This window comes from Algisphaera agarilytica (genome assembly GCF_014207595.1).
GTDB classification, from domain to species: domain Bacteria; phylum Planctomycetota; class Phycisphaerae; order Phycisphaerales; family Phycisphaeraceae; genus Algisphaera; species Algisphaera agarilytica.
Map to the genome: position 1 here is coordinate 461,371 of NZ_JACHGY010000001.1, position 230,686 is coordinate 692,056.

Annotated in this window: 207 protein-coding genes (2 of these 207 running past the window's edge); 111 read left to right on the forward strand and 96 right to left on the reverse strand. The window is 64.0% G+C overall.

Going from position 1 to position 230,686, the window contains the following annotated elements:
• The 5 genes from HNQ40_RS01980 to HNQ40_RS02000 form a co-directional block, all read right to left on the reverse strand.
• Positions 1-366, reverse strand: the 5' portion of a protein-coding gene (locus HNQ40_RS01980; RefSeq protein WP_184675865.1) for a DUF2203 domain-containing protein. It extends 72 nt beyond the left edge of the window; 366 of the gene's 438 nt are visible here — the first part of the coding sequence; the start codon lies at positions 364-366; its stop codon lies beyond the left edge, outside the window.
• A gap of 188 nt (positions 367-554) precedes the next feature.
• Positions 555-3,887 (reverse strand): efflux RND transporter permease subunit, encoded by a 3,333-nt coding sequence (locus HNQ40_RS01985; protein WP_184675867.1) that lies wholly within the window; start codon positions 3,885-3,887, stop codon positions 555-557.
• Complete coding sequence (locus HNQ40_RS01990; protein ID WP_184675869.1) at positions 3,884-5,146, reverse strand: efflux RND transporter periplasmic adaptor subunit; 1,263 nt, start codon at positions 5,144-5,146, stop codon at positions 3,884-3,886. Before HNQ40_RS01990 ends, HNQ40_RS01985 begins: the two co-directional genes overlap by 4 nt.
• A gap of 176 nt (positions 5,147-5,322) precedes the next feature.
• Complete coding sequence (locus HNQ40_RS01995; protein ID WP_184675871.1) at positions 5,323-6,048, reverse strand: 3D domain-containing protein; 726 nt, start codon at positions 6,046-6,048, stop codon at positions 5,323-5,325.
• 151 nt (positions 6,049-6,199) lie between these two features.
• Positions 6,200-6,547, reverse strand: a complete 348-nt coding sequence (locus HNQ40_RS02000; protein WP_184675873.1) for a hypothetical protein — start codon at positions 6,545-6,547, stop codon at positions 6,200-6,202.
• A gap of 148 nt (positions 6,548-6,695) precedes the next feature.
• Between HNQ40_RS02000 and ndk the strand changes: the two genes are divergently transcribed.
• Positions 6,696-7,160 carry a nucleoside-diphosphate kinase gene (ndk, locus tag HNQ40_RS02005; protein ID WP_184675875.1) on the forward strand — a complete coding sequence of 155 codons (465 nt, stop codon included), beginning with the start codon at positions 6,696-6,698 and terminating at the stop codon, positions 7,158-7,160.
• Between the two features lie 118 nt (positions 7,161-7,278).
• Here ndk and HNQ40_RS02010 read toward each other — a convergent pair whose 3' ends face one another.
• From HNQ40_RS02010 to HNQ40_RS02020, 3 genes are read right to left on the reverse strand one after another with little or no spacing between them, the layout of a single operon-like run.
• Positions 7,279-11,394, reverse strand: a complete 4,116-nt coding sequence (locus tag HNQ40_RS02010; RefSeq protein ID WP_184675877.1) for a LamG domain-containing protein — start codon at positions 11,392-11,394, stop codon at positions 7,279-7,281.
• A 31-nt stretch (positions 11,395-11,425) separates the two neighbouring features.
• Positions 11,426-12,013, reverse strand: a complete 588-nt coding sequence (locus tag HNQ40_RS02015) for a type II secretion system protein (protein WP_184675879.1) — start codon at positions 12,011-12,013, stop codon at positions 11,426-11,428.
• An 11-nt stretch (positions 12,014-12,024) separates the two neighbouring features.
• Positions 12,025-12,552 (reverse strand): type IV pilus modification PilV family protein, encoded by a 528-nt coding sequence (locus HNQ40_RS02020; RefSeq protein ID WP_390674664.1) that lies wholly within the window; start codon positions 12,550-12,552, stop codon positions 12,025-12,027.
• 203 nt (positions 12,553-12,755) lie between these two features.
• On the opposite strand from HNQ40_RS02020, the gene HNQ40_RS02025 reads away from it, so the two are divergent.
• A complete protein-coding gene (locus tag HNQ40_RS02025) occupies positions 12,756-13,274 on the forward strand; it encodes a pilus assembly FimT family protein (protein WP_184675881.1) in 519 nt (172 codons plus the stop codon).
• Between the two features lie 6 nt (positions 13,275-13,280).
• Here HNQ40_RS02025 and HNQ40_RS02030 read toward each other — a convergent pair whose 3' ends face one another.
• On the reverse strand, positions 13,281-14,111 hold the full coding sequence (locus tag HNQ40_RS02030; protein WP_184675883.1) for a fumarylacetoacetate hydrolase family protein: 831 nt from the start codon (positions 14,109-14,111) through the stop codon (positions 13,281-13,283).
• 167 nt (positions 14,112-14,278) lie between these two features.
• Here HNQ40_RS02030 and accD point away from each other — a divergent pair, with 167 nt between their 5' ends.
• From accD to HNQ40_RS02055, 5 genes are all read left to right on the forward strand, one after another.
• On the forward strand, positions 14,279-15,223 hold the full coding sequence (gene accD / locus HNQ40_RS02035; protein WP_315852759.1) for an acetyl-CoA carboxylase, carboxyltransferase subunit beta: 945 nt from the start codon (positions 14,279-14,281) through the stop codon (positions 15,221-15,223).
• Positions 15,224-15,523: 300 nt separating this feature from the next.
• Positions 15,524-15,724 carry a hypothetical protein gene (locus tag HNQ40_RS18025; RefSeq protein ID WP_221435337.1) on the forward strand — a complete coding sequence of 67 codons (201 nt, stop codon included), beginning with the start codon at positions 15,524-15,526 and terminating at the stop codon, positions 15,722-15,724.
• Positions 15,724-16,122 carry a VOC family protein gene (locus tag HNQ40_RS02045; RefSeq protein ID WP_184675885.1) on the forward strand — a complete coding sequence of 133 codons (399 nt, stop codon included), beginning with the start codon at positions 15,724-15,726 and terminating at the stop codon, positions 16,120-16,122. The genes HNQ40_RS18025 and HNQ40_RS02045 overlap by 1 nt, the downstream gene beginning before the upstream one ends.
• Before the next feature lie 140 nt (positions 16,123-16,262).
• On the forward strand, positions 16,263-17,528 hold the full coding sequence (locus HNQ40_RS02050) for a peptidase MA family metallohydrolase (protein ID WP_184675886.1): 1,266 nt from the start codon (positions 16,263-16,265) through the stop codon (positions 17,526-17,528).
• A 39-nt stretch (positions 17,529-17,567) separates the two neighbouring features.
• On the forward strand, positions 17,568-18,164 hold the full coding sequence (locus HNQ40_RS02055) for a hypothetical protein (protein WP_184675888.1): 597 nt from the start codon (positions 17,568-17,570) through the stop codon (positions 18,162-18,164).
• Positions 18,165-18,226: 62 nt separating this feature from the next.
• Here HNQ40_RS02055 and HNQ40_RS02060 read toward each other — a convergent pair whose 3' ends face one another.
• The 6 genes from HNQ40_RS02060 to HNQ40_RS02085 all read right to left on the reverse strand — a co-directional run bounded on the left by HNQ40_RS02060 (position 18,227) and on the right by HNQ40_RS02085 (position 23,714).
• Entirely contained in the window at positions 18,227-18,931 is a 705-nt protein-coding gene (locus HNQ40_RS02060) for a PIG-L family deacetylase (RefSeq protein ID WP_184675890.1), read from the reverse strand.
• Between the two features lie 86 nt (positions 18,932-19,017).
• Positions 19,018-19,464, reverse strand: coding sequence for a hypothetical protein (locus HNQ40_RS02065; protein WP_184675891.1), 447 nt, complete (start codon positions 19,462-19,464; stop codon positions 19,018-19,020).
• The gene (locus HNQ40_RS02070) at positions 19,461-20,750 is read right to left on the reverse strand and encodes a glycosyltransferase family 4 protein (RefSeq protein WP_184675893.1); all 1,290 of its coding nucleotides are present in this window, start codon (positions 20,748-20,750) and stop codon (positions 19,461-19,463) included. Before HNQ40_RS02070 ends, HNQ40_RS02065 begins: the two co-directional genes overlap by 4 nt.
• 185 nt (positions 20,751-20,935) lie before the next feature.
• Complete coding sequence (gene truA, locus HNQ40_RS02075; protein ID WP_184675894.1) at positions 20,936-21,781, reverse strand: tRNA pseudouridine(38-40) synthase TruA; 846 nt, start codon at positions 21,779-21,781, stop codon at positions 20,936-20,938.
• A 218-nt stretch (positions 21,782-21,999) separates the two neighbouring features.
• Complete coding sequence (locus HNQ40_RS02080; protein WP_184675896.1) at positions 22,000-23,130, reverse strand: Lrp/AsnC family transcriptional regulator; 1,131 nt, start codon at positions 23,128-23,130, stop codon at positions 22,000-22,002.
• Positions 23,131-23,165: 35 nt separating this feature from the next.
• Positions 23,166-23,714: a flavin reductase family protein gene (locus HNQ40_RS02085; protein ID WP_184675898.1), complete on the reverse strand. Its 549-nt coding sequence runs from the start codon at positions 23,712-23,714 to the stop codon at positions 23,166-23,168.
• Positions 23,715-23,793: 79 nt separating this feature from the next.
• Between HNQ40_RS02085 and HNQ40_RS02090 the strand changes: the two genes are divergently transcribed.
• A complete protein-coding gene (locus HNQ40_RS02090; protein ID WP_184675900.1) occupies positions 23,794-24,441 on the forward strand; it encodes an HAD family hydrolase in 648 nt (215 codons plus the stop codon).
• Here the strand turns inward: HNQ40_RS02090 and HNQ40_RS02095 are convergent.
• Genes HNQ40_RS02095 through HNQ40_RS02115 form a run of 5 tightly spaced genes read right to left on the reverse strand, consistent with a single transcriptional unit; the run spans position 24,430 to position 28,398 of the window.
• Positions 24,430-25,350 (reverse strand): 3-keto-disaccharide hydrolase, encoded by a 921-nt coding sequence (locus HNQ40_RS02095; protein ID WP_184675902.1) that lies wholly within the window; start codon positions 25,348-25,350, stop codon positions 24,430-24,432. The genes HNQ40_RS02090 and HNQ40_RS02095 overlap by 12 nt on opposite strands.
• Positions 25,351-25,389: 39 nt before the next feature.
• Positions 25,390-25,896, reverse strand: a complete 507-nt coding sequence (locus HNQ40_RS02100; protein WP_184675904.1) for a hypothetical protein — start codon at positions 25,894-25,896, stop codon at positions 25,390-25,392.
• 35 nt (positions 25,897-25,931) lie between these two features.
• Positions 25,932-26,432 (reverse strand): YkgJ family cysteine cluster protein, encoded by a 501-nt coding sequence (locus HNQ40_RS02105; protein ID WP_184675906.1) that lies wholly within the window; start codon positions 26,430-26,432, stop codon positions 25,932-25,934.
• The gene (locus HNQ40_RS02110; protein ID WP_184675908.1) at positions 26,429-27,406 is read right to left on the reverse strand and encodes a histone deacetylase family protein; all 978 of its coding nucleotides are present in this window, start codon (positions 27,404-27,406) and stop codon (positions 26,429-26,431) included. The genes HNQ40_RS02105 and HNQ40_RS02110 overlap by 4 nt, the downstream gene beginning before the upstream one ends.
• Positions 27,407-27,432: 26 nt before the next feature.
• Positions 27,433-28,398, reverse strand: coding sequence for a metallophosphoesterase family protein (locus tag HNQ40_RS02115; RefSeq protein WP_184675910.1), 966 nt, complete (start codon positions 28,396-28,398; stop codon positions 27,433-27,435).
• A 121-nt stretch (positions 28,399-28,519) separates the two neighbouring features.
• Here HNQ40_RS02115 and HNQ40_RS02120 point away from each other — a divergent pair, with 121 nt between their 5' ends.
• From HNQ40_RS02120 to HNQ40_RS02150, 7 genes are all read left to right on the forward strand, one after another.
• Positions 28,520-29,224 (forward strand): hypothetical protein, encoded by a 705-nt coding sequence (locus HNQ40_RS02120; RefSeq protein WP_184675913.1) that lies wholly within the window; start codon positions 28,520-28,522, stop codon positions 29,222-29,224.
• A 274-nt stretch (positions 29,225-29,498) separates the two neighbouring features.
• Positions 29,499-30,392: a hypothetical protein gene (locus tag HNQ40_RS02125; protein ID WP_221435338.1), complete on the forward strand. Its 894-nt coding sequence runs from the start codon at positions 29,499-29,501 to the stop codon at positions 30,390-30,392.
• A gap of 14 nt (positions 30,393-30,406) precedes the next feature.
• Positions 30,407-31,240, forward strand: coding sequence for a hypothetical protein (locus HNQ40_RS02130; protein WP_184675918.1), 834 nt, complete (start codon positions 30,407-30,409; stop codon positions 31,238-31,240).
• 142 nt (positions 31,241-31,382) lie between these two features.
• Positions 31,383-32,309, forward strand: a complete 927-nt coding sequence (locus tag HNQ40_RS02135; protein ID WP_184675920.1) for a hypothetical protein — start codon at positions 31,383-31,385, stop codon at positions 32,307-32,309.
• Between the two features lie 332 nt (positions 32,310-32,641).
• Positions 32,642-33,343, forward strand: a complete 702-nt coding sequence (locus tag HNQ40_RS02140) for a PEP-CTERM sorting domain-containing protein (protein ID WP_184675922.1) — start codon at positions 32,642-32,644, stop codon at positions 33,341-33,343.
• Positions 33,344-33,420: 77 nt separating this feature from the next.
• Positions 33,421-34,311 (forward strand): type II secretion system protein, encoded by an 891-nt coding sequence (locus HNQ40_RS02145; RefSeq protein WP_184675924.1) that lies wholly within the window; start codon positions 33,421-33,423, stop codon positions 34,309-34,311.
• 23 nt (positions 34,312-34,334) lie between these two features.
• Positions 34,335-35,444, forward strand: coding sequence for a DUF6607 family protein (locus tag HNQ40_RS02150; RefSeq protein WP_184675926.1), 1,110 nt, complete (start codon positions 34,335-34,337; stop codon positions 35,442-35,444).
• 124 nt (positions 35,445-35,568) lie between these two features.
• Here HNQ40_RS02150 and HNQ40_RS02155 read toward each other — a convergent pair whose 3' ends face one another.
• The 3 genes from HNQ40_RS02155 to HNQ40_RS02165 are packed head-to-tail and all read right to left on the reverse strand — an operon-like array spanning position 35,569 to position 37,432.
• Positions 35,569-35,862: a P-II family nitrogen regulator gene (locus tag HNQ40_RS02155; RefSeq protein ID WP_184675928.1), complete on the reverse strand. Its 294-nt coding sequence runs from the start codon at positions 35,860-35,862 to the stop codon at positions 35,569-35,571.
• A 4-nt stretch (positions 35,863-35,866) separates the two neighbouring features.
• Positions 35,867-36,892: a sodium-dependent bicarbonate transport family permease gene (locus HNQ40_RS02160; protein WP_184675930.1), complete on the reverse strand. Its 1,026-nt coding sequence runs from the start codon at positions 36,890-36,892 to the stop codon at positions 35,867-35,869.
• 57 nt (positions 36,893-36,949) lie between these two features.
• On the reverse strand, positions 36,950-37,432 hold the full coding sequence (locus HNQ40_RS02165) for a carbonic anhydrase (RefSeq protein WP_184675932.1): 483 nt from the start codon (positions 37,430-37,432) through the stop codon (positions 36,950-36,952).
• Positions 37,433-37,589: 157 nt separating this feature from the next.
• On the opposite strand from HNQ40_RS02165, the gene HNQ40_RS02170 reads away from it, so the two are divergent.
• From HNQ40_RS02170 to HNQ40_RS02225, 13 genes are all read left to right on the forward strand, one after another.
• Positions 37,590-38,477 (forward strand): hypothetical protein, encoded by an 888-nt coding sequence (locus HNQ40_RS02170; RefSeq protein WP_184675934.1) that lies wholly within the window; start codon positions 37,590-37,592, stop codon positions 38,475-38,477.
• Between the two features lie 477 nt (positions 38,478-38,954).
• On the forward strand, positions 38,955-39,671 hold the full coding sequence (locus tag HNQ40_RS02175) for a DUF3553 domain-containing protein (RefSeq protein ID WP_184675937.1): 717 nt from the start codon (positions 38,955-38,957) through the stop codon (positions 39,669-39,671).
• A 111-nt stretch (positions 39,672-39,782) separates the two neighbouring features.
• The gene (ligA, locus tag HNQ40_RS02180) at positions 39,783-42,014 is read left to right on the forward strand and encodes an NAD-dependent DNA ligase LigA (protein ID WP_184675940.1); all 2,232 of its coding nucleotides are present in this window, start codon (positions 39,783-39,785) and stop codon (positions 42,012-42,014) included.
• 822 nt (positions 42,015-42,836) lie between these two features.
• A complete protein-coding gene (locus tag HNQ40_RS02185) occupies positions 42,837-43,457 on the forward strand; it encodes a hypothetical protein (protein ID WP_221435339.1) in 621 nt (206 codons plus the stop codon).
• A gap of 110 nt (positions 43,458-43,567) precedes the next feature.
• The gene (locus tag HNQ40_RS18030; protein WP_221435340.1) at positions 43,568-43,681 is read left to right on the forward strand and encodes a DIP1984 family protein; all 114 of its coding nucleotides are present in this window, start codon (positions 43,568-43,570) and stop codon (positions 43,679-43,681) included.
• Positions 43,682-43,693: 12 nt separating this feature from the next.
• Positions 43,694-44,020 (forward strand): DIP1984 family protein, encoded by a 327-nt coding sequence (locus HNQ40_RS02190; protein ID WP_261356900.1) that lies wholly within the window; start codon positions 43,694-43,696, stop codon positions 44,018-44,020.
• A 298-nt stretch (positions 44,021-44,318) separates the two neighbouring features.
• Positions 44,319-45,038, forward strand: coding sequence for a pirin family protein (locus tag HNQ40_RS02195; RefSeq protein ID WP_184675942.1), 720 nt, complete (start codon positions 44,319-44,321; stop codon positions 45,036-45,038).
• 68 nt (positions 45,039-45,106) lie between these two features.
• Entirely contained in the window at positions 45,107-45,703 is a 597-nt protein-coding gene (locus HNQ40_RS02200) for an N-acetyltransferase (protein ID WP_184675944.1), read from the forward strand.
• Positions 45,704-45,836: 133 nt separating this feature from the next.
• A complete protein-coding gene (gene mfd, locus HNQ40_RS02205) occupies positions 45,837-49,310 on the forward strand; it encodes a transcription-repair coupling factor (protein ID WP_184675946.1) in 3,474 nt (1,157 codons plus the stop codon).
• Positions 49,311-49,342: 32 nt separating this feature from the next.
• Positions 49,343-49,840 carry a hypothetical protein gene (locus HNQ40_RS02210; protein WP_184675948.1) on the forward strand — a complete coding sequence of 166 codons (498 nt, stop codon included), beginning with the start codon at positions 49,343-49,345 and terminating at the stop codon, positions 49,838-49,840.
• Positions 49,841-49,920: 80 nt separating this feature from the next.
• Entirely contained in the window at positions 49,921-51,396 is a 1,476-nt protein-coding gene (locus HNQ40_RS02215) for an alpha-L-fucosidase (RefSeq protein WP_184675950.1), read from the forward strand.
• A gap of 36 nt (positions 51,397-51,432) precedes the next feature.
• Positions 51,433-51,909: a hypothetical protein gene (locus HNQ40_RS02220; protein ID WP_184675953.1), complete on the forward strand. Its 477-nt coding sequence runs from the start codon at positions 51,433-51,435 to the stop codon at positions 51,907-51,909.
• A gap of 62 nt (positions 51,910-51,971) precedes the next feature.
• Complete coding sequence (locus tag HNQ40_RS02225; protein ID WP_184675955.1) at positions 51,972-53,390, forward strand: sulfatase family protein; 1,419 nt, start codon at positions 51,972-51,974, stop codon at positions 53,388-53,390.
• Positions 53,391-53,498: 108 nt separating this feature from the next.
• On the opposite strand, the gene HNQ40_RS02230 is transcribed toward HNQ40_RS02225, so the two are convergent.
• Positions 53,499-54,518 (reverse strand): zinc-binding alcohol dehydrogenase family protein, encoded by a 1,020-nt coding sequence (locus tag HNQ40_RS02230; RefSeq protein ID WP_184675957.1) that lies wholly within the window; start codon positions 54,516-54,518, stop codon positions 53,499-53,501.
• Positions 54,519-54,653: 135 nt separating this feature from the next.
• Here HNQ40_RS02230 and HNQ40_RS02235 point away from each other — a divergent pair, with 135 nt between their 5' ends.
• Positions 54,654-55,118 carry a tRNA (cytidine(34)-2'-O)-methyltransferase gene (locus HNQ40_RS02235; RefSeq protein WP_184675959.1) on the forward strand — a complete coding sequence of 155 codons (465 nt, stop codon included), beginning with the start codon at positions 54,654-54,656 and terminating at the stop codon, positions 55,116-55,118.
• Between the two features lie 112 nt (positions 55,119-55,230).
• Here HNQ40_RS02235 and HNQ40_RS02240 read toward each other — a convergent pair whose 3' ends face one another.
• From HNQ40_RS02240 to HNQ40_RS02250, 3 genes are read right to left on the reverse strand one after another with little or no spacing between them, the layout of a single operon-like run.
• The gene (locus HNQ40_RS02240; protein WP_184675962.1) at positions 55,231-55,947 is read right to left on the reverse strand and encodes a macro domain-containing protein; all 717 of its coding nucleotides are present in this window, start codon (positions 55,945-55,947) and stop codon (positions 55,231-55,233) included.
• Positions 55,948-55,992: 45 nt separating this feature from the next.
• Complete coding sequence (locus tag HNQ40_RS02245; RefSeq protein ID WP_184675964.1) at positions 55,993-56,868, reverse strand: hypothetical protein; 876 nt, start codon at positions 56,866-56,868, stop codon at positions 55,993-55,995.
• A gap of 35 nt (positions 56,869-56,903) precedes the next feature.
• Positions 56,904-57,782 carry an ABC transporter ATP-binding protein gene (locus HNQ40_RS02250; RefSeq protein ID WP_184675966.1) on the reverse strand — a complete coding sequence of 293 codons (879 nt, stop codon included), beginning with the start codon at positions 57,780-57,782 and terminating at the stop codon, positions 56,904-56,906.
• Between the two features lie 140 nt (positions 57,783-57,922).
• Between HNQ40_RS02250 and HNQ40_RS02255 the strand changes: the two genes are divergently transcribed.
• The 10 genes from HNQ40_RS02255 (at position 57,923) to HNQ40_RS02300 (ending at position 75,941) form a co-directional block, all read left to right on the forward strand.
• Entirely contained in the window at positions 57,923-60,985 is a 3,063-nt protein-coding gene (locus HNQ40_RS02255) for a hypothetical protein (protein ID WP_184675968.1), read from the forward strand.
• Positions 60,986-61,140: 155 nt separating this feature from the next.
• The gene (locus tag HNQ40_RS02260) at positions 61,141-61,674 is read left to right on the forward strand and encodes a hypothetical protein (RefSeq protein ID WP_184675971.1); all 534 of its coding nucleotides are present in this window, start codon (positions 61,141-61,143) and stop codon (positions 61,672-61,674) included.
• A 414-nt stretch (positions 61,675-62,088) separates the two neighbouring features.
• Entirely contained in the window at positions 62,089-63,516 is a 1,428-nt protein-coding gene (nusA, locus tag HNQ40_RS02265) for a transcription termination factor NusA (RefSeq protein WP_184675973.1), read from the forward strand.
• Positions 63,517-63,618: 102 nt separating this feature from the next.
• Positions 63,619-66,396, forward strand: a complete 2,778-nt coding sequence (infB, locus tag HNQ40_RS02270; protein ID WP_184675975.1) for a translation initiation factor IF-2 — start codon at positions 63,619-63,621, stop codon at positions 66,394-66,396.
• 86 nt (positions 66,397-66,482) lie between these two features.
• On the forward strand, positions 66,483-66,926 hold the full coding sequence (gene rbfA / locus HNQ40_RS02275) for a 30S ribosome-binding factor RbfA (RefSeq protein WP_184675977.1): 444 nt from the start codon (positions 66,483-66,485) through the stop codon (positions 66,924-66,926).
• A 3-nt stretch (positions 66,927-66,929) separates the two neighbouring features.
• Positions 66,930-67,715, forward strand: a complete 786-nt coding sequence (locus HNQ40_RS02280; protein WP_184675979.1) for a hypothetical protein — start codon at positions 66,930-66,932, stop codon at positions 67,713-67,715.
• 121 nt (positions 67,716-67,836) lie between these two features.
• Positions 67,837-68,721 carry an ATP phosphoribosyltransferase gene (hisG, locus tag HNQ40_RS02285; protein ID WP_184675981.1) on the forward strand — a complete coding sequence of 295 codons (885 nt, stop codon included), beginning with the start codon at positions 67,837-67,839 and terminating at the stop codon, positions 68,719-68,721.
• Positions 68,722-68,799: 78 nt separating this feature from the next.
• A complete protein-coding gene (locus tag HNQ40_RS02290; protein ID WP_184675983.1) occupies positions 68,800-71,907 on the forward strand; it encodes a tetratricopeptide repeat protein in 3,108 nt (1,035 codons plus the stop codon).
• 161 nt (positions 71,908-72,068) lie between these two features.
• Positions 72,069-74,678: a DNA topoisomerase (ATP-hydrolyzing) subunit B gene (gene gyrB, locus HNQ40_RS02295; RefSeq protein ID WP_184675984.1), complete on the forward strand. Its 2,610-nt coding sequence runs from the start codon at positions 72,069-72,071 to the stop codon at positions 74,676-74,678.
• 36 nt (positions 74,679-74,714) lie between these two features.
• The gene (locus HNQ40_RS02300) at positions 74,715-75,941 is read left to right on the forward strand and encodes a tetratricopeptide repeat protein (RefSeq protein ID WP_184675986.1); all 1,227 of its coding nucleotides are present in this window, start codon (positions 74,715-74,717) and stop codon (positions 75,939-75,941) included.
• A gap of 35 nt (positions 75,942-75,976) precedes the next feature.
• On the opposite strand, the gene HNQ40_RS02305 is transcribed toward HNQ40_RS02300, so the two are convergent.
• From HNQ40_RS02305 to HNQ40_RS02315, 3 genes are all read right to left on the reverse strand, one after another.
• Positions 75,977-76,690, reverse strand: a complete 714-nt coding sequence (locus HNQ40_RS02305; RefSeq protein ID WP_184675988.1) for a lysophospholipid acyltransferase family protein — start codon at positions 76,688-76,690, stop codon at positions 75,977-75,979.
• A 102-nt stretch (positions 76,691-76,792) separates the two neighbouring features.
• Positions 76,793-77,797, reverse strand: coding sequence for a phosphatidate cytidylyltransferase (locus tag HNQ40_RS02310; protein WP_184675990.1), 1,005 nt, complete (start codon positions 77,795-77,797; stop codon positions 76,793-76,795).
• Positions 77,797-78,519 (reverse strand): CDP-alcohol phosphatidyltransferase family protein, encoded by a 723-nt coding sequence (locus HNQ40_RS02315; RefSeq protein ID WP_184675992.1) that lies wholly within the window; start codon positions 78,517-78,519, stop codon positions 77,797-77,799. Before HNQ40_RS02315 ends, HNQ40_RS02310 begins: the two co-directional genes overlap by 1 nt.
• A 110-nt stretch (positions 78,520-78,629) precedes the next feature.
• Between HNQ40_RS02315 and HNQ40_RS02320 the strand changes: the two genes are divergently transcribed.
• Entirely contained in the window at positions 78,630-79,301 is a 672-nt protein-coding gene (locus tag HNQ40_RS02320) for a hypothetical protein (protein ID WP_184675994.1), read from the forward strand.
• Here the strand turns inward: HNQ40_RS02320 and HNQ40_RS02325 are convergent.
• Positions 79,298-79,777: a DUF1569 domain-containing protein gene (locus tag HNQ40_RS02325; protein WP_184675995.1), complete on the reverse strand. Its 480-nt coding sequence runs from the start codon at positions 79,775-79,777 to the stop codon at positions 79,298-79,300. The genes HNQ40_RS02320 and HNQ40_RS02325 overlap by 4 nt on opposite strands.
• A gap of 112 nt (positions 79,778-79,889) precedes the next feature.
• Here HNQ40_RS02325 and dgoD point away from each other — a divergent pair, with 112 nt between their 5' ends.
• Positions 79,890-81,083 (forward strand): galactonate dehydratase, encoded by a 1,194-nt coding sequence (dgoD, locus tag HNQ40_RS02330; protein ID WP_184675997.1) that lies wholly within the window; start codon positions 79,890-79,892, stop codon positions 81,081-81,083.
• A 13-nt stretch (positions 81,084-81,096) separates the two neighbouring features.
• Here dgoD and HNQ40_RS02335 read toward each other — a convergent pair whose 3' ends face one another.
• The 3 genes from HNQ40_RS02335 to rplM all read right to left on the reverse strand — a co-directional run bounded on the left by HNQ40_RS02335 (position 81,097) and on the right by rplM (position 82,699).
• Positions 81,097-81,534, reverse strand: coding sequence for a GNAT family acetyltransferase (locus HNQ40_RS02335; RefSeq protein WP_221435342.1), 438 nt, complete (start codon positions 81,532-81,534; stop codon positions 81,097-81,099).
• A 91-nt stretch (positions 81,535-81,625) separates the two neighbouring features.
• On the reverse strand, positions 81,626-82,168 hold the full coding sequence (gene rpsI / locus HNQ40_RS02340) for a 30S ribosomal protein S9 (protein ID WP_184675999.1): 543 nt from the start codon (positions 82,166-82,168) through the stop codon (positions 81,626-81,628).
• An 87-nt stretch (positions 82,169-82,255) separates the two neighbouring features.
• Positions 82,256-82,699 (reverse strand): 50S ribosomal protein L13, encoded by a 444-nt coding sequence (gene rplM, locus HNQ40_RS02345; protein WP_184676000.1) that lies wholly within the window; start codon positions 82,697-82,699, stop codon positions 82,256-82,258.
• Between the two features lie 450 nt (positions 82,700-83,149).
• Here rplM and rpsT point away from each other — a divergent pair, with 450 nt between their 5' ends.
• Entirely contained in the window at positions 83,150-83,422 is a 273-nt protein-coding gene (rpsT, locus tag HNQ40_RS02350) for a 30S ribosomal protein S20 (protein WP_184676002.1), read from the forward strand.
• Between the two features lie 77 nt (positions 83,423-83,499).
• Positions 83,500-83,703, forward strand: a complete 204-nt coding sequence (locus HNQ40_RS02355; protein WP_184676004.1) for a tautomerase family protein — start codon at positions 83,500-83,502, stop codon at positions 83,701-83,703.
• A 100-nt stretch (positions 83,704-83,803) separates the two neighbouring features.
• Here the strand turns inward: HNQ40_RS02355 and HNQ40_RS02360 are convergent, their stop codons facing one another.
• Complete coding sequence (locus HNQ40_RS02360; RefSeq protein WP_184676006.1) at positions 83,804-84,172, reverse strand: hypothetical protein; 369 nt, start codon at positions 84,170-84,172, stop codon at positions 83,804-83,806.
• Positions 84,173-84,379: 207 nt separating this feature from the next.
• Here HNQ40_RS02360 and HNQ40_RS02365 point away from each other — a divergent pair, with 207 nt between their 5' ends.
• The 3 genes from HNQ40_RS02365 to HNQ40_RS02375 all read left to right on the forward strand — a co-directional run bounded on the left by HNQ40_RS02365 (position 84,380) and on the right by HNQ40_RS02375 (position 88,003).
• Positions 84,380-85,687, forward strand: a complete 1,308-nt coding sequence (locus HNQ40_RS02365) for an O-acetylhomoserine aminocarboxypropyltransferase/cysteine synthase family protein (protein WP_184676008.1) — start codon at positions 84,380-84,382, stop codon at positions 85,685-85,687.
• 65 nt (positions 85,688-85,752) lie between these two features.
• Complete coding sequence (gene metX / locus HNQ40_RS02370) at positions 85,753-87,519, forward strand: homoserine O-acetyltransferase MetX (RefSeq protein ID WP_221435343.1); 1,767 nt, start codon at positions 85,753-85,755, stop codon at positions 87,517-87,519.
• A gap of 16 nt (positions 87,520-87,535) precedes the next feature.
• Positions 87,536-88,003 carry a hypothetical protein gene (locus tag HNQ40_RS02375; protein ID WP_184676012.1) on the forward strand — a complete coding sequence of 156 codons (468 nt, stop codon included), beginning with the start codon at positions 87,536-87,538 and terminating at the stop codon, positions 88,001-88,003.
• 3 nt (positions 88,004-88,006) lie between these two features.
• Here HNQ40_RS02375 and HNQ40_RS02380 read toward each other — a convergent pair whose 3' ends face one another.
• The 4 genes from HNQ40_RS02380 to HNQ40_RS02395 all read right to left on the reverse strand — a co-directional run bounded on the left by HNQ40_RS02380 (position 88,007) and on the right by HNQ40_RS02395 (position 92,161).
• The gene (locus tag HNQ40_RS02380) at positions 88,007-88,588 is read right to left on the reverse strand and encodes a hypothetical protein (RefSeq protein WP_184676014.1); all 582 of its coding nucleotides are present in this window, start codon (positions 88,586-88,588) and stop codon (positions 88,007-88,009) included.
• A gap of 22 nt (positions 88,589-88,610) precedes the next feature.
• Positions 88,611-89,672 (reverse strand): hypothetical protein, encoded by a 1,062-nt coding sequence (locus HNQ40_RS02385; RefSeq protein WP_184676016.1) that lies wholly within the window; start codon positions 89,670-89,672, stop codon positions 88,611-88,613.
• Between the two features lie 58 nt (positions 89,673-89,730).
• Entirely contained in the window at positions 89,731-91,146 is a 1,416-nt protein-coding gene (gene thrC, locus HNQ40_RS02390; RefSeq protein WP_184676018.1) for a threonine synthase, read from the reverse strand.
• A gap of 79 nt (positions 91,147-91,225) precedes the next feature.
• Positions 91,226-92,161, reverse strand: a complete 936-nt coding sequence (locus HNQ40_RS02395; protein WP_184676019.1) for a hypothetical protein — start codon at positions 92,159-92,161, stop codon at positions 91,226-91,228.
• Between the two features lie 34 nt (positions 92,162-92,195).
• Between HNQ40_RS02395 and HNQ40_RS02400 the strand changes: the two genes are divergently transcribed.
• On the forward strand, positions 92,196-92,912 hold the full coding sequence (locus HNQ40_RS02400; protein WP_184676021.1) for a gamma-glutamyl-gamma-aminobutyrate hydrolase family protein: 717 nt from the start codon (positions 92,196-92,198) through the stop codon (positions 92,910-92,912).
• Between the two features lie 42 nt (positions 92,913-92,954).
• Here the strand turns inward: HNQ40_RS02400 and HNQ40_RS02405 are convergent, their stop codons facing one another.
• The 6 genes from HNQ40_RS02405 to HNQ40_RS02430 form a co-directional block, all read right to left on the reverse strand.
• Positions 92,955-93,647, reverse strand: coding sequence for a signal peptidase II (locus HNQ40_RS02405; RefSeq protein ID WP_184676023.1), 693 nt, complete (start codon positions 93,645-93,647; stop codon positions 92,955-92,957).
• Between the two features lie 71 nt (positions 93,648-93,718).
• Positions 93,719-94,630, reverse strand: coding sequence for a TraR/DksA family transcriptional regulator (locus HNQ40_RS18575; protein ID WP_184676025.1), 912 nt, complete (start codon positions 94,628-94,630; stop codon positions 93,719-93,721).
• A gap of 249 nt (positions 94,631-94,879) precedes the next feature.
• Positions 94,880-95,536: a thioredoxin family protein gene (locus tag HNQ40_RS02415; protein ID WP_221435344.1), complete on the reverse strand. Its 657-nt coding sequence runs from the start codon at positions 95,534-95,536 to the stop codon at positions 94,880-94,882.
• A gap of 274 nt (positions 95,537-95,810) precedes the next feature.
• Positions 95,811-96,377 carry a 3-isopropylmalate dehydratase gene (locus HNQ40_RS02420; protein WP_184676029.1) on the reverse strand — a complete coding sequence of 189 codons (567 nt, stop codon included), beginning with the start codon at positions 96,375-96,377 and terminating at the stop codon, positions 95,811-95,813.
• A gap of 148 nt (positions 96,378-96,525) precedes the next feature.
• On the reverse strand, positions 96,526-97,560 hold the full coding sequence (locus HNQ40_RS02425) for a glycoside hydrolase family protein (RefSeq protein WP_184676031.1): 1,035 nt from the start codon (positions 97,558-97,560) through the stop codon (positions 96,526-96,528).
• Between the two features lie 70 nt (positions 97,561-97,630).
• Complete coding sequence (locus HNQ40_RS02430) at positions 97,631-99,841, reverse strand: hypothetical protein (RefSeq protein ID WP_184676033.1); 2,211 nt, start codon at positions 99,839-99,841, stop codon at positions 97,631-97,633.
• Positions 99,842-99,946: 105 nt separating this feature from the next.
• Between HNQ40_RS02430 and HNQ40_RS02435 the strand changes: the two genes are divergently transcribed.
• The 14 genes from HNQ40_RS02435 to HNQ40_RS02500 all read left to right on the forward strand — a co-directional run bounded on the left by HNQ40_RS02435 (position 99,947) and on the right by HNQ40_RS02500 (position 117,668).
• Positions 99,947-101,383 (forward strand): tetratricopeptide repeat protein, encoded by a 1,437-nt coding sequence (locus HNQ40_RS02435; protein ID WP_184676034.1) that lies wholly within the window; start codon positions 99,947-99,949, stop codon positions 101,381-101,383.
• A gap of 48 nt (positions 101,384-101,431) precedes the next feature.
• A complete protein-coding gene (gene serS / locus HNQ40_RS02440; protein ID WP_184676035.1) occupies positions 101,432-102,838 on the forward strand; it encodes a serine--tRNA ligase in 1,407 nt (468 codons plus the stop codon).
• Positions 102,839-102,988: 150 nt separating this feature from the next.
• Positions 102,989-104,467 (forward strand): bifunctional folylpolyglutamate synthase/dihydrofolate synthase, encoded by a 1,479-nt coding sequence (locus HNQ40_RS02445; RefSeq protein ID WP_184676037.1) that lies wholly within the window; start codon positions 102,989-102,991, stop codon positions 104,465-104,467.
• 369 nt (positions 104,468-104,836) lie between these two features.
• Complete coding sequence (locus HNQ40_RS02450) at positions 104,837-106,360, forward strand: flagellin (RefSeq protein ID WP_184676038.1); 1,524 nt, start codon at positions 104,837-104,839, stop codon at positions 106,358-106,360.
• A 148-nt stretch (positions 106,361-106,508) separates the two neighbouring features.
• Positions 106,509-109,235: a hypothetical protein gene (locus tag HNQ40_RS02455; protein ID WP_184676040.1), complete on the forward strand. Its 2,727-nt coding sequence runs from the start codon at positions 106,509-106,511 to the stop codon at positions 109,233-109,235.
• A gap of 72 nt (positions 109,236-109,307) precedes the next feature.
• Positions 109,308-110,819 (forward strand): hypothetical protein, encoded by a 1,512-nt coding sequence (locus tag HNQ40_RS02460; RefSeq protein ID WP_184676041.1) that lies wholly within the window; start codon positions 109,308-109,310, stop codon positions 110,817-110,819.
• Positions 110,820-110,839: 20 nt separating this feature from the next.
• Positions 110,840-111,910, forward strand: coding sequence for a tRNA dihydrouridine synthase (locus HNQ40_RS02465; RefSeq protein WP_184676042.1), 1,071 nt, complete (start codon positions 110,840-110,842; stop codon positions 111,908-111,910).
• Positions 111,911-112,113: 203 nt separating this feature from the next.
• Positions 112,114-113,577: a glucuronate isomerase gene (gene uxaC / locus HNQ40_RS02470; protein WP_184676044.1), complete on the forward strand. Its 1,464-nt coding sequence runs from the start codon at positions 112,114-112,116 to the stop codon at positions 113,575-113,577.
• A 33-nt stretch (positions 113,578-113,610) separates the two neighbouring features.
• Positions 113,611-114,018 (forward strand): thiol-disulfide oxidoreductase DCC family protein, encoded by a 408-nt coding sequence (locus tag HNQ40_RS02475; RefSeq protein WP_184676045.1) that lies wholly within the window; start codon positions 113,611-113,613, stop codon positions 114,016-114,018.
• A gap of 49 nt (positions 114,019-114,067) precedes the next feature.
• Positions 114,068-115,363, forward strand: coding sequence for a tyrosine--tRNA ligase (gene tyrS, locus HNQ40_RS02480; RefSeq protein WP_184676047.1), 1,296 nt, complete (start codon positions 114,068-114,070; stop codon positions 115,361-115,363).
• Positions 115,364-115,378: 15 nt separating this feature from the next.
• Positions 115,379-116,365: a DUF502 domain-containing protein gene (locus HNQ40_RS02485; protein WP_184676048.1), complete on the forward strand. Its 987-nt coding sequence runs from the start codon at positions 115,379-115,381 to the stop codon at positions 116,363-116,365.
• 77 nt (positions 116,366-116,442) lie between these two features.
• On the forward strand, positions 116,443-116,745 hold the full coding sequence (hpf, locus tag HNQ40_RS02490; RefSeq protein ID WP_184676050.1) for a ribosome hibernation-promoting factor, HPF/YfiA family: 303 nt from the start codon (positions 116,443-116,445) through the stop codon (positions 116,743-116,745).
• A gap of 79 nt (positions 116,746-116,824) precedes the next feature.
• Positions 116,825-117,295 (forward strand): PTS sugar transporter subunit IIA, encoded by a 471-nt coding sequence (locus HNQ40_RS02495; RefSeq protein ID WP_184676052.1) that lies wholly within the window; start codon positions 116,825-116,827, stop codon positions 117,293-117,295.
• A 100-nt stretch (positions 117,296-117,395) separates the two neighbouring features.
• Positions 117,396-117,668 (forward strand): HPr family phosphocarrier protein, encoded by a 273-nt coding sequence (locus tag HNQ40_RS02500; protein WP_184676054.1) that lies wholly within the window; start codon positions 117,396-117,398, stop codon positions 117,666-117,668.
• A 75-nt stretch (positions 117,669-117,743) separates the two neighbouring features.
• Here HNQ40_RS02500 and HNQ40_RS02505 read toward each other — a convergent pair whose 3' ends face one another.
• Entirely contained in the window at positions 117,744-118,631 is an 888-nt protein-coding gene (locus HNQ40_RS02505; protein ID WP_184676056.1) for a CDP-alcohol phosphatidyltransferase family protein, read from the reverse strand.
• 72 nt (positions 118,632-118,703) lie between these two features.
• Here HNQ40_RS02505 and HNQ40_RS02510 point away from each other — a divergent pair, with 72 nt between their 5' ends.
• From HNQ40_RS02510 to HNQ40_RS02545, 8 genes are all read left to right on the forward strand, one after another.
• A complete protein-coding gene (locus tag HNQ40_RS02510; RefSeq protein ID WP_221435345.1) occupies positions 118,704-119,201 on the forward strand; it encodes a DUF2752 domain-containing protein in 498 nt (165 codons plus the stop codon).
• Positions 119,202-119,245: 44 nt separating this feature from the next.
• Positions 119,246-119,932, forward strand: a complete 687-nt coding sequence (locus HNQ40_RS02515; protein ID WP_184676060.1) for a hypothetical protein — start codon at positions 119,246-119,248, stop codon at positions 119,930-119,932.
• On the forward strand, positions 119,929-120,627 hold the full coding sequence (locus HNQ40_RS02520) for a hypothetical protein (protein WP_184676062.1): 699 nt from the start codon (positions 119,929-119,931) through the stop codon (positions 120,625-120,627). The genes HNQ40_RS02515 and HNQ40_RS02520 overlap by 4 nt, the downstream gene beginning before the upstream one ends.
• Positions 120,624-121,637: a hypothetical protein gene (locus HNQ40_RS02525; RefSeq protein ID WP_184676064.1), complete on the forward strand. Its 1,014-nt coding sequence runs from the start codon at positions 120,624-120,626 to the stop codon at positions 121,635-121,637. Before HNQ40_RS02520 ends, HNQ40_RS02525 begins: the two co-directional genes overlap by 4 nt.
• A 101-nt stretch (positions 121,638-121,738) precedes the next feature.
• The gene (locus tag HNQ40_RS02530) at positions 121,739-122,395 is read left to right on the forward strand and encodes a hypothetical protein (protein WP_184676066.1); all 657 of its coding nucleotides are present in this window, start codon (positions 121,739-121,741) and stop codon (positions 122,393-122,395) included.
• A 188-nt stretch (positions 122,396-122,583) separates the two neighbouring features.
• Positions 122,584-122,787, forward strand: a complete 204-nt coding sequence (locus HNQ40_RS02535; protein WP_184676069.1) for a hypothetical protein — start codon at positions 122,584-122,586, stop codon at positions 122,785-122,787.
• Between the two features lie 120 nt (positions 122,788-122,907).
• Positions 122,908-124,563: a ribonuclease Y gene (gene rny / locus HNQ40_RS02540; RefSeq protein ID WP_184676071.1), complete on the forward strand. Its 1,656-nt coding sequence runs from the start codon at positions 122,908-122,910 to the stop codon at positions 124,561-124,563.
• Positions 124,564-124,777: 214 nt separating this feature from the next.
• Positions 124,778-126,205 (forward strand): S1C family serine protease, encoded by a 1,428-nt coding sequence (locus HNQ40_RS02545; protein ID WP_184676072.1) that lies wholly within the window; start codon positions 124,778-124,780, stop codon positions 126,203-126,205.
• Positions 126,206-126,324: 119 nt separating this feature from the next.
• Here HNQ40_RS02545 and HNQ40_RS02550 read toward each other — a convergent pair whose 3' ends face one another.
• The 4 genes from HNQ40_RS02550 to HNQ40_RS02565 all read right to left on the reverse strand — a co-directional run bounded on the left by HNQ40_RS02550 (position 126,325) and on the right by HNQ40_RS02565 (position 130,997).
• Positions 126,325-127,764, reverse strand: a complete 1,440-nt coding sequence (locus tag HNQ40_RS02550) for a hypothetical protein (protein ID WP_184676074.1) — start codon at positions 127,762-127,764, stop codon at positions 126,325-126,327.
• 172 nt (positions 127,765-127,936) lie between these two features.
• On the reverse strand, positions 127,937-129,340 hold the full coding sequence (locus tag HNQ40_RS02555; RefSeq protein ID WP_184676076.1) for a glycoside hydrolase family 32 protein: 1,404 nt from the start codon (positions 129,338-129,340) through the stop codon (positions 127,937-127,939).
• A 125-nt stretch (positions 129,341-129,465) separates the two neighbouring features.
• Positions 129,466-130,008 carry a peptide-methionine (R)-S-oxide reductase MsrB gene (gene msrB / locus HNQ40_RS02560; RefSeq protein WP_184676078.1) on the reverse strand — a complete coding sequence of 181 codons (543 nt, stop codon included), beginning with the start codon at positions 130,006-130,008 and terminating at the stop codon, positions 129,466-129,468.
• A 152-nt stretch (positions 130,009-130,160) separates the two neighbouring features.
• Positions 130,161-130,997 (reverse strand): TrmH family RNA methyltransferase, encoded by an 837-nt coding sequence (locus HNQ40_RS02565; RefSeq protein ID WP_221435346.1) that lies wholly within the window; start codon positions 130,995-130,997, stop codon positions 130,161-130,163.
• 77 nt (positions 130,998-131,074) lie between these two features.
• Between HNQ40_RS02565 and HNQ40_RS02570 the strand changes: the two genes are divergently transcribed.
• A complete protein-coding gene (locus HNQ40_RS02570) occupies positions 131,075-132,616 on the forward strand; it encodes a hypothetical protein (protein WP_184676082.1) in 1,542 nt (513 codons plus the stop codon).
• A gap of 25 nt (positions 132,617-132,641) precedes the next feature.
• Here HNQ40_RS02570 and HNQ40_RS02575 read toward each other — a convergent pair whose 3' ends face one another.
• The 4 genes from HNQ40_RS02575 to HNQ40_RS02590 form a co-directional block, all read right to left on the reverse strand.
• Positions 132,642-135,206 carry a glycoside hydrolase family 2 TIM barrel-domain containing protein gene (locus tag HNQ40_RS02575; protein ID WP_184676083.1) on the reverse strand — a complete coding sequence of 855 codons (2,565 nt, stop codon included), beginning with the start codon at positions 135,204-135,206 and terminating at the stop codon, positions 132,642-132,644.
• 48 nt (positions 135,207-135,254) lie between these two features.
• Positions 135,255-136,817: an Asp-tRNA(Asn)/Glu-tRNA(Gln) amidotransferase subunit GatB gene (gatB, locus tag HNQ40_RS02580; RefSeq protein ID WP_184676085.1), complete on the reverse strand. Its 1,563-nt coding sequence runs from the start codon at positions 136,815-136,817 to the stop codon at positions 135,255-135,257.
• A 196-nt stretch (positions 136,818-137,013) separates the two neighbouring features.
• Positions 137,014-137,760 (reverse strand): 7-cyano-7-deazaguanine synthase QueC, encoded by a 747-nt coding sequence (queC, locus tag HNQ40_RS02585; RefSeq protein WP_184676087.1) that lies wholly within the window; start codon positions 137,758-137,760, stop codon positions 137,014-137,016.
• Positions 137,757-139,865, reverse strand: coding sequence for an RDD family protein (locus HNQ40_RS02590; RefSeq protein WP_184676089.1), 2,109 nt, complete (start codon positions 139,863-139,865; stop codon positions 137,757-137,759). The genes queC and HNQ40_RS02590 overlap by 4 nt, the downstream gene beginning before the upstream one ends.
• Positions 139,866-139,982: 117 nt before the next feature.
• On the opposite strand from HNQ40_RS02590, the gene HNQ40_RS02595 reads away from it, so the two are divergent.
• Entirely contained in the window at positions 139,983-140,852 is an 870-nt protein-coding gene (locus HNQ40_RS02595) for a phosphatidate cytidylyltransferase (protein WP_184676091.1), read from the forward strand.
• Positions 140,853-141,166: 314 nt separating this feature from the next.
• On the opposite strand, the gene HNQ40_RS02600 is transcribed toward HNQ40_RS02595, so the two are convergent.
• Both HNQ40_RS02600 and HNQ40_RS02605 read right to left on the reverse strand, forming a co-directional pair.
• Positions 141,167-141,952, reverse strand: a complete 786-nt coding sequence (locus tag HNQ40_RS02600; RefSeq protein ID WP_184676093.1) for a PEP-CTERM sorting domain-containing protein — start codon at positions 141,950-141,952, stop codon at positions 141,167-141,169.
• A 334-nt stretch (positions 141,953-142,286) separates the two neighbouring features.
• Complete coding sequence (locus tag HNQ40_RS02605; protein WP_184676095.1) at positions 142,287-143,105, reverse strand: PEP-CTERM sorting domain-containing protein; 819 nt, start codon at positions 143,103-143,105, stop codon at positions 142,287-142,289.
• A gap of 881 nt (positions 143,106-143,986) precedes the next feature.
• On the opposite strand from HNQ40_RS02605, the gene HNQ40_RS02610 reads away from it, so the two are divergent.
• From HNQ40_RS02610 to HNQ40_RS02620, 3 genes are all read left to right on the forward strand, one after another.
• On the forward strand, positions 143,987-144,670 hold the full coding sequence (locus HNQ40_RS02610) for a PEP-CTERM sorting domain-containing protein (RefSeq protein WP_184676097.1): 684 nt from the start codon (positions 143,987-143,989) through the stop codon (positions 144,668-144,670).
• A 329-nt stretch (positions 144,671-144,999) separates the two neighbouring features.
• The gene (gene infC / locus HNQ40_RS02615) at positions 145,000-145,554 is read left to right on the forward strand and encodes a translation initiation factor IF-3 (RefSeq protein ID WP_390675672.1); all 555 of its coding nucleotides are present in this window, start codon (positions 145,000-145,002) and stop codon (positions 145,552-145,554) included.
• Positions 145,555-145,750: 196 nt separating this feature from the next.
• Complete coding sequence (locus HNQ40_RS02620; RefSeq protein ID WP_184676099.1) at positions 145,751-147,670, forward strand: FAD-dependent oxidoreductase; 1,920 nt, start codon at positions 145,751-145,753, stop codon at positions 147,668-147,670.
• Between the two features lie 121 nt (positions 147,671-147,791).
• Here HNQ40_RS02620 and HNQ40_RS02625 read toward each other — a convergent pair whose 3' ends face one another.
• Entirely contained in the window at positions 147,792-148,844 is a 1,053-nt protein-coding gene (locus HNQ40_RS02625; RefSeq protein WP_184676101.1) for a hypothetical protein, read from the reverse strand.
• A 273-nt stretch (positions 148,845-149,117) separates the two neighbouring features.
• On the opposite strand from HNQ40_RS02625, the gene dinB reads away from it, so the two are divergent.
• The gene (gene dinB / locus HNQ40_RS02630) at positions 149,118-150,320 is read left to right on the forward strand and encodes a DNA polymerase IV (RefSeq protein ID WP_184676103.1); all 1,203 of its coding nucleotides are present in this window, start codon (positions 149,118-149,120) and stop codon (positions 150,318-150,320) included.
• 6 nt (positions 150,321-150,326) lie between these two features.
• Here dinB and HNQ40_RS02635 read toward each other — a convergent pair whose 3' ends face one another.
• The 6 genes from HNQ40_RS02635 to HNQ40_RS02660 all read right to left on the reverse strand — a co-directional run bounded on the left by HNQ40_RS02635 (position 150,327) and on the right by HNQ40_RS02660 (position 158,944).
• Positions 150,327-150,803, reverse strand: coding sequence for a hypothetical protein (locus HNQ40_RS02635; RefSeq protein ID WP_221435348.1), 477 nt, complete (start codon positions 150,801-150,803; stop codon positions 150,327-150,329).
• Positions 150,804-151,018: 215 nt separating this feature from the next.
• A complete protein-coding gene (locus HNQ40_RS02640) occupies positions 151,019-151,759 on the reverse strand; it encodes a hypothetical protein (protein ID WP_184676106.1) in 741 nt (246 codons plus the stop codon).
• A 211-nt stretch (positions 151,760-151,970) separates the two neighbouring features.
• Positions 151,971-153,080 carry a DUF6607 family protein gene (locus HNQ40_RS02645; RefSeq protein WP_184676108.1) on the reverse strand — a complete coding sequence of 370 codons (1,110 nt, stop codon included), beginning with the start codon at positions 153,078-153,080 and terminating at the stop codon, positions 151,971-151,973.
• Between the two features lie 113 nt (positions 153,081-153,193).
• Positions 153,194-155,548, reverse strand: a complete 2,355-nt coding sequence (locus HNQ40_RS02650) for an EAL domain-containing protein (protein WP_184676110.1) — start codon at positions 155,546-155,548, stop codon at positions 153,194-153,196.
• Positions 155,549-156,400: 852 nt separating this feature from the next.
• On the reverse strand, positions 156,401-157,915 hold the full coding sequence (gene ahcY / locus HNQ40_RS02655; RefSeq protein WP_184676112.1) for an adenosylhomocysteinase: 1,515 nt from the start codon (positions 157,913-157,915) through the stop codon (positions 156,401-156,403).
• 78 nt (positions 157,916-157,993) lie between these two features.
• On the reverse strand, positions 157,994-158,944 hold the full coding sequence (locus HNQ40_RS02660; protein WP_184676114.1) for an ArsR/SmtB family transcription factor: 951 nt from the start codon (positions 158,942-158,944) through the stop codon (positions 157,994-157,996).
• Positions 158,945-159,118: 174 nt separating this feature from the next.
• Here HNQ40_RS02660 and HNQ40_RS02665 point away from each other — a divergent pair, with 174 nt between their 5' ends.
• Positions 159,119-160,357: a Gfo/Idh/MocA family protein gene (locus HNQ40_RS02665; protein WP_184676116.1), complete on the forward strand. Its 1,239-nt coding sequence runs from the start codon at positions 159,119-159,121 to the stop codon at positions 160,355-160,357.
• 173 nt (positions 160,358-160,530) lie between these two features.
• Positions 160,531-161,247: a hypothetical protein gene (locus tag HNQ40_RS02670; protein ID WP_184676118.1), complete on the forward strand. Its 717-nt coding sequence runs from the start codon at positions 160,531-160,533 to the stop codon at positions 161,245-161,247.
• Positions 161,248-161,365: 118 nt separating this feature from the next.
• Here the strand turns inward: HNQ40_RS02670 and HNQ40_RS02675 are convergent, their stop codons facing one another.
• The 3 genes from HNQ40_RS02675 to HNQ40_RS02685 all read right to left on the reverse strand — a co-directional run bounded on the left by HNQ40_RS02675 (position 161,366) and on the right by HNQ40_RS02685 (position 164,484).
• Positions 161,366-162,763 (reverse strand): hypothetical protein, encoded by a 1,398-nt coding sequence (locus tag HNQ40_RS02675; protein ID WP_184676120.1) that lies wholly within the window; start codon positions 162,761-162,763, stop codon positions 161,366-161,368.
• On the reverse strand, positions 162,760-163,512 hold the full coding sequence (locus HNQ40_RS02680; protein WP_184676122.1) for a lipoyl(octanoyl) transferase LipB: 753 nt from the start codon (positions 163,510-163,512) through the stop codon (positions 162,760-162,762). The genes HNQ40_RS02675 and HNQ40_RS02680 overlap by 4 nt, the downstream gene beginning before the upstream one ends.
• A 78-nt stretch (positions 163,513-163,590) precedes the next feature.
• Entirely contained in the window at positions 163,591-164,484 is an 894-nt protein-coding gene (locus tag HNQ40_RS02685; protein WP_184676123.1) for a GGDEF domain-containing protein, read from the reverse strand.
• Positions 164,485-164,834: 350 nt separating this feature from the next.
• On the opposite strand from HNQ40_RS02685, the gene HNQ40_RS02690 reads away from it, so the two are divergent.
• Complete coding sequence (locus HNQ40_RS02690) at positions 164,835-165,047, forward strand: hypothetical protein (RefSeq protein WP_184676125.1); 213 nt, start codon at positions 164,835-164,837, stop codon at positions 165,045-165,047.
• 94 nt (positions 165,048-165,141) lie between these two features.
• Here the strand turns inward: HNQ40_RS02690 and purB are convergent, their stop codons facing one another.
• On the reverse strand, positions 165,142-166,578 hold the full coding sequence (purB, locus tag HNQ40_RS02695) for an adenylosuccinate lyase (RefSeq protein WP_184676127.1): 1,437 nt from the start codon (positions 166,576-166,578) through the stop codon (positions 165,142-165,144).
• Positions 166,579-166,728: 150 nt separating this feature from the next.
• Here purB and HNQ40_RS02700 point away from each other — a divergent pair, with 150 nt between their 5' ends.
• Together HNQ40_RS02700 and HNQ40_RS02705 are read left to right on the forward strand one after the other, a co-directional pair.
• A complete protein-coding gene (locus tag HNQ40_RS02700) occupies positions 166,729-167,319 on the forward strand; it encodes a sigma-70 family RNA polymerase sigma factor (RefSeq protein ID WP_184676129.1) in 591 nt (196 codons plus the stop codon).
• A gap of 35 nt (positions 167,320-167,354) precedes the next feature.
• The gene (locus HNQ40_RS02705) at positions 167,355-168,875 is read left to right on the forward strand and encodes an anti-sigma factor (RefSeq protein WP_184676131.1); all 1,521 of its coding nucleotides are present in this window, start codon (positions 167,355-167,357) and stop codon (positions 168,873-168,875) included.
• A 47-nt stretch (positions 168,876-168,922) separates the two neighbouring features.
• Here the strand turns inward: HNQ40_RS02705 and HNQ40_RS02710 are convergent, their stop codons facing one another.
• The 6 genes from HNQ40_RS02710 to HNQ40_RS02735 all read right to left on the reverse strand — a co-directional run bounded on the left by HNQ40_RS02710 (position 168,923) and on the right by HNQ40_RS02735 (position 175,878).
• Positions 168,923-169,117 carry a hypothetical protein gene (locus HNQ40_RS02710; protein WP_184676133.1) on the reverse strand — a complete coding sequence of 65 codons (195 nt, stop codon included), beginning with the start codon at positions 169,115-169,117 and terminating at the stop codon, positions 168,923-168,925.
• 77 nt (positions 169,118-169,194) lie between these two features.
• Positions 169,195-169,833 carry a hypothetical protein gene (locus HNQ40_RS02715; protein WP_184676135.1) on the reverse strand — a complete coding sequence of 213 codons (639 nt, stop codon included), beginning with the start codon at positions 169,831-169,833 and terminating at the stop codon, positions 169,195-169,197.
• Entirely contained in the window at positions 169,830-171,338 is a 1,509-nt protein-coding gene (locus HNQ40_RS02720; RefSeq protein ID WP_184676137.1) for a hypothetical protein, read from the reverse strand. The genes HNQ40_RS02715 and HNQ40_RS02720 overlap by 4 nt, the downstream gene beginning before the upstream one ends.
• 345 nt (positions 171,339-171,683) lie before the next feature.
• Entirely contained in the window at positions 171,684-173,945 is a 2,262-nt protein-coding gene (locus tag HNQ40_RS02725) for a DUF4159 domain-containing protein (protein WP_184676139.1), read from the reverse strand.
• 79 nt (positions 173,946-174,024) lie between these two features.
• Entirely contained in the window at positions 174,025-174,894 is an 870-nt protein-coding gene (locus HNQ40_RS02730; protein ID WP_184676141.1) for a serine/threonine protein kinase, read from the reverse strand.
• 348 nt (positions 174,895-175,242) lie between these two features.
• Positions 175,243-175,878: a peptidoglycan recognition protein family protein gene (locus HNQ40_RS02735; RefSeq protein ID WP_184676143.1), complete on the reverse strand. Its 636-nt coding sequence runs from the start codon at positions 175,876-175,878 to the stop codon at positions 175,243-175,245.
• Positions 175,879-176,452: 574 nt separating this feature from the next.
• On the opposite strand from HNQ40_RS02735, the gene proS reads away from it, so the two are divergent.
• The gene (gene proS, locus HNQ40_RS02740) at positions 176,453-177,979 is read left to right on the forward strand and encodes a proline--tRNA ligase (RefSeq protein ID WP_184676145.1); all 1,527 of its coding nucleotides are present in this window, start codon (positions 176,453-176,455) and stop codon (positions 177,977-177,979) included.
• Between the two features lie 128 nt (positions 177,980-178,107).
• Entirely contained in the window at positions 178,108-179,895 is a 1,788-nt protein-coding gene (locus HNQ40_RS02745; RefSeq protein ID WP_184676147.1) for an ArnT family glycosyltransferase, read from the forward strand.
• A 43-nt stretch (positions 179,896-179,938) separates the two neighbouring features.
• Here the strand turns inward: HNQ40_RS02745 and HNQ40_RS02750 are convergent, their stop codons facing one another.
• Complete coding sequence (locus HNQ40_RS02750) at positions 179,939-180,829, reverse strand: zinc ribbon domain-containing protein (RefSeq protein ID WP_184676149.1); 891 nt, start codon at positions 180,827-180,829, stop codon at positions 179,939-179,941.
• A 168-nt stretch (positions 180,830-180,997) separates the two neighbouring features.
• On the opposite strand from HNQ40_RS02750, the gene HNQ40_RS02755 reads away from it, so the two are divergent.
• From HNQ40_RS02755 to nth, 3 genes are all read left to right on the forward strand, one after another.
• Positions 180,998-182,296 carry a CCA tRNA nucleotidyltransferase gene (locus tag HNQ40_RS02755; protein WP_184676151.1) on the forward strand — a complete coding sequence of 433 codons (1,299 nt, stop codon included), beginning with the start codon at positions 180,998-181,000 and terminating at the stop codon, positions 182,294-182,296.
• Between the two features lie 78 nt (positions 182,297-182,374).
• A complete protein-coding gene (locus HNQ40_RS02760) occupies positions 182,375-183,151 on the forward strand; it encodes a YggS family pyridoxal phosphate-dependent enzyme (RefSeq protein WP_184676153.1) in 777 nt (258 codons plus the stop codon).
• Between the two features lie 147 nt (positions 183,152-183,298).
• Complete coding sequence (gene nth / locus HNQ40_RS02765) at positions 183,299-183,961, forward strand: endonuclease III (protein WP_184676155.1); 663 nt, start codon at positions 183,299-183,301, stop codon at positions 183,959-183,961.
• A gap of 65 nt (positions 183,962-184,026) precedes the next feature.
• On the opposite strand, the gene HNQ40_RS02770 is transcribed toward nth, so the two are convergent.
• The 3 genes from HNQ40_RS02770 to argC are packed head-to-tail and all read right to left on the reverse strand — an operon-like array spanning position 184,027 to position 185,576.
• Positions 184,027-184,344, reverse strand: coding sequence for a tetratricopeptide repeat protein (locus tag HNQ40_RS02770; RefSeq protein ID WP_184676157.1), 318 nt, complete (start codon positions 184,342-184,344; stop codon positions 184,027-184,029).
• Between the two features lie 27 nt (positions 184,345-184,371).
• Positions 184,372-184,539, reverse strand: a complete 168-nt coding sequence (locus HNQ40_RS02775) for a hypothetical protein (RefSeq protein ID WP_184676159.1) — start codon at positions 184,537-184,539, stop codon at positions 184,372-184,374.
• Positions 184,536-185,576, reverse strand: a complete 1,041-nt coding sequence (gene argC / locus HNQ40_RS02780; protein WP_184676161.1) for an N-acetyl-gamma-glutamyl-phosphate reductase — start codon at positions 185,574-185,576, stop codon at positions 184,536-184,538. The genes HNQ40_RS02775 and argC overlap by 4 nt, the downstream gene beginning before the upstream one ends.
• 286 nt (positions 185,577-185,862) lie before the next feature.
• Between argC and HNQ40_RS02785 the strand changes: the two genes are divergently transcribed.
• Positions 185,863-186,291 (forward strand): Hsp20/alpha crystallin family protein, encoded by a 429-nt coding sequence (locus HNQ40_RS02785; RefSeq protein WP_184676163.1) that lies wholly within the window; start codon positions 185,863-185,865, stop codon positions 186,289-186,291.
• 359 nt (positions 186,292-186,650) lie between these two features.
• Here HNQ40_RS02785 and HNQ40_RS02790 read toward each other — a convergent pair whose 3' ends face one another.
• Positions 186,651-187,643: an HAD family hydrolase gene (locus HNQ40_RS02790; RefSeq protein ID WP_184676165.1), complete on the reverse strand. Its 993-nt coding sequence runs from the start codon at positions 187,641-187,643 to the stop codon at positions 186,651-186,653.
• 38 nt (positions 187,644-187,681) lie between these two features.
• Here HNQ40_RS02790 and HNQ40_RS02795 point away from each other — a divergent pair, with 38 nt between their 5' ends.
• A complete protein-coding gene (locus tag HNQ40_RS02795) occupies positions 187,682-188,818 on the forward strand; it encodes an amidohydrolase family protein (RefSeq protein WP_184676167.1) in 1,137 nt (378 codons plus the stop codon).
• A 203-nt stretch (positions 188,819-189,021) separates the two neighbouring features.
• Here the strand turns inward: HNQ40_RS02795 and HNQ40_RS02800 are convergent, their stop codons facing one another.
• From HNQ40_RS02800 to HNQ40_RS02810, 3 genes are all read right to left on the reverse strand, one after another.
• Positions 189,022-189,357 (reverse strand): hypothetical protein, encoded by a 336-nt coding sequence (locus HNQ40_RS02800; protein ID WP_184676169.1) that lies wholly within the window; start codon positions 189,355-189,357, stop codon positions 189,022-189,024.
• 387 nt (positions 189,358-189,744) lie between these two features.
• Entirely contained in the window at positions 189,745-190,260 is a 516-nt protein-coding gene (gene tpx / locus HNQ40_RS02805; protein ID WP_184676171.1) for a thiol peroxidase, read from the reverse strand.
• Between the two features lie 89 nt (positions 190,261-190,349).
• Entirely contained in the window at positions 190,350-191,177 is an 828-nt protein-coding gene (locus HNQ40_RS02810) for an alpha/beta hydrolase (RefSeq protein ID WP_184676173.1), read from the reverse strand.
• 175 nt (positions 191,178-191,352) lie between these two features.
• On the opposite strand from HNQ40_RS02810, the gene cysK reads away from it, so the two are divergent.
• From cysK to HNQ40_RS02845, 7 genes are all read left to right on the forward strand, one after another.
• Positions 191,353-192,300, forward strand: coding sequence for a cysteine synthase A (cysK, locus tag HNQ40_RS02815; RefSeq protein WP_184676175.1), 948 nt, complete (start codon positions 191,353-191,355; stop codon positions 192,298-192,300).
• 158 nt (positions 192,301-192,458) lie between these two features.
• Positions 192,459-192,806 (forward strand): hypothetical protein, encoded by a 348-nt coding sequence (locus HNQ40_RS02820; RefSeq protein ID WP_184676177.1) that lies wholly within the window; start codon positions 192,459-192,461, stop codon positions 192,804-192,806.
• Between the two features lie 58 nt (positions 192,807-192,864).
• Positions 192,865-193,413, forward strand: a complete 549-nt coding sequence (locus HNQ40_RS02825; protein WP_184676179.1) for a hypothetical protein — start codon at positions 192,865-192,867, stop codon at positions 193,411-193,413.
• Between the two features lie 76 nt (positions 193,414-193,489).
• Complete coding sequence (locus tag HNQ40_RS02830) at positions 193,490-196,354, forward strand: hypothetical protein (RefSeq protein ID WP_184676181.1); 2,865 nt, start codon at positions 193,490-193,492, stop codon at positions 196,352-196,354.
• 80 nt (positions 196,355-196,434) lie between these two features.
• Positions 196,435-196,749 carry a PF20097 family protein gene (locus HNQ40_RS02835; protein WP_184676183.1) on the forward strand — a complete coding sequence of 105 codons (315 nt, stop codon included), beginning with the start codon at positions 196,435-196,437 and terminating at the stop codon, positions 196,747-196,749.
• A gap of 145 nt (positions 196,750-196,894) precedes the next feature.
• The gene (locus HNQ40_RS02840) at positions 196,895-198,025 is read left to right on the forward strand and encodes a LamG domain-containing protein (RefSeq protein WP_184676185.1); all 1,131 of its coding nucleotides are present in this window, start codon (positions 196,895-196,897) and stop codon (positions 198,023-198,025) included.
• Positions 198,026-198,034: 9 nt separating this feature from the next.
• Positions 198,035-199,075, forward strand: coding sequence for an aldo/keto reductase (locus HNQ40_RS02845; protein WP_184676187.1), 1,041 nt, complete (start codon positions 198,035-198,037; stop codon positions 199,073-199,075).
• Positions 199,076-199,213: 138 nt separating this feature from the next.
• Here the strand turns inward: HNQ40_RS02845 and HNQ40_RS02850 are convergent, their stop codons facing one another.
• The 6 genes from HNQ40_RS02850 to HNQ40_RS02875 form a co-directional block, all read right to left on the reverse strand.
• Positions 199,214-199,813 (reverse strand): methyltransferase domain-containing protein, encoded by a 600-nt coding sequence (locus tag HNQ40_RS02850; protein ID WP_184676189.1) that lies wholly within the window; start codon positions 199,811-199,813, stop codon positions 199,214-199,216.
• 65 nt (positions 199,814-199,878) lie between these two features.
• Positions 199,879-200,079 (reverse strand): membrane protein insertion efficiency factor YidD, encoded by a 201-nt coding sequence (gene yidD, locus HNQ40_RS02855; RefSeq protein ID WP_184679164.1) that lies wholly within the window; start codon positions 200,077-200,079, stop codon positions 199,879-199,881.
• A 70-nt stretch (positions 200,080-200,149) separates the two neighbouring features.
• On the reverse strand, positions 200,150-201,163 hold the full coding sequence (gene hemB / locus HNQ40_RS02860) for a porphobilinogen synthase (protein WP_184676191.1): 1,014 nt from the start codon (positions 201,161-201,163) through the stop codon (positions 200,150-200,152).
• Between the two features lie 9 nt (positions 201,164-201,172).
• Complete coding sequence (locus HNQ40_RS02865; protein ID WP_184676194.1) at positions 201,173-202,204, reverse strand: hypothetical protein; 1,032 nt, start codon at positions 202,202-202,204, stop codon at positions 201,173-201,175.
• Positions 202,205-202,313: 109 nt separating this feature from the next.
• A complete protein-coding gene (locus tag HNQ40_RS02870) occupies positions 202,314-203,030 on the reverse strand; it encodes an isoprenyl transferase (RefSeq protein WP_246402738.1) in 717 nt (238 codons plus the stop codon).
• Between the two features lie 15 nt (positions 203,031-203,045).
• Positions 203,046-204,434: an adenylosuccinate synthase gene (locus HNQ40_RS02875; RefSeq protein WP_221435349.1), complete on the reverse strand. Its 1,389-nt coding sequence runs from the start codon at positions 204,432-204,434 to the stop codon at positions 203,046-203,048.
• Between the two features lie 270 nt (positions 204,435-204,704).
• Between HNQ40_RS02875 and HNQ40_RS02880 the strand changes: the two genes are divergently transcribed.
• Positions 204,705-205,514, forward strand: coding sequence for a uracil-DNA glycosylase (locus HNQ40_RS02880; protein WP_184676198.1), 810 nt, complete (start codon positions 204,705-204,707; stop codon positions 205,512-205,514).
• 88 nt (positions 205,515-205,602) lie between these two features.
• Complete coding sequence (locus tag HNQ40_RS02885) at positions 205,603-206,172, forward strand: REP-associated tyrosine transposase (protein ID WP_184676200.1); 570 nt, start codon at positions 205,603-205,605, stop codon at positions 206,170-206,172.
• Between the two features lie 74 nt (positions 206,173-206,246).
• Here the strand turns inward: HNQ40_RS02885 and serA are convergent, their stop codons facing one another.
• The 4 genes from serA to hemL form a co-directional block, all read right to left on the reverse strand.
• The gene (serA, locus tag HNQ40_RS02890) at positions 206,247-207,935 is read right to left on the reverse strand and encodes a phosphoglycerate dehydrogenase (RefSeq protein ID WP_184676202.1); all 1,689 of its coding nucleotides are present in this window, start codon (positions 207,933-207,935) and stop codon (positions 206,247-206,249) included.
• A gap of 143 nt (positions 207,936-208,078) precedes the next feature.
• Complete coding sequence (locus HNQ40_RS02895) at positions 208,079-209,626, reverse strand: sulfatase family protein (protein ID WP_184676204.1); 1,548 nt, start codon at positions 209,624-209,626, stop codon at positions 208,079-208,081.
• Between the two features lie 120 nt (positions 209,627-209,746).
• Complete coding sequence (locus HNQ40_RS02900) at positions 209,747-210,310, reverse strand: rhodanese-like domain-containing protein (RefSeq protein WP_184676206.1); 564 nt, start codon at positions 210,308-210,310, stop codon at positions 209,747-209,749.
• Positions 210,311-210,340: 30 nt separating this feature from the next.
• Positions 210,341-211,684 carry a glutamate-1-semialdehyde 2,1-aminomutase gene (hemL, locus tag HNQ40_RS02905; protein ID WP_184676208.1) on the reverse strand — a complete coding sequence of 448 codons (1,344 nt, stop codon included), beginning with the start codon at positions 211,682-211,684 and terminating at the stop codon, positions 210,341-210,343.
• A 174-nt stretch (positions 211,685-211,858) separates the two neighbouring features.
• Between hemL and HNQ40_RS02910 the strand changes: the two genes are divergently transcribed.
• The 8 genes from HNQ40_RS02910 (at position 211,859) to HNQ40_RS02945 (ending at position 221,404) form a co-directional block, all read left to right on the forward strand.
• Positions 211,859-212,935 carry a hypothetical protein gene (locus HNQ40_RS02910; RefSeq protein ID WP_184676210.1) on the forward strand — a complete coding sequence of 359 codons (1,077 nt, stop codon included), beginning with the start codon at positions 211,859-211,861 and terminating at the stop codon, positions 212,933-212,935.
• Between the two features lie 97 nt (positions 212,936-213,032).
• On the forward strand, positions 213,033-214,751 hold the full coding sequence (locus HNQ40_RS02915; RefSeq protein ID WP_184676212.1) for a sulfatase family protein: 1,719 nt from the start codon (positions 213,033-213,035) through the stop codon (positions 214,749-214,751).
• Between the two features lie 3 nt (positions 214,752-214,754).
• Positions 214,755-216,182, forward strand: coding sequence for an alkaline phosphatase D family protein (locus tag HNQ40_RS02920; protein WP_184676214.1), 1,428 nt, complete (start codon positions 214,755-214,757; stop codon positions 216,180-216,182).
• A 230-nt stretch (positions 216,183-216,412) separates the two neighbouring features.
• Entirely contained in the window at positions 216,413-216,682 is a 270-nt protein-coding gene (rpsO, locus tag HNQ40_RS02925; protein ID WP_184676216.1) for a 30S ribosomal protein S15, read from the forward strand.
• A gap of 248 nt (positions 216,683-216,930) precedes the next feature.
• Positions 216,931-219,099, forward strand: coding sequence for a polyribonucleotide nucleotidyltransferase (gene pnp / locus HNQ40_RS02930; RefSeq protein ID WP_184676218.1), 2,169 nt, complete (start codon positions 216,931-216,933; stop codon positions 219,097-219,099).
• A 565-nt stretch (positions 219,100-219,664) separates the two neighbouring features.
• Positions 219,665-219,892: a cold-shock protein gene (locus HNQ40_RS02935; RefSeq protein ID WP_184676220.1), complete on the forward strand. Its 228-nt coding sequence runs from the start codon at positions 219,665-219,667 to the stop codon at positions 219,890-219,892.
• Positions 219,893-219,960: 68 nt separating this feature from the next.
• Positions 219,961-220,869 carry a sensor histidine kinase gene (locus HNQ40_RS02940; protein ID WP_184676222.1) on the forward strand — a complete coding sequence of 303 codons (909 nt, stop codon included), beginning with the start codon at positions 219,961-219,963 and terminating at the stop codon, positions 220,867-220,869.
• Between the two features lie 181 nt (positions 220,870-221,050).
• Positions 221,051-221,404: an L-rhamnose mutarotase gene (locus tag HNQ40_RS02945; protein WP_184676224.1), complete on the forward strand. Its 354-nt coding sequence runs from the start codon at positions 221,051-221,053 to the stop codon at positions 221,402-221,404.
• Positions 221,405-221,542: 138 nt separating this feature from the next.
• Here HNQ40_RS02945 and HNQ40_RS02950 read toward each other — a convergent pair whose 3' ends face one another.
• The 3 genes from HNQ40_RS02950 to HNQ40_RS02960 form a co-directional block, all read right to left on the reverse strand.
• Positions 221,543-221,851 (reverse strand): hypothetical protein, encoded by a 309-nt coding sequence (locus HNQ40_RS02950; protein WP_184676226.1) that lies wholly within the window; start codon positions 221,849-221,851, stop codon positions 221,543-221,545.
• A 388-nt stretch (positions 221,852-222,239) separates the two neighbouring features.
• The gene (locus HNQ40_RS02955) at positions 222,240-222,896 is read right to left on the reverse strand and encodes a bifunctional 4-hydroxy-2-oxoglutarate aldolase/2-dehydro-3-deoxy-phosphogluconate aldolase (protein WP_184676228.1); all 657 of its coding nucleotides are present in this window, start codon (positions 222,894-222,896) and stop codon (positions 222,240-222,242) included.
• Between the two features lie 132 nt (positions 222,897-223,028).
• Entirely contained in the window at positions 223,029-223,529 is a 501-nt protein-coding gene (locus HNQ40_RS02960; RefSeq protein WP_184676230.1) for a DUF2617 family protein, read from the reverse strand.
• Positions 223,530-223,797: 268 nt separating this feature from the next.
• Here HNQ40_RS02960 and HNQ40_RS02965 point away from each other — a divergent pair, with 268 nt between their 5' ends.
• The 3 genes from HNQ40_RS02965 to cyaB all read left to right on the forward strand — a co-directional run bounded on the left by HNQ40_RS02965 (position 223,798) and on the right by cyaB (position 226,554).
• Positions 223,798-225,318 carry a hypothetical protein gene (locus HNQ40_RS02965; RefSeq protein WP_184676232.1) on the forward strand — a complete coding sequence of 507 codons (1,521 nt, stop codon included), beginning with the start codon at positions 223,798-223,800 and terminating at the stop codon, positions 225,316-225,318.
• Positions 225,318-225,812 (forward strand): hypothetical protein, encoded by a 495-nt coding sequence (locus HNQ40_RS02970; protein ID WP_184676234.1) that lies wholly within the window; start codon positions 225,318-225,320, stop codon positions 225,810-225,812. The genes HNQ40_RS02965 and HNQ40_RS02970 overlap by 1 nt, the downstream gene beginning before the upstream one ends.
• A gap of 139 nt (positions 225,813-225,951) precedes the next feature.
• Positions 225,952-226,554 (forward strand): class IV adenylate cyclase, encoded by a 603-nt coding sequence (gene cyaB, locus HNQ40_RS02975; RefSeq protein WP_184676236.1) that lies wholly within the window; start codon positions 225,952-225,954, stop codon positions 226,552-226,554.
• Between the two features lie 178 nt (positions 226,555-226,732).
• Here cyaB and HNQ40_RS02980 read toward each other — a convergent pair whose 3' ends face one another.
• Positions 226,733-227,605, reverse strand: a complete 873-nt coding sequence (locus HNQ40_RS02980) for an aminotransferase class IV (protein ID WP_184676238.1) — start codon at positions 227,603-227,605, stop codon at positions 226,733-226,735.
• Positions 227,606-227,636: 31 nt separating this feature from the next.
• On the reverse strand, positions 227,637-228,785 hold the full coding sequence (galK, locus tag HNQ40_RS02985; RefSeq protein WP_184676240.1) for a galactokinase: 1,149 nt from the start codon (positions 228,783-228,785) through the stop codon (positions 227,637-227,639).
• Positions 228,786-228,863: 78 nt separating this feature from the next.
• On the opposite strand from galK, the gene HNQ40_RS02990 reads away from it, so the two are divergent.
• From HNQ40_RS02990 to HNQ40_RS03005, 4 genes are all read left to right on the forward strand, one after another.
• On the forward strand, positions 228,864-229,262 hold the full coding sequence (locus HNQ40_RS02990; RefSeq protein WP_184676242.1) for a 3-hydroxyacyl-ACP dehydratase FabZ family protein: 399 nt from the start codon (positions 228,864-228,866) through the stop codon (positions 229,260-229,262).
• A 138-nt stretch (positions 229,263-229,400) separates the two neighbouring features.
• Positions 229,401-229,784, forward strand: coding sequence for an acyl carrier protein (locus HNQ40_RS02995; RefSeq protein WP_184676244.1), 384 nt, complete (start codon positions 229,401-229,403; stop codon positions 229,782-229,784).
• A 147-nt stretch (positions 229,785-229,931) separates the two neighbouring features.
• Positions 229,932-230,480, forward strand: coding sequence for a 3-hydroxyacyl-ACP dehydratase FabZ family protein (locus tag HNQ40_RS03000; RefSeq protein ID WP_184676246.1), 549 nt, complete (start codon positions 229,932-229,934; stop codon positions 230,478-230,480).
• Between the two features lie 85 nt (positions 230,481-230,565).
• On the forward strand, positions 230,566-230,686 hold the beginning of the coding sequence (locus HNQ40_RS03005; RefSeq protein ID WP_184676248.1) for a helix-turn-helix transcriptional regulator. 845 nt of this gene lie beyond the right edge of the window; 121 of the gene's 966 nt are visible here — the first part of the coding sequence; the start codon lies at positions 230,566-230,568; the stop codon falls past the right edge of the window.

Sequence of the window (230,686 nt, forward strand, 5' to 3'; positions counted from 1 at the left end):
ACGCCCCACCGACGTCTCGCCGGTCTGCCAGGCGAGCATGATCTCCTGGTTGTCGTACACCGCGGGGAAGTCGATCCGGCCCAACTCGAAGTCGCGCAGCTCCACCCCCGCCAGGTGCAGCTCATCGACCAGGCCGCCCAGGCGGTCCATGGTGGTTTCGTATTCGCGTTCGGTGAGGTTGCGCAGGTCGCCCTCGTCGAGGTTTTCCAGCTCGCTGCGTAGCTCGATCACCTGGCTGTAGACCTCGGTAATGTCCACCGCGACACGGGAGATGTACGGCAACGCGCGGTTGGCCTCGTCCACCGAAAAGTACTTTCGGCCGGGACGCGGGGGGTTCACTGCGGGGACAACGGTGGGATCGAACATGACACTTTTTCTCGTGGCTGGCCAAGCCAGCAGGCGGAAATCCCGTCGGGACAACCGCACCATCGGGCGATGCGAGAACCGAGGTGTAAAAACCGCCTCGGACGTTATCGGGGTTACAACGTTCACCCCCGGAAACCGGAATGTGCAGACCCGCCGGGCCCGCCAATGAAAACGATATCGAACCTGAATCAGTAGCCACCGACCAGCCGCTGGCGGGCGCCGACCACCAGACTGAACAGCAGCGGCACGACCACGAGCGTGAACACTGTGGCGACCAGCAGGCCGCCCACGACGACGCTGCCGAGTCCTTTATACAGTTCGCTGCCCGATCCGCCCATCAAAACCAGGGGCAGCATGCCGCAGACACTGGTGGTGGTGGTCATGAGGATCGGGCGGATGCGGGTACGGACCGACTCGCGGATCGCCTCCCGCGGCTCCAGAGGGTCGACGTCTTCGAACTTGCCGGGCGCGACTTCTTCCTTGCGGGGGCGCATGAAGTTCAGCGCCTGGTGCACGATCAGGATCGCGTTGTTCACGACGACGCCGATGAGGATCACAAAGCCGAGCATGGTCAGGGTGTCGAGCTGCTGGGCGGGGTTGAACGCGTGCATGATCGCCAGCCCAATAAAGCCCCCCACCGTCGCCAAAGGCACCGCGAACAAAATCACCAGCGGGTAAAGGAAGCTCTCGAACAACGCCGCCATCACCAGGAACACGATCAGGATCGCCAGGAACATCCGGCTGCTGAGCAGGCTGCCCAGCGACTGCATGTTGAAACCCGTCCACTCGCCGAGCAACGCCCCGCGCACCTCCGAGAGCTTGTCCGCGCTGCCCGCGGTCCGGGCGACGACGGTCGGATCGATCTGCCCGGTGCCCTCCAACCCGGCGATCGTGTCTTCGATCTCCTGCACCGCCACGGCCAACGGCACCTCAGGCGGCGGGGTCACGCTGAACGTGATCGAACGCTGGGTGTCGATCCGGTTGATCTGCTGCGGCGCGGTGGTGGGCACAAAATCCCCCAGCGACGAGATCGGAAGCACCCGCGTCTGCCCGTCGCTGTCGAGCACCGCCAACGGCGTGGTGGGCAGCTTGTCGGTCGTCATATCGAAGTCGGGGTGCTTGGTCAGCAGCAGATCGATCGACTCGCCCGCCAAGCGGTAGTCGCCGATCTCGAGGCCATCGACCAGCGCCCGCACCGCGAGCCCTAGGTCTTGCGTGCTGATGCCCAGGTCGCCGGTGCGGATCGGGTCGGGGCGGAACTGCACCTCGGGGCCCGACAGGTTGAAGTTCAGCGGGTCGGGCTGGACCTTGTCGAAGCCGTACCGCGGCGCCAACGTCATGTACACCGCGTCGGCGCTCTGACGCAGCCGATCGAGATCGGACCCGAGCAGTTCGACGTCGATGCCGCTGGTGCCGCTGATGCCCCGGCCGAAGATGGAGCGTTGGAACGCGAAGCCGAACGAACCCGGGATGCCCATCATGGACTGGGTGAGGATCGTGCTCAGCGGCTGGACGAGTTCTTTGTCTTTGCTGGAAGCACCCATAAAGATGATGCTGCCGAAGCGGACGAAGAAGTAGTTGTCCACCGCGGGCACCTGCTCGTAGGGTTGCTGGGTCTGGAAGTTGATGACGGGAGCGATCGCGGAAGCCTCTTCGGTGGTGTCGACTTCCCAGTAGGGTGCAATGCCGGGCTCGATGCGTTCGCCGATGAACTGGGCCTGGTCGATGTTGTAGGCCGGAGGCGTGAGCATGATGCCGAAGATCAGGTTCTGGTTGCCGTTGGGCAGGTAGCTGGTGGGCGGCATGAGCAGCCAGGCCCCGCCGAGAGACGCGAGGGTGAACGCAACGATCACCAGGATGCGCAGCAGCACCGTGACGCCGCTGCGCTCGGTCACCGCATACACGAGGTTCGAGTAGCCGCTCGGCAACCACGAGAACGCCCCGGCAATCCGGTCGGCGAGCTGCGGCTTGAGGCTGCCGTCGGCGTGGGTCTTGATCGCCCGCAGCCACCGGGCCGACGCCGCGGGGATCACCGTGATCGAAACGATCAGCGACAACGCCACCGCCCCGCAGATCGCCAGCGAGATATCGAAGAACAGCTGCCCCGCTTCTTCCTTGACCGTCAGCACGGGGATGAACACCGCGAGGGTCGTCAGCGTCGAGGCGAGGATCGCGCCCCAGACTTCCCGGGTCGCTTCGTACGCGGCGCGGCGTGGGGCCTTGCCCATGTGGATGTGGCGGTCGATGTTTTCCAGCACCACGATCGCGTTGTCCACGACCATGCCCACCGCGAACGCCATGCCCGCCAGGCTGATCACGTTGAGGTTGCGGTCGGCCCCGGTCATCACCACAAACGTGCCGAGCACCGACACCGGGATCGCCAGCGCGATGATCAACGTCGGCCGAACCTTGCCCAGGAACACCAGCAAGACCAGCGCCGCGAGGGTGCCGCCGATGATGAGGTTGGACTGCACGAGGTTGATCGCGTCGGTGATGTAGATTGTCTCGTCGTAGACTTGGCGCATCTGCAGGCCGTAGCGGTCTTGTTCGTAGGTAGGCAGGATGTTTTCGTTGCAGAAGTCGATCGCCTCGCGGAAGCCCGCCATGACGTCCATGACGTTGCTGCCGGTCTCACGGATGGCGTTGATCGCGAGGGCCGACTGGCCATTGGCCCGCACGAAGCTGCGACGTTTTTCGAGGGTCTGCACCGCGTCGCCCAGGTCCTTGATGCGGATGGGGCCGGCCTCGTCGTAGCGGACCACGGTGTTCTCGATCTGATCCAGCGCATCGAACTGCCCGATGGTGCGGACACGCACATCGCGGATACCGTCTTCGAGGTCACCCGCCGAGACGTTGACGTTTTCGAACTGCAGGGCGCTGCGGAGTTCGTTGAACGTCACGCCGCGCTCGGCGAGCGCCGCGGGGTCCACACGGACGTGAACCTCGCGCTCGCGTCCGCCGTAGACGTTCACCCGGCTGATCCCGGGCACGCGTTCGAGCTGGGGCTTGACCCGGTCGTCCGCAAAGTCGTAGAGCGACTGCATGTCGAAGTCGGGGTCGGTCGAGTCGAAGATCACCCAGGCGATCGCCTTGGACGCGTCCGCGTCGGCGTCGGTGATGACCGGCTCGTCCACATCATCGGGGTACGCGGGCACCTCGCGGAGCTTGTCGGACACGCGGATGCGGGCGTCTTTGATGTCGGTGCCGATGAAGAACTCGAGGGTGATTGAGGCGCTGCCGGTGGAGGCCTCGGCGGTCATCTTCTTGAGGCCGCCCAGGCTCTTGAGGTACTCCTCCTGCTCCTCGATGATCTCGCGTTCGATCTCTTCGGGGCTCCGGCCGGTCCAGTTGGTCTCGATGGTGATGACCGGCTCGTCGACGTTGGGCGTGAGCTGGATCGGGATCGTTGTCAGCGCGAGCACGCCGAATAACACCGTGAGGATGACGCCGACGGTGACTTTCACCGGGTTCGAGATGGAGAATCGGATGATGTCCATGCGGAAGTTGGGTCCGGAATTCACGCTCCGGGCGTGGCGTCGGGGGCGACGGCGTTTTCGGTGTCCTGGGGTTGAGCGGGATCGGCCGGAGAAGCTTGTCCATCCGCAGCGGCGTTCAGGATGTTGAGCGGTTGGGTGGGGTAAAGCCGCTCGGCCCCCTCGATAACGACCTGGGTGCCTTCGCTAAGCACCGGGCGTTCTCCACCAGGAAGCGGCGCGACGGCATATCGATCGCCGACCCCGAACAACACCTCGACGGGCTCGGACAACGCCGCGGGCTCAGGCTTACCCATCTGTGCGGCGTACCACACCGCGGCACCTCCGCCGCCGAATAGCACCGCGTCACGCGGCACGGTAATGAACTCGCCCTCACGGCTGATGGGCACCTGCGCCATGACGCTCATCCCCGCGCGGAGTTGGCCGTCGTGGTCGGGCAGGCGGATCTTCACGGGGAAGGTGCGTGAGGCATTGGTGCCGTCCGGCCGGACCGAGACGATCTGTCCGACCACCTCGTGCCCGGTGCTTTCGATCTTGACCTCGACCTCGTCGCCGACGTTGAGTGCATTGACGAAGCGCTCGGGCACGTCGACGAGCGCGTCGATCTCGCCGATGGAAATCATCTCGACCACACCGTCGCCGGGGTCGACCCACTGGCCGACTTCGATCAGCGTCTGCGACACCGCGCCGTCGAACGGGGCGACGATCGCAGCGCGTTGCGATTCGGTTTGGGCGCGGTCGCGGTCGGCGATGGCGGCGTCGAGGCGAGCGAGGTTGGCGGCGACGAGCGTGCGCTGGTCGTCGACTTCCTTAGCCTTGGCCGAGCCTGCGTTGCTAAGTCGTTCGAGTTGTTCGAGATCGCTTTGGGCCTGGTCGAGTTCTGCCTGGGCCGCGGCGAGATCCGCGGTTGCGGCTTTGAGCCGGAGCTCGGCCCAGACCTCGTCGATCTGTGCCAGCTTGGTTTCCTGACCGACCACGCGGTCACCCTCGTCCACGGCGAGTTCGGTGATCTTGCCCTCGACCTCGGCGGTCACGGTCACCCGGCGGACTTCCTGCAGCCGCCCCACCACCGCCACGCGGTTCTGCAGCGTCTGCATCTCGACCTGCCCCACACGCACCGACGCGGGGGGCGAGCCTTCCATCTCCAGCGGACCGCCCGCTTCCTCGGCGGCGACCTGTCCACGCACCGCCCCGGCGACGAACACACCCAACGCGCCGACCACAATCCCCGCCGCCAGACCAATGGCCACAGCAGGAACCAGCAAACGATTTGATTCGGCACTCATGGGGCTCTCACGCAACAGGCAACTCTAAATCGAGCAAAGCGTAGGACGATCTCAAAACGACTTCAACCGATGGCTCCAGAAATCACCCTAAAGGCTGGCCCGCATCAGGTCTCACACAAAAAAATCAGCCCACCGGACTGACTCGCTCCACCGACCGCAGATTGCCAGCTCGTGATCTAGTCGGCGTATTCCCAGATGGTCACGTCCAGCCGCTGCGCTCCCCACTCCAGCGCGACCTCGTGCGTGGGATACAGAAGGTCCAGACGATGCCCCTTGATCACGCCGCCGCGGTCTAGCACGGGGACGGGGCGTCCTTTGTTGTAGCCGGGCACGGTGATGATGGTGCCGAAGGGAAACAGCGAGGTGTCGGCGGCGGCGAGTTTCATGCCGTTGGTCCACACGCTGTAACCCGAGGCGGTGATGCCATCGGCCCACTTGCCGCAGGAACGGGCGTCGGGGCTGTACGCGGTGGTGAGCATGCGAACCGTCTGCACTGGACGGAGCGGCCGGCCGTCAAAGGTCGGGGCCGCGCCGGGGGCGATCACCGGCGTGGGCAGCGAATCGCCGAGCGCCGGGCCCTGGTCTTCGGTCGCTTCGATGAGCTGCTGCTCGCGGACGAGCAGTGCGGCGTCGGGCAAGACGACTTCGGGGATCACCAATTCAGGTGCGGGGCGAGACGGAGCCAGCGTCTCGACCGAGAGGATTTGCTCGGCCGTCGGCGTTGCCGTGGGGTCTTCGATGCTCATCAGCTCGATGCTGTCGCCGCCACGCAGGCCTGCGACCACGCCCCAGATGAGCGTCACGGCCACGACCGTGGTGCCCGTCACCACCACCGCCGCCAACGCCAGGGCGAAGGGCTGCGTCTCGCGGCTACCGGGTTGGGGGCTGGGAATACGGGGCATAAGCAGGGATACTGACCGAGCGACAGCGTTCATTCGGACCGCGCCGCGGCGGCCGATAAGTCCAATATGATAACCAGAGCCGGTTGAGATTGGCAAAAATTCCCCGCAAAAATTAAAGGTCCGCCAAATCAAACGCCGAAATTAACGGGTTTTATTTCTTTCGGGCACGTTCGGTGCGAGCAGCCCCCGGGGTGGCCGGAGAGACCTTGCTGCCGTTCTGAGCACCGTTTGTATTGGATTTGGATGCCTTGGCCGAGGCATCGGGGGCCGATTTGGCGTCATTGGAGCGGGCGACCCAGAACACCTGGTCTGCAGCGTACCACACGCCCTTGGCGTAGGAATGGTGGACCGGGCGGATGGCGACAAAGCCGAGGTCGTCCTCTTCGTAGGCGATCTCGCAGACCCGTCCGGTGGTTTGGCCGTTCACGGTCACCACGGTGTCCCCCACTTCCAGGGCTCGGCCGGCCACGTCACACACGACTTCTTCACTGCTAAGCATAATAATCACAAGGGTTAAGCGGTTATACCCCCTAACACCAAACGGTAGGCGCACTGGCCGGCGATTTCTGCCGACCGGTTGCACGAAGTCGGTATTTCATGGATAAAACCGCCCTCACCCACCCGAAACCCCACTCCCGGAGATCCCCATGGAAACCACCCTGATCTTTCTCAAACCCGATGCGGTCCAGCGCGGCCTGATCGGCTCGATCGTCGGCCGCTTCGAGGCCAAGGGCCTGACCTTCGTCGGCATGAAGCTGATGAACGTCCCCAAAGACCTCGCCGAGAAGCACTACGCCGAGCACCAGGGCAAGCCGTTCTACGACGGCCTGATCGCGTTTGTCACCAGCTCACCCGTGTTCGTGATGGCGATCCGCGGCGTGAACGCGGTCGCGGTCTGCCGCACCCTGATCGGCGCGACCAACGGCCAGAAGGCCGACCCCGGCACCATCCGCGGCGACTTCGGCATGTCCGGCGGCTACAACATGATCCACGGCAGCGACAGCCTCGAATCCGCCGAGCGCGAACTCGCCCTGTGGTTCGACGACGGCGAACTCGCCACCATCGACAAGACCCTCGACCAGTGGGTCTACGACCCCAGCGACCTGAAGTAATTCAGAAGCGCACAACCATCGATGCCATCACACCAAGCGCCGCGACTTGTCGCGGCGCTTTTTCGTTTGTGATCACATCTGACTTGCGGCGCTTCGCGCGCGATTTGATCGACGGGTGTTACGGCGACTCGATCCACTCGGCCAGATACGACAAGCCTTCCTCGCCGCCGTCGGGCGGGCCGGGCTCGTCGCCGTTGAACAGGTTGTCGGCCTGGATGCTGTTGACCGGGCCGTCCCAGATGGCCACGCGGTGCAGCGTGCCGAGCCACGGCCGACTGCCGCCGTTCTCGTTGCCCAGCAGCAGCTGGAATCCGCTATCCCAGTTGTCCAGGTCGCCGGTCCACTCCTCGGCGACCTCGAGGGTGCCGTTGCGGTATAGCCGGAGCTGCTCGCCGTCGTAGCTGAGCACCACGTGCTGCTTCACGCCTGCTTCGAGGACATCGCCCGAAGCCGCGGTGGGCGTGCCCGTGCTGTTGAACTCGGTGCGGACGCTCGCCTCGTAGGCCTGCTCCGATTGGCCGAGGTAAAAGTTGCGGCTCGAGGTGCTGCTGGCGTAGCTGACGATCCGCGCGGGGCCGTTCTGGGTGATGTTCGCGGGGGTGAACTCGGCTTCGAGGGTGAACGCGTCGCTCTCGGTCAGCGTTCCGTGCAACGGCTCAGCGCCGCTTGGGGTCACGATGGTGGTCGCTCGATCGATCTGCAGCCCGCCGCCATCGATCCAGGTGATGTCGTTGAGGTCGGAGATCATGAGGTCCAGCGGGATGGCGTTGCCCGAGGTGTCCTGCACCGTGGCGCTCTGCGCATCACCGGGCGAGTTGCCCACCAACAGGTCGGCGACCTGCTCGGTTTCCAGGTTCATGTCGTAGATGCGGATGTCGTCGAGCCGGCCCTCGAAGGGGTTGTCCCAGCCGTCGGTGGTGAGTGTGGTGCTGCGCCACTGGTCGACGCCGAACGCCCAGGGCTCGGCGTTGCCGCTACCACCCGAAGACGTGCCCAACCCGCCGTAGTAGTGGTGGGTGTCCGCGAGGACGCCGTCGATGTAGAGACGAAGCCCCTGGCCGCCGAAACCGACCGCGACGTGGTGCCAATTGTTTTGGCTGATCGCCCCGCCGGACGACTGAACGTAGTAGCTGCTGCGGTCGCTTTGGAGCCGGACCTGAACGGTCGAGCCGTTGAGCACCACGCGGAAGTGTCCGCCGTCTTCGTAGTTGTACGCGTCCTTGCCGACCAGCCCCTGCGTGCCGCCAATACTCGTGGGGTAAACCCAGAAGGACACGGTGCCCTCGTCGAGCAGGTAGGCCGAGTTGTGGGGCACCGCGACGAAGCTGTCGGAGCCGTCGAAGTCCACGGAAGTGCCCGCGTCGGCACCGTAGCCGGACTGCCCGCCGCTGACCGAGCCGTGGTAGACGCCGTCGCTGAGGCCGGTCTCGTCCCGGGCCACAAGCCCCGAGCCGCCCGCCCCGGCGTTGAGGTGCAGCGTGGACTGGCTGTACATCTGGAATGAGTCCCCCACGGTCGCCGAGCCATACAACGCCGCCGAGTTGTTGAGCCGCAGGTCGTCTTTGGCGTAGACGTTGGCGCTGACGACCGAGGTGCTGTTGAGGGTGATGTCGCCCTTGGTGTTGTGGTAGCTGCTGAGCGTGACGCGGTCCGGGCCGGACGTGTCGGGGTTGATCGAAGAGCTGTTGTTGAGGCGAACCCCTTCTTTGACGTAAAGCGTCAGCGACGAGCCGGACGGCACGATGATGCTGCCCTCGTTCATCGTCAGCGCCTTGCTGACGGTGATCGTGACGTGGCCGCTGATCGTGATCTGGGCGTTGTTGTTGACCGTCCAGTCCTTGTATTCGCGGTTGGACGAGATCGTGTGGGTCCCGCCGTCGTGGGTCATGTTCGAGCCCGAACCGATCCCGCCCGAGGGCTCGGGGATCGAGACGTCCATGGACGACGGCAGGGTGGTCACGCTGCCGGTCACCAACGCGCCGTTGGAGGTCTGAATGTCGACATCACTGGCGGTGTTGCCGCCGACGCCGATGAACAGGCTGCCGCCGATCCGCGATTGGCCGTGGACGCGTGCGGTGTCGCTTCCGGTGCGGTTGGTCGAAACGACCGCGGCGTCTTCGGGGGTTTGCGAGTCGTAGGTGCCCAGCTCGGCGTCGTAGCTGTCGATCTTGGCGTCGTTGCTCAGACGGATCATGCCGCCGACGGTGAGCCCGGACGACGCCGAGCCCGATTCGTCCAGCTTCCAGTGGCCGACCAGCTGCGGGGTCACGGGCTGGGGCTCGACAAACTCGTACAACGCCGCGAGCGAGGGCGCGTCGCCCCCCCCCCCGCCGCCGGAGACCGCGACGACCGCGACCTGCTCGGTGGTGTGGCTGCGGTCGCTGTCGCGGATCTGGTCTTCATCCATCGCCAGGTTGACTTGAGTCGTGCTGAGCGGGTCTGCGCCGTAGAGATACGCCCAGCCTCCGTCCGATCCGTCGAGGCCCGCGGTGGTCACAACCGCAATGGTCGGCGCCTCGTCGAACGTTTCTTCAAAGTCGCCGGTAAACGGCGGGCTGTTCTGCACGCCCCGCACCCGGTCGGCCGACACCGACGCATCGATCGTCGCGCCGCTGTATTCCCAGTGGCCCTCTTCAAAAACGATGAAGCCCACGGTCTCGTCGGCCCGGGTTTTGTCCGAGTCTTCGCAGACCGTCTTGCCGGTCTTAAGCGCGCTGCCGCTGGGCGGGTTGGTCCGCGAGTTGCCGTAGCTCCAGAACACCGACCAGTCGTCGTCGTTGGCGCTCATCACCTGGCCGATCACCACCGGCTTGGTGTACGTTTGCAAGTACGACTGCGCTTCGCCGACCCAGGACTTGTTGTTGTCGGTGCGGGTCGAGGTGTATTTCTGCGCCTCGTACTTCATGCCGTTGACCACGTGGGCCCCGGACTCGACCGCGATGAAGTACACGTCCTCGTTAGTCACCGCGGCGCCCGAGGGGTTCTCCAGCCAGACGGTGAAACCGCTGGACGAGGCTTCGTCCATCCGCACAACCACGGGCTGGGTGTTGTTGGCGTAGTTGATGGTGCAGACGACCACGGGGTCGGAAAAGCCGCGGAGCGAAACGGTCTGGGGCACCGCACCGACGTTGACCACCCCGGTCTGGATCTTGCCCTTGCCCGAGCCCGATAAGCCCGCGGCCCAGGCGATGGCCTGGCGCATGATCTTCTTGCCGTCGCCGCTAACCTTGCTGAAATCAAAGCTGCTGCCGCCCCAGGGCATCGCCACCCGGCGGCCGGTGGCGACCCCGCCGCCCAGCAAGGCCTCGCCACGTTCGATGACGCCGAGCTTGGTGTAGTAGCTGCCGTAGTCCGACTGGGCCAGCGCGTTCAGCCCCGAGGCCTTGCTCCCGACAATGGCCAGCAGGTGCGAGCTCGATTCGGTCACGAAGACGTGCCCCAGGGGCAGGCCCTCGGTGACCGGGTGCGAGTTGTCGACCACCGTGATGTACGAGGCCGAGTAGTGGTAGTAGCTGCTGGACAGGCCCAGGTCATCCGAGAGCGTGCCCGCTTCGAACACCACACCCTTGGTGGCGCCCGTCAGGTCGTCCGCGACGCTGCCCGCCGAGGTGCGGTTGCTCACGTAGATCACGTCGGCGTCGCCGATCGCCGCCGAGAAGGTCGAGGCATTGGCGTTCTGTGAGATCAGCGTCACCGTGTGCCCCCACGACTCGATCAACGCCTGCCGGGCCTGGTCGTCGCTGCTGAGCGAGGTGGCATTGGGCACGACCATGAGCACGCCCAGGCTCACCGCCGCGGCGCTGCCCTGAGGCGTGACCCGGGTAGACACGCGGTGCGTGACGCCGTCCACCCGGCCCTCGACCGTGACGGTAAAACCTTCGGACACGTCGTTGCCCAGGTCGGCGTCGTCTTCGTCTTCGAGCACCACGCGGAACGTCCCGCCGTTGAGCGGGTATTCCGCGCTCCACACGCCGTGCGTAAAGTTGTCGCGCCACTCGGGGTCGGCGTTGGACCGGATGTGTTCCAACGCCATCTCCAAGCCGTCTTCCGCCACCGCACGGGCCTGGACCTGGCGGTTGGCGTTGTGGGCGATGGCGGTCGAGGTGGTCTGCCCCGAGAGGAATGTCAGCGCGATGACCGTGCCCACCGTCAGCGCGATCATCACCAACACCATCGCCAAGCCGTGGCGGCGGGGTTGGGGCGTGCGATCAATCGGGCGGGGCGTTGAGGTCATCGTGGGTGCGTAGGTTCGGGGTGCGGTTGAGTTACGGGTTGGTGCGCAGCAGAGTGGTGCCGATCACCACCTCGGTGAGGTTGCCGGCGTTCAACGACAAGCGGTAACTCGCCAGGCGAGCAGCCTGCGGGTCGGTCTGGTCGAGGGTGAATTCGAAGGCGGTCGCGTCGTTGCCCCAGCGGGTTTCGGGGAAGTCGGCCGTGCCGCGCAGCGTGTGGGTGATCGCGTCGAAATCGCTGGACGTGGAGTACAACACATCCGTCGTGCCGTCCGGCGCGGTGTACGACGACAGCGATTCTGTAGCCGCGTCGAATTCGATCAGGCGGACCTCCAGCAGGCTGGGCTCGCCGTTCTCATCGAGGTCGCGTTCCCAGAGCGCCACCCAATCGCTTCCCGCGTCGAGCACCATCCGGCTGCCACGCAGCGCAGCATCCAGACGCATCGACACCATCTTGCCGCGTGCGACGAGCTTGCGGACGTCGCTGTCGGCACTGGTGCCGTACGCCACCGCCGAGAGCATGCCCGCGATCGCGGCGCTGATCAGCCCCATGACGCCCAGCGCCATCATCAGCTCGACCAGCGTCAGGCCGCGGCAGCCGCGGTGTCGGGTTGTCTTCACCGTGCGCGGGTTCATTCGGCGGGCTCCGGGACAAAACGCGTAATGGTCCATTCACGCCCGCCGGCCTCCGCGACCGTCACGGTCAGCGTCATGCCGTCGATCGTTCCGCCCAGGCCCGCGATCGTGGCGGTATCCGTTGCCACCGTGACCGCTCGGCTGAAGACCTGATACGTCTCGGGGTAGAGCACGCCCGCCGGGTCGGCGAGGGTGCCTGCGTCTTCGGTGTAGCCGTGCATGTCGTCCAGGCCGTCGTAGACGGCGCGGGTGTTTTCGTCGGTATCGGGGCCGAAGGTGGTGTCGCCGCCCTGGTCGGCGTAGGACAACGCCAACGCCTCTTCCATTAAAGCCTCGGCCAACGCCAACGCCCGCTCCTCGTGCAGCGCGTTGTACGTGTGGGCCTGGCCCGACACCACGGTCTGACTCAGCCCGGCCACCACCACCGCCAACAGCGCAGACGCCAGCAACACCTCAACAAGGTTGAAGCCGCGGGCTCGCCGATGGGCACGATGGATGAATTTGGGCCTTCTCCTGGCCTGCATGCGCAGGATCTCCTGGGTCTAAATCTCTCCCCTCCCATCGGCAGGATCCACGTGGTTTTTCAGCACAAACCCCTGCCCGCCCCGCGGATTGACGCCTCAAAACCCCGATCTGAGGGGGTTATCGGCCCGTTTCGCCCGATTTCCCGCGCGTTCCGGCCGCTCCACGCCAAACCCCCTGCGGGCATGTGTCGATGATTCAGTTGATGCATTGCGCTCGTCCAACCCGCCGATACGCCGGCTACACCATCGCGGAGATGCTCGTGATGGTGGCGGTGCTGTCGATCATCTCCGCCCTCGCGGTGCCGATGTTCCGCGGCCAGGACACCACGCAACTCCGCGAAGCCGCCAAGCTGCTCGCCGCCGACCTCGACGCGGCCAAGTTCGAGTCGATGACCCACGCCGACGACCTGCGCCTGGTTGTCTTCGACACGACCAACCACACCTACCACATCGCCGCGGCGTCCGACCCCACCACGCCGATCACCAACCCGGTGGACGGCCAGCCGTACCTCGTCGACTTCGGCGAAGGCCGAGCCTCGGCCCTGGGCATCGTCCAGATCCAGAGCGTCGACCTCGACGGCGACGACGAACTCGGCTTCGGGCTCTACGGCCAACTCGATCAGGCCACCACCGCCACCATCACCCTCGCCGCCAACGACGCCGAGCTCACCCTCACCCTCGACCCCGCCACGGGCGAGTCCGTCATCGGGCAAATTCAGTAGCCCCGCTCAGGCTTGCACGACCGGGTTGCGCAGCGTCCCGATCTTCTCGATCTCAACGGTCAACTCATCCCCCGGCATCACCCACACCGCGGGTTCACGCACAAAGCCCACGCCCGGCGGCGTGCCGGTCAGGATCAACGTGCCCGGCAAGAGCGTCGTGTCCCGACTCAGAAACGCAACGATCTCGGCGACCGAAAAGATCATGTCGCTGGTGTGGCTCGACTGCATCACCGTGTCGTTGAGCTTGCCGGTGATGGACAGCTGCTGCGGGTCGGCGATATCGCCGTCGCCCTCACCCTGCGTCACGATCACCGGGCCCAGCGGGCAGAACGAATCGAACCCCTTGCCGCGGACCCACTGACCGCCGCCGCCCTGCTTCTGCCACCGCCGGGCGGAGATGTCGCTGCCGCAGGTGTAGCCCAGGACGTAATCGAGCGCGTCGGCTTCGCTGACGTCCTTCGCGGGTTGGCCGTCTTTGGTACCCATGACGATCCCAAGCTCGGCCTCGCTGTCGACCTCGGGGCCCTTCATCTGCGAGGCGGGGATGACCACCGGGCTGCCGGGGTCGCAGAGCGTGGTCGTGGGCTTCATGAAGATCACCGGCCGCTCGGGGATCGGGGCCCCGGTCTCGGTGGCGTGCTCCCGGTAGTTCAGCCCGATGCAGAAGATGTTGGGTGGAGCGATCGGGGCGCGGCGTTGGGCGATCTCGACCACCTCGCCGGTGAGAGATTGTGGGTCGGGGAAGGCGGAATCGGCCAACAATTCGGCGGTTCCGTCGCCCCGGTCCTTCCCGTAGCGCAATCGGCCGTGGGGGTCAACAAATCGGGTCAGGTGCATCTTCGGTTTCTCCGGGGGCAAGGGTCCGGTATAATCGCCCAACTGGTATTGGGCCGCCAATCGTGCCCCGCCGGGACGGCCGACCGCCGTCGACTCTGCCCCGCCCTCGCCGAAGCCGCTGTGCTGATTGAGCTTGAGGGTCACCCGAGATTTCAAGGAGCCACCCTGTGGCCGACGACTCCGCCAAAACCCCTCGAGCCGCCGCCGCCTCGGCGGTCGAAGCCGCCAAAGCCGAAACCTCCGACAAAGACCTCCCGGTCAACGGCGACCGCCGCCGGACCTGGCAAGACATGACAAACGCCAACGGCGACCAACCCAAAGCCAACGTCCCGGCCGGCCTCTGGCTGCGCTGCCCCGCCTGCGCCGCTATGAGCTACCGCAAGCAGGTCGAAGCCAACCAGCACGTCTGCCCCGAATGCGACCACCACTACCGCATCGGTGCCGACCAGCGCATCAAGCTCCTGGTCGACCCCGGCAGCTTCGAGCCGCTCTGGGACAACCTCGGTCCCAAGGACACCCTCCAGTTCACCGACCGCAAGTCCTACAAAGACCGCATCGCCGCCGAGCAGAAGAAGACCGGCCACAAAGACGCGCTCGTCGCGGGCAAGGCCTTCATCAAGGGCCGCGGCGTCGTGCTCGCCGTGATGAACCCCGAGTTCATGATGGCGTCGATGGGCAGCGTCGTCGGCGAAAAGATCACCCGCGCCATCGAACTCGCCACCGAACTCGACCGCCCGGTCATCGTTGTTTGTGCGGGCGGCGGTGCCCGGATGCAGGAAGCCACCCTCGCGGTGTCGCAGATGATCAAGACCAGCGCCGCCCTGGCCCGTCACGACGACGCGGGCGGCCTCTACATCGCCCTGCTCACCGACCCGACCACCGGCGGCACCGCCGCGTCCTTCGCCATGCTCGGCGACCTCATCCTCGCCGAACCCAAAGCCCTCATCGGCTTCACCGGCGCCCGCGTCATCGCCAACACCGTCCGCCAGGAACTGCCCGAGGGCTTCCAACGCTCCGAGTTCCTCAAGGAAAAAGGCTTCGTCGACCGCGTCATCCACCGCCAAGACCTCCGCAGCGAGATCAGCCGGATCATCGACTACGCCGGGAAATGATGCTTTGGGTAGGGTGGGCACCGCCCACCGCCATCACCCAAAATCAATCTTGGTGGGCAGTGCTAACCCTACCTGACTTCAATCGAATATCGATATTCGTGGGGCCTTGGGATGCGTAAGCAGTACTACTTGCAGGAAAGCAACCAAGGCTTATTGGCGTGGGATGTTGATCGGCTGATCGATCTCACCTCGGGAATCTCGCCCGAGCTTATTTAGCTAAATGAGATACGCGAGTTTGATGAGTCCCACTGGTTCAACGACGAGGGCACCCGTCCCACCTGCCGCGAGATCGCCAAGCATATGCAGCTCACCCTCGATGCAGATATGAACTACCCCATCATCTTGTCGAACGACGGCCGTGTCATGTACGGAATGCATCGGGTGGTGAAAGCGCATCTTGAAGGTCGAAGTGCAATCCAAGCCGTCCGTCTGCCCGAAACGGTCACCCCCGATTTTGTGGGCGTTGCCGAAGCCGACCTGCCCTACGAGGAAGCCACCTGATGCCCAAACTCCTGACCAGCGCCACCGTACTCCTTGTCCGCGACGTCCACGCCTCGGCGGACTACTTCCGCGACTGCTGCGGGTTCAAGTACGACCGGTTCTGGGGTGAGCCGCCGAGCTTCTGCATGGTGTGGCGGGACCACCTCTGCCTGATGCTCAAGCAGACCGACCAGCACGACATGATCGTGCCGAACTGGAAGGTCGAGGAGAAGCTCTGGGACGCGTACTTCTGGGTCGACGATGCGGATGCGCTCTACGAAGAGTTCAAGGCCGCCGGGGCGAAGATGGACTACGGGCCGTGCGACCAGCCCTACGGCTGCCGGGAGTTCGGCATCCAGGACCTCGACGGCCACGACATCGCCTTCGGCCAGGACATGGACACCTCCGCCGCGGAGTGATCCGGATTACGACATACGGGATGCCCCGGAGATAAACCGGGGCGGGTGTTCCGGCTGTAACGGCTGACACCCGGCCGGTTTCAATTCACCGCCGTTTCACGCTGACCTGCCCCCGCACCCCCGACGATAGTGCTGGCAAGATGCGCCTCGGTTCTGTCTCCTCCATCCTGGTTATCGGAAGCCTCACCCTGGCGGGGGCGGCGGCCGGCCAACACAGCCCAACCACCCCGGCTTCCGAACGCAAGCGGATCGTGGCCGTGGGCAACCCGGCCGACGACCTGCAGGTCTTCGCGTCGCACCACTACCACATCCACACGAACCTCAGCCGTGAAGAGACGGTGCCGTTCGGCCGACACATGGACGCGGTGTTCAAGCAATACGAACGCCGCTTCGCCGACTACACCCAGCGCGACGCCGGGCTGATGCCGCTGTATTTGTTCCGCCACCAGGACGAATACCTCGACTTCATGAAGCACCACGGTATCGATGCCACCGGCAGCGGCGGGATGTTCTTCGTCACTCATTCCATCCGTGGCCTGGCCACCTGGGCCCACGGCCACAGCCGATCGCAGACCCTGCGCACCCTCCAACACGAAGGCTTCCACCAGTTCGCCTGGGACTACCTCGGCCCGAACCTGCCCACGTGGATGAACGAAGGCCTCGCCCAGTACTTCGAAGACGCGGTCATTCTCGAGCACGGCATGGAGCTGGGCCTGGGCGACCCCGACCGCATCGAACTCGTCCGCGATGCGTTGGAGTACAAGTGGGCGGTGGACATGGACGAGCTGCTGTCGCTGGACAACCGCCAATGGTCCGCGGCACTCCGTTCCAACGGCAGCCGATCCGAACTGCTCTACGCCCAGTCGTGGTCGATGGTCTACTACATGATCCACGGCGACGACGGACGCTACCTCGGCTCGTTCGAGGTCTACCTCCGTCTGCTCTCCGAAGGACACGCCCACGACAAAGCCTTCCGCTCGGCGTTCGGGTACGGGGCTTTGGATGGCATCGAGAAACGCTGGCGTGACTTCGCCCTGCAGCAACAGCCCGACCCGGTCAACGTCGCGGCCGAGCGTTTGGAGTTTCTGGGTTCGGCGCTCGCGTTCAAGGCCGAGCGCGACGAACGCATGCCCCGCAGCTTCAAGTCACTCCGCCACGACCTGCAGTCCCGCGGCTTCAAACTCACCCGCACCCACCACGGCCACCGCGAAGAGCTCAACGCCTCCGACGACCACCACTTCACCTACACCCGCCCCGGCGGCCAGGAATCCGAATTTCTCCTGCTCGAACCCGCGGGCTACGGCCTGCCCCCCCGCCTCGCCGCCCCCGGCCTCTCCCCCGAACCCATCCTCATGTGGGAACGCACCGACGACGGCGAACTGGTCTTCGATATCGAATACCGCTAACGCGCCGGCCCCCGGTACAATGAAGTAGAGGTATCCACGATGGCTGCTCCACTACTCGAAGCACTGGATCAATCGCGTCGCGGCCGGGCCTCGACCCGAGCGTTGACCATGGGCCAGTCGAAACAAAACCAACACGAGTCCGACCTGGCCGACGCGTTGCAGGACGCCGTCGCCATGTTCCGCGAGCTCAAGATCGGCTACGCCTTGATCGGCGGTCTCGCCGCGATGGTCCACGGACGATCCCGGTACACCGAAGACGTCGACTTCGTTGCCGAGCCCGGCCACGAAGACATCCTCGCCAAACACCCCGAGGTCATGAAACGCCATCGCTTCGACCCCGCCTGCACCTGGAAGCTGTACCACACCAGCGGCATCGACATCGACCTCTGGAAAGACGACCACGCTGCCTCCATCGTCAAACGGGCGGTACGCCGAAAGTTGGGCGATCGCTTTGCCAAGGTCGCCGAGGCCCACGATCTGATCGCGATGAAACTCCGGGCCGACCGCCCACAAGACGATTACGACATCGCGCAGATCGTCGAAGCGCAGAAGATCGATGCCGAGCGAATCAAGTCACTGGTCAATGCCTCACAGTTCAAACGATTCAAAACGATTGTCCAGCGCATTCAGCCGTAGGGTGGGCACCGCCCACCGCCTGGGTTTCAAACGTCTACACGGTGGGCGGTACCCACCCCACGTCACATCACCAACCCCTCCAACGAATTCAGCCCCAACGGCTCCTTCGTGAAGAACGGCTCGGCGTAGCGCGTGCCGATGCGGCTGCCAATGTAGCCGTTCATTTCACGCACGAATTCCACCACCCGGCGGTTCTTCTCGGGGATGACGAACTGCGTCTCGTAGGCCTTGATCGAATCAACCTTCAGGTCCATCTGCTCGGTGATGTCCAGGCAGAACGACGGGTTGGCGACCCAGCGCAGGTGCGTGCAGTAGTAATAGATCATCCACTTGGGGTAGATCGGCTCGCCGGGCAGGTCGGTCTTGGTCAGCTTCGCATCGAAGCGTGCGTCTTCGACGATGCGTGTCACCGCGCGGTGGTCGGGGTGGGCGTCTTCCTCGAACGGCAGGAAGATCATCTCGGCCTGGTGTTCACGGATGACGCCGGCCATGGCGTGGCGGGCTTCGAGGGTGTGTTGGACTTCGCGGTTCTTCAGGCCGAGCAGTCGGCGGGTCACCTTGCCGCCGTTCGCGGCCTGGCGGTTGAGCACCTCGAGCGCTGCATTCCATTCGATCTCGCGCTGCTCGACCGAGCCGTAGGGTGTGGGCTCGCCGTTGGTCATATCGAGGACGAGCACGTTGTGCCCTTGCGAAGCGAGACGGGCGATGGTGCCGCCCATGCCGAGTTCCTGGTCGTCGGGGTGCGGGCCGGTGACGATGATGTTCATGGCAGGTTCCGTGGAGGAAATGTTCCGCGCACACTTTAGCCCCGGGTCAATGACCCGGGGTGCCGCGGCCAACAATTAATTTGAAATCACTTGGGCCGTTCGAACTTCCACGGCTTGCTCCCGCACTCCGTGCAGGACGTGGGTGGGTTCGTGCGGACGTGTTCGTCGTTGGGATCGCCCATGAGTGCCTGACACTCCGGGCAGTAGAGGAACGTGCCGTCGTCGGCCATGTGCGCGACCACGAAGCGATTGAAGTCGGTCTTGTAGTTGCGTGATGCGGTCCACAGCGCCCCGCCGAACACCAGCACCCCGGCGACGAGCGACGCGGCCTGCACCAGCGGCAGCCCCTGCATATCGCCCACCCCCAGCCCGATCAGCATCGCCACCACGCCCGCCACGGCGATGATACGCAGCTTCATATCCCGCCGGTGGTACATGGCGTCGGCGTTCTGCTTCCACAGACCGTGGATTAGCTTGTGGGCCTGCTTCTTGTTCAGGCGGGGCGACGAGGTCAGGGCAGATGATTGGTTCATGGCGATCCGCTTCCGGGGCTCGGGGGTCCCGCGGAAGGTGGGGTCAACAATGTGTCGTAGAGCTCGAGCAGCTCGCGGTTCATCTTCGTGGCGCTGAAGTGATCCATCACGTGCTGCCGCCCCCGCTCAGCCAGCCGCGCAAGATACCCCGGATCGCCCAACAGGTCGAGTAGGGCTTGTCCGAGCATGGGCGAATTCCCTAAGGGAATCAACCGGCCCGTCTCGCCATCCTTGATCACCGACGGGATCCCCCCCACGTCGTACCCCACCACCGGCACCCCGCACAGCAACGCCTCGCACAGCGTCCGGCTCTGCCCCTCCTGATACGACGGCAACGCCATCACGTCCATCGCCGCCAAACACTCCGGCACCGACGACAACGGCACCAGCCCCGTCATCACCGTCTTGCCGAGCGCCATGCTCGGATGCTTTTCCAGCTCAGCCCGATGGAAGCCGTCGCCGACAAAGAACAACCAGACATCCCGCCCCCCGCCCCCGGAAGCGTTTTCCCGGAGCCTCGGCAACTGATCCAACAGATCGGCGTGCCCCTTGAGCGGGTCGAGCCGACCGACGTGACCCACAACCAACGCGTCCTGCGGGATGCCGTACTTCATCCGCACCGCGTCGCGTCGTTCGGGTCGCGGCGTAAACGCCTCGACATCAATCCCGCTGGGGATCACCGTGAACTTCTCGGCCGAAGCGATGTCCTTCTCGACGAACGCCTCGACCATCTCCGGCGTGATCGCGATCAAGTGATCGCATCGCTTCGCGGCGTACATCTCCAAACGGACGTAGAGGTTGTGGATGAACTTGGATTGCTCGTCGTGAAACGGGAGGCCGTGGACGGTGTGGATGACTTGCGGGCGAAATTCTCTCGGGTCGGGAGGCCTCAACCTCAACTTAATACCCTTCTTCCGGGCTTCTTCAAACCTGGCTTCACGAATAGGATTTCGACGCTCTTTCCAGGCAGCCGCCCTAACTAAAATCCCCGCCTTGCTGGAATGCGAATGCACAATATCCGGCCGAAGCTCGCGAACTAACTTCCGTACCGCTTGATAACACCGCCAATCGTTCAGCGGGCTCAACTCCCGCACCATCGGCTTGATCTCGTGCAGCGTCGCGCCGCTCGCCTTGGCTTCTTCGAGCAGCGAACCCTCGGGGCCGTGGATCGGGCCGTAGGCGAGGTGGACCTCGTGGCCCGCGTCGACCTGGGCCTTGCAGGACATCACCGTGTTCTGCTGCGCTCCGCCGAGGATGAGGCGGGTGATGACGTGGAGGATTCGCATGGGAGTGAGTTTACTGGGAGAGCGTTGAATCACGGAGGCTCAGAGACGCAAAGACGCGGAGGAATGCGATTATCAGAAAAGATAAAACCAACTCAACACACGCATTCATTCGCCAACAATCGATCACTTGTTTTCTTAGAGCCTTCGCGTCTCCGAGTCTCCGTGATGAAGGCCACGCCCAGAGACTAACCGTACTTCACCCACTCCAGACACAACCCGTTCGGCGGCAGCGTCGGCCCCGCGATCTGGCGGTTCTGGGTCACCAAAATCTCATCGATCCGCTCCGGGGGCATCCGGCCCATGCCGACATCCAGCAGCGTGCCCGCGACGATTCGGACCATGTTGTAGAGGAAGCCGCTGCCGGAAATAACCACGTGGATCTCACGTCCCGCCGAGGTGACGTGCGCCCCGTTGGGGAGGTCCGCATTGCTTAACGCCGTGGACTCGCCACTGCCCACCGAAAGTGGGTGTTCCTCGACATGGCAGTTGTGGATCGTGCGCACCGTCGTCGTTCGGCCGTGCGCCGCGGCGGCGAAGCCCTCGACGTCGTGTGTGCCGATGAGCCGCCTGGCCGCGTCCTGCATCGACGCGACGTCGATGTCGGCCCACTCGTGGTGGACCAGGTGCCGAATCCCCAGCGGGCGGTGGCGGGTGTTGTAGATGCGGTAGCGGTACTGCTTGTCGGTCGCGTCGCGGATCGCATCGAACTCATCGTGCACCACCTCGGCGTGACGCACATCGATGTCCTTGGGTAGCCTGCTGTTGATCGCCCGGCTCAGCCGTTCGACCGGGATCGTCGTGTCCGAACTGAAATGACAGACCTGCCCCACCGCGTGCACGCCCGTGTCCGTCCGGCTCGCCCCGAGCAGATCAAATACCTCCGACGGCTGCCGCAACACCTGCATCATCGCGGCTTCCAGCTCACCCTGCACCGTGCGCGGCCACTCCTGATCCGGCGGCTGCTGCTTCTGCCAGCCGTGGAAGGCGCTGCCGTCGTAGGCGACGGTGAGTTTGTAGCGACGGGTTTGCATTAGCTTGAAATGATACCGTTGGAATCGCTTGGCTCATCTTTATATGGCGATCGCCTACGCGGCGGGCGGCAGGGGATACCCCTGCACCCCAAAGGCAAAAACCCCATCTCTCGAACGCGTAAACGATATCGGGGTGTCGGGGCGGAGCCCTGACCGCCCGCCGCGCAGGCGATCGGCTTCAATAACCGAAATACACGAACTTACTCCGCGCAGCTGCGTCAGTTTTTCATCGCCTCAACATCCAACCCCCGCTCCTCGCACCACGCGCGGTACGCGATCGGGCTAATCTCGCTGGGTTTGATTTCGCTTTGGCCGCCCCAGAAGACGTTGGTGTAGCTGACGGGGATGCCGGCCTCTTCGAGGTGCTGGTCGATGGCGGCTTTGTGGGCCAGGACCTTGTCCTTCTCGGTGCCGTGGGAGACGCCCATGATGTTGACGTTGGAGAACTCCGGCCCGCCCTCGCGCCAGTAGGCGTGGGTCATGCAGAGGTGTCGGCCGACCTCTTGGCCGGCTTCGAGTTCCTTGCCTTCGGGCACACGCCAGTGGAACAGCGCGTTGAACTTGGTGACCCGGGCGCCGTCTTTGTGTTTCTTGACGTGTTCGAGGAACGTGCTGAATCGGCCGATGACGCGGCGCTGGTTGAGGCTCTCGGCGATCTCGCAGAAGTCGGCCAAACTCTCGCCCGCTTCCTCGGCCCGCGGGGCCCAGAGGTCTTCCTGCAATTCACTCGGCTCGAACTCACGCTTGAGCGCCATGAGCACCCGCCACTCGCGATCCGTCAGCTCGACGATTTTGGTGTCCAACACCCGGCCGGGCTCTTCGGTGCGGTCGCCGGGTTGCAGTTCCTTGCGACGTACGTGGCCGACGCCGAGCGCAAACAGCTTGTTCGCGGGCAGCAGCTTGAACGCCTCGGCCCCGGTTTGCTGGCAGAGGTATTCGCAGTGCTTCTCCATGCTGTAGGGCTTGGGCACCTTGAGCGTGGTCCAGAGCTTGTACTGGCTGCCGGGGGTTTCTTTGTCGGTGGTGCGGAGGACGACGTGGCCGGAGAACGGGTCTTCTTTGAACATGAAGTCGAAGGCCGAGAGCAGCTGCTTGGGCGGGACCTTCCAGGCGACAAGCGCGCCCGGCGCAAGGCTGGTCGCCAGCAGCGTCTGACGCACCCGGCGGATCGTGCCCGCTTCGAGCATCGCGCCGATGCGCTCGATGATCGTCTCCAGCGGGAGCTCGGCCGCCTCGGCGATCTGAGTCAGCGGGAAGCGGGTAAAGCCCTGCACGCGGTCTTCGGAGACCGCGAGGATCTGGGCGTTGATCGGATCATCGATGTTGGACGGGATCGTGGTGGCAGACATGCCCCAAGTTTAGCGGGTCGCCCCCCGGTGAGTATTCACTCGCCCGCGGCGGCGGTGCTGTCCGAGGGCTCGGGTTGGGCGGCGCCCGAGGTGTAGCACACGCGGGGGGTGCCGTCGCCCGAGCGGGCGGCGTGGACCTGGCCGACGAACAGGTCGTGGTCGCCCTCGACGTCCATGTGGCAGGACAACTCACACTCGAAGTACGCCAGCGACCCGGCCATGATCGGCACGTTGCCGAGCTTGCTGGGGTGCAGGTCAAAACCCAGGAACGGGTCGTCGCTGAGGTCGGAGTCCTGGGCGAACTTGCGGTGCATCAGGCGGTCGTCTTCGCCGAGCTGGCACAACGCGAACTTGCGCGACTCGCTGATGAGCGGCATGATGGGTTTGCCCTTGGCCACGGCGACACTGATCATCGGCGGCTGGGCACACACCTGCTGCACCCAGTGCACGAGCATGCCCGCTCGGCGGTCTTCGTGTTGCGCGGTGAGAACAAACTTGCCCGAAGGCACAAGACCCAACGCCGAGACAACCTCGGGGGTGGGCGCATCGGACGACGCGGACGAAGCAGCTTTACTCTGAGCCATGCGGACTCCAAAGGCCTAAAGAACCACAACAAAAGATAAGTGCTGGGGGGAGGTGACGCAATCACGTTACACTCCCGCCATGAAATTCGACGCGGTGATGTTTGATCTGGACGGCACGCTGGCCGATACGCTGCGTGACCTGGCCGAGGCGGGGAACCACGCGATGGCCGCCGTCGGCCGACCGGGCTACGAACTCGACCAGTACCGCACCCTCGTCGGGCAGGGCGTCGAACGCCTGATCCGCGATGCGCTGGGGCCCGACCACCAGGAACACTTTGAACCGGCTAGCGCGGCGTTCAAGGCCTACTACGCCGAGCACCGCTACGACTTCTGCGCCCCCTACCCCGGCATCGCGGAGCTACTCCACGCGTTGACCGCGCAAGGCCTGAAGCTCGCGGTCATGAGCAACAAGCCCGACGAAGCGACCGTAGACATGGTGCGGCGTGTGTTCGGCCGATGGGACTTCGACGCGGTACGCGGTCATCGCGAAGGCTACCCCGTGAAGCCCGACCCGAAGGCGGCACTCGAGATCGCGGCGGAACTCGGGATCGCGCCCGGACGCTGGGCCTACGTCGGCGACACCAACGTGGACATGTTCACCGGCAAGGCCGCGGGCTTCTTCACCGTCGGCGTGTCGTGGGGGTTACGCTCGGTCGAGGAGATGCGCGACGCAGGCGCCGATGCGATCATCCATCAACCCAGCGAACTCCTGCCGCTACTCGGCTGACGCGGGCTGGGCTTCTTTTATTGCTTCTTCGACCACCGGCGGGCCGTCGGCGAACGCCGCCGCGACGTTGGCGGGCAGGTCGTCTATGGTGATCGGCGTGACCGTCATGTTGCGGTAGTAGCACTCGGCCGCCTCGGACTGGATCTGGATCTGCCCGCGCACCAGCGGGTCGCCGTTGCCATCGACCGCGTCGTGCAGGACCAGCACGATCTCGCCGTTGGCCAGGTGCACCGCGTCGTTGCCAATCACGTAGAACTCCAGCGTGTTCCATTCGCCGTGCGGCGCATCGGGTTCGATGAAGGCGGAGGTGTATCCGGACGCGGTGTGGAACTCGGTGCTGTTGGGGTCGTAGCTCAGGCGTTTTTTGTTCAGCCAGGTCCCGCGCATCTGGGCCTTGGGCCCGGCGAGCGGGATGAAGTCGCCCAGGTCGGTTTCCTGGACCTGGTATTCGAGGCAGGACTTCCAGACGTTCCAGAACGAGCCGTGCTCACCGTAGCAGTGGTAGAGGATGCCGCTGTCGCGTTTCACGTGGAGGCGTGGCTCCCACTTCTGGTCGCCCCAGCGGAACTCGGTTTTGAAGTGGTAGTTCTCGAAGGAGTCGAGCGTGGTGAGCCCGCCGTAGATCTCGCCGGTGATCGCGAGGGTGGGCTGGCCGTCTTCCTCGATCATGGTGAAGACGTTTTTGACGTCGTTGTTCAGCCCCATGGGCTCGCCCTTGTGGACGTTGTCGCTCTGGAAGGTCCCTTCGGGCAGGCCTTCAACGGTGACATGGGGGATGCCCATCCAGACCTCCCACTGCGAGAGCTCCATGTCGAGCAACGAGACCGAGCGGTCTTCTTCATCAACGTAGGCGGCGGTTGAGCAGCCGGTGGCCATCACAACAAAGACAAGGCAGATCAAGCGAAGCATGGACGCCCCTTTCGAAAAACATGAAATGAAGCCAACGAATCACGCCCCGGCTTGTTCGAGCCCGGCGATCCAGTCCATGTAGCGGTACTCGATGCCGTGGGCCTGGTGCAGCGATTGTAGGCGGCCCAGGAAATCTTCGTACACATCCTGCTGCCACGCCTCGGTGCCCTGCTGACAGAAAAAGATGCGGCAGCCCAGCGGGCGGATCGCGTGGGTGCTGCACAACCCGTCGATCTGATACGGACACGCCCCGGGGTGCTCGGCGAATTGCGGCAGGCGGATCCCACCACACGGCTCATTCGTTTCGGCATCGCCCTCCGCCGCTGTGACCCCGCCCAGAAACCACGCGATCTCCAGCCCGGTGACATACAGCCGGTGCTCAAACTCGACAAATTTGCAGCACTTCCCGCTGCTCCAACACGTCGGCCCCTTCGCCGCGATCGTCGCGTCCAGCTCGGCGTACAACCCGCGCAACGCCACATCGACCTCGGCCCTCGCCGACGCCTCACGCCACCCCGCCCACAATCCTGATTCGGCATCGCGCATGACAGCACTCTACCTCATCCCGCAACACTCAAGCCTCAGAGCCCGTCGGGATTCTTCGCCAGCTCAATCCGGATGTCTTCGATCGGAACGAACTTGCCCCCCGTCTCATCGGGCAGTTTCATCCCCGGGCAGTCTTGCGCCGCCTCGGCCCACTGTCGCGGGCTCGCCAGGTTGCTGGCCCAGAACGGCCAAGTCCGGCACTGCGTCGGGCGGGTTTCGTAGATGCTGCACCGCCCCTTGCCCTGTGCGTCGCGCTCGAGGAACACACAGTCGTACTGCCCCTGGTACTTCACTTCGTCCAGCGTCCACTTGCCGAACTTGCGCTTGGCGTACCGCTGGTAGAACTCACGCTTGTCGACGCCGACCGCGTCGGCCATCGCCTGGGCCTCGTCGTCATCGAACCACACGTAGCCCGGAGCGCCGGTGCAGCAGTTGCCGCACTGGGTGCACGCAAAACTCAGGCCCGGGGCGTACCACTCCTGGGGCTCCGCCTCCGCGGTCGGTGAAGGATCCAAATTATCCGCTTCCGTGCTCATCCACCGAGTATATCGGTCCCACCGAGGCCCGACTCCATCAGCACGCTAACGTGTCCGCACACCCCCGTCGCCAGGGCGTCCAGGTCGTACCCCCCTTCCAGCACCGACACGATCCGCCCCTGGGCGTGCCGGTCGGCGAGGCCGCGCACCTTGCGGGTGATCTCGATGAAGCCGTCGGTGCTGAGCCGCATCCCGCCGAGCGGGTCGGCCGTGCCCGCGTCGAACCCCGCCGAGAACAAGACGAACTGCGGGGCGAACGCGTCGATCTTCGGCAGAATGGTCTGATCAAACGCCGCCCGGTAGGCCGTGTCGTCACTGCCCGGCGGGAGCGGGACGTTGAGGGTCGCGCCTTCGCCGTCGCCGATGCCGGTCTCGTGTTCGTAGCCGGTGCCGGGGTATTGGTGGTCGGGGTGTTCGTGGACGCTGACGAAGAGGATGTCGCCGCGGTGTTCGAGCAGGTGCTGGGTGCCGTTGCCGTGGTGGACGTCGAAGTCGACGATGGCGACACGCTCCAACCCGTGGTCCGTGATGAGCGACTCGGCGGCGAGTGCGACGTTGCCGAACAGGCAGAATCCCATCGAGCGGTCGCGCTCGGCGTGGTGGCCCGGCGGACGGATCGCACAGAACGCGTTGTCCACCTCGCCCCACATCACCGCCTCGGTCGCCCGCAGCACGCCGCCCGCCGCCAGCACCGCGATCTCGGCGCTGCCTTCGCTGATCGCCGAGTCGGGAACGTCGATGTACGGCAGCCCGGCGACACACGCGTCGTGCACCCGATCGATGTAGTCCTGCGGATGCAAGCGCTGGAGCTGCGTTGCCGTCGCGGGTTCAAACGCCAGGTGGTTTAGCTGAGCCCACAGGCCCGACGCCTGCAACGCCGACACGATCGCCCGCAACCGATCGGGCCGTTCGGGGTGGCCCGGCCCGGTGTCGTGTTCGAGGAAACGATCGTCGTAGATCAGGCCCGTGGTCATACCCGGTCAGGCTAACGCAAAATAACTCACGCCGCGACGATGGTAACGTCGTCGTCCAGCCCATCGTGACGGGCGGGGACCGCGGGGTTATTCAGCGTGTATTGCGCCAACGGCTTCTCACCGAAGCGGTGGCCTTTAAGGTTGTATTTCACCGGCCAGACGCTGAGCTCACCGCCATCGATGACCACGGCCCGCGGGTTGCGTGGCGTCTGGTAGGCACCGGTGTTGATGATGTAGCGCCCGCCATCGGGGACCACCACGTCGTTGCCGATGGTCAGGGGTTTGTCGTCGTGCCAGATACCCGCGCGGTGGATGTGGCCGAAGATGAAGAACCGCGACTCGGGGGCGAAGCGTCGGGCAAAGCCCATCGCCCGGCGGGGGATCGTGTACCAGTAGTACAACGCCTTGGCGACCTTGACGCCCTGCGACGACCGCCGATTGACCTTCCGGCCGAGCCCGAAGCGTTCGAGCCCGCGACGCAACGCGTTAGCGTCTTCATGTGAATGCGGCTGGGTCACGAAGTGGTCCCACTGCACCACCGAGGCGTGCTGACACGCGGCGAGCTGGTGGTCGATGTCCCGGGCCTTCTCGGGGTCGAGCGAGAGCACCGCGTCGGCGTGCAGGGCCTGGAGGTGCTTGGCGTGGTCGGTCCAGGGCGAGATGGCCGGGTGCAGGATGTCGCCGTGGGTGACGAAGATTTCGCGGTTGGCCAGGCGGAGGTATCGCCGGTCGGTCAGCAGCGGGTCGTGGTTGCCGGAGATGAACGTGAGCTTGACGCCGTCCGCCTCGGCGAGGTCGATCAGCTCCAGGACCTGCCGTGCCGCGGGGCCGCGCAGTTTTTCGTCGGCGATCTCCGCGACGTCGCCGTTGAAGATCACCTCGCTGGTGCCCTCCCAGAGCGTGCGCAGCGCCGCCGCCGACCCCGCACCTCGGCCGGGGTTGGCCAAGTGGGTGTCCGACAGGATCACGATCCGTCCAGCGGGCGCACTCATCTCCCCTCCTATCGGGCAGGCCCGCAAGGCAAATAACCGGAACCTGCCGCTCCCCGATCCCGCGAACCGTTCGCGGGGTTCTCGCAGAATCGGCACGTCCGGAGGGGTTATCCTGTGTGCGGTGAAAAAGGCATCTCCCACCATCGAGCTCCGCTCCGAACGCATCGTGATGACCATCGAGCTGCTCATCGAGCGGATCGACTACCGCCTACCCGGCCGGGGCCTGGGCAACACCGCCCGCCTGCTACGGAGCCTCGCGGGGGAAGCGGTCAGCAAATCCGTCGACGTGCAGAAGCCCAACATGACGCTGCGGGTCATCAACGCCGTGATCGTCAGCGCGATGCTGGGCGTGCTGATGAAGATCGGGCTGTCCTACCTCCACGCCCTGCGGTTCAGCGACACCTACGAGCCCTTCTCGGTGCTCGAAGGCATCGACGCGGCGATCAGCACCGTCGTCTACCTGGGCCTGCTCATCCTCTTTGTCTTCTCGGTCGAGACCCGGCTCAAGCGGCGCAAGGTCCTCGCGGCCGTGCAGGAGATGCGGGCCCTGGCCCACGTCATCGACATGCACCAGTTCTCCAAAGACCCCGAACGACTGGTCCACGAAGAGCTCATCGTGATCGACCCGACCAACCCCGACGCCAAGCCCCAGGTTGACCAACTTACCCCGTTCCTCATGGGCCGATACCTCGACTACTGCAGCGAGATGCTCTCGCTCATCGGCAAGGTCGCGGCGCTCTACGCCCAGAACACCCAGGACGCGGTGGTCCTCGCCGCGGTCGACGAGATCGAGACCCTCACCACCGGGCTGTCGGGCAAGATATAGCAGAAGATCATGATCCTCGACCAGATCGTCGCGGGGCAGGCCAAGAGTTCTTAATGCGAAATTGACCTTGTGCAGACGCAGGCGGGCTATAGGATGATCTCGGTTCAATTCCGTTGATTGTTTTATTTTCCGTGGTTCTGAGGCAGGTGATTTCGTGGGTGGCAAGAGGTTTCGTGGTGATTCCCCAGCGGGGAGATTGAGCGTAATTGCTAAATCCAACGCATCGAGGCGCGGCGGCGTCCTTCGATCGGCGATCCGTTGGGCGGCGGTTTCGTTGGTTCTCGGCGGACTCCTGATCGCGAACCCATCCTCCGCCGCGCCGTCCTTCCACACCGTCAAAGACAACCAATGGGTGCACGGCAGCCATGTGTTGCGCACGCTGGTCGACCAGTGGCTGGTGGTCGATCTCCAGAACGAAGACAAGGCCTACCTCTGGGACGTCAGCATCACGGCCGAGCAAGACCAGACCCGGATCGTGCTGGGCATGAGCAGCGAATTCATCTTCGCCGCCGTCCTCAAGGGCCAAGCTAACTGCGAAGCGGGCGTCCTCGAATCCGGCGACGTGCTGCTTCTTCGCCACCTCGGCACCACCCCGCCGGGCAAGAATGTTTTCGCGGCGCGTGAGTTTGCTCAGACCCTGCGCGACGCCGGACGCAGCGACCTCGCCACTGATCTCGACCGCACCATCAAGGTCCAGAAGCAAAAGCGTTTCTGGGGCGTGCTTCGGCCGACCAACCTCAACGTCGGCTCGCCGATGAACGACGACGTCGAAGCCCTCCGCCAGAGCTACACCACCCCGACACTCGTCCGCCTCAAGCGCTCGGTCGACGACATCCACGAACTGCCCGAGCTCGTCGCGTTCACCTTCCTCCAGGCCGCCAACGCGAACAACGCCGAGACGATCGCCGCCCTGCTCGACCCCACGCCGTTCCGCAGCTCGGCCAAAGAGGGCCGACTCGAAGAAGACCGCCGCGCCATCGCGACCCGGGTCCTCGAGCAGAACTGGGCCAGCGGCATCGCGCTCGGCTCGATCAAAGCCACGCCCGACCCCATGCGTTTCGTCTTCCTGGCCGGCAACAAGCCCTACCAGATCCACCTCACCGTGTTCGATGGCGGCGTCTTCGTCCAACGCATCGAACCCATCACCGCCGCCACCCCAACCCCCTGATTCCGAGGCCCTCCATGACCCGATCCATCCCCCGCCACCTCGCCACAACCGCATTCGCCGCCGGCCTGCTCGCCACCCCCGCCGCCATGGCCCAGGAAGCCGACGCCTTCACGCCCCAGCAGATCGAGCAGTGGCTGACCGAGATGCACCCGGCCATCGACGCACCCACCTCGGATTCCTCCGAGACGGTCCTGCTTTCGTTCAGCGACGGGCAAGGCAGCATCGAGGTGCCCATGGACCCCTTCGGCACCGGCAGTTCCACCGTGGACCTGTGGTGGAATCAGCAAGCCGCCGCCGCGTCCTCCGATGCCGCGGGGGGCGAAGCACCCAACGCCGCCAACCGCATCCTGGCCCGGGGCGAAGGCCAGTCCGCAGCGCTGCAGAACCTCGCGCAACGCGAAAGCAACCTGTCGACTAATCTGGGCAACCTGCAGGCGTTCGTGTTGCAGGTCGCGTCCAACACGCAGACGCAGTCCTCCTCGTCCGGTTCTTCGTCGGGCTCCGCTTCTGATGCCTCATTGGCGGGTGTCACCCTTTACGCGGGTGATTCCAATCTTGAAGGCTCCATTTCGGGGAGCTACACGGTCTATCAGGATAGTTTTGTCTTGGATCTCGGCGAGGACATGTCAGAGGGTCTCGTACTCGATCAAACCCAGGCCGCGTTCTTGAGTGAAAACGTTCTAAACAACTCGTCCAACGGCAGTAGCGAATGCATGTTTAACGGTACCGGATTCGTGTGCCCCAACAGCACGACAAGCCACAGTTCCTCAAGTTCGAGCTCGAGTTCAAGCTCCTCCTCCAGCGCTGGCTTTACCATCAGCAGCTCATCGGTTTCCTTTTCGCAGTAACGATGAATGCACCACTGAGCCCTTGCAACTGAAACCCATTTGAGCGAGCCACAACCGATTGGCGTTTCCAAGCCGAGATCTCCCCGGCCGCTATCGGTCTGACGCCTGCAAACGATCTCCAACCTTTGCCCCTCCGCAACCTATGTGCCCATTCCGTACGTTCATCCTGATCCTCGCCCTGGTTTCGACAGGTTTACTCCCCTGCACCACACTCGCCCAGCCTGGCTCGCCCAACGAAGCCGCCCGCCAACGCGACACGGTGCCCAACCCGTTTAACCCCACCCGCACCACCGAGGGTGACCCGGCCGTCAGCACCGACATAGACGACGATCTGCTGCTCCTGGCCGAGCACGACATCTTCTTCGCAGGCGCCACCGCCGGGGTCGAGATCACCAACAACGCTTTCGTGGACGACACCAAAGAGAACGACCTGGTCGGCCTCGGCGAATTTTTCTTCGGGGCCGAAACACTCGTCGGCGAGCGGGTCGATGTCACCGCCCTGATCGCGGTCGGCGGATTCCGCTACCAGGACTTCGACGAACTCGACTCGGACTACTTCACCGCCGGCCTCGTCGCATCGACCCCGGTCAAAGGCGTCACCGTGGGCGGCTTGCTCATCTACGACGACATCATGGCCCAGGGTGATAGCGCCGCCGAACTCACGCAGACCCGCATCGGCACCTACGTGCAAGACACCTGGGTGCTGGACAACGGCCTCCAACTCACCGGCCGGGTCCAAATCGCCCGCGTCCTCGCCAGCCCGAGCGACTACGAGTCGAACCAGATCTGGGCAAGGCTAACGGGCTCCTACGTCCTCTCCCCCCAGGTCGGCCTGGTCGGCGGGGTCGTCTGCGAGTACGAGGCCTACGACGACTACTTCGAAGACATCACCGGCGAATCACGCGACGAGTTCACCGTCTCGGGCTTCCTCAACCTGCGCTACATCTTCAACCCCAACGTCGAAGCCTTCGTCGGCCTGGTCTACTCCCAAAACGAGAGCTCCCTCGACCAATTCGACTACAGCATCACCAGCCTCACCCCCAGCATCTCTATCTCGGCCCGGTTCTGAAGCTCCGGCTTCGCATCCACAACGGCCCCCTCGATATCAACCCTTCGAGTCCCCTCCCCTGTCAATTTAATGAGAATTATTCTCAACAACATTGACAGCCCCAATTAGCACCGCTACTCTCCTGTTAATGAGAATGCGTCTCAATGATTATTGAGACGAAAAAGTGGGCGGCTGGCGTACCTAGCAAGCAACATCCAACCGCCCGAGTTGACGGCCGTGAGGTCGCCGAACCCCATCCTCCGGTATCCGGTGGGGATTGGCAATCACGGCCTATCCCCCACCCCACTCAGCCCAAACGCTGAGCGACTTTTGGATACCCAGGAGAACCCAAGATGGGCCCCAAGTTCAGTACCCGCCTCGCTCTCGGCATGATCGCCTGCTTCGCCCCCCTGTCGGCTAGCGCCGCGTTTGTCTCCCCCACCAGCTGGAGCCGTGGGATCGGCGGAACGACGTATCAGGAGTGGGATGTCTTCTCGACCAACAGCGGCGCCACCCCCGACGTGGGCAATGTCAACGGCAACGGCACCGCCTCGCTCACCGAAACCGTCAGCGGGTCGTTCATCACCAGCGGCGGCAACATCTACCACGCCGGCGCGGCCTCGTCGTTCACGGTGACCACCCCCGAAGCCGACGTCACCGCCCCGGCCCCCGACCACAACGTCACCGCCATCGTGCAGATCCGCAGCCAGGGCACCGAGTTGGACTACAGCTCGGTGCTGCTCAACGGCATCGCCGCCGTGGATACCGCTGAACTCGGTCGCATCGCCCTCGGCGGCTTCGGCGGCGAGCTGGTCGACAGCTGGTTCCTCTTCAACATCCCCTACGCCGCGTTTGGTGACGGCATCCCGGGCGTGGAAGACCTGACGCTGACCTTCAACGCGACCGGCGCCCACATGAGCCTCGACCGCCTCTCGATCGACACCGCCATCCAGCCCTTCGGCTTCTACGCCGAACCCAACCCCGTGCCCGAGCCCGCCTCGCTGGCACTGCTCGGGCTGGGCGCCATCACGATGCTCACCCGTCGTCGCGCCTAATCGCTTAGCACCCGCCTTCCCGCAACCGCCAAAGCGGTTGCGGGGATTTTTCATCCTCGATCAGACGAATCACGAATATGCGTCGACCCGTTCAATCCAAACCCAAACTCGGCTTCACGCTGATCGAGCTGCTCGTGGTGATTTCGATCATCGCGTTGCTGATGGGCATCCTGCTGCCCGCTCTGGGCAAAGCCCGCAAGGCCGCCCAACAAGCCAAAGGCCTGAGCAACCTCCGGCAGATGATGATCGGCTACAACCTGTACCAGCAGGACCACGACGGCCAGGTGCTCTGGGGATACACCCCGCCGACCATCGCGGGTAACCCCGTGCAAACGCAAACCACCACGGGCCACACATTCGGCATCCCGGTCGCCGAACGCTACGCGTGGCGTTTCGAGCGCTACGTCAACGGCGTCTGGGACATCCTGCACAGCCACCAGGCCGTGCCCGACATCCCCACCACCAGCGACTCCCCCAGCGACGCCTTCCTCAAGGCGTACAACCTCAGCCTCTACCCCAGCATCGGGATCAACTCGGTCTACGTCGGCGGGCACTACGGGCCGTTCGACGGCTTCAGGCTCTCGCCCTCCCTGGGCGATTACGTGCCCAACCGCGGACAACACGTGGTCTTCCGGGCCATCGAGGCGCAACGCCCCAGCGAACTCATCGTCTTCGCCGAGGCCCAGGCCCGGCTGGGCGACGACCCCGCGTTTTCCGACGACCCGCAGGCCGGGCTGCACTTCCTCACCCCACCCCACGCCAACGGCGAACGGTGGCGTGCCGATGGCGACCGCTTCGACAACCTGATGCCCGTGAGCATCGCCGGCATCCCCGAGGGCCGATACAGCACCGCCACGAACACCGCGTTCTTCGACGGACACGCCGCCGGCCTGTCCGCCTCCCAACTCGACGACATGCGTCTCTGGGCCAACAAGGCCAAGACCGCCGACTACGACTTCTCCCCCTAACCCGACCGAAAGGTATTCCGATTATGTTCCGCCTGACTCTGACCGTTCTCACCGTGGTCCTCACGCTTACTTTCGCCATCGGCACCGCCAGCGCCTGCGAGCCCTGCGGCTGCGAAGGCAAAGCCGCCGACAAACTCAAAGACACGCTGACCGAAAGCGCCGCCGCACACGACCACGACCATCCGCACACCCACGGCGTCTCCCACAGCCATCACGGCGAATCGCTCGCCCCCGAAGCCGACCGCCAAGCCATCCTCGCCATGGCCGGTGAGTACAAGGTCAAGTTCCAGTTCCAGGAAACTGTCGCCATCGAGGCCGACTACGAACTGAAAGACCCCTACAACTCCAAGGCCACCGAGTTCGTTGAGGTCATCGCCGACACCGGCGATTTCATCTCGCTCCAGCACATCCTCGTGATGCAGCCCCGCGACGAAGAAGGCAACCTCAAGGAAGACGCCGAGGCCGTGGTCGTCAAGCACTGGCGGCAGGACTGGACCTACCAGGACACCGAGCTGCTCGAGTTCCGCGGCAACCAGACCTGGGAAACCGTGACCGTCGATCCGGCCAAGGTCCAAGGCACCTGGAGCCAGGCCGTCTACCAAGTCGACGATTCGCCGCGTTACGAGGCCTACGGCACGTGGGAACACGTCGGCGAACGCTCGGCCTGGAACTCCGAAACCACTTGGCGTCCCCTGCCCCGCCGTGAATTCTCCAAGCGGTCCGACTACCAGGTCCTGGTCGCGCACAACCGCCACACCATCACGCCCGAAGGCTGGGTCCACGAGCAAGACAACCACAAGCTTGTCCTCGACGACCAAGGCCAACCGCTCAAAGTCATCGCCCACGAATCGGGCCTGAACGTCTACGACCGCACCGACGACGTCGACTTCACCGCCGGCCGGGTGTACTGGGAAAAGACCGCGGCCTACTGGGAAGACGTCCGCGAAATCTGGGCCGACACCTTCGAGCAAAACGCTTCGTTCACGTTGGCGAAAGAAATCGACGGCGAAAAGCTGCACAGCGCCTTGTTCAAGATCGCTTCGGACGCCAAGGACAACGGCCACTCCGAAGAAACCAAGGCCGCGGCCAACGACACCGTCCTGGCCTACCTGACCCAACCCGCCGCAGACTAACACGGGGCGGAGGAAGAACCATCAGCCCGACGCGACACCCCGTCGCGTCGGGCTGCTTTTTTGTGTTTCTGTAGCCGTTGCTCAACGAGCGGATCAACTGATCTCACCGAACAGGTTGATTGAATCAGTGCATGATCCACTGCGCATCGCTGACGAGACACAAGCCGCCGAAGCGTTTGAGGATGGGTTTGATCTTCTTGACCGCCGGGTCGACGAGGGATTCGTCGCAGGCCGAGATCACCATGCAGTTCTCGAACGCGCCCGACACGCCGTCGATCCGCCGGGTGCCGCGGTCGCCCGAGCCGGACACGCCGTTGATGACGGTGTAGCCGGTGACGCCGACACTTCGCAGTGCCTCGATGACCCGATCGGCGTGGACGGTGCCGATGACGATTTCCATGCGTTTGATTGGTTTCATGGGGTTACGCCCAGAGCGCCTCGATGATCGCCAGGTACAACGGGATCCCGACGGTGATGTTGAAGGGGAACGTCACCGCCAACGACATGGTGACATAAAGACCGGGGTTGGCTTCGGGCACCGCCAGACGCATGGCAGCCGGCACCGCGATGTAGCTCGCGCTGCCCGCCAGGACCGCCAGCAGCAACGCATCGCCCTGCCCCACGCCCAGCAGCCACGCCACCGCGATGCCCAGCGATGCGTGCAGCGGCGCACTCAGAATCGCAAAGGCGATCAGCGACGGACCACAGCGACGCAGGTCCGACAACCGCCGCGCGGCAACCAGACCCATGTCCAACAGAAACAGGCAGAGCACGCCCTTGAACGGCGTGTAGACGAACGGCTGGATACTGTCCCACCCCTTCTCGTCGATCGCGATGCCGATGAGCAGCGACCCCACCAGCACGATCACCGCGCCGTTGAAAAACGCTTCCCGCAGCAGCTCGCCCCAGTCGATCTTGCCCCGGTCCTCTTGGGGCAGCGGATCGGAGGAGGAATCGCTGTCCTTGGCGGGGGACGCGAAGTAGCGGGCGAGCAGTACGCCGACGACGATCGCCGGGCTTTCCATGAGCGCCATCGCGGCGACCATGTAGCCGCCGGGGGTGTAGGCCGGGTCGGTGCTGTTGAGCGAGTCGAGGAAGTTGGTGGCGGTGATGAAGGTGACCGCGCTGATCGAGCCGTAGGTCGCCGCCATCGCCGCGGCGTTGGGCACGTCCAGCTTCAGCCGCAGGACGAAGAACGACCAGAGCGGCGTCGCTGCCGACAGCCCCACCGCCGCGAGAAGAATCAGGACGACCGAGGTGTCGATCTCGCTACGCATCAGCTCGACGCCGCCGTGCAGCCCAATGGCCATCAAGAGGTAGACCGACAGGAACTTCGGGATGGGTTGCGGCAGCGCCAGGTCCGACCGAACGACCGCGGCGAACACGCCCAGCCCGAAGAACAGGATCGCGGGGGTTCGCAGGTTGTCGAGGAGTAGAGAAACATCCATGTTGATTCACACCATAGCGGTTTCCAAACCGCACGCCCCCCAACCCGTCCGACGAACTCAGTTCGTGGAAACCGCCTCCGGATGGACTTCCTCAAACTGCACCCGGTCGCCCACCAGCCGTGCGAATATCGTCAACACCCGCAGGCTCGGGCGCATCTTGCGCAGCTCCGCCGCAGCCGCGCCCAGATCGAGGTCCTGGGCGGGCTTGATCTGCTCGAACTGCTTGCCCGGCATCGCGTGGGCGTAGAACGCGCAGTTGTGGTGCTGGATCAGGACGATGGTGTTGAGGTTGTGGGCTTCGATCAGAAAACGGATCTGGGACTTGATCCCGATGAGTTCGTTTTCGCTGGTGTAGTGCCCCGCCAGACACGCCGGGCCGCCGGGCACCGCGAGGCGGTCGTATCGCGGCAGGCATAAATGGTGGTGGAGGAAGTCGTCGAACTGTTCGCCGAATCGGCCGTCTGAGCAGTAGATGGCCAAGGCGTTGATGCGTTCGGCTTCGAACGGCTCGGGGCTGGTGAAAACCGGGGAATCGGGCATGGGCGTCGATCTCCGCAGAGACATGTAGAAACCACTCGCCCCATGATGGAAGGAAAACGCCACCAAGTCCAATGCGGAATTCTTGGCCTGAGTGTTTTCCCCTGATTCGTTGTCCGAGGGGCCTGCCTCTCTCGGCAATGGGAAGTAAAGTGTGCATATGCCCGAAGATGCCACCCCGCCCGCGGATACAAAGGTAGCGACGCCCGAGAGCACCCCGTCTGCTGCAGGAGGCGATTCCGCGATGGCCAAGAAACCCCCCAAACCCAAAAAGGTCAAGCCCCCGATCCGGCAGGTGGTGTTCCACACCTACCCGAAGCTGCTGTTCATCTGGCCGTTGATCGTGGCGGGTTTCATCCTCTGGCCGACCGTGGCGATGTGGGACTGGAACGCGGAAGTGATCGGCTGGATCTACCTCATCACGATCGTGGTGGTGGTCCTGACCGTGGGGGTGGACCTCGAACGCGACCACGCGGTGTTCTGGCTGGTCGTGTTCCTGGCGCTGTTTTTCCTGGGCAAATGGCTCGATGCGCGGTTCGATAGCCTGACCGTGGTGGGCGACGCTTACCGCTGGCTGGCGAACCGGGATGTGCAATACGACCCGTCGTTTGGGCTGTGCCTGAGTCTGCTGTTGCTGCCGCCGTACGCGACGATGCTGGTGTACGCCCGGCTGCAGCACCGCTGGCGGATCACGCACAACGAGTTCGAGCACTACTCGTGGGGCCGAGCCGACGACTCGCTGGCCCGCGGAGCCAAGCGGGTGCGGAGCACGTTCCCCGACCTGCTGGAGCTGCTGCTGTGCGGCGCGGGGACGCTGGTCGTGTACTCCGCGACCGGGCGGACCGAGCTGCGGCGGATCCCGCACGTGCCGATGATTTTCCTGGTGCGTCGACGGATCAACAAGCTGCTGGAGACGACCTCGGTGGTGACCCGCAGCGAGAAATATCAGAACGAACTCTACGAAGAAGAGGCTGATACCGAGCAGGACGAGGAAGACGCCCTGCCGGGCGAGGAGAGCCGGGGGATCGGCGGGCGTGATCCGCTCTGATTTTTCGACACAACCTTCTTTGGAATAAAAGATTACGACCCGTCTGATTGACGAGGTTTCGTTAAAGCCAAGAAAAAACCCACGCGAGTTCAGGAAGAACTACGCGCGGGCTTCCGGGGGTCGAATTTGGGGGTAATCCCTTAGTGAGGGAAGTATAGGCACGAATTCAGGCGGGTCAAATCCGACGCTTTAAAAAGTTCCCATCTGCCCCACCGAAGGCGTTTTCTAGCTATAATATTGCAGTCTGCTCGACAGGCAGCCGATAGCGCTTCGGATGGGATGCCCGGGTTGAGAGCCGGGCGAACGCTCCCAGGGGATTGATTTACTGTCCTTCTGTGATACTTCTTGGGTCCGACCGGCGATTCTGCTGGCGTACGCCCCATCCGTTTGTACTAGACCGTTTTTGTGTTTATCCATGCTGTGGATGCTCGGCCCCGCCGGCACCAGCCTGACGTACCCTTTTTGTAGAGCTACCCCATGACAACCCCGATTCGTTTCGCCCAAGGCGATACGGTCCGCCACCCCAAACGCCCCGAGTGGGGCGTGGGTACCGTACGCAGCATCCAGGCCATCGCTCAGCCCGACGGCACCCGTGCCCAGCGGCTCACCGTCGATTTCGCCAACCAGGGCCGAAAGAACATCAACACCGCCATCGCCCCGCTCATCCGCGAAGGCGAGGCCAAGCCCGTCGCCCCCGCCAAGCCCAAGACCCGTCGCAACACCCCCCAGCCCCCCCTGCCCCAGCCAAAAACCGCCAAGGCCGCCGCGTCGGTCACCCCCAACGGCGACGGATCCGCGGGCAACGGCTCCAGCGGCAGCGGTTGGCTCGACGCCATGGACCCCGACGGCGCCAAGTCCAACGAACTCTGGGACCTGCCCGACGAGCTCTCCGACCCCTTCGCCAGCCTCCCCGAACGCCTCGCCGCCACGCTCAAGACCTACCGCTTCTCCACCGAGCCGCGGGCCCTCATGGACTGGGCCGTCGTGCAGACCGGCCTCAACGACCCGCTGTCCAAATACACCCGCTCCGAACTCGAGCAGGCCTTCCCCCGCTACGTCCGCGACCGCGACGCCCACCTCAAAGACCTGGTGCGTCAGCTCAAGCGCGAAAACAACTTCGCCGCACTGAAAGACGCCGGCCGAGGCCTCTTCCCCGCCGCCCAATCGGCGTTGGACAAAGCGATCCGGAATTAACCAGTAGGGAGCAGGCAAACGTATTGGCACAAATGAAAGCCCGCGGATGGCGCAGCCTTCCGCGGGTTCCTTTTCGCGCCTCATCACACCCACAAACTTACAATCCCACTCATGCCCGCCACCGCCGCACAACAACAACGCGCCGCCACCCTCCGGGACGAGTTGCACCGCCACAACCGGCTGTACTACACCGACGCCGCGCCAGAGATTTCCGACCGCGAGTTCGACGAACTGCTCCGCGAACTGCAAGACCTCGAAGCCGAGCACCCCGAACTGCTCACGCCCGACTCGCCCACGCAGCGTGTCGGCGGTGCGCCGATCGAGGGTTTCGTCACCGTGGCCCACACCGTGCCCATGCTGTCGATCGACAACACCTACAGCAAGGAAGAACTCGACACCTGGATCACCCGCGTCGGCAAAGAGATCGGCAAAGACTTCCCCGACGACGGCGGCCTCTTCGGCGGCGACAGCGACCAACCCCCCGCCACCCAACTCATCCTCGAACCCAAGATCGACGGCGTCGCCCTCTCCCTCCGCTACGAAAACGGCGTCCTCACTCAAGCCCTCACCCGCGGCGACGGCACCAAGGGCGACGACATCACCCACAACATCAATACCGTCAACGCCATCCCGCTCCGGCTCGAACCCTCGCCGGGCGTGCGGGCTTCAGCCCGCATGCCCATCCCCGACGTCCTCGAAGTCCGCGGCGAGATCTACATGCCCAACGCCGTGTTCGAACGCGTCAACGCCCAACGTGAGCAAGACGGCCTCGAACTCTTCGCCAACCCCCGCAACTCCACCGCCGGCACCCTCAAACAAAAAGACCCCGCCAAGGTCATCCGCGGCCTGGCCTTCATCGCCCACGGCCGAGGCGTACTCGAAAGCGAAACCACCGACGGCTTCGATCAGACCCACGACCGATTTCTCGCTTCGCTCAAGCAGCTCGGCCTGCCGACGCATGAAGACTTCCGCGTCTGCGAAACCGCCGATGAGGCGTGGGACTTCGTCGCCGAGTTCGACGAGAAACGCCACACCCTGCCCTACGCCACCGACGGCATGGTCATCAAATTCAACCGCTACGATGTGCAGGACAAGCTCGGCACCCGGTCTAAATCCCCGCGTTGGTGCATCGCCTACAAGTACGCCGCCGAGCAAGCCCAGACCGTGCTCGAGACCGTCGAATGGCAGGTCGGAAAAACCGGCAAGCTCACACCGAGGGCGACCATGTCCCCCGTCTTCCTCGCCGGCACCACCGTCACGCATGCGTCGCTGCACAACTTCGGCGAGATGCTGCGCAAAGACATCCGCGTTGGCGACACCGTCGTCATCGAGAAAGCCGGCGAGATCATCCCGCAGGTCGTCCGCGTCGTCCTGGAGAAACGGCCGAAGAACACCCAGCCGCCCACCGCACCCGACCGTTGCCCCGAATGTGGCACGCCGGTCCAGATCGAGATGGACAGCCGACGCGTGCAGGAACACGAGGTGTACGCACGCAAGGTCGAACGCGAAAAAGCCAAGGCCGAGAAACTCGCCGCCAAGCCCAAACACATCGAGCCGCCCGAACCGTTGGGCCCGCTCGACGAGACCGCCCGCTACTGCCCGAACCCCGAGTGCCCCGCCCAGTTCCGTGAACGGCTTATCCACTTCGTCGGCCGCAACCAGATGGACATTGATGCGCTGGGCGAAAAGACCATTCATCAACTCGCCGACGCCGGGCTGCTCACCAACCTCGGCGACATCTTCCAGCTGCACGAAAAACGCGAGGACATCCTCGCCCTCGAACGTATGGCCGAGAAGAAGGTCGACAACCTCGTCCAGGGCATCGAAGACGCCAAGGGCCGCGGTCTGGCCCGCGTGTTGGCCGGACTGACGATCCGTCACGTGGGCAACAGCGGGTCGCGCGTTTTCGCCCGGGCGTTCGGTAATGTCGACGCGCTTGTCGCCGCCGACCTCGAACAACTTGAGGCCCTCGAAGACGTCGGCCCGATCACCGCCCAATCCCTGTACGACTTCCTGCACAACGAAACGGGACAGCACGTCATTGATGAACTCAAACAAGCCGGCGTCGACCTGACCGAAGAGCAACCGGCCGTGGTCGAAAGCAGCGGCGACTCGCCCTTCGCCGGCAAGAAGATCGTCCTCACCGGCACCCTCGAACACTTCAAGCGCAACGACCTCAAGGCCAAGCTCGAAACACTCGGCGCCAAGGTCAGTGGCAGCGTCAGCAAGAACACCGACATCCTGATCGCCGGCGAATCAGCGGGGTCCAAACTGACCAAGGCCGAGTCGCTGGGTGTTGAGGTATGGAACGAAGCCCAACTGCTCAAATCGCTCCCCGAGTGATTCGGCGGGTTCAAATGTCAAAGAGCGAATCCGTGTCCCCCGCCTCACCCGCTGCCGTGGCCGGCGTGGGGTGGGCGGGTTGGGTTGTCGTTTCGATCCGATCGCGGAGCTTCAGAGACGCGGAGACGCGGAGCAAGGCAGGAAGACTTTGGTTTAAAAACCTATTGCCTTGGTTTTCCTCCGCGCCTTTGCGTCTCCAAAGCTCCGCGATCGGATCGAAACGAATCCCAGAACACGGACCCTCGACCAACGACGACGGGTTCCGACCTTGAGCGATCCCGGCAAGGTGGTGAGCTCAAGTGTCGCCACGCACCCGACGTGTGCGTCAGCCCGGCTCCACGGATATGGGCGTGCTTGGTGCCTTGCCTGTGCGACCTTCACGCCTGAAGTGCCACCGTGGTCCGACATTAGGGGACAGAGCGGGCCAGGTGTGCGCACAGAAAAGTCGCTGATTTCACGGAGATGAGCAATGACAAGGAGTAAGAATTTTTCTGCGTTGATGTTTTTCTGCGTTCGGGCGTGCCCCGTTGTGCGCACGGATCCGACTTTAGCCCGGGGTCAATGACCCCGGGCCGCCGCGGGGGGCAATGACATGATCGTGGCATCCACTCAAACCATACGAAACGGATTCATTGGCTCGGACCACGCAAACCCAACACGTCTGCCGCAGCAGCCCCGGGTCATTGACCCGGGGCTAAGGGGGCGGGGCTAGCCCCCAATTCTGCGAGTCGGCCTCGCTATCGGCCGATGTCTGAGTATGCTGGGGGGGCAACTCCCGTGGGGCGTTCTGCCCCGTTTTTCTGTCTCGATGGGGCTGGGTCCATGTCCGTACCCGAAATCTATATCGCCACGGCCATCGAAACCGACGGGCCGATCCCAGGGCCGCACTCGATGCTGAGCCTGGCGTCGGCGGCGTACCAGAAGAACAAGACGCTCGTCTCGACGTTCACCGCCAACCTCGAGTTGCTGCCCGAGGCCGAGGGCGACCCCGACACGCTGGCGTGGTGGAAGAGCAAGCCCGATGCGTGGGCGGTCTGCCGTCACGAGGCCGAGCCGGTGGGGCCGGCCATGCGCGAATACGCCGAGTGGGTCGAGCACCTGCCCGGCCAGCCGATCTACGTCGGCCACCCCGCGGCGTCGGGCTACATGTTTGTGACCTGGTACCTCCACCGCTTCGTCGGCCACAGTCCGTTCGGCCGGGGCGCGCTGGACCTGCGCACCCTCGCGATGGCGTTGCTGCACAAGCCCTACCGCGGCTCGAAGATGCGCCACATGCCCGACGCCTGGCTGCACGACTCGCCGCCGCGCACCTACGTTGCGCTGGATGATGCGCTGTCGGTCGGGCGATTGATGTGCCATATGTTCGACACGTGGAACACGCTGCCTCCTTTGTCGTTCGAGAAACTCGAAGCGGAAGACCTGCCGCTGCGCTGGTCGGAGTGAGGGGGTGACAAAACCATTGAGATTCTGGGGGATTTCGCTGGGATCAACGTCTTTCGATTTCAGCGATCGGTGTTAGCATGCGGTCTTTGTCTATAAACCGGGAGACCACGATGAAACTTGCAGAAGCTCTGATGTTGCGTTCGGACCAGGAAAAGAAGATCGCCTCGCTGCGCGAACGGATCGCCGCCAACGCGGTGGTGCAGGAAGGCGAGACCCCGCACTAAGACCCCGCCAAACTGATCAAGGAAGCGGTCGGCGTGCTCAAGGAAAACGAAAAACTGATTGCGCAGATCAACACCGCCAACCTCGCCAACACCCTGCCCGACGGCCGGACCATTACCGAAGCGATCGCGGCGCGCGATCGGCTGACGCAGCACCACGCGTTGCTGCATACCGCCATCTCGGGAAGCCAGCGTGAGCCCGACCGCTACAGCATGAGCGAGATCAAGTGGATCGCGACGCTCGAGGTCGGCAAGCTGCAGAAGCAGGCCGACGACCTGTCGAAGAAGATCCGTGAACTGAACGCGATGATCCAGCAGACCAACTGGAACGTCGAACTGTAATTGAGAGTCCCGGGCGTGCGCCAGACCCCGGCTCGAGGCCGAGGGGTTGAAAATATATCGGGCTCGATTAGCGGCGCTGCGGGCGGCGCCACCCTCCTTACCCCTCCGCCCCGCACCCCTTCATGTGCAAACCGGCCCAAAAGGCCGCTTCTCCTGCACCGCTCACCACCGGGCGCAGACGGGGCTCTCTTGCGCCCAGCGCGAGTAAAAATTTTTCGGAAGACACTGGAAATATTGCGGCTGGTGTATATAGTTGTTTAAACAACTAAATGGCCGATCGGCCGAAAGGACCCCCAAAATGAACACCACCCCCACCACCGAACTCCGCCCCGCCGACGAGCGCGGCACCTCGAACCTGGGCTGGCTCGACTCGAAGCACAGCTTTTCCTTCGGCGGGTACCACGACCCACGCCGGATGGGCTACCACGGCCTGCGCGTGCTCAACGACGACCGCGTCGCCCCGGGCATGGGCTTCGATACCCACCCCCACCGCGACATGGAGATCCTCACCTGGGTGCTGGATGGCGAACTGGCCCACAAGGACTCGATGGGCCACGCCAGCAGCCTCGGGGCCGGCGGCGTGCAACTTATGTCCGCAGGCACCGGCGTGACCCACAGCGAATTCAACGGCCGCAGCGATGCGCCCGTGCACTTCCTGCAGGTCTGGATCATACCGCGCGAGCGCGGCACCAAGCCGCGCTACCAGGAAGCCATCCCCGACGCCGCGACCCGCGACGGACAGTTCGCCGCGCTCGCCACCCCCGATGGCCGTGACGGCTCGCTGGTGATCGGCGCGGAGGCCGAGGTGTACGTCGGCGATTTCGCAGATGGCCAATCCACAACGCTGTCGATCCCCGATGGCCGAGTGGAATACGTTCACGTCGCCACGGGCAGCGTGACGGTCAACGGCGAACCCGCCCAAGCAGGCGATGCGATCACCTCGGACGGCGACGCCACGATCGAGATCGCGGGCGTGAACCCCAAGAGTCAGGTGCTGGCCTTCGTATTGCCGGCGTGACACCTGCTCCCTACCCCCGCACCGACATACACCCGGTGCGGGGGGTTTCGCATGGTTACAATGGCCGCATGATCCGACGCGCGACGATCACCGATGTCCCGGCGATGGGGCGAATCATCAATGACGCGGCTGAGTTTGGGCTGATGCTGCCCAAATCGACCGCGGCGTTGTATGAGAACGTGCGCCAGTTCCATGTGGTCGAGGATGACGACGCGGGCTCGCCGACGCACGGCGAGGTGGTTGGGGTGTGTGGGCTCTCCATCATCTGGGCGAACCTCGCAGAGGTGGTGTCGCTGGCGGTGTCGCCCTCGCAGCGGGGCAAGGGGCTGGGCAAGCGGCTGGTCGAGGCGTGTCTGGATGAAGCGAAGCAGCTCGGGATCAAGCGGGTGATGTCGCTGACCTACGAGCAGAAGTTTTTCGAGCGGCTGGGTTTTTCGGTGGTGGACCGGCAGAACCTGCCACTGAAAGTCTGGGCGGACTGCGTGCGGTGCCCGAAGCACGACGCGTGCGACGAGATCGCGATGATCCGGGTGTTTGATGATGTGCCCGAGCCCGAGGGTGCCCCCGCGACGCCGAGCACGGCCCAGGGGGCGCGGTTCGAGGTGCCGGTGGTGATCACGACCACGGCGGTGGGGAAAGACGGCAAGCCACTCATCGGGGACTGAAGCCAGCCGAAATCATGGCCCGGGATCACACGGCCTAATAAATAAGATTTAACTTATTTATTTATCATTTTAACGCCCACGTCTTCTCAGAACCGAATAGCCCGCGGCGGCCGGGCTACACTAACGCGAACCGATGTCCGTTGAAGCGACCGCCTGGCACGATGTGGTGTGTGGGTCCGCGCCCGTTGGCGCGCTGGCCGAGGCGGTAGCGCGCGGGGACTCGGCGGCGGCGAACGGAGCGCGGGGGTCGGTCGCGGCGCTGGTCGCGGGCGGGGTGGCGCGGGAGCTGGGGCGGACGGTGCTACTGGTGGTGGCCCACCTCGACGAGGCGGACGATGCGCTGGACGACCTGGAGGGGTATGCCGAGGCGGCGGGCAGCCCGACGGGGTTGGTGGTCGAGCGGTTCGGGGCGCTCGAGGTGTTGCCGGGCGAGTCGAGCGTGAACCTGGAATTGCTGGCGGAGCGGCTGCAGGTGGTGCAGCGTGTGGTCGAGGGGCGTTACGCCAGTGCGACGAACGATGCCGCGGGCGGTGCCGCCCCACTGGCGAACGTGATCGTCGCGCCGATCCAGGCGTTGATGCAGGCGGTGCCTGAGCCGGACGCGCTGGGCGGTTTGACGCTGACGCTGCGGGCGGGGGAAGACATGCCGCCGGGCCGACTGCTGGACTGGCTGGACCGCGCGGGTTACTCCCGGCAGGACGCGATCGATCAGCCCGGCGACTTCGCCACCCGCGGCGGGATCATCGACATCTACCCCGTCGCGGGTAAGGTGCTGACCGAGACCGATCAGCCCGGACCCGTCTCGCCGATCCGCCTGGACTACTTCGGCGACGAGATCGAAACGATCCACCGCATCGACCCCGACACGATGGGCTCAGGCGAGATGCTCCGCAGCGTCGGCCTCGTCGGCGGCACCGAGCACCAGGTCCAGTCCGACCACGGCACCGCCAACGTCCTCGACCTGCTGCCCGACGACATCGTCCCGGTCCTCCACGAAACCCTCGAGCTCAACGAGCAGGCCCGCGGCTACTTCGAACGTCTCACCAAGTCGGACGGCATCACGCCGCCCAAAGACGTGTTCAAGAAACTCACGTCGATCCCGCACCTCGAGCTCAACGCGTACTCCCAATCGTCCAACCCGCTGGCCAAGCGGATCGACCTGCCCGTCGCCGCCCTGCCGAGCTTCCACCAGGACGCCAAGACCGCGATCCGTGACCTGGGTGACCTCGCGGGAACGCCGGGCGTGGGCGTGACGGTGTTGTGCGGCAAGCCGGCCGAGCGCGATCGGCTGGTGGAGCTGCTCATCGAGCACGTGCCCGACCACTTCCGCAAGGTGGATGTGCGCGTCGGTTCGTTGCACCGCGGGTTTGTGTGGGAAGGTCTGTCGTTAGCCCCTGGCTCTGCCGGGGGGCGTGAGTTTAAGATTAATCGCCCCCCGGCAGAGCCGGGGGCTAAGGGGGATGGCGGCCATTACTTCGTCCCGCACCACGAGCTGTTCCACCGCTACGAGACCCGGCGGCGCGTCCGCCGCGTCATGTCCGCCGCGTCGGGCAGTGCCTCGGGCGGCGATGCGTTCCTCGACCTCGACGTCGGCGACTACGTCGTCCACATCGATCACGGCATCGCCAAGTTCACCGGCCTCAAAACCATGCGCCCCCGCAAGAACGCTAAGGGCGAGATGACCGGCGGCGGGGAATACCTCACCCTGCAGTTCGCCGACCAGGCGTTGCTGCACGTCCCGGCCGGGCAGATCGACCTGGTACAGAAATACGTCGGCGGGTTCCAGGGCCGACCGCCGCTGTCGGTGCTGGGCGGTAAGCGGTGGAAGAAGCAGAAGGAATCCGTCGCGGATGCGGTGAAAGACCTCGCCGCAGAATTGCTTCGTGTTCAGGCGGCACGCGAGACGCAGCCGGGCGTGCGGTACCCCGGCGACACGGCGTGGCAAAAAGAATTCGAGGCCGAGTTCCCTTACGACGAAACGGAAGACCAGCTCGCCGCGATCGCCGCGATCAAGTCGGACATGTCCGACGAGACGCCGATGGACCGGCTGATCTGCGGTGACGTGGGCTTCGGCAAGACCGAGGTCGCGATCCGGGGGGCGTTCAAGTGCGCCGAGTTCGGGAAGCAGGTCGCGGTGCTCGTGCCCACCACGGTGCTCGCCGAGCAACACGAACGCACGTTCCGCAGCCGGCTGGCCGACTACCCGTTCCGTGTGGAGTCGCTGTCACGGTTCAAGACCGCCAAGGAGCAGCGCAAGACCCTCGACGCCGTCGAGCGTGGCGAGGTCGATGTGCTCATCGGCACCCACCGCATCCTGTCGGAAGATGTCAAGTTCGCAGACCTCGGCATGGTCATCATCGACGAGGAGCAGCGCTTCGGCGTCGAGCACAAGAACAAGCTGCTCGGGCTGCGCATGACCGCCGAGATCCTCACGCTCACCGCGACGCCGATCCCGCGGACGCTGCACATGTCGATGGTGGGCTTGCGGGACATCAGCTCGCTGACGACTCCGCCGGTGGACCGCCGATCGATCGTCACGGAAGTCATCCCGTACAACGAGCACCGCATCAAGCAGGCGCTCACCCGAGAGCTGGCCCGCGAGGGGCAGGTCTATTTCGTGCACAACCGCGTGCACAACCTGCAGACCGTCGCCGACGACCTGCAACGCCTCGCGCCGGGCGCCCGCATCGTCATCGGCCACGGCCAGATGCCGCCCAAAGAACTTGAAAAGGCCATGCTGACCTTCATGCGGCGCGAGGCCGACATCCTCGTGAGCACGACGATCATCGAGTCGGGCATCGACAACCCGCACGCCAACACGATGTTCATCAACCAGGCGGACCACTTTGGGCTCGCCGAGTTGCACCAGCTGCGAGGACGAGTGGGTCGCTACAAGCACCGGGCGTACTGCTACATGCTGCTCCCCCCGGACCGCACGGTAAACGAGGTCGCCGCGAAACGGCTCAAAGCCATCGAGAACTACTCGATGCTCGGCGCGGGCTTCAAGATCGCGATGCGAGACCTGGAGATCCGCGGCGCGGGCAACCTCCTCGGCGCAGAACAGTCCGGCCACATCGCCGCGGTGGGCTACGAGATGTACTGCCTACTGCTGGAACAGGAAACCAAGAAACTCCGACACGAGCCGATTATCGAAGCCAGCAAATGCCACCTCGAGCTCCCGCCGCCCAAGCCCGGCAGCTCGATCCCCAAGCGCTACGTCCCCAGCGACAAGCACCGCATGGAGGCCTACCGCAGGCTCACCCGCGTCGACACCCTCGACCAGCTCGACAAGGTCGTCGAAGACCTCACCGACGCCTACGGCAAGCCCCCCGCCGCCGCGCAGAACTTCATCGACCTCATGGAGATCCGCGTCGCCGCCAGCACCCAGCGCATCGACAAGATCCAGCTCGAAAAACCCGACCTGATCTTCACCACGGCCAAAACCAAACAAGTCCTCGGCCTGTTCAAAGGCGCCCCCGGCCGAGCGACCGAGCTCGACAACAACCAGGTCTACTACCGCCCACCCGCGAATTACCTCGAAGACCCCGCCACGCTCATCGCGGTCTTACGTAAGCTGTTGGTGCGTCCGCTTCGCGATTCCGCATAACACCCTCGGCCGTTTCCGCAACCCACAACCCCATGGAAGCGACACACCACGACATCCTTTTCCGGCACGTAAGAACGTCGCGACGTGAGGCATTTCATTTAGTCACGGGCACCTTTTTGATTGGCAGCTTGTTACTAAGCCTCGGCTATTACCTGACCTCACCCGACGCCAAGCTATTTCGCCTGATCGCGCTGTGCGTCGTGTCACTGATTTGCCTGTATGTCTTTGCCTACGCCGTCTACCTCCTAAAGACCGGGGGCACTTTCACCGTCGAGCTAAGCAGCGATCGTCTAAGGGTCGACTCACCGGTCAATGACGGAATGCCGAGTATTGAGATTCCACTCGATACGATCAAGGGGGTGGAGTGTCATAACTTCCGATCCTCAGATTCAGATCCCAGGTACGTGCTTCGATATGGAGACGCAGGCGAGTACACCTTGTGGGCTAATTTTGGTATTAATCCTCGGAAACTAGCGAGGCTGATTGCCAATCAAACCGGCCACGACATCATCGACCTCAACAAGCCTTAAATTTCGCATCGGTGTTAGCGCACTTCCTTTAAACTCCACCGCCTCCGCCTTCCTGCCACTTCAGTTCCCCCGGATTCCCCATGAGTGACCAACCCGTTTCCGACCCGTCCTTCCGCTACGAGCCCGACTGGGACTCGATCCGCAGCCGCTACGAATGCCCCGACTGGTTCCGTGATGCGAAGTTCGGCATCTTTGTGTTCTGGGGCCCCGCCTGTGTGCAGGCTGTGGGCGACGACAAGTACGGCGCGTGGATGTACACCAAGGACTACGCCCCCGCCGGGCTGAAGGTCCGCGAGTACCACGAGAAGCACTTCGGCCACCCGTCGAAGTTCGGCTACAAGGACTTCTTCCCGCAGTTCACCATGCACGACTACGACCCCCAGTCCTGGGTGTCGCTGTTCAAAGAGTCGGGCGCGAAGTACATCGTCCCCGTCGCCGAGATGCACGACGGCTACGCGATGTACGCCTCGAAACACACCCGCTGGAACGTCTGCGACGTCGGCCCGAAGCGCGACGTGATGCGCATGCTCGTCGACGAATGCCGTAAGCACGACTTCAAGGTCGGCCTGTCGTCGCACTTCGCGCTCAACCGCGAGTTCTTCCCCAAGTGGGACCCGACGTTCGACACCAATGACCCCGAGTTCTACGACCTCTACGGCAAGCCCTGCGAGAAAGACGATCCGCCGACGCAGGAGTTCCTCGACCACTGGTGGGACCGCACGACCGACATCGTCGAGCAGTACGAGCCGGACATCCTGTGGTTTGACTTCGGGCTGGACAAGCCGGGCTTCGAGCCGGTGCACAAGAAGATCCTGGCCTACTACTACAACAAGGGCCTGGAGTGGAACAAGCCGGTCGTGTTCCAGGACAAGAACATGAACTTCGACTCGTTCCCCGAGGACCTGATCGTCCTCGACATCGAGCGCGGCCGACTCACCGAGAGCAGTCCTAACCCCTGGCAGACTGATACGGCCGTCGGCAAGGTCTCGTGGACCTACATCGTCAATGAGAACTACAAGACCTCGGCCTTCCTCATCAGCGAGTTCGTCGACATCGTCAGCAAGAACGGCAACCTGCTCTTGTCCATCGGCCCCAAGGCGGACGGCACCATCGGCGAAGACGAGGCCCGCATCCTCCGCGACTTCGGCCAGTGGCTGGAGCTCAACGGCGAAGGCGTCTACGGCACCCGCCCCTGGAAAACCTTCGGCGAAGGCCCCACCGTCTACGGCACCCAGAAAGTGCCCGAGCACACCTTCAAACACAACCACCACACCGAGTACTTCGACGAAGACCCCGACGCCCGCGACATCCGCTTCACCACCAAGGACGGCGTGCTCTACGCCTTCGCCCTGGGTTGGCCCGAGGACAACACGTTCCGCATCGAGTCGCTGAAGATCGGCAACGCATACGAATCGCGGGCGGTGGCGTCGGTCGATGCGTTCTGCACGGCGGGTGAGGTCAAGTGGCAACAAACCGACACCGCCCTCGTTATCGAGACCGACGGCCAACCGCTGGGGCAAGGCGCCTTCGGCTTCGCCATCCGTTTTGCCGAATGATTTGATGTCGCCAACACTTTTTCCGGAGACCGTTCGATGCCGTCACACTCGCCCGAAGACATCCAATCATGGGACCGCTGGTTTGCGGTCGAGTGCAACAACCATGCGTGGGACGCCGCCGATGCGGTGGACCCGAGCGATGAAGACGCGGTGGAAGCGATGGTGCGTTGCGCGTTCGCTTCGGCGTATCACTGGGCACGAGCGGGCGACACGGTGAACTTGTTGCGGGCCGACCAGCTGTTGGCCTGGGTCCACGCGGTCGCCAGGCGGCTCCCCGCGGCCGAGCGCTACGCCGCAAGCAGCCAGGCGTATCTCAACCAGGGAGTGGGCGGCATTGGCGACTGGGACCGGATTTTCCAAGCGTTGGTTCAGGCGATGATTTCCGCCATCGCGGGGGAGAAAGCATCAGCAGACTCCGCTATTGCACAAGCCGATGCCCTCGCGTCCGATTTGGATCACAACAGCCGCGAGATTTTCGATAAGTACCGCGCGGCCGTTCGTGCTGCGGGGTGACCGATTTATCCGATCGAGACACCCACTCCAAGACTTTGTCTCTCACCCGTTAAACTTTATCTATGGCCAACACCCCCCCGAATTTTTTGTTTCTTGTCGGCGAAGACGTCGGCCGACACCACGGCTGCTACGGCGACGACTTCGCGCACACCCCCCACCTCGACCGCCTCGCGACTGAGGGGTGTTTGTTCCGTAATGCCTACACCACCGCCCCGGTCTGTTCGCCCGCCCGGAGCACGATGGTGTCGGGTCAGGACCCGCGGAAGATCGGGTCTCACCTGCACCGCTCAAAGCTGGCCAAGCCGCCGCGTGTGTTCACCGAGGAACTGCGTGACGCGGGGTACTTCGTGAACTGGGCTAACAAGACCGACTTCAACTACGACGAAGAGGCAGACAACTTCAAAGAACGTTTGGCCGATACGCGGACCGATTGGCGGAAGGATTTGGCGGCGGGCAAGCTGCCGGATCAGCCGTGGCTGTTTTTCTACAACTTCAACATGACCCACGAGAGCCAGCTCTGGCCGTCGGACGCCGAGGCGAACGTGCCCAAACCCGACCCGCAGCGGGATGACGCGGAGCTGGACGAGCTTCCCGGGCTGGAGGTGCCGCCCTACATGCCCGACACGCGGTCGACGCGGGCGTCGCTGGTGCGGTATTACAAGAACCTCGAAGAGCAGGACCGGCAGATCGGGCACGTGCTCGAAGACCTTGAGAATCAGGGGCTGGCCGACAACACCGTGGTGATCTACATCTCCGACCACGGCCGGGGGTTGATCCGCGAGAAGCGCTGGTGTTACCCGGCCGGTGTACGGATGCCCATGATCGTGCGGGCCCCGGGGCTGACCGAGCCCGCTTCGGTGCGTGACGATTTGGTGTCGTGGGTGGACATCGCGCCGACGATCCTGGCGCTGGCGGGCGTAGAACGTCCTGACAATTACGACGGCCGACCGCTGTTGGGCCCCGACGCCGAGGCGGAGCCGGACTGCGTGTTTTTCGGGCGCGACCGGATGGACTCGTCGCACGACCGCGTCCGCGGCGCCGCCGACCGGCGGTACCTGTACCTGCACAACGATCGGCCCGACATCCCCTACGCCCAGTGCAACCGGTACATGGAGACCAGTCCGGTGACGACCGAGACACGCCGCCTGTCGCTCGAAGGCAAGCTGCGTTTCCCCGACAACGTGTGGATGCAGCTCACCAAGCCGCAGGAAGAGTTGTACGACCTGGTGTCGGACCCGCACGGCGTGCACAACCTTGCCGACCGCGAAGAGTACGCCCAGACGCTAAGCACGCTGCGCGACGCGGTGGCGGATTGGTGTGAGCGGATCGACGACAAGGGCCGCAAGACCGAACGCGAATTGATTGATCAGGGGCTGATCCTGGATGACCTTGCGGGGCTCCAAGAACGCAAGGGCATGATTCTGCCGGAGCTCGATCCAGAGGGGGTGTTCTCGACGCGGTTTGATGCGGACAAGGTGTAGGCGCGGCGATATTTGATCGCCGGCTAAACCGTAGGTCAGGCATGCTTGCCTGACACGAGCCTTCTAAAAACCACGTCAGGGCAAGCATGCCTGACCTACAGAACAGCTTTAGAAACTCACCACACCCTTAAGCATCGCGGCCTCGGGCTTGAGCCAGTCTTCGAAGATGCCCGGGAGTTCCTGCGCGGTCGTGCGGTGGGTGATCCACGGGGCGACGTCGATTCGGCCCGCTTCCATGTGCTCGATGATCTCGCGGAAGTCCTGGGCGGTGGAGTTGCGGCTGCCCATCAGCGTGAGCTCTTTGCGGTGGAAGGATGGGTCGTCGAACGAGATGTCGCCCATGAGCAGGCCGATGAAGACCAGCGTGCCGCCCTGGCCGGGGAGCTTGAACGCGGCCTGCATCGAGTGGCGGTTGCCGGTGGCGTCGAAGACGGCGCGGGGCAGTTCGCCGAGGGTGGCTTCCCACTGTTCTTCGAGGGGCACTTCCGTGTTGAGGCTGAGCGTTTCGATTTCGGGGTAGAGCTGTTTGGCGGTAGCGAGGCGTTTCTCGCTGAGGTCGATGCCGACAACTTTCGCGCCGTCGAGCAGGGCGAACTGGATCGCGGTCAGGCCGATGGGACCCAGGCCGATGACGGCCACGGTGTCGCCTGCTTCGAGACGGGCGCGGCTGACGGCGTGCTTGCCGATGCCCAGCGTTTCAACCAAGGCGAGGCTTTCCAGCGGCAGCTTGGCCGAGGGGTGTAGGGTCGAGGCGGGGAGCACAAAGTGTTCCCGCATGCCGCCGTCGCCGTGGACGCCCAGCACGGTGATGTTGCCGCAGCAGTTGGTCTTGCCGCGGACACACGCCGCGCACTCGCCGCAGTAGAGGTAGGGCTCGACGGCACACTTGTCGCCGGCCTTCACGTTGGTCACGCCTTCGCCGACCGCGGTGACCTCGACGCCGAGCTCGTGGCCGAGGATGCGGGGGTATTCGAAGAACGGCTGGTTGCCGCCGTAGGCGTGGATGTCGGTGCCGCAGATGCCCACGTGGTGGACGCGGACGGCGGCCTCGCCGGGGCCGGGCTCGCCGGGCTGGTCGGTCTGGGTGAATTCGAGGCGGCCGGGTTCTTGGAGGATGAGGGTGTTCATGTGCAGGCTCGGGGGCGTGGGTGGGGTATAGCTGACGGCGGCTCGGGCTAGCGGACTCGGCCGAGACGTTCCATGATAATGGCCTTAACCGCGTTTCACACGGCGGGGCCGATCGCGACCCGCTACATTGCCGCCATGCTCCACCTGGTCCTCTACCACCCCGCCATCCCGCAGAACACCGGCAACATCGCCCGCACCACCGTGGGCATGGGCGCCCACCTGCACCTCATTCACCCGATGAAGTTCGAGATCACCGAACACGCGGTCAAACGCGCGGGCCTCGACTACTGGCCCTCGGTCACGCTGACCGAGCACGCAAGCGACGAAGCGTTTCTCGAGTGGCTCGGCGACCGCCAGCCGTGGCTGGTCACGAAGTTCGGCAAGCACCGCTTCGACCAAGCCGAGTACAAAGACGGCAACGTGGTCATCCTCGGCAACGAAAACACCGGCCTGCCCCAAGCCTGGCACAACCGCTGGCCCGACCGCACGATCCACATCCCCATGCCCGGCCCGATCAACGGCGGCGAAAACATCCGCAGCTACAACCTCGCCAACGCCGCGGCGATCGTGATGGCACATGCGACGATGAGAAACTATTAGCTCGGATGAATCGGATTTATTCGGATAAAGACAACGAAAACGTGTTAACGGAGACTAAGTTTTTCCCAATCCGATTCAATCCGATCCATCCGAGCCAAACCAAATCAACAACTCACACCCGCCGGCGGTTGGTCATCCAGTCGGCGCGGTTCTGGATGATCTCGCGATAGACGTTGGCGTCTTCTTCACTGAAGCAGACGAACAAAACCTTGTGGGGGAACTCGGGCGCGGGGCGGGTGGCGAAGTGGCCGAAGACGTGGGCGAAGGCGATCTTGGCGGCGCGTTCTTTGGGGAAGCGGTAGACGCCGGTGCTGATCGCGGGGAAGGCGACGACCTTGGCTTCGTGTTGCACCGCCAGGCGGAGGCAGTTGAGGTAGCAACTGGCCAGCAACGTGTCTTCATGGAGGTAGCCGAGCTGCGCGGCTTCGCCGAGGGGAGCGCCGGGCATGGCGTAGGCGGCGGCTTCGCTGGAACCCGGATCGTTCCAGACCGGGCCGACGGTGTGGAAGATGTGCTCGATGCCTTGGGATTCGAGGTCGAAGGCGGGGGATGCCTTGGCCAGACCGGTCGGGCAGCCGTCGAGGGTGCGGTTGAATTCGAGCAGGCGCGGGCCCGCCTCGCGGTGGATCGCGCCATCGACGCCCCCGCCGCCGAGCAGCGATTCGTTGGCGGCATTCACAATTGCTGTTACACCCCAACCCGAATCGGGCTGCGTGAGATCGCCGACGACCAGATCGATGCGTGACACCGGATCGTTGAGCGCCCGCTCCACGCCGTCGGCCTGGGGAAGCGAAAGATTGAAATCGTTGGGATCGGAAGCGTCAGCCATGGCGTGAGCTTAGGCGTCGAGGGTGTTACTGCAAACCCGCAAGACTCAAAACGCCAGCGGGTCGCGCTCGGCCACGGGGCGATCCAGCACTTCCTTGAGGATGAACGCCCGGCGGAGGTCCTTCTTGCTCAGCTTGGCGAAGTCGATGAGCTGGAGCGGGCTGCCCTGCTGGGCGAGTTCGGTGTCTCGACGAGCCGAGCCGACCTTCTGCACCGCGACATCGTCAACCATGCGGTGCACGCCTTCGTGCGGCTTGACCGACGTGGGGTGCGGCGTCTGCACCGGGGGGAGCGGTCGGCGTTGGGTGGGCGCGGGTTGAGGTCGGGCGGGTTGCGGGTGGTTGCCTTGAGCGCGTTGAGCTCGTGCCTGTTCGACCTGGCGTTGCCGAGCGGCGAGGGCTTCACGCCGCTGCTGCTGGCGTTGCAACTCGCGTCGGCGGAGCGCCTCGGCCCGCTGCTGCTGGGCCTGAGCGCCGCGGGCCGCCGGCGCGGGTCGCGGCTCGGCCCGGCGTTGCGGCTGCACTTCGCTGGGCAACGGGTTGCTTGAACGGGCCTGGGGCTGCTGACCCCGCTGAGCGGCGCGGGCCCGGGCGATGCGCTCGGCCATGCTCAGGTTCGCATCGCCTGCGTTCGCTTGGCTCGACGCCGCAGGTCGGCCGCCACGCTTTTGGGACATCTGTTGGAGCTGGGCGCGTCGCCGAGCCTTGATCTCTTCGAGCGACGCACCGCCGCCCTCCTCTGCCATGCCTGGGGGTCGCGCTTGCTGCCCTTTCTTCTTCTGCGTTTCCTTGATGGCGTTCTTGATCATCGTGCTGAAGAAGATGACGCCGAACACCGCCGCCGCCAGGATCTGGATCGCGGAGAAACCAGAGCCGGATCCAGAGCCGGAGCCTTGAGCAAGTACGGAATCAACCGGGATCATCAATACGCCTTTCTTCGGAACAGGCGAGCGAACGCCTACCCCTCAAGTGTATCGCAGCCGAAGCCGTTTGGCGGATTTTTTGTGACCAATACCGCCTGCCCGTCGTGTTCGATCCGGTCCAGCTCCAGGCCGTACACCGGCGACAGCACCTCGGGCTTCAGCACCGACTCGGCCGAGCCCGACGCGACGATCCTTCCGCGGTCCATCAGCCAGACCTCGTCGGCCCATCGCGTCGCCAGCTCCAAGCCGTGCAACACCACCAGGACCGCCCGGCCCTGCTCCGCCAACCCGCGGAACATCGCCATCGCCTCGTGGGCGTGCCGCAGGTCAAGACTCGACGCGGGCTCGTCGGCGAGCACGACGTTGACCGCCCCATCCCCCGCCTCGGACGGGGTCGACTGGCTCTGCGCCCAGGCCCGCGCGATCAGCACCCGCTGCTGCTGTCCGCCCGATAGCTCGTTAAACGCACGGCCCGCCACGTCCGTTAACCCGCACTTTTCAATCGCTTGGTCCACAAACGCTTCATCCCGAAACGCAAACCGCCCCATCGCGATGATCTGCCGCACCGTGAACGCAAAACCCACCTCCCCACGCTGCGGCACATAGCTCACCCGCCTCGCCAACGGCTCGCCGAGCAGCGGCGACACCGCCTCCCCGCCCAGCTCCACTTCCCCCGCCCAGGGCTTGAGCTGCCCAAGCATCACCCGCAGCAGTGTGGACTTACCGCACGCGTTGGGCCCCAGCACCACCGTCACCCGGCCGGGTTTGAGCTCGGCCGAAACCCCCGACAACACGGGATCGCCTTGCCGTTTGGGGTCGTATCCAAACGTCACATCCCGCACGACCAGCGCGGCGCTCAGCCCCTCGGCCGTTCCGGGGGTCGGGGTTATCGGGGATGGATCAACGTCATTCATAGGGGTTATCGCTTAGCCGTGTGAAACTATCCGGACCTTGGCGTTGAGATTTTACGGTTATGCCGCTCAGGTGACCCGCGCCGCTCGCCGATGATCCAATGTCGACTGATATCCGCATCCGATCTGGTGAGAGGCTTGTCATGGCTGACCAACCCCAAACAAACGGTTCAGAACCCACCGCGTCCATCCCCCCCGCTCCGCCGGCTTCGATCAACCCCAACGAAGCGTTGGACCTGTTGGGCGATCTCGAGGCCCGCTTGGGTGCGCTCAAGGATTGGCAGGCTCAGAACGACAAGCACGCCGAGGAAGTCACCGCCCAGGCCGAGCAGATCGCCGAGCAGGAAAACCAGCTCGCCGAGCGCCAGGCCCAGCTCGACGCCCAACGCAGCGAACTCTCCAACGAACGCGAACAACTCGACACCGAGCGCAACCAGCTCGCCTCGCAGCGTGACGGCCTCCAGGCCGACCGCGATCAACTCCAAACCCAACGCGAAGAACTCGAGCAGCAACGCCAGTCGATCCTCGACGAGCAGCAGCAGCTCGAGTCCGACCGCACCGCCCACGCCGACCAGGTCTCGCAGCAGCAAGCCGAGCTGGACGGCAAGTGGTCGGAGTACAACGACAAAGAACAAGCCCTACAGCAGAACCTGAGCGAAGCCGACCAACGCCTCGCCGAAATCGAGCAGCGCAACGCCGCCTGCGACGAACGCCAGGCCCAACTCGATCAGCAGCAGGCCGATCTCGCATCCAAGCAGGAAGAGCTGCAGAACGAACTCGACCAGATCCAAACCAAATGGGATCAGGTCAACGCCGAGCGTGAAGAGCTCGACCAGGCTCAACAACAACTCGAAGAAAGCAAGCAGAGCCTCGACGAACAGCGTCAAGCCCTCGAAGGCGACCGCGCTGCGTTCGACGACGAGCGTGCCGAGTTTGCCGAGCAGCGTCAGCAGCTCAAGGAACGCAAGAAAGAGCTGTCCAAGGCCCACATGGACCTGAAGCTGCGTCAGGACGCACTCGACGCGCAACAGGCCAGCCTCGACCGCGCCCGCGAGGAGTTGACCGAACAGGCCGGCGACCTCAACAACGACACGCTGATGCCCGGGTTCATCCCCAGCCTCGACGATCTGGACCGCAAGGCCGACGTTTCGCAAGGCGACGACCAACTGGCCCAACGCCGAGCCGAGCTCGACGCCCGCGCCAAGGAACTCGACGCCCAGCAGGCCGAGATCGACCGCCAGCGTGAAGAGCTGACTCAGGGCAATATCCCCGACAGCCTGCAGGAACTCGAGCGCAGCCTCAACGACCGCGAAGCCGAGCTGACGCAGAAGGAAAACATGTTCCGGGAGACCCTGGAGCAGGGCAAAGCCAAGGTGCTGACCGCCCGTGAGAAAGTTCAGGAAGACGAGCAGGCCGTCGCCGAGATGAAGGCCGAGCTCGACGCCGAACGCGCCGAACTCGACGAAAAGCAGGCCGCCTGCGAAGCGCGTCAGTCCGAACTCGATGCCCGCGCCGCCGAGCTGGATCAGCTCAAGAGCGATTTCGATTTCAAGACCGACTCCGCCGATACGGTGATGGGCGTCTCCACCTTCACGGAAGACGCCGACACCGAGCAGCAGGCCGACGACCTGGCCAGCCGCGAGGAAGAATTCCGTGCGAAGAAGCACGAGTTCCGCGAGAAACTCGAGCAGGACAAGCGCGAACTCGAGGCCGAGCGTTCGGAACTCACGACCCGGCAACAAGAAATCGAGGCGCTGGTTCAGGAACTGGAATCGCGTCAGTCGGCGATCAACGAGCGTGAAACCGAGCTCAACGCCTGGGCCGTTCGTCTTGAAGACCAGTCCAAGGAACTCGACCTGCGTGCCGAGTTGGCCGAGCCCAGCGAACCCGCGGCTGAAGCCGAAGGCGAAGCCCCGGCCGACCTGACCGAACGCATCGCCGAGCTCGACCGCCGCGAAGCCGAGCTGGATCAGCGTGAAGCCGACCTCGCCGAGCAGGAAGCCGACCTGCTGTCCCGCATCGATCAGATGGACAACGCTCCGCAGAGCGACGACGAAAAAGACCAGGCCATCGCGCAACTCCGCGAAGAACTCTCGGCCTTCAAAGCCAAGTACGAAAAACGCAAGGCCCAGATGATCAAGGCCGACGAGGTCATCAAGAAGCGCCGCGACAAGGTCCGCAAGTACCTACACCAGCTGCGTGAGCAGGCGGACAAGATCCAGGCCGCCGAGTCGCAGGTCGAGTCGAGCAGCGCCCAGTACGCGGGACTCGACAAAGAGCGTCGCAACCTGGTCGAGGTGAAGAAGTTCCTCGAATCCAGCGAAAAAGCGATGGTCCAGAAGTGGGCCACCCGCTCGACCGCCAGCATGGTCGCGCTGATGATCCTCGCCTTGCTGGGCGCAGCGGTATTCAGCTACTTCGTCGGCAAGCAGTTGGCGGTGCCCGTGTGGCAGTCGTCGATGGCGATGTCGTTTGAAGCCGAGGCCCTGGGCACGGCGTCGGTCGGCGAGGCCGCGACGACCAACGTCGACGCGCTGCGTCGTCCGGGCGTGGCCGCGGAAGCCGCCGTCGAGGCGCTCAACCAATCGATCAACGACGGCACCCTCGTGACCGAGCCGGGCGCTGAGCCGGGCGACGAACCCGCCACCGAAGCCGTGGCCGCGGCGCCCGCGACCAACTGGATGGCCGAGTTCCGCCAGTTCATCACCAGCGACGCCGTGATGGTTGCCACGCTTAATCAGCTCGACCAGCGTGGCATCCGCATGTTCACCAGCCCCGGCCAACTCGCCAGCCACTTCAACGAGTCGCTGGAACTGGCCGGCAACCCGTCACGCATCGAGTTCACCTACACCAGCGAACAGCCCGAGTACGTCGTGGGCGTCCTGGACGCGTTGGGCAAAGCCATCGTCTCCCGCCAGATGTCGATCGACCGCTCCGAGGGCCGTGACGAAAACACCGCCCGCATGCTGCAGTCGGCCGAGCGCAACAACACCGCCGCCCGCGACGACACCATGCTCTACGCCGGCATCAGCCTCGCGGCCATCGCCGGCGTGGCGTTGATCCTGGGCCTGATCATCCGCGTGGCGTTGGGCCGCTCCAAGAAGATCATGGACGAGGCCGACGGCATCCCCGCCTTGGCCACGCTCGACAAGCCGGGCACCTGGTCGCCGGTCGGCAGCGAACCCGAAACCAAAGAAGCGGCGTAACCCACGCCACCCACAAACACAGAAACCCAATCGGGCCCGTCGATCCCTCGGCGGGCCCGACGTCGTCTTGGGGTTGCTCGCAGGTTTATCGCGGGCAGGCCGGGCTTTACACTGGGTGGGACTCTTCTTCCCCGCCGTTCGGCCGAGACCGCGACATGTCCACCCGTTCCCTGCGCCCGTCCTTCCGCCTCCCGCTCTCCCACCCGCCCGACGAGGCGATCGGCTCGCTGGAGTCATTCCTCGACCGCACCGACCAGCCGATCCAATCCCAGCGGGCAGGGCGACACATGACCTTGACGGTCACCCCGGCGGTCCGGCACTTCTGGTCGCCGTGGCTGAACCTGGAGTTTGAAAACGCGGAAAGGGCTGAAGACGCAGCAGACACGGCCATCCACACCTCGGTCCACGCCCGCTTTTCGCCCGCCCCCAGCCTCTGGACCGGGTTTATGGCGGTCTACTTCAGCCTGGCCACCGCGGGGTTTTTCGCGGCGATGTGGGCCCTGGCCCAGTGGACCATGGGCAACCGGCCGCTGGCGTTGTGGGTGGTGCTGGCCTGCGTCCTGGGATGCGGGGGGCTGTGGTGGGTCTCGATGATCGGCCAACGCCTGGCCCGGGAGCAGATGCACCTGCTCCAGGACGCCCTCGAAAACGCCTTGGTTTCGCCCGCCGACCCACCCGCCCAATCTTGACAACCCCCAGCTAAACCCTAACCTTATGGGTTCGCCAATGGGCATAGGGCTCGTTGGCGGCTTGAGGTTGACCGGATGCAATACGCACACGCGATCCACGGCATGGAACGGCTCAGCAAGTAATGGGTGGCGCAACCACCCAACTTGGTCAGCTCCCCCCTGCCCACGGCCCCCAACGGCTCGGCGAACCCCGCGACACGCAGGGCACGCCCCAACCCACGGAGGCCGCGACCATGGCTTAACCGCCCGCGCTGCATCCCTCCGCCCCTCGTGTGTTTCAGGACCACCTGAATCACGAGACAAGGCACGACCTCAAGCCACGAGCGAATTTCGCCTCGTGGTTTTTTCATTCCGCCGAGAACGCCTCGGCAGCCTCGACATCCCGACACAACTCGATACGTACAGGACAACCATATGAACGGCCCCGAAATGCTCCGCCTCGTCGACTCGATCTCCCGCGACCGCAACGTCGACAAAGAAACCCTGCTGACCGACCTCGAACAGGCCATGGTTTCGGCTGCCCGTAAACACTTCAACGCCGTTGACACCGAAGACTTCTCCTGCGAGATCGACCGCCTCAACGGCGAGATCAACGTCTTCCGCGGCGAAGAGTACATCCCGCTCGAAGAGCTCGGCCGGATCCCCGCGCAAACCGCCAAGCAGGTCATGATCCAGCGCTTCCGTGAAGACGAACGCGCCAGCATCTTCAACGAATACATCGACCGCGTCGGCGAACTGGTCACCGGCATGGCCCAGCGCTACGAGGGCGGTGCCCTGGTCGTGCAGATCGGCCGCGCCGAAGGCTTCATGCCCCGCAGCGAGCAGATTCCGGGCGAACAACACCAGCCCGGTGAACGCGTCCGCTGCCTGATCCTCGACGTCCGCGACGCTGGCAACCAGGTGAAGATCGTCCTCAGCCGGGCCGACCCGAAGATGATCCAACGCCTCTTCGAAGTCGAAGTCCCCGAAGTCGCCGAGCGCATCATCGAGATCCGCGCCATGGCCCGTGAACCCGGCCACCGCACCAAGCTGGCCGTTGCCTCGGTCGACTCCAAGGTCGACGCGGTCGGCGCCTGCGTCGGTGTCCGCGGCTCGCGCATCAAGAACATCGTCGACGAGCTCGGCGGCGAGAAGATCGACATCGTCCGCTGGAACGACTCGTCGCAGCTGCTGATCCAGAACGCCCTCAAGCCCGCCGAAGTTGTAGAGATTTCGCTGTGCTTCGAACTCGGCCGGGCGACCGTCGTGGTCAATGATGACCAGCTGTCGCTGGCGATCGGCAAGCGTGGCCAGAACGTCCGCCTCGCCGCCCGCCTGACCAACTGGGACGTGGACATCCTGACTCCGCCGGAGTTCACCAAGTCGCTGGACATCATGGAAGAAACGCTCAAGGCCATCGACGGCATCAGCGAAGAGCAGGTCGACCGCCTCGCGGCCCTGGGCCTGATCAGCGTGTTCGATGTCGAAGAAGTCGGCCCCGAGTACCTGGCCGAGACGCTGGGCGTCGACGAGGCCAAGGCTCTGGAAGTCATCGGCGTGGCCAGCGAGAAGGGCAAGGAAGTTGCCGAACAGCAGGCCCAGGAGAAGGAAGAAGCCGAGGCCCGCAAGAAGGAAGAGCTCAAGACCCAGCAGGCCGCGTACGCCGGCGGCGGCGCCATCGACGACCTGCTCGGCGGTGCGGCGGCCGACGCCCCCGCCCCAGCCCCGACCGACGCGCCGGCCGACGGCGAAGGCTCGATCATCGACATGCTCGAGTCACGCGACGATGCGGCGGAACCCGTCGCCTCGGACGCCTCGGCCGAAGCAGAATCCGCTGACGGAGACAAACCCCAGGACGCCTGAGCCGCGTCTTAGCCACGGCCCGGGCACGTTGCCCGGTGCCGAACCCACGAACCACCTGATCTGATTTCACGATCGTCTGACTGCCTTATCCCGGAGCGCCTCTTGCCACCGAAAAACCTACGAGTCCACCAACTAGCCAAAGAACTCGGCGTCAACAGCAAGGTGATCGTCGCCAAGTGCGAAGCCGAGGGTGTGCCCGGCATCACGAACCACATGTCCGTGGTGAAGCTGGGCCTCGCCGCGACCGTCCGCGAGTGGTTCTCCGGCGACGGCGCCGACGCCGAGCACAACGCGGTCGAGACCGCCGCCCCGGTGGACCTGGAGAAGGTGCGTAAGCCCGCCAAGCGTAAGGCCGCCAAGAAGAAGACCGAAGAGCCTGTCGAAGAGGCGCCGGTCGCGGTCGAAGAGAAGCCGGTTCCCAAGAAGAAGCGGCCCACCCGTAAACCGGTGGAACCCATCGTTGAACTCGAGGCCCCCGAAGCGCCCGCCGAGGAAGCACCCGCTGAAGTCGAAGCCGCGGCCCCCGCTCCCGAAGCGCCCGCCGAACCCGAAGCCCCCGTCGAACCGCCCAAGCCCGCGGGCCCCGCGGGTGTGCAGAACGTTCCGGACCGCCCCGATGTCGTCAAGCCCGCCGGCGAACAACTCGAAACGCCCAAGAAAGCCAAGCTCTCCGGGCCCAAGGTCATCCGTGTCGAGAAGCCCGAACCCGATGCCGCGCCGCGCCCGCGTCGCACCGGTGGCGGCCCCGGCGGCGGCCCACGCGGCGGCCGTGACTCGGGTGGCGGCATGGGCGGCCAGGTCGAAGGCATCAGCCGATCCCGCGGCCCGGTCCGCGGCGGCGGCGTGCGTGGCGGCGGCGGTGGTGGCGGCGATGAACAGCGCGGCAACAAGCGTCGCGGCATGAACACCCGCCGTGGCCGTTCGGCCGACGCCCTGCTCACCGGCCCGACCCAGCTCTCCAAGGCCGACGCCGACGAACTCGATGCCCGCCTCAAGGGCTCGACCGGCTACATGAAGCAGCGCCGGCGCGACCTGCGCAACAAAGGCACCGCCGCCACCGGCTTCCAGGCCCAGACCGCCGTCCAAACCGGCGGCAAGGTCGAGATCGAAGAACCCATCACCATCAAGGGCCTCTCCTCCGCTACCGGCATCAAGACCGCCCAGATCATCAAGTTCCTCTTCAAGCAGGGCGTGATGGCCACGGTGAACTCGGCCATCGGCACCGAGGCCGCGATGGAAGTCGCGATGGAATACGACATCGAGCTCGAAGTGAAAGAGCTCGAAACCGCCGAGGAAAAAGTCGAGAAGCAGTTCGCCGAACGCGAAAAAGTTGACGAGCAACCCCGCCCGCCGGTCGTCACCGTGCTGGGCCACGTCGACCACGGCAAGACGTCGCTGCTCGACCGCATCCGCCAGGCCGACGTCGCCGCCCACGAAGACGGCGGCATCACCCAGCACGTCGGTGCGTACCGCGTCAGCGTGGAAGGCAACGACGGCGCGAAGAAGACCGTCGTCTTCCTCGACACGCCTGGCCACGAAGCGTTCAGCACCATGCGGGCCCGCGGTGCGAGGATGACCGACCTGGTCGTCCTCGTGGTCGCCGCCGACGACGGCGTGATGCCCACCACTATCGAGGCCATCGCCCACGCCAAGGCCGCCGAGGTGCCGATCATCGTGGCCCTCAACAAGATCGATACGCCCCAGGCGACCGACGAGAACATCCGCAAGATCTACGGACAACTCGCCGAGCACGGGCTCAACCCCACCGATTGGGGTGGCGAAACCGAAATCATCAAGACCTCGGCCACCGAAGGCACCGGCATCACCGAGCTGCTGGAAATCCTCGACTACCAGGCCGAGCTCCTCGAGCTCACCGCCGACTACGGCGGCCCGGCCCGCGGCACCGTCATCGAAGCCGAGATGCAGACCGGCCGCGGCTCGGTCGCTCGTGTCTTGGTCCAAGACGGCCAAGTCAAAGTCGGCGACTTCATCGTCTCCGGCCGTGCCTTCGGTCGGGTCCGTGACATGATCAACGACCGCGATCAATCGGTTGCGGACGCCGGCCCCGCCACCCCGCTCGAACTCTCGGGTATCGACCTGGTCCCCGATGCCGGCGACAAGTTCTTCGTCACCGACTCGCTCAAGCGGGCCGAGGAAGTTGCCCTGCAGTACCGCGAAACCGAACGTCAGCAAACCCTGGCCAGCAAGACCAAGGTCACGCTGGACAACTTCGCCGACGCCGTGGCCGCGGGCAACATCAAGGACCTACGTGTGGTCATCAAGGCCGACGTCCAAGGCTCGATCGAGACGCTCACCAGTAGCCTCGAAAAGATGGGCAACGACGAAGTCACCGTCAAGGTCCTGCACTCGGCGGTCGGCGGCATCACCGAGGGCGATGTGCTCCTGGCCGACGCATCGGACGCGATCATCCTGGGCTTCCACGTCACCGCGACGCCAGCCGTCCGCGAGATCGCCGATGAACGCAAGGTCGACATCCGCACTTACCGCGTGATCTACGACCTGACCGACGACGTGAAGAAGGGCCTGGAAGGCATGCTCACGCCCGACCGCTCCGAAGAGGAAGTCGGCCAGGCCGAGGTCAAGGAAGTGTTCCGCATCGGTGGTGTGGGTGCCGTGGCCGGCTGCCTGATCACCGAAGGCACCGCGTTGAAGGACGACGTGAAGGTCCGCGTGTCCCGCGACGGTGTGGTGGTCACCGACGACCGCGACGTCGAGAGCCTCCGCCGCGTGAAGGACGAAGTGAAGCGGGTCCAGGCCGGTACCGAGTGCGGTGTCCGCGTGGCCAACTTCGACGACCTCAAGTCGGGCGACGTCCTGATCTTCTACAAAGTCATCGAAGTGCAACGCACGCTGGACTAACCCCCCCATTAGCCCCGGGCTCTGCCCGGGGGCTCCATCACACTCACCTCCCCGGGCAGAGCCCGGGGCTAACGGTGAACCGCCGCATGACCCAACGCCAGAAACAAGTCGAGTCCCTGCTGCAACGCGCCGTCGCGTCGGCGCTGCAGCGTGGCCTGGCCGATCCCCGGCTGCAGGGCGTGCTCGTCAGCGTGACCCGAGTCGACGTCAGCCCGGACCTGCGCAACGCCAAGACCTTCGTCTCGATCACCCCCGAGAAGTACGAGTCCCGTGCGATCCACGGCCTCAAAGACGCGACCATGCACATCCAGCAGCAGGTCAAGAAGAACGTCGCTTTGCGTTCCGTCCCCCACCTCCGCTTCGAGATCGACCACGACCTCAAGAAACAGGCCGCGATCTTAGAAGCCATCGATCAGGGAATGAAACGTACCGAAGCCTCATCCGCTTCAACCGAACAACCCAACCCGGAGGCTGCGGAGCACAGCGACAACGCCCCGGATACGGATCCAACCACCCCTCAAGAGAATTAACCGTTGGCCAAACAAGACCCTGCCACCGCCAAGAAATTCGCCGCCCTGCTGAAGAAGAGCATCACCGCGTACAAGGGTGAAGACCCGCCGCCGCGTGACCCCGTGGCACAGCTCATCGTCAGCTTCATGCAATGGGACTCGACCCGCACCAAGGCCGAGGACGCCTTCGTTGCGCTGATGGAAGAGATGATCGACGTCAACGACCTGCGCGTGAGCCACCCCCACGAGCTGGTCGAGGTCATCGGCAAGGACTACCCCAACGCCGTCAACCGCGTGATCCGTCTGCGTGAATCGCTGCACGAGGTCTATGCCCGCGAGCACGACATCCAGATGCACTCGATCGCCGGCAAGGGCAAGAAAGAGCAACGGGCCTACCTCGACTCGCTGCCCGGCATCGCCCCGTACATCGCGGCCCAGGTCACGCTCCTGTCCTTCGGCGGCCACGCCATGCCGATCGACGACAAGCTCCTGGCCCTGCTGATCAACGAGGGCTGCCTCCACGAGGGCACCTCGATCGCCGACGCCGAGTCGTACCTGGTCCGCCAGATCAAAGCCGGCGACGCACTCGAAGCCCACCTCGCGTTGCAAGCCTGGGCCGACAAACGCAAGGCCCCCGCCGCTAAGGCTCCCGCCAAGACGACGAAAACCACCAAGGCCAGCAAAACCACCAAGTCGACTAAGACTACGAAGAAGAAAACGACCAAGACCACCAAGGCGACCAAGTCGGCCCCGAAGAAGAAGGTCGCCAAGAAGAAGACCACGAAAAAGAAGGTCACCAAGAAGAAGTAATTTTGGAACTTGGGGACTTGGGGATTGGGGAATTAGACGAGAACTAAACCTCGCCAAGACTCCATCACGCCAAGTTTTCTTCCCAAGCCCCCAACACCTAAGTCCCTAACACCCACACCCCATGACCACCGATCCCTCCAAACTCCGACTCGGCATCCCCAAAGGCTCGCTCCAGGACCCCACCGTCGACCTGTTCTATCGGTCCGGCTACCGCATCAACGTGTCCAGCCGGTCGTACTACCCCGAGATCGACGACCCGGGCATGTCCGCGATGATGTTCCGCTCTCAGGAGATGTCACGCTACGTCGAAGACGGCGTGATCGACTTCGGCATCTGCGGCCACGACTGGGTCGTGGAAAACAACAGCGACGTCCACGAGGTCTGCGAACTCGAATACTCCCGCGCCACGTCCAACCCCATCCGCTGGGTCCTGGCGGTGCCCGAGGAGTCGGACATCCACAAGCCCGAGGACCTCGCCGGCGGCATCATCGCCACCGAACTCAAGCAAACCGTCAAGCGGTACTTCGAGGGCAAGAACATCCCGATCAAGAAGATCGAGTTCTCCTGGGGCGCGACCGAAGTCAAGGCCCGACTGATCGACGGCATCGTCGACTGCACCGAGACCGGCTCGTCGCTGCGGGCCAACAAGCTGCGCGTCCTCGACACGCTGCTCACCTCGACCACGCGGATGATCGCCAACCACGACGCCTGGGCCGACCCCGCCAAGCGGGAAAAGATCGAAGACATCGCGCTGCTGCTGCAGGGCGCGATTTCCGCCAAGAGCCAAGTCGGCCTCAAGCTCAACGTGCCCCGTGCCAAGCTCGACGCCGTCCTCGCCCAGATGCCCTCGGCCCAGTCGCCGACGGTCAACGAACTGGCGGACAAGGACTGGGTGGCGGTGGAAGTGATCGTGGACCGCACGGTCGAACGCGAACTGGTGCCCAAGCTCTCCCGGGCCGGTGGCCAGGCGATCTTCAGCTACCCGCTGAACAAGATCATCCCCTGAAATCCGCCTCGGCTTTGACATCTCAGGTTTTCCGCGCTCACCTTTTCCCCGCGACCGGCCTCGGCGTAGAATCAGAGGATGTTCTATCGAAGTTGTTGCATTGCTGTGTTGCTTTCCGGGGCCCTGCTGCTGGCGTCCTGCGCCTCCGACCCCTCCAGAGACCCGGGCTCGGCGTCCGGCGATGCATCGCTCTCGTCCGAGCCGATCCGCCTGACCGACGTGCCCCCGCCGCCCGGCGTCCCCGCCGCGACGCTGACTCCGTTCAACGACACCCAGATGGGCCTCGCCCAGCTCTCTCGGGCGGAAGTCCTCGATTCACTGGCCACGCCCGCTTACCTCGAAAACCTTGGCCAAACGCCGGAAGAGCGAAATATCGAACCCCCGCTGGCCGCGCAGAAGTTCTACGCGGCGGGCCGGCAAGCCCTGTTGGAAAACGACAACTTCCGGGCGGTGCAGCAGCTCGAAAAGGCGCTCCGCCTTTCGCCGGGTGAGCCGAAGATCCTCAAGTCGTTGGCCGAGGCGTGGACCCGCTCGGGCAACCGGGTTTCCGCCTCCAACTTCTACCGCCAGGCGGTCGCCGCCGACCCGACAGACCTCAACAGCCTGTTCATGCTCGGCCGGTTTGCGCTCGACGAACGCCGCTGGGACCAGGCGGTGATCAATCTCGACGCGGCGCTGCAACTCGCCGAACCCGACTACGAAAACGCCGACGCCAAAGCCGACCCGGAAGCGGCCCACCTCATCCGCTACTACCTCGCCAACGCGCTCAACCAGGCGGGGCACAGCCGAGCCGCGGCGGAGATGTTCGACGCCTACCTCACCGACCGCCCGAGGCTCTCGGCCCTGACGCCCTACACCCGCGAGATCGCGGTGCTCGGCAACCAGCGCGGCGAGACGCTCATGCTCGTCGGCGACCTGTACCACCGCCTCAACGAGCCGCGCACCGCCTGGCAGGCCTACTCCGCCGCCGCGGAGGTGGGGGTGCTCAACCCCGACACGTTGCTCCGTCGGTTGCTCTACACCCGTTTGCGTCTGGGACAGACGCGGGCGGCCCAGGAACTGGTCACCCAGGCGGTCGCCGATTCGCAGGGCAACGCCAAGTCGCTCGCCTTGATTCCCTATGCCGTGCAACAAGGCGTGTCGGCCGAGGCGCTGTCGGCTCAACTCACTGCGCTCTACGAAGACCGCGGCCGCCCCGCGTCTTTGGCCCTGGCGATGGCCGATGTCCTGCCCCCCGATGTCGCCGCCCCGCTGCTGCAGCAACACCTGGCAGAACACCCCGACGATGACATGGTGTTTGGACGCTTGTTAGCGCTGTTGCTGGGCGACGCCCCTTCGGATGAAAACCGTCAGCAAGCCGTGGCCGCGACGATCAATGCGATGTCGGCCTCGCCCGATCTCGCGGAAGCCTACGCCGACCAACTGCTGGCCAACACCGATCAGCCCGCGGCACTGTCGGCGTTCTTGCCCGAGCCGCCGACCTCGGCCTCGCTCACGCTGCGGGGGAAACTCTTCCTGGCCGATGCGCAGACCGACGAGGCTTTCGCGTCGTTCAGCCAAGCCCTCGAACTCGACCCCGAAGCCGACCTCGCGCGTTTTGAGTTGGCGGCGTTGCAGCTCCAGCGTGGACAGATCGAAGAGGCCGAGGCCTTGCTCGAACCACTCGCCGATTCCAACCATCCGCGGGTGACGATGCTTCGCGTCCAGGCCCTGACCCAGACGGGCAAGACCGAAGAGGCCCTGACGCTGATCAACGAGGTGCTACGCCGCACCCCGCCCGGCAGCCCGCTGATGCTCGACAAGGCCGACCTGCAACTCCGGCTTGGCCGTGTCCAGGAAGCCGAGCGCACCCTGCTGGACGCGCTCAACGCCCGGCCGACCGACGAAGCGATCTACGAAGCGTTGCTGGATATCTACAGCCAAAACGGCAACATGATCCGCAACTACCAGCGTCTGGTCCGGCGCATGGTGGACACCATCCCCAACGCGCGGATCACCCGCCTGATCCAGTTGGAAACCCTGATCGCCAACCGGCAATACCCCCAGGCCCTGGCCCTCATGGACACGCTCGAACCCACTGGAAAAGACCGCTTGCTGCTGCAGCGCCTTCGTCTCGAAGCCTTGATCGGCACGAATCAAGGCGACGCCGTGTCGTCGCTGATCGATCAGCACCTCGCCGAGGCCAGCGCCGCGCAGGTCGCCCCGAGCGAGGAGATGCTCACGCTCGCGGTTCGCTATTTCACCCGCAGAGGCGAGCAGGACAAAGCCCTGCAACTCGAACTCACCCGTTGGGAAAACGCCCCGCCCAGCACGCAGCGCAGCGGCACCCTGGCCAGTATCTACTTCCTGCAGGAGCGTTACGCCGACGCGGTCAAGGTGACCCAGGAAGCGTTTGACCAGGGCCTCGCCGACAACGATCCGTTGCAGATGATGGTGTTGCTGGTCAACTCGCTGTTCGAGTTGGAGCGTTTCGAAGACGCCGAGCAACACGTCAAAGACATCACCAAGAAGTTCCCCGACCTCGGTGGCGAACCCGCGATGTTCCTGGCGGTGATCTACGAGCAACGCGGCGACACCGAGGCGTCGCGCCGCGTGATGGAAGAAGCCCTCGAAGACTTTCCCGACCACGCCGGGCTCAACAACTCGCTGGGTTACGGCCTGGCGAACGAAGGGATCCGGTTGGACGACGCCGAGCGGATGGTCGCCCGCGCGGTCGCCGCCGAACCCGACGTCTCGGCGTACCTCGACTCGATGGGCTGGGTGTTTTACAAGAAAGCCGAGTTCGAACGTGCTCTGGAGTGGCTGGAGCGGAGCCTGAAGGCCGACAGCGGCAACCACCCGGTCATCATCGATCACCTGGGTGACACGTACTACCGCCTGGACCGCCCCGCCGAGGCCGTGCGCATGTGGAACCGTGCCCAACAGGTCATGATGGCGGACGGCTACGAGTCGATGGACCCCGAAGAAGCCGACCTGCCCGAGCGTCTGAACAACAAGATCAACGCGGTCGCCCAGGACCAACCCGCCCCCGTTGCGGACCTCGGCGAGGGCGTCGAAATCCCGGTCCAACCCGAATTGCCCGACACGCCCGAAGCGCTGCCGACCACCCCCGAAAACCCTGCCGCCGAGCCGGTGCTACCTGCCGTAGACCTGCCCTCCGAAGAAGCGGCTCCAACAGCCCCGTAAACCCTTGTTTTTCAGCATATTGAAGGCCTTCCGGCAGCCCGCCCCCACGTTGTGAGAGGAGCGGTTTTCTGCTAAAATGTTTGGCTTGAGGATTGGGGATTTCACGGCCGTCCCGGCTGCCCCCAGTCGCCCGATTCCACCTCTGCCAAGGCCGCCTGACGATGCAAGATGGCACCCCGCCCGACGCCGACACGAGCGTCAACCCCACCAGCGATTCGCCCGCCGACACCGGCTACTCCGAAGACAGTATTTCCGTTCTCGAAGGCCTCGCCGCCGTCCGCAAACGCCCGGCCATGTACGTCGGCGGCACCGACTCCCGCGGCCTGCACCACCTGGTCTGGGAAACCGTCGATAACTCCATCGACGAAGCCCTCGCCGGCCACTGCGACGACATCCAGGTCACCCTCAAGGCCGACAACTCCATCGTCGTGGTCGACAACGGCCGCGGCATCCCCGTCGGTGCCTACAAACACGAAAACCCCAACCTCAACGGCAAGCCCACCGTTGAGATCGTCATGACCGTGCTCCACGCCGGCGGCAAGTTCGACTCGAACTCCTACAAAGTCTCCGGCGGCCTCCACGGCGTGGGCGTGTCCTGCGTCAACGCGCTGGCCGAATGGCTCGAGGTCGAAGTCGCACGGGACGGCAAGCTGCACCACATGTCGTTTATCCGCGGCGAGACCAACGAACAGCTCAAGCAGATCGGTACCCGCGACGCCACCGGCACCAAGATTCACTGGCGCCCCGACCGCGAGATCTTCGGCGACCTCACCCACGACTACCCCACCATCGCCAACCGTCTGCGCGAGCGCGCCTACCTGAACCCCGGCATCAAGCTCACCATCGAGGACGAGCGCAGCATCGATCAGGGCGGCGTGGCCGACGGCGGCAAGAAAGAAACCTTCAAGTTCGACGACGGCATCATCGAGATGGTCCGCCACCTCAACTCCGCCAAGACCAGCCTGCACGAGCCCATCGCAGTCAACAGCGAATCGGAAGACGGCCAGCTCATCTGCGACGTCGCGCTGCAGTACGTCGACAGCTACAGCGAAAACCTCATCTGCTTTGCCAACAACATCAACACCCCCGACGGCGGCACCCACCTCTCGGGCTTCAAGACCGCACTAACTCGCACGCTCAACAACTACGCCAAGTCCAACGGCGTGCTCAAGGGCAACGGCCCCTCCCCCTCCGGCGACGACTGGCGCGAAGGCCTGGTCGCGGTGATCTCGGTGAAGATCCCCGACCCGCAGTTCGAGGGCCAGACCAAAGGCAAGCTGCTCAACCCCGAGGTCGAGGGCCTGGTGAGCTCGGCCATGGGCGAAGCGCTCAACAACTGGACCGAAGAAAACCCCGCCGACGCCAAGAAGATCTGCATGAAGGCAGTCATGGCCGCTGAGGCCCGCGAAGCCGCCCGCAAGGCCCGTGACCTCACCCGCCGTAAGGGCGCGCTCGACTCCGGAGGCCTGCCCGGCAAGCTCTACGACTGCACCAGCAAGAACGTCGAGGAATCCGAGATCTACCTAGTCGAAGGCGACTCCGCCGGCGGCTCGGCCAAGGGCGGACGCGACCATAACACCCAGGCCATCCTCCCGCTCAAGGGTAAGATCCTCAACGTCGAAAAAGCCCGCCTCGACAAGATCCTGGGCTTCGAGGAAATCCGCACGATCATCCAGGCGCTCAACTGCGGCATCGGCGCGGACGACTTCGACGTGTCGAAGCTGCGTTACGGCAAGATCATCATCATGACCGACGCCGACGTCGACGGCAGCCACATCCGCACGCTGCTGCTGACGTTCTTCTTCCGGCAGATGCCCGAGCTCATCAAGCAGGGCCGGGTGTTCATCGCTCAGCCGCCGCTGTATCAGGTGTTGCGGGGTAAGAAGTCCGAGTACGTCCTCAACGAACGCCGGATGCAGACCGTGCTCGGCGGGCTCGGCCTCGACGACTCCGAACTCGTCGTCTTCGCCAACCACGACACCGCCGACCGCGCCGAAGTCGCCCGCATCACCGGCGACGACCTGGGTAAGGTGCTCGAAGCGCTCACCCAGCTCGACGACCTCGTCGAGATCGTCAAACGCCGCGGCCTGACGCTGGCCGAGCTATTGGCGATGCGTGAGCAGGACCCCGACAGCGAGGGCCGGCTGCCGACGCTGCAGATCAACATCCCCGCCGACGAAACCAGCAACGGGCTGACGGGCAGCCACTTCTTCTGGTCCGAAGATCAGGAAGAAGCTTTCCGCGAGCAGAACAACCTGATCGTCGAAGACCCCGACCTGCCTGCCGACGACCACGCCCTCAAGCCCGGCCAACGCGTGGTGGTGCGTCGCGAGCTCCATGAAGTCGCCGACCTCGAGAAGGTCTTCGCCAAGCTTGAGGCGCTGGGCCTGGACATCAGCGACTACTTCATCAAGCCCGTCGCCACGGTCACGGGTGCAATGGCCCCGACCAAGTTCGACTTGGTCGCCAAGGCCAGCAGCGACTCGCCGAAGATCACGCCGCTGGTCAACCTCGCCGAGATCGCCCCCGCCATCCTCGACGCCGGCCGCACGGGTCTGGAAGTCAAACGCTTCAAAGGCCTGGGCGAGATGGACGCCGAGCAGCTCTGGGACACGACGATGAACCCCGAGAACCGCACGCTCCTGCGGGTCACCTGGGACGCCGCCAGCGAAGCGGAGAACCTCTTCAGTGTGTTGATGGGCGAGCACGTCGAGCCCCGCCGCAAGTACATCGAAGACCACGCGCTGGAAGTGAAGAACCTGGACGTTTAAGTCAAAGCGGCCAAGGGGCCGAGAAGGATCGTGTTCATGCCATGGATGTTTCGGGGCTTGCTGGCCGTGCTGCTCGTTCTGGGCCATGGCCATATCGTCGCCCAAGAGGAAGCGGCCAAGTTTGATTTCGCGGCGGTCTTCGAGGGCAAGACACTAGACCCGGCTGCGATTCCTCCCGATGTTCCGGTCTTTCTCGACAAGTTGAACGATGCGCTACGCCGCCACGATGCCAACGCGGTCGCCGCGCTCTTCGACTCCGACGCCTGGCTTCAGCAGGTGCGCCACGCCTACCCCAATATCGATATCGATCAACCGGTTTGGCAAGCGGTCAAAGAACAAACACCCCACATCTTTGGTCAAAACCTCACCATCCCTCAGGCCAATATGGCTTGGGTCCGTGGCGAGATCAAAGCCATCAACCAGACGCACGTCGCCAACGGTTTCTCGGTCACGATGCGTCACTGGGACTCAGATGGCATCTCGTCAAAGAACATCCTCGATCTGGTCCGCACCCCCGAGGGCCTGCGTTTCTACGATCTGACTCAACTCGACCTGGGCTGGCGTTGGTCCGACCTCTTCGCGGCCTCGATCGCGGTGGCCGAACTCGATCGCCCCGGCACACAGCAGTCCCTCGTGATGATGTACGGCGGCGTGCAGGCCCTGGCGGAAGGCAACGCTGAGCTCGCCCTGCAGCAATTAGAGCGGGTCAATCTTGAGCTCCTGCCCGCCTCGCTTCGACCGATGGCCCTGACCAGCCTGTGCGAAACGCACTACAACCTCGGCAATCTGGATGCGGCTCTGGGCCACGTCACCGAGTCGCTGACGCTTTACCCCGAGCACCCGCAGCCTTTGGCCCACCTGTATCGCGCCATATGCCTGATCGAACTGGATCGACCGGACGAAGCTTTAGTCGAGGCCAAGCACTACGCCGAACAAGTGGGTATGGACGCCGACGTCTGGGTGGTGGTGGCTGACGCCTACTTCCTGCAGGGCCGTCACGAGACCGGCCTGGCCAGCTACGCCAAGGCGTTAGACGACGATCCACAACATTACGAAGCGCTGCTGTATTACATCTATTACCTCGACGACGACCGAAAGGCCGAGTTTCGACCGCGTTACGAGGCGGTCGATAACCGTTCCGAGATCGGGGCCCTGCTCGCCGAAGACCTCGAATGGTTGGAAGCCCCCGAAGCCTTGGCGGCCCTGTGTGCGATGCATCGCGAACTCCACCCCGACGACACGTGGCCCGCGGATTACGAATGAATCTTTGGGCCGCTAAATTCCAGTTACTCAACCCGCTACGGCCTCAAATCTTCCACGGCTCCATGGAGTTGTTCAGAGACTGCGCTCCAGCCGGCTTTGTCGTTGGCTTGGTCAGCAAATCGTAACGGTGGGCCGATCGTTACTTTCAGTGTCCTCGGACGCGGAACCGCCGACCCCTTAGGCAGGGCGTGGTACGCGCCATCTATATAGCAAGGAACGATCGGCACGTCGGTGCCGGCGACGAGCATGCCCACCCCGGCACGGAATTTTTTCATGACGCCGTCGGGGCTGCGGGTGCCTTCGGGGAAGAGGATGAAGCCCGCATCGCCCGCGGCGAGTCGTTCGCGGAGTTGGCCCATGGCGTGTCGGCCGGCGTTCTTCCGCCACATGGGTAACGCGTTGAGGCAGAGGGCCGAGAACGCGGTGGCGAACTTGGTTTCAAAAAACACGTCGCCTGCTGAGATCGGAAAGACGTACCGCCGGTGCCTGGCCGGCAACGCGGCGGCGAGGGCCAGCGCGTCGAGGTGGCTGCTGTGGTTGGCCACCAACACGAACGGCGGCTCGGCGGGCAGGTGCTGCCGCCCCTCGATCGCCAGCCGATGGAACAACTTCAAGTAGACCCGGACCACGCCCCACCACGCGTGGCTCGCCAGCAACGAGACCAACCCCGGCTCGCGCTGCAGACTCTTCGCACGTTCGGCTTCGGGCAGGCCCAGGTCCTTGGCGGGTTGGAGGTCGAAGTCTCGCATCGTGAGGGATGAGGGGTGAGGTTGGAGGAATGAGGGTTCAGCGAGAAAGTCTACGAAAGTCCGCAGATGGCGCAGCCTGCTGCACGGCTCCACCATCTGTACCTACCCACCCGTCAGCACCCGCGCCGGCTGATCCAAGCCGATTCCCCGGAAGTACGCCACAAAATAGAAAATCACCGGTGAGGCGAGTAGCAGGCTGTCGAATCGGTCAAGCAACCCGCCGTGACCCGGCAGGATCGTCCCGGTGTCCTTGATCCCGATATCGCGCTTCACCGACGACAACACCAAGTCGCCCATCTGCCCAGCGATGCTCAGCAGCACGCCCGCCGCCAGCAGGTGCAGCCGCCACACCTGCATGCCGTCGGCGACCACAAAATGCCCCAGGCATACGACCAGCGTCGTCGTGCACACCACCGCCCCGACCGCGCCCGCCACCGTCTTGTTTGGGCTCGTGTTCGGGCAGAGCCTGCGTTTGCCCATCGTCTTGCCGCACAGGTAGGCGAAGACGTCGTTGCCCTGTACCGCGGCGATGATGATGAACAGCATCGGGCGGTACTGGGCGTCGTTGGCAAAGAACGCGAGGTGGCCGAGCCCCGTCCCGAACAACGCGAAGCCGAGGATACCCAGCGCCACGCGCTGGACGTACCCCGACGGCCGATCGCTGAGGATCGCCGCCGCGAGGATCAGCACCGCAGTGATCGGCGTCACCGCGGCGAACATCGTGTACCAGTTGTCCAGGATCGCGAAATACAAGGCGAGCAGTCCGAGGTAGGCCGCGCCCATGACCATCGGTTCGCGGAACACGCCGGTGATCCGCCCGAATTCACGCAAGCAGAGGGCCGACAACACAAACATCATCCCGATCCACCACGCCGCGCCGAGCAGCACCGGCACCAAGAGCGCTGGGGCGATCACCGCCCACGACCCGCAACGCAGCATCAGCTCCTTGCGCAAGTCCGCGTCGATCTTCCCCGCCCTGGACAACAGCAACACCAACAACGGCGAGAAAACCAGCAACGCCGCGACCACCACCGTGCCCCACAACGTGATCGGCCAATCAAACACATCACTCACCCCAAACAAGCGGGCTCGGCTGACCGGGTCCATCACGCCACTCCTTTATGTAGACGGCGCGAAGCGCGATGCAGCCGACCGATCGACGTCACGACACATCCGATCAACACGATCCACAGCACGCCTTGCAACACCCCCCAAGTCGGCCATGTCAGCTTGGGGCCAACTTCCTTCGGCCCCCAGAACGGGAGTTGCCACGCCTCGGGTGAAAACGCCATGAACAAGCACACCACCGCGACCAATTGCATACGCACGGGTTTACTCATCAAGCCTCCGTAATCCTGACCAGCCCCCGACACCGCCGCTTGTGCCCGAACGTAGGCGACGAACACCGCCGCTGCTGCCGCCGCCCATCCCAGCTCCGGCGTTGATCCCGCCGCGTAACCCAGCCCCACCAGCATCAACACATCTGAGATACGGTCGGGCACCTCGTTGTACAACTCCCCCACCGGCGACGCGGTCTGCGTCTCCACCGCCACCATCCCGTCCAGCAGATTGCAGAACGCCCGGAGCTCCACACCCGCAGCCCCTATGAACCAAAGTGCCCGCTGCGCAAACCCTTCGGCGCTGTAGGTAAAAACCGTGGCGGCGGCTCCGAGGCTGGCAAACACCACGCTCAATACCGAAACTGCGTTCGCCGACAGCCCCAGCCTGATCGCTAGGTTGGTGAGCCAGCGCATCACCGCCCACTCCCGCGGCGGCATCGGCCGGCGGTCACGCACTTCATATTCCGGGTGGGGTGGGGTGTCCTGCATCCTGGATCTCAATGCCATCTACCGGCACGGAGATCGAAATCAAACCGCCCGGCCCTTTCATCGCTATAGTCTCTCTCCGACCTCACTCCATTGTCAATGACGAAACCGCCATGACCGACAAAGCCCCAGACGACAACGCGACCGAACACAATAAGCCCTCCCGCTTGTGGTACGCCATGGCACTCGCCCTCATGATCCTCGGCGTCGTGGGCTTTGTGGTGTCGCTGAACATCGCCAAAGAACAAGTGGATTCCAAGCTCGAGGCGATGCAGCGGATCGTCGCCCCCGGCAGCGGCGAGCTGTCCTTCGATGAGCCCGGCGACTACCTGATCTATTACGAGAAAGTCGGCAGCTTCAACGGCGAAAACTTCGACACTACCCAAGTCTTCCGCGAGGCCCCGGCCTTCGAGATCACCATCCAGCACGAAGCCAGCGGCGAGTTCCTCACGATCCGCCAAGCCAAGTACGACAAGGGCGAGTCGCAGATGTTCAACCGCGGCCAGGCCAACAGCGAGTTCGTGTTTTCCGTCCCGCTGACGCACTTCGACGAAAACGCCAACACCACCGGGAAGTACACGATGACGGTCGCCCACGAAAACGAGGGCATCAAGGACCGTGTGCTATTGGCGGTGGGCCCGCCGGTGGTCGGCACGCTGATGTCCGACTGGCGTGGACCTTTCGGCGGCGCCGCCCTGCTGGCGTTTTCGTTTGTGGTGAGCGCGACCACCGTGCTCGTCACCTGGATGCTGCGCAACGGGAAAGTCACCCGGCGTGACGACTAGGACGCGGCCGGGTGGATGAAGCCGAAATGAAGCTCGGCGTGGCGGCAGTTGAGTTTGATCGCTTCGTCGGGGGTGAGCTTGCCAAAGAGCGGGCTGGGGTGATTCATGCCGTGCTCGTTGGCGTAGGCGACCTCATCGCGCAGCTTCTGTACCGCGTCTGCCAACGTCACGTCGGCGGGCGGGGCGAAGGCGTCGGCGACTTTCTGGGGCGGCTTGATCCCGGGGTTGAAGGGTTTGACGTGGGCCCCGAAGAGCTTGAGGGTGCGGCCGAAGAGTTTCATGGGCAGCGGGATCTTCAGGTCGACGCCGTGGTTGAGCATGCCGATGGCGAAGGCAACGTGGTAGATGTTCTGGGCGGGTGACCAGTTGCCGGTCGAGGTCGATTGCTCGGTGAACGTCTGGGCCTCGGCCAGGACTTCGTCGAGGGAATCGAAATGCAGTTCGCGACGATCGGCTTGCTTGACATCTACGGCCATGGGGTGCGTTCCCTTACAAGAATCAAGAAGTACAGGACATCGGTCTACAGTTTAGCCACGACAAATTGGCCGAGGCTGTCGGTTCTTGTGATACGCAAGGTATATTGTCGCCATGAGTATCACCCCATCGTCCGACAAGATCGCCCGTTACGAACTGTTCCGTGTCACGCCTCGCTGGTTGTTCCTGCGTATAAAAACCGCCAACGGTGTCGTGGGCTGGGGCGAGCCGGTGGTTGAGGGGTATGCCGAGTCGGTGGAGTCTGCGGTTCACGTGATGATGGAGTCGCTGATGGGCAAAGACCCCGCACGGATCCACTACCACTGGCAGACGATCGCCAAGGGCGATTTCTACGGCGGGCTCGGCCCGGTGATGATGTCGGCCCTGGCGGGGATCGACCAGGCGCTCTGGGACATCAAGGGCAAGACGCTGGGCGCGAGTGTGGTGGACCTGCTGGGCGGCGCGGTGCGTGACCGGCAGATGGTCTACGGCCACGTTGCTGCCGACTTCGAGCCCGACGACGTCGCCGCCGCCATCGCCAAGCAGCGCTGCGACGACTACGGCTTCAAGCTCATCAAGCTCTGCGGTTCGCCGCCGATGGGTTACACCGATATGCAGGGCTCGATCGAAGCGGGCGCGGCCCGAGTCGCGGAGGTGCGCAAGGCCGTGGGCCCCGATATCCAGATCGCGGTGGACTTCCACGGCCGGTGCAAGCTGCCGATGGTGCGCAAGCTGATCCGCGCCCTTGAGCCCTACGACATCGCGTTCTTCGAAGAGGTGGTGCACCCCGATTTCAACGACGCGATGCCGGACCTGGCCAACTGGACCGAGGTGCCGTTGGCGACCGGCGAGCGGATGTTTCACTACGCCGAGTTCTACGACCTGTTGCGGAAGCCGGGCGTGTCGATCATCCAGCCCGACCTGTCTCACGCCGGCGGGATTACGCACTGCCTGGACATCGCCCGGCTCGCGGAACACCGCGACGTGGCGCTCGCCCCCCACTGCCCGCTGGGCCCGATCGCGTTGGCGGCGTGCCTGGCGGTGGACTTTGTCTGCCTCAACGCCGAGTACCAGGAGTCGGGCATCGGCCTGACTTACACTGCCGAGGACGGCGGGCGGGGCGTGCTGGATTACGTGCTCAACGCTGACGACTTCAAACTCGACGACGATGGCATGATGCCCCCGCTGCCGGGGCCGGGCTTAGGCGTCCAGATGAACGAAGAAGTGATCCGCGAAGTTGCGGCGGACGCGCACAAGTGGCGTGGACCGATCGAGCCGTTGCCCGATGGTTCGCCGACGCGTTGGTGATCCGCAGGCTCATTCAGAATCGCTTGCCCAGGCTCACTACGGCATCTTGGGTGTAGCCGAGCTTCTCGTAAAACCCGATGACTCGCGTGTTGGAGGAACGCACCTGGAGATTCAGCTTCGGGCAGCCGCGTTCACGCAGCCACTGCTCCGCGTGCTCGACTAGTACACGGCCAAAGCCTTGTCGCTGGTACTCGGGATCTACCGCCAGGTAGTTGACCCAACCACGGTGTCCCTCGTAGCCCACCATGACACTCGCGACGAGTTGCCGGCATTCACCCGTGTCGACTTCGCCCACAACTAATCCGTCCGGATCACGATCTAACTTCAACTGGATGTCGCGGCTGGGATTGTTCACGGGGACCACAAGGCCACATCGACGCCATAGCTCAACCAACGCATCGTGGTCGCTAGCAACATAGGTCCGAAGTATCAATTCACAGTCCCGAGACATCTCAAACTCCCAATCACTAACGCAAAGTGAAGGCAAAAAAAAACCCACGGCAGGTGCCGTGGGTCGGGTGAATCCATGGGGGACGAAACGATTAACGCTTCGAGAACTGGAACCGACGACGGGCACCGCGTTGGCCGTACTTCTTACGTTCGACCTTACGGGGGTCACGGGTCATGTAGCCCTTGTCGCGGAGGGTCTGCTCGAGGGCGGGGTCGTAGCCGACCAGAGCCCGGGCGACGCCCAGCAGGATGGCTTCGGCTTGGCCGGTGATGCCGCCACCGGTGGTGGAGACGAACACGTCGAGGTTGCCGAGGGTGCCGGTCGCTTCGAGGGGAGCGAGGCAGGCGTTTTGGTGTTGCGGTTCGCTGAAGAACTCTTCAACGGTCTTGTTCTTGGCCTTGGGGCCGGAGATCAGGAACTTGCCTTCGCCCTTGGCGGCGGGCTTGACGCGGACCCGGGCGATCGCGGACTTACGACGGCCGGTACCCCAAACGAAGCCGCCCTTGTCGGGCTTGGCGGGCTCGCGGAGCGGGCGGGGCTCGGCAGCGGTTTCTTCAACGCCTTCGGCGATGGGGGATTCAACGGGGGCTTCCGAGGAGAGGCCGTCGAGGGTGGCGGTGGTGGTGTCTTCCATGGTTCTTTAATCGGTTGAGCGTTTGGTCCGGGGCTTTGTCGCGGTGCTCCGCAGCCCTCGGCTTGAGCGGCATGGTGAGTGGGGAAATCAGGCGGACTGGAGTTCGTAGGGCTTAGGCTGTTGTGCGGCGTGGGGGTGTTCGGTGCCGACGTACACGTTGAGCTTCTTGGACATGGCCACGCCCAGGCGGTTCTTGGGCAGCATCCGGCGGACCGACTCTTCGATCAGACGCTCGGGGTGGCTGGCCATGACTTCGCGGAAGCTCTTGACCTTGCGGCCCGAGGGGTGGCCGGAGAAGGTCTCGTGGAACTTCTGGTCGAGCTTGTTGCCGGTGACGCGGATCTTCTCGGCGTTGAGCACGATGACGAAGTCGCCCACGTCGTGGTGCGGGGTGTAGGTGGGCTTGTCTTTGCCCATGAGGATGGTGGCGATCTGGGTCGACAGGCGGCCGAGCACTTGGTCGGCGGCGTCGATGATCACCCACTCGCGGGGCACTTCGTTGTTCTTGGCAAGGGTGGTCTGACGGTTCATGGGGCGTTCCGGGGTTGGTGTCCAGAGCTTTGGGGGGAGGCGTCGGGCGAGTGGTCTTGCCCTTGACGCTCCGATTCCGAAGCGGGGTGGTCCATCAAGCAAGCGCTCCAGCGAGGGCTTGCAGGCCAATTCAAGGCGGATGCGGGCGTGTCGAGCGAAGAAATCCTGCTCAGACCCGGCTTTGCCGAGCCGGAAAGTGTACCGCAACCCGCCCCGCTGTCAACCGTTGGCCCCGATCCCGACTTCGGGCAGGCCGAAAACGAAATTCAGCGGGACTTGCATTCGGTGGCGGACCTCGGCATAATGTGCGGCTCGCCGGTGCGCGGGACTCGCTGATCCGACTCGTTTCAGCCTCCGTGCCCGCTAGACCGCGAATTTTACCGATTTTTGACCCTCGGGGCTTTTGCTCCGCACAGCCCCGGAACCCGGAACCCCGGAAAACAGACCACCATGGCCAACTCCCCTTCCGCCAAGAAACGTATCCGCCAGAACGCCAAGTCCCGCGCCCGCAACCGCTGGACCAAGGCCGGCTACCGCACCGAGATCAAAGAGTTCCGCGAAACCATCCTCCACGGCACCGTGGAAGAGGCCGAGAAGCAGCTCCAGGGCATCTACAAGACCCTCGACCAAGCCGCCTCCACCCCGGCCCTGCACAAGAACACCGCCAGCCGGTACAAGAGCCGCCTCGCCGCGAAGCTCAACGAAAAGAAAGCCTCGGCCTAATCCGCAGAGCGATCATCCCGAAATAAGAACCTCGCTGTTTGGCGAGGTTTTTTTATGCCCACTTGGAGTTCACTGCGATGCCCTACATCAACGTCAAAGTCACCCGCGACGGCGTCACCGCCGAGCACAAGGCCGAGATCGTCCGCCGCTTCACCGACACGCTCGTCGACGTGCTGGGCAAGAAGCCCGAGCACATCCACATCGTCTTGGACCTGGTCGATGAAGAAGACTGGGGCTTCGCGGGCATGCTCACCACCGAGTACCGGAAGACCCGCGAGTAGGTTTCGCTCGCCCCTGGTTCCAACCCGCCCGCCGACTAGCGACCCCTGCGTCGTTGGTCTCGCTTGCCGGTCAGGACCATCCAGCCGATCGCCGCGACCGTCAGGCCCACGAAGACCAACGGCATGATCCACATCGGCTTGCCCGCGGGGCGCGAGTCGGCCCCGCCCGGGATGTACTGGACTCGCAACTGCGCGGGGGCATGACGCTGCGGCTGAACTCGATGACCTTGTTGCGGTATTCACCGCTTTCAGCATCTCGCCAGCGGTACGTCCCGTACGGGCGTTGGCCGGCTCGCCCATCCGAGGCGTTTACCCGCTCGGCCACCGCGGTCTCGCCGCTCCGCAGGTATTTGATCTCGCCGCAGGACATCAGCCCCGTCGCGCACCAGACCACAAAGACGCCCAGCCACACCCGGAACCGCGCGACCTCGGGGTCTTCACCCATCATCTTCCGAAACATCGCACTCATTGGGTTTCCTCGGAATTCCCGGTATCAAGGTGTTCGTTCGCTGCACCGGGTGCTACCATAACCCCCCCGCCGACCGGTGTCAGGTCGGTTTCTTTTTCGCCAAAAGGTGCGAGTCTTCCCGCTCAAACCTCCGGCCCAACCATTCGACCCCCGCCCCCGGAAGTATCCACTTCTCGCACGGCCGGGTGAGAAGATACGGAGACCCTCATGTCCGAACCCACCTACCGTCCCGGAACCCTCGCCCTCCACGCCGGCCAAGAGCCAGACTCGGCCACCAACAGCCGGGCCGTGCCGATCTACGCCACGACCAGCTACACCTTCAACGACACCGACCACGCCGCCAACCTCTTCGGCCTGACCGAGTTCGGCAACATCTACACCCGCCTGATGAACCCGACCACCGACGTGCTCGAGAAACGCCTCGCGGCGCTCGACGGCGGCGTCACCGGTCTCGCTTTTGCGTCGGGCCAAGCGGCGATCAACGCCGCCATCCTCACCATCGCCCACGCCGGGCAGAACATCGTCTCGGCCACCTCGCTCTACGGCGGCACCTGGACGCTCTTCACCCAGACCTTCAAGAACCTGGGCATCGAGGTCCGCTTCTTCGACGCCGACAAGCCCGAAGACATCCACGGCCTGGTCGATGAAAACACCCGCTGCGTCTACATGGAATCCATCGGCAACCCCGCCCTGGGCGTGCCCGACTTCAAGGCCATCGCTGACGCCGCCCACAGCGCTCCGCACGGCGCGATCCCGGTCATCTGCGACAACACCACGATGACCCCGCTGCTGCTGAGGCCCATCGACCACGGCATCGACATCGTCGTCTACTCCACCACCAAGTTCATCGGCGGCCACGGCACGCATATCGGCGGCGCGATCGTCGACAGCGGCAACTTCAAGTGGGCCGACCAACCCGAGAAGTGGCCCGAGTTCTGCGGCCCCTCGCCGTCGTACCACGGCGCGGTGTTCGAAGAGCACCTGCGTCCGATGGGCAATATCGCCTACAACCTGCACATCCGCACGCACTGGCTGCGTGACACCGGTGCCGCGATGTCGCCGTTCGCCGCGTTCCTGTTCCTGCAGGGCCTGGAAACGCTGCATCTGCGTATGCCTCGCCACTGCGAGAACGCGTTGGCCGTCGCCAAGTTCCTCGAGGGCCACGACGCGGTCGAATGGGTCAACTACCCCGGCCTCGAAAGCCACAAGGACCACGCGAACGCCCAGACCTACCTGCCCGACGGCCAAGGCGCTATTCTGGGCTTCGGCATCAAGGGCGGCGCCGAGGCTGGCAAGAAGTTCATCAACGCCACCAAGCTCTGCTCACACCTGGCGAACATCGGCGACGCCAAGACCCTGGTCATCCACCCCGCGTCGACCACCCACAGCCAGCTCTCCGAAGAAGAGCAGGCCCGCACCGGCGTCAGCCCCGAGTACGTCCGCGTCTCGGTCGGCATCGAAGATGTCCAAGACATCATCGACGACCTGACCCAGGCCCTCGCCGCGGCGGTGTGATTCCACTTCGTTGACACGCACCAGCCCACGCATGATCTAAAATCATGCGTGGGCTTCTTTCACTTATGAATGACTCTTTCGCCAGCTCCGACGACCGCCGCAGTGGCGATCGGTTGAAACACCTGCAAAAAGCGGTGTTTCCCGAGGCACTGATCCTTGCGCTGGGCGGTGAGCTGCCGGGGGTGGAGTGTGCGTATGAGACGTGGGGCACGCTGAATGCTGAGGCGAGTAATGCGGTGCTGGTCTGCCATGCGATCTCCGGCGACTCGCACGCGGCACAACACGATGCCGACGACGACCCCGGCTGGTGGGACGAACTCATCGGGCCCGGGCCCGATTTCGCGATCGATACCGAGAAGTTCTTTGTGGTCTGCAGCAACGTGTTGGGCGGGTGTCGCGGCACAACCGGGCCGGGCACGATCGATCCCGCGACCGGCGATCCCTATGGGGCCGACTTCCCGGCGATCACAGTCGCGGACATGGTCGCCGTGCAGACCCGGCTCGCGGATCACCTGGGCATCACGCAATGGCGAGCCGTCGTCGGCGGCTCGCTCGGCGGACACCAAGCGCTCACCTGGGCGACACGGCACCCCGAACGGGTGAAGACCTGCATGGCGATCGCCACCTCGCCGCGGCTCACCTCGCAGGCGCTCGCCTTCGACATCATCGCCCGCAACGCCATCCAGACCGACCCGCACTTCCACGGCGGGCAGTACTACGACCAACCCACCCAGCCGAACACCGGCCTGGCCATCGCACGCATGCTCGGCCACATCACCTACCTCTCCTCCGAGGCGATGGACGCCAAGTTCGACCCCGACCGCCACGACCCCCGCAAGCTCGCCACCTCGTTCGAAGAACGTTTCTCGGTCGGCTCGTACCTCGCGCACCAGGGCACGAAGTTCACGCAACGGTTTGACGCCAACAGCTACGTCGCCATCTCCATGGCCTTGGATTTGTTCGACCTGGGCCGGACCCGCGAGACGCTGATCGAAACGTTCCGCGGTTCGTTGTGTGATTACCTGATCACCAGCTTCAGCAGCGACTGGCTCTTCACGCCCCAGCAGTCCCGCGATATCGTCAATGCGCTGACCGCGCTCGACCTGCCGGTGACCTATGCCGAGATCACCTCGGCCGCCGGCCACGACGCGTTCCTTCTTCCCGATGAGATTTCACAGTACGGCCCGCTGGTCGCCGCCAAACTCGGCCACACCAACGATCAACCCCCCGCTCTCCGCCACGACGACGACATGGTCCTCGATCTCATCCCCGAAGGCTCGAGCGTGCTCGACCTCGGCTGCGGCAGCGGTCGCCTGCTCGCGACCCTCAAGCAGCGCGGCCACGAACACCTCGTCGGCGTCGAAGTCGCCCAGCCCAAGATCATCGAAGCCGCCGCCCGCGGACTCGACATCATCGACTACGACCTCAACCGCGGCCTCCCCGCCTTCACCGACAACCAGTTCGATTTCGTGATCCTCAGCGCCACCCTGCAAGCCGTGGCCAACGTCGAACAGCTTTTCGACGAGATGCTCCGCGTCGGCCGACGCGTGATCGTCAGCTTCCCGAACTTCGCCTACAAAGCCCTGCGCGAAGACTACGTCGAGCGTGGCCGAAGCCCCAAGGCGACCGGCGAATACGACCACGAGTGGTACAACACCCCCAATCGCCGCTTCCCCAGCATCGCGGACGTCGAAGACCTCTGCCGCGACAAGGGTGCCACCATCCACGACGCGGTCTACCTCGACAGCCAAACCAATCAGCGCATCCCCGCCACCCCCGACGGCGATCCGAACCTCGATGCGGATACCGCGGTGTTGGTGATTAGTCGATAACTATCGGGGATTAGCTATGAACAAGAACACAGTTAATCGTTGGCTACGGATAACTGCCGTAATCTCCATTCTTCTTTTTGTCGGCTTCCTCATTCGAGGGCTGTTGTTCGACTTAAAGGCTCGAAATAGTCTTGATGAAAAAGTGGCTTCGCAAAGCCAAATGAAGCAAATCTATCTCGGCTTATACGTCTATTTCACGGATTATCAATCCTTACCGCCGAGTCTGTCTTATCCTGCATTCAAGATGTACATGGGGGTTCCCAATAATGCCGAATTTCAGAACACCCCCCTAGCCAATCCTCGAAAAGGGTTTCAAACCTATTATCTGCGTCAACCAAAAGAATCTTTTGGTCAGCTAATGGATTCTTCTGATGTGGGAATCCTGTTCGAAGTTCGGGATGATGAAACGGTAGCCTATGAATCAGGTGTAATTGGCTACGCCGACGGACATGTGAAGTATCACGAAGAATCCGAAACCGACTGACACTTAGTGATGAAGTTCGATTTCAATATCCACAAAACACAGGGCTACGGTTACTGCGAGCAGAATCCACGCGAGCCAATGACTGCGTAGACGCGAGAGGCCGAACCGTGCCCCGAGGCCATGCCACATGAAAAAGCCAAACGGGGCTGTGATCGCGCCAAACAGCCACAACACCCACTCGGGTGTGCCGGTGCTGAGCATGACGTCGACATCGCCGACGCGCTCGAACGTGCCCAGCGCGATGTACGCGCCATTGGCCACGAGACAGAAACCGGCGAAGAATCGCATCGCGGGTTCGAAGTAAGACAACTTCGGAAGACGCGACAAGCCCCACATCGCCAGCGGCAGCAAGACCCCTATCACGGGCCCGGCCCACACCACGATGCCCGGCGAGGGGTTGGGTTTCACGTCGGTCCGTGAAAAGCCCAGTACGGGCAAGACCACGCGTTGCACGGTGCCGCCGGTGAGCATGCCGCCGATCACATGGCCGAGTTCGTGGACCACCATCATGCCCACCCACGACAGGCCGAGCATGGCGATCGCCAACGCGATCTGATGAACCGTCATCTTGTTGGAATCGGACATGATGTTGTGAGTGACTTGACCGTCACTCCCCGGTCGGGAATTCGAGGTGGTAGTCTTCGAGACGCTCTTTGAGAATATCGGTAGCGTCGCGAGCAGTCACGTCTTCTTCGAGCTCCGCCTTCTCCAGCAGGTTCCACTGCCGAGCGTAGTCGAGGTAGATCGACGCGACTACTTCGCCCGCTTCGAACGCACGGCTGAGCTGCAAAGCCAGGAAAAACGAGAACGGGTGCGGGCGACGGCGGTAGTTCACGCGGAACGGCGGGATCACCGGCTCACGGCCCTCAGCTTTCATCGCCGCGGCAAAACGCAGGATTTTGAACGCCACGATCGGATGCACCCGGCCGAAGTTCTGGTTGAGGTGGCCCTGAGTCACGCGGACGATCCCGCCGATCATGTCGAGCAGGCCCAGGTGGGTGATCTGGATCTCGCTGCCGAGGAACCACGCCTGGTTGACCGTGACTTCGCGGGTGGTGAAATAGTCTTTGGGGGTGACGATGGCTTCGACCTTAGCGTCGCCGTGGATCAGGTCGTCGGTCATGTACTTTTCAGCGAGTTCGCGGTCGTGGTCGGCCGAGGTGTCGGCGGCACGCAACAGGTCGATGTCACGCACCGCTGCGGTCGAGATCGGCAGACGTAGCGTCCGGGCGACGGCCTTGCGGGCCACCCCGCCCTTGTAGCCGTAGCCTTCGGGAAGCGGCGGGTAGCCCGCGACATCATCGTCGTTGACATGCAGGATCACCGTGTGCGACGCGACCTCGTAGACTTCGTGCGGTACATCCAGCGCCTCCATGAGTTCATCGATCGTGTCTTCGATCCACTCAAACGATGGCCGGTTGGATGAGGGCTTTTTCGACGATTTGCTGCGGTTGCGCCCACCCCGGCGACGGCGTCGCCGACGCCCCGCCAAGGTGTCGGCGGACTGGCGTGCAAACTCGACAATGTCCTCGGGCAGCTGCGCGGGCTCGCCGTCTTGTATCACGGAGTGCGAACGCAGAGACGCGTAGTCTTCGGGTTTGGCGGCGTTGGCCCAGAGGCGGTCGATGTCCTCGACGGTGAGCACAGGCGTCGGTTTGGGTTGGGCCATGTCACTACAACCTGTGGCAGCCGCGTATGGGTTCGCGGCGATTCAATCCCCGGAAGGTTCAGACCCGCTCGGCCACGTAGGCCTGCACCGCGGCGAGGTCGTTGGGCAGAACGTCGTAGCGTTCTTCGCGCTCGTACAGATCGCCGAGGAACTCGGGCAACGGCGGGGTCTGGCCGGTCGCGCGTTCGACGGCGGCGGGGAACTTCGCGGGGTGGGCGGTACCCAGCACGACCATGGGCGTGCTCGATTCGCTGGGGTGGGACTGCATGTCGGCCAACGCGGCGACGACACCGATCGCGGTGTGCGGGTCCAGCAGCTCGCCGGTGACGTCGTGGGCCCGCTTCATGGCGTCGAGCGTTTCCTGCTCGTCCGCCCGGTGGGCGCCGAAGAGGCCACGGACCGTATCGAGCGAAGCCTCGGGCAGCGTGAAGGTGCCGTCGTCTTTGAGTTGGCTCATCTTCTGCGCCACCGCCCCGCCGTCTCGGCCGAGCATGTCGAACATCAGGCGCTCGAAGTTACTGCTGATCTGGATGTCCATCGACGGGGCGATCGTCTTGGCGACGGGGCCGAGCGTGTGCTCGCCGGTGTTCATCACACGGGTAAGGATGTCGTTCTGGTTGCTGGCGATGACCAGGCGTTCGACGGGCAGGCCCATCTTCGCCGCGGCGTAGCCCGCGTAGATGTCGCCGAAGTTGCCGGTGGGCACGCTGAAGCTGGTGGGCTTGGTCGCGGCGTCGGGGCCGTGGAGTTTCAGCGCGGCGATGAAGTAGTAGACGATCTGCGGCATCAGGCGTGCCCAGTTGATGCTGTTCACGCCGGACATGCTGACGCGGTCGCGGAAGGTCTCGTCGTTGAACATCGCCTTGAGCAGGTTTTGGCAATCGTCGAACGTGCCTTCGAGCGCGATGTTGAACACGTTGGGCGCATCGACCGTGGTCATCTGCTTGCGCTGCACGTCCGACGTTCGGCCGTGGGGGTGCAGGATGAATATTCTCGCCCGCTCCCGGCCGCGGACCGCTTCGATCGCGGCGCTGCCGGTGTCGCCCGAGGTGGCGCCGATGATGGTGACGCGTTCGTCCCGCTTGGCGAGCACGTGTTCGAACAGCCCGCCGAGGACCTGCATGGCGACGTCTTTGAACGCCAGCGTCGGGCCGTGGAAGAGCTCCATGAGGTGCAGGCCGTCCTGGATCCCGCCCAGCGAGATCATGGGGGTGACCGCGTCGCTGCGGAAGGTGCCGTAAGCCTTCTCGATAATCCCCGGCAGTGCCTCGGCCAGCTCGGCGGGCACAAAGGGCTGCATGATTCGCTGGGCGACCTTCTCGTAGGGCCAATCCGCCATCGCCGCGATCTCATCGGGGCTGATCGTCGGCCACGACTCGGGCACGTACAGCCCCCCGTCGCGGGCCAGGCCCTCGAGCAACACGTCTTCGAATTCGAGCGGGGCCGCAGCGCCGCGGGTGCTGATGTAACGCACGGGTTGGCTTCCTCTTCCGGTGAGCCGCACAGTGTAGCAACCCGGAGGCCCCTTTGACCGCCCCCTCGGCCTCCCTCGGCTACGCCTCGATCCGCCCGAAGTTTCGAAGCACACGCAACATCTGCTCGGTCAGGAGACCCTTCGCCGCCCGAGCGGCGTGGGGCCACTCGTCGGTATGCAAGCCGTGCCAGTCCCAGGACGGCGCCCAGGCCCCGTCGGTTCCCTGCCCATCGATGTCGTGGTCCAGCATCGCGTCCAACAGCCCCGAGGGAAGCTCTGCCAAGGCCGGATCGCCCGGGGCTTCAGCCACACCCCAGGGGCGCAGGCCGTAGGCGGTCCACTGGGCCGGGTCGGTTGGCACTTGAGTGGCCGTTTCCCGGGCCACACGTTCCATCAACTCCGCCGCCCACTCGGGCTCGAGGCCGGGCGTCCGCGCCAAGCGGGCCACGCACATGAGATCGTGCATCTCCAGGGCGTTGCGGTGTTGGCCAAGGTATGCCCGGACGGTGCTTTCGGCTTGTTCGATAAACGGCGGCTGCGCGTCTCCGCCAAATTCAATCCAATACCCCAAGGCCTCGGCCGTCGGGTTCAAGGCCCCCTCGGCCACTTTCTCCGCCCAGTGCTCGGAATCGCGATACGTCCACCACGGCGCGGCGGGCGTGCCCGCGGGCATCATCGGCCGGATGGGCCAAAGCCCGAGCTCAGAGTCGAATGCCGATTCGAGATACTCCAGAGCCTGCTGCACCTGCGGGTGGTCCGGCGCGGTCTTGAGCCGGCGAAGAACCTGCAGGGCACAGGTGGTGTCGAGCACTGAAGACAACGCGCTGCGGGCATCGGGTTCCAGCCCGTGGCCGTAGCCACCGTCGTCGTTCTGATACGCGGCGAGCTCACGCAGCACGTCTTCGGCCGAACCTTTGCTTTGCTCCAAACGAAACAGCTCTCGCTCCAACGGCCGCGCGTTTTCCTGCATAAAGATCACGGCGGCGTCTAAACGTTCCGGGCAAAGCATCTTCATCGCCACAGCCTAACCCACCCGGTACAGTAAGCCCATGCTCCGTCCGCTCATCGGCATCACACTGGATAACGTCGAGAACACCCTCGCCTCGGGCAAGTACGAGGTCGGCGTGGGCTACAGCCGTGCGGTGGCCGAGGCGGGTGGCGTGCCGGTGCTGCTGCCGCACGAGATTTCGCGGGTGCCCGATTACGTTCAGCGCTGCGACGGGTTGATCCTCACCGGCGGAGTCGATCCCGACACGTCCACGCTTCCCGCTGATTGGCCGGGCCACGCTCCGGTCCACCCCAAGGCCCGAGTGATGGACCCGGCCCGCCAAGCGTTTGAGCTGGCGTTGCTAGCCGAATGGGACCACGTGAAGCCCCAAGGCCCGCTGCTGGGCGTCTGCCTGGGTATGCAGCTGCTCACCCTCCACCACGGCGGCACCCTCAACCAATACCTGCCCGACACCCACGCCTCCGACGTCGTCGAACGCCACCGCAAGAACGACCACGCCATCCGCGTCACGGTCGACGACAGCGTGCTCCAGCCCCCCACCACCGAGGCCGAGGCGATCACCCACTCCAACCACCAACAGGCCATCGCCGACGCGGGCACGCTGCGCGTGGTGGCGGTCGCGGAAGACGGCATCATCGAAGCGGTGGACAACCCCGGTCGCCCGTTCTATCTGGGTGTTCAATGGCACCCGGAGCGAGGCGACAACGGCCCCCTGAGCCGAGGCCTCATGGGTTCCTTGATGAATGCTTTGCGTTAATGCTGCCGGGATTCAACCGGAGTGTGCCGATCGGCCTCGGCGTCAATCCGCAGAATCCGTGGCGAGCTTTTCTTTCGCGGCGGACTTGGCCGACGACTTCGAATCCACTTCGGTCTTCCACGTCAGGATCAACACCAGCCCCACCCCCGCCAAGAGCGCGACATCCGCGATGTTGAAGATCCACGGCCAGACCTCGGTGATGCCGCCCGGCCACGCCAAGCCAAACGGCAGATGCACACCCGGGAACATGTGCAGCATGTCACGAACCGCCCGGTAGAGCACCCGGTCGTAGAGGTTCCCCAGCGCCCCGGCGAGGATCATGCCCAGTGCCAAGTGCAAGAGCCACGCCCTTGCGGGGCTGCGCCAGAACATCAGGCCGATGACCGCGGTGGCCACGATACTCACGGCGATGAACGCCACGCGGTTGCCTTTGCCCAGACCGAAGACAGCCCCGGTGTTGGTCGTGAGGCGCAGCTCAAGGACTTTGGGCACCACGACGGTCGCGTCGTGGGGGTACTTGCTCCAGAAGGCGCGGTGGTCTTGCGTGACTTCCTCGGTGAGCACCACCTTGCGGCCCGCGACATGGTCAAACGACCAATACTTCAGGCCGAGGTCGACGCCGAGGGCCACGATGATCACCCCAACAAAAAACACAATCGCCCGGCCGCTGCGCCCGGCCAGACGGATCGGCTGAGCTTGCTCGGGTGTCGATTGATCGGGTGACGTGTCGGTCATCGTCAAGTGTAGGGGTGTCGCGGGCCTCGGCTGGTTTAGGAGACCGAAATCTCCGCGTTCCAGCGGTCGGGTCACATGCGGCGACGCTCACGCTCCCGGGCGACTTCGATCGAATACTTGGCCCAGGGCTTGGCTTCGAGGCGCGGCCGGGAGATCGGCTTGCCCGATTCGATGCAGACGCCGTAGGTCTTGTCGACGATGCGTTGGAGGGCGTCGTCGATCTCGAGGATGGTCTTGCGCTCCGACTCCATGAGGCCGAGGGTGAACTCCTGCTCATAGTTGTCCGAGCCGACGTCGGCCATGTGCAGGGGCATGTGGCTGATCTCGCCGGAGTTGCCGCTGCGGGCGGCCTCGAGCCCCTGAACGTCGCCGATGATCTCGGCCCGGCGTTCGAGCAGTTCCTGGCGGAAGAAGCGCAGGTCCTTGGCGGTCAGGCCGGTCTTGATCTTGCGGAGCTGGGCGTTGGTCAGCGGCTCGTGGTCTTGGGGGTTGTAGGCCGGGGCGGGCGCGGCGGCGAGCGACGCGTAGGGCACGCGCGGGGCCTTGAAGGTGGATTTCTTCTTGGTCGTCTTTTTCTTGGTGACCTTCTTCGCCAGCTTCTTGGTCACCGCCTTCTTCGCCGGGGCTTTCTTGGCAACTTTTTTCTTGGCGGGAGCCTTCTTGGTGACGGCCTTCTTTTTCGTCACCTTCTTCTTGGTGACTTTCTTGGATGCCGCCTTCTTGGCGACTTTCTTCTTCGCCACCTTCTTGACCGCCTTTTTCTTGGTGACCTTCTTGGTTGCCGCTTTCTTCGCGGGAGCCTTCTTGGTCACCTTCTTTTTGGTGGTCGTCTTTTTAGCGGGGGCCTTCTTGGCGGCTTTCTTCTTGGGCGCAGCCTTCTTGGTCGACTTCGTGACCTTCTTGGTCACCGCCTTCTTCTTGGTCGTCTTTTTGCGGGTCGCCGACGTTGTGCGAGAGGACTTCTTCTTCGTGGATTTGGCCACCCAATCACTCCATAATACTAGACTTATAAAAATCGGGAGGGCGACAGGAGAAACCCGGAATCGCCCGAGAAGACGCGGGAGTGTATCTCCCTGCCCTCGCTGCTGCAAGCGATGCAACATGATCGCAACACGGCTATTACGTCAGATTTGACGCAAGGTTCGGATTGAAATCCGACGTTTCGCGCAAAAAACAGCCCACGCTTGGAAGTGGGCCGGTGGGGTTCTCACGGAATGAGTGAGACGGCGGATTCAATCGCCGTGTTTCTGGCGGAGCCGGCCGCTCAGACGCAGCAGCAGGTGGACGCGCTCGAACTGATCGACCCAGTCCTGCACCTCGGCGTCCAGCTCCTCCTGCGGCACCGGGGCGCCAGGCAGCGGGCAGTTGGCCCCCAGGGCCTGAGCCGCCGCGATGCGGTATCGGCTGAGCAGCTTGTCGCCCGCCCAGCCCACCAGTTCGAAGTCTTCCGCGGCGAAGATCACCACGGGCACGCGGTTGCCGGCGTTGACCTTGACCTTTTCCTGGAGGTCGATGTGTTCGTCGCGGTCGACCCACTTGAGGTTGACCTTGCCGTTGGACGCCTCGGCGATCTTCTGGATCATCGGCCCCTGGCGGACACAGTCGCCGCACCAGATGCCCGAGACGACGATCACGTTGATCTCGCGGACAAACGAGCCCAGGAGCTCTTTCTGCGAATCGGTGAGCTGCACCTTGTCGTAGATAGCCTGCCATCCCTCGGTCTGCGCGGGCTTGTCGGTGTGCAGGACGTAGTCGGCGTAGACCATGCCGGCCTCGTGCTTGGCCTTGAGGTAGCTGGCGTCGGTGAGTGCCGCATCGGAAGTGGTGGCGTCTGACATTGGTGATTCCTTGGGGAGGCTGAGATTGGTCTTGGCTATGATGAAAAGCATAGCCCGATTCCCAACAGACTTATTCCTGCGATGAGATTTCTTGGGTTTCTAGCAGCTGAGCGCAACGCCAACAGCGAAGCGGGTCGGGCCCACGGTCCGCATTGATCTCTGCACCACAATGCGGGCAACTCGGTAATGTCGGATGTTCCGTTTCAGGTTCTGATTTGGGAGGAATAACCCGATCTAGTACAGGCTGTACGAATCGATCCCAAACCGACTCCATTAAAAATTCGAACAAAATAGAAAACCAGCCCCCTTGCATGCTATCTCCTGCTTAGGCCGAAGGCAGCATCCCGTTCTCGCGGGCATAGGCGAACACGCCGCCGGCCTCGATGATGGGTTTCACGTCGCCCAGCGGGTTGAGCGGATAGGTCTTGCCGCTGGTGTTGTTGGTCAGCGTGCCGGCCTCGATGTCCACAGTGCACTCGTCGCCGGTGCTGATTTCTTCGACCAGACGCTGCTGCGATTCGCAGGGCAGCAGGTACCCGCCGTTGACGCAGTTGCGGAAGAAGATGCGGGCGTAGAACTCGGCCACCACGACCTGGGCCCCGGCCTCGGCGATGGCGAGCGGCGCGTGCTCACGCGACGAGCCGCATCCGAAGTTCTTGCCGCCGATGACGATGGTGTACTCGGTCTTGAACTGGCCCTCTTCGACGAAGGGGGTGTTGCCGTCGGGCAGGCCGCGCTGGCCCTGGGGCACGCCGATGTTGGCGTACATGCCGAAGAACTTGCGTTCCTCGGGGATCGATGGGTTGTAGGCCAGGTACTCGGCCGGGATGATCTGGTCGGTGTCGATATCGTCGCCCAGGACGTAGGCTTTGCCGGTGATTTGGGTTTGCATAGTGCCAGAAGTATAGCGTCACCGGGCGGGCATCGAAATGCCGTGGTTTCACGGGGGGAGTCGCTGCCGAACAGCGTGCCGGCAGCCCCCTCACCCCCTCCCCGAGTGCCCTTCGCCAACTTAACCCTGCATCTCTCCAGCCTGTGAATCAGGCGTTCGCCTGGAGCGGGAGGATGACCGCGAAAGAGATCTCGCTGTCTTTGGGCAGCACCGCGATGATCAGTGCTTTGGGTACGCCGTCTTCGGTGTAGACCTTGGGCATGTCGGCGGTGCGTTCGCAGAGGGTGGTGCTGCCGTCGGTCCAGTAGAGCTCGCCAGCTTCCAAGACCATGAAATGTTTGGCTGGTTTCCAATCCATGCCGGTTGCGTCCGACTCGAATAGGACCGTCGTGCCGGCCGGATAGTCGCCCCAGGATTGGTAGCAGTCCTTGGCGATGCAGTAGTACTTGCCATCGACCACCACCTCGACGTGGTCGTCGATGGCAAACAACGCGGTCGGGTGGGTGATGAACGGGACGCCGGTGTCGGTAAACGGCCCGGTCGGCGAATCGCCGAGGGCAGTAACGTGGATCACCCGGCCGCCGCGGGGTTCGCCGTTGTCTTCAACGTACTTGTAGACGAGCAGGAACTTGCCGTCGGGTCGGCGGGTGGCGGTGGGCGTCGAGGTGATCAGGCGTCCGGGCTGGATGTCGATCAGCGGTGCGTCGGAACGCTCCCAGGGGCCGTTCAAGTCTTCGGCCACCGCGAGGCCGACGCGCTGGTTGTTGCGGTTGACCCACCACTGGTCTTCTTCGAACCCGGGCATGCGCGTCTCGGGGGTGTCGTCCCAGAAGCCGCTGCCGTGGTTGCCCATGTGGTAGAGGTAGTACTTGCCTTCGTGCTCGACAACGTGCGGGTTGTGCGTGCAGTCGCCGTCCCAATAGGGCTTGCCGCGCGGAGGCAGGACCAGGTTTTGGAAACGGTAAGGGCCGGCGAGATGGTCCGACACCGAGTGGGCGATCTCGGAGTGGGTGACCCACGCCATATGCCCCCGGCTCTTGGGCCAACGCGAATAGATGGCGTGGTACTTGCCGTCCCGCCCTTTCAGGATGTTCGTCCCCCAAACGTTGTAGTGCTCTTCTTCGAGGATGCCCCGCTTGTCGAACTTGTCGGGGAGAAGTGCCTGGAGATTCAAATCTTGCATAAAAGAGATCACACTTCGGGGAAAAAATCAGAAGGATGATATCTTCGAGTTTCGCTTGGCGTTCGTCTGATCACGAGGAACCCGCCGATTGAATCTTCTCGTCCAGCAGCCTGAGTTGCTGGGCCAGTTCGGGTTTGATGCCGCCGTCGTTGTTCGGGCCCAGGAGAAGACGGAGGCCGTCGCCGATCTGCTTGGCGGTTTCGATACGGCCCAGGTCGGCGGCGCGGTGGCCCGCACGGATGAAGTGGCCCATGAGCGGATCGTCGGTGGCGGCGGGGTCGATGCCCGCGGGGTTGGTCGGGTCGGCGAAGAAGGCGCGGGCGGCGGTGAACGCGCTATCGATGCGGTCGGCCTGGAGGTAGGCGGGGATCAAACCGCGGTAGAGCTGATCCCGTTGGGGGTCGGTCATCTCCGGCAGGCCGTCCTGCAGCAGGTACTCGAAGTCGATGATGGCGAGATCCGGCTCGCCCATGGCCAAGCGGTTCTCGGCCCGGGCCATGCGCAGCTCGAGGTAGGAAGCCAACGCCGGGCCCTCGGGGATGCCTTGGTCGATCGCGGCGATGAGGAAACGCTCGACCAGGGCCAGGTCTTTGTGATCGGTGGACAGACGCTGGGCGGTGAGCAGTGCATCGCGACGCGGGACCTGGGCCGCCATGGCGACCAGCGCCCGCTCCCACACCGGCAAGACCTGGGGTTGGCTGGGCGGATTGGCGGCGAGCTTGCGGAGTGTCTCGGGGTCCTGGCCACGCTCGGCGGCGGCGCGGAGCACGATCGGCTGGATGATCGGGTCCTCGACCCGCTCGGCCAGGATGGCCAACGAACGCGTTTCGGAGTTGGCCCACGCCTGCGCGGCGGCTTGGCGGATCACATCGTCGTTGTCGTCGATCCAGCCCTCGATCATCTTCCAATCTTCGTTTTCACCGACCCGGCCGAGCAGGCGGACGAGCGACGGCGTCGGGCGCTGGCCCTCTTGGAGATAGCCACGGACCCGTTGTAGTACCGCCTCGGCACGCTTGGGGGTCAGCATCTGCGCCATGCTGATCGAGGCGAGGGTCGCGCTGGCGTCCGAACGCAGGCCCGGCTCTTCGAGCAGGTCGTAGGCGGTGTTGGTGACGTTCTTGCGGGGCATACGTGCCAACAGTTGGAGGTAGGCCGAGCGGACCCGGTTGACGTGTTCTTCGTTATCGATCAGACGCTGCGCCACGATGTCGGCCGCGGGTTCGTCGGCCAGGTCACGCAGCACCTCGGCACTGCCCCACCGCACCTCGGCCGAGCTCTCGTCGTCCAGCAAATCCCGCAACGCTTCCCGTAACGGCTCCTCGAACGCCACCCCCCGCACCATCCGGGTCTGGGCCAGATCCAGTGCGAGCAGCTTGGTCGCGGTGAGCGGGCTGCCGAGCATGTAGGTCAACACGCGGGCCTGATCCTCGGCCGAGGACGCCTGATAGAGCGCCCGCTCGGCCTCGCGCAGCTTCTCGGCGAGTTGTTGGTCGGTCGCCCGGCCGGCGGCGAGCTTGCGGGCGAAATTGTCGACGAGCTGCTGCTGCCAGGACAACGCGTCGAGCTTGCGGGCCTGGTCCCACCATAGACGCCACGCCTGGCGGTCTTCGCCGAACCCGTCGATCGCGGTCAGTGAGGCCAGCGCGGTGTAAGCCGAGGCCTGGACGCCGGCGGGCTCGGTGAGTCGGGTCAGGTCGATGAGGACGCTCGCGGTGGCCTGGTCGCGTTGTTCGCCCATCGCGGCGATCGCTCGGGAACGTTCACGGGTCGGCAGCGAGGACGAGGTCGCGGCGGCATGCAGCCTTTGGAGCAGGATCGGGTCGTCGTATCGCCCCATGGCCTGGACCACGTCGGGCACGAGGGCGTCGTCCACCGAATAGAGCATCGCCAGCATCGGGCGCCACAGGCCACGCGGCGGCTCGCCGGTGTCGGTCGAGACGGCCTGGAGCACCGCTCGCCAAACCCCTTCGGGCTGCTCCCGTCCGAGGGCCGAGGCCAGGGCGCGGTCAGCGGAGAACTCGTCGATCTCGATCAGGGTTCGCGCGGCCTCGGTGCGTTCGGCCAGGCTGAGGCTGGTGCTGGTCAGGCTGCGGTAGGCGTCGCCGACCCCGGCGGGCAGTTCGCGGAGTTCGACCGCGACCGGTTCGTCGCCGATCTCCGGGGATTGGCAGCCCCACATCACTGCACCCAACGACATCACCCCCACCACGCCGACACGGGCCGAGACCCGACGCCACGCCTTGGTGGATTTTTTAGTTTTTGAGGTCGCGGGAATCATCATCGGGCGTGGCGGGTTCGTATAATCCGGGTGTGAGCCAGACGGCTCGATTGTCGATGGAATGAGTATCAGTGGTTTTAGTCTTATCGTAAGCCGCGAGCCTCTGCCATGAGCGATTGGAACGACGCCGAAGAACATGCCGAACGGGCCCAACGCTTTTATCGGGCGGGCCAGTGGGAGCAGGCGCTGCGTGAATTGCGTGAGGCCTTGGACCAGCGCCCGGACGAGGGCGAGTGGCTCTTTGGGCTGGGGCTGACCCTCGACGCGTTGCAGCGGTACGACGAGGCGGCCGAGGCCTTCGAGAAAGCCCTCCAACACCGCGGCGAGGACGTCCCGGGCCTGCTGCACCTGGGCGTGGACCTCATCCGGGCAGGCCAACCCAAACGGGCGATCAAAACCCTGGAACGCGTGAACCAGCTCGACGCCAACGCCGAGCTTGGCTATGTGCACCGGATCCTGGCATACACGCTTTTGGATCGGCACGACGACGCCGAGCTGATGTTCTACCTCGCCCGTCAGCACGCCCCGGAACCCACAAGCAGCAACCCGAGCGAGTCCGAGCCGCAAAGCGCGTCGCAGGACGACGGCCTGCCGTTCTACGACAGCGACCTCGAAACGCAGTCGATCGCCTACGACTACCTCGCACAATCGCTGCTGTCCCGCGGCGAATACGACCGCGCCGCCTGGTGCTGGCACGAGGCCCTGCAACTCGACCCGGCCCACCCGGACGCCAACCGCAGCCTCGCCATACTGCATCAGCAGCGCGGGCAGACCGAGCGGGCCCGGCTGCACTACCAACGCCAGCTTCGGCTTGACCCCGACGATGCCGACACCCTGCTCGACTTCGCCGACATGCTTTTCGAGACCGATCGCCTGGCCGAGGCCGGCGAGAAGTACCGCCGGGCATTGGAATGCGACGGCACCCTCGCCATCGCCCAGCAACGCCTGGGCGACCTGGCGCTGATCAACAGCCACTACGCCGCGGCGATCGACCGTTACGAACGCGCCCGACAACTCGACCCCGATCTGCCCGGCGTCCACCTGGGCTTGGCGACCGCGGCCCATCAGCGCGGCGACGACGAGCGTGCCCGGCTGTGGGTCGCCGAGGAACTCGAACGCGAGGGGCAGAACGCCCAGCAGGTCATCGACCTGGCGGGGCTGCTCATCGACCTGGAGATGCACCACGACGCGGTGCGGCTGCTCAACCCGTTGATCTCGGGGGCCGACCATGTGCTGCTGAGCAACAACGAGCTTTACGCCGCCGCCCTGCTATGCCGGGGTGTGGCCCGCGTGGCGATGGGCGAGTTGGCCGACGGGGCCACGGACTGCGAGCGCAGCCTGAAACTGACCCCCGACAACGTGACCGCCCGGCTCAAGCTCGCCGAGGCTCGGCTCCAAACGGGGGACCTCGAGGACGCCCGTCGCTGGCTGCGCGAAGGCCTGGCCGAATCGCCCTACCACGGCCCGATGCGGCGGCTCAACCGCAAGGTCCGTCTCGCTCAGTTCAGGCAATTTGTCCAACGCGTCTTCCGCCGCAAGGCCTAAACCGCCCCCTAATTCGACACCCACGCCCGGTCGATTACCATCCGCAACATGATCGACCTCAAAGACCTGCGTGCGAACCCCGACAAATACCGCCAAGGCGCGGCGAACAAGAACAGCCACGTCGATATCGACGGCCTGCTCTCGCTCGACGAGGAGGTCCGTGCGCTGCAGACCCAGCTCCAGCAACTGACGGCCGAGAAGAACGCGATCGGCAAGGAGATCGGGCAGATCGCCGGGCGGATGAAGAAAGCCGAGGGCGACGACAAAGCCGCGTTGCAACAACGCATGGCCGAGCTCCAGGCCCGCCCGAACGAGATCAAAGCCACCGAGGCCGAGCTCGGCGAGAAGCTCACCACCCTCGAAGGCCAACGCGAAGAGCAGTGGCTGCACATCCCCCAGCCCGCCGACGACGATGTGCCGGTTGGCAAGTCCGCCGACGACAACATCGAACTCCGCCGATGGAACCCCGAAGGCGAACTGGCCTTCGACCCCGCCAAGCCGTTTGCCGAGCAGCGCGGGTTTGAACCGAAGTCGCACATCCAACTGATCGAAGACCTCGGCCTGGTCGACTTCGAGCGCGGCGTGAAGATCGCTGGCTCACGCAGCTACGTCCTGGTCGGCGACGGCATGCGGCTACACCAAGCGGTCCTGCGTTATGCATTCGACCTCATGACCCAGATCAACGGCTTCACGCCGTTGTCCGCGTCCTGCCTCGTTCGTCATCAGACGCTGGTCGGCACGGGCTTCTTCCCCCACGGCCGCGAGCAGGTATACGATGTGGCCAACCCCACGGCCGAGGGCGGCCTGGCCCTCACCGGCACCGGCGAAGTCGGGCTCATGGCGTACCACATGGACGAGATTCTCACGCCCGAAGACCTGCCCAAAACCTATACGACCGTCAGCACCTGCTTCCGCCGCGAAGCGGGTAGTGCTGGCAAAGACACCGCCGGGCTCTACCGCATCCACCAGTTCGACAAGGTCGAACAGGTCGTGATCTGCGAAGCCGACGAACAAGTCAGCCGCGACTGGCACCAGAAGATGATTGGGTACGTCGAAGGATTCCTGCAGAGCCTGGGCCTGCCCTACCGTTTGCTGCAGTGTTGCACGGGCGACCTGGGGCCGAAGAACGCCGACATGATCGACCTGGAGTGCTGGATGCCCAGCCGGGCCGACGGCAAGACCTGCGAAGACGAAGGCGGAGCCGCAGGTTGGGGCGAGACCCACTCGGCCTCGCGTCTCTACGACTACCAGACCCGCCGGCTGAACCTGCGCTACCGCGACCCGGCCGACCCCAAGGGCAAGAAGACCCTGTTCTGCCACAGCCTCAACAACACCGTCGCCGCCAGCCCCCGCATCCTCATCCCGATCCTCGAGATGTACCAGAACGCCGACGGCAGCGTCACGATCCCCGAGGCGCTGCGTCCGTATATGAACGGCCAGGAAAAGATCGGCTGATCGATCGGCTCCCGCGAGGCTTTGTCAACAATCCATACGCCCCACCACCTGAACGTCGATCAAGCGTCGATTTTCTGTAAGTCGTTGTTTTTTATGTTTTTAGAGTTTGACATTTGACTCTTTTGACGTTTTCAATTACACTGATGGACTATGCCATCCTCCACTCAAAACACCAAACGTAAACCTAAATCGACCGCCTCGGCGGGCCGATCTCGGCGTCCCTCCGCCCGCCCCAGCAAGCCCGCGGGCACCCCCACCACCGACCCCGGCTCGATCACCAACTACACCACCGCCCTCCGCTGGCTGTACGAGCACGTCGACCACGAACGCCAACGGATGATCAAGTACGACCAGCCGACCTTCAACCTCGATCGGATGCGCAAGCTCCTACACCTGCTGGGCGATCCCCAGGACCAGTTGAAGATCGTCCACGTCGCCGGCACCAAGGGCAAGGGCTCGACCTGTGCGATGATCGCCTCGATGCTCCAGGCCTGCGGCTACACCGTCGGCAGCTACAGCAGCCCGCACCTCGTGGACCTGCGTGAACGCATCACCATCAACAACCACATGGTGTCCTACGGCGACTGTGCCGAGCTCTTCAAAACCATCGCCTCGGTCGAACACAAATTTGGCAAAACCAACCAACTGACCTTCTTCGAGATAATGACCGCCGCCGCTCTGCTGCACTTCCAGCAAGAAGCGGTTGATATCGTCGTGCTCGAAACCGGACTCGGCGGTCGGCTCGACTCGACCAACGTGGTCACCCCCCTGGTCACCGCGATCACCGGCCTCTCGCTGGACCACACCCAGCTGCTGGGCAAGTCCCTGCCCGAGATCGCCCGTGAAAAAGCCGGCATCTTCAAACCCGAGGTCCCGGCCCTGACCATCGCCCAGGAAAAAGAGGCTGACGAAACCCTCAAACAGGTCGCCGAGGAAGTCGGCACCACGCTCGAGGTCACCGGCAAGGAGCTCGACTTCTCCTACCGCTTCGAGGCCAACCGTGAACTCGGCCCGCACACCCGCGTCTGCCTGACCACCGATACCTCCAAGTTCGAACACCTGCCCGTGCCGCTCAAGGGCGAGCACCAGGCCCAGAACTGCGGCCTGGCCCTCGCGGTGCTCGACAAGCTCAAAGCCCACGGCTTCACGCTCCCGCTCAACCAGGTCATCGACGGCCTGGCCGCGACCGAACTTCCCGGCCGGATGGAAACCGTCCTCGATCAGCCCCGCGTCATCATCGACGGGGCCCACAACGGCGCGTCCATCACCGCACTGACCAAGTCGCTCGGGGCCCACGTCCAATACGATAGCCTCGTCATGATCTTCGGCTGCGGCCAGGACAAAGATATCAACGGCATGCTCAAGCAGATCGCTCTGGGTGCCGACAAGATCATCTTCACCCGCGCCAAGGCCAACCCGCGTGCCGAGGAGCCGGACGACCTGATGCGTCGGTTCAACGACCTGTCGCCGAAGATGGCCCAGACCGCGCCGAACCTCGAAGCCGCGCTCAAGCTCGCCGCCCGGGCCGTGAGCCGCGAAGACCTGATCGTGGTCACCGGCAGCTTCTACCTCGCCGGCGAAGCCCGCAAGTACTTCATCGACGCCAAAGCGAAACAAGCCAAAGGCTGACCCGCTTATCCACAACCTGCACACCTGAAAAGGCGCGATCATCGAAATGATCGTGCCTTTTTTTCTTCATCGAAATCAGACGTTCCCCCACGTTCAACGCGCGGCGTAGGTGACAGCCTGATCCGATCGCGTAACCGAGTATTCCCTTATTTCTACGATGAATTCGCGTATCTCGTTTTCTTGTTCGCCTCCCGCGTCAAACGATCTCTTGCGCCCCTAACCCACAAGGGGGGAGTTCCCTATCGCCCCGCCGTTCCGACGCGCGCGTCGTGAACGAAGCCGCCCTCGCGCGGCGGAATCTTCGCTCTTTCCCTCGCCGCGCCTTGTGCTGAATCGCATGCCTTGGACCTCAAACGAAAGGTCCAGGTTATGTCACTCACTCTTAGCAACGTTACGTCCACGCCCTACCACCAACAGCGCCTTAACCGCGAGGTGAACTCCACGATCCAGCGCCTCAACGCCGGCGTCACCGTCCGGCCCAAGGACGACCCCGCCGCGTTCATCGCCTACGAACTCAACCGCAGCCGCGAGAACCAGCTCAAGACCGCCGGCATCAACGCCGAGCGTGCACAGGCCTTCGGCCAGACGGCGATCAACGGGCTCGACCAAGTCAGCGCCGCCATCGACGAGTTGCGCAGCATTTACGCCGGCTCCCACAACTCCGCAACGCCCCAAACCCGGATCGATGAACTCCTCGCAACCATCGACGCCGTGAACGACAACACCCAGTTCAAGGGGCAACGCCTCTTCCCCGGCGGAACGATCACCGAAACCCAGGGCGCCGCCCCCGAACCCGTTCAGCAAACCGACATCCCCACCCTCGGAGGCGTTCAACTGGGCTACGCCCAGGGCGACCTCAGCTTCCGCAGCAACATCTACGACGGCGAGTTCAACCTCGGCGAGTTCGAGGTGAAAGGCACCTCCTTCACCGCCTCGGCCGACCCGGGTGCCCCCTCGATTGAATTGGGCAACCTCGGCCGAGCCGTCACCGCCACGGACGACCGCACCGGCACCGGCTACATCCTGTACTCCGAGGAATCGGTCCACACCCGCTTCGGATCGCTCCCCCACGAATACAACGCCGATCACCTGATCTCGGTCGTCTACGAGGGCGGGCAGTTCTACTTCGACGACAACCACAACCTGCGCGCCTTCACGCCGCGCGACAGCGACGTCATTATCGCCGAGGTCGATTACACCAACGACACCATCCGCGGCCTGGCCGGCGCCATCACCCCCAGCACGCCGTCGGAAACCGATGTGACCAGCAAGCGCGAGGTCTCCACCCCGAACACATTCGATTTCAACTATTCCACCGAGTCGGGGGCAACCGGCTCGCTATCGCTCTCGTCGGTTTCCGCGGCCGCGTTGGGCGATGCCGACAACTCGCTGGCGGACCTGGGTCAAGGCGGTGCGCTGGGCTTCTCGGCCAGCAACCGAACCCGCGCGTTGGAGGTGCTCCAGGCCGCGCAGCAACAGGTCGACTCGGCCAAGCAGCAGGCCCAAACATTCGTCCGCAACACCGTGGGCAGCCTCGATCTGGTCAACCAACACAACCAATCGACGCTTGCTGCCGAGCGCCAGCGCCTGGAGAACCGCGCCGGCCAGGAAGTCGCCGAGCAGGCCCGGCGTCTGCTGCTGCGATCGGCCGGGCAGAGCCTCGTCCAGGATGCTCAGCAGGCCCAAACCGACACGCTCCTTTCACTCATTGAGCAGACCGGCGGGAGTCGGGCCGGCCGCTACTCCATGGACTCGGCCCTGCGGTCGGTCCAAGGGGCCCAGCAGTCGCAACTCGCCGAAGCCCTGGGGCGTTATACCCAGGAGATGAGCCAGAACGACCCCGTCAGCCTCCAAACCGAAACTTTGGGAAACCAGCTGGATGTTCTGGGTTAAAACGGAAAGAAGCTCGCCCCCGGTCTGGTATACTCGCGGCGGTGGGTAGCGGTAATCGCTGCGGTAAACATATCGATCAGGGTGCAGGACAACTTTGAGCCTCGAGCCAAGGGTTTCCCGGCTTGCGGTGGTTGAGGAGTGCACGTAGTTGGCCACAAATCGCGGAGGAAAAAGCGGACGACCTGCGCCCACGAGCAAGACCTCGCGGAGCGATGCAACGTCCGCCGCGGATGCCGGCCAGGTGACCCGCTGGTGGATGCGTTTGTCGGGGCGCGGCCGTTGGTTGCTACTCGCGGGGGTGATTGGCACCGGCGCGGGTGCGGCGGCGGGTTGGTGGGGATGGGGCCAAGTGACCCATGAAGCCCAGGGACACGTTCGGCTGGGCTCCGCGCACAAGCTGATGGGGCTTATCTCCGAAGACGCCGATTCGGTTAGCACCGCCGGCAACCTCCGGATGGATGAAGTCGTGGAACGCGAACTCGCCGAGCTGCGGCGGCTGTCGGGCGATGGCGACCAGCCCCAGGGCTTGGCCATCACCGTCCAGCGTTCCCCCGAAGCACCGACACGGCTGGACCTTTCCGCGATCGCAGACGACCCCGACGTGGCCACGGATGCCGTGCGCGCGATCCTCGCGGCTTACCAATCGAGTACCGCGCTCGACGAAGACGCCAGCCGGGCCCAGGCTCTGGAAACTGCACTGGCCAAACTCACCGAGCGAAAGTCCCAAGCGGCGGCGGCACGAACACGTTTGGCCGAGGCCCAAGCCGCGATGCGCAGCGGCGCAGCGGATCAAACCCCATCCAACACAAGCCCGCTGAATACAGAAGACCCGGAGTGGTCCAACGCCGTGTGGGCGCAGGCTCAGGCCCAGCGAAACAGCGAACGACTTGCTCAGCGGATGGAAGAGCTGGAGCTGCTCTCAGTTCCGAGTGTCGAACAGGTCGCGGCGCTCGATCCGGAAGCCGCGGTCTGGTGGGGGCGGGTACGGGGACTCAACCAACAACTCGCCGAGGCGATCTGGCCGCCGAACCCCGCGATGGCCAAACGTTTGCAGGAACGAGTCACCCTCGAGACCAAGCTCCAATCCCGCGCGGCCGACACGCGGATCGTCCCGCTCAGCGAGACCGGGGGTGCGTTTGGCGCGGTCCGGGTCTCCCAAACCCAGGAGCTTCTCGAACAATCCGTGCAAGCCCAGCAAGCCGCGGATGAACGAGTCGCACAGCTCGAACCGCGTCTCGCGGCGTGGCAAAACCTCCAGGCCGATGTGACCCGTGCGGAGAAACTTCTGGCCGAGCAAGAGGCCGTGGTCTCACAACTCGACCCCGGCACAGGGGTCCGGCTGATCGAAGCCGGCATGACATCGCCCGATGCATCGATCTGGCGGGACACCCGGCCTTGGGCGGCAACGGCAGGCGGGCTGGCGGGAGCGCTGGTGGGTGTGTTCGGTTGCGGGCTGATGTTCCTTTTGGATAAACGCGTCCGCCGATCACGCGACGGCGGCTTGGTGGGCTCGGCGGTCCCGGTGCTCGGCGCGGTGCCGACCACCGATGACTCGAGCACCGAAGCCACCGAGCCCGGCGAGCAGCCGATGGAAGTCGCCTCGATCCAGTCGGTGCGAGCCGTGCTGGAGAGCAAGATGCGCAACGGCGGCGAGGGCCAACTTCCCGGCGGCGCGTTCGCGGTCACCGGCATCGCTGCGGGCAGCGGCGCAACGAGCGTCGCCGTCGGCTTGGCGGTGTCGATGGCGTTGTCCGGCAGCCGGGTATTGCTGATCGATCTGGCGTGGCTGCAGAAACCCGCCGGCACGGGCACCGACGAAGACGCCGCGCGTCAGGGACTCGGCGTAGACGGCGTGATCGAGGCGTTGGGCTATCTCGACGACGAAGACCGCGAAGCGATCGCGCTGGGCGACGCCAACGACCTGGGCTTCGGCGCGATCCTCACCGGCATGTCGCTGCGACGCAGCGTGGTGCAGACGCGGGTGCCGGGGCTGTCGGTGCTCAGCGCGATGGGCCAGGCCAAGACGTTGCGGGAGGAGTGGACCGGCCGGGTGTCTTCACGCTGGCTGAGCAAGCTCATGGAAGTAGCGCGACGAGGCGGGTACACCGCCACGATCCTCGACGCGGGCTCGGCAACCGGCAGCGTCGAGGGCATGCTCGGTTGCGCCGCAGCAGACGGCACTGTGGTGGTGGTCAGCGGCGGGCAGTCCCAAGCCGACTACGACAAAGCCGTGACCCGGCTGAAGCTCGTGGGCGCGACGATCCTCGGCACCGTGCTGAACCGCAGCGATGCGAAACGGATGGACCCCAACGCCAACGGTCGAATCCCGGGCCGTGCTTCGGCCGTGGGGGGAACAACGGGTTCGGGGATCTTCGCTGCGGCGATCGAAGCGCGGGCCGGCGGGCATTCCGCCGACGGCGGCTCGGGCATGGTGGCGGCTCCGCTGCCCCGGGTCGAAGACGCCCCGCCCACAGATGATTCAGCTCCCGAACAACCCGCCACCGCTCCCGCCCAAGACATCACACCTCGGCAAGAAGCTTCGGACGTTCCGCCGACCACCGCCGGGGTGGACCCCTTTGCCGAGCCGCCCGCCGAGGTTCGGCCCACTCCGGTACGCCAACCTCCCGCCAAGACGAGCCGTGATGCAGCGGTACCCGCGAAGCGTGCCCCCGAAGAACTGATCGCCGAAGCGTTTTCCACCGATCAGGACGACACCCCGCCACCAGCCGACGGCGAGACCGACAGCCCCGAAACGCCCCAACCCGAGGTCCACGTGTCGGACGACGTGATGGATCAACTCGTGGATCACGCGATCCGTTCCGCCCAGCGCCCCCGCAGCCCCCAACCCGCCCCGCCCGGAGAGTCCGGCTCCTGAAGAACCCCGCCAGCCCCTTAGAATATTGGCACCCCTGAAGTAAACCCTTCCGGCCGTCCCTACCAAGACTCCATGCTCCGTCGTATCGCTCAACTGCTCCAGCCCCCGTCGATCAGCTCACCCACGCCCGGCGATCAGCCCGCCGAGGCCGAGGCGTTCCAAGGGGTGATTGCGCCGGTCGCCGAGCGGGTGCTGGCCGCCCCCGCCGAGCGGACCCGATACGCCCAATCGCAAGCCCAGTTCCACATCTCCGGCGTCCACGACTACGAGTTCAGCACCAGCTTCCACGACGCCCGCCCCGACCGTGTTTTCGATCGCCTGCGTTGGGGTGGACAGCTGATCTTCGTCTCCACCCAGCCGCGTGAACTCGAAGAACTTTTGGGGTTCTACCGCAACAAGCCCGAGTGGCTGATCGAGCAGGAACCCGAATCGCTGGTGTGCCCGCGTCTTGATCAACTCCAGAAACTGAGCCGTCTGCCGCTTCCCGCGTCGTTGCGCCGTTTGCTACTCGAACAACACGCTCACTTTTTTGTGGTCCGCAAGGTCCTGATCGATCCGATCTCGCGTCTGACCGCGAAGCACTCGTACGACGTCCGGCTGGTGCGTGCTCAAGGGAAGGCCGACGAGCGTTACGCCACCGACGGGTTTGTCGTGCTCAAGCGGGTGCCGACCATGGAGCAGGCGATCGATCGCCTCAAACAGACTGCGCCCGGGGTGCCGCCCGAGCGCCTGGGCATCATCGCCGAGAAACTGGTTCGTAAGGTCTTCCCGATCTTCCTCACGCGTGAAGCGGCGTTCCTCAAGCTGCTGCAGCGCGACCTGCCGCCCGAGCTGAAACGCAAGACCCCGCGGGTCATGAGCATGGAGTCGGACAACCAGGGGCTGGTGCGGGCCATGTCGATGAAGTGGCTGCGTCAGGGCGGCGAGCCGATCAGCCAGACCGAGTTCGCCAAGCAGACCGCCGAGCTCTTACGGGCCCTGCACGAGCACGTGGGCATCATGCACCTGGACCTGCGCCTGGACAACCTGCTGGTCACCGGCGACGGCGTCTGCATGATCGACTTCGGCTCCTCGGTGCGCATCGGTGAAGACCTCTCCACCACCCAGATCATCGAGACCCTGGTCCACGAGATGCTCCAGTCGTCGCAGATCACCCGCGACCTCCAGCGTCAGCGTCGCAAGAAGCTCATACGCTCGGACGTGTTCGACCACCTGCCCACCCCGCCGTCGCCGGCCTTCGACCTTTTTGCCTTGGCCACCAACATGACCCGGCCGCACGACAACGCCGACTTCAAGGGCCTGGTCAACCACGACCGCGACAGCGAAGAGGGCCAGCGCTTTTCACGGTTGCGTCGACGCATCCTCAAGCCCAACCCCGACGACGTGCCGGTCCGAAGCGTCCACGACCTCTGCGTCGAACTGGGCGTGACCAGTCCCCGGCCCCGCAACAAAGACCGCCGCCCCGACGACCCGAGCCAGGTCACCCTCAAGCCGGTCATCCTCTCCGGCCCGATGATGCCCAAAGCGGGCCAGCCCCAACCGAAGGCGGACCCGGAACTCAACCCGGAAACCGATGTGGCGTGAGGCTGGGGTAAACTATCGCCATGCTCCGCGTCGGTAACGTCCAACTAAAGACCAACCTCTTGCTCGCCCCCGTGGCGGGCTACTTCGACTTGGCCTATCGGCTGGTGGCGCGGTCGGTGCCGGGGGTGGCGTGCGAGCCCGAGCACCTGGGCGGATCGCTGGACGTGGGCGACGGGACCTATGGAGCCTTGGGCCTGGCGTGCACCGAACTGCTCTGCCCGCACAGCGTGCTGCGCGAGACCGACAAAGCGATGTGGCGGGCCGCGACCTCGCCGGACGACGACCCGGTATGCATGCAGCTCTACGGCTGCGACCTCGACATCCTCGCCGAGGCGGCGCGGTGGGCCGAGGGCCGCGGGGCCACGGTCATCGACATCAACATGGGCTGCCCCGTCGACAAGGTCACGAAGAAGCACGGCGGCTCCAAACTGCTCTGCGATCCCGGCCACGCGGTGGCGGTGGCCAAGACGGTGGTCGAGGCGGTCAGCGTGCCGGTGACCGCGAAGATCCGGCTGGGCTGGGACGACACCTGCATCGTCGCCGACTCGCTGCCCGCCAAGATGTGCGACGTGGGTATCCAAATGATCACGGTGCACGGCCGAACCACCGCGATGAAGTTCAAACCCAGCGTCCGGCTCGACGGCATCACCATGACCGTCGAGGGCGTCAAGAAACACCACCCCGACATCCCCGTGATCGGCAACGGCGACATCACCACCGCCGCGGACGCCGAGCACATGATCAACGTCACCGGCTGCGACGGCGTGATGGTCGCCCGCGGCGCGATGGGCCAGCCCTGGCTGTTCCGCGACATCGCCTACCGCCTGGCGACCGGGCGCGACCCTGCCCCGCTGCCACGCGTGGACCGTGCCCAACTCGTGCTCGATCACTTCGAGAACCTCGTGAAGTACCGCGATGAAGCGGTCGCGCTGCGAACGATCAAGACCCGCATCAGCAAGTACTCGGCCCACCTCCAACCCTGGCCGGGTCTGCGTCGCGATGTCCAACCGATCCACGACGCCGAGCAGTTCCGCGAGTTCTGGGCGGCCGGGATGGAGAAGCTGGCGGAGCCTGATCTGGCGGTTTCGTAAAGGGTATTGGGCGATTTCGTGATTTGGTGATTTAGCGATTAGGTGACGCAAGCGGCGGCGGATTAAACGCTGCGGTTCGACAATCGCCAAATCACGAAATCGCCAGATCGCCAAATACTTTGTCCCGTTGCCATCCCCATCGATATCGACGACACTACCGCCGCTCGATTTGACCATATCGCCCGAAACCTCCGAGGCCCGCCATGACATTTCTGCACGACGACTTCCTGCTGACCAACGAGCCTGCGCGCCGGTTGTTCCACGACTTCGCCGCGTCGATGCCGATCTACGACTACCACTGCCACCTCCCCCCCGCCGACCTGTCGGGCAACCGCCGGTTCGCGAACCTCACGGATGTGTGGCTCGATGGCGACCACTACAAGTGGCGGGCGATGCGGGCCCAAGGGGTCGACGAGTACCTCATCAGCGGCAACTCCGAGCCGTACGACAAGTTCCTCGCGTTCGCCAAGACGATCCCCCACACGCTGCGCAACCCGCTCTACCACTGGACCCACCTCGAGCTCCGCCGCTACTTCGGCATCGACCTTCTGCTGAACGAAGCCACCGCCCGCGAGGTCTGGGAAGAAGCTAACCGCCAACTGGGGGACCTGCCGGTTTCGGCGATCTTCCAGAAGTTCAACGTTGCCCTGGTCGGCACGATCGACGACCCCGCCGACGACCTGGCCCACCACCAACAGCTCAACGCGCAGTCGCCCTACCCGCAGACCACGGTGGTCCCGGCCTTCCGCCCCGACCGCTACCACACGATGGATGACGTCGAAGCGTGGAACACCGCGGTCGACCAGGTCGGCGAGGCCGCGGGCGTGAAGGTGCGCAAGCTCGACGACTTCCTCGACGCCTTGGCCAAACGCCACGCCTTCTTCAACGACAACGGCTGCCGGCTGTCGGACCACGGCATGTCCCACCTGCCCGAGATGGCGTGCTCGGAAAAGAAAGCCCGCGAGATCTTCGACCGCGCCCGCGGTGCAAGCGACGATTGGCTCGACCCTGACGATCTCATCGACGACGCGGGCCACGTCAGCCCCTTGGATGAGCTGCGGTTCCGCTCGTTCCTGATGACCTTCTTCGGCCGCCTCGACCACGCCGCGGGTTGGACGCAGCAGCTGCACCTGGGCGTGATCCGCAACAACAACCCCTACGCCATGGAACAGCTCGGCCGGGACACCGGGTTCGATTCGATCTGCGACACCCCGCAGTTTGCCGGGCTCCGCCGACACCTCGGCACACTGGCACGCGAGCAGAAACTTCCGCAGACGATCCTGTACAACCTCAACCCCAAGGACAACTACCTCTTCGCCACCATGGCGGGCAACTTCCAAGGCGTGCTGCCCGGCGTGAGGCCCGGGCACGTTCAGCTCGGCAGCGGCTGGTGGTTCCTCGACCAGAAAGAGGGCATGCAGTGGCAGCTCAACGCGCTGTCGAACCTCGGCCTGCTGCCGCACTTCATCGGCATGCTCACCGACTCGCGAAGCTTCCTGAGCTACCCCCGCCACGAATACTTCCGCCGCATCATCTGCAACCTGATCGGCCAAGACGCCGAGGCGGGCGAGCTGCCCAACGACCTCGACCTGCTCGGCGGCGTGGTGCAGAACATCTGCTTCAACAACGCGCGGGATTACTTCGGTATGCCGCTGCGTGGCCGATGACGAGAAGCCTCACCGCGGCGCTACACTGTGGTGATGCCCGAGCCCGAGACCATCTTCTACGACGGCGACTGCGGCCTGTGCCACCGGGGCGTGGGCTTTGTCGTGCGTCGGGACCGTAAGGCCCAGTTCACCTTTGCGCCGTTGGGGGGTGAGACGTTCGGAGCGTCGGTGCCCGAGGCGGATCGATTGGCACTGCCGGATTCGATCCTCGTGCTCACCGCCGAGGGCGGGCTGCTCATCAAAGCCCGGGCGGCCTGTCATATCCTGCGACAGCTCGGCGGCATCTGGGCCGTTGCGGGCTGGTGCATCGGCGTCTTCCCGAATGGCCTGAGCGACTGGATTTACGACCGCGTCGCGGCGGTCCGGCACCGGCTGTTTGCCAAGCCCAAGGGGGTCTGCCCGGTGCTGCCTGAGGAGCTGCGGGGGCGATTTCTGCCATGACATCCCACCCACAACGCCAAGCCACCGACCGGGTAGAATCGCGGGTCTGATGACTTCGACGACCGCCCCTGCTACCAATTTCTACGACGTGATGGCCGAACGCGGCCTGGTCGCCCAGTGCACCGAGACCGACGACGGCATCCGCAAACGCCTGTCGCAGCCCGTGACCGCGTACTGCGGCTTCGATCCCACGGCCGACTCGCTGCATGTGGGCAGCCTCGTGCCGATCATGGGCCTGGCCCACCTGCAGCGCTGCGGGCACCGGCCGCTGGTCCTGGTCGGCGGGGCCACGGGCATGGTCGGCGACCCCTCGGGCAAGTCCGAGGCCCGCAACATGCTCGACGAGCAGACCCTGCAGCACAACGTCGAAGCCATCGCGAAACAGATCGGCCGGTTCCTACGCTTCGCCCCAGACAACACGCCGAGCGACGACGACGCGTCGGCGGCGCTCATGCTGAATAACTACGACTGGATCGGCCCGCTGTCGTGGCTGGAGGTCCTGCGCGATGTCGGCAGCAAGATGAGCGTCAACCGCATGATCGGCATGGAGTCGGTCAAGCAGCGCATGACCGGCGAGGGCGAGGGCATCAGCTACCTCGAGTTCAGCTACATGCTGCTGCAGGCCTACGACTTCGCCCACCTGTTCAACGAACACCGCTGCACGCTGCAGATCGGCGGACAGGACCAGTGGGGCAACATCGTCATGGGCATCGAGCTCGGGCGTAAGCTCCACGACGCGGAGCTTGCCGGGCTGACCTTCCCGCTGGTGACCAAGAGCGACGGCGGCAAGTTCGGCAAGAGCGAGGCGGGCAACGTCTGGCTCGACGCGAACCGCACCAGCCCGTTCGACTTCTACCAGTTCTGGCGCAACGTGGCCGACGCGGATGTGGGCCGATACCTGGGCTACTTCACGTTCCTGCCGATGGACGAGGTGAACCAGCTCGCCTCGGCCGAGGGGCAGGCGATCAACGAATCGAAGATCCGCTTGGCGTACGAAGTGACCAAGCTTGTCCACGGTGAAGACGAAGCCGTGAAAGCACGCGACGCGGCGAGCGGCGCGTTTGCCGGCGGCGGTGGCGTGGACGTCACGGGCGACTCGATCCCCAGCGCGACGATCACGCAGGACGAACTCGCGGCCGAGCCGAGCGTACTGGACCTGCTGGTGACCGCCGGGCTGGCCAAGTCCAAGGGCGAGGCCCGTCGGCTGGTTCAGGGCGGCGGGGTGAAGGTGCACGACACCAAGATCGCCGACATCGGCCATACTGTGGGGGTCGCCGACGCCCCCGATGGATACGTCCTGCTGCGGGCCGGTAAAAAACGCCTGTTCCGTTTCGACCTCGCTTAAAGTTCCGCCCGCCCCATGCCTTCCAACCAACCCCACATCCCCGAACGCAGCTTCGGCAAAGACTTCAAGACCTTCTTTCTCCGCGGCCTGGCGATCGTGCTGCCCACCGCGCTGACGATCTGGCTGCTGGTGATCGCTTACCAGTTCGTGAACCAGAACATCGCGGGGCCGATTAACTCCGGCGTGCGGGCGGCGGTGATTCAGTTCTCGAACTGGCCCGAGCCACAAGATAAAGACTTCGTGGAGATCTTCGACGACCTACCGAAGATCCGGCAAGACGATTGGGAAATCACTGAGTTGGACCGCATCGAAAAAGAGCTGGGCCTCAATAACCTGCCCGGCTCGGTGCAAAGGACCAAACGACTGGAGTGGATGAAGTCTCAGGACGACATCGTCTTCGAGGCACGCCTCCATGCATTCGAAGAGCAGTGGGACAGCATCCGCGTCGGCGACTTCCGCGTGCTCAACCTCATCGGGATCGTCCTGGCAATCATCCTGATCTACATCGCCGGGGTCCTGGTCACCAGCTTTATCGGCCGGCGCTTCTACCGCATGGGCGAGAACCTGATCAGTCGGGTGCCGCTGGTTCGCAGCGTCTATCCCGCAGTGAAACAGGTCACCGACTTCTTCTTCAGCGACGACCCGGACGAGAAGATCGACTTCAACCGCGTGGTCGCGGTGCAGTACCCCCGCAAGGGGCTGTGGTCGGTCGGGCTGGTCACCGGCGACACGATGCAGCTCATCGAGACCACGGCCGGGCAGCCCTGCCTGACCGTGTTCGTGCCCAGCAGCCCCACGCCGTTTACCGGCTACGTCATCACCGTGCCCAAGGTCGACACGATCGACCTGCCCATCACCGTCGAAGAGGCCCTGAAATTCGCGGTGTCCGGCGGCGTGGTCATCCCGCAGAATCAGGTCATCAAGCGGGCGGGTGCCGAGCAGATGGTCCTGCCCGGCACCGAGGCGGAAGCCGAAGAATCTCCCACATCCGCGGCGGACTGATCTTCGGCGGTCGGGTACGATGGTCTTAGATCGATCTGCTCGATTTGCTTCTTCGTTTCACTCTCTCGGAGCCCGCAATGGACATCCTCGTCAACGGCCGTCACCTGGAAATCACCGACCCCATCCGCGATTACACGCACGAGAAGGCCGGCAAGCTGTCGCGGTATTTCGACCGCATCTCGAAGGTTGAGGTCGTGTTGACCCACAAGGACGCCCACTCCTACGACGTCGAGATGATCGCCCACGTGGACGGCCACGAACACTTTGTCTCCCACGGCACGCACGACGACGTCTACACCGCGATCGATACCGCCGAGTCCAAGCTCGCCCGCCAACTGACCGACCACAAGGACAAGCTGGTGCACCGCAACCGGGGATGATGCCTGAAACACTTGCGGCCCCGACGCCGGCCGATTCGGTTTGGTATAACGGGGCGTCCTTTTCCTCCCGAGACAGGTTATGAAACTTAGTGACTTTGTAATCTCCGACGCGATTCTCCCCGAGCTCAAGGCCGCCTCCCGCGACGAGGTCGTGGAAGAGCTGGTCGATGCCCTGATCGCCGCCGGTGCCGCCCCGGCCGACCTGAAAGACACGCTGATCGCCGAGATCCTCAAGCGTGAGAAGAACGGCTCGACCGGCTTCGGCAAGGGCGTGGCCATCCCCCACGTCAAGCACGACCAGATCAAGAAGGTGGCCGCCGCCATCGGCATCAGCCAGACCGGCGTCGACTACAACGCGCTGGACAAGCAGCCCGTGTATTCGATCTTCATGCTGCTGTCCCCCGCCGACCAGCCCGACCAGCACCTGCACGCGATGGAGAACATCTTCGCGAACCTGCAGAACGACACCTTCCGCAGCTTCCTCCGCCAGGCCCAGGACCACGACGCGGTCACCACCCTGCTCGCCGAGGCCGACGCGAAGGAACTCTGAATAACAATTGGTGATTGTGTGATTTGGCGATTGGCCAAGCGACGCAATCCTTTTCGCCATCGCTTGCGTCTTCACAATCACTAAATCGCTAAATCGCCCAATGTCCTCTGCTTCCGCCAACCTGACGATCAGTAACCGCCTGGGCCTGCACGCCCGGCCGGCGATGTCGTTGGTGGATACCGCCAGCACATTCAGCAGCGACATCAAGATCGCCAAGGGGGCTCAGGTGGTGGACGCCAAGAGCATCATGCAGCTCATGATGCTCGCCGCGACCAAGGGGACTGAACTGGTCGTCACCGCCGACGGCCCGGACGCCGACGACGCCATCGCCGCGATCACCGCGCTGGTCAACTCCAAGTTCGACGAAGATTAACCGCCCCATTTAGCCCCGGGCTTCGCCCGGGGTCGGCGGCATGATCCAAACCCCCGAGCACAACCCGGTAAAAAATCAACCCCGCCCCTTACGCCAAGCCGCCGAAACCGGCCCGCTCACCGCGTACGCCACAAAACCACCCGCGATCGCGGGCTGGGGCCAGACCAACAGCAGCAGCAACACCACCACCGCCATCGCCACCGACAAAAACGGAGCCCGGCCGCGGACGTAGCGGTTCATCACGTGGACGTAGCGGAACCGGCTGACCATGGCCAGGGCACACAGCAGCGTCGCGCCCAGCAAGCCATAAGCCGCGAGCCCCGCGCCGAACGATTCGTTGTTGTTCGCCCAGATGTGTTGATGCAGGAGCGCCAGCCCCGCCACGGCCCCCGCCGCCCCCGGGGAGGGAAGCCCATCAAACGACAGGTGCGAGCCGACCGTGGCGTCTTCCACCTCGATGTTGAAACGCGCCAGCCTCAGCCCCGCACAGGCGACGTAGATCGCGGCGACCGCCAAGCCCAGGCGATCGTAGAACGTGTCGCCGGTGTCGGAGAAGTAAGGCGCCTGGACACCGATGATCTGGACAAGGATGAACGCCGGGGCGACGCCGAAGGTGACCATGTCGGCCATCGAGTCGAGCTGCTCGCCCAACTCGCTGGTGCTGCGGGTCATCCGGGCGACCCGGCCGTCGAGCGCATCGGCGATCTGCCCGATGAAAATGAACATCGCGGCACAGGTCAACGGCGTCCAGTTGAACGCCATGGGGGTGTCCATCGGCCGGGACGCCACAAACACCGCCATGAACCCGCACAAGAGGTTGCCCAACGTAAATAGGGTCGGGACCACCGCGATCGTCTTGCCGCGGAGGTTTCGCCGACGGGGCGAATCGTCGGAAGGCGAGGACTCCGCCATTTCCTCGGGGTCACCCGGGGCTGAGCCGTCTTCCGGAGTTGTTTCAGTCATGCGAAAACCCATGGGACGGCATTTTAACCGCTGGCTCGACCATGGACCGCCGAGCCCCCGCGAGGTATCTTGATGGACTGCATGAATCAGGCGGTTACCCCCCCATCTCCCGTCCGGCCCGAACTGCCGACCCACCGGGTCCGTGAGGCCTCGTGGTCCGCTCGGTTGATCGCGTTGGTGATCTTTGCCCCGGCACTGGCGGTGCTGCTCACCGCCTCCTCGTTGACCGCCAACGACGAAGGCATCGGCACCCACACCCAGCTCGGACTGGCCCCCTGCGGGTTCAAATCCTCAACGGGCCTGCCGTGCGCTACCTGCGGGATGACCACCTCCTTCACCCACGCGGCCGACGGCCATCTGCTCACAGCCTTCGTCACCCAACCCGCCGGTGCGGTCCTAGCGGTGCTGACCGCCATGGTCGTTCTGGTCAGCGGCTGGTCGCTGGCGTCGGGCATGTCGCTTGTGCCGATCGGTATCGCGCTCTGGCGGCCCCGGGTCATCATCACGATGATCGCGCTGATCCTGGGCGGTTGGCTGTACACCCTGATCAAGACCGCAGTGCTTCAATGAATGTTCCGCAACGAGCCGTTGCTTTCCTTCCGAGCCTTTTCCTTATGCCGTACCTGCTTCCCCGCACCCACCGCACCACCCCACGGCCAAGTCGGGCCGGGCTGGTTACCTTGCTCATGCTCCCGCTTCTGCTAAGCGGGTGTAACTTCATCGCCTGGGGAGCCGCTGCGTCGCGTCCCGACGACGAGGCCACCGTCGAAGTCGCCGCGGAATACCTGGACCTCGTTGATAAACGCGTGGCGGTGATGGTCTCGGCCGACGAGTACACATTGTTCCGTTTCCCCCGTGCCACCGATAATGTCGGGCAATCCGTGGGCAACGCGATCCACGCCAACGTCGAAAACGCGGTCGTCTCGATCCCCCGCGAAGTCGCCCGCTACCAACGCAAGAACCCGTACTGGATCACCAGCCGCCCCAGCCGATTGATCGCCGACCTCGGCGTGGACCGACTGGTGGTGATCGACCTCAACGAATACCGCACCAACGAAGAAGGCAACTCCAGCGTCTGGCGTGGCGTCATCGACGGCACCGTCACGGTGTACGAAGCCGACGGCGAAGACCCCGACAACGCCACCTTCCAGCGGCCGGTCCGGGCCGAGTACCCCGAGGGCGGCACTTTTGGTTTGGTCAGCGCCGACGCCGATCAGCACAAGATCGAGGCGGCCGCGCTCCAGCGTTTCACCCTCCGGGCGGCCGGCTTGTTTTACGACCACGAGGATGTGCCGCGATGAAGACGCCCCCCCGCCGCCGATGGACTTGCCTGGCAGCGTTGCTGTCGCTCCCGATGATCATGGCTGTGCCGGCTTGTGAACAAGCGGCGGTTCTCGCCGAGGCCGTCAGTGGCCCGGAGAAGGTTGAGCCGTTGTACGTTCTGCCCGACGTTCCGACGCTTGTGATGGTGGACGACCCCAAGCACCTGCTGAGCAACCCCGGCCTGGCCCGGCAGATCGCGACCACCGCGATCCACTATCTCGAATTCCACGAAGCACTGCCCACGGCCCAATTCATCAAGCCCCGCGAACTAGCCAAGCTCGAAGCCGAGTTGGGCGACCGCTGGGCCTCGACACCGATCGATGAAGTCGGCCGACGCCTCGGGGCCGAGCAAGTCATCTACGCCAAGATCAACTCCGCGCAGTTTCACGTGGTGGACACGCTGTACCGCCCCGAAGCGTCGATCGAAGTGAAGATCATCGACGTGGCCGAGGGCAAACGATCCTGGCCCGAAGCCCCCGCGCTCATCGATCCGGAGAATGTGCCACCGGGCCACATGATCCAGATCAAAGACAACTACGAATCGCGGGACAGCCGATACGTGGGCGACTCCACGCCGGACGACTTGGCTCGACGCCTCGCCGACGACGCGGGGCTGCGATTGGCCCGGCTGTTTTACCAGTGGCAGAAAGACGCCCCGGGTGCCTCGCTTTGACCACCTCGTCCCACCCCCTCCACCTGATCGACCAGGCTTCGCCGCAAGCCCACCCCACCGCCTTGGCGTTAATCGCCAGCCGCGGTGAACCCGCGGTGCTGCTGGGCAACCAGCAACTCCAACATGCGGCCGAGGTCTCGGGTTTGGTTGACGCTACCTGCCTGCGCGTGCCCGCCGGTTCGGCAACCTGGGGACTGCCGGTGCTGCGGCAATTTCTTCGCGGAGTGGAGCCCGGGCGTGAGCTGCACGTCTGGTCACTGAGTTGCCTGACCGCGCTCAAACGCCTGGGACGTACCAGCTGCACCGTGATGCATATGCTCACCCCGCTGACGCCACGCCAGCTCCAGCGGATGAAACGCCTCGATCGATCCACGCTCCGCTGGCTTGTGCCGGGGGAGTTGTTGCGCGAGCAGTTGATCGCCCAGGGTTTCACACCCGAACGCATCGGCCTTCAAACACTACCCACGCTTGAACAGGCTGGGGCCATGTTGCAACACGACCGCGCTTCGCTGCGTGAACGCTGGGGCGTGGATGATGAGATGCCCGTTGTGGCGTTGCTGAGTGATCCCCCCACCGCCGCTCAAGCCCCGTCGATGATGACCGGCCTGAACCTGGTCAGCCTCGCGGCCGACCGCCCCTTGCGTTTGCTGGTCCACCCCGAGCAGCACGGCCGTTCTCGTACGCAGACCCTGCTTGATCGCTACGGCGAACCCGATCGTTTTATCCAAGACACGCAGATCGCCACCCCCTGGGCGGTGCTTCGCGGCTGCGATGCGGTGATGCTGAGCGAACAGCCCGCCCCGCTGAGCGTGCGCTACGCCTTGGCGGCGGGCCTGCCGGTGGTTGCACCCGATCTTCCCCTGCACCGCGAGGCCTTGGCCAAGGCGGCGGAGGGACAAGCCCACTACGCCCTGACCGCCGAGCCCAAACGCATGGCCGACCGGTTGCAACACCGGGCGCTGGGCCTGCCCACCCACCGGTTTGCATACGGCTCGGCCCACGTGGGCTAGACTTCCCCATCGACGAGCCCGCCCCACGACCCGCCGCCCCCACACCTCCATCACCAACCGAGCTCCCGCGCGACCTGCTCTGTGAGCGGTGCGGCTACGGCTTGTTCGGATTGCCTTTCGATTCGGTCTGCCCCGAGTGCGGTCAGGCCATCGCCGACTCGCTCCCCGAACACCGCAACGGGCCGGCGTGGCAGAATTCGCTGACCGCGAGGTCCTGGCTCGACACCGCCTGGTCGATCTTCGCCCGCCCCGGAATGACCTATCGACTTATGCGACTCGACGGCTCGGCGATGCCCGCCCGGCTGTTCCTGCTCAGCATGGCCGTGCTCGTGGGCGTGGGTTGGGGCGTCTTCTGCCTGCTGCTTGTCGGCTACAGCGGGCTGATGTCGTGGGGGGCGGGCATGGTCGCGGCCAAGACGGTCCTGATCATGACGTACATCGAGACGATCGGGGTCACGTTCTTCAGCCATCGCCGGGGCTGGCGGGTGCCGTTCGACTTGGCGGAGCGGGTGACCTGCTACGCGTCGGTGGGCTGGCTGGTCGCGGCCGTCGTGCTGGCCCCGCTGCTGAGCTGGTACGAGGCGGGCGGATTTCAGTATTGGGTGATCAAGATCGTCGGGCACTGGGAACCGGAGTACCGGTGGTTCCTCGCGGCCCTGGGATTCGGGGCGGCGGTGCTGTTTTTCGAGACCCGGGTCTGGTCCGGGGTCCGGCAGGTCCGGTTCGGCAACCGCCCTTCCGGGCATCCTCATGCTTGACGTTTTCGCCCGAACACGGCTACCATATCCCACGTATATCCCCATGCCTTTTGGCATGTTCAACCCGGCACGTTTCCGGGCCGGACCGTCTCGCAGAATCGCCCGATCTTCCGTTTCGACTTGCACTTACACGTCCAAACGGCACCCCGCGTCAAAGCCGACGCGGCACGGGAAACACACTCGCTTCCATGTCGTACCTTGAACTCCTACTCCGTTGGCTGATCAACCGGCTGCTCCCGCAGGCCGAAGACGGTTTCCCCGTCATCGCGTCTGTCGAAGCGCCCGGTCTGCGCTGGCGCCCCGCTCCCGCGGCGTGCCTCGCGGTCGTCAGCCAAGACGCCCGCTGGGCCAAGTTCAACCGACCCCCCAAGCGTTGCCGCGCGCACCGCTGAGTCTGTTTTGCCTCGCTGATCGTTCGCAGATCGAAGACCGCCCCGCCCCCGGAACACGTGCCTTAACCCCGGCCGACCCGACGTCCCCCGTCGCCCTCGGCCGCCCGGAAAGGGGCACTCGTGATCCACTCCCAACTCCTGACGCCTTCGCTCGCTGCGGTTTCTTTTCCCGTCACCCTCGGCAACACCGGGCTGGCTATCGGCATGCTCTTGCTCGGCCTGGTCCTGGGCGGCGTGGCGGCCTTTGTCATCCTCAAGCTCGTCGCGGGCAACGCCCTGGGCGCCGCCAAGCGCGAAGCCGACGACCTGCTGTCCAAAGCCAAGGCCGAGGGCGAAACCCTCGCCAAGCAGATCGAGCTCGACGCCCGCAACGAGCAGGCCAAGCGTCGTGAAACCTTCGAGAAAGAAACCGACTCGGCCCGTAACGAACTCAACGAAAAAGAACGCCGCCTCACCAAACGGGAAGACAACCTCGACAAGAAGCTCGACACGCTGACCACCAAAGAGAAGTACCTCACCGAGATGGACAGCGATGTGAAGAAGGCCCAGGCCGCGATCGACGGCAAGCTCGCCGAGGCCGAGTCCCTGGTCGCCGAACGCCAGAAAGCCAACGCCCAGCACCAGGAAAACCTCAAGAACGACCTGCTCCGCATCGCCCACCTCTCCGAGGAAGACGCCAAGCGTGAAGCCATGACCGTCCTCGAGCAGCAGCTCACCCACGAGTCGGGCGAACTCATCAAACAGGTCACCGAACGCACCGAACACGAAGCCAAAGAGATCGCCCAGAAGATCACCCTCACCGCGATCCAGCGCTACGCCAGCGAGCACAGCGCCGAGTCGACCAGCAACTCCGTCGCCGTGGAAGACGACGCGATGAAGGGGCGGGTCATCGGCCGTGAGGGCCGCAACATCCGCGCCTTCGAGGCCGCCACCGGCGTCGACGTCGTGGTGGACGACACACCCGGCGTGGTCATCGTGTCCTGCTTCGACCCCGTCCGCCGGGCCGCCGCCGCGGAGACGCTGCGTCGCCTGCTCGAAGACGGCCGGATCCACCCCGCCCGCATCGAAGAACTCTCCAAGCAAGTCCTCGAAGAGTTCGAGAAGAAGATCGTGAAGTTCGGCCGGGACGCCTGCGAAGAGGCCCACATCCACGGCCTGCACCCCAAGATCTCCGAGATGATGGGCAAGCTGCACTACCGCACGTCCTACGGCCAGAATATCCTCCGCCACTCCCACGAGGTCGCCTACCTCTGCCAGGTCATCGCTGATGAACTCGGCCTCGACGGCGAACTCGCCCGCCGCTGCGGCTTCCTGCACGACATCGGCAAAGCAATGGACCACGAGATCGAAGGCGGCCACCCCAAGATCGGCGCCGACTTCTGCCGCAAGTACGGCGAGAACGAAGCGGTCCTCAACGCCATCGCAGGCCACCACAACGACATCCCCTCGACCACGCCCTACACCCCGATCGTCATGGCCGCCGACGCCATCAGCGGCGCCCGCACCGGGGCCCGCCGCGAGTCGCTCGAGAAATACGTCAAACGGTTGCAAGACCTCGAGCAGATCGCCCGAGACCAGAGCGGCGTCCGCGAAGCATTCGCCATCCAGGCCGGCCGCGAGGTCCGCGTGGTGGTCGACCCCGAAGGCGTCCACGACGAGGCCTGCCACGCCATCGCCCGCAACATCGCCAAACGCGTCAGCGAAGAGATGACCTTCCCCGGTGAGATCAAGGTCACGGTCCTGCGCGAGATGCGCACGATCGAATATGCTCGATAAGCCCGGCGGGTCGCCGTGAAAGCGGCGACCCGCCTTTTCATATTTCTCACCCCACTCCGGGAGTTCTTTTATGGCTTTGTTCCGTTCGTCCGCCTTTCTCGCCGCCCTTCTTCTCACCGTTAACGTTGCCTCCGCACAAGATCAGGACTTAGAAACCGCTCCCCCGGCCGAAGCGTCTCAAGCCGCTGAAGCCGTCGATCCCCGAGAGGGAACCGTGCGGATTTTCTCCACGATCCGCTACCCGCAGGTGTTCCGCCCATGGGCCAAGGGATCGGCCAGTGAATCCACCGGCACCGGCTTCTTCATCGAAACCCCCGACGGCCAACGGCTGATCCTGACCAACAACCACGTCGTGCGATGGGCCAGCCAGATCTATGTCCAGGGCTACCAGTCCAGCGACCGGCATCGGGTCTCGGTGGTCGCCTCGGCGGTGGACTTTGACCTGGCGCTTCTCAAACTCAGGTCCGACGACGCCCTGGCCGATGCCCCCACGCTCAGCTTTGCCCAAGAGCTGCCCGAAACCCGCGACACCGTGTCGGTTTACGGCTACCCCACCGGCGGAAACGAAATGTCCACCACCAAAGGGATCGTCTCGCGGATCGAGGTGGCTGGCTATGACGAGAACGCGGTTGGCCTGCGGGTCCAGGTCGATGCCGCGGTCAACCCCGGCAACTCGGGCGGCCCCGCGATGGTCGGCGACGAAGTGGTCGGCGTGGCCTTCCAAGCGGATACCGACGCCGAGAACATCGGCTACCTGATCCCCGCCACCGAAGTGCGGCGTTTCCTCGACGACGCGTTGGACGGCGAATACATCGGCAAGCCATTGCTGGAGATGCAATACCAAACGCTGGAAAACCCGGCGTTGCGTCGTCGACTCGGGCTCGAATCCAACCAGACCGGGGTGCTCATCACACGTGAGAACCCCGGCCACCCGGGCATGCCTTCGAATTCTCAGCTCAAAGCCGACGACGTCATCACCCACATCGGCCCGCACGACATCGACAACCACGGCCAAACCGAGATCGCCCCCAACCTTCGCGGCCACTTCAGCTACTTCATCGAATCTACCAACCGCGAGGACCAGACGGTGCCCCTCACCGTGATCCGCGACGGGGAATCCATCGAGGTCTTCGAGCCCAGCTATTTAGACAACCCCAATCTGGTCCCGTTCATCGGCAACGCATATCCGCGCTACTACATCTTCGGCCCCATGTCGTTCACTCAGGTCACGACGATGTATTACAACACGATCAACGAGAGCTACCGGCCGGTCCTCGGGGTCTACAACAGCCCGCTGATTACGCGCGTAATCGACCGGAAAGCCTTCCCCGAGGAGGAGCTGGTGTGCGTGTCTTCTCCCTTCTTCCCGCACCCCAGCATCCGCAACTACGACGACCCCCACCTGTATGTCGTCGAGGCGGTCAACGGCATCAAAATTCGAAACCTCGAACACCTGGTGACCGTCCTCAACGAATCCGAAGACGAGTTCCTGGAGTTCACCTACGGCGGCAATTTAGGCGAGCGCATGACGTTCGATCGCCTCGAGATGAAAGAGTCCACCGAAGAAATCCTGAACGACAACGGCATCCGCTATCAGTACTCCTCGGACCTCCGCGATCTCGCCGAGCAATACGAGCAATAAGTCGACGATCGGTTCTGGCAACCGGGCTCACCCGGTACCTGCATAAAACAAGCCCACGGCAACTTGCCGTGGGCTTTTGTGTTGGGATTGACAAGTGTGCCTGACCGCGAGCCCAAGAATCACTTGTTTTTCTTGTTGCGGTTGGCCGAGAGGAATTTAAACTTCACGGTGAGGTCCTGGATTATCACGTCCAGCTCGCCGGGGCCGTAGGTCGGCTCGAGCCCGAGCTTGATCGCTTCTTCGTCGAGTTTCTTGAGCGAACGCGCCGCCTTGGCGGCCTGCGACAGATAACCCATCGCCGCTTCACTGCGCTGAGCCCATTCGGTCCGAGACTGTTTGGTCAGGCGGTTGGTGTCGCGCGAATCGGTGTAGTCGCCTCCCCATTTTTTGCGGCCGCCACTGGACTGATAGGTCGCGTAGCTGTGTTCGGCGGGGTCCCACTCGGCGGCTTGCTTGATGCCCTGTTGGAGCGTGGCGTCTGCTGATTTACGGCGTTCGATGTTGCGAGCGATCGCCCGGTTTTGCTGGGCGTGGCTTTCTTCTTCAACCTTCTGCTGGTGCTCGGCGGTCTTGGTCATGGACTCGATGCCGTAATCGCTTTCGGCCGTCCACTTATCGATATCCAGGAATTCGCCAAGGCCCGCCACATCGACCTGAGCGACCGGCGCCCCCAGCCGCTTGATCTGCGTCCCGTCGAGCACCAGCAACTCACTCGACGGGACGCGGACAATGACTTGGCTCGCCTCCACGCCCTCGGGAACCACACGGCCGATCATGACCGCCCCGGACTCATCCTCCCACGCGGCGACCTGCTCCGACGGATCGATCATCGCCCGCACCAAGCCGGCGGGCCGACCTTTACGCTGGGACACCACGCTGGCTTTTCTTGCCAGGTCGGTCCGCAGGGTTTGTTCCAGTTCCGTATCCATGCCCTCGGCGCCCTCGGCCATCACGGCGTCGGAGCCGCCTACAATCGCGTCGGGCAGGAACGTGACCGTATCGCACATCATCGGCACCGCCAACGCATCGCCCAGGCAACGAGAGACCAGCGCGTGCATCTCGATCTCGCCCGCGTGCTCCTCCATCTCGCCGACGATCGCCTGCATCTCATCGAGGCTGCCACCGTCGCTGTCGATCCGAAACACCACGTGCTCGATCGCGTTGCGTTTGGCGTAAGACAACGCACGCCCCACGCCGTCGGCCAACACGTCCGTGCCGATCGTGCCCATCACCGGGATCTCGATGTACAGGTCCGCCCCGGTTTCAAATCCGCTGCGGTCTGCCTTGCTCACCTCGCCGGGCTTAGGCGAGAAAAAGCCCGCCGGCAGCTCGGACTTCTCGGCGGAAGCCACCTCGTCCATCTGAAAAGTCAGGCGTGCGCGGATGTCCGACACCATCGTGTCGATCTCGATTTCCTGGTCGTTCTGCACCAAAATCGAGCCCTCGAACACACGCCCGTCGTTGATCCTGACCACGTCGGCCGTTGCCGAGACAACGCCCCCCAAACCAATCAACGCCACCGCGGCGACCCGGGAACAAGAACCTACCGATAGAAGCATGGCCAACTCCTGAAAAGAAAAGATGTGCGATCGCGAAACCTACGCCCAGAAACATCCCCATTGGGAACTACGAGTATACCCCTTCACCGCGCCGAACCCGACAAGAACATGAGAGATGTTTTCACCGAAACAAATCGATCGCTTGGGCAATCCCCCTTCAGTCCCACAGGGCTCATTCCCAAGCCGACCCGACTTCACGCCAAGCCACACGCTTTAACTCGATTGTGCCACCACCGTCGACCCGAAACGCAACCTCCGCGGTTTCATCAGGCGGCAACACGGTGAAGGTCATCGTCGTTTCACCCTCATTGATATAGATCTCGATCGAGGTGCGATCCGCCAAAACCCTCATCTGCCGTACCGGCTCGATCGGCCGACCGGTTTGATCGCCAACCGCGACGGCGTCGGAGCTTACTGCAATGCTTTGCCCCAGCACCACGAAATTCACGACTGCGCCCGGCTCAAGTTCCAATTCGAACTCGAGATCGTAACTCTGCGTGTGCCCCCCAATCCGTACGGCTTGGTTCGGTTCGACGCGCATCACATTGTGTTCATGAACGACGCCGTATAACGACGCGATCTCGGCCACCGGTTGCTTGCAGAGCCGAAGATCGTCGTTAATCCTTCTGAGGGTCAGTTCGGTGGGAAAACTCAACTGCTGATCAAACGGCATGCCCGGGTATTTTCCCCCGCGTATCCAGCAGATCTGAACAACTCGGCCGTCGGGCAGGTGCTTCCAGGTCTGATTCGCCGACAGGGCCTGGGGCCGGCCGAAATCCAGCGGACGCATGGCCGTGGTAGGGGTAAACGTCGTGCTGTCGAAGCGACCCACGGCATACTTCTCCCAGTCCATCGCCACCCAGACCCGGGCGTCTTCCCCCTCGACGGGAAGCTCGAACACATCGGGACAGACGTAAAACCCCGGCACGTGACTCAGCCGGGTCCATGCCTTGAGGTCGGCCGACTCGAACAGCGAGAACCCGCCCTGCTCGTCCCGGGCCACGCCTTCCCTGACTTCAGAGCCAAGGTTCTCATACAACACCATGGCCCATCGACGGCGTCCGGCGTCCCACATCACGTGCGGGTCACGCGCACTCAGCGGATAGGACTTGAGCGCATCGTTGGGCAGACGCAAAACGGGGTTGCCTTCGTAACGCGTCCAGGTCTCGCCGCGGTCGTTGCTGTAGGCCAGGCTCTGACCCTGGCCCCAGCTCGTGAACACAGCCACCACCACCGGGTGTTCTCCGGTTTGAAAGCCGCTGGTGTTCTGCCAATCGACCACGGCACATCCCGAGTACGCCTGAAAGCCGTCTTGCGGCCAGATCGCGTTGTCGTGTTGCGTCCAACGGACCAGGTCTGTGCTGGTCGCGTGCCCCCATGCCTTGCCGCTATCGGTCCTGCGTTGAAAGAACAGGTGGTAGACCCCGTCGAGATAGAACAGCCCATTGGGGTCGTTGATGTAGCCCGTTTGGGACGTAAAGTGGAATTGCGGCCGGAGGGGTTCGTCGAAGCGTGGCATGTCGGTGGTGCGATCGAACTCGCCCGCAAAACTCCAGGCCGGCAGCGTTCCGGACAAACCCAATACCATAGCCTTCGCCAGCCAAAGGACTCTGCGAATCATGGGCTTGGGCGACAAACTCAAATTGGAGACCTATCGAAGAATGGCGGGATGATCCGTGGGATAGTTTAATCCCGCCAGACCTATTCGCCAGCCGTCGCCCCCTCGGCTTTGGCGGTCAGTTTCTCGAACTCCTCGCGTTCGATGAACCGCAGTGAAGTGCCGTTGACGCAGTGGCGCATCCCGGTGGGCTTGGGGCCATCGGGGAAGACGTGGCCGAGGTGGCCGTCGCAGCGGGCGCAGACGATTTCGACGCGTCGCATGCCGTGGGACAGGTCTTCGTTTTCGCCGACGTGGTCCGGAACGATCGCTTCGTAGTAACTGGGCCAACCCGTGCCCGAATCGAACTTGGTCTTCGAGTCGTAGAGCGGGACGTGGCAGCCCGCACAGACGTACACGCCGTCTTGCTTGCTGTCGTGGTACCGGCCGGTGAAGGCCCGCTCGGTGCCCTTCTCACGAAGCACGTAGTACTCAAAGTCCGACAGCTCTTCTTTCCACTGCTCCGCGGTCTTTTCCACCGGGACCAGCTTGCCATCCTCATCACGCTCGGGGTTGATCACCACGTTGATTTCCTTTCCATCATCGTCCGCTGCTCCGGCCCCCGCATAGTCCGCGCAAGCCGTCATTCCCAAAGCCAAGATACAAAGGACGCTCGCACCGAACCGTCGCATCGGACAACCTTTCTTCAGACGTACTAAAAGCATAGCCACCCCCACGTTTAACGCCCAGTCATCCGGGTTTATTCCTGCTTGCTGGCCGCCCCCTCACCCCTCACCCCTCACCCCTCACAGAAATGGTGCACCACGATCCCTGCCGCGACCGCGACGTTCAGCGAATCGATGTCGTGATGCATGGGGATGCGGACCTTGCGGTCGCACCGGCCGACCACCTCGGGGGACAGGCCGTAGCCCTCGCTGCCCAGCAGAATCGCCCCGGGGCCCGCAAACGGCGGGCTCTCGCGCAACGGCGTGGCGTCCGCATCGATCACCGTCGCTACCAGCTCCACGCCGAACTCACGCTGCATCCGGGTCAGGTCGGCATCCAAATCGACGCTCCGCACCATCGGCATCGCGAACACCGCACCCATCGAGACCCGCACCGCCCGCCGATACCACGGGTCGCAGCACTTGGGCCCCAATACCATCGCCTTCACCCCCAGCCCCGCCGCAACCCGCACCAACACCCCCAGGTTGTCCACGTTCGTAATCTCCGGGCACACCAAAATCACAGGGCGTGCGGACTTCAGTCCACATGACTCATCCCCCAACACCGCCTCAAGCCCAACCGCTGCGGGAGGCTCCACCGCCGCGATGATCCCCTGGTGCATCACAAACCCCACCGATTCCTCGATCACGTCTTTGGGGCACGCCAAAACCTCAATCGTCTCTTCCGACGAAAACGCAGGCGAAGCCTCCGCCATCGCCAACACGCGCTCGACCTTCGATTCCACCACCAACACCGACCGCACCGCCAATCCCGCTTCAAACGCCCGCCGCACGACATGCTCGCCCTCCGCGAGAAACAGCCCGGTTTCGCGACGCACATCGCGGTCCTTGAGATCGAGGTAAGCCGCCAAGCGAGGGTCTTCGGGCGTCTGAATCAGGGTGCGGTTCACAGCCATAGCCTTTGTCCGGTCGGATCGATGTGCTAGGGTAACCAGACGTTCAACGCATCGCTTTCGGGAGCCGTCGCATGCCGGATCATCCGCTTAAACCCGTTCTGCTGGCCTTGTTCGTTTGCACGCTCATCACCCCCCTCGCTCGGGCAGACGCGTGGTTCGAGCAGCGGGAAAAGCTGCGCACCCAGCGGGCGGAGTTTATCGAACAGCTCCAGGCGAGCCGGGTCGAGCGGGCCGAGGCCGCGAATGCCCGCATCATGGAGTTCCTGGACCTGATCGATGAGAAGAACTGGAAGATCGACGAACGGGCGCTGTGGGGCATGTGTGCCGGCGTGTTCAGGCTCGACCGCAACCACGTCCGCGACATCCCCCGCAGGATCGACGAAATCACCGAGGACCAGGCGGTTTCGGGGCGAGAAAAGCCCGACCGCGCGTTCGAGGCGGCACTCAAGCAAGCCCGCAAGGACCTGACCGAGCCCAGCTACGACTTGCTCCGCAGGGCCGAGAGTGTCGGCGAGGTGCAGGCCGCGGTGGAACTCATGCGGGAGGTCCTGTGTTTCGATCCGGACCACAAAGCAATCCGCCGCGCCCTGGGACAGGTAAAGCTGTCCGACAAGGTGATGGAGAAGATCAACCGGATCGATGAAACGACGACCACTGACAACACGCTCGAGAAACTCTTGCGCTTCGACGCCGATCTGTACTGGGTCTCGAAGTTTGAAGCCGAGCGGATGAAGGCCGGGCTGATCTGGAACCCCGACCGCGGCTGGATGCCCGCCAAGCACGCCGACCGCTACGACAAGGGTTTCGTTTTCAGTCTGCGCCGCAAAGAATGGATGAGCCTGGCCGATGCCAACAGCTACCACAGCCGCGCCGGCCGGGACTGGGAAATCCGCACCGAACACCTCGACGTCCGCGGCTCGACCGACCTCGAGTCCATCTCACAGGTCGCCACTCAGCTCGAGATGATGTACGACGAGATTTTCTACGTCTACGCTTTGTTCTTCGCCGAGGGCGGCAAGTACGACCCGCTGCAGTTGGCCCTGGGGCTGGTGGAGCATCCGCCGATGAAGGTATGGGTCTACCGCGACCACGCCGAATACGTCAATCGTGCCGATGCGGTCAGCTGGAGCGGCGGCATCTTCCGTCCATCCAACGGCACCTGTTACTTCTACGGCGGCCCGTCCGAGACCATGTTCCACGAGTTCACCCACCAGGTGCTCCACGTGATGACCGAAAAAAACGACGCGCCGGTCTGGCTGACCGAAGCGATCGCCCAGTACACCGAGACCGCGGTCTTCCATGAGGACCGGATGCTGTTCCGCGGCGCCGCGTACTACGGCCACCTGCCCCTCGATGAATTGTTTGGGCTCAAAGACGGCAACCAGTGGTACCGCCACGTCGAGAGCGACCGCCCCTCCGCCTACGCCGAGGCCGGGTCGGTCGCCACGTTCTGCATGCAGGCGCAGGACGGACGGTTCCGGGCCGATTTTATCGACTACGTCCGCGACGCCTACCGCGGCAAAGACCGCAACCGCACCGTGTGGGACTACCTGGGGCTCTCGTACGAAGAGTTCCGCGTCGCCTACCACCGGTGGGGCAAGGACCGGTCGTAAGCGACCTGGGCCATCGACTCCTTGATCAGGCCGGCTTCAGCGTGACCGTCACCGCGTTGCTCGTGAGGCCGTCAGCCGTGGTGGCGGTGATCGTCGCCTCACCCGCTTCGTCGAGCGCTTGCACCAGCAGGACACACCGGCCCTTGTACGTCTCGACCGTCGGCACGTTGTAGCGGTCTTGGCAGGCGATGCTGCCGTTGTCGATGCCCAGCAGACGCAGCGGGCCGTCGATCTGGAACGTGACTTCGTGGTCTTTATGCAACGCGGGTCGGCCCTCGGCGTCACGCAGCTGCAGCGTGACGTGCGCCGCGGCGTAGCGGTCGGCGGGGAGCTCGGCGTAGTCCACCTCAAGGTGCAGTGCCGCGGCGTCGCCCGCGGTTTCCAGGGCGCGGGTGATCGTTTGGCCGTCGGCCGTGGTGCCGCGGGCTTCGAGTTTGCCCGCCTTCCACGCGGGGACGTGCCACAGCAGCAGGTACTTGTCGTTGCCCGGCGCGACGTCTTCCAACTCGCGGACGCCCAGCGATTCGCCGTTCAGGAACAGCTCAACGGAGACGCAGTTGGTGAAAGCCTCGACCACCACCGGCTGGCCCACTTCCTGGTTCCAGTGCGGGGTGCTGCCGTGCCAACTCCACTTCATCTTCTGCTTGTCGTCCCGGTCGAGACGGCGCACGACGCCATCGACCAACTCGTAAGGGTTGGCGTGGTCGGACTGGTGGCCCAGGCCGTCGAGTTCGAAGTCTGCGGTGTCCTGAGGCACGACTTCGAGATGCAGGTGCGCCTCTTCGAGGTTCCAGAAGCACTTGAAGTGGTGCCACGCCGGCATGTCGAGGCCGGCAAAATCGATCAGGCCGCTGTTTCCGCCGCGGTTGGGCCAGCCGCCGGACTCGCCCATGTAGCGGATGCCGGTCCAGAGGAAGATGCCCGGGGCGTAGTCGCGGTCGATGCACCACTCCCACTCGTGCCACTGCGTCCAGTTTTCGCTGCCGAAGAACGGCACATCCGGGTAGTTCTCGTGCAGATAGTCGGTGAGGATCTGGCGGTAGCTGGTGCCGACGATGTCGAGCGCATCGCCGTAGCCCGCGACCATGCCGAGGCTGGGGATGACGGTGTTGGCCGTGACCGGGCGGGTGCGGTCCACCGCGCGGATGCCGTCGGCCAATCGCTTGGCGACCGTGGCGATGTTGTGCGGGCCCAGGTCCTGAGTCTGATACCGCCGGAGGATTTCTTCCGGCGGGTGCGGCGGGACGTCCCAGTAGTAGTTCACCTCTTTGCCGTTGGGGTCGAGCGCTCGGCCCTCTTCCCAGTAACCCGCCGCGTACTGCTGAGCGGGGTAGGTCCACTCGATCTCGTTGCCGATGCTCCACATCACGATCGACGGGTGGTTGCGGTCGCGAAGCACCATCGCCGCCACGTCGCGGTCGGACCACTCGGCAAAGCTCTCGCTGTAGCCGCGGGTCTCGTCTTCCTCCGCCTCCTGCTTGTAGTTCTTGCGTTTGTCCTTGGCGTGGTGCCATTCATCAAACGCCTCGTCCTGCACGAGGAATCCCATCTTGTCGCAGAGGTCCAGGAACTCGGCGCTCGGCGGGTTGTGCGCGGTGCGGATCGCGTTGACGCCGGCGTCCTGCAACTTCTCCAGCCGACGACGCCAAACGTTGAGCGGCACCGCCGCCCCCACCGCCCCGCCGTCGTGGTGCAGGCAAACGCCCTTGAACTTCACGCTCCGGCCGTTTAGGAAGAAACCCTTCTTCGCGTCGTAATGGAACGTGCGGATGCCCAAGCGGTTCACGACTTCGTCGATCTTTTCGCCGTCACGGCTGAGCGTGGTCTTCACCGAGTACAGCTGCGGATCATCGATGTCCCACCGCTTGGGGTTGGCGACCAAGATGAACTGCTGCTCGGGGCGGGTGGTGTTGGCGGGGACAGTCAGCGTTTGCTCGGTCGCGCCCACCGCTTCGCCATCCGGGCCGAGGACCGTCTGCGTCAGTGTGATCTTGGCCTCGTTGTCAGTCGTGTTCTGCACCTGCGTCTCGACGCACACGCGGGCCTGGGCATCGGTCACGCTTGGCGTCGTCACGAACACGCCGTGTTGCGGCACGCTCACCGGGTCGGTCGCGATCAATCGCACGTGGCGGTAGATGCCCGAGCCCGAATACCACCGGCAGTCGATGTAGGCCGTGCGATCCACACGGACGACGATCTGGTTCGGCGCGTCTGCGCCGAACGTGAGGTGCTCGGTCAGGTCGTACGCAAACGGGATGTAGCCGTACGGCCGATGCCCGAGGTGCTGGCCGTTCACCCACACATCGCTCTTGGAATACACCCCATCAAACTCGATTCGGAACCGCTTGCCCTGGGCCGACGCGGGCAGCACGAACGACTTGCGGTAGTGGCCCACGCCCCCGGGCAGGTACGCGGTGGCGTTGCCGCCGTGCTCCTGCGTGGTCTGGCCTTCGACGCTCCAGTCGTGGGGCAGACGCACCTCGCGCCAGTCGCTGTCGGGGGCGGATTCGCCTTCCAGCGTGAACTGCCAGTCGAAGTTGAAATCCACGTCAGAACGCAGGTTAGAAGTATTTAAGCAGGGGGTATTCATGGCCCAGATGGTAACGACATCTTGGTCCGATGAAACCCCAATTCGGGGTCAACCCAGCAATTTTGCTTTGATTTTGTCGCCCACCGCTTTAGGGTTGGCCTGGCCCTTGGAGAGCTTCATGATCTGGCCCAGCAGAGCGCCGATGGCTTTCTCTTTGCCGCCCTTGATCTGCTCGATGGCCTTCTCGTTTTTGGGGTCGGCGAGGATCTGATCGATCCATTCGTCGAGCTGGCCCTCATCACTGACCTGGAGCAGGCCGTGCTGCTCGGCGAGCTTTTCGGCTGGGTCGTCGCTGGTGCAGGCGTGGCCGAAGAGGGTGTCGGCGGCGCTGGCGCTGATCTTGTCGGCGTCTTGCAGGGCGACGGTGTCGGCGACCTGCTGGGGGGTGATGCCCAGGCCGTCGAGGAAGACGCCGGCCTCGTTGGCGCGCTTGGCCCCGGCGTTTAGCAGCATCGCGGCGACGCGGCGGGGCTCGGACACCGGGCCGCCGTCGGCGCGGGCGGCGAGCACGCAGTCTTCGAAGAAGCGGGTGTTGGCGGGCTCGGCGAGGAGGTTGTCGGCGTCGATCGGCTTGAGGCCGTACTCGCCGATGTAACGGGCCTTCTTCGCCAAGGGTAATTCGGGCTGCTCGGCGCGCAGGCGGTCGAGCCAGTCGTCGCCGATCTTCAGCGTGACCAGGTCGGGGTCGGGGAAGTAGCGGTATTCGTCGGCGTCTTCCTTCTCCCGCTGGGGCGTGGTGACGAGCTTGACGTCGTCCCAGCCGCGGGTGGACTTGGCGCGGGCGCCCATCACTCGGCCATCTTCGAGCCACTGCTCGACCTGGCGGTGGTGTTCGTGGATGATCGCGCCGTGCACAGCCTTGAAGCTGTTGAGGTTCTTGATCTCGACCACCGGCGTCTTGAACACCTCGCCCGACGGCTTGGTGATCACGACGTTGATGTTGGGCTCAAACCGCATGTGGCCTTTTTGCATGATGCCCTCGGTGACGCCGAGGTGGCGACAGACATCTCGGAGCGCTTGGCCGAAGGCGACCGCGTCGTCGGCGGAGGTGAAGTCCGGCTCGGTGACGATCTCGAGCAGCGGCGTGCCCGCGCGGTTGAGGTCGACGAGACTGCCGTCGCTGAAGCCGCCCCCCGGGAGATCGTGCAGGAGCTTGCCCGCGTCTTCTTCGAGGTGGGCGCGGGTGATGCGGATGCGTTTGGTGTCGAAGTCGGGGGCGTTGCCCGAATCATCGGAGACCGGCACATCAAACGCGCCGTCGTAACAGACGGGACGATCGAACTGGCTGATCTGGTAATTCTTGGGCAGGTCGGGGTAGTAGTAGCTCTTGCGGTCCCACTTGGTGAGGGAGGAGATGGAGCAGCCCAGGGCGAGGCCGACCTTGATGGACATCTCGACGGCGGCGCGGTTGATGACGGGCAGGGTGCCGGGCATGCCGATGACCACGGGGTCGAGTAGGGTGTTAGGCTCGGCGTCGAAGTAGTCGGCGTGGGCTAGGTTGGGCGCGGTGGTCCACATCTTCGAGCGGGTGGCGAGCTCGACGTGGATCTCCATGCCGACGATGAGCTGGGTGGTGAGGCCGTGGGGTTGTCCGGGGTCGGGGTAGGTCATGGGGCGTGGGGATTTCGGATTTCGGATTTCGGATTTCGGATTTCGGATTTCGGATTTCGGAGTGATTTTACATGCCCGAGCGGGATCGGTGGTGATTGGGTGGGTTCGGGGGAGTAGCGAAATGACTTGATATAGATTTAAGTTAATACTTAATTTTAATATCTCGGCTAAACAAAATTGTAATAGTTACGTTTTCTCAGGGTTTCCAGGCTTCGCCGTGGTGCCGGAGCATCGCGGGGTCGTGTTGGCCCAGCTCTTCGAAGGCGCGGATGCGCAGAAGGCAGGCGTCGCAGTGGCCGCAGGGCTTGATGTGGTCGGGGCCCAGCGGGTCGTAGCAGGAATGGGTGAGGCTGTAGTCGACGCCGAGCTCGAGGCCGAGGCGGATGATGTCGGTCTTGGGCAGGTCGATCAGCGGGGTGTGGACCTTGAGGTGGTGGTCATCATCCGCGGTGACGCCGGCCTTGGTCGCGAGGTTGGCGGTGCGCTCAAACGAGGCGATGAACTCGGGCCGACAGTCGGGGTAGCCGGAGTAGTCGACCGCGTTCACGCCGATGAACAGGTCCGTGCTCTCGAGCACCTCGGCGAGGGCCAGGGCGTAGCTGAGGAAGATCGTGTTGCGGGCCGGGACGTAGGTGACGGGGATGTCGTGCGACATGGCGTCGTCGTCACGGTCCTTGGGGACGTCGAGGGTGTCGTCGGTCAGTGCGCTTCCGCCGAAGGCGCGCAGGTCAATCTTCGCGGTGCGATGAGACGCAACGCCCATCGCGTCGGCGATCTCCTGGGCGGCGGCGAGTTCCACCTTGTGTCGTTGGCCGTAGTCGAAGCTCAGCGCGTGGCACTCGTAGCCGTCACGCTGCGCCACCGCGAGCGCGGTGACCGAGTCGAGCCCGCCCGACAGCAACACCACCGCTCGTTTCGTTGTATGGTCCGCAGACTCACTCACGCGTCACCTCCCGACGCCGAATCATCGGCCGAGGGCGGAGCTTTCATCACCACCACCGTGCCCGCGACCATGTCGCCCAGCCGCTGCCGATAGGGGCTGATAACCGGGAAGATCAGCAGGAGGAACGCGATCAGGTCAAACGCCTTGAGCAGACCACGCACCGCGTACTGCCAGAACTTCGGCGTCTCGCCCACCAGCGTCGTGACCCGCAGCCCCGCCACCCATTTACCCAGCGACCGCCCCGTCGCCGCTTCGAGCGCGAGGGTGTGCGCGACCACGACGCCGATCGCCGTGAGCCCGGGCAACATCTTCTCCCACGTCGCCCCGACGCCCCGGCCCGGCCAGCGGTCATACAACTCCTCGAAAGGCAGGCCATACACGCTCGTCGCCACGAGCAGCCCCGGCGCCAGGTCGATCAGCCCCGCGAAGCCACGCCGCATCAGGTCCGCGATCGCGTCGCCCTCGGCGAGCTGCAACGTGTTCGCCGTCGGGTCGCGCCGCCAGAACGCAAACAGCAGAAGCATCGAGACCACAACCACGCCCATCAGGATGATCGTGTCGGCCGACTGGGAGAGCGGCCGCTCGGGGTCGACATCCATCCGCATCGGCGCGAGGTCCGTTTGACCGTGCAGGTTCACCGTGGTGACCGTCGGCCCCGGCGCAGGATTCACCAACGGTTTCTCCTCGCTGCGTTGGAGGATCGCGGCGGCGGTGTCACGCTCGCCGGCCAGCACACCGACCGAGTCGCCGAAAGGCAACGCGATCCAAACGCCGTACGCCGGGGTGTCGGTGGACGCGTCGAGGGCAACGCCGCCGATGGCGATCAGCTGGTCGCCACGCACCGCCGACAAGCGAGCAGCAAACCCCGTCGACGTCGGTTGATGCTGGGCCAGCACAAGCTGCCCGGCCACGCGCAACCCCGTCACCCCCCCGCTCTCGGCCAGAGTCAACGAGGTCGCTTTCCACCGCGGGCCCACCTCCGCCAGCAGCGGTACCTCGGCTGAGGCGTCATCGGCGCCTTGCCCATCGGCCAAGGCCGCGGCCGCGCGATACAGCGTCACCTCGCGCCCCGCCTGGAATTTCTCGCCCTGTAGCAACAACACGGGCGATGACTCGGACTCGCTGGGCGCGATCACCTGCACCGGCCGATTCGACTCCCACGCGTCGGGCAACGGCACCACGCGCCACGCGCCACGGTCCAGGACCAGCAGGCGGTCCGCCGGGGCCTCGGGTAGTTCGGGGGATTGCTGCACCGCTTCCTCGATCACCTCATCCGCCGCACCGTCGATGTTCTGGGCTTCGGGTTCTGTTTCCTCCGACGCCGGGGCCGAAGCATCGGATTCGGATTCGCCCTCCTGCGGCTCCGAGGTTTCCGCATCGTCTCCCTCGGCTTGCGGATCTGCTGCCGTCTCTTCGCTCGCGGTATCGCCCTGCTCTTCGGCGCTACCCGCAAACGGGTCGTCGCCTTCGAGGACCAAGTCGCGCGGCAAGCCGAGCACCAGGTTCAATGGCTCGAGGTCTTCGCTCGATACCGCCGCTTCTGCCTCGGTCGGCCCGCGGTCCAGATCGAGGATGGCCTGCCCGGTCTCGACCCGGACCAGGGCCCAGAGCTTGCCGTCGGCCGCCGCGCTCGATCGCACCGTGGTCCCCGCGGGCAGGGACTTGCTCGCGTGTTTCCGGAAGTACCAGTCGCCCTCGATCGGCGCGGGGCGGAGGGTGATCATCGCGACCTGCCCGTTGTCGAACATCAGCCACAGCGTGCCCGCTTCCGCCGCGGCTCCGCGGGGCGACAGACGCCCGGCAAACTCGGTCACCTTCTCCCAGGCCGGCCCCTCTTCCGGCTCGTACTCGGCCGCGTCGGCGTGGTACAGCACCGTGACCCGCTGCTCGGGATCGTCCCCGCTCGGCTGATCGGCCCACAGCCAGGCGTGACGGCCGTCCGACACCACCGGCAGGTCCGCCGACCACGAGGCGGCACTGCCCTGCACCGCCGCCTCAGCGGGCGCCTCTGCGTTGTCCTGCGCGGTCGCGATCGCCCCCCACATCGCCCCGCAAACGACCGCCAACAGGCCGACCACATACGTCTTGCTCAACCAAGCATTCATCGTACAAAGGGTACGCCATCCGATGCTCCCGAGCGAACGTCAGAAGCAAGAAGATTAAGACCCCAGCGCAACACTTCGCAACGATCGAAGCACTTCAAACTGTTACCATACCGATCTATGCTCAAGCACCGCATCCCCTCGGGGATCATGATGACCCTGGGGCTCGTGTTGCTGATGTGGGCCGACGATGCGCTCGGCCGGCGCGGCATGCCGCCGGGGCTCATCCTCCTGGGTTTGGTCATCGCGCTCGGGGCACTCGCGTCCACCGAACTCGCCGCCCTGCTGCGAGCCAAGTGGGGCCACTGCAGCCGGCTGTCGACCTTCGGCAGCGCCGCGGTGGGCTGCCTGATGGTGTACCTCCTGCCCATGATCGAGACGCCACGCACCGCCGTGGCGTTCTTCGGCAGCGGCGTGGCGGGCGTGCTGTTCTTCTCGATGTTCCGCCACAGCTTCCTGCGCAAAGAGACGCAGGGCGCCGCCGCGGCGGGGGCCAACGCGGTGTTCGCGATGGTGTACCTCGGGATCCTGCCGGGGATGTACCTGCTCATCCGCGAGGCCGGCTACTCGGCGTGGGTGATCGCCGCGATCATCATGGTGGTCAAGTCCTGCGACATCGGCGCGTACTTTACTGGCCGATTCCTGGGCAAGCACAAGCTCATCGAATGGCTGAGCCCCGGCAAGACCTGGGAAGGTCTGGTTGGCGGGATGCTCTTTGCCGGGCTCTGGGCCGTGGTCTTCACGCTCATCGGCAACCACCTCGTGCCCGAGCGGGCCATCGCCCCGCTCTACGCCCTGCCCGCGGGCATGCTCCTGGGCTTCCTCGGCCAGGTCGGCGACCTCGTCGCCAGCCTGCTCAAGCGCGACGCCGGCGTCAAAGATTGGGCCGCCACCATCCCCGGCTTCGGCGGGGTCATGGACGTCGCCGACTCGGCCCTGATCGTCGCCCCGGTCGCCTACTGGCTAATCACCCTCGCACCCGCAGCCTAAAGCATCTCACCCACAGGTGTGGCACCCGACGCTCCAGCCATATCTGGAATGCGCCAACCCCGGCCTCGTTCATTCTCCCGCACCCCACGTTTAGCGTGCGACGCGCAGCGTCCCGCGTGAAGCCCAATACCATCGCCCTCACGCAGGTTGCCTGACCTCTCGCAAGGGAACAACGCCCGGGCCATCCCCTTGTTGAACCCGGGCCCCGAAGCGCCTGCCCCCAGCACCCGCCGTCGCCCATCGCGCAAAAAAACAACGCCCGCTGCGAACAGCGGGCGTTGCCTCATTTTTCATGGTTCATGTACTGTTTCAACTCACGCACGTCGGCGGGAGAGCATAGCCAAAGAACCAAGACCCAAAAGGGTTAGGGAAGCGGGCTCGGGGATCACCGTCGAGAGACGGAAGCCGTCGAGCCGGATACCGTTAGCGCCGCCGAAGTCTTGAAGGTGACCAGAGAGCAGGGTGCCCGACTTGCTGAAGTCAGGGGTCACACCGCTTTGGGTGGTCAGCGTCGCGCCACCATTCACAGAGGTCTCGACATCAAATGCGCCCAGACCATCGGAGGTCAGGGTGATGGTGAGGTCGAACGCCGTGCCGAAGGCGACGCCGGTGTCGGCACCCGCGCTCGGGGTGAAGTTAGTGTTGGGGTCGATCCAGACGTTGCCGTTGCCGCCGTTACCGACGAGTTGGGCACCGATGGCAAGGCTCGAGCCACCCAGGATGTTGCCGGCATCTTCGTTGGCCAGGCCGACCACACCGATGTTGTTGCCCGAAGCCGAGTTCGCACCGACAACCAGGCCGATGTACTCGATCACAACCTGCTCACCCGCGCCGAGGCTGGTGACATCGGTTTGGTTACCTGCGGCAGTCCGGCCGAGCAGCGCCCGCACGAAGCCGTTCGAGTCGCTGGACAGCGTACCCACACCCGCCGAGTCGACGACGGAGTACGGGCCCTGGCCGATCACGGTGTCGGGGTTGTCCGGACCAAAACCAACACCACCGTCAACAAAACCTTCGGCAGCGGTAAACGAGGTCTCAAACAAAACGCTACCCGAGGCAGACGACGCCAACACGCCGAGTGCAACGGCACCTGCAAACATTCGTAAATTCTTCACTTAATAACCTCCATATGTAGACAGAAATGAGAAATCAAAAAACAAAACATATCGACAATTGCTAATGCACATCAACACTAGCTAAAATAGTTTAACACAATCCCGCCACTCCGCAATGCTTTTCACCCAGGAATTGAAAAAAATTTGCTGCCCAACCACTCTTTTCGCGCCACGACCCGCACGGCTAACGACACATAAGCGAGCCGCCCAAACAGCACCCACCCCAACCTCACCGGCTCGCGCATTAAAAAAACGCCTGCTGTTTCCAGCAGGCGTTTCACTTTGATTGGACTTAGTGTCGAATCAGGTCTGATTCAACTCAGGCCCGACGACGAGCGACCAGGGCCAGACCACCCAGACCCAGCAGCACCAGCGAGCCGGGCTCGGGCACGGGGATCAGCTCAATCTGGAAGTTGTCGATCTGTGCGTAGGCCGTGTTCACCGCCATGTCGGCACCATTGGGGTTGTTGAAGAAGGTGAACTGGGGGCCGAACGAAGTCACACCCGCGTCGACCATGGCCTGGGTGATGACCAGGTCTTTCACGACCGCAACAGTGTCACCCACCGCAGCGGTGGAGAAGTCGTCCCAGGTATCCGGGAAGGCAAACACGGTGAAGGCCGCATCCTTCAGGTTCCAGTTGACGCCCAGGCTCGAGGTCAGGAGCCGGTCAGCCTGCTTGTACATATCGAAGCTAACACGGTAAATATCGCCAGCGACAGGGGTAATGGCGATGGGGGTCGGCTGGTTGTTCACGCCATTAACAGTCCCGATCGGGCCGGTGGACAGCACGGCGAAGCCACCCGCGGTGTGCGAGTGAAGCTGGCCGACATTGCCCGAGCCCGAGGTGAAGTTGGCATCCGCGCCGGTGATGTAGCCACGGGTGCCGTTACGGGTCGACAGACCCGAGGTCGCACCGGAGCTCGCCGCCGGGGTGCCGTCGCCAGCGGCGTTGGTGTCGCCGATGGTCGCGTTAGCGCCAAAACTGACCGAAGCGTTGCCGTCGATCGCGACCTGCAGGGCCTGATCGGGGAACGCGACATCGTCAAAGTTTTCGCTGTAAATGATGGTCGCCTGCGCGGCACCGGCAAAGCCAGCACACACCGCCACAGCGGCCAAAGAAGAGGTCCACTTATTCATCAATTCTCCTCACTTTCAAACGGGTAGGAAACAGGACAGAAAAGAACACGAAAAATGAGATGCAACACAAATTGGGAGATAGGTCCCAGGAGCTTAAGTGTGTAATTTACCACCGCCCCGCCCCCTGTCAAGCACGATTCAACAAATAAATGGAAACAATCCACCACATACACGCCACACGGCGTTAGGCGCAATATCCTTAGAATTGCAGACAATTCACAACTTTTAGCCGCCTGCAACCCCATTCTGATCATCACCATCCGGCAACGAACGAGCCACGGAACCCCGTTGCACAGAGGAACTCGAGCAAGCCGTTGATAATGAATTTAACCATAGCGCACATCCGACTGAACTCCAACGAAACACCGCAACAACGACCCTGCACCCACCCAACCACAGGGCGTCTCCCTCACGATTGCGTTTAATAAAGCGGCAAAATCAAGGCTAAAACCCTAGCCCCACCAATCTGCCCTCCTGAAACAAAACCACATCCGCCCGTTCAAACATAAAAAATATTTAGGTCGAACAGACCTATCTTTTTGCAATATCAACCATCAATCAGGGCGGCCACTCACCTTAGCCCGACTCCCTTTAACCACGGCCCCCGCCGCAGGCGTACGCAAACACCCAGATTCAGGTCAACTAAAATACACCATCAACCCTCAATATCCCCTTGGCTCACCCAACAAAGATCTGACGTGATTTCTATTAATGGATATCACGCAATCGACAGGATCGTTATTGCAAAATTGTAGACAATCTTCAAATTTCGGTTGATTGTCAACACTTTTCGGTGTAATCTAAATCTCACGTAAGACCCAACGTTTCAGAAGTTGAGGTTAGAGAATCATTTTCATGTCCGTTATAGGAGGTTAATTAACATGCGTTTTCTTCTTGGTACTTGTGCAGCTCTGACTGTTGCTGCGGCTCCCCTTTCGCAGGGTGCTGTCGTTAACATCGACGCTCTGGACCTTCGTGGCACCGGCGTCTTTGGTCACACCGATGCTGTTCTCAACTCGGGCCCCGGCAACACCACCGCCGATCCCCTCGATTGGGACATCACCTACAACAACCTGGACCTCGATGGCGATGCCGCCAACGATGACTCGGTCACCTTCACCGTTCGCGCTTCGGGCGGCACCAACCAGCGTGCCTGGGGCCAAGGTGTTGACACCGGCTTCGGTAACCTGAACGACGTGACCTTCAGCCTCGTTTTCGCTGCTGGTCAAACCACGTCCAACGGCGACTTCATCGTCTTCGACGGCTTCACCGGTGGCGCCATCGGCGCTGGTGGTGCGGTTCTTGATCGCTCGGCCGACATCAACGGTACCACCGCGACCATCGGTCCGGCTGGCGTCGGTGGTGGCCCGTTCCTGTTCCAAACCGCTTCGGTTGACTTCGCTCCGACCGCTACCGTTACCTACACCAACTCGGGTGGTACCGCTGGCAGCATCGTTGCTCGTAACCACGACCTGCAGTTCAGCACGGTTCCCGTGCCCGAGCCCGCCAGCCTCGCTCTGGTCGGCCTCGGTGGCCTGGCCATGCTCGGCCGTCGCCGCAAGTAAGGCCTGATTCAGGCTGAACCTCCTCTCCCCGGAGGAGTTCAAACAGAATTTACGACAGGCCCCGGTTCACGCCGGGGCCTGTTCTTTGCCCGGAACACCACCGACGGCGTCCACCCCGCCCTTTTTCTACGAAAAACCGCCGGATCGCCGATCTCGGCACCTTGCTTTTCCCCGGCAGACCGATACGCTTTACATATAAGGTTTCGTTTACCGAACCCCGCCGGACCGGCCGTGCCCGGCCCAAACTTCATTCCCATTCCCCGGAGAACCTACCCATCGCTAGAGGACGTTTTAAGCCCCAACCCCGGGAGACCGGCAAACGGCTCCGCATCAACGATCAGATCCGCGTCTCCCCTATCCGTCTGATCGACGAAGAAGACAACCAGATCGGTGTGGTTGAGACCCACGAAGCCAAGGACCGCGCCCGCGAGGCCGGCCTCGACCTCGTCGAAGTCTCCCCCACCGCTTCCCCGCCCGTGTGCAAGATCATGGACTACGGCAAGTGGAAGTACGCCCAGGCCAAGAAAGAACAGAAGGCCAAGGCCCACGCCAAGAAGTCTGAGCTCAAGGGCATGCGTCTGCGTCCCAACATCGACGCCCACGACCTCAAGTTCAAGACCGACAAGGCCCGCTCGTTCCTGGAAGACGGCGACAAGGTCCAGTTCGTCATGCTCTTCCGTGGCCGGCAGATGGCCCACCAGAACCTGGCCCGCGACACGATGAACGGCATCATCGAGCTGCTCGAAGACGTCTCGAAAATCGAGCAGCCGCCCAAGATGATGGGCCGTCGCATGACCATGATGCTCACGCCCGACCGCAAGAAGCCCGCGGAGAAGGCCGAAGCCCCGACCCCCGCTCCCGCGGAAAGCTCCGACGCCGGTTAATCGCTTGGCCATATTCGGCCAACGCAGCGACAGTCAAACTCACGATCTCACCCCTCCAGGACCGACAAGGCCTAGAGGGGTTGTTTTTTGGGGCAACCCGCCATATCACACCAGGACATATCCACGCCCCGCCCAACCATTCATTTCGCTTCATTATTCGGGATAATTCCCCAACCCGAATCCGAGATCACATCCAATGAAAACATCTCCCAATTCTGTCTTCGATCACAAAACCCTGGAAGCTGATGTCTGCGTCGTCGGCGGCGGCATGGCCGGGCTCTGCGCCGCGGTGGCCTCGGCCCGCAACGGCGCGAAGACCCTGCTCGTGCAAGACCGCCCCGTGCTCGGCGGCAACGCATCGTCGGAAGTCCGCATGTGGATCTGCGGCGCCTACGGCAAGACCAACAAAGAGACCGGCCTGCTCGAAGAGATCCAGCTCGACAACCTGCACTACAACCGCGGGCTCAACTACTCGGTCTGGGACAGCGTCCTCTGGGCTAAGGCCGCGCATCAACCCAACCTCACACTGCTGCTCAACACGTCGGTCTGCGACGGCCACGCCGAGGACGGCCGACTGCAAGGCCTTCGCGCCTGGCAGCTCACGAGCCAGACCTGGTTCACGCTCCACGCCAAACACTTCATCGACTGCTCGGGCGACAGCATCCTCGCGCCGCTCTCGGGCGCCGAGACCCGCTGGGGCCGGGAGTCGCGGGACGAGTTCAACGAAGACATCGCGCCGGATGTCGCCGACGGCAAGACGATGGGCAACACGCTGCTGATCCAGCTCCGCCGGACCGACAAGCCCCAGAAGTTCACCCCCCCGAGTTGGGCGATGCGCTTCGACGGCCCCGAAGACCTGCCCCACCGGATCAACGGCGTGAAGTCGCACAACTTCTGGTGGATCGAAGTCGGCGGCACGCAAGACACCATCCGCGACTCCGAATCGATCCGCGATGAGCTCTACCGCGTCGCCTACGGCGTGTGGGACTACATCAAGAACCGCGCCCCCGAGAAGGACGAGGCCGAGGGCTGGGCGATCGAGTTCATCGGCAGCCTGCCGGGCAAACGCGAGAACCGCCGCTACGTCGGCGACCACATCCTCACGCAACACGATGTCCGCGCCGGAGCCGACTACTTCGACGACGTCATCGCCCACGGCGGCTGGAGCATGGACGACCACCACCCCGCCGGGATGTACTACCCCGGCCGGCCCACGCTGTTCCACGAAGCCCCGTCGCCCTACGACATCCCCTACCGGTGTCTGTATTCGCACAACGTGTCCAATCTGCTGTGTGCCGGGCGCAACATCTCCACCACCCACACCGCGTTGTCCTCGACCCGCGTGATGGCGACGTGCTCGGTGATCGGCCAAGCTGCGGGCACCGCCGCGGCGCTCTGCGTCCGCCACGGCGTCGATCCCGCATCGCTCTCGTCCGGCGACCGCCTCAAGGAACTCCAGACCGTGCTGATGGACCACGACGTCTGGCTGCCCGGCCGACCGCGCGGCATCGACCCGCTCGCGCAATCCGCCAAGGTCGAAGCCGAGAAAACCACCGAGCGGGGCCACGTCAGCAAACTGCTCGACGGCACCGACCGCGACCTGCCCGACACCACCCACACCTACGAGGGCCCGGTCGGCCAACCGATCACCTTCACGTGGGACAGCCCCGTCAACGTGCCGGGCCTGCGTCTCTCGCTCGACAGCAACCTCGCCAGCGAAAAGCGGATGCCCTACACCTACCCGCAGGCCAGCGACCGCGACCGCGTGCCCGGCACACTGATCAAGGACTTCCGCGTCGAGGCCCGCGACGCGTCGGGCCAGTGGCAAGCTGTGAAGAAAATCACCGACAACTTCCAACGGCTGATCCACCTGCCGTTGGATGTCCAGACCGATGCGCTACGCGTGGTGCCCGAAACGACCTGGGGGGCCGACGTCGCCCGCATGATGGGCTGCGAGCCGATGGCCACGTTCGCCAACCAACGCCCCGCCCCCGACCCGGGCATCACGTTCAAGGAGCGTCAGGCTCAGCTCGACCCCGCCGACCTCGCCGCGCCCGACAGCGGCCTGGAAGACGGGCCGAAGAAGGCGGCGCGGTTCCACGACCAAGGTGCGTAAGCCCCCGCGTTTAGCGGGCGGCACGAAGTGCCCCGCGTAAAAAATCAACTGACAAGACTCGCGGTTTTAACGTCGTCGGCGTGGGACGCTGCGCGTCTCCCGCTAAACCAACGTATGCCAATCAACCCGCGGTCGATTGCGCCAACTTCTTCAACGCCTCAAAGAACCCGCGCTTCCGCTCGGACGACAGCGACCAATCCGTCGGCACCGACTGGTAGCCCTCTTCATCGCCCTCATCTTTCATGCGGTAATCGAAATACCCCCAGCTCGCCCCGGCTTCGACCGCGGCGGCGAGGTTGTTTTCTTCCTGGTCGAAATCGAAGTGGTCATCTTCGTTGTACACGATCGGCTGACCGCGATAGCCCGGCACCTGACGCGACGCTTCGACTTGTTCGATGATCTTGCTCGGCGACTCAACCCCGTTGCCGTGCAGCAACACAAAATCTACGACGCCCGCGATCTCCTCGGCCAACACCTGACCGCCGCACTGGCTGGTGCTCACCAGCAGTCGGCCCTCGGGCGTGTCGAGCTTGCCCTCCGAGCGTTCATGGATGCGCTGGATCAACTCGTCGCCGCGCTGGACCTGAATGATGGGGTGCTGGTAGTGCGTCGGAGCGTACACGCGGTCGAGGTCCACCTCGTTGCCGACTTCGATGATGACGTTGCGGTCGCCGCGCTCGATGAGCCAATCGGTGGTTTGGTCACAAGCACGGATGATCGCGGCTTCGTCGTTGAGGCGTTCATCCTGGCCGAAGTAGAACAAGCCGAGGATCACGACCATGCCGAGCTCGTCCGCCGCGTCGATGATCTGGCCCATGCGTGCGGCGAAGTCGGGGCGGAGTGTGCCGTCCGCGTCGAAGCCCGAGTTGTGCCAGGGCTGTTCTTTGCTGTAGCCCTCGGGGCTGCCGCCTTGGAAGTTGGTGGTGAAGGCGAGCAGGCCGTGGGCGTGGTAGGTCGGGAGCTGGGCGATGAACTCGTCGGTGTTGCGCTGCGCGTCCCACGGCCGACCGGGCCGATCCCATCGGCTGCGGGTCTCGGGGTTGAGGTCGTCAAACGTCGCCTGCACCATCCGGCTGTTCATCAGCCGGCCCTCGATCGCGGTGCCGGGGTAGGTCACCTCGCCATTGATAAAAAAACGATCGCCCTCGATCGACACCACGGTTTGGCCGGCCATACACAACTCCAGTCGGGAAACGCCGCGGATCGAACGCCGGGCGAGAACAGATTAAACACGCCCGCCGACATCGCGGGCGCTGGGGTGACAGTGTAATGCTGGTGTTTAGGTTTTGGCGAGTCTTGCCTTAGCTCCCTCTCCTTCTGGGAGAGGGCCGGGGTGAGGGCGGCAGGAAGTTCTTATGCGTGGGGCTGGGTACAGGTTGGTCGTGAGTGCCCTCACCCTAACCCTCTCCCGGAGGGAGAGGGGGCCAAGACCGCGTAAAATCACGCTATGGCCGACGCTGTCGATAATCTGTCAACCCCGCCCCCCACTCGCACGATCTTCCACGTCGACATGGACGCGTTCTTCGCGGCGATCGCGATGCTGGACGACCCGTCGCTCAAGGGCAAGGCCGTGCTCACCGGCGGGACCGGGCCACGCGGCGTCGTGACCACCGCGTCTTACGAAGCCCGCAAGTACGGCTGCCACTCGGCGATGCCCATGTCCCGCGCCCTGCGGCTCTGCCCCCACGCCATCTGCGTGAAAGTCCCCGGCGAGCGCATCCGCGAATGCTCGCAAGCCATGTTCAAGGTGCTCGACGACTTCTCGCCACTCGTGCAGCCGTTGTCGGTGGATGAAGCCTTCCTCGACATGACCGGCACCGATCGACTCATGGGGCCGCCGAAGCAAGTCGCACAGAATCTCAAGGACCAGATCTTCCATGCCACCGGCGGACTCATCGCGTCCGTCGGCGTCGCGCCCAACAAGTTCCTCGCCAAACTCGCCAGCGACCTCGAGAAACCCGACGGCCTCACCGTCATCCCGCCCACGCCCGAAGGCATCCGGGCCGTCCTCGACCCACTGCCCATCGGCAAGATCTGGGGCATCGGACCGGCCACACAGCGCAAACTCGAGCAGCGCGGCATCAAGCGCGTCGCCGACCTCCGCCGACTCACCGAAGACCAGCTCAAACAATCCTTCGGCGACCACGCCAAACGCTACTACCGCCTCTCCCGCGGCCTCGACGACCGCCCCGTCACCCCCGACCGCGTCGCCAAGTCCATCGGCCACGAACAGACGTTCCGCGAAAACCTCGCCGACCCCGAGGCGGTGCTCAACATCATGCTCGACCAGTCCGAGCAGGTCGGCTACCGCCTCCGCAAGCACGGCTTCCGCACCCGCGGCGTCACCGTCAAGATCCGCTTCGGCGACTTCCAGACCATCACCCGCTCGACGACCTTCGATAGTCCAACCGATCTCACCGAAACCATCTACGAACAGGCCAAAGCGTTATTCAACGCGTGGGCCGAGTCGGGTTTTCGCAGCGTGCGCCTCGTCGGCGTAAGCGCTTCGCCACTAACCTCCGACGACGAGCAATCCGAGCTCTTCCCCGATCCCCACAAGCAAAAGCAAAAGAAGCTCGACAATGCCCTCGACCAGATCACCGCCAAGTTCGGCAAACGCACCGTCCACCGCGGCGGCGGGCGTGACTAACACGGATCACTGCTCGGCTTCGATGAGGTAAGCGTCGTCCGGGCCCTCGGCGACAAACAAATCGTCATCCAGGTTGAAGGGCAACTCTTCGCTGTAGTTAGTGTTCACACGAGACGATTCCACCTGCTCGACCGACCTCGCCGCAGACTCGGCGGTGAGGTAAGGGCTGTGCCACAACACCCAGCCGGACCACGCCTCGGGTTTGCCGAGCGCTGCAGGCGACTCGGCGAGGATCGGAGCATCCGGTACCGCTTCGGTGGTCCACGCGTCACGGCGTGCGCCGGGCGAGGCGATGTCGAGCAGGGCATAGGAGTAGGCTGCGTCGGGCCGAACGTCGGCGGGGCTGACGAGTACATCGGGCGTAAGGTAATTGCCTTCGACCAACAGTTGGTATCTCTCTGCGGGGTCGTTGGTGAGCAGGCCGCCATCAGCCTCGAGGCCGATCATGAAATTCTGGTTGCTCATCCCGTGGAACAACATCATTTGGTGAATGGTGCGCATTCGATAGGGGATAAGAGTGTCGTTGCGGGCGGTTCTTGACGGGGTTGGGCCAAACGCGACCCACGCCAACCCCGCGATAAGCAGCACACAACCCGCCCCCACCAAGACATCCGGCCAACGCAGCCCCGACGTGTTTCCCGATCCGCTCGACATGCCACATAGCCTAACCCACATCACGCCCCGCGACACTCGGGGCATCACTGATCCACGGTTGTGGCCTCGCCAACCATTGCGGCTTGCGCGGGAACCATGTCGCCCGACTCATCCAATTGATTGTGGAGGAAGCCGGTGCGCGTCAGCACGACGGGAACCGCATCGAGGTCGCCCTCGTAGCGGAGCACACGGTCGGGGTTTTCATCCCAGAGCTGCATCGCCAGGGTGTTGGGCAGGAGGTTGGTGTGGAGCTCGGTCGAGATGTGGGGCGGGCCGTAGGTGCGGAGGAACTCGCACATGCCGAACACGCAGAGGCCGGGGGTGCGGATGGTCTGGAAGACCTCGGCTTTGCGTCCGTTGATGGCCCCATCCAGCAGCGCGTCGCGCATGGCCCGGGCGTGGGGCGCTTCGAGGTCCCATTCGAAGACGTACAGGAACGGCTCCTTGAGCCACCGCTTGCGGTAGACCCACCACGTGGGCAGGTCGGGCGGGGCGTCGAGGATGACATCGTTCTTCCGGCCGTAGGACGGCTTGGTCAGCCCATACGCCCCGCCGGGGTCCCAGAACACGGGCGGCTTGCCGGGGGTGGTGACGCGCAGCGCGGTGTGCGTGGAGTGGGTGCGGCTGTAGTGGATGAACACCTGCAGGCGTGGTGTGCGGTCGCGAACGGCTTGAGCTTCGGACTGCCAAGCCTCGGGGGCGACATCCGCGGTCTCGTCTGCCGTCCAGCCTGCGGGCGCGACCGCGCCGCTCCGGCACCCCGAGGTGAGCAGCAGTGCAAACACAAAACAGATTGAGCCAAGCGTTCGAATCAACGGGTCGCGTTTCCAAGACCAAAACCAGACCGGGACGTGGTGCCGGGCACAACACTGAACCCCGCGGAGTATCGCATCGCCCCCGCCGCTACGCCTTGTGCCTACCACGTCTTATCGGCTGGATACAGCATACGTCCAGCGAAACCGCTCACCACACGCTTACGCAATACCCACACAACCCTTACGGTTTAACCACGTATTCCGCCAACACCGCGTCGATCTGCTCACGCACTCGTTCCCCCGCGGTGCCCGCCGTCGATAGGTCAGTCGGCCTCCCCCCGGCCGCCCCACTCAGCTCGGTCGCCAAGGCGAAGACCCGCCGCCAGCGCGGCTCGCCGTCCACCTCGTCCCGCAGCAGCACCGGCTGGCCGTCTGCGAACAGGTCGTCCCACGCCCGCCGCCCCTCGGCCCAGAACCCTTCGACCTGCTGCCAGTACCCGGCCGCCTCGACAAACCCCGCCGCACGCTCCGGCTGGTCGTCGATCCGGCGGTAGCGCACCACCCCCGACTCCCGCGCCAGCCCCGGGGTGTTGTCGTTGATCCAACGCTTGGTCAGCGTCTGCTGCTGCATCCAGCCGTCGGGCAGCACCTGCAAACGATCCCGCACCAACACCGCTTGGTAGGTCCCCCGCCGAAGCCCCTCGCGACGCGGCGGCGGCGCAAGCACCGCGGTACTCGCCGACCACTGCGCCCCGGCCGCGCCGTGGGTCCATCGCCCCCACGCCCCGTAGCTCGGCGAGCCGTCGGCTTCGCTCACGGTACGGCTCCACCTGCCGATCTGCCCAGGGCTCAGTAATTCTCTTGATTCCCAGACGCTTTGATCCACGTAACGCAACACCGACGACGGCGCATAGTCCCAGGTCTGCTGCCAATGCTTAACCACCCGCGCGGGATCACCCATCACCAGCAGGTGCTGTAGTACCACACGTTCGCCGGTGTCCTGAGCCACCACCACCCACTCCACCGCCGACGCGGTGTACGGCGACGCCAATTCATAACCCGGCCGAAGCGCCGCGGTCTCCTCAAACCGGTAGTCCACCTGGTACCCCCCCGCCAACGACAAGATCGCCTGCCGGTCCCGCGCAAACCCCGCATCACGGTCGGGGATGTAGGGCTCGTAGGCGGGCAACACCTCTGCGGTGTCCGTCGTCTCACTCGGCTCAGCGGGCTCGGTCGCAACAGCCGGCGCTGCGGTCGTCGGCGGGGACGTCGCCGGACCGCTCGCGGCGCAGCCCACAAGCGCGGTCAGACACAGCAGCCCCGAAAACCTCAATTCTCTGAAAATACGCAAAGCAAACTCTCAACGGTCAGCCCCGAGCAATGGATCAACCGATAGTCTATCCCTGCGACCGCTGGATCGCTCGCCCCTGACCGATGGGATGCCCCGCAATATAACTCAAGCCCTCAGGCCGCGACATCGAACGATGGATTATCCATCAGCATCGCCTTCGCCGTGTCGGCCTCGACCGCGTGGCTGAACAGCCAGCCCTGGGCGTAGTCACACGCAAGCCCCTGCAACAACGAGACTTGTTCCGGGCGTTCGATGCCCTCGGCGATCACCTGCATGTCCAGGTTCTGAGCCAGCTCGGTGATCGTCGCGATGATCGCCCCGTACCGGCGGACCGCGTCGCCGGCGTTGGCGATGAAGGTCCGGTCGATCTTCAGGATGTCCAGCGGCAGCTCCTGCAACACGTTCAGCGACGAGTGCCCCGTGCCGAAGTCGTCCAGCGCGAGCTTGACGCCCAGCTTCTTGAGTTCGAGAAGCTTCTCGCCCATCTCAGCAACGTCGTTGACCACCATCGTTTCGGTGATCTCCAGGCTCAGCTTCTTCGGGTCCAGGCCGTGGGTTTCGATCTGTTCCTGCAGCAGCCCGATCAGGTCGCCGTCGTACAGCTGAGCCCGCGAGAGGTTGATGTTCAGGAACACATCCTCCCGGCCCGCGTCACGCCAACGCGCGATCTCGATACACGCCCGCTTCACCACCCATTCACCGACCGGGCCGATGAGGTTCAGCTCCTCCGCCAACGGGACGAACTCCGCGGGCGGAACCTCGCCACGGTCTTCATGGTTCCAGCGGATCAACGCCTCGAAGCCCGCGATCCGTCCGGAGCTCAGGTCCACGATCGGTTCATACACCAACGAGAAATCTTCGGTCGCCACCGCGTCGCGCAGGTCGCGCTCCAGCTTGGCCTGGGCGATCAGCGTGTCGTGCATCTGCTGGTCGAACATGACGTACCGCGCCTTGCCCGAATTCTTGGCTTCGTACATCGCGGTATCCGCGTCGCGCAGCAGGTCGTCGACGCTGATGTAATCCGGGCTGCTCATCGCGATGCCGATGCTCGCGGTCGAGACCACCTGGTGCGGCCCGAGTTGGTGGGGCTTGTTGAAAGTGTGGAGCAGACGCCGCGCCACCGCGATCGCGTCCTCTTCCCCGGCGATGCCGTCGAGCATGACGACAAACTCGTCGCCGCCCAGACGCGCGGGCAGTTGCTGCTGCCCCGCCACCGCGGCCGTATCCGCCTCGCGGATGTTCTCCCGCAGGCGCTGCGAGATGCTGTTGAGCAGCATGTCGCCGACGTCGTGGCCGAGCGTGTCGTTGACGATCTTGAAACGGTCGAAGTCCAGGAACAGCACTGCAAACTTGCGACCGCGGGTGTTCTGCGCCCGGACCATCGCCTGCTCGAGGTGTTCCATGAGCAGCTTGCGGTTGGGCAGGCCCGTGAGTTCGTCGTGGTAGGCCACGTGGCGGAGCCGGGCCTGGGCGTGGTGGCGTTCGGTGGTGTCGGTGAACGTCACCGCCAGCCCGTCGCCGAGCTGGACCAGCGCCATCTGCATCCACCGGCCGTTTTCCAGCCGGTACTCTTTCTGCAGCGGCAGGCCCGTGCGCACCGCGGTCACCATCTCTTGGAACATGCTGTGGTTGACCACGCAGGGCAACGCTTTGGAAAGCCGCTTGCCGACCAGCATCGGCTCGACCTTGCCCAGGATGTTTTCCGCGGCGCGGTTCACCAGCTGGATCTCAAAGTCAACGATCTCCCCTTGATCACGCACCGCCTTGAGCACCCCCACACCGCCCAGCGCGCTCTCCAGGATGCAATTGAGAAGATAATGCGATTGGTGGAGTTGCTTCATGTCCCGGACGGGCCGGTCTTGGTCGGTTCGCCGTGAGCGGGGTGTCGACGGACGAGTGATGGCCGACGCCTTACTCGGCCGACGCCGCATCTCACTGAGCCCGGTCAGCACCAACAAGCCGCCGATGATGAACGCGCCCCACTCGATGAACGGGGCATACGAATTCAGTGACTCGGCATGCTCGGGGAACCAGCGGAAAGCCCAGGCGTCGGGGTTCTGAAACGCCCGCCCCAGCGCCACCAAGCCCACACCGACAAACGCCGTGGCCACACCCATCCACCAATGCGATCCGCCTACTTCACCGGACGTCGACTGGCTACGCCCCGCCTTGATCTCACGGACCAACGCCTCGAGACGATCGCGGTCTTGTACGGGAAGCTCCTCGAAGGTCATGCCTAGGACGTATTCTCGCGAGGCGAGTTTCCGCCGCCACGCCACCCGGGCCTGCAGCATGAGCTGCCCCTCGGACGTGTCCAGCGTTACGGTCTGATGACCGTGGCGTTCACGCTTACTCAGGAGCCGCATCCCCCCCTGCGAGAGGTCCACGACCTGGCCGAGATTGCACGCCAACCCATCCGGCCGATATCGGCCGTGTCGGCGTTTCTCCGTCACCGCGATCTGAGACATAAACCAATTCCCATCCTGATGGCGCCCCACGAGCGCAATACCTCCTTTTTCATCGTCTCGACGTCACGCCGACTTTACGCCCGCTCTTCGCCGCCCAAGCGCAAAAGCCGCATCCTTATCGGTCGTTTTGGCCCTAAGGCAATTCCCCGAGAAGGCCGCGGTAACAGCGAAAAATCTCCCAAAGCCCGAGGGTGACCACCTCGCTTCTGTCTTACCCCCTCTCCCTCCGGGAGAGGGGGCCAAGGCAGCGTCATTCGCATGCGCACGGTGGGGCGCGCCCGAACGCAGAAAATCATCAACGCAGAAAAATTCTTACTCCTTGTCAGTTCTCACTTCCGTGAAACGAGCGACGATTCCGTGCGCACGCTGGCTGCGTCCCGCCCCCTAGTGTCGGACCACGGTGGCACTCCAGGCGTGAAGGTCGCACAGGCAAGGCACCAAGCACGCCCATACCCGTGGAACCGGGCTGACGTATACGTCGGGTGCGTGGCGACACTTGAGCTCACCACCTTGCCGGGATCGCTCAAGGTCGGAACCCGTCGTCGTTGGTCGAGGGTCCGTGTTCAAGGGGACTCGTTTCGATCCACCACGAAGGACAAGAGACACGGAGACACGGAGAAGAACCAAGGCATTGATTATTGAAATCAAATTCTTCCTGCCTTCCTCCGTGCCTCCGTGTCTCCAAAGCTCCGTGGTGGATCGAAACGACAACCCAACCGCCCACCCCACGCCGGCCACGGCAGCGGGTGTGGCGGGGAGCACGGGTTCGCTCTTTGAAAACTTGAAGCGCAAAAAAAGCCCACGGAATCGATCCGTGGGCTTTGGGAACGTCAGGTATTGCAGCACCGCGATTTAGTAGCGGTAGTGCTCGGGCTTGTACGGGCCGTCGACCGCGACGCCGATGTAGTCGGCCTGCTCTTGCGAGAGCTTGGTCAGCTTCACGCCGAGCTTGTCGAGGTGCAGGCGGGCGACCTTTTCGTCAAGCACCTTGGGCAGGACGTAGACCTTGCCGGCCTCGTAGACTTCGCCCGACAGCGTGGTCTTGCCGTCCATGTTCAGGGCCAGGTCGATCTGAGCGATCGTCTGGTTGGTGAACGAAGCGGACATCACGAACGACGGGTGGCCGGTCGCGCAGCCGAGGTTCAGCAGACGGCCCTCGGCGAGGATCAGCACGCTGTGGCCGTCTTCGAAGGTGTACTCGTCGTACTGAGGTTTGATGTTGGTGCGGGTGGTGACCTTCTCGAGCTCAGCCATTTCGATCTCGTTGTCGAAGTGGCCGATGTTGCCGACGATCGCCTTGTCCTTCATCTTCTGCATGTGGTCGACGGTGATGATGTTGTAGTTGCCCGTCGTGGTGATGAAGATGTCGGCCTCGGTCAGGGCGTCTTCGAGCGTGGTGACTTCGAAGCCTTCCATCGCGGCCTGCAACGCACAGATCGGGTCGATCTCGGTCACGAGCACGCGGGCGCCTTGGCCCTTGAGCGATTGGGCGCAGCCCTTGCCGACGTCGCCGTAGCCGCAGACGACCGCGACCTTGCCGGAGATCATGACGTCCGAAGCGCGGAAGATGCCGTCGATCAGCGAGTGGCGGCAGCCGTAGAGGTTGTCGAACTTGCTCTTGGTGCACGAGTCGTTGACGTTGATGGCGGGGAAGAGCAGCTTGCCGTCGCGCTGCATCTCGTAGAGGCGGTGCACGCCGGTGGTGGTTTCTTCCGACACGCCCTTGCAGGCTTCGGCCACGGACTGCCAACGGGTGGGGTTGGCTTCGAGGCAGCGGGCCAGGGTCTTGAGGACTTCCTTGAACTCGGCGTTGTCGGTGGTCTCGGGGCCGGGCACGCTGCCGGCCTTTTCGCACTCGACGCCCTTGTGGATCAGCATGGTGGCGTCGCCGCCGTCGTCGACGATCAGCTCGGGGCCGAGGTTGCCGTTGTCGCCGAAGTCCAGGGCACGCTCGGTGCACCACCAGTACTCGGCGAGGGTTTCACCCTTCCAGGCGAAGACGGGCACGCCCTTGGGGTTCTCGGGGGTGCCGCTGGGGCCGACGACGACGGCCGCCGCGGCGTGGTCCTGGGTCGAGAAGATGTTGCACGAGACCCAGCGGATGTCGGCACCCAGCTCGGCGAGCGTTTCGATGAGCACCGCGGTCTGAATGGTCATGTGCAGCGAGCCCATGATGCGCTTGCCCTTGAGCGGCTGCGACGGGCCGTACTCCGCACGGCAGGCCATCAGGCCGGGCATTTCTTCCTCAGCCAGACGGATTTCTTTGCGGCCGAACTCCACGGTTTCGGGCGAGAGGTCGGCGACCTTGAAGTCCAGGCCGTTGAGGGTCTCCACGGAAGGGAGGGTGGCGGTGTCGAGAGCGGTCATGAGATTCTCCAAATGAGGGGGTGAGGTTTGAGGGTTGAGTACTGAGGGTTTGTTTGCTTTGATCAAGCCGCTTGCGGCTTAGCGTGTCGCGTGGCCCAACAACAACGTCGGGCCCTTGGCTTCGGGCGCGGGTTTGAGCGAACGGGCGTCGGCGTTGGAAAAACCGGCATCGCTAAGGATCTGGGTGAGCGAGTCGGGCGTAAAACCCATCGAGCGTTGGCCGAGCGATCGGCGGAAGTCTTCGCGGTCGTGCAGCATGAGGTCGACCACCACCGCTTTGCCGCCGGGCTTGAGCACGCGGTGCATCTCGGCAATCACTGCCGCCGGGTCGTCGAGGTAGGTGAGCACCAACACGCAGAGCACCGCGTCGCAGCTCGCATCTTCCAGCGGGACATTGGTGAGTTGGCCTTGCTTGAGTTCGACGTTGTCGTGGCCCCGGGTCTGAGCCGCGGCGGCTTTGAGCATGGCCGAGCTGTTGTCGATGCCGACGACGTTTTGCACATTGGGCGCGAGTGCCGAAGCCAGCTGCCCGGTGCCGCAACCGAAGTCGGCGACGGTCCAATCGCTGGGGAGCAACGCGAGCAATGCTTCGTAGCCGAACGAGTCGCCGTAGAGTTCGGTGCGGGTCTTGTCCCAGCCCGATGCGGCATCATCGAAAAACGCCGAGCTGTCTCCCGCACGCTCGGCCAAGCGAGCGGCGAGACGCACTTCGTCCTGCGCCAGCGTCGGCCAATCCGCCACACGGTCCCGGGTCAATACCCACAGGTCACGCTGAGCGGGGTCGAGTTCGTCCAGCACCATGCGGTACAGATTGGTGGTCGCCTGACGGCGGCTGATCAACCAGTCCTCATCGGCCAAAACCTTGAGGTGCCGGCTCACCGTCGACTGCGGGAGCTGCACCACGCTGCACAGGTCCGACACGCCCAGCTCCTGCCGATCGAGCAGGCGGAGAAGCCGCACCCGCGTGGCGTCGGCCAGGGTGGCCAGCCAGCGGAGCATCGCGTCGGGTTGGGTGTCGGTGCGGTTCATGGGGTCATTATCGGCGATCTTCGCCAACACTTCATCAGTCTATCCGGATGAATGAATAAATCTAGTCGATTTGGTGATATTCACCCGAAAATGCCCGTTTGGAGCCGGATTTCCTGGTTTTGTTGGCTTGATCCGCCAAGCGACCAGGGGCCGTGAGCCGTATCATGGCCGACGATGACCAGCACGGAAGCCGTTAAAATCGGGGTGGCGGGGTTGGGCGGATACGCCCAGACGATCGCCCAATTGCTCCTGGATCACGGCCCGGCCACCCAGCCGCGGGCGGAGTTTGCCGCGGTGTGCGAGCCGGACCTCCAGACCCACGCCGAGCCGGCCGAGCGTCTGCGGGAACGGGGCGTGACGATCTATGACAACTACGAGCAGATGCTGGAGCACCCCGGGCTCGAAGCGGTTTGGTTGCCGGTCCCGATCGACCTGCACGTGCCGTTTGCCGAGCGGGCATTGGCGAAGGGCCTGGACGTGATGCTCGAAAAGCCCGTGGCGGGCACGATCGACGAGATCGATCAACTCATCGCCGCACGCGACGCCGCGGGCAAGCAGGTGTTGGTCGGCTTCCAAGACGTGTACGACAACGCAACCCTGCCGCTCAAACGCCGCCTGTTATCCGGCGAGCTCGGCAAGGTCCTGAGCGCAACCGTCCACGGCTGTTGGCCCCGCGACACGCACTACTTCAACCGCGCCACCTGGGCGGGCGCTCTCCGGCGCGGCGACACCTGGGTCCTCGACAGCCCGGCCAACAACGCGATGGCCCACTTCATCAACATCGTCCTGTTTCTTCTGGGCAACGATGAAGCGAGCAGTGCCCGCCCCACCCACCTCGCGGCCGAGCTGTATCGCGCTGCCGACATCGAGAATTTCGATACCGCTTCGATGCGGGTCACGCTCAATCGGCCCGACCCCGCCAACTTTCTCATCCACCTGACCCACGCCTGCAAAACCAACCACCAACCCCTCATCCGGATCAAAACCGAGCGTGGCGAAGTCGGCTGGACGGTCCACGACACCTCGGTCACGCTCGACGGCCAAACCCTCACCACCCCCCGCGACAGCCTGATGCGACGCAACATGCTCGAAGCCTTCGCGCAGTCTGTCCGAGGCGAGAGTTCCAACGACCGATGCGTCGCCACACTCGAGTCGGCCCGTTGTCACACGACGATCATCAACGCCGCCTCCCAGGCCGCAGCCATCACCCCGGTGCCCGCGTCGTCGATCGCGGCGGTGCAGACCGAGGCCGGCACCGTCCACGCCATCCCCGAGATCGAATCCGTGTTTGAACGGTGTGCCGCTCAGGGCCAGATGCTCCACGAGTCCGGCCTCCTGCCGTTCACCGTCCCCGCCGCGGAGCTGGACCTCACCCACTACTCCCGCTTCGCCGGCCCCGCCACCGCCCCATAACTCGACCCCACGGTTTTCTAGGGGTTTCGGCTTTGTCGGGTTAAACTATACGGCCCCCCATGCCGTATCCACCCGTACAACCCACACCAAGCCTCCGGACCCTGCGATGGCTCTCGTGCGCTCTGGCGTGCCTTCTTCTGGCATCGCTCTCCATTGGCTGCGTAGAGACGCGGGTGGTCAGCAGCAGCTGGGACAGCCTCCGCGAATTGGCCGACCCACCCACCGAGCAGGGCAAAGACGGCCGACGGGTGCGTGGCCAAGCCTTTGCCGTCGAACTCCAAACCCTCGAAGGCACCGATCGTCTCCAGCTGGCGTACGACTACGCCAACGTCGTCCGCACCCAGGCACAGATCGCCGACGTGTGGTTCGTCGATCGAGGCCAGGACGCGGTGGTGTATGCCGGGCGTTACCCGCGAAAAGATCACCCCGAAGCGCGGGCCAAGCTGAAGGAAGTCCGCGCCGCCACCGTCGAGGGCAAGCGTGTCTTCCGCAAGGCCAAGCTCGTCGCCATCGACCGCAAGCAAGCGGGCATCCGAGACAAGCACGACCTCAGTCAATACTCGGGCTACCGCACGCTGCTGGTCGCGGTGTTCGATGAGAACCACGGCAAAGAGTTCCGCCGATCCGCCGAGGAAACCGCCGAGGCGCTACGCGAAGAACACGAGGTCGACATCTACTTCTACCACGGCCCCAACCAATCCCTCGTCACGGCCGGCCTCTTCACGCAGATGGACTTCGTTCCCGTGGACGGCGTCGACAGCTACGGCCCCGAGATCCGCCAGATGCAGGAAATCTTCCCGCACACCCAACGCAACGGCGAATACCTCATCGGAGAAGACCTCGCGAGCGAGGACAAACGCGAGCCGACCGTCGTGGTGCGGGTGCCGTGAGTTAGGAGTTGGGAGTTGGGGGTTGGGGGTTGGGGGTTGGGGGTTGGGGGTTGGGGGTTGGGGAAGCGTATTTCCGAAAGCCCGCGGATGGCGCAGCCTTCCGCGCGGTTCAAAGCCCTCACCCCTCACCCCTCACCCCCCGCACCTTCCAAGCCCCCCACCCCAGCGCCGCATACACCGGCAGCCACACCGCCAGCGTCAAACCTGTCCCGATCTGATACTCCCCGTCGAACGCCCCGCCGTTGGCGTAGTTCACCCACGCCCAGTACGACCAGGGCAGCGTCAGGCTCGCGACCCACACGGCCGGGCCCACGATCGTCCGCCCCGCCGACCACGCCACCGGCAAGAGCGCCATCGCCCACAGCAGATACCACGGATGCACCGTGCTCGACAGACACACCATCGCAAAGAAAAACGTTGTCGCCGCCCGCCACGGCACGCGGTGGAACAGCATCGCCAACACCAACACCCCCATCAGCAACACGCCCGACACCAGGTCCGCCCACCGCTTAGCCTGCTTCTGCATCTCCCACACCGGGCCTTCGGATAAAAACGGCTGCACGCCCGCCTCGATCAGCGGGTGCAGCGATCCGTTGAAGCTCCATCGCTCGACAAACTGCCGTGAGGTTTCGAACATCCCGTCGAGCCCACCCGCCATCAGCGTGAACGGCACGTAAAGCAACACCAGAGCCAACACACACGAACCCGCCGCCAGGAAGATACGGCCCCACCCGCCGACCTCGCTGCGCAGCTTCCACGCCATCAGCAACGCCAACGGCATCACGATCGGCTTCACCCCCGCCGCCAACGCCAACAACACCCCCGCCCCGATCGCGCACCACACCGCCAGACGTTGACCCTCCCAGCGCCAAGCCCGCTGGGCGAGCATCAGCGACCCGATCATCGCCGCGATCCCGATGCCGTCCTGGTGCCCCGCCCACGAGGTTTCCACGATCACCAGCGGGCTCCACGCGTACATCACCGCCCACCACGGCGACCGCCCCAGGCTCTTGAGCTGAACCAGCAGCAACAACACGATGAGCAGGTCGATCAATGCAAACGCCAAGCGAAACGCCGTGGCCGCACCGACGCCGGTCCCCGCCTCGCCCGCCCAGAAGTTGTAGGTCTTCGCGACCCCGGCAAAAATCCACTGGCTGGTCGGCTGATAGATCGTCACCAACTCTTTGTTATTGATCCACGTCATCCACTCGGATGATTCGTAGTCGCCCGACGCCGTCGATGCCTCGATGGATTCGATCGGCGCAGCACCGTAGGGGTTCTGACCCGCCGCCAGCATTTGGCCGTCGTAGACGTATCGCCAGATGTCGTCACTCATCGACACCGGCATGAAGAAGACGTAGCCCAGCCGCACCACCGCCGCGACGCCGAGGATGATCCACGGCGCGTGCTTGCGGGTGAGCTTGTTGCGTCGGAAGACGAGCAGCGACAGCCCGAGCCAGATCACCGCCGAGCCGATCCACACCGTCCAGAGCAGTGCCGCGTCGGGAACGATCATGCGGTGTCCGCCCCCGCCTTCAGGGCCGAGGCCAGTTGCTGAGCGAGCGTTTGCTTGATGGCATCTATCGACGGGCAGTCTCCGCCGAGCAGTTGCTGGAGGCTCGTCACGGGCCGGTTGCCCAGGCCGCAGGGGTCGATGGTCTGGAAGTGCGACAGGTCGGTGGTGACGTTGATCGCGAGGCCGTGCATGGTGGTGTTCTTGCGGATGCGGACGCCCATGGCGCACAGCTTCGCTGTGCGGGATTTAGGTTTTGGGTTTTGGGGATTTGGGGAGACCGCATTCGGTATGGAAGGTTGATTTGTCGCCAAATCCCAACCCCCAACTCCCAACTCCTGCGCGACCCACACGCCGGTCGCGCCTGTTTCGGTGTGCCCCTCGACCCCAAACGCCGCCGCGGTCCCGATGACGACCTGCTCGAGCAGTCGCATATACCGGCCGAGGTTCAGGCCGTGGTCGTTGAGGCGGAGGATGGGGTAGGCGACGAGTTGGCCGGGGCCGTGGTAGGTCACGTCGCCGCCGCGGTCGGTCTCGCAGACTTCGATACCCAGTTCTTCGAGCCGTTCGGGCGTGGCCAGCACGTGGTCGCGGACGCCTTTGCGGTGGCTGACGGTGATGACCGGGTGGTGTTCGACGAGGATGAGCGCGGGCCGGGCCTCGCCGAGGCTGACCGCGAGGTTGCGCTCACGCTGGAACTCCAGCGCCTCGGCGTACCCCATGCGATCCAGATCAACGATGTCCCAATCCATAACGGTTTCCGCGCGCATTGATACAACCCGCATGATACGCCAACTGGGTATCACTTCGGCGTATTCCACACAGGAGCATCACGCCGCGTGGCGGGAAGCGATCGGATCGGGATCGGAGGTGTTGAGAAACTCCCAGGCGTTGGCGATACGCAGGTTGTCCCGGCCGCTGCGTTTGACCGCATACATCAACTGGTCGACCTGACGCACCAGGGCGTCTTCGTCTTCGACTCGGCCGTCGCAGTTGAGCAGCCCGATGCTGAAGGTAATCGACCATCCCTCGCGGCGCATGGATTCGAGCAGCTCGAAACGCAGCTTGGCGATCAGCAGTTCCGCGGCCAGCGGCGGGATCTCGGGCAGCAGCAACGCGAACTCGTCGCCGCCCAGTCGGGCCACCGTGTCAGTCCTTCGGAGGCGCTTCTGCATCTCTTCCACCACCGTGACCAGCACCCGGTCGCCCTCGGCGTGGCCGAGCTGATCGTTGACCTGCTTGAAGTGGTCCAGGTCGAGGTACACCAGCGCAAAGCCTCGGCCGTAGCGCTGCGATCGGGCCAACTCGTACATCAGAGTCTCAAAGAAACTCCGGCGGTTCACCGCGCCGGTGAGCACATCGGTCCGCGCCAAGTCGTGTTGGCGAGCAATCGCCGTACGTAATGATTGGATCAGGATCGTGAAGGTCAGGAAAAACGACAGCCGAACCACCGCGTTCCAGAACGGGATGGCGACGTGGCTGTAATCCGTACCGCTGAGCACTTCGGCCTCGGCCCAAGCCGCGGCGCTGAGACCGGCGATCAGCATCGCGCTGCGTCCGCCGACTTTTAAACACACGATCCCGATCGGCACCAGGTAAAACAGCGAGAACGAAACCTCGCGCCCCGTCACGATGTCCAGGCCCATCACGCACAACACCGCCAAGACCCCGGCCGTCAACCAGTGCCACTTGGAGATGTGCGGATTGGTCCCATATAAACGCATAGGAATACCCCGGCGAGTTGTTCGCCAAGGATGCTATCGACTATGGCCGGGGGTCGGTTTATGCGGGTTGGCGAAGCCGCACCGAAATGGGGGATTGCCGGATTTGGTTATTGGACGGGTTACCGATGGCGCCGAGTTACTTGTTCACCCGCCGCAGAATGATCGTGATCCCACACATGGGCATGCACCTTTCTCACCGCATCGCCACGCAACACTTTCATTGACCGGAAGAACCGCCCAGCTTCTCAACGCGAAAATTTATTGGACTTGCGTGCAATATTCCCGACGGCTCGCGGGATGTTACTTACGGAAGAACAAACCCACTCCCCGTACATCGCAAGGACCTCCAGATGAAACTCAAACTCGCCTTACCCGTTCTCGCCGCCTCACTCTTCGCCGTGGGGTGCCAGTCCTCGGGCGTCTACAGCCTGACGGGCGACACGCAAAGCACCACCGCGACCGCGGCCGCCGAAGCCCCGCAAGACTACTTCCAGACCCAGGAGTACCGCGACACGCAAGACCTCTTCGATCACGGCTACGTCACCGATCGCGATTTGTACTAACTCACTTCGCATTGAACTCGACGTAATGAACAAGGCCGTGCCAACTCGGCACGGCCTTGCATCATTTCGATTGGATCACACGTGATCGTCTTGATCACACAGCCAGCGTCGGGTCGTAGCTGAGCACTTGGGCGTAGCGTTGACGGATCGGTTCAACGACCTCGGCGACAAACGCATCAACCTGTTCGGGCGCACGGCCGACGAACAGTGACGGGTCGAGCGCACCATCCAAGTCGACGTTCGCAAACGCGGGCTCGGCCTTGAGGCGTTCGAGCAAGTCGTTGGGCTTGCCTTCGGCCTTGACCTGCTGTGCGGCGGCCTGACTGTGGGTGCGGATGATCTCGTGCAGTTCCTGGCGGTCGCCGCCTTGTTGCACGGCGGCCATCATGATATTTTCGCTGGCCATAAACGGAAGCTCGGCAGCGAGGTTGGCGGCGACGGTCTTGTCGTAGACGACCAGGCCGGAGGAGACGTTGATAAAAAGATCGAGCACGCCGTCGAGCGCGAGGAAGGGCTCGGGCAGCGTGAGACGGCGGACCGACGAGTCGTCGAGGGTGCGTTCGAACCACTGTTCGCTGGCGGTGACGAAGGGGGTCTGGGTCATGCCGATGACGAACTTGGCCAGGCCGCAGATGCGCTCGCAGCGCATCGGGTTGCGCTTGTAGGCCATAGCGGAGCTGCCGATCTGGTTCTTCTCGAACGGCTCTTCCATTTCTTTGCGGTTGGCCAAGAGGCGGATGTCGGTCGCGCAGCGCTGGGCCGCGGCGGCGACGGCAGCGAGGCTGGAGACGATCTGCCCATCGAGCACGCGCGGGTAGGTCTGCCCGGTGATGGCGAACCGGCGGTCGACCGGCCAGCCCATTTTTTGCGTGACCAGACGGTCGAGCTCGTCGACCTTGGCGTGGTTGTTGTCGAAGAGCGAGAGGAAGGACGCCTGGGTGCCGGTGGTGCCCTTGACCCCGCGGAAGCGGATGGTGGCGAGGCGGTGCTCGACGTCTTCGAGGCCGAGCATGAGGTCGTGGGCCCAGAGCGCGGCGCGCTTGCCGACGGTGGTCGGCTGGGCGGGCTGGTAGTGGGTGAAGGCCAGCGTCGGCGTGGCGCGGTATTCGACCGCAAACTTGGCCAGGCGGTCGATCACCGTGGCGAGCTTCTGGGCGACGAGGGTGAGGGCGTCACGCAGGAGGATCAGCTCGGTGTTGCAGTTCACGAACTGGCTGGTCGCGCCGAGGTGGATGATCGGCCGGGCGGTCGGGGCCTGGTCGCCCAGGGCGTGGACGTGGGCCATCACGTCGTGACGGAGCTTCTTCTCGTAGCCCGCGGCGGCCACGAAGTCGATGTCGTCGAGGTGTTCCTGCAGCTCGGCGATCTGCTCCCGGGTGACGGGCAGCCCCAGCTCGTGCTCGGACTCGGCCAGAGCCAGCCACAGCCGACGCCAGGTGGAAAACTTCTTCTGCGGCGACCAGATCGCCTGCATCTCGGGCGAGGCGTTGCGGCTGGCGAGCGGGGAAACGTAGCGGCTATGGTCGTCCAACGGGAAGGGCTCCGGGGAATCTGGGGTCGGCGGGGGCGGGGTGCCTCGCCACGTCGAGCGTGGCGGGATGGGGCATGGTAGCTTTTTTTGCAGAAGAACCCGTGGATCGCCGACTTCGTAATAGTTTCTTCTCCTGTACCCCTCCCGCTTATGCAAGACGTCGACGAACCAGCCCTGATCCAGCGGGTCCAGCAAGGCGACCGGGCTGCGCTGGGCGACCTGCTGCGGGGCCACCAGCGTCGGCTGTACAACGTCTGCTACCGCATGGTCAGCCACCCCGACGACGCGGCCGAGCTGACCCAGGACGTGTTGCTGAAGGTGGTGGAGAAGATCGACGAGTTCCGCTGGGACGCGAAGCTGACCACCTGGATGACGCGGATCGCGATGAACGCCTCGATCTCGCATCTGCGTAAGCGCAAGCTCCGCCAGACCGTGTCGCTGAGCCAGCCCACGGGGGGCGACGACGACGGCCGGCTGACCCTGGCGGGCGGGCTGACCGATGAGCGGGAACCCGGGCCGGAGGTGTGCGTCCAACAACACGAGATGCTGGACGACCTGCAACGCGCGATCGCCGGGCTGGAGGAAGACCAGCGGGCGGTGCTGGTGCTGCGGGACGTCGAAGAGCTGGACTACCTGCAGATCGCCCAGACGCTGGACCTGCCGGTGGGCACGGTGAAGAGCCGGTTGTTCCGGGCCCGCCTGGCGCTCCGCGAAAAACTCAACCCGACCCCAACCGCTTAGCATGGACCTGGAACCCCACGACTCGAACTGACCCCATGGACGACCGCTACGGCCCCAACCTGATCCTCGCCTACGTCGAAGACGAACTCGTCGCCGCCGACCGCGCACGCGTCGACGCGATGCTCGCGGAGGACCCGGCGTTGGCGGCGCTGGTGGCGGACATGCAGCGCAACCGCGAGGCGTTGCGCGGGGCCGCGCCGCTCGAGCCGACGGCCGACCTTGCCGAGGGAGCGATCGCGGCGATCGAGCGTCAGCTGCTGCTCGAAGACACCTCACCCGAAGCAAGCCCACCGCCCCCGGCCCCGAAGCGTTTCCACATCGCGCAGTACCTCACCTACGGCGGGATCGCGGCGGTCCTGGCGATCACCGCGACGGCGGTGTTCCAGTCGCTGCAGAGCGACGAGCAGCCGATGTCGACGGTGGCGATGAGCGAAGCGCCCACGCCGGGCCAGAGCCTGGCCGAAGCGACGCTCGAAGCGCAGCGTAAAGCGATGCGTGAGTTTGAAGCCGAAGTCCCTGCGAAGGAATCCGAAGCCCTCGCCGCCGAATCGGCCCCGCCGGTCGAGGAAGCCTTGGCCGCGGCCGAGCTGGCAGACCGCGACAGCGCACGCTTGGCAGACCGGCGCGACTCGCGCTCGGCGTCCGGCGGCGCCGGGTTTGGCGGCAACGTTGACGCCGCGGATGCCTACGGCGGCGGCTATGGCGGTTACGACGACGGGTACGGCGGCCGATCCGCTGCACGTGAAGAACCCAAGCGTATCCAGGACAAGACCGCGTCGGCCGATACGCCCGAGTCCGCCACGCTGCCCCCCGCTGCGACCACGCCTCCGCCCTCGCCGACGGTGACCGCCGCCGTGGTCGAATCGGACGTGCTGGCCGAACCCGTCGATCCCGGACCAGGCAGCGGGCCCGCCCTGGCTTCCGCCGCCATCGTTTCCGAACCCGAAACCTCGCTGGCCCGCGCCGCGGCGCAGAAGCCCGATAGGCCCCCGGTCGATGAGGCGCACCTCACGTCGCTGCAGACCCAGACCTTCGCTCAGGTGGCCGGCAACCAGATCATGCTCAACGTTTCGACCACCTCGCCGGAGCGGTCGCTGCAGCAGGTCAACGAATGGGCGGTGAGCAACCGCATCCAGGTGACCAACCTCCCGGCCGACTTCAGTGAGGTCCCGTTGGCGGATTCCACGGAAGGCTTCTCTGAAGACGCATTCAGCATGCGACTGGAAGTGCCGGCACCCGAGACCAAGGCCCGGAAGTTCAGCGGGAAAGAGGAAACCGATTCCGACCTCGATGCTGAGCAACTCGCGGCGCAGGATGAGATACCGATGCAGCTCGGCCGACAACGCCTGACGCTGACCGCCACCACGCAGCAGGTGGATGAATTGGTCGCCGCGTTGTCCGAGACGGATGTGCATCCCGAGCCCGCGGCGGTGCCGTGGTCGTTCGCCCCGGCCTGGATGCAGTGGCAATCTATCCTGCAGCCCTCGGAGGTCGAGGTCATCATCGAGCCGATGCCCGAGAGCGAGCCGGATGTCTTACCATTCCAGTTGCCGTAAAACCCACATCGTTTAGCGGGCGACGCGAAGCGTCCCTCGCCGGAGCACTACCGCGCCGCATCACGATACGTCGTCCAAGACAGCGTCCCGTCCTCACCCACCACCACCGTCGCCGTGCCGACGCGGTCGCTCACCAGCCGCTTGATACCACGCGACTCGATCAAGCCCGCCCAGCGATCCCGGCGCAGCCTCGCCCGGCCGCTCGACTGCAACACCAGCTCCGGGCCACCGCATCCAGCCAACGTTCGCTCGCGTCCACAAAGCTGCCGTGGTGCGGCAGGTCGGCCACATCTTTCCTATAAGAAGATCATTACGGCATTTATGCGCTGGCTTCCGCAACAGCCTTGATCCGCCCGGCAACGAGTGAGCAAACAACCCCAGAAAAGAAAGCAATAAACAATAGCACTTGGACAATCCGCAGAGAACCACCGACATGCTGGACACTACCGCTTGGATGGAGCAATACGGCCGTTGTCCTAGAGGGATCGAGTGCTCGAATCTCCACTACCGTGCCTTCACGAATAGTCGCAACATAGTTTGCGCCAGCATCAATGCCAGCATAGCGAGCTGCTTGTCCATCGATCGAAGCCATGACAAAAGAACCATCAGGATCCTCGACTCCCCCATCTACAAGCTTCGGGTTTTCGGGCAAATCTACTTGGTCAGACACATTAATAAAACCTGGTGTCGCATTAACCAGGCCGAAAGCCAGCACAAGCGCAACGGAAAAAACGGAAATCCAAAAACACGTAGTGATGATAATTCTTCGATAAAAGTAGTCAGTACACACGTCACGATTTTTTTCGTGATCGGCTACTTTTTTTATTTCGCCGTTTCTGGGCATGTAGCCTAAAGTGCGTGCACCAAGCAGCTTGGTTGCCGCTCGAACTTCCTTCTGAGCCCCTAACCTAATTAATAGCGCGACTATTCCTGCAAATGTAAAAGTAACCGCTGTCAACTTTGCTGCCCCGCTTCCAGTGCGGACAAATTCTCTGTGCCCTTAGTAATATGAGCGGCAAGCACGCCTAGCGTAGAAACAGCCACTGCGATAAATGTCGCGATTTCCTGAGACATCTCTTGCGGCAGGTATCCTTGGGCCTTCAGCAAGGTTGATCCCATCAATATCAACCAAGCTAGGCACATGGCAACAGCGTTTAGGGAATCGCCCAAAACACTGAGTGATCTACTCGACGCACCTCGTATGTGCCCAACAATTGCGTAAAGCATCTGTGGTGCAGTAATGGTTAGCTGTCCAAAAATCGCATAAACCAATGGCATAAACCAACTGCCCAGGTCGGCCTGTGCTACGAAAAACACAGCCCCCAATAAGATGACAATGACAATCATAGAAACTAGAAAACGCTTCCTAAGCACCTGTTCATCAGTACTTTGAAAAGTTTTACCAGAAAGCAGCTTATCCGACACCGCAAACTGTAGCGCAATCATTGCAGTGTCAGCTGTGGAAAAGAGTGCAGAAGCAAACCCGATAAAAATAATGGGATACAAGATGCCTTCAGATGTCTCTGGCCCTGTCCGAAGTGTATCGAACAATTGTGTCAAATCGCCAAACTCGTAGCCTTTGGCCAGGAGGCCAGCGAAACACAACACTGGTAGAAACCAAATAATAAGGAATGATGGCGAGGATCGGATTAGTCCAGACATCGCCTCCCTTACCGAACTGGTAGAAGCCAGTCGCTGCCATGAGGAAAGTTGCGTAAAGGGCAGAGTAAAATTAAGCAGGATAATCCACGCATAAAATACGATAAGCGTGCCGGCAGAAGCCGAGAATGAGCCAAATGCAGGCGGTTCGGTATCACTAGTTGTAGGTGGCAATGTAAATACGAAAATTGCTAGAGCAATTACGGATGCCAGCATGAGCCGCAGCTGCCATGCATCAGTTTGGAAGACCACACGCATTCCGCCGACACGAACATAGGCAATTACAACAGAGCCAAGCAATACGAACGCTAGCAGCCCTGCCCAACCCGACACGCCATCGTCACCCGCGAAGTAATAAGTGAGAATCACCGAGCCGATGTAGAGTTCAACAAAAAGGATGATTAAAAACGCCATAACCGTTAGTAAGGCGATAACAAATGACGTAAATCGTGCTCCGGTGTAGTCGTGCCAGAATTGAGCGTTGGTGGATAAGGAGTTCGTACTGATTCTCGTACGTCCTACCAATTTTATAAATAGTATTTGACCCGCATAGTATGTGATCCCACATAACAACAGCGTCCAACCATAATAGGAAACCGTGCCGAGAAAAAATAGAATTACTGTCGCCAATGATGTGCTAGCGGCAACCATTGAAGGACCGTAGTCCTTTTTTGTGGCTGTCCGGTCAGCGAGAAGGTAGCTGGATACTGTTAGGCGGTTTGATGCCGCAGAACGAGCTAAAAGAAAGAACACAATAGCTGAAGCAGCCAGTCCTGTAAGGGCAAGATAATCGCCAAACCCCATATCAATCGTCCAATCGCGAAGTAGCCGGAAAAAGAAAAGAAGTCACAGAAGTATGATAATTAACATGTGTTATAAGTGAAAGGCTTGACCGAGTCCACTCAAGCCAGCCTTCCTATACTACGGCCACCACCCCCCAAACCTGAAACCAAGGCCACTTGCCCGCGCGACGCGCACGCCACATGCCCCACAACCCCAAACCCACTACTGCCCACCAGAGCGCAAAACTCCCCAGCACCGTGGACGCGAGGATGCCGACGATCAATCCCAGCGCCGCGAGCTTCGGCCACCGCGGTTCTGGCCAACCCGGAAAGTCTTGTTGTGTGTGCGGCTCGGCGGGGGCGACGCTCACGGCGTCGGCGATGTCTCCGACCACAAGAGGATGTTGGTCATGAGCGGCCGGGCCGACTCGCTGGCGTAGCCGTTGATGCGGTAGTGCCGGCTGCCCAGCACGCCCAGCGACAGGTCGCGTGGCGAGATGAGGACCGCGGGCCGATCGCCCACGAAGACCGCGGCGAGGCTGGGCCCCTTGCCGGGGCTGCCCTGGAGCTGGGTGTAGCCGCGGTAAGTGACGCGCGAGTTGTCCGCCCCGCCGTCGAGGCCTTCGCCGGTGATGATCGGGTGGCTGTCGTCGAGCCAGCGCCGCTTGCCGTCGAGTACCCTGGCGAACTGATCGGCCGCGTGGTCGGCAAACTCGCCGAGCCCGCCCACGGTTTCGACCAGCAGCGTGCCGCCCGACTCGACGTGGCGTTTCACCGCCGCCAACTGCTCTTCGGTGAACTCCACTTTCTCGGTCCCCGTGAGGTGGACCAACGCCGGAGCGGACTCGCTTTCGTCGTCCGACATCGCGTCCGCCCCCAGCGAGTCGAGGGCCGCCACGGTGATCTCGAGCTCTTTGCCCGAACGGTTGAACAACGTGGTTTGGGCGACTTCGAGGGCCAACGGCTCGGCGTCCCAGTTGCCGTCGTAGCTGGCGCGGACCACGCTGATCGTGCCCGAGGGCGACTGTTTTTCATCACGCACGGGCAGCGGCGGCTCGAGGCGGTTGCGGAGTTGGCCGCGGTCGGTCAGCGCCGCGTACACGTTGGTCATAAGCTGCCATTCCTTGCCGCGCCCCGCTTCCTTGGCCTGGAAGATCTTGCCCCAGTCGCCCCGCGGCAGAACCACCAGATCGCGTGCGCCGTTGCCGAGCGTGCGGAACGACGGCGTGCCGTGCACCTGCGAAATTAGCGACTGGAAGGGATGGTCCTTTCCCGCGGATTCAAACTTGTAGCGGGGATACATCTCCTTCACCAACGCCTCGACCGATCGGCGAAACCTCGTGCCCCGGCCCTCGATGTTGATCATCAGCGTGCCGCCGAGGTCGAGGTAGCGTTTGAGGTTGGCCTGTTGCTCGGGGGTGAGCTCGGCCGAGTCGCCACCCGACCAGTACAGCAGCGGCGCCCGGAGCCACTGCTCGGGGTCATCGTCGATCGAAACCATCTGCCAGTTCAGCTCGGCCTCGCGCTGGTCCGAGAGGAACTGGGTGAGGAAGTACAGGTCGTTCGGCCGGTTGTTCGAGGCGTGCTGCGGCACCTGCAGCTTGCTGGCCCACACCGGCACCCGGCCGCGGGCGAGGAACGACAACGCAAACGCGGTGTCGATCCGGCTGGACACCTCGGCACTCGACGCACGGCGAACGGTGCCCTTGCCGTCCTCTTCTTCAAGGATGAACTTGGCCCCGGCGGCGAACCAGTCTCGGCCGTTGAGGGTGGAGATGCCGTTGGCCAGGGCGAGACGCTCGATTCCATACAGATAGTAGAAGCGGTATCGGGTTTTGAGCCCCGGGTTGACCTCGGGGTCGTAGCGTTGGTCGAGCCAATCGACACCGCGTTGCAAAGCCTCGGCGAGGCGCTGGTCCTGCTCATCGAGGTCGCGGGTGAGTTGTTGTTGGGCGATCTGGAGGATGGCGATCCCGGCGGCGGTCATCGAGCCGGTGGATGCCCCGTTGCCGCGCCCCGAGCGGTCGTTGTAGCCCCAGCCGCCGTCGGTGTTTTGGTCGGCGAAGATGTGCTCACCGATGTCCTGCCACAGATCGTCGTCGACCTTGCCGCCGCGCTTGGCGTGTTCCCATATGCCCAGCATGCCGTACTGGGTGAGGGAGTTGGACCAGATCGGGTTGTCGGATTGGTAGTGGAACCGGCCCTCGTGGACCGCGGATTCGAGGTACTTCGCTTCTTCCTTGAGCAGCGGCAGGTAGTCGTCGGGCATCCGCGCCCAGATGTGGGCCCGCATCGACGCGAGGTAGGTCGACCAGGTGCGGTTGGCTTTGAGATATTCGATGGCCTTGGCGATGCGCGGGTCCTGGTGGCTCTCGCCGCTGAGCATCAGGGCGTAGGTGATCAGCGCGGTCTCGCCGGTGGCGTGGTAGGACTGGTTCTTGAGCTCGCTCCAACGCGGGTCGTCGAAGCTGCCGGTCTCGGGGTCCTGCAGGTCATAGAGCCAGGCCCGCATCCGGTCGAGCGCTTCGGACACCTCGGCGTCGGTCTGCGCGGCGGCGGGCAGCGCGGCGAAGACACACCACATCGCCAGGGGCAACGCGAGCAGCCTGGGCAGACGACGTCTTGGCATGGTGAGGGGTGCTCCGGTCGGCCGTGCCGGGGCTTGGCAGCCACTCCCGGCGGGATGCGTTCAGCGAGACCCCAAGAGTTTACGCGTTCACATCGGCCTTCGGGGCGGTGGCGGCACGCTGACGCTGGATCTGGGCCCCGGCGATCTGGAGGCGGTCGATGATCTGGCCCATGTTCTGGGGGCGTTCGTCGACCTTTCGCTCGATGCTGTCCATGACCAGGCTCGACAGGGCCGGGGCGATCTCGGGATTGATCTCGATCGGGGGCGTGGCCCGCTTGACGTTGTCGCTCTTGCTGGAGGAGATGCTGCCCTTCTGCTTCTTGTGCATCATCGTCGGGATGTGCTGGCCCGTGAGGATCCAGTAGAAGGTGGCCCCGAGGTTGAACACATCGGTGCGTTCGGTGATGGCCTCGCGCTTGACCTGCTCGGGGGCGATGTAGTCGGGGGTGCCCTGGATACGGTGCTTGATCGTCCCGGACTTACAGCTCTGGCCGAAGTCGATAAGCTTCACGCCCTCTTTCTGGGTGATCATGATGTTGTTGGGCTTGATGTCGGCGTGGACAAAACCCGCCTGATGCATCGCCTGGAGGCCCTCGGCCGCCTGGTAGTAGATCTGACAGACCTGAAGCAGGTCGGTGGGCCGATGCTGCTCGAGCGTCTTGCCGTTGACCATCTCCATGAGCACCAGCACCTCGCTGACGCGGATGACGTTGCGCTGCTTGATGACCTTGATGCTTTTGCGGACCCGGGGGTGATCGATCTTGCTGGCCACATCGTGCTCGGCCAGGGCCTGATCGATGAATCGCTGTTGGCTGGGACCTTCCTTAATCACGCGCTTAAGCACCATGATCTGGCCGGTCTTGTCGCGGACCTCGTAAATCGTGCTGTGCGCACCTTCGCCGAGCGTTGAAACGACGTCGTAGCCCGCGATTTGGTGAAAATCGGCCATGCCGGATCTCGATTCCCTTAGCTCAAAACACAAAGCGATAACATCGGGCGACCGACAGACGCTGTAGCGAGTTCCGAGCTGTCTCTAACCAATAAACGAATAACGTATCCTTACACAATAGACGCTGTTCTTCCTACAAACAAGCCTACTGAAACCCGAATCCCTTATCCGAGAAAACCTTAAACCCTGTCCCCACCTATGCTAAAACACCTTTATCGCGGAATTATTGCATCCGCTGGGACAAAACTACCCATATTCAAAATCTGATCAAAACACCCCAGGGGTTGGGGGTTTGGCGGGCCCGGAACTCCGGAAGTTTATCACATCTTTAGCGGCAAGCCAGCGTTTTCAGCGAGAAACCAGGCTGCCGCCCAGCAAGCCCGAGCGGAAGCGGGGACCCGAGAAGTGCTTGGCGGGGGCGTGGGTGTCCACGCCCATGTCGATAAAGACGTATTCGGCGGGGATGTCGTATTGCTGCTGGAGCTGGCGGACCAGCCAGGTCAGTTCACGCATCTGGGCGTCGGTGAACGGCTGCTCGTCGGCGTTGCCCACGACGCAGATGCCGATGGCGTTTTGGTGGTACCACGGGGCGTTGGGGCCGACGAGGTAGTCGCCGGATTCCTGGAATTTCCAGCGGTAGCCCAGCTCGATGCGGCCGTCGTCGTCGCCCGTGCCGTTGTTCACGACCAGGTGGTAACCGCAGCCGTCCTTGCCGGACTTGCGGTGGGCTTTGTCGATGGCGTCGTAGCTGCCCACGAGCGTGCGGCTGTCGTGGATGACGATCGCCCGCCAGGGCCGGGCCTGGGCAGTGGTGTCGAACAGCTTGTCTTCGGGGCGTTCGGTGGCGTTGCGCTCGACCGACATCAGGGTCACCCCCGCGATCGGCGGGACGGCCCCGGGTTCGAGGACCCGCAGGAGCCCAGCGGTCAGCGTCATGCCGAGCACCAGCGAGCCAAGGACCAGGATGGTTCGTCTTTCGGGCAAGGCCTTGACACCTATAACAACTGAGCGGTCAATCCATTGGAGTCGGCGGGGCTCCCAGCCGGTGTTGATGTACATCGGACGCCATGGCCCAACACGTCCAACAAAAACCCAAACGGGCCGATAATACGCCTCGGAACTCCGGTGATCACCGCCGCACAACGTTCAGCCGTGGGGAGTCACCCGATGCCCGCATGCCACGATCACTGCTGATCGAGCGGCGCAAGCCTGGCCCGCAACGCGGGCTGCTCTCGTCCGAAGGAATCGGTGTAAGTTTTGGGTCTCTGTTCCCCCCGCAGGACCTGATACCGCTCGTAGGGTGTCCGCACCTGTTTTGTGTCTTTAAACGGGGTGCCGGCACATGCCGTGACGAACGAGATGGTGACTGCGAGACAGGCCGCCGTGCCTACAACTCTTCCAACATCCATCACCGAATTATAATCCCGAAACCGGTGCATGCGAACGCGGATCGCCCGATTGGGGACAATTCGACCAAGTTTTCCCAGCTTCCAGAACCTCCATCTTTCTCCGCGGCCGTAACCGTGGCGCGGGTCCTTCTGCTATCTTCCCTCGGATCATGGCCAAAGCACCGAAAAACGCGATCTCCCCCACCCGCGCCGAAGACTACCCCCAGTGGTACCAACAGGTCGTCCGCGCCGCCGACCTGGCCGAGACGTCCGACGTCCGCGGCTGCATGGTGATCAAGCCCTGGGGCTACGCCCTCTGGGAGAACATGCAGGCCGTCCTCGACAAGATGTTCAAGGACACCGGCCACAAGAACGCCTACTTCCCGCTGTTCATCCCCAAGAGCTACCTCGAAAAAGAAGCCGAGCACGTCGAGGGCTTCGCCAAAGAGTGTGCCGTGGTCACCCACCACCGCCTCGAAGCCGACGGTGAGGGCGGCCTCAAGCCCGCCGGGGAATTGGAAGAACCTCTGGTCGTCCGCCCCACCTCCGAGATGATCATCGGGGCGAGCTTCGCCAAGTGGGTCGAGAGCTACCGCGACCTGCCGCTGCTGATCAACCAGTGGGCCAACGTCGTCCGTTGGGAGATGCGGACCCGGCTGTTCCTGCGCACCGCCGAGTTCCTCTGGCAGGAGGGCCACACCGCCCACGCCACCGAGCAGGAAGCGCTCGACGAGACCGCGCAGATGCACGAGGTCTACGCCCGCTTCGCCGAGGACTTCATGGCCATGCCGGTCATCAAGGGCGCCAAGCCCGAACACGAACGCTTCCCCGGGGCGGTCGATACGCTGTCCATTGAAGCCATGATGCAGGACAAAAAAGCCCTGCAGGCCGGCACGTCCCACTTCCTCGGGCAGAACTTCTCCAAAGCCATGGGCATCGAGTACCAGGGCGAAGACAAGCAGAAGCACCACGCCTGGACCACCAGTTGGGGCGTCTCCACCCGGCTCATCGGCGGGCTCATCATGACCCACTCCGATGACGACGGCCTGATCCTCCCGCCCAAGCTCGCGCCCGCCCACGTGGTCATCATGCCCATCACCTTCAAGGCCGACGATCCTGACGCGGTGCTCGCCTACTGCGAGAAACTCGCTGAAGACCTGAAGCAAGTCACTTACGACGGCCAGCCCATCCGCGTCGAGCTCGACAACCGCGACATCCGCGGCGGCGAGAAGACCTGGGGCTGGGTCAAGAAGGGCGTGCCCATCCGCCTCGAAATCGGCCAGCGCGACATGGCCGACGACAGCGTGTTCATGGCCCGCCGTGACCAATCGCCCAAGGACAAGGCGGGCGTCGGCCGCCAAGAGTTCCTCGACACCGTCAGCGACACGCTCGCGGACATCCAGAACACCCTCTTCGAGCGGGCCAAGACGTTCCGCGCCGAGAACTCCCGCGTCATCAACGCCCGGGACAAGTTCGAGAACTATTTCAAAGGCGACAAAGGCGGCTTCGCCCTGGCCCACTGGAACGGCGACGTCGAAGTCGCCAAGAAGATCCAGGACGACCTGGCGGTCACCATCCGCTGCATCCCCGACGACGGCGCGATCGATGACCTGCTCGGCGGCCCCAACGAGCCGGGCAAGTGCATCTTCACCGGCGAACCCAGCGAAAAACGCGTCGTCTGGTCGAAGGCGTACTGAGCCGATTCGCACGGGTCTGTGTCCGTCGGGCCGATGAAGTGGAAGGATGAGCGGTGACGCCTCGCGTGGCCGCCCATCGCGCCGGGGCCGCCCAAGTCCCGACTACTTCTTCAAACCCCACGCCCGCCATGCCCAAACGCCCCCGCCCGGAACTCGCCCCCCTCCCGCTCCTCGGCGAACAACGCGGCGTGTGGTTCAACGCCTGGCCGTTGCTGATCATCCTTGTTGCTTCGCTCCCGGCGCTTCTGATGAGCATCGGGCAGCGCGACGTGACGCGCGTGATGGAAAACGTCTCCATCGGCTCATCCCAGGAAACCTGGCACAAGGTTGTCGGCGTCCGCGGCGAGCCGGGCGACGCCTCGGCGTTGATCCTGCCCGAATGGAACGGCAAGCCTCGCATCGCCAAACCGCCGATGCTGGTGTGGGTCAACATGGGTGCGGCTGAACTCACCGGGCACGACCCCGAGACCACCTCGGCCGACCGCTTCATCCTGATCTGTCGACTCGTCGCCGTCGCCTTCGGCCTGCTCGCCATCGCGTCCACCTACGGCATCGGCCTGCTCGTGGGCGACCGCAAGCTCGCCGTCTTCGCCGCCGCGATCTTCGCCACGATGTGGTGCATCGTCCGCGCCTCACGCACCGCGTCCTACGACGGCCACCTGCTGGGCTACGCCACGTTCGCGCTGTGCGCTTCGCTCTGGGCGCTCGCGCCGTTCCGCGACGACCCCGCCAAGCTCGGCCGACAACTGCTGGGCTTCGCCGCCGCCGCCCTCGCCACCGCCGCCGCGATGCTCACCAAGGGCCCGCTGGCGCTGGTCATCGTGCTGCTGCCGCTGCTCGCCATGGCCGCCGTCATGGGCAAGCGCTGGAAAACCGCCGCCCTCGGCATGGTCGCCATCGCCGCGGTCAGCGTCGCCGCGTTTGCCTGGTGGTACTTCGCCGTCGAACAGCTCGTGCCCGAGCTCCGGGCGTCGCTCGCCCGGGAGTACGCGGCGCAGCGCGACGAAGCGCAGCCCGTGTGGTACTACGTGCTGGTCTTGGTCATGGTGGTGCCGTGGTCGCCGTGGCTGGTCGCGGGGCTGCTGCACCCGTTTGTAAACACCGGGGGCAGAGACCGTCGGGTACGCCTGGTGCCCTACGCCTGGTTTGCCGCGCTGCTGCTGTTCTTCTCGATCCCGATGGCCAAGCAGCAGCGTTACATCCTGCCGCTGATCCCGGCCGCGGCGCTGTTGTGTGCCACCGTCATCCGCGATCAATTGCACATGGCCAAGGCGGGCAAGCCCGACCCCGGTGCCTGGATCCTGCAACGCCCCATCGGCGGCGTGGCGGTCGTCGGCGCGGTCGCGTTCCCCGCGTTGCTGGCGCTGCAGCCCTGGCTCATGGACAAGGGCTGGATCGACGACCTGAACCTCGCCACGCTATCGGCGCCGATCGCGATTGTGCTCGGGCTGTTGCTGCTCGCCCTCGCGATTCCCGCTGAGCACTACCTGCGGACCCACCGCCTGCTGCGTGGCGTGCTGTTCCTCGCCGCGTGGATGTCGATCATCACGGCCGTCGCTGGCCACGCCTACGCCGTACGCTCCGGGGCGGACGACCCGACGCGAGACAACGCCAAGCAGCTGCTGAACCTCGCCGCGGGTCGACCGCTGGTGTATGTGCGACCCGAGGTGGCCACGCAGCCGGTCATCGACGACGAAGAGCCGCTGCTCATCCACCTCCAACGCGCGATCCCCACCTACGACGCCGAGGCTTTCGCCCAGGCATTCCCCGTCGACGCCCCGTGGGCCAAGCGCCCCATCGTCATCACCGAACCCACCGACGGCCCCACCCACCTCGCCCTCGACGCCCTGGGCTACGCCCCCGCGTTCACCTTTCTGGGCGACAAAGAAACCCCCCGTGCGGTCTACGCCCCGTAAAACATAACCCAAGCGACAACACACTCGCGTCGGCGTGCGGGCTTCAGCCCGCATGCGACTTCAACAACAACCGCCTGAAGTCCCGCGTCAGCCGTACCGTCGCCCACCAAATCCACAAGACCACCACCAGCACGATGCCGACCAGGATCAGCGCGGTCCATTCGTACAGCTTCCCGGGCAGCTGCCAATCCATCCACTCGACCACGTTCGTCGCCACCGCCAACCCCACTATCGCGCCCACGCCAACGAGGTAACGCTTCCACGTCGCCCGGCAGCGCTGCGCCACCGCGGGCCCGTCCGCCCGCGCCGCCAACGCAAACAGGTGACGCCACGCCTCGAGCATCGCCACCGCCATCGCCGCCGCCGCGGTGCTGGCCAGCAGGTCGAACGTGCCCCAATCGCCCGACATCATCGGGGCCACCGCCCGCTGGATTTTCAGGATCGGGTTCACCCCCGACGGGCCGCCGCCGAGTTCGATCCCTTTTTCGCTCCAGGCCGTGACGTAACGCGCAATCAACATGCCCAGCGTCGCCAACGCCGCAGCCGCCGCGAGCACCGACGCCCAACGGGCCGACAACCGCGTCCCCCGGTGGTACCACGTCTCCCGGCGGTTGGGTTCCTTGGTCGTCAGCAGCCACAGCGCCGCGGCCGCCCAGACGATGCCGGGCACCACAAAAAGAACCGTCGCGAGCGCCGCGCCGTGCAGCCAACCCGTCCCGCGCTCGATCCGCTTGAGCCAACCCGGGTCGGCCCGCTCCAGCCGGTCCGCGTCGTCCCGCTCAACCACATCCACCGGCGCCCCGCACTCGGGACACGCGTTGGCCACCTTCTGCATCCGCAGGTTGTAGCCGCACGTCGGGCAGTGCACATCGATGTCGATGTAGCCCTCGGCGTTGAGTCGGACCGGGATGGTGGCGGGGAAGGCGGAGGACATGGGGGTTGGGATTTCGGATTTGAGATTTCGGAAATGATTCGGCGCTGATTAGCCTTATTCCTAACTACAAGATCATACGCAGCCCATTCGCTTGCGTTACGTTAATGACAAAGACACCGCGTCCGCTGTCCCCCAATCCGAAATCCGAAATCACAAATCCGAAATCCAATGTCCCGCGACGCCGCCACCACCATCATCCAGACCCTCCGCGAGCACGGCCACGTCGCCTACCTCGCCGGGGGGTGTGTGCGCGATCGGCTGCTGGGCGTCGCCCCCAAAGACCACGACGTCGCCACCGACGCCCCGCCGGATGTCGTGCAGAAACTTTTCCGTCGTTCGCAACCCGTCGGCGAAGCGTTCGGCGTCATCCTCGTTTACGCGCCCGGCATCAACCCCAACGCCGACGCTGAGCCGCAACGCGGCGAAGCGTCTGGTACCGATCGCCCCCAACGCCGCTTCGTCCCCATCGAAGTCGCCACCTTCCGCACCGAAGGCGTCTACTCCGACGGCCGCCGCCCCGACGAAGTCAATTTCACCACCGCCGAGCACGACGCCCAGCGCCGTGACTTCACCATCAACGGCCTGTTCGAAGACCCGCTCCACCCCGACACCCCCAACCCCGACGCGGACGGCCACGGCGTGATCGACTACGTCGGCGGACGGGCCGACCTCGAATCCAAAACCCTCCGCGCCATCGGCGACCCCGACCGACGGTTCGGCGAAGACTACCTGCGCATGCTCCGGGCCGTGCGCTTCACCACCCGGCTGGGCTTCACGCTCGACCCGTCCACCGCGCAAGCGATCCGTAACCTCTCGAAGTTCCTCAGCCAGATCAGCCGGGAACGCATCGGCGGCGAGCTGCAGCTCATGCTCACCACGCCGCACTTCGCCGCCTCGGCCGACCTCTTGCAACAGCTCCGCCTCGACGGGCCGACGCTCAACGAAGACCACCTCGACGCCGAGATGTCGGTCCTCACCCGCCTCTCGCCCGACGCGGGCTACGCCGCCAAGCTAACCGCCTGGATGATCGACCGGCACGGCCTTGCCGCCGCGACACCCGCACGCGTCCGCCGCTGGCGCAAGGCGCTGTGCCTCAGCAACGACGACACCGACACGCTCAATCGGATCCTGCGTCAGCTCCACGCCGCCGAGGACTGGGCGACGATGTCGGTGGCGAAGCGCAAGCGTCTGCTATCGATGACCGACTGGGACCAGACGCTGCTGGTCTGGCGGGCGATGAAGCGGGCCGACGCCATCGATGCCGACACCCCCGCGCTCATCGAGGACGGCATCGGCCTGGCCCCCGCGCCGCTCGTTGACGGCGCGGACCTCATCGCGATGCAGCTCAAGCCCGGGCCGTTGTTCAAGACGCTGCTGGATCAGGTGTACGACGCCCAGCTCGAGGGCCGGGTGACCGATCGGCAGGCCGCGTTGGCGTGGGTGCGCCAGAGCGCTTCGGAGGGTTAAATCGCGCCTGTTGCAGCGTTAACCCACAACCCTGCGCATCTCGTTGCGTCGCTTCTCCAATCCGCCTAACCTAACAGCATGACTCCGCAGCACGCTGGCCCGAGCCAACTCAAGGACGCCTTTCTCGCGGTAAACGACCGCATCGCCGACGCCGCCGCCCGCTCGGGGCGTAAACGTGAAGACGTGGCCATGGTCGCCGTCACCAAGTACGCCAGCCCCGACCAGATCCGCAGCATCGTCGAGCTGGGCCAGGCCGACCTCGGCGAGAGCCGCGTCCAACAACTCACCCAGCGCGTCCCCCAACTCACCGAGTTCCTCAGCCGCAAGAAAACCCTCGCGGGTGCCAGCGCCCGCGCCGAAGACGCCACGCCCGACAAGGTCCGCTGGCACATGATCGGCCAGCTCCAACGCAACAAGGTCAAACAGGTCGCCCCCCACGTCGACCTCATCCACTCGGTCGACTCGCTCCGCCTCGCTGAGGAGCTGCACAACTACGCGTCGCGCCTCGACATCGTCATCGACATCCTCATCCAGGTGAACACCTCCGGCGAAGCGTCCAAGTCCGGCATCGCCCCGCCCGCCGTGACACACCTCGTCGAATCCATCGACACCATGATGCACCTCCGCCCCCGCGGCTTGATGACCATGGCCCCGCTGTCGGAGGACCCCGAAGACGCCCGCCCCACCTTCGCCCGCACCGCCGAGCTGTTCAACGACGTCAAGACCGAAGCGATCGGCGGCGACCACTTCAACGTCCTGTCCATGGGCATGACCAACGACTTCGAGGTCGCCATCGAAGAAGGCGCCAACGTCGTCCGCATCGGCCGTGCCCTGTTCGGCGAGACCGAAGCCTAAAGTCTGTTTGCCTTGCCCCCTCTCCCCCCGGGAGAGGGCCGGGGTGAGGGCAGCCGGATGCTTCTATCCCTCAACGCAAACACCTAGACTCCAAACCGCCCTCACCCTAACCCTCTCCCGGAGGGAGAGGGGACCGAGCCAACCCCCATGCCCGCCGCCCCGAAAAAGACCGCCAACGAGAAGGCCCGCGCCCGCCGCCTGTACGCCAAGCTGGATGCGCTCTACCCGGATGCCAAGTGTGCGCTGCACTTCGATTCGCCCTTCCAACTCCTCGTCGCCACCATCCTCTCGGCCCAGTGCACCGACGAAGCGGTCAACAAAGCCACCCCCGCCCTCTTCGCCAAGTACCCCACGCCCGCCAAGATGGCCGATGCGAAAGTCGAAGACCTCGAAAAACTCGTCAAGACCTGCGGCTTCTACCGCAACAAGGCCAAGAACATCAAAGCCGCCGCCGCCGGCATCATGGAAGACTTCGACGGCGAGGTCCCCCAAACCATCGAAGACCTCATCACCCTCCCGGGGGCCGCCCGGAAGACCGCCAACGTCGTCCTGGGCAACGCCTTCGGCATCAACGAGGGCATGGTCGTCGACACCCACATCGGCCGACTCTCCGTCCGCCTGGGCTTCACGCAACACGACAGCAAAAACGCCGTGAAGATCGAACAAGACCTCATGGCCCTCTTCCCCCGCAAGACCTGGACCCAACTCGCCCACCTCTTCATCGCCCACGGCCGGGCGGTGTGCAAAGCTCAACGACCCGCGTGTGATACTTGTCCGATCAAGCGGAGTTGCCCACAGAAATCTCTTTAATTCAAAAACACCTTAAACCTCAGATACGTGCCGTGGATACGGCCTCCTGCCGTGTAAGACATCTTCTATGACCTTACTAATCGAAGCGTAATCTGGTCTTCGGGGTCCATCTGTAATGATTCTGTAACTACAGTCATGGCCTCTTGGGACTGACCGCAAAACAAATACGCCAAGGCTAAATTCGCCTTCAGGCCTGCATCTTCCGGACTGGCAATAACAGCACGTTTAGTAACCGCAACAGCTAAATCTGGCTTACGAATATCCATTGCGGCAATACCTGCCTCACGCGCTACATCCGGGTGTGTAGGATTCAGTTGGTGAGATTTGATGTATGCATCGAAACGCCGATCATCATTACCCAAACGTTGCCAAGCTTTTCCCATTAACCAAAATGCAGCCCAGTTTTCAGGCTAAAGCTCTACCACTTTCTCGAATAGAGATATTGCTTTATTGACCTTACGCTTACTAAACCAATTCAGTTTCTTTAACTGAGAATCGGCAAGTGGAATCTCATCTTCAAGTAATGCCACAGCCTTTTTGTAGTACTGAACAAACTCTGGCTCGCCTTCATCGCTCATGACAACCCCAAAATCTCATCCAATTCAAACACCGCGTTCATGTTCTGAACCGCCTGGCCGGACGCTCCCTTGACCATGTTGTCTTCGGCGACGAACACCACCACCTGCCCCGAGTCGGTGAGCCGTACGGAGACATCCACATAGTTTGTATCCACCACGTGCTTCACGTTGGGTAGGACATCGTCTTCAGTCCGCACGCGGATGAACGGCTCGTGGGCGTAGGCGTCCTGGAAGGCCTCGAACAGGTCCGCCTGGGTGACGTCGCTGTCGGCGGGTTGGAGGACGATGGTTTCGAGGATGCCTGCGTCGATCGGCAGGAGGTGCGGAATAAACAGCGGGGTGACGGGTTTGCCGGCGACGCGGGTGAGGGTCTGGGCGATCTCGGGTTGGTGGCGGTGGCCGCCGATCTGGCCGTAGGGGCCGAAGGCCTCATTGACGCTGAGGAAGCTGGTCGCGGGCTTGGCGGCCCGACCGGCGCCGGTGGTGCCGCTGGCGGCGTAGACGGTGATGCCCTCGGGCTTGACGAGGCTGTGCGACAGCAGCGGCGCGACGCCGAGCGCCGCGGCCGTGGGGTAGCAGCCGGGGTTGGCCACGAGCATCGCGCCCGGGAGGTCCTTGCGGAAGAGTTCCGGTAAGCCGTACACGGCGTTGGGCAGGTTGGCGGGGTCGGTGTGCGGGGTGTCGTAGACCGATTCGTAGAGGGCCTGGTCGCTCAGCCGGTAGTCGGCCGAGAGGTCGATCACACGCAGCCCCGCGTCGAGCAGCTGCGGCGCGTACGCCATCGCGGCCTTGTGCGGTAGACCGAGAAAGACCACGTCGGCTTCCTTGGCAATCGCCTCGGGATCGATCGGCCGACACTGCGCCACGTCTTCATCCAGCAATCCGAGCAACGAAGGAAACTCGTCGCGCAGGTCCGGCAGCTCGTCGCGGTGGGACGCCAGATACATCAGCTCCGCCTGCGGGTGGCGGTGCAGAAGTTTGACGAGGTACATCCCGGTGAGGCCGGTGGGTCCAACGATCGCGGCACGGATCTTCATAGCTGCAACTTTCAAGGCGGGGCTTCGCAGGCGTGCAAAGCCAAATTAACGCGTGATTTTAGCGAACCTGTCAGTTCGGCATCCTGCCAAAATCTACACCAAAACGTAAACCCAGCTTAGCCAATCATTTGCCCATTGGCACGTTTTCGGCACGTCGGTTGCGATATGAAGGGCGACGGCGTGACGTTCGGAACCACACGCCGAAGCCCGACGTTCCGCGAAGGATTTTTCGCGGCGGGTGAAACCTCCGAACCGTTCCGAGCGTATTGCTTACTGGAGAACTGATATGCAAGCTTCCCTCCGCCGAACCCTGGACAACCCGTTTCAAGCCCTGCGTGACTTCGACCGTGTGGTGAACCGCATGTGGGACACCGTCGAAGAAGGCGTCGGCACGACGAGCTTCCCGGTCGACATCCGCGAAGTCGACGACACCCTCACCGTCGAAGCGGAACTGCCCGGCTTCGCCAAGGACCAGATCGACGTCAGCGTCGAGCAAGGCGTCCTCAACATCGAGGCGCAGCGCCCCGCCCGCGAGGCCAAGGCCGAGGTGAAGGTCCACCTCAGCGAACGCCGAGCGACGCACTACGCCCGCCGGTTCACGCTGCCGACCGCGTACGACACGAACAACGTCGAAGCGTCGCTCGTCGATGGTGTGCTTACGCTCACGCTCGCCAAACGCGAAGAGAGCAAGCCGAAGAAGATCGAAGTGAAATAAGTTTGCTTTTCCGCAAGTTGTACTGATAGCCGTGAGACAGCCACGGCGACTAAAACGACCCATCCCTCCTCCGGCCGTTGATGCGAACCTTTCGTATCAGCGGCTTTTTATTGGGTTTCGCTCGGGCCTGTTGGGCATGAAGGTTTTTCAAGGCCATCGCCTGCGCGGCGGGCGGTCAGGGCTTCGCCCCGACACCCCAACAGCCACACGGGGCACTTCGTGCCGCCCGCTAAACGTAAGAAGGGTTCCCGTTCTGCGTTTTTGCCTTCGGGGTGCAGGGGCAGAGCCCCTGCCGCTCGTCGCGCAGGCGACTGCCTTGAATCATGCAAATATTCTGTGAGAACGAAATCCCGCAAGACTTATGCGATGTACTTCCACAGGATGTGGGCCACGCCCTCTTCGTCGTTGGTCGGTGCGACGAGGTCTGCGGCTTCTTTGGCTTCGGGGAACGCGTTGCCCATCGCGACGCCCAGGCCCGCGAACTTGAGCATGCCTACGTCGTTGGGGCCGTCGCCGATGGCGAGGGTGTGGGCAGGATCGATCTTGTATTTCTCGCAGAGGAACTTCAGCGCCCGGCCCTTGTCGGCCTGGTACGACGCGATCTGCGTGAGGTGGTCTTCGTTGGTCACCATCATCGTCGACTGCTTGTACCGCTCGACCAACACCTTGCGGATGATCGCCATGCGGTCAGCGGGGGCGAGGACCATGAGCTTGGTGATGGGCATCTTGAGTGGCTCGAGCAGCGAGCCGACGTAGTCGGGGTCGAACTTCTTGCTCGTCTCGGTCTCGAGGCTGGGGTCGTGCTTGTCGGTGTACCACTTGTCGAGGATCTCCAGCGCGATGATGCACTTATTGTCGGTCTTGCGGGCGACGGTGCAGATGGCGTAGGCGAGGTCGGGCGACAGGGGTTCGTGGCGGAGCGGCTTGCTGTGGTCGGGGTGCTGGATGAGCGCGCCGTTGTAGTTGATCTGGTGGGTGTTGAGCTTGAGGTGGTTATAGATCTCGAGCACGGTGCGTGGCGGACGGGCCGTGGCGATGACGACCTTGATGCCGCGCTTGCGGATCTCGGTGACGGCTTCGATGGCCTTGACGCTCAGGCGTTTGTCGCTGGTGAGCAGCGTGCCGTCGAGGTCGAGGGCGACCAGGTCGACCCGGCGGGCGCGGATCTGCTGGTCCTTGGTGCGCGAGGCGACGCCGGGCGCGGTCTTGAACTGGCCGACCGAGGACCGTCCGGGGTCCTTGGATTTTGGCTTGGACTTGGGTTGATCGAGTCCGAGTTCTTCGTCGAGATTGAATCGTTCGGGCGAGATGATGAGCCTCCCTGCGTACAGATGAGCGGAGAACCGCGACACCATGATAGCTCCGATTCGGAAGGCTACGATACGGGGTCATGAAATCAAACTCCCCCGCTCAGGAAAATCCCGCTGCCTCCGCCCACGCCCAGCCTGTCGCGGGTTATTCGGACACGGCGGGGACGTACTACCCCGCCCCCGAGTCGGCCGACCCTGCGAACACGTTGGGGCTGGACTACCGGGCGCTGGCGGCGGAGTTGTCGGACACCGGGCCGATCATCGACGTGCACACCCACGTGGGCACGCCCGAAGCGGCGGAGCTGTTTCTTGAAGTCGCGGATTTGTTTCAGGTCGAGCGGACCTACACCATGACCGGCCTGGACAACGCCCGGGTGCTGCACCCCGACTTCGGCGAACGCATCAAGTTCATCTGTGTGCCCGACTACCTGAAGAAAGACACGCCCGGCACGTTCACCACGCAGTGGCTCAAAGACATCGAAGCCTTCCGCCACGAGTTCGACAGCCAGGTGATCAAGTTCTGGTGCGCTCCGCGCGGCCGAGACTTCGCGGAGATGACGCCCGACCCCGAAGCCGCCGACGCGATGCTGCTGGACTCACCGATCCGCAAGCAGGGCATGAAGCTGGCCTACGACCTGGGCTACCGGGTCTTCATGACCCACGTCGGCGACCCCGACACCTGGTTCGCCACCGCGTATGCCGACGCCGATCGCTACGGCACGAAGCTGCAGCAGTTCGAGCCGCTCGAAGCAGCGCTCGAGGAGTACCGCGATGTCACTTGGATCGGGGCCCACATGGGCGGCTACCCCGAAGACCTCGATTGGCTGCAGGGCATGCTCGACCGCCACCCGAACTACGTCGTCGACACCTCGGCCTGCAAGTGGCAGATCCGCGAACTCTCCAAACACCCCGAAGCGTTCAAGGCCTTTTGCCAGCGCAACCCCGGGCGGGTGCTCTTCGGCACGGACATCGTCGCCAACCAGCACATGAACAACTCCATCGGCTTCGACCTGTTCGCCTCACGTTTCTGGGCCGTGCGGACGATGATCGAGACGCTCTACGACGGGCCATCGCCGATCGTCGATCCCGACCTGCCGAAGGTTGATCCCGCCGTGCCCAACCCCAGCACGACGCACCTGCGCGGCGCGGGGATCGGGGGCGACCTCTTGCGTGATATGTATTTCAACAACACGGCAAGAATCATAGAAGGCGCGTAACTTTTCCCAAGATTAGTTAATCATGGCTGTCGCCTGCGCGGCGGGCGGTCAGGGCTTCGCCCCGACACCCCAGCAGCCACGCGGGGCACTTCGTGCCGCCCGCTAAACTTAAGAAGAACTTACGTTGAGGTTATGCCTTCGGGGTGCAGGGGCAGAGCCCCTGCCGCTCGCCGCGCAGGCGTGCTGCAAACCGCTATTAAAACTTACAAATTAGCACCTGATTCGCTTTCAACGAACCAGCCCCCGGGCGCCGCGACGCATCGGAACACCCGCGGGGGGACGTCGATCGCGTTGCCCCAATCATCGGCACTCAGCACTAACTCAAAGTTTTCCGGCTCGACCTTGACGACCCGCAGATCCACCACGCAGGTGTAATTCAGCCGGACCAAAAAGTACGGCCCGCGATGGTCGGTCGCGACGGTCACGGTGATGCCCGGCTGGTCGGCGGGCTGGACGCGCAGGTCCATCCCCATCGGGGAGATGCGGGCCCTCGCCCCCACCTGTTCAAACGCGTTGGCTAAGTCGGTTGTACTGATCATCGAACTCCTGCACTTTCTGAATCACTAGACGCACAACACGCCGCGGGGATTCACCGCCCTCATCAAGGAAACTCAAAAACTTCAATTCACTGGGCATACAACAAAAAAAGCCCCGAAGGTTGGAGCCTTCGGGGCAAGGGGTGTGGTTTGATTGACCAACAACTTCCTAGCCGAGAGGCCCCATAACTGCGCCAATAGCCGACGACATCCAGCAGCGGTGCTGCGGAAGGACGGCGGCGACGAGTTTGGTGGTGAAGTTGCGTTTCATGGTTCTATGGTGGGCCAACATCGGCCCGGTTTGGATTATTTCACCTAGAGGGTAGAAAACCAAATGCTAATTTCAAGGGCCGATACCCGAATTTTCTCAAAAAAGCGGATTTCGCGTTTTTATAACGCACCCTTGGCTGCGGCCAGAGCGGCGTCGTAGTCCGGCTCCTCGGCGACTTCGCCGACCAGCTGGGTGTAGACAATCTTGTCGTCCTTGTCGACGACAAAGATCTGGCGGGCCAGCAGGCCGATCTCTTTGATACGGACGCCGTAGGCGGGGCCGAAGGTGTGGTCCTTGAAGTCCGAGAGGCATTCGACGTTCTCGACGCCGGCGGCGCCGCACCAGCGTTTCTGGGCCATGGGGGTGTCGACGCTGACGGTGAGGACGACCACGCCGTCGCCCAGGCCGCCGGCCTCCTCGTTGAACTTGCGGGTCTCGGTGTCGCAGACTGGGGTGTCGAGCGAAGGCACAACGCTGATCAGCTTGACCTTGCCGGCGTAGTCGGCGAGCGACTTGTCGGACATGTCGTTGGCCTTGAGGCTGAAATCGGGGGCGGCGTCGCCGACCTTCAGCTCGTCGCCGAGCAGGGTCATGGGGTTGCCTTTGAGGGTCACGGCGGCGGATCGTTCGGTCATGGGGAGGGTGCTCCAGGTAAAAGTGGCAGGTTGGAGCGGCATTGTAGGAGCGAGACCCGGCGGGGCAACCGGCGGACGTTTGGTTTCGGTCAGTCCGCCACGACCTGCCAGGGCAGGCCTTGGCGATCGAGGAACGAGAGGATGTCGTCCCAGCTACCGTGGCCGTTGGGCATGTCGTTGTGGTTGACCCCGGGGTAGATGATCAGCGTCGCGTCCTGTGCCGCTTCGGCGTTTTGCTTGGCCAAGCTGAGGCGGACCGCCTGGTCGATCTCGCCGTGGAGGATGAGCACAGGGCCGGCGTAATCTCGAAGCACCGGCTCCACCGGGAGCGGGTCTCTGATCATGAAACTCGGCACTGGGATCGGCCCCAGCGCGGCGTCGGTCACGCTCGTGAAGGTCGAGGCCAGGATCATGGCTCGCGGCGTGCGGGCGGCGGCGAGTTGTGCCGCCACCCCCCCGCCGAGGGACCGGCCGTGGAACACGATCCGCTCCGAATCGACGGAAGGCAATGCCACCAAGCGGTCGTAGAAATGGATCGCGTCCTCGACGATCTCGGTCTGGGACGGGCTGCCCTCGGATCGGCCGTAGCCACGGTATTCGGGAAGCATGACCGTGTAGCCACGCTCGGTGTACCAGCGCATCTCGCCGGTCCAGATGTTGACCAACTCGCCGTTGCCGTGGGTGAACACGACCGCGGGTCCGGGGGTTTCGGGTGATGCGCCTTTGCCGTGCATCACCCAGGCTTCCACCACGCCCTCGTCGGTGTCGCGGGTCCAGACTTCCACGTCTTCGGGCGGGTCCATCGAGACCGCGTGCTGGAAGTAGGCCCCGGGAAACACCAGCAGCCGCTGCACGGCGTACAGCACGGCGAAAAGTACGATCACAAACAAAAGGATGGCGGTGCCGATGCGTTTCATGCGTCTGCCCCAGGAACGTTTAACCGGAATCTCGTCCAATGAATGCTGCCTCCTGCTGGCGTGGAGCGGGTGGGGAGGTGGGCTGCACGCGAAAATTCCACTACCGCTGCAATCATTTCCGCCTCCGACAACGTTTATACTGTTTACACACCAACCTTGTTACACGGAGCACGTCATGTCTACCTCAGCCCCCACCCTTCTCCACGGCAAAACCTACGGCAACGTCGTCGACACTGTCGGCAACACCCCCCTGATCAAGCTCAACCGGCTCGCCCCCGACAACGGGTCGTCGGTCTACATGAAGTGCGAGTTCTTCAACCCGCTCGCCTCGGTCAAGGACCGGATCGGCCGGGCGATGATCGAGGCCGGCGAAAAGGCGGGCAACGTCAACGCCGACACCCACATCATCGAACCCACCTCGGGCAACACCGGCATCGCGCTGGCCTTCGTCTGCGCCGCCAAGGGCTACAAGCTCACGTTGACCATGCCCGAGTCGATGTCGCTCGAACGCCGGGCATTGCTCAAGGGCCTGGGTGCGAACCTCGTGCTGACCGAGGCGGCCAAGGGCATGAAGGGCGCGATCGAGAAGGCCGCCGAGCTCGTCGCCGCGACCGACAACGCCTGGATGCCCCAGCAGTTCGAGAACCCCGCCAACCCCGAGATCCACTACCGCACCACCGGCCCCGAGATCTGGGCCGACACCCAGGGCAAGGTCGACTTCCTCGTGGCCGGCGTCGGCACAGGCGGCACGGTCAGCGGCAGCGGCAAGTTCCTCAAGGAGCAAAAGCCCGAGGTCAAAGCGATCGCGGTCGAGCCCGTCGAGTCGCCGGTCATCTCCGGCGGCGGCCCGGGCCCGCACAAGATCCAGGGCATCGGGGCTGGCTTCGTGCCGATGAACCTCGACGTGCCGCTGCTCGACGGCGTTGAGCAAGTCACCAGCGACGACGCCTTCGCCTGGGGCAAACGCTTGGCCAAGGAAGAAGGCATCCTCGGCGGCATCTCGTCGGGCGCCAACGCCTGCGCCGCCTGCCGCATCGCCGAGGCCAACCCCAGCGCGACCATCGTGACCATCGGCTGCTCCTTCGGCGAACGCTACCTCAGCACGCCGTTGTTCGCCGACTGATCACGAACCAATTCAGTCCAACCAAACTCAGATTCTTCGCCCCGGAATTTCTCCGGGGCTTTTTTCTGCGCCGCCCGCTCTCGTAACACGGCCCTCAGGGATTGCGTAAGCCATCCCGTCATTTCTTTGCCTGAACGAATGCCTTTCGAGAGCCTCCCATGTTCGAGGATTTTCCTAATGAATTCTGGCCCGCGATGCAGTACGAACTCTGGCGATACAACGCCGAGGACTCACTCGCGGTGGCGTATCACTGGCTCAATACCTGTGAGGCAATCGCGTGGTTCGTGATTGCCGGTATCGTCGCACGCCGTCTATTCCGAGAGCACCGTGCTCCGCATTGGGAGGCGTACTACTTCGGTTTGTTCGTTGTGTTCGGCATTTCTGATCTCTGGGAAGCTCAAGTCGTTCCGGTGTGGCTGATCGCGGCGAAAGGCCTCATCTTTCTCAATATCCTGGGGGTACGCCGGGTGTTGATTCGGCGGTACTACCCCGAAGCCCGGTTTTAGGTGATGTCTCGTAAAATCGATCTTGCATCCCTGCCGGGATATCGGATACACCATTGTGATGTATTCGTCCGTCTATTCCGGAACCGGGCTCAAATGTCTTTCGGTGTTGGCCTGCCTGGTGTGGGGCCTGGCGTTGAGCGGGTGCACCCACCCGCTGGCTCAGCGTTCGGCTTCGCAATGGAAGGCCGTCCGGGTCCTGGACGAGACCGGCGATGTCACAGACCGAGACGCTACCCTCAAGAAAAACTACGACACCACCATGGTTTTTCTGCTGCGCGAAACCCAGCCCCCCACCACGCCCGAGCCGCCCGAAGCCGAGATCGCACGCGCCACGGTGTACCACGGCGACATGATCGGGTTTGTCTACGAGGGCGGGCAGACGATCGCCGTGGCGGGGTCTCGGGAATGGGAAATCACGCCGGAGCCCGGGGTCCACTACGTGTGGTACTGCACGCAAGACACCGGCGACGACCTCGCCACCGGGGCACTCCAGGTGGTGGGCGTGGTCTTGGTGCTGGGCGGACTTTTGTTCCTCAACTCCCTCGACGACGATGACGACGACTGTGATTACCACCGCACCCGTTACTGCAGCTGCGGCAAGCATTGAGGGGCGGGGGTAAAAAATGGCCACGCCGAGGCGTCAAGAATCGTGGATAGGATCGGTTTTCAGGAGTGACCGCGGGATGAATCGACGAGTCTGGCGATGGATGAGCGGCGGCGCCTGCTTGCTATTGGCGGCAGTTTTATGCGCTGGGGCGGATGCGCAGGAAGAACTGGCGGTGGCGTTGCTCGACTGGAGCGTTACGGACGATCGTTACGCCTCGCACGTGGAAGCCGAGCAGCTGCACGCGTTCATCGAGGCGGCCTTGGTGGGTCAGGGGCCGGTGCGTTGGATCGAGCGCGAGTCGCTGGATGCCGCGGCGGACGAACTGATGCTGGCCCGGCTGGGCGGCTCGGAAGACCCCGCAGACTGGTTGCGCCTAGGCCGGTGGGTCAAGGCCGACCTGCTGCTCACCGGCGGGGTCAGGCGGCAGGCTGAGGGCTGGGTGGTCCACGGCCAGGTGATCGATAGCGAGCGAGCAGACGTGCTCAGCCAGTGGTCGACCCCGCCAGCGGGCGACGTAGATTCCGCGTTCACGGCCGAGTCGGTCGATCTGCGGACCTACCTCCGAGCGGCCCGCCGCGAGCTGGGCGATGCGAAGCGGGCCTACGAGGCGTCACGCGATCAGCAGACCCTGGCGGTCTTGTTTTTCGAGAACCGGACCGAGGTCGGCCGGCGTCTGGATCACCTGGAGCAGCGGCTGATGGATGCGTTGCAGTCGCGGTGCGATATCACCCCCGGGCAACGGCTGCTGCGTTTCCCCGCGGCGGTGGAGGGCGGCGACGAATACCGGCTGGTTCTGTCGGGGCTGGTCGACGCCGGCGGCGCAGCGCGTCGGGTGGCGAGCGTCTACGTGTGGGGGCACTACACCGAACTCGACTGGCAGGGCGTGGTCTTCGAAGACGTGCCGGTCCGGCTCACGGTGTACGCTTGGGACGGACGGGGCGAGCCCGAAGCATTCACGTTCGAAGGCAAAGCCGGGGAGCTCGACCAGCTTGCCAGCCAAAGCATGGAAGAGGTCTCGGCCTGGGCAGCCGACCGACCCGAGGCCGTTGAACTGGACCCGGCCCAATCGGCCGACACGGCCCAAACGATCTACCGCCGAGTTCAGGCGTTGCAGTCGATCCAGGTCGGTAACACGCGATCGGTCACCCCGGCTTTTCTCGACCGCTGGCGTAACACCGTGCGTCTCCTCGAGACCGCATACTTCTTCGATCCCGACAACGCCGAGATCCACCGCGAGTTGACCGCCGAGCGGTGGCGAGGCGATTTACAAAGAGACGGCCACGAATTTCTGGAATCCCCCCGCCGGGTGCGCGACCGCTACCAAGCGGTGCTGTCCCACATCAACCGCTTCGGCTACGGGCAGGCGTGGTCGCTCACGAAGATCACGCCAAGCGGTGGCATGGCCGTGGCCGACCACCGCCTCGAAGCAACGGATATCCGAAAGGCTTTGCTGTTTGAAGGACGCGACATGCTCTGGGCCGCGAGCCGGGGCTGGTTCAAAGACATGCCCGAGCAAACCGTCGAGTCCGAATTGAAACGGGCAAAGACCGATCACCGCCGCCGAGTGATGGAGATGCTCCGGGCCGAGGATGATCCGGAACTCGCCGAAGCCGCGCTCTGGTCGATCACTCGGCCCTACACCCCGTCGGAGCAGGTGCAATGGCTGGAAGACCTCGGCCCCATGCTCGACCCGAATTCTCCCGACAAAGACCGGCGGCATTGGGCCAACAAGGCGCGCGAGGTCTACCGTGCCGCGGGAGACGAAGCCGGGGCTGAACGCTGGCTTGCAAGGTTGAATGAGCCCGAACCGGAAACCCCGAAGCCGCCTTTGTCCGATGCCGCGGAGTCACGGCGTGAACGCTGGGTCGATTCGTTGCGTATCCCGGATTCGATCAGGCCGCCACAGGTCACGCTTGAAGTCGCCGACACCCAGAGCGGTCCGCCGCCCGCGACCGACCCGGGTTTATACGCCCGCCGTTACGGACTCGACCTCGCGGAAACGCCGGCGACGGCGGCCCTCGATCGGCCGGCCGCCGATCCCCAATCGATGTGGTGGACCACCGATGGGGGCGGGCTGATCCGCACCAACCTCGAAGACCAAACCACGCAAACCTTCGGCCCCGAAGACGGGCTCACCGCCACGCGGTTCCACGCAGCAGCAGAAACCGCCGACTCGCTCGTGTTCCTCGGCGGCGAGTGGGGCGAGTCCCAGCAGCTGTGCTTCTACAACCCCGAGTCCGGACAGTGGAGCGCGATCGCCTTGCCGCCACCCACCGATTCCGGGGTCCAACCGATCCACGCCAAGCTCCTGGCGGTCTGCGGCGATTGGATCATCGTGGCAGGCGATGACTACGGCAGCGATCCGCAGATGATGATGTACAGCCTGAGCCGGGAGACCTGGACCGATCTCCACGCCGAATGGATCACCTACCTCGAAGAGTTCCCGGAGGTGTTGCCCAACAAACCAAGACGCCCCGCCGGTAAGCTCCTGGTCCGTGCGTTAACCGGCGACCCCGAACGCGGCGTATTCTGGATCGGCAGCCCGTATGGCTTGACCCGGTACGACCCCGACCGAGATCGATTCAGCACCTGGTTCAGCCTGCCGCCCCGCTCATCCGAGGCCCAAGCGATGTTTCTCGCCAAGCCGAGGATCTTCGAAGACGTGACCGCGATCGCGCCGGTCGGGAATCACCTCTTGGTGGCCACCTACAGCTGGCGTTCCGCCTCGTATTTCTCGCACGACCCGGAAATCGGGGGGAGCTATCTCTTTCTGGTCGACGCCGAAACCACCGCCCCCCTTCGCTACGCCAAGCTCAAACACAAGGCTCCGATCTACCGCATCACGCCACGCGGCAACGAAGCCTGGCTGAACCGGCAGGTGTTCGATACAAGCCACCCCGAGATCCGCGCGGTCGATTGGTCGGTGCTGCGCCCCGAATAAATCTCACGTACTGCCCTTCGATGTTCGGCGACGGGCTATGATTTAAACCGATCTCACTCCACAAGCCGCTTCTCGAAACCATGTCTGACCCCGCCCACGAACCGATCCGTTGCCCCGAGTGCCGACAACGCATGACGCCCGGGCACATCTCGGTGTCGCAAGGGGTGCACTGGATGCGTCGGGCCGAGGGGCCGTACGGCGACTTCGCCGAAAACATCCCCGGCACCCACGCGGTCATGCGGGCCAACCGCCTGCCCGCCTGGCGTTGCCACAGCTGCCACCTGGTCATGTTCCGCTACGGCCACGACGTGCAGCGCCAGGAAGCGATCAAACGGGGTACCTCGCTCCCCGGCACTGGGACCGAGAACGCCAGCGACTCCGGGACCCCCGGCTGAGCCCCGCGCCGCCCCACCCCTACAACCGGCACAACCCCACCCCCTCCCCAAGCCCCTCGCTCGGCATCGGCGTATCGCCTCGCTTGGGGCCGCGCATCGGCCGTAGATATCAGGTGTAACCCGCTTGATCCGTGCGATCGTAACCATGCTGCGCCCCGACTCCTCGCTCGACTTACCTCCCCGTTTCGAAACGCTCGAAGCCCGGCAGCTCTGCGCAGTTGATCTGGCGGGAAGCCTGGTAGCCCACTGGACCTTTGAGGACGCTCCCGCCGCGGCGGTCTACGCGGACACCTCAGCCGACGGATCGGACCACAGCGCAACACCGGCTGGCGACGCGGACATCCAGCCCCAGAACCGCACCAACCAAACCCTGCACCTCGACGGAGCGGGCGATTACCTCTCCGCCCCGAATTCCTCGGAGATCAATCTGGTGACCCAGGGCCAGCGCACCATCGCTTTCTGGTTCCGCGCCGACGACGCCGAGCTGAGCAGCCGCAAGCAAATCATTTTTGAAGAAGGCGGCACGACACGGGGCCTGAACATCTACCTCTACGACGGCCGGGTCTACGTCGGCGGGTGGAACCTGCCGGGCAGCGAATCCAACTGGGCCGGGACGTGGCTGAGCGCGGCGGGCATCCGCACCGGGCAATGGCACCACGTGGCGCTCACACTCGACGGCGGCGCCACGCTTGAGGCCGACGCGATGCGGGGCTACCTCGACGGGCAGGAATTCGCGCGCGGCGAGGGCTCGCAGCTCTGGCCCCACTCCGGATCGATCACCATCGGCGATCACTCCGACGGCACGATCTTCCACGACGGCGTCCAGTCCGGCTCGTTCACCGCGTCGTTTGCGGGCCAGCTCGACGACGGCCGGGTCTACAACCGCCCGCTCGACGCTTCGGAAGTCTTCACGCTCGCGCGCGGCCCCGCCGCCTCGCAGGGCAACCCGGCCTCGCAGCCGATCGCCCTCTCGGTCCACGACATCGAGTACGCCATCGCACCCGTTGCCAAGCTTGCCCCGGTCGCCACCGACGTGCCCGAAAGCCCCGACCTCGGTGCACCCCCCGTCTTCCCGGCTCGCGCAACCGTCGTGCCCGATCGCGTTGCCGATCCGCTCGCCTCGGCAAGCCAAACGCCACCCGCAGACGCGGGCTGGCCGTCAATCCTGTGGTGGGACATGCTGGCGGCGATGGATGACCAAGCCGAGCAAGAGGGCGACGACACCGACGACCAGGCCGTGGTCGAAGTCGAGGTGGACGACGCGCCGCTGCGGTAACATTCGGGCATGAGTACGCCCTATCACCCACGTCCCGACCGCTACGACGCTGTTCCCGAAGGCTGGTTCCGCCGATGCGGTCGCACCGGCCTGCTGCTGCCCGCGCTCAGCCTGGGCTGCTGGCACAACTTCGGCGACGCCGGCACCGACCCCCGCCAACTCCCCGAGTCCGACTTCCACGCCAACGCCCAGGCGATGCTGTTCACCGCGTTCGACCACGGCATCACCCACTTCGACCTGGCCAACAACTACGGCCCACAGCCCGGCGCCGCCGAGCTCCGCGTCGGCCGTATCCTCCGCGAAGACTTCCGCGGCTACCGCGACGAACTGATCATCTCGTCCAAAGCGGGGTACACGATGTGGCCCGGGCCCTACGGCGACTGGGGCAGCCGCAAGTACCTGCTCGCGTCGCTCGACCAGTCGCTGGATCGGCTGGGCTTGGACTACGTGGACATCTTCTACTCCCACCGCCCCGACCCCGAGACGCCCCTGGAAGAAACGATGGGGGCGCTCGACACCGCGGTGCGTTCGGGCAAGGCGTTGTACGCGGCGATCAGCAACTACTCCGGCGAGCAAACCCTCGAAGCCCGCCGGGTCTGTGAACGTGAAGGGTTCATCAAGCCGATCCTGCACCAGCCGCGCTACTCGATGCTCGACCGCTGGATCGAGCCCGAGCTGCTTCCCGTCACCGGCGAGCTGGGCATGGGCGTGATCGCGTTCTGCCCGCTGGCGCAGGGCCTGCTCACACCCAAGTACCTCGGCGGCATCCCCGACGACTCGCGCGTCAAGCAGGCGGCGGGCTTCCTCACCGAGGACCGCGTCACGCCCGAGCTGATCGAAAAGCTCCAGAAGCTCAACGCGATCGCGGAGGAGCGTAGCCAGTCGTTGGCGCAGCTCGCGCTGTCGTGGGCGCTGCGCGACACGCGGATGACCTCGCTGATCATCGGTGCGAGTCGGCCGTCGCAGATCGAAGCGAATGTTGAAGCCGCCGAAAAGCTCGCGTTCACCGACAGCGAACTGTTGGCGATCGAAACCGTGCTCGCCGAGTAGCGTGATCCAACTCCAGGTTTAGTGGGTGACGCGCAGCGTCCCGCGAAATGCACTCGGGTTACGCGGGGCACTTCGTGCCGCCCGCTAAACCTAACGTTGATTGGCACTACAACCGCCGTTGCGACACGCTAAGCCCGATCATTTCGTCGCGGTGTAGAAATCAAACGTGTGTTGCAGGTCTTGCTCCTCGCAGACGAACCGCGCTGCCACGAACGGCGGGAAGGGCCACGGGGCGAACCGTCCAAACGCCGGGAGCTCGGCGATCGGGAACGGCCGATGCTCGGGCACATCGTCCCAGCTGTTGATCAGCACACCGTCCGGGCGGAGGCAGCGGTGGATGTTCTCGACCGATCGGTTGGCGACCTCGGGATCGTCGAGGCCCCACCCCATGACCCCGAGCATCAGGACCGCGTCGAGGCTGTTCGCCTCGAAGTGTTGGTCGACGTGTTCGACCGAATCCACGATGTGTTGTTTCGCGCCGTAACGCTTGCGGGCCGGGTCGATCTCGAGGGTCCAGAAGTCTTTGTCGGCGAAGGTTTTTTTGTAGTGCCAGGTGTACCAGTGGCAGCCGACAAACAGCACCCGCTTGAGGTCCTCCCGGCCGACCAGGTAGGGGAAGATCGTTTCATCCAGAACCCGCCGGTCCTGCTCGTCGAGCTTGGGGCCCACGCCACAGATCAGCATCAGGTCGCGGACGTTTCGGCCGACCGGCTTGACCAGCGATTTCACGATCGACATCGAACCCTCCAACTCAAAAACCTCGACCAACGTCAAACACTACGCCAAGAGCAAGAATACACGACTCAGGCCGGGTCGTGTCCGCAGCCGCCCCAGGGGTGGCAGCGCCCGATGCGTTTGATCCCCCGCCAACCGCCCCGCCAGGGTCCGTACTTCGCCACCGCATCGAGCATGTATTGGCTGCACGTCGGCTGGTACCGGCAGTAACCCCCCAGCCAGATCCCCAATGTGCCCCGGTACACACCCACCCCGAGGTGGATGACCAAGACCGCGACTCGGTTGATGATATTCACCCGTAAGACTTTCACTGCGAAGCGACACCGCAGAGCCGCGGCGCTACTTCTCGCTCAACCAGCCCGCGACCTGAGGCGCAAAGTACGTCAGGATCGCATCCGCCCCCGCACGACGGATCCCAAGCAGGCTTTCCATGACGACCGCGCGTTCGTCGACCCAGCCGCTCGCCGCCGCGGCTTTGATCATGAGGTATTCGCCGCTGACCTGGTACGCCGCGACGGGCAGGTGCGTGTGTTCACGCACGGCGCGGATCACATCCAGGTACGGCCCGGCGGGCTTGACCATCACAAAGTCCGCGCCCTCGTTCTCATCCAGTTCGACTTCGCGCAGGGCCTCGCGCACGTTCGCGGGGTCCATCTGGTAGGTCTTCTTGTCACCCGGGATGGGCTTGCCGCCCTCGGCGGACGATTTGGGCGCGCTGTCGAGGGCGCCGCGGAACGGGCCGTAGTAGGCCGAAGCGTACTTGGCGGTGTAGGACATGATCGAGACGTCGGCGTGGCCCGCGGCGTCGAGCGTATCGCGGATCGCGCCGACTCGGCCGTCCATCATGTCGCTGGGCGCGACGATATCCGCGCCCGCCTCGGCGTGAAGCAGGGCCTGCTTGACCAAGACCTCAACCGTCGGGTCGTTCTCGATGCCCCCGTCATCATTGACGATGCCATCGTGCCCGTCGCTGGAGTACGGGTCCAGCGCGACGTCGGTGATCACGCAGACGCCGGGGTGCGCCGCCTTGATCGCCCGGATCGCGCGGGGGTAGAGCCCCTCGGGGTTGTAGGCCTCGTCGCCCGTCACCGACTTCAACCCATCGGCGATCTTGGGGAACAGTACCACCTTGTCGATGCCCAGGGCGATGACCCGCCCCACCTCGCCGACCAGCCCATCGACCGACCAACGCGTCAGTCCGGGCAGCGAGTCGAGCGCGACATCGTTCGGGTCGTCGTGCAGAAACAGCGGGTAGATCAACTGCCCGGCATCGAGCCGGGTCTCGGCAACCATGGCCCGGATCGCGGCGGTCCGGCGGTTGCGTCTGGGGCGTTGGGGTAGGTCCTGCGGCATACACCCATCCTAGCGGGATTCGGCCTCACTCGGCGCACTCGCCTCGCCCTCTGATGAAGCGGCCGCTTCGTCTTCACTCGCGTCCTCGCCCTGCTGCACAGGTTCCGCCGTCTCGGTCGACTCGGGGAACAGTCGATCCAGTTCATCTTGGATCGGCATCAGGCCGGGCGTGCCCACGGGGACGCCTTCCAGCTTGGCTTTGTCGGACTCGGACAGGCTGCCGCTCTTCATCACGGAGCCGAGCACCGCCACGCGGGTTTCCGGCCTGTCCTGGTGCTCCATAATCAAATCCCACGCCTGCACAGACAATTCGTCCTGCCCCGAGGCGACCAGCACCGCGTAGATTATGGCAACCTTTCGATCGTAGGAACGAGCAAGGTTCTTTGTGACCCGCTCTCGGTCCTCCGCGGACATGGTTCCACCGTGGTGCTCTCGCGATTTGGCGTACAACGCCAAAATCCCGCCTCTCAAGTAGGAATCGGCACACTGCGTAATCGATCCGAGGGGATCCGGGTAATAGTGCTGGAGGTCCGACCAACGCCCTGCCTCCATCAAGTCGGTCTCCAAAAATCGGCGGGTTAGCTTGACCTGATCGGATTTTGTCTCATCCAAAACCGCCTGATCGAACCACAGTAACGACCGCTCTTGTTCGCCCACCACCCGGTTGAGGACCATCCAATCGACCAACGCATCGTCCTGAAAAGGGTACGGCTGATTACCCGCCAACTGATCGCGTTGGGACGCAAAATACTGCCGCGGCTTGACGTGTAACGCAACCAGGTCAATCATCTCCTGGATCTTGTCGTCCGAGTGTATGTTCATCCCCAACTCTTTATTGACGTAACGCTCTCGCCAGAACTTCCGGTAGAACTTGCCGGCCAGTTGCCAGTCCCCTTCCGCCAGAGCGGCCTTGGCTTTCGCCTCATGGATCCGAAGCGTTTGCCGTTTCTTATTGACATCAGCCAATGCTGGGCCAGCGACCAGCATTGCCGACAAAACCACCACGGCTTGAACCCAAACCCGCTGCTTAGCAATCCACATCGTGAGGCGCCTCCAGAATACCGACGCGGTTATAGAACTCGAATCAATCAGAAGCCCGGAAGACCGTCCCATGCTAGTGCCACACCCGCCTGCGTGCGACCCCCAAGGCTTACACCACCGCGCCGAACTTTCGCGTGCGGTTGGTGTAGGCGTCGAACGCTTTGTCTAACTCAGCCACGTCGAAGTCGGGCCAGCAGACGTCGGCGACGTAGAGCTCGGCGTAGCTGAGTTGCCAGAGCAGGTAGTTGCTTAGGCGCATCTCGCCGGCGGTGCGGATCAACAGGTCCGGGTCGGGGAGGCCGGCGGTGTAGAGGTGGTTGCTAATGGTCTCAGGGGTGATGTCGGCGGGCGTCATCAGGCCGGCCTGGACCTTCTGGGCGATGGTCTGCACCGCGTCGGTGATCTCGGTCCGGCTGCCGTAGTTGAGCGCCAGGGCCATGGTCAGCCCGGTGTTGCCCTCGGTCATCGCGGCGGTGGCGTCGAGCTCATCGAGGACTTTTTCGGGCAGGCCTTCGCGTCGGCCGACCTGGATGAACCGCACGTTGTTTTCGAGGAACAGCGGGCGTTCGGAGACGAGGTACTCGACGTACAGATCCATCAGGAAGCTGACTTCGTCGTGGCTGCGGGTCCAGTTCTCGGTGCTGAACGAGTAGAGCGTGAGCGCTTCGAGTCCGAGGTTCGAGCAATGCGTCACGATCGGCCGAACCGCCTCGGCACCCGCAAGGTGGCCCTTGCTGCGGTTCATCCCGCGTGCGGTCGCCCACCGGCCGTTGCCATCCATGATGATGGCCAGGTGCTTGGGCAAAGGTTTGGTTTCGTCAGCCATGGCATTCATGCTCTGTTAACGAAAGATGCTTTGAGAGCGCTTGGGTCCCACGCTCACCATCACAATCGGCACGCCGAGGAAGTCTTCGACAAACTTCAGGTAGCCGCGGGCCGCTTCGGGGAGCTGGTCGTAGTCGGTGCATTCGGTCACATCTTCGGGAAAACCCGGAAGCGTTTCGTAGACCGGCTTCGCCTTGGAGAATACGCCGATGTCGGCCGGGAAGTTCGTGGTGCGCTGCCCGTCGATCTCGTAAGCCGTGCAGACCTTCAGTTTGGGCAGGCCGGCGAGGACGTCGAGCAGCATGATCGCCATGCCGGTCGCGCCGCTGACGGTGGCGGTGTATTTCAGGGCGACGAGGTCGAGCCAGCCGGTGCGGCGGGGTCGGCCGGTGGTGGTTCCGAACTCGCGGCCGACCTGGCGGATGCGTTCGCCGGTCTCGTCGTCGAGCTGGGTGGGCATGGGCCCGCCGCCGACGCGGGTCTGGTAGGCCTTGACGATGCCGATGACGTTGGTGACGTGGTGCCCCGCGACGCCGGTGCCGGTGTGCACGCCCAGCGACGAGCAGTTGCTGGAGGTGACATACGGGTAGGTGCCGTGGTCGATGTCGAGCAGCGTGGCGTTGGCACCCTCGAAGAGGATGCGGTCGCCCTTCTGGATACGGTCGTGCAGCACGCCCGCGCCGTCGGTGAGGTGGGGAACCAGTTGCTCGGCCAGCGGCTTGAGCCAGGCGAGCAACTCATCAACATTGATCGGCGTGAACGCTTCGTTGGCGTACTGGGCCAGCGCCGCGAGCGTGGCGTTCTTGATCGGGACGATGCGGTGCAGCTTGTGCTTGAGCTCGTCGAAGTCCTTGAGGTCGCTCATCCGCACAGCGGTCGAGCGCAGCGCCTTGTCGGCGTAGCACGGCCCGATGCCGCGGCCGGTGGTGCCGATGCCTTCGATCGTTTGATCCAAGGCGTTGGGCATGACGTAGGCCGCTTCCTGCAAAGCATCTTGCGCTTTGTGGTACGGCATGACGACGTGGGCGCGGTCGCTGATGACGAAGTTGTCGTCGAGCTTGAGTTCCTGGGCGCGGAGGCCGGTGATTTCTTTGACGACTTGCTCGGGGTCGATGACGACGCCGTTGCCGAGCACGTTAAGCTTGTCGGGGTAGAGGATGCCCGAGGGGATGAGGTGCAGGGCGTACTTCTTGTCGCCGACGCAGACGGTGTGGCCCGCGTTGGCTCCACCGTTGTACCGGGCGACGACATCGAAGCCGGCGGTGAGCAGGTCGACGACTTTGCCCTTGCCTTCGTCGCCCCATTGGAGGCCCACCACGGCGGCGTGGCCGGGCTTGAGGTTCAGGCGGTCGATCATGTCTTGCACCTCGGCGGAGGGTGCGGCGGAACTCGTGGTGGTGGCCATCGGCGGAGATTCTCGGAGCGGGGTGCGGAGCGCCCGGGCGGGTCGGGGGCGGGTCACGGGGCCCAGCGGTCGGCCGGGACGCCCAAGCTGGGCATCTTAACACCTGTGATAACTCGACCCAAACCGTGGTCCAGGGGTCAGATTTCGTGGTGTACCCCGTAGGTCAGGCATGCTTGCCTGACGCGAGTGACAAAGCCGTGTCAGGCAAGCATGCCTGACCTACCGAGAGAGACATTGCCCCGCAAATCCGGTGCGGTATGCTGGTCACCAATGAGCGATGTACGCACAGCACGGGTTCTGCGGCAGCACGTCGAAACCGATCGGCTGCTCGGGGTCGATGCGGTGCCTCGAGGGGCCGTCGTCCCCGTCCAGGCCCCGCCTGCTGCGGCAGAACCCGCCATGCCACGCCCGGCAGCGACGCCCGCCGCCGCTCCTGCACGTCCCACACCCACTCCACCCCGCCGCCCCACCGGCCCCGTGCCACAAGACCGCGAAGGCAAGGCCGCAGCTCTCGCCGAACTGGCCAACGAACACGCCCAGTACTGCAACTTCTGCCTGAACAACCCCGGCTACACCCAGATCGTCTTCGGCGAAGGCGATCCCGAAGCCCAGCTCATGATCGTCGGCGAAGGCCCGGGCGCCGAAGAAGACCGCCAGGGTCGGCCGTTCGTCGGGGCCTCGGGCCAACTGCTCGAGAAACAGCTCGGCGCGATGGGCCTGAGCCGAGAGCAGGTGTACATCGCCAACGTGGTGAAGTCGCGCCCGCCGAACAACCGCACGCCCACCCCCGCCGAGGCGGCCGACTGCGGCATCTACCTCAAACGCCAGATCGAGATCATCGCCCCGAAGGCCATCCTCACCCTCGGCGGCCCCGCGGCCAAGTACCTGCTCGACACCACCACCGGCGTCACCCGCCTCCGCGGCAACTGGCACACCTACCACGACGCCGACCCGCCGATCCCGGTCATGCCCACGTTCCACCCCGCGTACCTGCTGCGCTCCTACACCCCCGAAAACCGCCGCACGGTTTGGGGGGATTTGCAGAAAGTGATGGAGCGGTTGGGACTGCCTGCGAAGTAATCTTCTCTTCGTAGGTCAGGCATGCTTGCCTGACACCGGTTAGGGAGAAAGACACGTCAGTCAGGCATGCCTGACCTACAATGGCAGCATGCCTAATTTCCGGAGGAATTTCGTTGAAGGCGGCACCTTCTTCTTCACGGTGGTTACAGGCAGACGACTCCCAATTTTTGCAGATCCCGGTGCCGTGGATTTACTCCGTGATGCGATCCGTGAAACGAAGGAATGCCTGCCGTTCGAGATCGTCGCCTCGGCGATCTTGCCAGATCACCTCCACATGATCTGGGCTCTTCCGACGGGCGACTCCCGTTTTGACCGGCGATGGTCGAGTATCAAACGGAATTTCACTGAACGTTGGCTAAGCCGCAACGCCGTGGAAAACGAGATTTCGGTTAGCCGCCAACGCGAACGCCGCCGTGGAGTTTGGCAGCCGCGATACATCGAACACACGCTGCGCGATGAAGCGGATTTGGAGAACCACGTTGGCTACATCCATTTCAACCCGGTCAAGCACGGCTACGTGAAACAGCCGATTGACTGGCCGTACTCTTCGCTACATCGTTATGTGGAAAGAGGTTGGTTGACGCCGGATTGGGGTTGTGGCTTAAACGATCCCGATCAAATTCAACAGAACATAGACATCGATCTGCTGGACCCGTAGGTCAGGCATGCTTGCCTGACGCAAGTTACAGAAAGGCCGTGTCAGGCAGGCATGCCTGACCTACATCAATAGCATCAAGCTTCGGGCAGATGCACCGATGCGATCTTCAGGATGCCTTCGCGTTCGCCGAGGGCGTCGTTGAGTTCGTAGCTGGCGGCCTCGTCGAGTTTGAGGAGCATGAGCGCGGTGGCGCCGCTGCCGTCGGCGTTTTCGCGGCGGCTGATGGTCATGTCGGCGATATTGACGCCGGCCTTGCCGAACTCGGAGCCGACCAGGCCGATCATGCCGGGGCGGTCGTCGTTCTGGATGATGGCCATGTGCCCGGCGGGGACCATGTCCATGGCGTAGCCGTTGATCTCGACGACGCGGGGCTGCAGGTCGTCGTAGACCCGGCCGACGATCTTGCGGACCTTGTCGGCCTCGTGGTCGGGGGCGTCGTCGACACAGCCCTTGGGGCCGTGGATGGTGAAGGTGAGCTGGGTCGGGGCGGACTTGGCGTGGTCGAGTTTGGTGATGCGGGTCTCGATGTCGCGGCTGTCGGCGATGCTGCCGACGTTGATGACGTTTAGGGGCGTGTCGAAGTGGCGTTGCAGGAGGCCGACGAGCGCGGTGCGTTCGATGGTGCCGGCGGCGGGGCCGAGCTCGACGCCGCAGATCTCGATGTCGAGTTCGCTGACGCCGCGGGTGACCATCGGGCTGATCAGGCGGGCCATGCGGTCGGCGAGGCTGACGTAGGCGGCCTGCTGATCGGTAAGGTCGACGCGGACGCCGCCGGCGTTGACCGCCCCGCTGATGCCTTCGCCGCGGAGGTAGGACAAGCAGGCTTTCGCGGCATCCACGGACACCGCGGTCTGGGCTTCTTCGGTGCTCGCGCCCAGGTGCGGGGTGACGAGGATGTTCGGGTGGGTGCGGAGTGGGCTGTCCTCGGCGGGCGGCTCGCTGGTGAAGACGTCGAGCGCCGCGCCGGCACACTGGCCGGAGTCGCAGGCGGCGACGATGTCGGTCTCATCGACGATCCCGCCGCGGGCGGCGTTGACGACGTAGACACCCTTCTTGCAGAGGGCAAAGGTCTCGGCGTTGAGCATGCCGGTGGTCTCGGGCGTCTTGGGCACGTGGAAGGACATGACGTCGACGTGGGGCACCATCTCTTCGAAGGTGCGGAAGGTCTTGACGGTGTGGCTGCCGAGCTGGATGTCGGTGTTGACGAAGGGGTCGTAGCCCACGACGGTCATGCCGAAGGCCAGCGCACGCTCGGCGAAGGTGCGGCCGATGCGCCCGAGGCCCACGACGCCGACGGTCATGCCGTGGAGTTGCCGGCCCTTGAATTTGTTGCGGTCCCAGCCGCCGTCGCTCATGGTCTTGTAGGCCGGGCCGACCTTGCGGAGCAGGGCCATCATGAGGGTGAAGGCGTGCTCGGCGGTGGTGATGGTCGAGGCCTCGGCGGTGTTGACGACGAGGATGCCCTTGTCGGTCGCCGCGGCGAGGTCGATGTTGTCGACGCCGACGCCGGCCCGGGCGATGACCTTGAGGTTGCCGGGGTTCTCGAGCATGGCGGGGGTGACTTTGATGCCCGAGCGGACGGCCATGGCGTGGACGCCGCCGGCGGCGAGGAGCTTGCCGACCTCTTCATCGACGGCTTCCTGGCCCTTTTCCTTCTTGAGGTCGACCAGGTCGGGGCGGTCCAGCAGCGTCGCGTCGGACTGGCTGTTGATGAAGTCGAGGCCCTCTTGGGCGAGTTTGTCGGCGGCGAGTAGGGTGAACATAGCGGGCCTGTGTGGGGGTGGGGATGCGGGAAGCGGGGCATTTTATCAAGTCGGCATCGCCGCGCAGGGCACAAGAAAACCCCGGCGGTCACCTTCCGCCGGGGCCTTGGAGGAATACAAGATGGAGACCGGTGGGATGTCGATCAGTTGGCCGATTGGGCCATCGGCGGGGTCGACCGCTCGCCGCTCTCACGCCACCGCATGAACTCATCGTACATCTCTTTGACGCGCTCGGCGTGGTCGGGGTGGGTGAGCAGGTTCTGCTCTTCCAGCTCCAACGGGTTGTCGTAGAGGTTGAACAGGGCGACCTTTTTGAACTCGGTCTGGGGGTGGTTGCTGTCAATGATCAGCTTCCACGGGCCGCGGCGATTGATCAGTTCGTGGTTGCTGCCGCCCTGCAGCGGGAGGAAGCGGTCCAGGTCGTCCTCGGCCTCGCCCAGCAGCACCGGGAGGAGGCTGAGCGAGTCCATGGCCTGGTTTTTCTTGAGCGTCTGCCCCAGGACATCGGCGATGGTGGCGACGATGTCGCGGTTTGCCACGGGCTGGGCCGACTCGGAATCAGGAGCGATCTTGCCGGGCCAGACGGCGAAGAAAGGCACGCGGTGGCCGCCTTCGTGGGGCTGGTTCTTCGAGCCGCGCAGGCCGTTGAACGAGATGTGGCCGAGTTTCTCGGCTTTGCCGTCCCGCAGGCCGCCGTTGTCCGAGCAGAGGAAGATCAGGGTGTTGTCGTAGACGCCTTGCGCTTTGAGCGCTTCGACGATCGCGCCGACCTGCTGGTCGAAGTCGGCGATGATGTCGACGTGGGGCGTGGGGCCCTGGCCGGCGATGAGTCGGCCGTTGAACTCCTTGGGGGGCAGGTGCGGGATGTGGACCATCGGGCTCCAGAACACCAGCAGGAACGGCTTGTCCTGGCCGGCCTGATCTTCGATAAACGCGGCGGCCTTGTCGGCGAGCATCGGGCCCACACGGCGGGTGTCCCAGTGCGAGTCGCCCACGCCCGGGCCCTTGTCCGAGACAAAAGCGGGATCGAGCGCGTTGGTCTTATCGAGGTACACAAGCTTGGAGTCGTCGGAGAACGGGTACCAGTCGCCGTTTTCGTAGGCGGTGTAGAGCGGGCCCTGGATGCCGGCGGGCATGGTGAAGCTGTAGTCGAAGCCGATCTGTTGCGGGCCGCTGCCGACCATGCGGGAGACGTCGACCTGCTCGGGCTTGGCTTTGTGGTTTGCGCCGCGGTAGACCTCGGTGCCCTTGGCGTTCATGAAGTCGCCGCCGAGGTGGTACTTGCCGATGAAGCCGGTGGTCAATCCGCCCATCTGCCCGACGCGACCGAGGGTGGCGTCTATCTTGGTGATGGGGGTCTGGCGGAACGAGCTCCACACGCCCCAAGGCGCGACGCTGCGGTGGTTGAGGTTGCCGGTCATGGCGCAGTAGCGTGTCGGCGAGCACAGCGCGGTGGACGAGTGGCCGTCGCTGAAACGCATGCCTTCAGTAGCCAAGGCGTCCATGTAGGGCGTGGCGACGAACGGCTCCTTGCCGGTGCGGAGCTTGTGGTAATAGCCCACGTCCCCGGGGCCGAGGTCGTCGGCCATGATGACCACGATGTTGGGCGGGGCCTCGGCCACGGCGGGCTTGGCAAAGGTGAGGCAGGCGCAGAGGAGGAGAAAAGCAGGCAGATAAGTATTTAATCTCATGCAGACAGTTTACCAACGGCAAAAAATCCTGACCAGCATTTCACCCATGAAATCGATTCGGGGCGCGAAAACAGGGGAAATGGGCAATCCCGCGTTCGGTGCTGCCGCCTGAAATCCGCCTCAGCCGGGGGACGCGACGCGGTTCCACGGCATCTTGCCCAGCAGGATCGCCATGCCGCACCAGCCGCTGGCCCCCGCGAAAAACAGACCGCAACCCACGAAGGCCGGGACCGCCAAAAACCACGGCGAGACCGTCACCCCCAGCAGCACGCCCGTCGCCACCAGTCCCCCCGCGACCATCTGCACCTGCCGCATCACATCGATCTTCGGGGCAGAGGCGCTGCGCTCCACCGGCCGCCCCGCCGCCTTCCACGCCTCGATGCCGCCCGCCAGGTGGAAGACCTGCGTCTCGCCGTTCGCCTGGCTGAACCGCCCCGATGCGTCGGCCGAGCGTTTGCCGCCTTTGCAATGAAACACCAATCGCTGCCCCGGATGCTTGTCACGCAGCGCTTTCCCGTCGAACGACGACAACGCCATCGACGCACTCCCCTCGATCCGCTCGGCGGCCCGCTCGAACGGCTCACGCACATCAACCAACACGATCTCGCCATTGGCCAGCGACGCCTGCACGTCTGCCGGGGAAAGGTCGATCGGGGTGACGGGTTCGGAGGTTGCAACATTCATCTCAAGCTCCTGTGTTTGAGGTGATGACCATTACGCGATCGCTGCCGCCGCGGCGAAGGCCTTGCGTGCCGCGGCGAGGGTTTGGCTGATCGCCTGCTCGTCGTGGGCGGTCGAGACGAACCACGCCTCGAACGCGGCAGGGGCAAGCATGACGCCCTCGTCCAGCATCGTGCCGAAGAACGCGGCGTATCGGTCGGTGCGCGTGGCGGTGGCATCGGCGTAGTTGTGCACCTCGTCGCCCTCGGCGTCCACGAAGAACGGGCAGAGCATCGAGCCGACACGCGTGAGGTAGATCGGGCAGCCCGCTTCCGCGGCGGCCTCGCGCAGGCCCGCTTCGAGCGTGGCGGCCGTCGCTTCGAGTTGGGCGTACACCGCAAAGTCATCCGCCGCCAGCGAATCGAGCATCGCGGTGCCGGCCGCCATCGCCAAGGGGTTGCCGCTCAGGGTGCCGGCCTGGTACATCGCCCCATCGGGCGCGACCTGCCGCATGACTTCTTCCTTGCCGCCATACGCCGCGCAGGGCAGGCCGCCGCCAACCACTTTGCCCAGGCACACCAAGTCGGGCGTGACGCCGTAGAGCTTCTGGGCCCCGCCGTAGTCCACGCGGAAGCCGGTCATGACTTCGTCAAAGAGCAGGTAGATGCCGAACTCGTCGCAGAGGTCACGCAGGCCTTGCAGGTAGCCCTCGGCCGGGGGCACGCAGCCCATGTTGCCCGCGATGGGCTCGACCGCCATCGCCGCGATGTCGCTGCCGTGCTCCTGCATCGCCGCGCGGACCGCATCCAAATCATTGAACGGCACGAGCAGCGTGTGCTCGGTCACGCTCTGCGGAACGCCCGGGCTGGAGGGCACGCCCAGCGTCGTCGCGGCGCTGCCGGCACTGACCAGCAGCGAGTCGGTGTGGCCGTGGTAGCAGCCGGTGCACTTGATGATATTGTTTTTCCCGGAGGCGGCCCGGGCCAGGCGGATGGCCGACATCGCCGCCTCGGTCCCCGAGTTGACGAACCGCACCACCTCGACGCCCGGCACCGCGTCCACGATCTTCTCGGCCAGGACGGTCTCGGCCTCGGTGGGCATGCCGAAGCTGGTGCCCTTCTGGGCCGCCTTGGCGAGGGCCGACGAGACTTCTGGGGCCGCGTGGCCGAGGATCAGCGGGCCGTAGGAGCAGACGTAGTCGACGTACTCGTTGCCGTCGATATCAGTGACACAGGCCCCCTGGCCCGAGACCACCGTCACCGGCTCCCGGCCCACGGCCTTGTAGGCCCGCACCGGCGAACTGACCCCGCCGGGCATGACTTTCCGGGCCCGGGCGTGGGCGGCGGCGGATTTGGTGTAGCGGTCGGTACTCGGGGCGGAGGGGGCGATATCACTCATGCCCGGAGTTTATCAGGCTGCCCCCCGGAGATCGCTGCGATCTTGCCGCCGCGGCCTCCCAACCGCCTCGGCCCGTCGGGGTGGATGGGGCCGATTCAGGTTCAAGCTCGGCAAAGCATTCCGCCGAAGTTAAAATGCCGCCACACGGATTCGCAGAGTCTGCCCCCCTTCACCATGTTGTACCGCCCCACCCGTTGGATATTGGTCTGTCTGCTCGCCTTCACCGCGACGGGCTGCTCGGTCATCGGACCCGAAGCCATCCGCGGCGGCCGGCTCGCCTACAACGAATCGGTCCAGGTCACCGGCGACCAGGAGCTCTTGCTCAACATCGTCCGCCTCCGCTACCGCGACACGCCGACGATCCTCCAGATCGCCAGCATCAACACCCAGTTCAACATGGAGACCCGCCTCAACGGCGGCACCACCATCGTGTCCTCCGCCGCGGAGAACTTCAGCGTCTCGGGCACCCAGTCCTATTACGAACGCCCCACCATCAGCTACCGCCCCGTGGTCGGCCAGGCGTTCATCCAGCAGATGCTCGAGCCGGTCAACGAAGACAAGCTCACCCTGCTCTACAACGCCGGCTGGCCGGTGGACACGCTCTTCGGCCTGACCGTCCAGTCGATCAACGGCATCCAGAACGCCCCGGGCGCCTCGGGCCCGACCCCCGAGCTCGACCCCGATTTCCGACGGTTCCAACTGGTGATCCGCGGCTTTCGTGACCTGCAGCGTGCCGGGCTGCTGACCGTGGGCCGCGACAAGGACAGCTCGCAGCTGCGCATCTCGCCGGACGTGGGGCTGCAGCAAGAGATCGCGTTTATCCAGAAGACGCTGGGGATCGACCCCGAAGAAACCACCTACAAAATCGCCCAGGCCACCGAAGCCGTTGAAAACGACACCATCGCGATCGTCCCCCGCTCGCTCATGTCGGCGATGTTCTACCTCTCCCAGGGCGTCGACGTCCCCGAAGGCGATATCGAAGACGGCCGGGTCTTCACCGCTCAGTACGCCGACGGCAAGCCCGTGGACTGGCAGAAGGAAACCAACAACCTCTTCCGCGTCCGCACCGGCTGGCTCGCCCCGACGAACGCCTACGTCAGCGTGAAGTACCGCGACCGCTGGTTCTACATCTCCGACAACGACCTGAGTAGCAAGACGACCTTCGCCCTGATCAGCCAGCTCTTCGCCATGCAGGCCGGCAACCTCCGCAACTCCGGCCCGGTGCTGACCCTGCCGCTCGGCGGCGGCTGATCCTCGGCAGGGGCGTTGAAGCCAACTCAACAATTAACAATTTCGCTCATGCAGGTATGATGGGGCCCCATTCCCCGGTTCCCTTCATGGAGATGTGATGTTTATTTCTCGGTTCACCCGGACGGCCTGCACGCTCGCCACCGCGTTGCTTCTCACCGCCCTGCCCCCCCAGGCCAAGGCAGATAAGCCCAACATCCTGTTCATCATGTCCGATGACCACACCACCCAGGCCATCGGCGCCTACGGCGGGATGCTGGCCCAGTTCGACCCCACCCCGACACTCGACCAGATCGCCGCCGAGGGCATGCGGTTCACCGCGGCACTCTGCTCCAACAGCATCTGCACCCCCAGCCGGGCCACGATCATGACCGGGCAGTACGGCCACATCAACGGCGTGCCCACCCTCAACGACCCGCTGCTCATCGAACGCCAATACCTCGCCCAGGAGATGAACGCCGCCGGCTACGACACCGCGGTCATCGGCAAGTGGCACCTCAAGAACCGCCCCGAAACCTTCGATCACTACCAGGTCCTGCCCAGCCAGGGCCTGTACTTCGACCCCGAGTTTTTCATCTGCGGCCAGGAAGAGCCCGTCGTCGTTGAAGGCCACAGCACCGACGTCATCACCGACCTGGCCCTCGCGTGGCTCGACGGCGAAGAACGAAACGCCGACAAACCCTTCTTCCTGAAGCTGCAATACAAAGCCCCGCACGACTACTTCGAGAACGCCCCGCGCTACAACGACTACCTCGCGGATGTGGTCATCCCCGAACCCGCCAGCATGTTCGACGACCCCTGCCACGGCTCGGTCGCGACCCGCGGCGTGGACGGCGAGCTTCACGGCGTGATCGGCACCTCCATCGGCCGACGCCACTACCGCCGCAGCTACGCCAAGGACTTCATCGCCCCCAAGCTCCCCCACGACGCCAACGAGTGGCAGCCCGAGATCGGCCCGACCGACCTCGAAGCCAAACGCGCCGCCTACCAGATCTACCTCAAGCGCTACCTCCGCTGCGTCAAGGGCGTGGACGACAACATCGCCCGCGTCGTCGCCTACCTCAAAGACAACGACCTCTACGACAACACGGTCATCATCTACACCGGCGACCAGGGCATGTGGCTCGGCGAACACGACTACCAGGACAAACGCTGGGCCTACGAAGAGTCGCTGCGCATGCCGCTGCTCATCCGCTACCCCAAGTCGATCCCGGCCGGCACGGTGTCGGACGCGCTGATCGAAAACGTCGACTTCGCCCCGACCATGCTCGACTTCGCCGGCGTTGAAACCCCCGAGTACATGCAGGGCAAGAGCTTCCGCTCCATCCTCGAGACCGGCGAGACGCCCGAGGGCTGGCGCGACGCGGCGTTCTATCAGTACTGGATGCACATGATCCACCACCAGGTGCCCGGCCACCTGGCGATGCGCACCGATCGTTTTAAGCTCATCTTCTTCCACGGCCGACCGCTGGTCGATCGTTACATGCCCTGGTGGGCCGAGGTCGCCAAGCACCCCACGCCCCCCGGCTGGGAACTCTATGACCTCGACGTCGACCCCGGCGAAAATAACAACGTGTACGAAGACCCGGCCTACGCCGACGACGTGAAGCGTCTCAAAGAGCGTTTTGCCGAGCTCATCGCGGAAGTCAAAGCAGACGACCCCAGCGCCGCGGGCTCGGATTTTGTGAAGCTGCAGATGGACGCCCTGCTGCCGTACCTCGAGAAGTACTGGGACGACACCCCGGAAAACAAAGCCGAGGCGGCCCGCATTTCACGCGAACTGCACGAGTTCATCTACGGCGAAAAAGCCGCCGAGTAAATCATGAAATACTGCATCGCCACCACGCTGCTCGCCGCCTTGGCGGTCGGCGGTTCCGCCTTTGCCAAGCCGCCGATCCCGACGCCGCCCGAGACGCCGGTGATCGGGCCGTGGGACCAATACTTCCTCCAGACGCTGTACAAAGAAGCGAACCCCGACACCGGGCTGGTCGAAATCGTCGGTACCGAGAAGTTCAACCAACACGTCGAGGAGACCGGCGTGAAACTCCTCGGCGGGCCGATGCTCGGCGGCATCACGCCCACCCAGGCCCGCGTGTGGGTACGCACCGCCGGGCCGGCCACCGTGCAGGTCGTCATCGACGACGAAATCCAAAGCGTCGAACGCCAAACCGGCCCGGACGGCGACTACACCGCCGTGCTCCACCTGGACGGCCTGGCACCCGCAACCGACTACACCTACGACGTTCTGGTCAACGGCCAACCCGTCTTCGGCGACAACAAACCAACGTTCAACACCTTCCCCCGCAAAGGCGATCCCGCGACTTTCAGCGTCGGCTTTGGCGGATGCGCACGCTACAACCCGCCGAAGGAACACGTCTGGGCCACGATCGCCTCGGTCAACCCCGACGCCTTTCTCATGCTGGGCGACAACGTCTACCACGACCTGCCCCAGCACCGCACCAAGCAGCGCGTACACTACTACCGCCGGCAGCTCCACCCCGACTACCAGAAGCTCACCTCGACCACGCCGATGTACGCGATCTACGACGACCACGACCTGGGCGTCAACGACTCGGCCGGCGGTCTGGGCGTGTACGAACCCGCTTGGAAGTACGAGTCGTGGAAAGTATTCCGCGAGAATTGGAATAACCCCTTCTACGGCATGGGCGATTCCTACCCCGGCTGCTGGTTCGACTTCTCCATCGGCGACGTCGACTTCTTCATGCTTGACGGCCGGTACTACCGCGACTTCAAACAAGGCACCATGCTCGGCCCAGTGCAGAAGATCTGGCTCCAGGAAAAGCTCAAAGCCTCGACCGCCACGTTCAAGGTGCTCGTCTCCGGCACACTCTGGACCGAACACGCCGACAAAGGCGGCAAGGATTCGTGGTGGGGCGTGAAGAAAGAACGCGAAGAAGTCCTCGGCCTGATCGACCGCGAGAACATCACCGGCATCGTCCTGCTGTCCTCCGACCGCCACCGCACCGAAGTGTTCAAGCTCGAACGCCCCGCAGGCTACGACCTCTACGAGTTCAACTCCGGCAAACTCACCAACATCCACACCCACGACCCCAACCCCCACGCCCTGTTCTCGCACAACGAAGGCAACTTCTTCGGGCTGCTGAAATTCGACCTCGCCCAGGACGACCCCACGGTCAGCTTCCGGGTGGTCACGATCGATAACGAGTTGGTCCACGAGACGACCGTCCGCGAGAGCCAGCTGCGGGCAGACGAGCCGAAGAGGCCCTAAACCGCCCCAGGCAGCCCGAAATCCGCGTTTTTGGCCCAAAAACGTGGTTAAGGCACGGCAATGCCGGGAAGATGAGGTGCGGCTTCGTGGGCTGATTTTGCCGTTTCACCGCCCCTTTGATACATTATTCGGCTCAAAACACGGCGGACAAGGTGTCCGCCTCGACCCCCGCACCGGCCCCAAAACGCTGGGCGGAGGGTGACCCGCCCCCTTTTGGAAAGAAGAACCCCATGAGCATCACCGCAGCCAAGAAAGCCGAAATCATCAAAGAGTTCCAACGCGACGAGAAGGACTCGGGCAGCCCCGAAGTCCAGGTCGCGGTTCTCACCCACCGCATCCGCGAGTTGACCGACCACCTCAAGGGCCACAAGCACGACTACTCGTCGCAGCGCGGCCTGCTCCAGATGGTCTCGACCCGCACCCGGCTGCTCAAGTACCTGGCCCGCATCGACCGTCAGCGTTACCTCGACCTGATCCAGAAGCTCGGCCTGCGTAAGTAAAACCAAACCACTCACACGCCTCGGCTCACCGGCCGTGGCGTGTTTTTCTAACTCGACCGATCGACGGATGATCGGCCGAAACACCAACCGCCCCGCCACACTCCATCAGGACCCTCAGAGCAAGAGAGCACGTCATCCCGCTGACCTTCCGTCAGCATCACGGATCATCTGCTCTCCTGCTCTTCTGAATCTCCTGCTCTGGCCCACGGCGAGGCCCACCCGCGCGATCCGCGCAAGGATATTCAGACATGCCTCTATCCGGACAGACCCGCGTCGAACTCGAAATCGGCGGCCGCACCCTCTCTATCGAAACCGGCGTCATCGCCAAGCAAGCCGGCGGCGCCGTGCTGGTTCAGTACGGCGAAACCGTTGTGCTCGGCACCGCGGTCCGCTCGAACCCGCGTCCCGGCCTGGACTTCTTCCCGCTCACCGTCGATTACCGCGAAAAACTCGCCGCGGCCGGCAAGTTCCCCGGCGGCTTCCGCAAGCGTGAAGGCGCTCCGAACCAAAAAGAAATCCTGACGATGCGGAACATCGACCGACCCATCCGGCCGCTGTTCCCCGCCAACTACTTCGACGAAGTCCAGATCCAATGCTGGGTCATGGCCGCCGACGGCCAGAACGAGCCGGATGTGCTCGCCGGCATCGCCGCCTCGGCCGCGCTGCACCTCAGCGACGCGCCGTTCCTCGGCCCCGTCGGCAACGTCCGCGTCGGCCGTGTCGACGGCGAGTTCGTCGTCATGCCCACCGCCGCCCAGGACGCCTACTCCGACCTGGACATGCTGCTCTGCGGCCACGAAGACGGCCTGAACATGATCGAAGTCGGTGCTTACGAGATGCCCGAAGACGAGATGCTCAAGGCCCTCGAGTTCGGCTACGGCTACGTCAAGCAGATCGTCGACCTGATCAAGGAACTCCGCGAGAAGGCCGGCGGCCAAGAGAAAAAGGTCGTCGAAGACACCATCCCCGCCGAGATCCGCGCCAAGGTCGCCGAGTTCGGCCCCGCCCTCAAGGCCGCCAAGACCTCCGAAGGCAGCAAGCTCGATCGCCAGGTCGCTGTGCGTGAAGCGATCAGCACCTTCAAGGAAGAAAACTTCCCCCGCCCCGACAAGACCGCCGGCGTGGGCGAGCAAAACGACTGGGACAACGCCATCAAGGCCGCGGGTGTCGCCATCCACGACCTCGAAGAAGAGATCACCAAGGAAATCATCCGCGGTGGTAGCCGGACCGACGGCCGCGGCTTCGACGACCTGCGTCACATCGAATGCCACACCGATGTCCTGCCCCGCGTCCACGGCTCGTCGATGTTCCAACGCGGCGAAACGCAAGCCATCGTCACCGCCACCCTCGGCACCGGCAAGGACGAGCAGATCGTCGACGGCCTGGGCGAAGAGTACTCCGAGAAGTTCTACCTGCACTACAACTTCCCGCCCTTCTCGGTCGGCGAAGCCAAGCGCATCACCGGCCCCGGCCGCCGCGAAATCGGCCACGGCAAGCTCGCTGAAAAAGCCCTGCTGCCCGTGCTCCCGGCCGTGAGCGACTTCCCCTACACCGTCCGCCTCGTCTCGGACATCACCGAGTCCAACGGCTCGTCGTCCATGGCCTCGGCCTGCGGCGGCACCCTCGCCCTGCTCGACGCCGGCGTGCCGATCAAGGCCCCCGTCGCCGGCATCTCCATCGGCCTGATCCAAGGTGAAGACGGCCAGGAAGACTGCTTCCTCACCGACATCCAAGGCGAAGAAGACCACTTCGGCGACATGGACTTCAAGGTCACCGGCACCCGCGAAGGCATCACCGCCATCCAGCTCGACCTCAAGATCCGTGGCCTCTCCATGGAGCAGATCGCAAAGACCTTCGAGCTGGCCAAGAAGAACCGCGTCCAGATCATCGAGATGATCGAAGCCGAAGTCCCCGGCCCCAAGGAGCTGTCGCCGCACGCCCCCCGCATGCTGTCGACCACCATCCACCCCGAGAAGATCGGCAAGCTCATCGGCCCCGGCGGCAAGACCATCCGCGCCATCCAGGAAAACTCCGGCGCGACCATCGAAGTCGAAGAAGACGGCACCGTCTACATCTCCGCGGTCGGCGGCGGCAAGGCCGAGAAGGCTCTGGAAGAAGTCGAGAAGCTCTGCGCTGAAGTGAAGGAAGGCGCCCTCTACACCGGCACCGTCACCAGCGTGAAAGACTTCGGCGCGTTCATCGAAGTCATCCCCGGCCAAGACGGCCTCTGCCACATCTCCGAACTCAAAGACGGCTTCGTCGACAAGGTCAGCGATGTGGTTTCGGTCGGCGACAAGGTCCGCGTGAAGGTCATCCTCATCGACGAGCAAGGCCGGGTGAAACTCAGCCGCCGCGCCGCGATGAAGGAAGAAGGCATCGAAGAAGAAGATGCTCCCAAAGAAGAAGCCGAAGCGTAATCCACGCCTCGGTCCACGACCGGACTCTTAAATACTTTAAGCACTCACCAACCCGCCATCTGGCGGGTTTTTTCTTAATGGAACATCCTGAATCAGGTCTACTCCCACTCAAACTTACGATAAGCCCTTATCAGATATCTATATGTGGATTAGTTTTTTTTACCCAATGCCCCATTTTCTCTTTGGCTGGCCCGCAATGGTGTTAGGATAAAAGTGTTGTTTAAGCACTTGTCACGATTGATCGTGTGGCAAGGCGGCCAAGGCGTCCGGCCGAGTTGTGGGCGCAATTGTTTGGTTCCTGGGGTAGACGGTCGTCACTTCTCATTCAGTAGCCGTCTACGGTTTCTAGGCCGTTCGCAAGAGTTTTGGGTGGGTTCACGCAGAGTCGTGCACCATGTCAGAGTTTCGGATTCCACAACTAAATTTTCGCCGTGAATCCAAGGCTGTTGGTCCCCTAGGGACCGTTGTGCTCGTTCCATGATGCGATTGATCACCGCACCGAGCCCAATCGACTTCAATCTCCCGTTTCCCTTGCATACCCCTCTCTTTCTGTCAGGAGTTGTTCATGTCTACGCAAGGTTCCGTTAAGTGGTTTGATCCGAAGAAGGGTTATGGGTTCATCTGCGGCCCCGAGGGTCAGGATGTTTTTGTGCACTACTCGCAGATCCAGGGCGACGGCTTCCGCTCGCTCAAAGACGGTGAAGTCGTGGAATATGAACTCATCCAGGGCGAAAAAGGCTACCAGGCCAAAGACGTCCACATGGCTCAACAGGACGCCGTGGCCAACGACTGACGTTTAAGGCCACGCCTCTACACAACCTGCTCCACACGCCCTGCCGAGCGTGAGGTTATCCTTAACCGATGGCTTGGATGACTCTTTTCTTCGGCGTGGCGATCGGCATCCTGTTGGCGATCCCCGCGGCCTGGGGCTGGTCCCGACGGACCGAACGCCGGGTCCGCCAGCTCGAGGCGCGCGCCCGCACCGCCGAGCGTTTGGCCGAGCTCGGCACCATGACCGGCGGCCTCGCACACGAGATCAAGAACCCGCTCTCCACCGTCGGCCTCAACGTCCAGCTCATCCAGGAAGACCTCGCCGACCTCGCGGATGTGCTCCCTGCGCCGCCCGAGCCCGAAGACGGGCAGACGCTGCCCCAACGCCACGGCGACCCGCCCCGCGAACGCCTCGCCCGCATCCAGAAACGCACGGACGGCCTCCACCGCGAGACCGCCCGCCTCCGCGACATCCTCGAAGACTTCCTCCGCTTCGCCGGCCGCGTCGAGCTCGACCGGCAGCCCACCGACCTCAACGCGCTCTGCGACGAACTGATCGACTTCTTCCAGCCCCAGGCGGATGAAGCCCGGGTCAAGCTGCGTTGCGACCTCCATGCCGACCCCGCGATCGTCTCGGCCGACCCCGCCCTGCTCAAGCAGGCCCTGCTCAACCTGCTGATCAACGCCTGCCAGGCGATGACCCTGGCCCGCGAAAAAGACGAGCCGTCGGGCGGCAACAGCGAGCTCATCCTGCGCACCGCCAACACCAAGTCGGCCGGGCAGGATCAGATCGCGATCCACGTCACCGACACCGGCCCCGGCATCGCCCCGGACGTGCTCGAGAAAATCTTCCAGCCCTACTTCTCCTCGAAACGCGGCGGCAGCGGCCTAGGCCTGCCCACCACCCGTCGGCTCGTCGAAGAACACGACGGCACACTCACCGTCCACTCGGACCAAGCCCGGGGCAGCGATTTCGTGATCACCCTGCCCATGGGCTGAGCGATGTGATCATGATCACGCAAGAGCGCCGCCTGTCCTTGTTGCAGTGGCCGCGCGGCGAAAGGTGCGTAGGGTGGGCACTGCCCACCACAACCGTTCTCGACGCCTGCAAGCCATGGTGGGCGATGCCCACCCTACCAGACCCGGATACCCGCTCTCCTGTTTTCCTCAGGGACCCCCAATGCCCCAAGACTCCCCCGCTCGCTACGGCATGACCATCGGCCTCAAGGACGACATGGTCGACGAATACCTCCGCCTCCACGCCAGCGTCTGGCCCGATGTCGATGCGATGATCGGCGAATGCAACATCCGCAACATGTCCATCTTCATCCACGAGCTCCCCGATGGCCACCACTACCTGTTCATGTACCTGGAGTACATCGGCGACGACTTCGACGCCGACATGCAGAAGATGGCGGCCGACCCGATGACCCAGAAGTGGTGGAAAGAAACCGAGCCCTGCCAGCAGCCGCTGCCCAACCGCAAAGCAGGCGAGCTGTGGGCGCAGATGAAAGAAGTCGTCCACCACTGGTGACGACGATTTGGCTTTACCGAGCGTCCTCGGGTGGCCGGGGCAGAATGCCCCGGAACGATCGTATGGAGAGCCCGGGCGTACAGGTTCCGGGGCATCGCTTCGCTCTGCCCCGGCCACCCAACAAATCGTGCTTTCTCGTTACATCGCCTGCCGGTAGTTCCGGCCCCGACGCCTCGACGTCCAATCGACCGAAGACAGCTCATCCGATCGCGCTTCGAACTGCAGTTCCTCGACGCTCATCTCGTCGTTGACGTTGCGTTCCACCTCATGGGTCATGAGGTACAGCGCCGCGTTGTTGAACATCGCCTGAGCCGAGGGCAGCATGAACTTTTGGCTACAGGACGGACACTTCGCCTGGCGGTACGCCGCCACCAATGGTGCCTCAAGTTCCTCCCCGCAGTGCGGGCACTCGGCCAACCCCTTCATCATCCGCTGTTCTTCGGTCATACCCACCACCTGTCCACTGGTTTTCGATCTACCCCGACCCGGCATCTGCCGCGCGACATGCGCTCCCGTCGTTATGAGATGCGGCGCAATCGAGGGCGCACCACCCACGGGAACGCGGCAAGCAGCCAATAAAACCCTGCCCTTCGCAAGGCAAGAGAATGGATTCCCGGAAACGGGATCGCCGCCATTTCGGGCTGTAACGATTGGGAGTCCTCGGGAAGAATCGGGCCAACTTTTTTGCGGTCGGTGGCCGGGGCAGAATGCCCCGGAACAACCACTCGAAAAATCCGCGCATGCAGATTCCGGGGCATCGCTTCGCTCTGCCCCGGCCACCCGGCACTCAGTCTTTGGACTTATCCGGCGAGGGATATCGGCAATTACTTGCGCCTCAGCTGCGGACCTTGGCGACCGCGTCGACGAACTGCTTGGCGAGATCGGTGAGGCCGGCCCAGTCCTGCTTCTCGATCAGGTCTTTCTTCACCAACGCCGAGCCGACGCCGACGCAGCGGGCGCCCGCGGCGAACCAGTCGGGGATGGTGGTGAGGTCGACGCCGCCGGTGGGCGTGAGCTTGAGGTGGGGCATCGGGGCGAGGATGTCCTTGAAGAACTTCGGGCCGTTGTGGTTGGCGGGGAAGACCTTGACCACGTCGCTGCCCGCCTCGAAAGCCTGGAGCACTTCGGTCGGGGTGAACGCGCCGCAGAAGCAGGGCTTGCCGTGCTTGTGGGCCTCTTCGATGATCTCGGGCTTGAAGATCGGGCTGACGACGAACTGGGCACCCGCCTCGATGGCCTGCTTGGCGATCTCACGGTTGAGCACGGAGCCGACGCCGACGAGCATCTGGTCGCCGAGCTGGGTGTGGGCGGTGGCGATGGCGTCGAGCGCCCCGGGGGTGGTCATGGTGATCTCGGCGACGGTCACGCCTCCGTCGGCCAGGGCCTTACAGGTTTCCAGCAGGCCCGAGGAGGCGTTGGCGCGGATGATGGCGACCAGGCCGACGGTTTCGATCTGCTTGACGAGTTCTTCGCGGGAGGGGGTGTTGCTCATGGGCGACAGGATACACAAGTGTGGGGTCGGCGGGTGGCCGGTTTGGCCATGGAATTTGGCGGTCAACGACAAGAGCCCACGAGGTGATCCGTGGGCTCTCGAAGATTCAGGATTGGGGTCTGCGGGACCGGCTTACTTGACGATCTCGAAGATCGACTGGGTCCGCAGGACCGTGCCGTTGTGGGGCACGAGGTGGTACGACTGGACGTGGTACTCGCGCTTGTACTTCTGGGCGTCGAGCACCGAGAGGTGCACACCGTTTTCGGTCTCCCAGCGGTGGCTGAGCGAGCCGGTCTCGTGGGCGAAGACTTCCATCTCACGCAGGGTGGCCTGGTAGAGGTTGTCGGTCAGGGTCTCGGTCTGGATGGTGGTGAAGTAGCCCAGACGGCCCTCGGCCTCCATCTCGAAGTCTTTTTCGCCGAGGCAAGGCAGGGCGTGGACCAGGCCGGTTTCGGGCAGGTGATCGCCCGAATCGACGACGGTTTCGGTCATTTGCTGGTGATCCACGGCAAAACGCACCACGTGGCCGCCGGGGGTGAGCCAGGACTCGATTTCGTACTCGCCGTGCCGGTCGGTGCGGCGGGTCGCGAGGTTAAACAGCTCGGGGTGGAGCGGACGACGGTACAGCATCATCCGGAAAGCTGGGGTATTTAACGATTTATGACTAACGCTCATATATTCCTCATCGCCCGTCCGGGCGTGTTCCAATGGGTGTCGATCGGGTTGTCGAACTATTCCCCACCCAAGCGTCCTGCCCGGGCTTGCACGGATTATAGCGTTCAGGGTTTCGATGGGAACCCCGAACATGCCATTTTGTCGGTGTATAAGCCACTTTTGGGGGGATTATCGGCCATCAATGCCTTCTGGAGGGGTTGCAGGGTCTGAGTCTCACCGGCCGATAATGACCGAGTACGTCTTCTCTTACACCGCTTTTGGCCCCGAGGTTCGGTCCAACATGGCCTGGAAATACCCATTGCTGGAACGCATCGCCGCCGGGAAGGACCCCTGGCTGGTCGACCACCCCTCGGTGGAGCGGGCGATGGGCGTGGCCTGGGACTCGGCCGACCCTGCGGGACGCCGCAAAATCATCGCCACCCTGCTCAGCCGCCGCCAACCCGAAGGCATGGTGGTGCTGATCCAGCGTCTGCACGAGCTCGACCCCGGCTCGCGTGCCGAGCTGGCCCAGCGGATCGACCGCCTGCAAAAACCCATCCGCCTGGTGCTCAGCGGCAGCTCGTCCGCGCAGGACCTCCGGGCCCAGATCAACGCGTTGCTGCTGATCGAGGCCGCCGGGGCGGGCGACCTGACGTATCTGGTATGCGAAAAACTCCGGTCCACGCTGCCCGAGGTCCGTGTTCAGGCGGAAAACACCCTGCGGGGAATGGCCGGCCGTGCCTCAACCATGCCCCCCACCGACGCCCAGCGCCTGACCCAATCGGTGAACGACGCGGTCGTCCGCTTCGGCAATCACAAGAACACCGCCGCCCTCCAGGCCTGGCTGGGGCTGGCCCCTCGCGGACTGGTCGCGGGCGGCGCCGCCATCGAGGCCCTGCAGGACGCAGAACACCCCGCCGTAGGCCCGATGCGAGAGCTGCTCATCGCGCCCGAGCACCCCTTGGTCCGGGCCGGGCTGGTGGCGTGCCTGGCGATCCCCACCCTGACGCTCGCCGCGGTCCAGGGGATGCGGCGCTGCTTCCAAAACCACCATTGGGGCCAGGCGATCGAGGGGCGGGAGCACCTGCTGGATTGGTCCGCGGTTCGGCGTGGCCTAGCCCGAGCAGGCGAGCCCGAGCACCTACTGCCCGCGTCGTGGGAATCACAGAGCGAACAAGCGATCGCGGCACTGCCCGCGTGGATCACCGCCCTGCCGATCTCGCCGTTGAACCAAGCCATCCGGCTAGGGCACCTGACTCACCACGATGCACCACGAACTGCGCGATTCGCCGCGACCCGCCGCTTGATGGACCTGGTCGACACGTCGGCCTCGGATCCGGGTGCGGCGGCCGACCCGCGGGTGTTGGCGGAGGTGCGCCAGCAGCTGCTGAGCCGGGCCGATGACGAAGACGCTTCGATCTCACGATTGGCCGCGACCTGGCTGCTGCGTCGTATCCCCCATGCGGGCCACGACGAAGAAGTCCTGACCGCCCTCTCGCGTTCTCGGCATGAGGCGACCCAGTCGCTGGCGATCCGCCGCCTCGCCGCGTCCGCGTTCGATCGGTTGTGGGACGCCTGGCCACGCCTCAACGACGCCAGCCGACTCAGCGCCGCCCGTGCCGCGCTCAAGGCCGACCCCTTGGCCTACCGCCGACTCGAATCCCAGCTCAAACGCGGCGGCTCCCACCGCACCCGCGCCCTGGAAATCGTGACCTGTGTGCCCCGGCCCGATGCGCTCAACCAATCCTTCGCCGGAGGTGCCGCCTGATGACTTCACCGCTGTTCGACACCTTGCTGCTGTCCTGGGACCAGCTGATCACCGCCGACGGCCGACTGTTCAAAGGCGACCCCGGCGAAGTCGGCTTGCACGCGATCAACCACGGCAGCAACCTCCACTTCGAAGACATCATGGTCATCTTCGGGGTGCTCCTGGTTCTGCTCAGCGGACTCTCACTCCTGAACTGGCTCCGCCAGCAACGCCTCCGCCCCCACAAGCTGGTCGTGTTCAACCGCATCGCCCGGGAGGCGGGCCTGAACTGGGGTGACCGCCTGCTGCTCTGGCGGATCGGCCAGAACCTTGACCTGCCCACCCCGCTCACGCTGATGCTCTGCCCGGGCACGCTCGGCACCTGCTCGCGGCAGTTCACCCACCAGCAGCACCGCGGCCGAGCCGCCCTGAACCTGGCTCGCGCCGCCTCGATCCGGCGACACCTTTTCGGACCTGACGCGGAAGAAATCCAGGATCGAAACGGAATTCAATAATGACATTAACTCATTCTTAAAAAAGATTTAAATCAACGACGACGGGGCATCTACAGGTTTTCGGCATCCCGATGATCACCTATCGGTATTTGTATAGATTCCGTGAGCGCCCGCATGGGAAACCCGTATAATCTGAACCATGATCGTCGAAGTCGAAGCCAAGCTACGTTTGAGCGACCCACAGGCCTTGCGGGACAAGCTCGCCGAACTGGACGCTGTTCACGACCGCGATGTGACCGAAACCAACACCTACTTCGACAGCCCCGATGGCGATTTGAAGAGCTCTGACCAGGGCTTGCGGATCCGCGTCGAGGTCAACCAGGCCACCGGCAAGGTGGACACAGTCGTCACCCACAAAGGCCCCCGCGCCCACGGCAAACTCAAGAGCCGATCGGAAACCGAGGTCGGCGTCAACAACGCACGCTCCGCAGGGCAGATGCTGTCGGTCTTGGGGTACGAGCCGGTGCTGACCTTTGAGAAGCTACGCACCCGCTACCTGCTCGATGGCTGCCGGGTCGAGATCGACACCCTGCCCTACCTCGGCACCTTCGTCGAGATCGAAGGCAACACCGACGACGACGTCCTCGCGGTTCAGGCCAAGCTCGGCCTGGGCGAGCTCCCGCTCATCCGCGCCAGCTATATCGCCATGCTGGTGACCTACCTCCGCGAAAACCGGATCTCCCACACGGTCGTCAGGCTGACCGAAGAGACCCGCGAACCGCAGGTCATCGCGCAGCCCTGAGCGGCGCAACCCGAAACTCTAGACTAGACCCAGCTCGGTTCTACTGGCTTCACGGCAGGGCGAGGCTCCTGCCGAGCCGCGTGTCGCTGAAGCATCTCGGCTCGGCAGGAGCCTCGCCCTCACATGTCTGAGTTAAGCGCCGCAATAAGCGTGTGCGAGCTAAACAATTCCTTCCAACTCAACCGCCCTGCAACAGCAGAGCGCGGTACGCCTCATGCAGACGCTGCGTGGTCGGCCCGGGTGTCCCGTCAGCGATCACCGCATCGCCCACCGAGGTGATGGCGGTGAGTTGGGTCGTGCTGCACACGAACGCCTCGTTCGCAGCTAGCAATTGCTCCCGGGTGAATGCCGCGTCTTCCCGGATGGGTAAGCCCAGATGCTTGGCGAGGTCCAACAGGGTCTGCCGCGTGATCCCGCCGAGGACCCAGCCGTCGTCGGGGTGGGTGCACAGCTGGCCCTCGCGGACGATAAACACGTTGGTCGAAGCGCCTTCGGTGATGTGCTTCTCGTCGGTGCCGGGCTTGGCCCGCTCGAAGATCGCCTCGGCGGCACCGGCCTTGACCGCCTCGGTCTTGGCCAACGACGCGGGCATCAGCATCAGCGACTTGATCCAGCAGCGGGTCCACCGGCAGTCCTCGACGATATGCCCGGCACCCACGGCGAGCGGCGCATCCAGATCGATCGGCTGGGTGGGGTACGCGATCAGCGTGACCGTCGGCTCGGTGCTTTCGGAGACGACAAAGTCGCGTGCCGCGGGGCCACGCGTGACCTGCCAATACACCTTGGCATCTGATAGTTGATTCCGTTCCAAAAGTTCATAGGACAACTCCGCGAACGGCGTAGCGGATACCCCCTCGAGCCCAATACCCGCCATACTGCGGGCCAAACGATCAACATGGGCCTGCATCGCAAAGGCCTTGCCCCGGTCGAAACGTACAACTTCATACACACCATCAGCAAACAGGACACCACGGTCCTGTACATCAAAGTGGGCCTTTGATTCGAGAACAAACTCGAAGTCGTGATAAACAATCGGAGCGGTCACGGCCATGGCTCAATGGTAAGGCCTAGCCGTGCGGTCGTCACAGATCAATCACGCGGGCGCCCTGCGCGGGCTTGGTCGCGAAGGCCGAGGGCTCGATGCCCGTGGCCTGGGTGTACTCGGCGACCAGCTTCTCTTGCACGGCATCGACCTTGCCCGCTTCGCAGAGCGTGACGGTGCATCCGCCGAAGCCGCCGCCGGTCATGCGGGCACCGATGACGCCCGCCTCGGGGCCGAGCGCCGCGGCGAGCTCGACGAGCTTGTCCAGCTCGGGCGTGCTCACCTCAAAGTCGTCACGCAGCGAGTCGTGGCTGGCGTACATCAGGCTGCCGACCTGCGGCCAGTCGCCCGCTTCCATCGCGTCGGCACACTCCAGCGTTCGCTTGATCTCGCCCACCACGTGTCGGCCCCGCGCGAAGTCGGTATCGCCCAAGGTGGCTCGGATCTGTTCGAGGTCCGCCAGCGAGATATCCCGCCAGCTCGCCTTGCCCACGAGCGACTTGGCCCGTTCGCACGATGCGCGGCGCTGGTTGTACTCGTCGCCGAGCTGGTGGGGGTTGTTCGTGTTGATGATCAGGACCGCGAGCTTCTCGGCGTCCAGCGGCACCTCACGCGTCGAGTAGTCCACGCAGTCGATCAAAAGCGCCTTGCCCGCCTGGCCCATCGCGGAGATGAACTGGTCCATGATGCCGCACTTGGTCCCGCCGTAGCGGTGCTCGGCCATCTGACAGAGCAGCGCCTTGTTCACCCCGCCGAGCTGGATCCCGCCCATGGTTTCGAGCAGGGTCGCGGTGGAGACCTCGATCGCCGCCGACGACGACAGCCCCCCGCCCGCCGGGACGTTGGAATCCAGCATCAGTTCGAAACCGGTCGGCGTGTAGCTGAACGCCGCGACGCCACGGAGGTAGCGCGACCAGCTGGGCTCGCCCAGGCCGATGGGGGCATCGTCGACGTCGAAGACCGCCTCGCCGGGCAGCGCGGTGGAGCGCATCTTGGCGGTGGTGTCGGTGCGGAGCCGGCCGACGACGATGGCCTGGCGTTCGATGGCCATGGGCAGCACGTAGCCGTCGCAATAGTCGATGTGTTCGCCGATGAGGTTGACCCGGCCGGGGGCGACGGCGGCGTGGGTCGGCGGGTGGCCGTAGGCCTCTTGGAACAATTTGACGGTATGGGCGAGTTGGTCGTTCACGTGCGGAATGATACTGCCATCTTGTTGCCTTGGGGCGGCGCGGGCGTTACACTTCCGCTCCGCAAACAGGCTAAATCTATGCGTTTCACTTTAATCGACAAGGTTTTAGAGCAAGACGACCAGCATCTGGTGGCGATCAAGAACGTCACCGCCGCCGAGGAGTACCTGGGCGACCACTTCCCGGGGTTCCCCGTGCTCCCGGGCGTGATGATGCTGGAGACCATGACCCAGGCCGCACGCCTGCTGGCCCGCTCGCTGGACGGCCCGCCGACCTCGGGCAACCTGGTCATCGCCGAGGTCCGCAACCTCCGCTACGCCGCGATGGTCCGCCCCGGCCAAACGCTCAAGGTCGAGGTCACCCTCCGCAAACGCGGAGACGACGGAAGCCTCGATTTCCAAGGCCTCGGCACCGTCGGCGAAGAGATCGCCGTGCAGGGCCGATTCAGCCTGACCCCACAGCTTCCCCCCAACAACTAAGCGGGCGATCCAACCCGCCCCACCCGTTCAAACCTGAACCCGCGTGAGTTTGTCGTTAAACTACCGGCTTAACGGTCAAGGAACGACCAACTTCCAACACATAGACGGGCCCCAAGCCCACCACGGAGAGCGACGGCGATGACTTACGACGAAGTTTACGAAAAAGTGCAATCCGTTCTCGAAGACGCCCTGGGCGTGGACGAGGACGAGGTCAGCAAAGAAGCCACCCTGGTCGGCGACCTGGGTGCCGAGTCGATCGACTTCCTCGACATCGTCTTCCGCCTCGAGAAAGAGTTCGACCTCAAGATCGATCAGTCCGAGCTGTTCCCCGAGAACGTGCTGACCGACCCGACCTACGTCGTCGACGGCAAGGTCACCGACGAAGGCATGGCCACCCTCCGCGAACGCCTGCCCCACGCCAACCTCGACGAGTTCGACGGCAACCGCGACGTGGAAGAGTTCTCCAACGTCTTCACCGTTGATGCGGTCGTGAAGTTTGTGCAGAACAAACTAGGGGAATAATTTTAGGTGTTGGGGGCTTAGGTGTTAGGAGCTTAGGCGAAAAGCCTTTGCTTTCTCACCTTCGTGATACTGCCCCGGCACCCTGCGTTGCTCCCGACCCGTTTCCTAAGCCCCTAAGCCCCTAAGACCCAAGCCCCCAACACCTACATGCGCTGGACCTGGCTCGACTTGATTCTGGAACTCGAACGCGAAAGCCGCTGTGTGGCGATCCGTAACGTGGCGTGGGCCGAGGACGTGCTGCACGACCACTTCGACCGCGACGCCGAGGCCGGGCTCAAGGCCGACCCCTCGATGCCGAACTCGTTGGTGATCGAAGGCATGGCCCAGTGTGCCGGGATCCTTGTGGGCCACGCCCGCGACTTCGAAGAAAAAGTCATCCTGGCGAAGATCGGCAAGGCCAAATTCACCGGCCTCGCCGCCCGCCCGGGCTACACCATCCGCCACACCGCCACGCTCGACCGCATCGACACCAGCGGTGCCTCGACCACCGGTGTCGTCGAACTGCTCGACCCGGCCACCGGCGATGCCCACCACTACGCGGACATCAACCTGATGTTCAGCCACATCGATCAGAACCGCAAAGGCCTGGAGTTCCCCGAGCACAACTTCGTGTTCACCCAGGACTTCGCCGACCTGCTGGACCGCTCGGGGTTCCCGATGAAGAACCCGCCTCAGCAGCCGGTGCCCTCGGGGTAACCGCTGCTTGCTACGCCTTGAGACCTGCTGCCCACATCAAGTAGGAAGGATTTGACATTGGAAGGATTCCGGGAAGTGACCATGCATGGGGATTAGCCGCGTTCACCGCCTGATCCGATTGATCACGCTCCTGCAAAGCAGGCAGGCCAAGTCGGCCGACGAACTGACTTTGGACCTGCACGTCAGCCGACGCACGCTGTTCCGCG

Excerpts from the sequence above, each read along its gene's own strand:
- HNQ40_RS02090 (WP_184675900.1), top strand. The coding sequence starts at position 23,794 with ATGAAATTCGACGCGGTGATGTTTGATCTGGACGGCACGCTGGCCGAT.
- HNQ40_RS02960 (WP_184676230.1), bottom strand. The coding sequence starts at position 223,529 with ATGATGCTGTACCGTCGTCCGCTCCACCCCGAGCTGTTTAACCTCGCG.
- rplM (WP_184676000.1), bottom strand. The coding sequence starts at position 82,699 with ATGAACCGTCAGACCACCCTTGCCAAGAACAACGAAGTGCCCCGCGAG.
- serA (WP_184676202.1), bottom strand. The coding sequence starts at position 207,935 with ATGTTCACCCTACTCGCCGCCGACAAACTCGCCCAAGAGGGCCTCGAC.
- HNQ40_RS02520 (WP_184676062.1), top strand. The coding sequence starts at position 119,929 with ATGAAGACGCCCCCCCGCCGCCGATGGACTTGCCTGGCAGCGTTGCTG.
- HNQ40_RS02325 (WP_184675995.1), bottom strand. The coding sequence starts at position 79,777 with ATGGCCGTAGATGTCAAGCAAGCCGATCGTCGCGAACTGCATTTCGAT.
- hisG (WP_184675981.1), top strand. The coding sequence starts at position 67,837 with ATGACCACCGATCCCTCCAAACTCCGACTCGGCATCCCCAAAGGCTCG.
- HNQ40_RS02990 (WP_184676242.1), top strand. The coding sequence starts at position 228,864 with ATGCGTTTCACTTTAATCGACAAGGTTTTAGAGCAAGACGACCAGCAT.
- HNQ40_RS02070 (WP_184675893.1), bottom strand. The coding sequence starts at position 20,750 with ATGCGAATCCTCCACGTCATCACCCGCCTCATCCTCGGCGGAGCGCAG.
- HNQ40_RS02380 (WP_184676014.1), bottom strand. The coding sequence starts at position 88,588 with ATGTCCGATTCCAACAAGATGACGGTTCATCAGATCGCGTTGGCGATC.
- HNQ40_RS02955 (WP_184676228.1), bottom strand. The coding sequence starts at position 222,896 with ATGAGCAACACCCCCTCCCGCGAAGAACTCGTCAAGCAGATCGAAACC.
- HNQ40_RS02450 (WP_184676038.1), top strand. The coding sequence starts at position 104,837 with ATGTCACTCACTCTTAGCAACGTTACGTCCACGCCCTACCACCAACAG.
- HNQ40_RS02430 (WP_184676033.1), bottom strand. The coding sequence starts at position 99,841 with ATGATGATTCCCGCGACCTCAAAAACTAAAAAATCCACCAAGGCGTGG.
- HNQ40_RS02795 (WP_184676167.1), top strand. The coding sequence starts at position 187,682 with ATGAAATCAAACTCCCCCGCTCAGGAAAATCCCGCTGCCTCCGCCCAC.
- gatB (WP_184676085.1), bottom strand. The coding sequence starts at position 136,817 with ATGACCTACCCCGACCCCGGACAACCCCACGGCCTCACCACCCAGCTC.
- HNQ40_RS02650 (WP_184676110.1), bottom strand. The coding sequence starts at position 155,548 with ATGTCTCAGATCGCGGTGACGGAGAAACGCCGACACGGCCGATATCGG.
- HNQ40_RS02950 (WP_184676226.1), bottom strand. The coding sequence starts at position 221,851 with ATGACCGAAGAACAGCGGATGATGAAGGGGTTGGCCGAGTGCCCGCAC.
- HNQ40_RS02720 (WP_184676137.1), bottom strand. The coding sequence starts at position 171,338 with ATGGGGTTTGGCGATTATCTTGCCCTTACAGGACTGGCTGCTTCAGCT.
- HNQ40_RS02085 (WP_184675898.1), bottom strand. The coding sequence starts at position 23,714 with ATGGCTCAGAGTAAAGCTGCTTCGTCCGCGTCGTCCGATGCGCCCACC.
- argC (WP_184676161.1), bottom strand. The coding sequence starts at position 185,576 with ATGAAGATCCGTGCCGCGATCGTTGGACCCACCGGCCTCACCGGGATG.
- rbfA (WP_184675977.1), top strand. The coding sequence starts at position 66,483 with ATGACCCAACGCCAGAAACAAGTCGAGTCCCTGCTGCAACGCGCCGTC.
- HNQ40_RS18030 (WP_221435340.1), top strand. The coding sequence starts at position 43,568 with ATGAAACTTGCAGAAGCTCTGATGTTGCGTTCGGACCAGGAAAAGAAG.
- HNQ40_RS02145 (WP_184675924.1), top strand. The coding sequence starts at position 33,421 with ATGCGTCGACCCGTTCAATCCAAACCCAAACTCGGCTTCACGCTGATC.
- HNQ40_RS02395 (WP_184676019.1), bottom strand. The coding sequence starts at position 92,161 with ATGAAGATGCTTTGCCCGGAACGTTTAGACGCCGCCGTGATCTTTATG.
- HNQ40_RS02600 (WP_184676093.1), bottom strand. The coding sequence starts at position 141,952 with ATGTTTGCAGGTGCCGTTGCACTCGGCGTGTTGGCGTCGTCTGCCTCG.
- HNQ40_RS02420 (WP_184676029.1), bottom strand. The coding sequence starts at position 96,377 with ATGCAAACCCAAATCACCGGCAAAGCCTACGTCCTGGGCGACGATATC.
- HNQ40_RS02485 (WP_184676048.1), top strand. The coding sequence starts at position 115,379 with ATGCCTTCCAACCAACCCCACATCCCCGAACGCAGCTTCGGCAAAGAC.
- HNQ40_RS02680 (WP_184676122.1), bottom strand. The coding sequence starts at position 163,512 with ATGGATTGGGACATCGTTGATCTGGATCGCATGGGGTACGCCGAGGCG.
- HNQ40_RS02400 (WP_184676021.1), top strand. The coding sequence starts at position 92,196 with ATGCTCCGTCCGCTCATCGGCATCACACTGGATAACGTCGAGAACACC.
- HNQ40_RS02535 (WP_184676069.1), top strand. The coding sequence starts at position 122,584 with ATGTCGTACCTTGAACTCCTACTCCGTTGGCTGATCAACCGGCTGCTC.
- HNQ40_RS02760 (WP_184676153.1), top strand. The coding sequence starts at position 182,375 with ATGACTCCGCAGCACGCTGGCCCGAGCCAACTCAAGGACGCCTTTCTC.
- tpx (WP_184676171.1), bottom strand. The coding sequence starts at position 190,260 with ATGACCGAACGATCCGCCGCCGTGACCCTCAAAGGCAACCCCATGACC.
- pnp (WP_184676218.1), top strand. The coding sequence starts at position 216,931 with ATGCCTCTATCCGGACAGACCCGCGTCGAACTCGAAATCGGCGGCCGC.
- HNQ40_RS02690 (WP_184676125.1), top strand. The coding sequence starts at position 164,835 with ATGAAACTCAAACTCGCCTTACCCGTTCTCGCCGCCTCACTCTTCGCC.
- HNQ40_RS02215 (WP_184675950.1), top strand. The coding sequence starts at position 49,921 with ATGAGTGACCAACCCGTTTCCGACCCGTCCTTCCGCTACGAGCCCGAC.
- HNQ40_RS02300 (WP_184675986.1), top strand. The coding sequence starts at position 74,715 with ATGCCATGGATGTTTCGGGGCTTGCTGGCCGTGCTGCTCGTTCTGGGC.
- HNQ40_RS02320 (WP_184675994.1), top strand. The coding sequence starts at position 78,630 with ATGACCGACAAAGCCCCAGACGACAACGCGACCGAACACAATAAGCCC.
- HNQ40_RS02675 (WP_184676120.1), bottom strand. The coding sequence starts at position 162,763 with ATGATCGTTCCCGACGCGGCACTGCTCTGGACGGTGTGGATCGGCTCG.
- HNQ40_RS02590 (WP_184676089.1), bottom strand. The coding sequence starts at position 139,865 with ATGAATGCTTGGTTGAGCAAGACGTATGTGGTCGGCCTGTTGGCGGTC.
- HNQ40_RS02505 (WP_184676056.1), bottom strand. The coding sequence starts at position 118,631 with ATGACTGAAACAACTCCGGAAGACGGCTCAGCCCCGGGTGACCCCGAG.
- HNQ40_RS02920 (WP_184676214.1), top strand. The coding sequence starts at position 214,755 with ATGAAATACTGCATCGCCACCACGCTGCTCGCCGCCTTGGCGGTCGGC.
- HNQ40_RS02785 (WP_184676163.1), top strand. The coding sequence starts at position 185,863 with ATGCAAGCTTCCCTCCGCCGAACCCTGGACAACCCGTTTCAAGCCCTG.
- HNQ40_RS02845 (WP_184676187.1), top strand. The coding sequence starts at position 198,035 with ATGAGTACGCCCTATCACCCACGTCCCGACCGCTACGACGCTGTTCCC.
- HNQ40_RS02335 (WP_221435342.1), bottom strand. The coding sequence starts at position 81,534 with ATGTCTCGGGACTGTGAATTGATACTTCGGACCTATGTTGCTAGCGAC.
- HNQ40_RS02195 (WP_184675942.1), top strand. The coding sequence starts at position 44,319 with ATGAACACCACCCCCACCACCGAACTCCGCCCCGCCGACGAGCGCGGC.
- HNQ40_RS02610 (WP_184676097.1), top strand. The coding sequence starts at position 143,987 with ATGCGTTTTCTTCTTGGTACTTGTGCAGCTCTGACTGTTGCTGCGGCT.
- HNQ40_RS02745 (WP_184676147.1), top strand. The coding sequence starts at position 178,108 with ATGCCCAAACGCCCCCGCCCGGAACTCGCCCCCCTCCCGCTCCTCGGC.
- HNQ40_RS02465 (WP_184676042.1), top strand. The coding sequence starts at position 110,840 with ATGCTCCGCGTCGGTAACGTCCAACTAAAGACCAACCTCTTGCTCGCC.
- HNQ40_RS03000 (WP_184676246.1), top strand. The coding sequence starts at position 229,932 with ATGCGCTGGACCTGGCTCGACTTGATTCTGGAACTCGAACGCGAAAGC.
- HNQ40_RS02355 (WP_184676004.1), top strand. The coding sequence starts at position 83,500 with ATGCCCTACATCAACGTCAAAGTCACCCGCGACGGCGTCACCGCCGAG.
- HNQ40_RS02150 (WP_184675926.1), top strand. The coding sequence starts at position 34,335 with ATGTTCCGCCTGACTCTGACCGTTCTCACCGTGGTCCTCACGCTTACT.
- HNQ40_RS01990 (WP_184675869.1), bottom strand. The coding sequence starts at position 5,146 with ATGAGTGCCGAATCAAATCGTTTGCTGGTTCCTGCTGTGGCCATTGGT.
- HNQ40_RS02510 (WP_221435345.1), top strand. The coding sequence starts at position 118,704 with ATGGACTGCATGAATCAGGCGGTTACCCCCCCATCTCCCGTCCGGCCC.
- HNQ40_RS02435 (WP_184676034.1), top strand. The coding sequence starts at position 99,947 with ATGAGCGATTGGAACGACGCCGAAGAACATGCCGAACGGGCCCAACGC.
- HNQ40_RS02940 (WP_184676222.1), top strand. The coding sequence starts at position 219,961 with ATGGCTTGGATGACTCTTTTCTTCGGCGTGGCGATCGGCATCCTGTTG.
- HNQ40_RS02915 (WP_184676212.1), top strand. The coding sequence starts at position 213,033 with ATGTTTATTTCTCGGTTCACCCGGACGGCCTGCACGCTCGCCACCGCG.
- HNQ40_RS02895 (WP_184676204.1), bottom strand. The coding sequence starts at position 209,626 with ATGAGATTAAATACTTATCTGCCTGCTTTTCTCCTCCTCTGCGCCTGC.
- HNQ40_RS02385 (WP_184676016.1), bottom strand. The coding sequence starts at position 89,672 with ATGGCCCAACCCAAACCGACGCCTGTGCTCACCGTCGAGGACATCGAC.
- HNQ40_RS02185 (WP_221435339.1), top strand. The coding sequence starts at position 42,837 with ATGTCCGTACCCGAAATCTATATCGCCACGGCCATCGAAACCGACGGG.
- HNQ40_RS02065 (WP_184675891.1), bottom strand. The coding sequence starts at position 19,464 with ATGAACCAATCATCTGCCCTGACCTCGTCGCCCCGCCTGAACAAGAAG.
- HNQ40_RS02045 (WP_184675885.1), top strand. The coding sequence starts at position 15,724 with ATGCCCAAACTCCTGACCAGCGCCACCGTACTCCTTGTCCGCGACGTC.
- HNQ40_RS02685 (WP_184676123.1), bottom strand. The coding sequence starts at position 164,484 with ATGCGTTTATATGGGACCAATCCGCACATCTCCAAGTGGCACTGGTTG.
- HNQ40_RS02865 (WP_184676194.1), bottom strand. The coding sequence starts at position 202,204 with ATGTGGATTGCTAAGCAGCGGGTTTGGGTTCAAGCCGTGGTGGTTTTG.
- msrB (WP_184676078.1), bottom strand. The coding sequence starts at position 130,008 with ATGACGGCTTGCGCGGACTATGCGGGGGCCGGAGCAGCGGACGATGAT.
- cyaB (WP_184676236.1), top strand. The coding sequence starts at position 225,952 with ATGATCGTCGAAGTCGAAGCCAAGCTACGTTTGAGCGACCCACAGGCC.
- HNQ40_RS02935 (WP_184676220.1), top strand. The coding sequence starts at position 219,665 with ATGTCTACGCAAGGTTCCGTTAAGTGGTTTGATCCGAAGAAGGGTTAT.
- HNQ40_RS02850 (WP_184676189.1), bottom strand. The coding sequence starts at position 199,813 with ATGTCGATCGTGAAATCGCTGGTCAAGCCGGTCGGCCGAAACGTCCGC.
- HNQ40_RS02880 (WP_184676198.1), top strand. The coding sequence starts at position 204,705 with ATGAGCGATGTACGCACAGCACGGGTTCTGCGGCAGCACGTCGAAACC.
- HNQ40_RS02290 (WP_184675983.1), top strand. The coding sequence starts at position 68,800 with ATGTTCTATCGAAGTTGTTGCATTGCTGTGTTGCTTTCCGGGGCCCTG.
- HNQ40_RS02235 (WP_184675959.1), top strand. The coding sequence starts at position 54,654 with ATGCTCCACCTGGTCCTCTACCACCCCGCCATCCCGCAGAACACCGGC.
- HNQ40_RS01995 (WP_184675871.1), bottom strand. The coding sequence starts at position 6,048 with ATGCCCCGTATTCCCAGCCCCCAACCCGGTAGCCGCGAGACGCAGCCC.
- HNQ40_RS02725 (WP_184676139.1), bottom strand. The coding sequence starts at position 173,945 with ATGCCAAGACGTCGTCTGCCCAGGCTGCTCGCGTTGCCCCTGGCGATG.
- HNQ40_RS02965 (WP_184676232.1), top strand. The coding sequence starts at position 223,798 with ATGACCGAGTACGTCTTCTCTTACACCGCTTTTGGCCCCGAGGTTCGG.
- HNQ40_RS02885 (WP_184676200.1), top strand. The coding sequence starts at position 205,603 with ATGCCTAATTTCCGGAGGAATTTCGTTGAAGGCGGCACCTTCTTCTTC.
- HNQ40_RS02830 (WP_184676181.1), top strand. The coding sequence starts at position 193,490 with ATGAATCGACGAGTCTGGCGATGGATGAGCGGCGGCGCCTGCTTGCTA.
- dinB (WP_184676103.1), top strand. The coding sequence starts at position 149,118 with ATGGCCGACGCTGTCGATAATCTGTCAACCCCGCCCCCCACTCGCACG.
- HNQ40_RS02605 (WP_184676095.1), bottom strand. The coding sequence starts at position 143,105 with ATGAATAAGTGGACCTCTTCTTTGGCCGCTGTGGCGGTGTGTGCTGGC.
- nth (WP_184676155.1), top strand. The coding sequence starts at position 183,299 with ATGCCCGCCGCCCCGAAAAAGACCGCCAACGAGAAGGCCCGCGCCCGC.
- HNQ40_RS02080 (WP_184675896.1), bottom strand. The coding sequence starts at position 23,130 with ATGTCTGCCACCACGATCCCGTCCAACATCGATGATCCGATCAACGCC.
- HNQ40_RS02115 (WP_184675910.1), bottom strand. The coding sequence starts at position 28,398 with ATGAGTGCGCCCGCTGGACGGATCGTGATCCTGTCGGACACCCACTTG.
- ligA (WP_184675940.1), top strand. The coding sequence starts at position 39,783 with ATGCCCGCCACCGCCGCACAACAACAACGCGCCGCCACCCTCCGGGAC.
- HNQ40_RS02475 (WP_184676045.1), top strand. The coding sequence starts at position 113,611 with ATGCCCGAGCCCGAGACCATCTTCTACGACGGCGACTGCGGCCTGTGC.
- proS (WP_184676145.1), top strand. The coding sequence starts at position 176,453 with ATGGCCAAAGCACCGAAAAACGCGATCTCCCCCACCCGCGCCGAAGAC.
- hpf (WP_184676050.1), top strand. The coding sequence starts at position 116,443 with ATGGACATCCTCGTCAACGGCCGTCACCTGGAAATCACCGACCCCATC.
- HNQ40_RS02200 (WP_184675944.1), top strand. The coding sequence starts at position 45,107 with ATGATCCGACGCGCGACGATCACCGATGTCCCGGCGATGGGGCGAATC.
- HNQ40_RS02220 (WP_184675953.1), top strand. The coding sequence starts at position 51,433 with ATGCCGTCACACTCGCCCGAAGACATCCAATCATGGGACCGCTGGTTT.
- HNQ40_RS02775 (WP_184676159.1), bottom strand. The coding sequence starts at position 184,539 with ATGAGCGATGAAGGCGAGCCAGAGTTTGTTCAGTACTACAAAAAGGCT.
- rpsI (WP_184675999.1), bottom strand. The coding sequence starts at position 82,168 with ATGGAAGACACCACCACCGCCACCCTCGACGGCCTCTCCTCGGAAGCC.
- HNQ40_RS02100 (WP_184675904.1), bottom strand. The coding sequence starts at position 25,896 with ATGCGCGATGCCGAATCAGGATTGTGGGCGGGGTGGCGTGAGGCGTCG.
- HNQ40_RS02105 (WP_184675906.1), bottom strand. The coding sequence starts at position 26,432 with ATGAGCACGGAAGCGGATAATTTGGATCCTTCACCGACCGCGGAGGCG.
- HNQ40_RS02170 (WP_184675934.1), top strand. The coding sequence starts at position 37,590 with ATGCCCGAAGATGCCACCCCGCCCGCGGATACAAAGGTAGCGACGCCC.
- HNQ40_RS02160 (WP_184675930.1), bottom strand. The coding sequence starts at position 36,892 with ATGGATGTTTCTCTACTCCTCGACAACCTGCGAACCCCCGCGATCCTG.
- hemL (WP_184676208.1), bottom strand. The coding sequence starts at position 211,684 with ATGAGTGATATCGCCCCCTCCGCCCCGAGTACCGACCGCTACACCAAA.
- HNQ40_RS02810 (WP_184676173.1), bottom strand. The coding sequence starts at position 191,177 with ATGAAACGCATCGGCACCGCCATCCTTTTGTTTGTGATCGTACTTTTC.
- HNQ40_RS02910 (WP_184676210.1), top strand. The coding sequence starts at position 211,859 with ATGTTGTACCGCCCCACCCGTTGGATATTGGTCTGTCTGCTCGCCTTC.
- HNQ40_RS02010 (WP_184675877.1), bottom strand. The coding sequence starts at position 11,394 with ATGACCTCAACGCCCCGCCCGATTGATCGCACGCCCCAACCCCGCCGC.
- HNQ40_RS18025 (WP_221435337.1), top strand. The coding sequence starts at position 15,524 with ATGCAGCTCACCCTCGATGCAGATATGAACTACCCCATCATCTTGTCG.
- HNQ40_RS02570 (WP_184676082.1), top strand. The coding sequence starts at position 131,075 with ATGCCGGATCATCCGCTTAAACCCGTTCTGCTGGCCTTGTTCGTTTGC.
- HNQ40_RS02900 (WP_184676206.1), bottom strand. The coding sequence starts at position 210,310 with ATGAATGTTGCAACCTCCGAACCCGTCACCCCGATCGACCTTTCCCCG.
- HNQ40_RS02595 (WP_184676091.1), top strand. The coding sequence starts at position 139,983 with ATGCTCAAGCACCGCATCCCCTCGGGGATCATGATGACCCTGGGGCTC.
- HNQ40_RS02140 (WP_184675922.1), top strand. The coding sequence starts at position 32,642 with ATGGGCCCCAAGTTCAGTACCCGCCTCGCTCTCGGCATGATCGCCTGC.
- HNQ40_RS02495 (WP_184676052.1), top strand. The coding sequence starts at position 116,825 with ATGAAACTTAGTGACTTTGTAATCTCCGACGCGATTCTCCCCGAGCTC.
- HNQ40_RS02770 (WP_184676157.1), bottom strand. The coding sequence starts at position 184,344 with ATGGGAAAAGCTTGGCAACGTTTGGGTAATGATGATCGGCGTTTCGAT.
- HNQ40_RS02700 (WP_184676129.1), top strand. The coding sequence starts at position 166,729 with ATGCAAGACGTCGACGAACCAGCCCTGATCCAGCGGGTCCAGCAAGGC.
- dgoD (WP_184675997.1), top strand. The coding sequence starts at position 79,890 with ATGAGTATCACCCCATCGTCCGACAAGATCGCCCGTTACGAACTGTTC.
- HNQ40_RS02705 (WP_184676131.1), top strand. The coding sequence starts at position 167,355 with ATGGACGACCGCTACGGCCCCAACCTGATCCTCGCCTACGTCGAAGAC.
- HNQ40_RS02000 (WP_184675873.1), bottom strand. The coding sequence starts at position 6,547 with ATGCTTAGCAGTGAAGAAGTCGTGTGTGACGTGGCCGGCCGAGCCCTG.
- HNQ40_RS02365 (WP_184676008.1), top strand. The coding sequence starts at position 84,380 with ATGTCCGAACCCACCTACCGTCCCGGAACCCTCGCCCTCCACGCCGGC.
- truA (WP_184675894.1), bottom strand. The coding sequence starts at position 21,781 with ATGCAAACCCGTCGCTACAAACTCACCGTCGCCTACGACGGCAGCGCC.
- HNQ40_RS02210 (WP_184675948.1), top strand. The coding sequence starts at position 49,343 with ATGGAAGCGACACACCACGACATCCTTTTCCGGCACGTAAGAACGTCG.
- metX (WP_221435343.1), top strand. The coding sequence starts at position 85,753 with ATGAATGACTCTTTCGCCAGCTCCGACGACCGCCGCAGTGGCGATCGG.
- hemB (WP_184676191.1), bottom strand. The coding sequence starts at position 201,163 with ATGCCGCAGGACCTACCCCAACGCCCCAGACGCAACCGCCGGACCGCC.
- HNQ40_RS02445 (WP_184676037.1), top strand. The coding sequence starts at position 102,989 with ATGCCATCCTCCACTCAAAACACCAAACGTAAACCTAAATCGACCGCC.
- rpsT (WP_184676002.1), top strand. The coding sequence starts at position 83,150 with ATGGCCAACTCCCCTTCCGCCAAGAAACGTATCCGCCAGAACGCCAAG.
- HNQ40_RS02135 (WP_184675920.1), top strand. The coding sequence starts at position 31,383 with ATGTGCCCATTCCGTACGTTCATCCTGATCCTCGCCCTGGTTTCGACA.
- HNQ40_RS02755 (WP_184676151.1), top strand. The coding sequence starts at position 180,998 with ATGTCCCGCGACGCCGCCACCACCATCATCCAGACCCTCCGCGAGCAC.
- HNQ40_RS02980 (WP_184676238.1), bottom strand. The coding sequence starts at position 227,605 with ATGGCCGTGACCGCTCCGATTGTTTATCACGACTTCGAGTTTGTTCTC.
- HNQ40_RS02360 (WP_184676006.1), bottom strand. The coding sequence starts at position 84,172 with ATGAGTGCGATGTTTCGGAAGATGATGGGTGAAGACCCCGAGGTCGCG.
- HNQ40_RS02030 (WP_184675883.1), bottom strand. The coding sequence starts at position 14,111 with ATGCACCTGACCCGATTTGTTGACCCCCACGGCCGATTGCGCTACGGG.
- ahcY (WP_184676112.1), bottom strand. The coding sequence starts at position 157,915 with ATGACCGCTCTCGACACCGCCACCCTCCCTTCCGTGGAGACCCTCAAC.
- HNQ40_RS02995 (WP_184676244.1), top strand. The coding sequence starts at position 229,401 with ATGACTTACGACGAAGTTTACGAAAAAGTGCAATCCGTTCTCGAAGAC.
- HNQ40_RS02025 (WP_184675881.1), top strand. The coding sequence starts at position 12,756 with ATGCATTGCGCTCGTCCAACCCGCCGATACGCCGGCTACACCATCGCG.
- HNQ40_RS02165 (WP_184675932.1), bottom strand. The coding sequence starts at position 37,432 with ATGCCCGATTCCCCGGTTTTCACCAGCCCCGAGCCGTTCGAAGCCGAA.
- HNQ40_RS02250 (WP_184675966.1), bottom strand. The coding sequence starts at position 57,782 with ATGAATGACGTTGATCCATCCCCGATAACCCCGACCCCCGGAACGGCC.
- mfd (WP_184675946.1), top strand. The coding sequence starts at position 45,837 with ATGTCCGTTGAAGCGACCGCCTGGCACGATGTGGTGTGTGGGTCCGCG.
- tyrS (WP_184676047.1), top strand. The coding sequence starts at position 114,068 with ATGACTTCGACGACCGCCCCTGCTACCAATTTCTACGACGTGATGGCC.
- HNQ40_RS02660 (WP_184676114.1), bottom strand. The coding sequence starts at position 158,944 with ATGAACCGCACCGACACCCAACCCGACGCGATGCTCCGCTGGCTGGCC.
- HNQ40_RS02375 (WP_184676012.1), top strand. The coding sequence starts at position 87,536 with ATGAACAAGAACACAGTTAATCGTTGGCTACGGATAACTGCCGTAATC.
- HNQ40_RS02405 (WP_184676023.1), bottom strand. The coding sequence starts at position 93,647 with ATGACCGACACGTCACCCGATCAATCGACACCCGAGCAAGCTCAGCCG.
- HNQ40_RS02515 (WP_184676060.1), top strand. The coding sequence starts at position 119,246 with ATGCCGTACCTGCTTCCCCGCACCCACCGCACCACCCCACGGCCAAGT.
- uxaC (WP_184676044.1), top strand. The coding sequence starts at position 112,114 with ATGACATTTCTGCACGACGACTTCCTGCTGACCAACGAGCCTGCGCGC.
- HNQ40_RS02875 (WP_221435349.1), bottom strand. The coding sequence starts at position 204,434 with ATGGCCACCACCACGAGTTCCGCCGCACCCTCCGCCGAGGTGCAAGAC.
- HNQ40_RS02155 (WP_184675928.1), bottom strand. The coding sequence starts at position 35,862 with ATGAAACCAATCAAACGCATGGAAATCGTCATCGGCACCGTCCACGCC.
- ndk (WP_184675875.1), top strand. The coding sequence starts at position 6,696 with ATGGAAACCACCCTGATCTTTCTCAAACCCGATGCGGTCCAGCGCGGC.
- HNQ40_RS02460 (WP_184676041.1), top strand. The coding sequence starts at position 109,308 with ATGCTCCGTCGTATCGCTCAACTGCTCCAGCCCCCGTCGATCAGCTCA.
- HNQ40_RS02730 (WP_184676141.1), bottom strand. The coding sequence starts at position 174,894 with ATGGCCGATTTTCACCAAATCGCGGGCTACGACGTCGTTTCAACGCTC.
- serS (WP_184676035.1), top strand. The coding sequence starts at position 101,432 with ATGATCGACCTCAAAGACCTGCGTGCGAACCCCGACAAATACCGCCAA.
- HNQ40_RS02575 (WP_184676083.1), bottom strand. The coding sequence starts at position 135,206 with ATGAATACCCCCTGCTTAAATACTTCTAACCTGCGTTCTGACGTGGAT.
- HNQ40_RS02825 (WP_184676179.1), top strand. The coding sequence starts at position 192,865 with ATGTATTCGTCCGTCTATTCCGGAACCGGGCTCAAATGTCTTTCGGTG.
- HNQ40_RS02020 (WP_390674664.1), bottom strand. The coding sequence starts at position 12,552 with ATGCAGGCCAGGAGAAGGCCCAAATTCATCCATCGTGCCCATCGGCGA.
- HNQ40_RS02970 (WP_184676234.1), top strand. The coding sequence starts at position 225,318 with ATGACTTCACCGCTGTTCGACACCTTGCTGCTGTCCTGGGACCAGCTG.
- HNQ40_RS02425 (WP_184676031.1), bottom strand. The coding sequence starts at position 97,560 with ATGCAAGATTTGAATCTCCAGGCACTTCTCCCCGACAAGTTCGACAAG.
- HNQ40_RS02225 (WP_184675955.1), top strand. The coding sequence starts at position 51,972 with ATGGCCAACACCCCCCCGAATTTTTTGTTTCTTGTCGGCGAAGACGTC.
- HNQ40_RS02800 (WP_184676169.1), bottom strand. The coding sequence starts at position 189,357 with ATGATCAGTACAACCGACTTAGCCAACGCGTTTGAACAGGTGGGGGCG.
- HNQ40_RS02665 (WP_184676116.1), top strand. The coding sequence starts at position 159,119 with ATGACCAGCACGGAAGCCGTTAAAATCGGGGTGGCGGGGTTGGGCGGA.
- HNQ40_RS02415 (WP_221435344.1), bottom strand. The coding sequence starts at position 95,536 with ATGCTTTTCATCATAGCCAAGACCAATCTCAGCCTCCCCAAGGAATCA.
- nusA (WP_184675973.1), top strand. The coding sequence starts at position 62,089 with ATGAACGGCCCCGAAATGCTCCGCCTCGTCGACTCGATCTCCCGCGAC.
- HNQ40_RS02130 (WP_184675918.1), top strand. The coding sequence starts at position 30,407 with ATGACCCGATCCATCCCCCGCCACCTCGCCACAACCGCATTCGCCGCC.
- HNQ40_RS02245 (WP_184675964.1), bottom strand. The coding sequence starts at position 56,868 with ATGATCCCGGTTGATTCCGTACTTGCTCAAGGCTCCGGCTCTGGATCC.
- HNQ40_RS02500 (WP_184676054.1), top strand. The coding sequence starts at position 117,396 with ATGTCCTCTGCTTCCGCCAACCTGACGATCAGTAACCGCCTGGGCCTG.
- HNQ40_RS02095 (WP_184675902.1), bottom strand. The coding sequence starts at position 25,350 with ATGCTTCGCTTGATCTGCCTTGTCTTTGTTGTGATGGCCACCGGCTGC.
- HNQ40_RS02840 (WP_184676185.1), top strand. The coding sequence starts at position 196,895 with ATGCTGCGCCCCGACTCCTCGCTCGACTTACCTCCCCGTTTCGAAACG.
- gyrB (WP_184675984.1), top strand. The coding sequence starts at position 72,069 with ATGCAAGATGGCACCCCGCCCGACGCCGACACGAGCGTCAACCCCACC.
- HNQ40_RS02230 (WP_184675957.1), bottom strand. The coding sequence starts at position 54,518 with ATGAACACCCTCATCCTCCAAGAACCCGGCCGCCTCGAATTCACCCAG.
- HNQ40_RS02050 (WP_184675886.1), top strand. The coding sequence starts at position 16,263 with ATGCGCCTCGGTTCTGTCTCCTCCATCCTGGTTATCGGAAGCCTCACC.
- HNQ40_RS02820 (WP_184676177.1), top strand. The coding sequence starts at position 192,459 with ATGTTCGAGGATTTTCCTAATGAATTCTGGCCCGCGATGCAGTACGAA.
- HNQ40_RS02315 (WP_184675992.1), bottom strand. The coding sequence starts at position 78,519 with ATGCAGGACACCCCACCCCACCCGGAATATGAAGTGCGTGACCGCCGG.
- HNQ40_RS02175 (WP_184675937.1), top strand. The coding sequence starts at position 38,955 with ATGACAACCCCGATTCGTTTCGCCCAAGGCGATACGGTCCGCCACCCC.
- HNQ40_RS02260 (WP_184675971.1), top strand. The coding sequence starts at position 61,141 with ATGTCCACCCGTTCCCTGCGCCCGTCCTTCCGCCTCCCGCTCTCCCAC.
- HNQ40_RS02240 (WP_184675962.1), bottom strand. The coding sequence starts at position 55,947 with ATGGCTGACGCTTCCGATCCCAACGATTTCAATCTTTCGCTTCCCCAG.
- HNQ40_RS02945 (WP_184676224.1), top strand. The coding sequence starts at position 221,051 with ATGCCCCAAGACTCCCCCGCTCGCTACGGCATGACCATCGGCCTCAAG.
- HNQ40_RS02625 (WP_184676101.1), bottom strand. The coding sequence starts at position 148,844 with ATGGCCGGCCAAACCGTGGTGTCGATCGAGGGCGATCGTTTTTTTATC.
- HNQ40_RS02620 (WP_184676099.1), top strand. The coding sequence starts at position 145,751 with ATGAAAACATCTCCCAATTCTGTCTTCGATCACAAAACCCTGGAAGCT.
- HNQ40_RS02060 (WP_184675890.1), bottom strand. The coding sequence starts at position 18,931 with ATGAACATCATCGTCACCGGCCCGCACCCCGACGACCAGGAACTCGGC.
- HNQ40_RS02255 (WP_184675968.1), top strand. The coding sequence starts at position 57,923 with ATGGCTGACCAACCCCAAACAAACGGTTCAGAACCCACCGCGTCCATC.
- HNQ40_RS02750 (WP_184676149.1), bottom strand. The coding sequence starts at position 180,829 with ATGTCCTCCGCCTTCCCCGCCACCATCCCGGTCCGACTCAACGCCGAG.
- HNQ40_RS02550 (WP_184676074.1), bottom strand. The coding sequence starts at position 127,764 with ATGCTTCTATCGGTAGGTTCTTGTTCCCGGGTCGCCGCGGTGGCGTTG.
- HNQ40_RS02635 (WP_221435348.1), bottom strand. The coding sequence starts at position 150,803 with ATGATGTTGTTCCACGGGATGAGCAACCAGAATTTCATGATCGGCCTC.
- rpsO (WP_184676216.1), top strand. The coding sequence starts at position 216,413 with ATGAGCATCACCGCAGCCAAGAAAGCCGAAATCATCAAAGAGTTCCAA.
- HNQ40_RS02305 (WP_184675988.1), bottom strand. The coding sequence starts at position 76,690 with ATGCGAGACTTCGACCTCCAACCCGCCAAGGACCTGGGCCTGCCCGAA.
- HNQ40_RS02870 (WP_246402738.1), bottom strand. The coding sequence starts at position 203,030 with ATGGCTGACGAAACCAAACCTTTGCCCAAGCACCTGGCCATCATCATG.
- HNQ40_RS02310 (WP_184675990.1), bottom strand. The coding sequence starts at position 77,797 with ATGGACCCGGTCAGCCGAGCCCGCTTGTTTGGGGTGAGTGATGTGTTT.
- HNQ40_RS02110 (WP_184675908.1), bottom strand. The coding sequence starts at position 27,406 with ATGACCACGGGCCTGATCTACGACGATCGTTTCCTCGAACACGACACC.
- HNQ40_RS02055 (WP_184675888.1), top strand. The coding sequence starts at position 17,568 with ATGGCTGCTCCACTACTCGAAGCACTGGATCAATCGCGTCGCGGCCGG.
- HNQ40_RS02835 (WP_184676183.1), top strand. The coding sequence starts at position 196,435 with ATGTCTGACCCCGCCCACGAACCGATCCGTTGCCCCGAGTGCCGACAA.
- cysK (WP_184676175.1), top strand. The coding sequence starts at position 191,353 with ATGTCTACCTCAGCCCCCACCCTTCTCCACGGCAAAACCTACGGCAAC.